Below are 230,686 nucleotides of genomic sequence, written 5' to 3'. Positions count from 1 at the left end.
CCACCGAACGTTTCGCCACCACGGCCTTCGACATGCAAGGCCGCTTGCGTCATTGGCGGCAAGCGCTGGCCATGCAGCCGTCCGACCTGGCCAGCCGCCTGTTCGGCACGGGTAGCGGCAGCTTTCCCGCTACATATTACTGGCACAATCCCCAGCGCGAGGTACCGGCCAGCATCGCGTATGCCGAGGAAGGGGGAAACCGGTATGTGCGCCTGGCCAGTCCCGGCTACAGCGCCGGTTATGGCGAGCTGCTGCGGCTGCTGCAACGCCTGCCCGTGCAGCCCGCCACGCGCTACACCCTGGCGCTCGACGTGCGCCGAACGGGCCCCATGCCCGTGCTGCAGGTGCGCCTGTGCCAGCGGCAATTGCTGTATGCACAAGGCTGCGTGAATGTTCCGCTGCGCCTGCGCCCTCATCCGCCCGGCAGCCCCGCGGCGGCCTGGCAGCATGACGAAGTGCCGTTCGACAGCGCCTGGCTGGGCGCGGGCGCCTGGCTGCTGCGCCCGCCCGTGCAGCTGGAACTGGCGGCCAGCGGGGTGGCTGACTCGTCCGTGCTGGAAGTCGACAATCTGAGCCTGCGCGCGCCCGGCGGCGAGGAATTGATCGCCAACGGGCGCTTTACGCAGGCGAATAATTACTGGTTTTTCAGCAGCGACCACCATCACTTGCCGTGGCACATCAAGAGCATGGCGCTGCATCTGCTGGTGGAAACGGGCTGGTGCGGCGCCCTGTCCATGCTGGCCCTGCTGGCCGTGGCCGGCCGGCGCCTGCTGCGCCAGGCCAGGGGCGGCGATTCCGGCGCGCTGGCCTGCGCCGCCGCCCTGCTGGGTTTCCTCGTCGTCGGCCTGTTCGACAGCCTGCTCGACGTGCCGCGCATCGCCCTGCTGTGCTATCTGATGCTGCTGTGCGCGCTGCTGAGACCGGCCCACTCCCCGCCACCTCCTGCCCTTGAAAGCGCGCCGCCATGAAAGCCCTGCCGTTGACATGCTTTTCCGCCCTCCTGTTTTGCCTTGCCTTGGCCAGCGCGCCTTGCCGCGCCGATGCTCCGCTGGCGCAAACCATCGCGCGCATCAAACCATCGATCGTCGGCGTGGGCAGCCTGCAAAAGACGCGCACGCCGCCGATGAATTTCATCGGCACGGGCTTCGTCGCCGGCGACGGCTTGAGCGTGCTCACTTGCGCCCATGTGATCCAGAAACTGCTCGACGCCAATCCGAACGAAGTCATCGGCATACTCACGGGCCAGGGCGAGGCAGCGCAATTTCGCCCCGCCAAGGTCCAGGCGCTGGACACGGAACACGACCTGGCCTTGCTGCGCCTGGCGGGCGCGCCCCTGCCTGCCCTGGCGCTGGGTGACGCGGCCACGGTGCGCGAGGGCCAGGCCCTGGCCTTCACGGGCTTTCCGCTCGGGACCTTGCTCGGTTTGCACCACGTGACGCACCGCGCCACCGTGTCATCGCTGACGCCGGTGGTCATGCCCAGCGAAAACGCGCAGCGCCTCGACGTCCGGCGCCTGGCGCAGCTGCAAAAAGCGCCTTACACCGTGTTCCAGCTGGACGCGACGGCGTATCCGGGCAGCAGCGGCAGCCCGCTGTTCGATCCCGAGACCGGTCTCGTCTACGGCATCGTCAACATGGTGTACGTCAAGGGCCTGAAGGAGGCCGCCATCAGCGCGCCGAGCGGCATCACCTACGCGATTCCGGGCGGCTACATGCAGGCGATCTTGCTGAAAAACAAATAAACCTCAGTTGCGCCCCTGCCTCAGCCGGTCTGTAATACCGGGCTCATCCCATGTCGGAAAAAAAAAGGGGTAAAACGACCGTTCACCCCCATGCTGTTCCATCAGGCCACCGTATTTGCGGATCTGGGCCCCCATGTAATCGAGGTCCAGCCGTAGCAGCACGGCCGGCGCCCCCACGCGCGTGCACTCGCGCTCGCCGCCGAAGTCCTGGAAACCCAGCATGCGCTTGTAAAACACCACGTGGCGCGGGTTGACTTCGATCACGTAATCCGTAAAGCCGTGAATATTGTGGGCATAGATATAAGAAATATGAATCAGCGCCGCAAACACGCGCTTGCTCACCCCCTTGTCGATGGCCAGGCGCGACGGTTCGCACAGGCGCCGGCCCTGCTCGCGCAGGACGTCGAGCTTGTCGCGGAAGTTTTCATCGGCGGGCAAGCCCGTCTCGTCATTGTCAAGGCACAAGGTCATGGTGCCGACGGTGGTGCCGGCCGTTTCCGCAAACAGTGTGATTTTATTGAGCGCATGGGCCGTGCCGGGATCGACGGCATAGCCGCGCCAGCCGTACATCTTGCGGATCAGCAAGCTGGCCGCTTCGCGCCGGCCACGCGAATTGGCCATGCGGATATGAAAGCGCTGCAGGTCGAGCTCATGCTCCATGGCCGGGTCGATCTGCCCCTCGCCCACCACCAGGTCGCTGAACGTACCTGGCGTGTCGAAGGAAATAATGGGTTCATCTTCAAAGCTCATCTTGTCCTCACGTTCATCGGCAGCCGTCGAGACGGACTGAAGCCAATGCCTTGTGACAAGAGAAAAACGGGAGAAGTTCCCACCTTTAGCTAAAAAAACAGAAGAAATCTGTCTTTAGATAGCAAAATAACACGCTGAAATTTGCCGAAAAGTACAAAATGACAAATATAAGTGCTGTTTTGACACTGCCGAGGCCGCTGCTAAAAAAAGCTCTCCGGGATCAGTAAAACGTCGCCCGGCCGCATCATGACATTGGCGGAAATATCGCCCTCCTTCAGCAAATCGTCGAGCCGCACCGCCAGCTGCTGCTGGTTGCCTTCGCGCATGCGGATGATGCTGGCTTTGTTGCCAGCAGCGAAGTCGGTGATGCCCCCCACGGCGATGAGCACGTCCATCAGCGACATGCCCTGCCGGTACGGCAGCGCCTGCGGCTTGGCCGCCTCGCCGATCACCCGGATCTGCTCGCCATATGGCCCCGAGAAATTGGTGACGATGACCGTCACCACGGGCTGCTGGATGAACTTGCTCAAGGCTTGCTCGATGTCGCGCGCCAGCTGGGTCGACGTCTTGCCGCTGGCGGCCAGATCCTCGACCAGCGGCGTGGTGATCTTGCCGTCCGGCCGCACGGCCACCGTCAGCGACACTTCCGGATTGCGCCAGACGATGATGTTGACGGAGTCGCCCGGACCGATCAGGTAATCGTGCATGGGAGCGCTGTCGTCGGAAGGCGCCAGCGGATAGCGGGTGCGGCAGGCGCCCAGCAGGCTGGCGGCGCCGGCCAGGACCAGCGTGTTGCAGAGAAATACACGGCGAAATGGATTCATGCGGAGCCTCTTCGAGTCGATGCGCGTCCATGGGCAGCCCCGCAGAACCAGCCTGGGCCGCGAACTTCCTATGATTATTAAAACCCGGCAAGTGAACCTTGAGGCGTATCAAGAAGCAATCATCTTGGGAAATCTTGCTCCGCAGCCGCCCTATACTTTGCTTACTCAACAGACAAGCATTTCTTGCAAGATGTCGTCGTTGTCCGCGCCGCCAACCCATCTGCCGTGCAGCACCGTCACCTGAAGGAAGCGACATGGAAGAATTGATACAGCAACTGCTTTCCGGCTTGAAAGGCATCTGGAAGTACCGCTGGCATGCGGTGCTGGTGGCGTGGCTGGTGGCCATCGGCGGCTTCATCAAGGTGATCACCCTGCCCGATGACTACCAGACGTCGGCGCGCGTGTTTGTCGATACGCAAACCATCCTCAAACCGCTGATGGCCGGCATGACCAGCGTGCCGAACACGGAACAGCAGGTGGCCATCATGAGCCGCACCCTGCTCAGCCGCCCGAACGTGGAGCGGGTCATGCGCATGGCCGACCTCGACCTGGACTCGAAGACCGTGCGCGAGCACGAGGCCCAGCTGGACGAGTTGATGAGCCGCATCAAGATCACGGGCACCAATGCCTATGACATCTACACCATCAGCTACAGCGGACGCGATCCCAAGCTCGTGCGCGACGTCGTGCAAAGCCTGCTGACCATCTTTGTCGAAGGCAGTTTCCAGGGCAAAAAAGGCGATTCGCAGAAGGCGGTGCAATTCATCGACGAGCAGATCAAGAATTACGAGGACAAGCTGAGCGCGGCGGAAAACCTGGTGAAGGAATTCAAGATCCGCAACAACCTGCTGCTGCCACGCCAGGGCATCGACTATGGCAGCCAGTTGCTGATGTCGTCCGATAGCCTGAACAATGCCAAGCTGGAACTGGTCGAGGCGGAACAGGCGCGCAAGGCCATCCAGAGCCAGATCGAGGGCGACGAGCCCGTGCTCGACATGGAGCCGAACGCATCGTCCATCACGAATCCCGAACTCGACGAACGCATCGCCTCGCTCAACAAGAACCTCGACAACCTGCGCATGCAATTTACGGAATTGCACCCCGACATCATCGCCTCGAAGCGCCTGGTGGCCCAGCTGGAAGAGCGCAAGATCGAGGAAAGCAAGCTGAAAACGGCGTCCGGCGACCCGGGCAAGAACTACAGCCCCATGCTGCAGCAATTGAAGGTGGCGCTGACGGACGCGGACGCCAAGGTGGCCGCCATCCGCGCCCGCGTGCAGGAATACACGGCGCGCAACGAACGGCTGCTGGCGCAGAGCAATGCCGTACCCGAGGTGGAATCGCAGCTGGCGCAGCTCAACCGCGACTACATCATCAACAAGGAAAACTATGAAAAGCTGATCGGCCGGCGCGAAGCGGCCAAGCTGTCGGGCGAACTCAGTTCCACCACCGAAATGATGGCATTCAAGATCATCGACCCGCCCACGGTGCAATATGCGCCCGTCGGCCCGAACCGCCCGCTGCTGTTCAGTGCGGCCCTGGGCGCGGCGCTGGTGGCCGGCGTCGCCACGGCCCTGCTGATCAGCCAGGTGCGCCCCACTTTCCTCAGTCCCTCGGAACTGCGCGATGCGACGGGCTTGAACGTGCTGGGCACGGTATCGATGAACTGGACGCCGCTGCAGCAGGTACGCCGCCGCCGCGCCCGCTATGGCTTCGGCGCCTGCCTGGGCAGCCTGTTCCTGCTGTACGGCGGGGTCATGACGGCCGCGCTGCTGAAATTCTAGAGCCACCAAGGGAGCGACGATGAGCAGCAAGGACAGCGGCAAGCAGGAACCCACGATCCTCGGCGTGGCCGAGGCCAGCGTGCCCTATGGCGTGGATGGCGCGCAGGCGGCCCGGTCGTCCCAGTACCGGACCTTGAACCTGGACCGGCTGGCCGAGCAAGGCATGCTCACGCACGATGGCGGGCGCAGTTCGGTGGCCGAGGATTTTCGCATCATCAAGCGCCCGCTGCTGCGCCAGGCGCGCGCCAGCGGCGCCGAGGCCATCCGCCACGGCAACCTGATCGTCGTCACCAGCGCCATGCCCGGCGAAGGCAAGACCTATTGCGCCATCAACCTGGCCATGAGCATCGCCATGGAAATGGACATGACGGTGCTGCTGGTCGATGCCGACGTGGCGCGCCCGTCCGTGCTGAAAGTGCTGGGCCTGCCGCCGGAACCGGGGCTGATGGACGTGCTGCTCGACCCGCAACTGGCGATGGCCGACGTGATCCTGAAAACCAATGTGGCCAATCTGAGCATCCTGCCCGCCGGGCGCAGCAACAAGCACGCGACGGAATTGCTGGCCAGCCGGGCCATGAGCCGGCTGCTGGCCGAAATCGCCAGCCGCTATGGCGACCGCATCGTCGTCTTCGATTCGCCGCCCTTGCTGATCACCAGCGAAGCGCACGCGCTGGTGGGGCAGATGGGACAAGTGGTGATGGTGGTCGAGGCGGAAACAACGACACAGCACGCCGTCAAGGAGGCGCTGCGCCAGATCGAGTCGTGCGAACACATTCATTTAATCTACAACAAGACCAAATCGTTCCCCGGCAACGACTACTACGGTTATGGCTATTACGATTAGCCGCGGGGTTTCGCTACCGCCGCCGCTGCTGCTGCCCTTGCTATCCCTGCTGCTGCCCCTGCCGGCCGGCGCCGTCGACTGGCTGGTGAAACCATCGCTGCGCCTGCGCGAAAGCTATACGGACAACGCCTTGCGCGCGCCGCCGGGCCAGGCGCAATCGGACTTCATTACGGAAATCACGCCCGCCATCGCCCTCATCGGCACGGGTCCCCGCCTGCGCGTGCACCTCGACTACAGCTGGCATAAATACCTGTCGGGACAGCGCGCCGATACGGACAACCACGAACTGCACGCCTCGGCCGACGCCGAACTGGTCAAGGACTGGTTCTTCATTAATGCGGACGCCAGCGTAAGCCGGCGCAACATCTCACCGTTCGGCCCGCAGCTGATCGACGACCTGCCCGACACGGACAATACCAGCACCGTGCGCACCACAGGCATCAGCCCCTACCTGCGCCACCGTTTCCGCGGCCTGGCCACGGCCGAGCTGCGCTACACGCGCAACACGGTCGATAGCGGCGACGACCTGCTGTCCGTACACAGCGATGAAATGGAATTGCTGCTCAGCGGCGAGCCGCGCGGCAACGGCTGGACCTGGAACGCCAGCCACGACGTACGCCGCACCCAGGACAGCAAGTTGGCGCCCGTACGCATGCAGCGCAGCAGCGTGGGCCTGCGCTATCCGTTCAACAGCAAATGGTCGGCCACGGCCAGCGGCGGCATGGAAAAGGAAGGTTATATCTCTACCAGCGGCAAGGCGCCTGAGGGCCGCTTCTGGTCGCTGGGCAGCGTGTGGACGCCGTCGCCGCGCACCAGCATCGCCTTCAGCACGGGCAAGCGCTTTTTTGGCACCACCTACAGCCTGGACGCCAATTTCCTGCAGCGCCATACCAACTGGCAACTGAACTACAGCGAAAACATCACCACCATGCCGACGCAGTTTTCGCGCCTGGGAAACCGCGACGCGGGCCAGTTGCTTGATCAATTGTGGCGCGGCATCTTTCCCAACGCGCGCGACCGGCGCCTGCGCATCGATGCCTTCCTGCGCTATGCCAACAGCCTGGGGCCGGAACGGGGCGCCATCAATTACTTCAGCCACCGCTATTTCCTGCAAAAGCAGCTGAAGCTGACGATGGCGCGCGCCACGGCGAAAAGCACGATGATCGCCGGCATCACGGCCGTCGACCGCACGGCGCAAACGGCCAGCGGCATCGACAGCGGCTTGCTGCCCGGCGTGGAATTCGGCAGCGAAGACCGCACGCGCCAGATCGGCGGCAACCTGGGCTGGAGCTGGCAAGCCAGTTCGCGCACCAGCGTGAATGTCAATGCCGGCTACGCCAGCGTGCGCTCGCTGAGCGTGCCCCGGCGCGACAACAACATCACCGTGACGGCCGGTTACACCCGTATTCTGCAGCAGAACATGACGGCCAGCATCGACGTGCGGCATACGCGGCACGCCAGCAATCGGGGCGGCGACTACCGCGAAAACGGCGTCAGCGCCACCCTCAACATGCAATTCTAAGGAGCCCGCAATGTCCGCCCCCTCTCTTGCGTCCGCCGCGCCGGCGCACCTGCTGTGCGTGGTGGCCGCACGCCCGAATCTGATGAAGATGGCGCCCATCCTGGCCGCCCTGGCGCGACAGGCGCCCGCCGTGCGCGTGACCTTGCTGCATACAGGCCAGCATTACGACACGGCCATGAATGGGCAATTGTTTACGGACCTGGACCTGCGCCCGCCCGACATCGCCCTCGACGTCGGCTCCGGCAGCCACGCGCAGCAGACGGCCGAGATCATGCGCCGCTTCGACGCCGTGCTCGACGCGCATCCGCCGCTGGCGCCCGATGCCGTGCTGGTGGTGGGCGACGTCAATTCCACCCTCGCCTGCGCGCTGGTGGCGGCCAAGCGCGGCACGCCCGTGATCCATGTCGAGGCGGGCCTGCGCAGCGGCGACCGTCGCATGCCCGAGGAAATCAACCGCGTGCTGACGGATCAATTGTCCGATCTGCTGCTCACCAGCGAAGAAAGCGCGCGCGCCAACCTGCTGCGCGAAGGCATCGCCCCCGAACGCATCCATTTCACGGGCAACGTCATGATCGACAGCCTGCGGCAGCAGCTGCCGCGCGCAGCCGAGCCCGCCGCCACCCTGCGCGCGCACGGCCACGCCTGCCCGCCCGCGTATGGACTGTTGACCTTGCACCGTCCCTCGAACGTCGATGATCCGGCCCAGCTCGCAGTGCTGCTGCAGGCGCTGGGGCAACTGTCAGTCCGCCTGCCGCTGCTGTTTCCCATCCATCCGCGTACCCTGGCCGGCCTGCGCCTGGCGGGCCTGGAACCCTTGCTGGCGCGGCACGCCATCGTCCGCCTGCCGCCGCTGGGCTACCTGGAAATGCTGGGCCTGATGCAGGAGGCGCGCCTGGTGCTGACGGATTCGGGCGGCATCCAGGAAGAAAGCACGGCCCTGGGCGTGCCCTGCCTGACCCTGCGCGCCAACACGGAGCGCCCCGTTACCGTGACCGACGGCACGAATACCCTGGCCGGCACGGACCCGGCCGCCATCCTGGAGATGGCCAGCACCATCCTGGACACGGGCGGCAAGCGCGGCCGCATTCCGCCGCTGTGGGATGGGCGCGCGGCCACGCGCATCGCGGCCGTCATCGCGCCCTGGCTGGCGGCACGCCGGGGACAACCATGACGGCGCCTTCCTCTTTGATATTGCGCAACGCGCTGACCATCGACGTGGAAGACTATTTCCAGGTCTCCGCCTTTGCGCCGCACATCGCGCGCGCCGACTGGCCGCGCCTGGAATGCCGGGTCGAGGCGAACATCGAGCGCATCCTGCTGCTGCTGGACAGCCGCGGCATCCACGCCACCTTTTTTACCCTGGGCTGGATCGCCGAACGCTATCCGGCCATGCTGCGCCGCGTAGCAGACGCCGGACACGAAGTGGCCAGCCACGGCTATGCGCACCTGCGCGCCAGCGAGCAGTCGGCCGCGCAGTTCTCCGACGATGTGCGCCGCAGCAAGGCCATCCTGGAACAGTTGACGGGGCTGGCCGTGCGCGGCTACCGGGCGCCCAGCTTTTCCATCGGCGCGGCCAACCTGTGGGCATTCGACGTGCTGCAGGAAGCCGGGTACCGCTACAGTTCCAGCATCTACCCGATCCGCCACGACCATTACGGCATGCCCGATGCGCCCCGCTACGGCTGGCGCCCGCGCGGCCCGCATGGCGTGCTGGAATTGCCCGTCAGCACGGTACGCCTGCACGGGCGCAACCTGCCGGCCGGCGGCGGCGGTTATTTCAGATTGATGCCGTATGCACTGTCGCGCTGGCTTTTGCGACGCATCAATTCGCGCGACGGGCAAGCTGGCATATTCTATTTTCATCCTTGGGAACTCGATCCCGGCCAGCCGCGCCCGCCAGGCCTCAGCGCCAGGACGCGCTTTCGCCACTACCTGAACCTGGGGCGCATGGAAGCACGGCTGGGGCGCCTGACCCGCGACTTTGCCTGGGACCGCATGGACCGTATTTTTCTGGAAAGCACATGATGCACGAGGCCAGCCTTGCTCCCGTTCCGGCACAGTCCAGCACCGCCATCGCCGTGCGGTCCCTGCAGGGGCACGAGCATGCGCGCTGGGATGCCTTTGTCGACACGTGCCCGGAGGCGACCTTTTTTCACCGGGCCGGCTGGCAAACCGTCATGGAGCAAGGTTTTCAGCACGACAGCTATTTCCTGTACGCGGAACAGGAAGGACGCATCGCCGGCGTGCTGCCGCTGGCCCATTTGCGCAGCCGCCTGTTCGGTTCCTCCCTCGTCTCTCTGCCGTTTTGCGTCTACGGCGGCATCGCCGGCGGCGGCGCGGCCGTGCGCCAGGCGCTCGACAGCGCCGCGCTGGCGCTGGCCCGGCGCCTCGGCGTGGGGCACCTGGAATACCGCTGGCGCGAAGTGCACGAAAATGCGCAAGAAAACGCGGGTGCATCCTGGCTGTACCAGCCACTGTACGCGACCTTCCGCAGGCCTTTAAGCCCCGATGCCGAACAGAATCTGCTGGCCATTCCCCGCAAGCAGCGCGCCGTCGTGCGCAAGGCCATAGCGGCCGGCCTGCACAGCGCCATCGACTATGACATCGACCGTTTCTACCCGATCTATGCGGCCAGCGTGCACCGGCTGGGCACGCCCGTCTTCGCGCGCCGCCATTTTGCCCTGCTGCGCACGGTCTTCGGCGACGCCTGCGAGATCCTCACCGTGTATCAAGGCCAGCAGCCGCAAGCGAGCGTGCTGCTGTTTTATTTCCGCGACGAAGTATTGCCGTATTACGGCGGCGGCAACGTCCTGGCGCGCAGCACGGGCGCCAACGACTTCATGTACTGGGAAGCGATGCGCCGCGCCTGCGCGCGCGGCTACCGCCTGTTCGATTTCGGCCGCAGCAAGCTGGGCACCGGCGCCTTCGACTTCAAGAAGAACTGGGGTTTTACGCCGCAGCCGCTGCCCTATGCCTGCCAGCTCGTGCGCGCCAAGGCCTTGCCATTAGTCAATCCGCTGAATCCGAAATACGCGCTGTTCATCCGCGCCTGGCGCCGCCTGCCGCTGCCGCTGGCCAACCTGCTGGGACCGCACATCGTGCGGCAACTGGGCTAAGCAAGGAGACTCACCATGCGCGAACTGCTCTTCCTCGCCCACCGTCTGCCGTATCCGCCCAACAAGGGCGACAAGATACGCTCGTGGCACATGCTGCAATACCTGAGCCGGCATTTCCGCGTGCACCTGGGCTGCTTCATCGACGATGACGACGACTGGCAGCATGCGAAAACCGTGGCCGCCCTGTGCGCCAGCACGCGCTTCATCGACTTGCGGCGCGGCCCGGCCCGCTGGCGCGCCATGCAGGCGCTGCTGTCGAGGCAAGCCATGAGCGTGCAGTACTACCGCGATGCACGCCTGCTGCAATGGGTCGACGGCTTGTTATCGGGCAACAAGGTACGTCACGCGCTGGCCTTTTCCGGACCCATGGCGCAATACATCGACGGCAGCGCGGGCCGCGGCCTGCACCGCGTGATCGATTTCGTCGATGTCGATTCCGACAAGTGGCGCCAATACAGCGACAGCAAGCCCTGGCCCATGTCGCTGCTGTACCGGCGCGAAGCGCAGCTGCTGCTGCAGTACGAACGCCATATCGCCCAGCAGTTCACGGCCGCCAGCTTCGTCTCGCCGGCCGAGGCGGCCCTGTTCCGCCAGTGCGCCCCGATGGCGCGGCGCAAGACGGGGTATTTCAACAACGGCGTCGACACGGCGTATTTCTCGCCCATGGCGGCCCAGCCCGCACTCTATCCACCCGGCGTGCAGGCGCTGGTGTTTACGGGCGCCATGGATTACTGGCCGAACATCGACGCCGTGCAATGGTTCGTGCGCCACGTCTGGCCCGCGCTGCGGCGCCAGTTTCCCCAGCTGCAGTTCTATATCGTCGGCAGCGCGCCCGTGCCCGCCGTGACGGCGCTGGCCAGGGTGCCTGGCGTGGTGGTGACGGGCAAAGTGCCCGATATCCGGCCCTACCTGGCTGGCGCAGCGCTGGCCGTGGCACCGCTGCGCATCGCCCGCGGGGTGCAGAACAAGGTGCTCGAAGCGATGGCGATGGGCAAGATCGTGCTGGCCACGCCGCAGGCGCTCGAAGGCATCGCCGCCCAGCCGGGCCTGGAACTGCTGCTGGCGCGCGACGACGCCGAATTCATCCACCATGCGGCGCGCGTGCTGCGCAATGTCCAGAATGGTGCGGCCGAAGGCAGCGGCGCGGCCATCGGCGCGGCGGCGCGCCAGCTGGTCCTGCAGGAATACGACTGGGAACGCAATCTGCGCGGACTGGGCGCCATGCTGGGTCTGCCTGCCGAGGCCGATGCGGCGGTCAGCGGCGCCGCCACGCCCTTGCAGCCGGTGCGGGAGCCGTCCACATGAGCTTGCAGCTCGACCAGGTGGCCCGTTTGCCCGAGGCGGCCGTCTTGCCGCAGGACGGGCGCCAGGCCGCGCTGGCGGCCCTGCTGCTGTCGCTGGCCGCCGTCGTGCTGCTGTATCATCCCACCTTCTGGTCGATGGTGGAACTGTGGTCCCGCTCGCAAACCTTCGCGCACGGCTTCCTGATCGTGCCCATCAGCTGCTGGCTGGCCTGGCGTCAGCGCGCCCGCCTGGCTGCGCTGGCGCCCCAGCCGTCGCGCCAGGGCTTGCTGCTGCTGGGCGCGCTGGGCCTGGCATGGCTGCTGGCCGACGCCGCCAACGTGCCCGTGGTGGAACAGTATGCGGCCACGGCCATGTTGCCCGCCTGCGCGCTGGCCATCCTCGGATGGCCGGCCGTGCGCCTGCTGGCGTTTCCGCTGGCCTATCTGTTTCTCGCCGTGCCGTTTGGCGAAGTGTTCCTCGACCCGCTGATCGACTTCACGGCCGCCTTTACCGTCACCGCGCTGCAATGGTCGGGCGTGCCCGTGTTTCGCGATGGCAGCAATTTTTCACTGCCCACCGGCAACTGGTCGGTGGTGGAAGCGTGCAGCGGCTTGCGCTACCTGATCGCCGCGCTGGCCCTGGGCGCCTTGTTCGCGCACGTCAACTGTCACAGCACGCCGCGGCGCCTGGCCGTCATGGCCGCCGCCCTGCTCGTGCCCATCCTCGCCAATGGCGTGCGCGCCTATCTGATCGTGATGCTGGGCCACCTGAGCGACATGCGCCTGGCCGTGGGCGTCGACCACCTGATCTATGGCTGGCTGTTCTTCGGCCTGGTGGCGCTGCTGCTGTTCTGGCTGGCCGCGCGCTGGCGCGAATTGCCGCCGCCACGCACCGCGCCGCCTGCTCAGCCCATACCCCTGAGCGCCGCCAGCGCGGCCAGCCCGCGCGCCGTCGTGCGCGCCGGCATTGCCTGCCTGCTGCTGGCGGCCGTGTGGCCGGCACTGGCCCTGGCCAGCCACCGCGACGACGGCCCGGCGGCAACCGCCCCCCCCACCGTGTTGGCCTTGGCCGATCCGACCGGCTGGCATCGCCTGCAAGACGCGGTAGCCGCGTGGCAAGCGCCATATGCGGGCGCGCCCGCGCGATTTGCCGGCACGTACGCGCGCCGGGACGGCGACAGCGCGCCGGTGGGCCTGCAATTGCACTGGTATGCGCGCCAAGCGCGCGATGCCGAACTGCTGACCCACCAGGCCTTGCCGTATGGCCCCCGCTGGATGCCGCTGGCGCAGCGCGTGCAAGACGTCAACCTGGCCAGCGGCGAGCTGGCCGTGCGCGAAAGCGTGCTGGCGCAAGGGGGCGAACGCCTGCTGGTATGGCGCGTCTACCGCCAGGGCGGCTTCGTCACGGCCAGGCCCGTGCTGGTGAAACTGCTGCTGGCGCAAGCCAAGCTGCTGGGCAGGCGCCAGGATGGCGCCGACATCATCGTCTTTGTCGCCTACGACGAGCTGGCGCCGCCGCCGCGCGCGCGCCTGCAAGCCTTCCTGCGGGCGGCCTTGCCCGTCATCGAACAACGCTTGCAGGAGCTGCCGCATGGCCCTTGACTTCGATACCGGCGGCACGCGCCAGGCTGATGCAGCGGCCGGCGGCGCTCCCCTGATCGTGCACGTGATCCACCAGCTCGACGTGGGCGGGCTGGAAAACGGCCTGGTCAACCTGATCAACCATTTGCCGCCCGGGCGCTACCGGCACGCCATCGTCTGCATGAAAAACGCCACCGCGTTCCGCCAGCGCCTGACTGCCCCTGGCGTCGACGTGATCAGCCTGGACAAGCGCGAAGGCAAGGACTGGCGCCACTACCTGCGCCTGTACCGCGTGCTGAAACAGCTGCAGCCGGCACTCGTACATACGCGCAACCTGGGCTGCCTCGAAGCGCAGCTGCTGGCCTGGCTGGCCGGCGTGCGCCTGCGCGTGCATGGCGAACACGGGCGCGACATGAGCGACCTGCATGGCACCCGCCGCAAATACCGGCTGCTGCGCAAATTGATGCTGCCGCTGGTGCAGCACTTCATCGCCGTCAGCGCCGACCTGGGACACTGGCTGGTGGACGCCATCGGCGCGGCGCCCGCGCAGGTGTCGCACATCGGCAATGGCGTCGACAGCGTGCAATTCCATCCGCGCCTGGGCCCGCCCGCCGCCGTGGGCCCGCCCGGTTTCCTGTGCAACGGCGCCTTCGTCATCGGCAGCGTGGGACGCATGGCGGCCGTCAAGGATCACGCCTCGCTGGTGCGGGCCTTCCTGTTGCTGCTGGCCCAGCCGGGCGCCCGCGCGCGTCTGCGCCTGATCATCGTCGGCGACGGGCCGTGCCGCCAGGCGTGCCTGGAGCTGCTGCAGCAGGCCGGCGTGGCCCATCTGGCCTGGCTGCCCGGCGCGCGCGACGACGTGACGCAACTGCTACGCGCGATGGACCTGTTCGTGCTGCCGTCCCTGGCCGAAGGCAGCTCGAACACCATCCTCGAGGCGATGGCGACGGGGCTGCCCGTCGTCGCCACGCAGGTGGGCGGCAATGCGGAACTGGTGCAGTCGGGTTGGAGCGGCACGCTGGTGCCGCCAGGTTCGCCCCAGATGCTGGCTGACGCCATGCTCGACTACTACAGCATGCCGGAACTGGGCCCGCGTCACGGCGCGCGCGGGCGGCGCCAGGTGCTGGCCGAACACAGCCTGCCCGCCATGGCCGGCGCCTACCTGGCCGTGTACGACCGGCTGACGGGCGCGCGCCAGCCGTCCCACCTGTCCACTTATCCCTGAAAGGCCTTCCATGTGCGGCATCAGCGGCATCTTTGATTTGCAGGGCCAGCGCGACATCGACGTGCTGCTGCTGGCGCGCATGAACCACAGCCTGCGCCACCGTGGGCCGGACGAGGGAGGCTTGCACCGCGAGCCGGGCCTCGGCCTGGCGCACCGGCGCCTGTCCGTGATCGACCTGGCCAGCGGCCAGCAGCCGCTGTTCAACGCCGACCGCAGCATCGCCATCGTCTTCAATGGCGAAATCTATAACTATCGCGCCCTGATGGCGGAATTGCGCCAGTTCGGCCACCCCTTCCGCACCAGCAGCGACACGGAAGTCATCGTCCACGCCTGGGAACAATGGGGAGAGCAATGCGTGCAGCGCCTGCGCGGCATGTTCGCCTTCGCCCTGTGGGACCGCCGGCGCCATGTGCTGTTCCTGGCGCGCGACCGCCTGGGCGTCAAACCGTTGTACTACGGCGAGGCGCAGGACGGCACCCTGCTGTTCGGCTCCGAACTCAAAGCCCTGCTCGCGCATCCGGCCATGCCGCGTGAACTCGACCCGCTGGCCGTGGAAGAGTATTTCGCCTACGGCTACGTACCCGAACCGCGCAGCATCTTCCAGCACGCGCACAAGCTGCCGCCCGGGCATACCCTCTCCATCCGCGCCGGCCAGCCGCTGCCCGCGCCGCAATCCTATTGGGATATTCCGTTCACGCCGAACCCGCCCGCCAGCGAGGCGCAGGCGGCCGACGAACTGCTGGCGCGCCTGCGCGAGGCCGTGCGCATCCGCATGGTGGCCGAAGTGCCGCTCGGGGCATTCCTGTCCGGCGGCGTCGATTCGAGCGCCGTCGTGGCGCTGATGGCCGGGGCCAGCGCCACGCCCGTCAACACCTGCTCCATCTCGTTCGGCGACCCGGCGTACAACGAGGCGCGCTACGCCGACCTCGTGGCGCGCCGCTACGGCACGGCGCACCACGCGCGCCATGTGGAGCAGGACGACTTCGAGCTGATCGACCTGCTGGCCAATCTGTACGACGAACCGTTCGCCGACAGTTCCGCCATGCCCACCTACAGGGTGTGCCAGCTGGCGCGCCAGCGGGTCACGGTGGCCCTGTCGGGCGACGGCGGCGATGAAAGCCTGGCCGGCTACCGGCGCTACCGCCTGCACACGCGCGAGGAAAAAGTGCGCAAGGCGATGGACCCGTTGCTGCCGGCCGGCTTGCGCCAGTCGCTGTTCGGCACCCTGGGGCGGCTATATCCGAAGGCCGACTGGGCGCCGCGCTTCCTGCGCGCCAAGACCACCTTCGAAGGCCTGGCGCGCGACACGACGGACGCGTATTTTCACGGCGTCAGCCTGCTCGGCGACGCCATGCGCGCGCGCCTGTTCAGCCCCGAGCTGCGGCGCAGCCTGCACGGCTACCGCGCCGTCGAAGTGCTGCGCCGCCACGCGCTGGCCAGTCCCGCGCAGGATCCGCTGTCGCAGGTGCAGTACCTGGACCTGAAAACCTATCTGCCCGGCGACATCCTCACGAAAGTCGACCGGGCCAGCATGGCGCATGCGCTGGAAGTGCGCTCGCCCCTGCTCGACCATGAACTGGTGGCGTGGATGTCCGGCCTGCCGCCGCAATTCAAGCTGCGGCGCGGCGAAGGCAAATACCTGCTGAAAAAAGCCCTGCGCCCGCTGCTGCCCGACACCCTGCTGTACCGCCAGAAGATGGGCTTTTCCGTGCCGCTGGCCGACTGGCTGCGCGGCCCGCTGCGCCAGCGCCTGCAGCAGCGGCTGCTCGGTCCCACGCTGGCGCAGTGCGGCCTGTTCGACATGGATTACGTGCGCGTGCTGCTCGAGCAGCACGCGAGCGGCCGGCGCGACTACAGCGCGCCCCTGTGGGCGCTGCTGATGTTCGAAGCCTTTTTGCGCCAGGTGCTGCCCGTCGATGGCCGCAAGGCGGCGGTACCCGCGCCGGCCATGGCCATGGAGTGAATCCATGCGCATCCTGCACATCCTCGACCACTCGCTGCCCCTGCACAGCGGCTACACGTTCCGCACCCTGGCCATCCTGCGGCAGCAGCGCGCGCTGGGCTGGTTCACCATGCAGCTCACCAGTGCCAAGCAGGGGCCGTCCGACGACGCGCAGCAGCTGGTCGACGGCTGGCATTTCTACCGCACGGCGCCCGATGCACGCTGGTGGGCGAACCTGCCCGTGCTGCGGCAGGTAGCCGTCATCGTCGGCCTGGCCGTGCGACTGCGCCGGCTGGCGCAACGGCTCAAGCCCGACATCCTGCACGCGCACTCGCCCGCGCTGAACGCCATCGCCGCCCTCAACGCGGGCCGCGCGCTGGGCATTCCCGTCGTGTATGAAGTGCGCGCCTTCTGGGAAGACGCGGCCGCCGACCATGGCAGCAGCCGGCCCGGCGGCCTGCGCTACCGGCTCACGCAGGCGCTGGAAACCTATGCGCTGCGCCGCGCCGACGCCGTCACCACCATCTGCGAGGGCTTGCGGCGCGAACTGTGCGCGCGCGGCGTGTCCGCGCATAAAATCACGGTGATACCGAACGCCGTCGATACCGGGGCCTTCAGCATCACCGCGCCCGACGACCTCTGGCTCGCGCACAAACTGGGCTTGCATGGCCATCTGGTCATCGGCTTCATCGGCTCGTTCTATGCCTACGAGGGACTGGCCCTGCTGCTGCGCGCCATGCCGCGCATGCTGGCGGCGCAGCCCGCATTGCGCCTGCTGCTGGCCGGCGGCGGGCCGCAGGACGCGGCGCTGCGGGCGCTGGCGGCGCAGCTGGGCATAGACCATGCCGTGGTCTTCGCGGGCAGAGTGCCGCATGCGCAGGTGGCCAGCTATTATCAGCTGGTCGACATTTGCGTGTATCCGCGCCTGCCGATGCGTTTGACGGAGCTGGTGACGCCCTTGAAACCGCTGGAGGCGATGGCGCAGGGCCGCCTGGTGGTGGCGTCCGACGTGGGCGGCCACCGCGAACTGATCGAGCATGGCGCGACGGGCATGCTGTTTCGCGCCGGCGACGCCGGGGCGCTGGCGCAGACAATATTGAACCTGCTGCTGGCACCGGCCAGTTGGCCGCTGCTCCGGCGCCAGGCGCGCGCGTTCGTCGAGACGGAGCGCAGCTGGAGCGCCAGCGTGGGCCGCTATGCGCCCGTGTATGCGCGCGTGGCGGCGAGTGCGGCCGGAGTCGTGCCATGATCTTCACGGGCCTGCGCATCGCGCTGGTCGGCCCGCTGCCGCCGCCGGCCGGCGGCATGGCCAATCAAACGGCGCAGCTGGCGCGCCTGCTGCGCGAGGACGGCGCGCAAGTGCAGCTGCTGACCGTCAACGGCCCCGTGCTGCCGCCCTGGCTGGCGCGCATCCGCTACCTGCGCGCCGCGCTGCGCCTGCCACTGCTGCTATGGCGCCTGTGGCGCGCCGCCAATACGGTCGACCTGTTCCACATCATGGCCAATTCCGGCTGGTCCTGGCACCTGCAGGCCGCCCCCGCGCTGTGGATCGCCAGCTGGAAAGGCAAACCCGCCCTGCTCAATTACCGGGGCGGCGAAGCGGCGGCCTTTTTCACCCGTTCGCCGCGCCTGGTGGCGTTCAGCCTGCGCCGCGCCAGCGCCATCGTCGTGCCGTCGGCCTACCTGGCCGGCGTCTTCGAGCAGTACGGCCATACGGCCCACATCGTGCCGAACGCGGTGGACTTGCAGCGCTTTGCGCCGGCCGCGCCGCATGCGCCTGGCGACGCCGGCCCGTGCATCCTCGTGGCGCGCCATCTGGAACAGCTGTACGACAATGCCAGCGCCGTGCGAGCCTTCGCCATCGTGCGCGAGGCTTTTCCCGCGGCGCGCCTGGTGCTGGCCGGGGGCGGGCCGCAGCGCGCGGCGCTGGCGCGTCTGGCCAGATCGCTCGGCGTGCAAGATGCCGTACGCTTCGCCGGCCCCGTCGACAACGCCGCCATGCCGGCGCTGTACCAGGCCAGCGACATCGTCCTCAATCCCAGCCTGGCCGACAACATGCCCAATTCCGTGCTCGAAGCGCTGGCTTGCGGCATCCCCGTCGTCAGCACCAATGTGGGCGGCATCCCCGCGCTGCTGCAGGACGGCGTGACGGCCTTGCTGGTGCCGCCCGGCGATCCGGCCGCCATGGCACAGGCCATGCTGGCGCTGCTGCGCGACCCGCCGCGCGCCCGCGCGCTGGCAGAGGCGGGCCTGGCGCACGCCGCCGCCTTCGGCTGGCCCGGTATCGCACCCAGGCTGGCCGCCCATTACCGCCGCATCCGCGCCGCGCTGCGCCCCGGCGTCTACACGCGCTGCGTCGCCCGCTGGCTGTTTCCCCTGCATGAATGGCTCAAGGGCCACCACAGCGCGCGCCTGCTGCGCCGGCTGGAACGCTCGCAGTGGTGGAGCGGCCAGCAGCTGCAAGAGTGGCAGCTGGCGCGCCTGCGCGCGCTGCTGCGCCACGCGGGCGCGCACGTGCCCTACTACCGCGCCCTGTTCGCCCGCAGCGGTTTCGACCCCGAGCAGGTGCGGCAACTGGCCGATCTATCGCGCCTGCCGCTGCTGCGCAAGGCGGATATCTCCAGCGCGCGCGACAGCTTCAAGTCCGCCCGCGCCGTGGGCCTGCGCCCGTTCGCCACGGGCGGCTCCAGCGGCGAACCGCTGCAATTCTTCCTCGGCAGGCGCAGGGTCAGCCACGACATCGCCGCCAAGTGGCGCGCCACGCGCTGGTGGGGCGTCGATATCGGCGACCGCGAAGCCGTGCTGTGGGGCTCGCCCATCGAGCTGCATGCGCAGGATCGCCTGCGCCGCGTGCGCGACGCGCTGCTGCGCACCACCCTGCTGCCCGCGTTTGCCATGTCGCCCGCGCGCCTCGACGGCTACGTGCAGCAATTGCGCCGCTGGCGCCCGCGCATGCTGTTCGGCTATCCGTCGGCCCTGTGCCGCATCGCCAGCCACGCCAGCGCGCGCGACCTGCCGCTCGACGGCCTGGGCGTGAAAGTGGCCTTCGTCACGGCCGAACGCCTGTACGACGAGCAGCGCGCGCAGATCGCCGCCGCCTTCGGCTGCCCCGTCGCCAACGGCTACGGCGGGCGCGACGCGGGCTTCATCGCCCACGAATGCCCGGACGGCGGCATGCACATCACGGCCGAAGACATCATCGTGGAAATTGTTGATGGCCAGGGCCAGCCGCTGCCCCCGGGGGCCACCGGCGACATCGTCGTCACGCACCTGGCCACGCAGGACTACCCCTTCATCCGCTACGCCACGGGCGACGTGGGCGCGCTGGGCACGCAGCCGTGCACCTGCGGCCGCGGCCTGCCCCTGCTGCAGAAAATCGAAGGGCGCAGCACGGATTTCCTCACGGCCGTCGACGGCACCGTCATGCACGGCCTGGCCCTCGTCTATATCGTGCGCGAACTGCCGCAGGTGCGCAGTTTCAAGATCATCCAGGAAAGCCTGCTGCGCACGCGCGTGCTGCTCGTCTGCCTGCCGCGCCTGGACGACGCCACGCGCAGCGCCATCGTCACCGCTTTCCAGGCCAGGCTGGGCGCGCAGGTCGACATCGCCATCGAGGAAGTCGACGAAATCGCGGCGGAGGCGTCGGGGAAGTACCGGTATGTGGTGAGCAAGGTGGCTTAACGCCGAAACGCCACCGAATAAGGTTGCTTTGGTTGTCGATATCAGCTTATGGAGTAGAATCTGGTATGGTAACTGGAGGGTGTCATGGCAAAGTTGGAAGTCTCAAAGCCGGCAAAAGCGAAGAGCGCGCATCGAATGACAGTGCCTGACGCAAGCAAGGCCCTGGGTGATTCGCTCCGAAAGATCGGCGCAAAAGGCATAGACCTTGGCGAGGGCTACGTATTGGTCAAGATACGACGCCCCAAACAGCTAGCGCATCATGCGCGTGAAAAGGATGCGGCGTATGTACCGCGACAGCTGCCGGGAGTGCCTGTGGTTTCTAGTGCAGATCTCCAGGAATTGATCCAGCGATTCCAGCGCACACATACAATGCAAGCCGGTATAAGCACGATTCCGCCAGAAAACCAGGTATTCCTCGATCAGTTTTCCCGCCAGGAAATGCAAAGATATGCGAGCCTGGAAAAGAAAGGCGAATTGGTCGATTCAAGAACACTGGCCGAGCAAATAGGCGTGACGCGGCAGGCGATCAGCAAGGCCGTGACGGAACAGCGAATGTTTTCCATGGATAGTGTCTCCGGCAAGAAGCTGTACCCTGCCTTCTTCGCCGATCCCACCTTGAACCGTCGCCAGCTCAGCAAAGTGAACAAGGAATTGGGACAGCTGGCTGGGTCCAGCAAGTGGCAATTCTTCACCACTGCGCGGATGTCGCTCAACGGCAGCAGTCCGCTCAATGCTTTACGGAAAGGAAAATTTGCCGACGTCATCGCCGCAGCGACAGCGTTCAGGGAGGCATGATGTGGCAGCGACCAGGCTGAAACCACCTCCGAAGGTGCTGGCAACGAGCGCGACGCTTCCCGTCGTCGGGTTGCCGGTGCCCAGCCTGTACCGTATCTCGGGACATGCGACTGGCGAACCCTATTTTGGCTCCAGCGGAGGGAACCGGTTTGATGCACCTGGCTGCAAGAAAGGCCATCCCGAATACAACACTTGCTATCTGGGGCCGAGCTTTGATGTCGCTCTTGCCGAGTCCCTGTTGCACGATGCAGTGCCTGTGAAGGGCGCATTTCCTATCGCCAAATCCGAGATTGATCGCCGGTGGGTACATCAATTCATTGGTAGTTTGCGACTGTTTGACCTGACCGGCCATTTGCTCAAGCAGATGGCCGGACATGCTGGCCTGACCGGCACCTCAAGTTACACGCTGCCGCAACAATGGGCGCTGGCCGTGTATCGCAATCCGCTCCAGGTCGATGGCTTCCTGTATATGTCGCGTCATTTCACCAACGAAAAGGCGGTCGTGGTATTTGATCGCGCCAGGTCTTATCTCACGGCCGTTGGCGGACCTGTCCAGCTTATAGCGGCACCGGAAATGCCGGATGCCATGCGACTGTTTAATATCATTCCTGCGTGAGATCGCCAATTCTCCGCTAAATCCGCTTGCTGCGTGATGTTGTCCGCCTTGCGTTGATGGTCCATTTGCTAACCGCAGCAGGTCTGAAACGGTAAATATGATCGCGTTCTCTTGAAAGGAGCACACGTGCATGTTACAGGCTCACGCTTGTGATGCCTTCTGATTTTCCTCACGCTTTAAGCCTATCGACAGCCCTACGCATCCACTACCAACCACAAGGAAAAAGTATGAGTCCACATCTGATGTGCTGGTATTTTCCGCTTCCTCAAGTAAGCTGTCCCCCAGCTTTTTCCATACTTCCGACTTTTCTGGCGTAGTAATGGCATCGACCAGGCAGATCACTTTTTTTAATATCTCTGGCGTGGTTTGTGGAATAATAACTAATGCAACCTCAATTAACTTCTTTAATTTCGTTACATTTTCCACAAATCCTCCATTTTTTGATTATTAATGAAAACACCTTGCAGGCTCAGTTAGCCGTGCAGACACCCATTGCCTGTGTCTCGCCTGACGTATTTGTGAGATTAAATGAAACAAGAAACATTTTATGCTTGGTCATTAACTGTTTTATTTTTTCAGTGCACACCCTGGCCTGCCAAATCTCAGTACGCGCCAGATTTGCCAGGAACTTCGCCCTGTCGACATCTGCGCCAGGCGCCGACATGAATTCGACGGCATCTGTCGAAAATTTCAGCACATAGGAGAGCCTGGGCTTTTCTAAGGTCTGCACCAAGGAGTCATAACTCATTTTTGCTTCGAACGAAGCAGCGACTTCGTTTCCGTAGGCATTCAACTCCCCTGCAATTTTTCCGGGATCTGGAGAGCAGCCACATAGCGATACCAAAGCAAGGAAAAAACCATATATTTTAAATTTCTTCATATTATATTTTTCAGAAAGAGCATATTCCCCGGCATTTATTGGACTCCATGCCGCTACATTGAGTATATATCTGCAACGATGGCATGTATATATCAATATTCGACTAGATAATATTAAGGTCTGGTTCAGCCTTTCAGCAAGCGAGCAATCCCGGATACATCCTCCTGCGCCACAAACCACTCCCCCTGCCACCGCTGCGTGCGCTGCGCCTGCGGCGCTTCCGGCGCGCACCAGGGCGGATACACGCGCAGCGCGCGTTTGCCGCCCTGGCCGGCGCGCGACATCACGCCGCGCTCGATCAGCACGCTGCGCGGGAAGATGAAAAAGCCGTGCCGCGCACCGTCGCCGTCGGCATCGGCCACGGCGATGATGACGGCATCGACGGGGTCGGCTTCGTCCAGCGGGGCGATGTCGGCGTCGGGATGGGGGCGCTTCCAGACGGTGACGAACTGGCCGGTTTTCGTCGGCGTGGTCTTGGCCACGCGCAAGACCAGGCGCTTGCCGTGCAGTTCGGTGCGGCAAGCGCCGTATTCCGCGCTCTCCGCTTCCGGCACGGGCGCTTGCGGCAAGCCCAGGAAAGCCCAGGGACTGGCCTTCATTGCGCGCTGAACTCGGCTGCGGCCTTGGCCGCCCACAACGCTTCGGCGTGGCTGGCGAACGGGCTGTCGTAGCCGTCGACGTTGCCGTCCTCGTCGACAAAATACAGCCACCATCCGTCAGCCTGCTCACGGATGGCAGTATGGCCCGGTGCGCAATGGGTTTCGACGGCCTGGTCAGCCGTCAGGGTGGCGATGGTGATGCCACGGTGAATAATATGGTGGGGTGTCATGGAAGAATAATTCATGCGAAAAAATCAATGGCTGTAGTGTAGCCGCACCACCCTGTCCTGGCCAGTGCGCTACACTATTACCTCCTACGGAGAACAACATGGCATCACAGCAAGGCACGGTGGATTTTTTGCTCGACCAGATGGCGGGCGCGGGCGGTATCAGCGCAAAAAAAATGTTTGGCGAGTACGGCCTGTATTGCGACGGCAAGATGTTCGCCATCGTCGCAGACGACCAGCTCTTCATCAAGCCGACGGACGCGGGCCGCGCCTGGATCAGCACCATGGGCACGCTGCAGGAAGCGCCGCCCTACCCGCAAGCCAAGCCGTATTTCCTCATCGATGGCGGGCTGTGGGACGAGCGCGACTGGCTATATCAACTGGTGCGGCGCACGGCGGACGCCTTGCCGCAGCCGAAACCCAAGCCGCCGCCCAAGCCCAAAAAACCGGCTTCAGGCAGCTAATACGCTGTTCTCGCACGCATTGCCCTGGCGGAAGCAGGCCAGGTTGTGATACGTGATGGCGGCGATTTCGCGCAGCGCCTCGATGGTGAAAAAGCCCTGGTGGCCCGTCACCAGCACGTTCGGGAAGGTCATCAGGCGCTGGAAAATGTCGTCGTCGATGATGTCGGACGAGCGGTCCTGGAAGAACAGATTGCTTTCCTGCTCGTACACGTCGATGGCCAGGGAGCCCAGCTGGCGCGATTTGAGCGCCTCGATGACGGCGCCCGTGTCGATCAGGCCGCCGCGCGAGGTGTTCACCAGCATGGCGCCCTTCTTCATCAGCGGCAAGGTTGCTTCGCTGATCATGTGGCGCGTGCTCTCCATCAACGGGCAATGCAGCGAGACGATGTCGGACTCGGCCAGCAGCTGCGGCAACTCCACCATCGTGCCCAGTTGCGCGAACGCGGGCGCCGGATACGGGTCGTGGCCCAGCACCGTGCAGCCGAAGCCCTTGAAAATGCGCGCCGTGGCCAGGCCGATCTTGCCCGTGCCGACGATGCCCACGGTCTTGCCGTGCAAGGTGGCGCCCAGCAAGCCGTCGAGCGAGAAATTGCCTTCGCGCACACGAGCATACGCGCGGTGCGTGTGGCGGTTCAGCGTCTGCACCAGGGCCAAGGTGTATTCGGCCACGGCTTCCGGCGAGTAGGCGGGCACGCGGGCAACGAACAGGCCCAGGCGCCGGGCCGCTTCCAGGTCGAGGTTGTTGTAGCCGGCGCAGCGCAGCAGGATGGCGCGCACGCCGTAGCCGTGCAGCGCTTCCAGCACTGGCGCGTCGAGCACGTCGTTGACGAAGACGCAGACGGCCTGCGCGCCTTGCGCCAGGATCGCGGTTTCCTGGCTCAGCAAGGCGCTGTGGTAGACCAGTTCGATGCCGGCCGCGTCGGGCTGGGACGGCAAGGCTTCATCGAAGAAGCGGCGGTCGTAGGGCTGGCTGGCAAAGAAGGCGATTTTCATGGTGTGTCCTGGAACTTGCTGGATGGCAAAACATCATCATAGCGCAAGCGCCCTGCCCCGCGGCGTACGCCTGGTTCCAACGACGCCCTATTTGGGTTCGCGGGGCAAGGTCAGCACGTGGCGCAGATAGGCCGTTTCTTCCGCGTGCTGCGCGTGATAGCGCTCGCGCGCGGCCCGCGTGGCCGCCTGGTGGGCCGCGATGCTGCTTTCCGTCAGTTCGACGCCGAAGTCCGCCGGCGGCGGCACCTCGCCGCCGAACAGGCGCGCGAGGATGAAACGGCCCACATTGTCGCGGTAGTGCGACGCTTCCCAGTAATAGCGCATCTCGCGCGCGCCCGTCACCTGCGGGATCGGTTCGCTGGTGATGCTGTTGAAACCGGAAAAATCATACAGGCGCACGTCGCAGCCCTGGCGCCGGTAGCGTCCGGCCATCTGCGCCAGGTCGCGCTGCCATGCTTCCATGGCGTCCCACTTGCCGCGCCAGTACAGGGCGTCGAGCGTGAGCGCGTGCGTGGGATTGATGTACAGGCGCAAGCGCGTGCCGCCACGGCACAGCTTGCCGACGCTGGCCTCGAAGGCCTGCAGCGCGGGCGCCGTCGGCCCCTGGCCGTCGCCAAACTCCTGCAGGCGCGGCTTGAAGGCGCGCGCCGTGCCGGCCCAGCCATGGTTGCGGGCCGTGATGCAAGCATGGTCGCGCTGGCCCAGCAAGGCCAGGCTGGACAGGCACACACCGTCATAGGTGCCGCTGAGGATGCGCCATGTGTCCTGGGTCATGTCCACAGTCAGGCCGCGCTTGATGTTGAGCAAGGCACGCCGCGCGAAAAACGCGGGGCCGCCGTCCGTCAAGCCCGGCTCCACGCCGGCCGAGCCCAGTTCCAGCGAAAACGAAGGCGCGTCGATGCCCCATACCATGGTGTCGACCTGGCTGACCCTGGCCGCGTGCTCGGCCAGGCGGATGGCCTCGCCGATCGAGGCGCCCGAGACGGCGCTGTTGAAAACGCTCTTGCCATCGAACAAAGTACGCATGCTGTTCACCGGCAAACCCATTTCCGTGCGCGAATTGCCGATGTAGACGACGGCGGGCCGGTAGCGCGCCACGGCATACGTCTTGCCCCACACGCTGAGTTTTTCCGTCGTCGGCCGCAATCGCTGCAGCAGCGGGCTGTCCCACTGGTGCAGCAAGTACGGATCGACGTGGTAATTGACGGTGGAAACGAGGGCCAGCGCGGCCAGCGCGCAGGCAAAGAAGATGGCGAGATAGCGGCGGGCGTTGGTATCCATGGTCAGCTTTGAAAGTAGAGAAATGGCGTACGTGGCGTCATGCATCAGCGCCGGATCAGCGGCCCGTCCAGCACCTGCTGCGTATAGGCCGCCTCGCGCGCATGTTCCACGCGATAGCGGTCGCGCGCGGCGCGCATGGCCGCCTGGTGGGCGTCGACGTTGGCTGGCGTCAGCTCCACGCCGAAATCGGCGGGCGCCGGCGTGCCGCCGCCAAACAGGCGCGCCAGGATCAAGCGGCCCACATTGTCCCGGTAATGCGACACTTCCCAGTAATAATGCATGTCGGGCTTGCCGCTGACGAGCGGGGTCGGTTCCGTCGTGACGCTGTTAAAGCCGGAAAAATCAACCAGGCGCACGTCGCAGCCCTGCCGGCGGTGGCGCTCGACGATCCACACCAGGCCGCGCTGCCAGGCCTGCATGGCATCCCACTTGCCGCGCCAGTGCAGCGCGTACAAGGTCAATGCGTGCGTGGGGTTGATGTACATGCGCAGGCGCAGGCCGCCCCGGCACAGCTTGCCGATACTGGCATCAAACGCTGGTGTCGAGGGCGGCGTCGGCCCCAGGCCATCGCTGAATTCCTGCAGCCGCACGGGAATGGCTTCCGCCGTTCCCAGCCAATGCCTTATCCCCTTGATGGTGCACGTCTCGTCGCGCTGCCCATACAAGGCCAGGTTCGAGCGGCAGACATCGCCGGCATTGCCGGTGAGGATGCGCACGCTGTCCTCCGTCATGTCCAGGGTCAGGCCGCGTTTCAGGTTGACGAGGGCGCGCCGGGCGAAAAAGCCGTGCCGGGCGCCCGTCAGGCTGTCCTCCACGCGCGCCGCCCCCATCTCCAGCGAAAACGTGGGCGCGTCGATGCCCCACACCATGGTCTCGACGCGGCTGACCCTGGCCGCATGCTCGGCCAGACGGATGGCGTCGCCGATCGAGGCGCCGGATACCGCGCTGTTGAAGATGCTCTTGCCGTCGAACAGGGCGCGCACGCCCGTCGGCAAGCCCAGTTCCGTGCGCGAATTGCCGATGTAGATGATGGCGGGCCGGTAGCGCGCCACGGCATAGGTCTTGGCCCAGGCGCCGAGCTTTTCGTTCAGCTGGCGCGGGCGCTGCACCAAAGGACTGTCCCACTGGTGCAGCAGATAGGGGTCGACCTGGTAGTTCAGGAGCGAGACGGAGCCGAGCACCAGGAAGACGCAGGCGAAGAAACCGATGACGTAGCGGCGGGCGGCGGTGTCCATGCTCAGAACTGGAAGTAAAGAAATTCGGTGACGCGGTTCATGCCGAAGATGCAGGCGACGAACAGCGCGGCCAAGCCCACGCTCCAGCGGGATGTGGGCCGCCAGCTGAACGCCCAGCGCCCCGCAGGCTGAAAGATTCTTTCAATGGCAGGCTCGTAGAGAAAGAATATTTCTTGCGTGTTCGGCGCCTTGAAAGCCAGCAGCATCGCCGCCAGCAACACGGGCAAGCCGGGACCGGCCAGTTCGATCCAGCGGATGCCGTCGAATGCGGGTTGCCAGCCCCATTGCGCCAGGCTGGACGCGTGGCTGGCCAGGCCGCGCGGCAGGCTCACGCCATTCGCGCCCACCAGCGCACCGGTTATATCCCAGGCCGTGGCCACGTCGGGCGCGCGGAAGAAGATCCAGGCCAGCATGACGGCAAGAAAAGTCAGGACGCCCGGCCACCAGCGCAGCCAGCAGTACCCCGGCGCCGCGCCGAAGAGCCGTTGCCACGCCTGCTGCAGCACCAGGTACAGGCCGTGCAAGCCGCCCCAGATGACGAAGGTCCAGCCGGCGCCATGCCACAGGCCGCCCAGCAGCATGGTCAGCATCAGGTTGCGGCAACGCATGACTTCGCCGCGCCGGCTGCCGCCCAGCGGGATGTATAAATAGTCGCGCAGGAAACGCGACAAGGTCATGTGCCAGCGGCGCCAAAAGTCGGCGATGTTGGCCGCCTTGTACGGCGAGTTGAAGTTCAGCGGCAATTTCACACCAAACAGGCGCGACAGGCCGATGGCCATGTCGGAATAGCCGGAAAAATCGAAATACAGCTGGAAGGTGTAGGCCAGCACGCCGATCCACGCCTCGATCAGGGTCGGCTGGGCGCCGGCCGCGAAGACGGGGATGGCCAGCGGCGACAGGTTGTCGGCGATCAGCACCTTCTTTGCCAGCCCGATGGTGAAAATCGACAGGCCGACGGCGAAATTGGCGGCGCGCGGATGGGCGTTGGCCGGGTCGGCGAACTGCGGCATCATGTCGCGGTGGTGCAGCACGGGGCCGGCGATCAGGTGGGGAAAGTAACTGACGAACAACACGTAATGGATGAAACGGTATTCGCGCACCTCGCCCCGGTAGCAATCGACGAGGAAGGCGATCTGCGTGAAGGTAAAGAACGAGATGCCGATCGGCAGGATGATGTCGAGGCCGTGCCACGGCAGCCTGGCGGCGTCGGCGCCTGTGGCCACGGCGACGGCGGTCACGCTGTCGATGAAGAAATTCGCATATTTGTAGTACGCGAGCAACCCCAGGTTCAGCGCCAGCGCCGCCACCAGCACGCGCTTGCGGGCCGCGCCCGCGTGCGCGCCGATCAGCCGCCCGGCGCCGTAATTGATGCAGATCGACGCCAGCAGCAGCGGCAGGTAGCGCACGTCCCACCAGGCATAGAAGAACAGCGAGGCCAGCGCCAGCCAAGCGGCTGGCGCCAACGGGTGCCAGCCGGGCGCCAGGCCCCCGCTTGCGCGGTGCCAGCGGTCCAGCAAAAAATAGCCGGCCAGCACGATGGGCAGATAGCCGAACAGAAAGGCGAAGGAGTTAAACTGCATGTTGCCTCCTGGCAGGCAGCGACTGCGCCTGGTAGTAACAATCGACGATCTGCGCCGCCACCCGTTCCCACGTAAAGCGTTCCACCAGCGCTTGCACGCGGCAGCGCTCGGGCGGCTGCGCCAGCAGTTCGAGGATGGCCTGGCGCTGCGCGGCGCCGTCGTCCCAGCGCACCTTGCGCAGCGCAAACGCGGAATCGGGCAAGTCGAGCGCGCTTTGCGCCGTCATGACGACGGGCGTGCCTGCCGCCAGCGCTTCGAGCACGCTCAAGGGAAACACCTCGCCCTGGCTGGGCAAGGCCGCCACGGCTGCCGCATGGTAGGCGCTGGCCAGCAGCGGGTCGGCGTGGTCAAGCGCGCCGAGCCAGCTGACGTGCGGCAAGTCCAGCAACTGCTGCAGATACGCCTGCTGTTCGCGCGGCGCGGCGCCGATCAGCACCAGCGGCAAGCCGGCGCCTATCAGCGCCTGGGCCAGGCCCAGCTGATTTTTATATGGTGAAATGCTGCCCACCATCAGCGCGAACGGCCCGGCGATGCCCGTCTCGCGCAGGAACAGGTCGCCATTGGCCGTAAAGAAATGCGGGTTGATCCCGTTCGGCAAGACGTGGATGGCGTCGCCCCCCAAGCCAAAGCCTTGCACGATGGCGTCGCGCTCGGCCTGGCCCAAGGCGATCACCACGTCGGCCAGCTGCAAGGCACGCCGTGTTTGCGCATAGCTCGTTTGCACCATCCATTCCGTCAAACGCCCGGCCAGGCGGTCGGCCAGCCGCGCGCGCCAGGCGCTGGCGCGGTTCCAGCTGGGCGCCATCAGCGGCGACAGCACCACGGGCACGCCTTGCTCAGTGGCCATTTCCATGATGCGGTAAGTGCCATTGCTCGCCGAAAACACGTGCAGCACGTCGAAATCGGCCAGCCGCTCATGGTTGGCGTCCACCAGTTGCACCTCCAGGGGCCGCGCCGGCTGCTTGGGCAACCGGTTCAGCGCGGCAATGGTTTCGCGTACCTGAATCTGCAAGCCGCCGTCGCGCTGGAACAGCATCGGGTAGGACAAGATACCGACACGCATGGTCATCCTTTCGTGCATTTGACGGCCAGCCAACGGCCAGCCAGCTTGCGTTGCAATAACAGAAATTCGCCAGCGAGCTCATGCTTCAACAGGAACAGACCGGCCAGCCAGCACAGCAAGGTGACCAGCGCCGTGCCTGCCAGCGCCAGCAACGCCGGCGTATCGGCAGGCAGCCACAGCAGCGAAGCGATGGGCGCCACGGCGCTAAGGCCGCAGAGCAGCAGGCTCTTGCGCAAGGCCCGCGTCAGGATGCGCCAGTCGAGTGCGCTCAAGCGCCGCAGGCAGCCGTAATTGAGCCAGCTGCGCAGCACATTGCTGAGCACCACGGCCCAGGCCACCGCCACCAGCCCGAACGGTGCCGCCGACAGCAGCAGCGCCACTTTGATGGCGCCAGCCCAGGCATCGAGCCGTACCTGCGCATGCAGCTGGCCCGTCGCCACGAACAGGTAGCGGGCCATGCTGAACATGCTATACACGGCCGAGGACAGGCACATGATGCGGATCAAGGGCACACAGGCTAGCCATTGCGTGCCGTACAACACCTTGACCAGGGGCAAAGCCATGCAGGCGAGGAAGAGAAAAAACGGCCAGGCCAGCGCCGTCATGTAGCTGATCGTACGCAAATACACGCGTTCCGCCCCGCCCTGCCCGCCTTGGCCGCCCCCTTCCCGCGCACGGGCCGCGAACAGGGGAAACACGACGGGAGAAATCGCGCTGGTGATGGCCTGGTTAAAGATATTGAGCACGCTTTGCGCCTTGCCGAACAGGGCCAGGCTTTCAATGCCGATCAGCTTGCCGATGATGAGGTCCGGCGCCGCCACGCCCGCCTCGTCGACGAGGCCGCCCCCCGTCGCATACGCGCCAAAGCGGGCGATATCACCCATGCCGCGCCGTCCCGGCAGCCACGGCAGTTCGCGGGGCCGTACCAGCAGGCTCACCAGCAGCGAAGCGCAGGAACCGGCCAGCGCCGCCCACACCATGCTCATATAACTGTAGCCCTGCAGCGCCAGCAGCACGGCCACCAGCAGGTTGACCACGCTGTTGGCCGCATTGATGGCGTAAATGGCGCGAAAGCGCAGTTGCCGGCGCAGCATCGGCAAGGTCAAGGCGCTGAACGGAATCAGGAGGAAATTGACCGACAGCAGCCGCAGCACGAGGGTCAGCCGTGGTTCGCCATAGAAATGCGCGAGCGGCGCGCTGGCCAGCAGCACCAGGGCCGCCAGCAGCCAGGCGACGAGCAGGCTGGTGGCCAGCGCGGCCCGCAGTTTCACGGCATCGAGCTGCTTTTCCTGGATCAGGTATTGCCCCACGCCAAAGTCGCGCACCACTTGCGCCAAGGCCACCAGCACGGCGCCCAGCGAATACACACCGACCTCGGCCGGCGTCAGCAGACGCGACAGCACCATGGTGGCGACTATGCCCAGCAGCAGCACCGTGTATTTTTCGGCAAACGAAAAGAAAAACGAATGGCGGGTGGCGCTCATGCGGGCCGCCCGCACCTACACCAGGCCGGCGTAAAATGCGCGCAGCTGGCGTTCCAGGCGCGGCATCGAATAGCGCTGCACGGTTTCCTCGCGCGCCAGCCGCCCCATGCGGGCGCGCCGGGGCGCGTCCATCAGCAGCTGCGCCACGGCCGCGCAGGCGGCGTGCTCGTCTTCAAGCGGCAGCAATAGTCCGCCTGCGCTATCGTGCAGGATATCGTGCGTGCCCGGCACGTCCGTCCCCACGGCCGGCACGCCGCAGGCCATGGCCTCGATGGTGGCGATACCGAAGCCCTCGTTCTTACTCAGCAGTACATGCAGGTCGAAGGCCGGCATCAGCAGCTCGACGCGCTGCTGAAAACCGGCAAACACGACTCTGTCCTGCAAGCCCGTCTGCTGCGCCTGCAGCCGCAGCATCGCTTCCAGCGGCCCCGTGCCGACCAGCACTAAATATAAATGGGGAAACTGCGGCGCCAGCCTGGCAAACAGGTCCAGCAGCGCTTGCGGACGCTTTTGCGCAGACAATCGCGCCACGCAGCCGAGCACGAGTGCGTCCGGCGGCAGCCCCAGCTGCTTGCGCGCCAGTATTTTCCGTTCGGGCGAAACGATGAACGTGTCCGTATCGACGCCGTTGGGAATGACGGCCAGCCGCGTTTCCGGGCTCAGCATGTCGCGGTACAGGTCGAGGAAATGCCGCATGGCCGACGGCGACACGGCATACACGCCCTTGACGCTGCGAAACGCTTCCTGCAGCCGGGGCCGCTGCCAGGCGCTGAACGGCTCCAGGGGAAACGCGTTGTGCACGCTGATCACGGCGGGCAGCCGGCATTGACGGGCCAGCCACAGGATGGAGGCGCCGTAACTGGTCCAGCAGAATGCCACGTGGACCAGGTCCGGCCGCAGCCGCCGCAGCCGCCACGCGCCCGTGACCCTGGCGCGCAGCCAATTCCAGCGGCGCCAGGTCCAGTGTTCGAGAAACAGCGGCGGTTCATACACGCGCACCTGCAGATGCTGCGCACGCAAGCCTTGCACCCAGGCAGTAAAACCGGGAAAGCGCCGCAGCGCCAGCACGCTGTCGTAGCCGTTCGCGGCCAGCATGCTCGCCTCTTGCGCCATGCGCAGCTCCATGCCGCCCAGCTCGCCCGAATAACTGCTGATGACGATGCGCGGCAAGCGTTTTCTACGTCCGCGCCACGCTTCATGGAAGAAGCCGCGCAGCCAGGCCCGTTCCCACTGGCGCAGGAACAGGTCGGCGTGGTCGCGCCGCAGCCAGGCCCGCACGGCGCCGAGCGTATCGCGCACGTATCTGCCCAGCATCCAGCGCGGCACGCCCAGCAATTCCACGCTGGGCGCCAGGGTCGCCAGCCGGCACTGGCCCCGGCCGAACAGCATGGCGCGGCGCAGTATCCAGGCGCGCTGCACTTGCGGAGCGCGGATGATGTGCGCCACGCGCGCTTGCGGACAGAACCAGGACGGATTGCCGGCCGCATGCATCTCCAGGTTGAGCCGGGTTTCGCTGCCCATGGCGTAATTCGCACCCTGCGGGCCGATGCTTTCGTCATAACGGGCGCCCGCCTCGAAGATGCGGCGGCGGATCGCCATGTTGGCGCCCCACACAAGGCCCGGATAGATGGGGGCGTCGCGCAAATCGGGGCTGGTGATGCCCCACGTCAAACCGACCGGGGTCAGGCGCAGCAGCCACTCCGCCGGCTGCTCGCGCCAGGCGGGCACGATGGCGCCGCCGAACAGCGCATAGCCGGGGTGGGCGCGCGCGCAGGCCTGCAAGCGGCACAGCCAGTCGTGCGCGGGCATGGCGTCGTCGTCGCCAAAGACGAACAGCTCGCTGCCATCGCCGCCCAGGCGCAAGGCGTGCTCGACGGCGCCATTCAGGGCGGGACTGCGGCCGCGCCGCGCCACGTGGACGGAACTCAGGGGCAAGCGGCCGCGGAAGGCGGCGATCACCTGGGCCGTGGCGTCCGTGCTGCCATTGTCGGCGATGATGAGGCGCCAGCCGCCCACGGGCGGTCGCAAGCCCATGTAGGCGCGCAATACCTGGGGCAAGGTGCCGGCGCCATTGTAGGTCGCCATGAGAACGGTCAACAAGGACATGCCTCCTTGGTCTTACCATGACAAAACTATGTACTACAGCAGTGTTGATCCAGTGTACTGAGCCTGTCCGCCAGCCCGTTGACAGGCATCAAGACCTTGCCAACCCGGGCACAACCAGGAGCGCCCCCTTTCATGCGCGACATACTGATTACCATCATCATCCTGGGCTCCCTGCCCTTCATCCTGAAGGCGCCGGCCATCGGCGGCCTGATGTGGGTCTGGGTCAGCGTGATGAACCCGCACACGCAGGGCTGGGGCTTTGCCACCCACATGCCGTTCGCCTTCATCATCGCCATCGCCACCCTGATCAGCCTTGCGATGACGCGCGAGCCGAAAAACCTGCCGCTCACGCCCGTCAGCGTGCTGCTGCTGCTGTTCGTCGCGTGGATGAACGTCACGGCGCCGTTTGCCCTGCTGCCGGCATCGTCGTGGGTGCAGTGGAACAAGGTCATGAAGATCATGCTGATGAGCTTTGTGATCATGATGGTGATACGCACGCGGCGCGACATCGTGCGCCTGGTCTGGGTGCTGGTGGGCTCGATCGGCTTTTATGGCGTGAAAGGCGGCATCTTCACCATCCGCAGCGGCGGCACGGAACGGGTATGGGGGCCGGAAGAAACGTTTATTGGCGATAACAACGCGTTGGCCCTGGCCCTGATCATCACCATCCCCCTCATGTATTACCTGCAGCAAAACACGGAGAAACGCTGGGTGCGCCATGGCTTGTCCGGCGCCATGCTGCTGTCGGCCCTGGCCGCGCTGGGCTCGTATTCGCGCGGCGGGCTGCTCGCCATCGCGGCCATGGGCCTGTTCATGTGGCTGAAAAGCGACCGCAAGCTGGTCCTGGGCGCGCTGCTCGGTGCGGTCACGCCGCTGCTGCTGGCCTTCATGCCCGAGCGCTGGGCCGAACGCATGGACACCATCAATACCTACCAGGACGATGTGTCCGCCATGGGCCGCCTGAATGCCTGGCGCATGGCCTGGAACCTGGCGCGCGACCGCTTTCCCGGCGGCGGCTTCGACGTCTCCGACGCCGCCATCTTTGCCCGCTATGCACCGAACCCCATGGACGTGCATGCGGCGCACAGCATCTATTTCCAGGCACTGGGCGAACACGGCTTCGTCGGCCTGCTCATTTATCTCGCGCTGGGCGTCGCCACCTGGCGCACGGCGGCCGTCATCATCCGCCGCACGCGGGGCCAGCCGGAATTGCGCTGGGCGCACGGCCTGGCCACCATGAGCCAGGCCAGCCTGATCGGCTTTGCCGTGGGCGGCGCCTTCCTCAGCCTGCTGTATTTCGATATGCCGTACTACCTGATGGCCGCCCTGATCGCCACGCGCATCGTCGTCGAGCGCGAATTGCGCGCGCCGGCCCCGACATCGCGCCAGGCCAGGGTCAAGACCCCGTCCGCCATCGCGGAGCAGCCATGACGGCCACCTTGTCCATCCTGATCTACCACCGCGTGCTGGCGCGGCCCGACCCGCTGTTTCCCGGCGAAGTCGATGCGGCGCTGTTCGAGCGCCAGCTGCGCCTGTTAAAGCGTTTTTATGCGCCGCTGCCCCTGGCCGAGGCCGTGCAGCGCCTGCAAGATGGCAACTTGCCGCCGCGCGCCGCCTGCATCACCTTCGACGACGGCTATGCGGACAATGCGCAAGTCGCGCTGCCATTGCTGCAGCGCCACGGCTTGAACGCCACGTTTTTTATCGCCACGAGCTACCTCGATGGCGGGCAGATGTGGAACGACACAGTGATCGAGGCCGTGCGCCAGGCGGCCGGCCCCCAGCTGGATTTGCGGAAACTCGGCCTGGACTGCCTGCCCGTCGCCAGCCTGGCGCAGCGGCAGGCGGCCATCGCCGCCTTGCTGGGCCAGCTCAAATACCTGCCGTTCGACCGGCGCCAGCAACTGGCCCTGCAGATCCGCCGCCAGGCGGACGCCACGGCCGGGCCGCCAGCCATGCTGAGCACCGCGCAACTGCGCCAGTTGCAGGCGGCCGGCATGGGGCTGGGCGCGCACACGGCCAGCCACCCGATTCTGTCCACCTTGCCGGACCAGGCCGCGCAGCGCGACATCGCCGATGGCAAGCACCGGCTGGAAGACTTGATACAAACGCCCGTCACCGTGTTTGCGTATCCGAACGGCAAGGCCGGGCGCGATTTCGGCGCGCCGCACATGGCGATGGTGCAAAAGCTGGGTTTCCAGGCGGCCGTGGCGACGGACTGGGGCGTGGCGCGCCCCGGCGCGAATCTTGACTTGCTGCAGCTGCCCCGCTTTACGCCGTGGGATCGAGGACGCCTGGCGTTTCTGTGGCGTTTGCGGCAAAACCGCCGGCAAGCGCACCCAGCGCGCCCGGATGCTGGCTGAGCCACTGTTCCAGCATCAGCAGCAGCCACACCATGGTGCCGTGATAGGCCGGGTGTTCCGCCAGCAGCCGGCACTGCAGGTCGTCGATGAAGGCGGGCCGCACGATGCCGCGTCCGCGCAGCTGCGCCAGGTTGTCGAAGGCGAAGTCGCGCAGCGGCCTGTGGCTGTGCAGCCACAGGCCGAAAGGCAAGCCGAAGCCGTGCTTTTGCTTGCGCACGATGGCCGGCGGCAGGATTTCCGCCAGCGCCCGCTTGAAGAAGGGCCGCAGCCGCCTGCCGTCGAGCTTGTCCCGCGGCGCCAGGCGCGACGCGAACGCCACCATCGCATCGTGCAGGAAGGGAAACGCCGCTTCCACGCCGGCCAGCTCGCAGGCCTTGCGCACCTTGAACAGGTCGTTGTCGGCCAGGGTAAAGCGCATGTCCAGGGCCAGCAACTCATTGATCTGGCTCAAGCCCTGGCCTTGCCGCTCCCAATATGCGCCATTCACGCAGCCGGGCGCCATGCCGGGGTCGATGGTGTCGATGAAGCCCGCTTCCAGCACCGTGCGGTAGCCATGGCGCAGCAGCAGGTTATAGCCGTCGAGCCTGGCCGGGAGCGGCAGGCTCGCCTGCTCGATGTAGCGGCGCGCCTTGTCGCCCAGCCGCCACGGTTGACTTGTCCGTTCACGGAACAGCAGCGGCTCGAGGATGGCCTGGCGCAACATGACGGGCAAGCGCTCGTACTGCGACAGCAAGGCTTGGTGCGCATAGCGCTCGTTACCGCCGAACAATTCATCGCCGCCGTCGCCGCCCAGCAGGCGGATCACGCCATCGTCGCGCGCCATCTGCGCGCAATAGTAAGCAGGAATGGCCGAGGCGTTGCCGAAAGGCTGGTCGAAAATGGCCGCCATGGCGGGAATCGCGGCCAGCACGTCGGCTGGCGTCACGTAACGCTCGTGGTGGATGCTGCCCGCGTGGCTGGCGGCCAGGCGCGCATACGCCATTTCGTCGTAGCCGGGCGCGTCGAAGCCGATGGAATACGTGCGCGCGGGGCGGCCCGTCACCTGCACCATGATGGCGGCCAAGGTGGAGCTGTCCGTGCCGCCGCTGAGAAACGCGCCCGTGCTGGCGCTATCGTTGCCCAGGCTGCTTTCCACGGCCTGGCGCAGCAGGCGCAGAAATTCCTGCTTGTTGCTGGCAAAGCTGGCCCGCGTGCGTGCTGCCGGCTCGTGGAAGGCCAGTTGCCAGTAGCTGCCCTTGCATTGCTTGCCGCCCCGCACATGCAGGTATTCGCCGGGCAACAAGCGCTGCTGGCCAAGATAGGCCGTGGCCGGGCCGGGCACCATGTGGAAGTACAAATAGTGATACAGCGCTTGCGGATCGAGCGCGCCCCGCACGGACGGATGGGCCAGCAAGGCATCGAGCGAGGAAGCAAAGAACAGGCCCTGCGCATTGCCTGCATAGCTGAGCGGATGCATGCCGGCGCGGTCCACGGCCAGCAGGGCCGAGCCGGAAAAGGCGTCGAGGATGGCCAGCGAGAATGGTCCGGACAGGTTGGCGCAGGCCCCCACGCCCCGGCTCAGCCACAGGGACGCGAGGCGGCACGCCACATCGTCGGCCGAACCGTCGAGCATGGGCCGGCCCCAGATAGCCACTTGCAAGCCATCCTGCTGATACACGTGGCGGCTGCCGTCGATGGCAGCCACGGCCACGCCTCCCATTTCGCTGATGCTGGCGGCCTGCGGCGCATTGTCGAAACGCGACAGGGGCGCGGCCATGCCGGCCAGCGCGGTGGACGCGGCGCCATCGGCATCGGCGGTGGCCGGGCCCGCAGCGCCGCCCGCCGCAGCCAGCCAGCCGCACAGGCCGCTCATACGAGCACCTCGGCCGGCAGCGGATGACCGAGAAACGCCGTCGGGCTGGCCGTCAAACCGTACGCGCCCGACTGGAACACCACCACCAGGTCGCCCTCCTCGGCGTGCGCCATCTCCATCTGGTCGGCCAGCAAGTCCAGCGGCGTGCACAGCGGTCCCACAACGGACGCCACTTCGCGCGGCCCGCCGTCCAGCCGGTTGCCAATGGCGACCGGGTAATTCTTGCGGATCAGCTGACCAAAATTGCCGGAAGCGGCCAGGTGATGGTGCAAGCCCCCATCCGTGACGAGAAAGACCTGGCCATGCGACACCTTGCGTTCAAGCACCTTGCACACATAGATACCGGCCTCGGCCACCAGATAGCGACCCAGCTCCAGGTTCAGGCGCACACCCGGCGCTGCCTGGGCCAGCAGATCGAGCTGCCGCTGCAAGCCGTCCGCGACGGGCGCCAGGTCGAGCGCCTGGTCGCCGGGAAAATACGGCACGCCGAAGCCGCCGCCGATATTCAGCGTGCGCAAGGGCGACGGCGCGCTGTCGGCCAGCTGCAGGGCCAGTTGCACGCTCATGGCCTGCGCGTCGGCCAGGGCGGTGGCCGACAAGCTTTGCGAACCCGCATACAGGTGAAAGCCGTGAAAATCCAGGCCCAGCTGGCCGATGCGCCCCAGCAACGCCGGCACCAGGGCCGCATCGACGCCGAAGGGCTGCGCGCCGCCGCCCATGCGCATGCCCGTGCGGCGCAAGGCGAAATCGGGATTCACGCGCACGGCCACCCTGGCCGTCACGCCCAGCCGTTCGCTGGCCAGCGCCGTCCTTTCCAGCTGGGCGCCCGATTCCAAGTTGATCAGCACGCCAGCAGCCACGGCCCGCGCCAGCTCGCCATCGCTCTTGCCCGGCCCCGCAAAACTGATGCGTTCGGCAGGCATGGGCGTATCGAGCGCCGTCGCCAGTTCGCCGCCCGAGGCCACGTCAATGCCATCGACCAAGCCCGCCAGCCACTGCACCACGGCCGGCATGGGATTGGCCTTCATCGCGTAATGCACGTGCACGCCGGAGGGCAAGGCGGCGCGCAACTCGGCCACGCGGCGCGTGATGTGCGCGCGGTCATACGCGTAGAACGGCGTGCTGCCCACCCGCAGTGCCAGCCGGCGCAAGGGCACGCCGCCAACCTGCAGCATGTCGTTTTCCACGGCGAACTGCTGGCCCAAGGCCGCGTGCAACGGTAATTCCGTACTGTTCGAGCGAATCAAGTCCTTCATGTCGCATCTCCTGATTGGACCGCATACGCCTGCGCCAGTTCCCTGGCCAGCAAGGGACGGTCGATCTTGCCGTTCGGGTTGCGCGGCAGCACACCGTCGCGGATTTCCACCCACTGCGGCACCATATAGCTGGGCAGGCGGGCGCGGCAGGCGGCCAGCACCTTGTCGCGCAGCAATTCCACACCGGGTGCGGGCGTGACAAGCAAAGCGATGGCCTGGCCCAACACGGCATGGGGCAAGCCCAGCGCAGCGGCCTCGCCCACCAGTCCGCTCGCATACACGACTTCCTCGATCTCGGCCGGGCTGACCCGGTAGCCCGACGTCTTGATCATGTCATCGCTGCGCCCCACGAAATACAGAAAGCCCTCCGCATCGCGGCGCACGGTGTCGCCCGACCAGACGGCCAGTTCCGGCAGCACCAGGCCGCTGGCCTGCGGCGGCAGCGGCTTGAAGCGCTCGGCCGTGCGCGCCGCATCGTTCCAGTAGCCGAGCGCCACCAGCGCGCCACGGTGCACGAGTTCGCCCGGCTCGTCGGTGTCGCAGACGCTGCCGTCCGGGCGCAGCACCAGCACTTCCGCGTTGGGAATTGCTTGTCCGATGGAATCGGGGTGCCGCTCCAGCTGTTCCGGCGCCAGATAGGTGGAACGGAACGCTTCCGTCAAGCCATACATCAGGTAGACCTGCGTGCGCGGCAACGACTGGCGCAGCTTGTCCAAGGTGGAGCGCTGCATCACGCCGCCCGAATTGGTGATATAGCGCAAGGGCGTGGACAAGGGCCAGCTTAGCTGCGACAACTGCACCCACAGGGGCGGCACGGCGGCCAGTCCCGTGATGGCTTCCTGCTCGACGGCCTCGACGATATCGCGCAGCAGCAGATAATTCATCAGCACGGCGCAGGCACCGCTGGCAAACGCCGTCGTCAGCTGGCTCAGGCCGTAATCAAAGCTGAGCGGCAGCACGCACAAAATCCGGTCTTCCGGCGTATTGCGCAGATAGCCCGACACGCTGAGCGCGCCCGCCAGCATGTTGCGGTGCGACAGCACCACGCCTTTCGGCCGCCCCGTGCTGCCCGAGGTATAAAGAATGGCGGCCATGTCCATGTCGATCGCCGCGTGCGGCCTGGGCGCGGGCGCAGCGGGCACATTGGCGGGCACTGCGCTCCACGGCAGCACGCGGACCTTGCCCAGGCTGGACTCCGCCGCCCCTTCACCCGTCAGCAGCACCGTCTGCAAGTCCGGGCAGGCGGCCAGCGCGGTGCCCAGCTGCGCCAGGCGTTCGCGCGAGGTGACGAGGATGGCCACGTTGCAGTCGGCCAGGATGTACGCCACCTGGTCCGGCTTGAGCAGCGGGTTGACGGGCACGAACACGCCGCCGGCCGCCGCCGCGCCAAACATGGCGCTGACGTTTTCCGGGCGTTTTTCCAGGTACACGGCCACGCGCGCGCCACGCTGCAAGCCCAGGGTCAGCAAGCTGCTTGCACCATCGCGCACGGACTGCGCCAGCGCGTCATAGCTCAATTGCTCGCCCTGCCACGACAGGGCCGGCGCGTGGGGCGCGCGCTGCGCCGTTTCGAAGATCAGATCGTGTATCAATGTCGCCATCGTTTCATCCCGGGTTGTCATGATTGCCATGCATTCCCCTATGATTCAGACAAACGGCCACAACGGTCTTGATTTTGATCAATTAACAGTTTCAGCAGCACAGCTTGAGCCGGCGCAACATCGGCCCCCGGCCGCTGCGTTCTAATGGACAGCGTTGGCTGCATAGCCGCCCCATCCGTTCGCCCATGTCCGTGCTCCCGCATTTTTCCTTGCCGCAAAGGCTGGCCGCCAGCATCGCCCAGCTGGGCTGGCGCGACAGCGCGTGGCTGGCCGTGGCGCGGCTGCTGGAAAGCGTGCCGGGCGGGCGCTGCGCGCTGTACCGCTATCAATTCGTGGCGCAAGCAGTGGCGCCCGGCTCGCTGTGCCGCGGGCGCGGCCGGTCGATCACGGTGACGCCCTGCCTGGCGGAAGCGGACTTGCCGCCCGGTCCCGCACGCCGCCCCGGCGTGCTGGCCGAACGCTACCGGCAAGGCGCGCAATGCCTGGTGGCGCGGGACAAGTCCGGCATGGTTGGCTGGATCTGGCTGCTGCGCCACGGCTGCCAGGAAGACGAGGTACGCGCCCGCTATGCGCTGGCGTCGCAGCAATCGTCGTGGGACCTGGACGTGTGGGTGCATCCCGAGCAGCGCGGCGGCCTGGTCTTCGCGCGCCTGTGGGAAGAAGCCAACGCCGTGCTGCACGCGCAGGGCGTGCGCTGGTCGTGCAGCCGCATCTCGCGCTTCAACCGCGCCTCGCTGGGCGCCCATGCACGCCTGGGCACGCACGCGCTGGGCACGGCCACTTTTCTCCGCTGCGGGCGCTGGCAATGGATGGCCGCCAGCCTGCCGCCGTATCTGCACCTGTCGCGCCGCCCCGACGACATTCCCTGCCTTGCCTTCGATACGTCGTCCCTGCCGCACTACCCTTCCCTGGAGCTGACATGCCGCATCTTGAAGCAGTAAAACGCATCCTCGACACCACCCTGGGCTTGAACGGGCGCGCGCTGGAAGCCCACACGCCGCTGCTGGGCAGCGTGCCGGAACTCGACTCGATGGCCGTGATCAGCGTGATCGCCGCGCTGGAAGACCATTTCGGCATCCTCGTCTCCGACGACGACATCCACGCGCGCCACTTCGCCACCGTCGGCACCCTGCACGATTTCGTATTTGCCAAGCTGCGACCATGAACAGCGCCGCCATCTCTCCCCTGCCGCTGCTGCCCTTCTTCCTGCCCGCCAGCGGCGGCCAGCGCTACTGCCTGCTGCACCTGCCGTCGCCGGGCCGCAGCGCGCGCGGCGGCATCGTGTATGTCCACCCGTTCGCCGAGGAACTCAATAAAAGCCGCCACGTGGCCGCCGCGCAGGCGCGCGTCTTTGCCGCCGCCGGCTACAGCGTGCTGCAGATCGATCTGTTCGGCTGCGGCGACAGCAGCGGCGACTTTGGCGAGGCGCGCTGGGACATCTGGCACAACGACCTGCACCTGGCTTGCGCGTGGCTGGCGCAGCGCGTCGACGGCCCGTTGACCGTCTGGGGCTTGCGCCTGGGCGCCCTGCTGGCCCTCGATTTCGCCAGCCGCGCGCCGCTGCCGCTGGCCCGTCTGCTGCTGTGGCAACCGGAACCCGATGGACGGCGCGTCATCGACCGCTTCCTGCGCCTGCGCCTGGCGTCGGGCATGCTGGCCGGCGGCGCACGGGAAGCGCCCGGACATGCGCGCGCCGCGCTGGCGAATGGCGAGCCTGTGGAAGTGGCGGGCTACCTGCTGGCGCCAGAACTGGCGCACGCCATCGACAGTGTCAGCGCTTCCGCCCTGCAGCCGTCGGTGCCGGTCTACTGGCTCGATTACCAGGCGCCGGAACACAGCGCCCCGCCCTTGCCGCCGCTGGCGCGCGAATGGCGCGAACACGGCGCCGCCGTGCACGTGGCCAGCTTCGGCGACGGGCCGTTCTGGCACAGCGGCGAGCTGCTGGCGTGTCCGCAACTGCTGCACGCCACGCGTGCGCTGTGCCGCGACTGGCTCGACGAGGAAAGGCAGCCGCCATGAAGCGCGACAGCAGCCAGCAGCACCTCGCAGGGCACAGCGTGCGCGAGCTGGCGCTGCGCTTTCGCAGCGCGGCGGAAGACGGCGAGGCGCAGGCGCACATGGTCGGCATCCTCAGCCTGCCCGCCGCGCGCGGCCCGCGCGGCGTCTTGATCGTCACGGGCGGGCCGCAGTACCGGGTCGGCAGCCACCGTCAGTTCGTCCTGCTGGCCCGCGCCCTGGCCGCGCAAGGATGGCCCGTGCTGCGTTTCGACCTGCGCGGCATGGGCGACAGCGAGGGCAGCGCGCGCGACTACCGCGCGGCCGGCCCCGACATCGCCGGCGCGCTGGCGCAATTCTTCGACGCCGTGCCATCCTTGCGCGAAGTGGCGCTGTGGGGCTTGTGCGACGGCGCCACGGCGGCCGCCTGCCATGCGCCGCGCGACGCGCGCGTCAAGGCCCTGGTGCTGCTCAACCCCTGGGTGCGCAGCGGCGCCGGCCTGGCGCGCGCCACCTTGCGCCACTATTATTTGCCGCGCCTGCTGCAAGGCGCGTTCTGGCGCAAGCTGGCGGGCGGCGGACTACAGGTGGGCGCCAGCCTGGCGTCGCTGCGGCAGGTGGCGGCCGCCACGCAGACACCGGCAACAGAGGAAGACGATGCGCCAGCGCCGGCCCTGCTGCGGGCGCTGACCCAATTCCAGGGCAAGGTGCTCTTGATTCTCAGCGGCGACGACCTCGGCGCGCGCGAGTGGCAAGCGCTGGTCGCTGGCGACCCGGCCTGGCGCGGCGTCACCGCGCGCGCGCAATGGGCGCAGGCGCAGGTCAAGGGCGCCAACCACACGTTCGCCAGCGCCGCCTGGCGCGGCGCAGTGGAACAGCTGTGCGCACGGTGGCTGCAGTCATGGTAGCGACCACGCCGAGCGCGGCCCGACCGAACGCGGCCCGACCAAAACGGGTGCTGATGGTGGCCTACCATTTTCCGCCGCTGGCCGGCGGCAGCGGCATCTTGCGCACCCTGGGCTTCGCGCGCCATTTGCCCGACTGCGGCTGGCAGCCGCTGGTGCTCAGTCCCAGCCCGGTCGCGTATGCGCAGAAAGGAATGTCGCAGCTGGCGCAGATCAGGGAGCACGCCACCGTGCGGCGCACCTTGGCGCTCGATGCGGCGCGCCATTTGTCCATCGCCGGACGCTATCCGCGCTGCCTGGCCCTGCCCGACCGCTGGAGTTCCTGGTGGCTGAGCGCCGTGCCGGCCGGCCTGCGCATGATCCGCGAATACCGCCCCGACGCCATCTGGTCGACGTATCCGATCGCCACGGCGCACCTGATCGCGCTGACTCTGCAAAAACTCAGCGGCCTGCCGTGGGTCGCCGACCAGCGCGACCCCATGCTCGATGACAGCGACCCGCTGGCGCCGTATCCGCCTGAGCCGCGCCTGCACCGCATGCATGCGTGGATCGAACAGCGCATCGCGGCGCGCAGCGCGGCCATCGTCTGCACCACGCCGGGCGCCATCGATGCGCACCGGCGCCGCCTGGCGCAGGTCACGCGCGAGCGTTTCCACCTGATCGAAAATGGCTACGATGAAGACGGCTACCCGGACAGCCCTGCGCGCACGGGCCACCGCAGCCACTTTTTGCTGCTGCACAGCGGCGTGATCTACCCGTCCGAGCGCGACCCGCAGCCGTTGTTCGAAGCCCTGGCCCGGCTGCGCCACGACGGCGTACTGCATGCGCGCAATTTCCAGCTGGTGCTGCGCGCCACGGGCCACGATGCGTGGCTGGCGGGCCTGCTGGCGAAGTGCGGCGTCCAGGACCTGGTCAGCCTGGAACCGTTTCAGCCGCACGGCGCGGCGCTGCAGGAAATGCTGGCCGCCGACGGCTTGCTGCTGCTGCAGGCGGCCAACTGCAACGCGCAGATTCCCGCCAAGCTGTATGAATACCTGCGCTGCCGCCGGCCCATCCTGGCGCTGACCGACCTGGCGGGCGACAGCGCGGCCAAGCTGCGCCACTGCGGCATCGACACCATCGGCCAGCTGGCCTCAAGCGGCGACTGCGCGCGCGCGCTGCTGCGCTTCCTGGAACTGGCCCGCCAGGGCCGCGCGCCGCTGGCCAGCCCCACGGCCATCGCCCTGCAATCGCGGCAAGCCCGCAGCAACGCCCTGGCCGATGTGCTGGACCAGGTCAGCCACAGGAGAACAGCATGAAGCACCCGATACTTGCCTGCACCCTGGCCGCCTGCTGCGGCATGGCGGCGGCCGAATGTCCGCCCTACGTCAAGCGTACGCCGGGCGGCGACTACACGAGCGCGGAAGACCGCGACGGTCTGTCCGTGATTGAGAAATTCCATTTTTCGCGCGCCGTGGAAACGCTCACGCAAGGCATGACGGGCAGCCTGGGCGCCGACATCAGCTACACCCTGGAGCACTTCCCGAACCACCACCGGGCGCTGGCGTCGATGGCCAAGCTGGGATTGCGGCTGAAAAGCGCGCAGCCGGTGGGCGCCCGCTACACGGTCAGCTGCTACTTCGAACGGGCGATCGCCTTCGCGCCGCAGGACGTGACGGCGCGCATGGTGTTTGGCAACTACCTGCTGGCCACGGGCCAGGATGCGATGGCGCTGGAACAGCTGGATGCGGCCAGCCGTTTGGCGCCCGAGCAGGCCACCATCCAGTACAACCTGGGCCTGATGTATGTGAAAAAGAAGGAATACGAGAAGGCCAGCGCGCATGCGCAAAAAGCCTATGCGCTGGGCTTCCCCTTGCCGGGGCTGAAGAACAAGCTGAAGGCGGCGGGCAAGTGGCGCGAGCCGCCGCAGGCGCCGGCCGTCGTTGAAGCGAAGGAAGCACGGAAAACCGAGGAACCGGCCGTGCCGCCGGTCGAAGAACCTAGCGGGGAATGACGGCCGGCCGCTGGGCCACGCTCCAATGCCCCGTCGGCGAGGCGGCCAGCGCGGCAGCCAGGTCGCGCCGCGATTGCGCCTTGTCGGCGGCCTCGCTGATGAACGCCAGTTCGGCCGGCTGCAGCGCGGTGACGGTGAGCAGCATCACTTCGCCATATGGCGTATCGAACGATGGCGCGATGCTGCTTGCGCCCTGGGCCAGCAGCACGCCCACCTGTTCGTCCTCGTCTTCGAGGCCTGCCGGCGCATCCCGCACGTCCAGCACCATCGAGACGCTGCCGTGGCGCTGCACCAGCAAGTCGATGGAGCCATGGTCGGCCACGTTCTGGCTGACCTGGTAGATCAAGTCGAACAGCCACGATGCCTGCACCGCATCGCCGTCGAAGGCGGACAGCGGCGCCTCGATGCACACTTCCAGCAGGTGGCCGCGCGGCACAAACACGTCGTCGTCATCCTCGAACGGATCGCTCAAGCCATCGCTGGCGATGATGATGGTATCGGCACGGCGGATCACCCTCCAGGCCTGGCGCAGCGATGGCCAGCGGGGGCCTCCCATGAAGGCCGGGTTGACCAGCGGCGCCAGCACGTCGGTGTCTACGGTGCCCAGGGTGGCATAAAAGGCGTCGCGCGCGGCACAGGCCGCAGCCAGCATCTGCGCCCCCGCTTCCTTGCCGACGACGGCGTCGTCCGGTTGCGGTACTTGTGGAATATCGTTTTCAGGCATGTTATCAATCTATTATTTACGACACCTGACAAAACCGTAGCGAGCGGAAGGGAGAGGTGGCGAAGAAGCGCAACCGTACTCTAGTACGGTGAGCATCGCAGGCCGCCTATACCGACGCGCAGTAGGGTTGGTCGGGTGTCAATCAGCAGGAGGGAAATCGTGATAATTGCGGGGCAGATAACCCCAGAGGCGCGCCACCCGGTCCCGCACCTCGAAATCGAAGCCGATGCGTTGGAGCTCCGGCACGATCCACACGCCATGGTCGATGATTTTCTTCGGCAACAGCATGGCCACGTGTTCTTCCGAGTACAGGCTGATGTCGAACCATTCCACGCCCATGAACGGAAACGGCGGGTGATAATCCCACTCCGTGTCCCAGCGCGACACGTAGCCGGACACGGAGCCGTAGCGGTACGACGGCACCCAGTCGGTCCGCCCGCGCATGAAGGCCAGCAGTTCGTTCCACTTGCAGTCGTTGGCGGCGCCGGCCAGGTTGCGCCGCGCGATGTGGCCGCGCAGCTTGCGCTTGATGTCGTCGCCGCCGGCGTCGGCCAGCGGCAGGCTGTGCGTCACGGATGCCGTCATGCGGGGTCCGTTACGGCCACGCGCATGTTGGCCCGCAAATCCTCGACCAGGCGCTTGCGGCTGCTCAAGGCGTATTCGACGGGAGAAAAAGGCATGGCCGCCGCGGCATAGGCATCGATCAGCGCATGCATTTCCTGCGCCTGCTGCTGCGGCAGCAGCGTCTTGCTGCCGTTCCCGCTTTGCTGCGCGAGCTTTTCCTGCAGCACCTCTTTCCAGGCGATGTGGGCTTCCGACATGGAATTGGCCACGCACAGGGAAAACGTGCCGTTCAAAAAATATGTCCAGGCGCTGTCGGTACGGGCCAGTAAACCGTCCGCGATCGGGGCGCCCCTGTCGTCGAAACTGTCGCGCAGGCGCCAGGTCGTCAGGTTCAGGGTCGCCAGCGCGGCCGCATAGCGCGACGTAAATTGCGCCTTCAGGCGCGCTTGCGCCGTTTCCGCCCCCTCGGCGAGGGCATGGCGCGCAATGGCGATCCACCCCAGCTGGGACGGCGGAAAATAGCGGCCGGTCCTGGAACCGGGCGCCGCCATGGCGCCAAAGACGAAGGAACACAGATTGCCGCCGTCATCGACCACGTATGCGGGTGCCGGAACCAGGCCAGCCCGGATCAGGGCATCGATTTCGTCCATGCCCATGGCGGCGGCTGCCGCCAGCTGCGTCTCGTCCAGATAGTGCTGCGCGAGATAAGTATCGAGTTCCGTCATGCCCCGGTTTCCATGTTGATGACTGTTGTATCCGTAAACAGGCTTACTTCGCCACCGGCTTGACTTTCGACGCGGCCAGCACGGCGCGCTGGCGGGCCGTATCGATATCGTCGGCCGTGGCCAGCGCCACGCCCATGCGGCGGCGGGCGAACGATTCCGGCTTGCCGAACAGGCGCAGGTCCGCGCCCGGCACCTTCAAGGCGTCGGCCACGCCTTCAAAGGCGATGCCTTTCGCTTCCAGCTGGCCGTAGATGACGGCCGAGGCCCCGGGCGAACGCAGCGCCACGTTGACCGGCAAGCCGAGGATGGCTTTCGCGTGCAGCTCGAATTCGCTCTGCACCTGGCTGGCCATCGTGACCATGCCCGTGTCGTGCGGACGGGGGCTCACTTCCGAGAACCACACCATGTCGTCCTTGACGAACAGCTCCACGCCGAACAGGCCCAGGCCGCCCAGGTTATCCGTCACCTTGCGGGCGATCTCGCGCGAACGCTCAAGGGCCAGCGGCGCCATGCGGGCCGGCTGCCACGATTCCACGTAGTCGCCGTGCACCTGCAAGTGGCCGATCGGCTCGCAGAACTGCGTTTCGACCTGTCCCGAAGCACCGACGGCGCGCACCGTCAGCAGGGTGATTTCGTAATCGAAGTCGATGAAACCCTCGACGATGACACGGCCCGTGTCGACCCGGCTGCCGCTGGCCGCATACGCCCATGCCGCGTCCACGTCAGCGGCGCTATCGAGTTTGGACTGGCCCTTGCCCGACGACGACATCACGGGTTTCACCACGCACGGGAAACCGATCTCCTGGCAAGCGGCCTGCAACTCCTGCAGGCTGCTGGCGAAGCGGTATGGCGACGTGGCCACGCCCAGGGTCTCTGCCGCCAGGGTGCGGATGCCTTCGCGGTTCATCGTCAGCACGGCCGCGCGCGCGTTCGGGATGCACGTGATCTGCCCGGCCGCTTCCAGCGCCGCCAGGGTTTCCGTGGCGATGGCTTCGATTTCCGGCACGATCAAATCCGGCTTTTCCAGGGCTATCAGGGCGGCCAGCGCCACGCCGTCGCTCATGTCGATCACGTGCGAGCGGTGCGCCACGGGATGGCCCGGCGCGTTCGGATAGCGGTCGACGGCGATCACTTCCACGCCCAGGCGCTGCAGCGCGATGATCACTTCCTTGCCCAGTTCGCCGGAACCCAGCAACATGACTTTGATGGCGGTGGAAGACAGCGGTGTGCCGAAAGTGCGCGGGGCGATGGTGTTGCTGGTGCTGATAGTCATGGGCAGGGTCAATCTGGCAATGGAAAGATGGCCGGTACTATAGCAAATGCCGGCCATCTTGGACAGGGTGCGCCGCTGGCGTGCGCCCCCTGCCCCGCGTGGCAGGCTAGCCCGCGTACGCCCGCTTGATTTGCTCGATGTCGATCTTTTTCATGCCCATCATGGCTTTCATCACGCGCTGGGCCTTGACGGGGTCGGGGTCGCCCAGCAGCTTGATCATCAGGGTGGGCACGATTTGCCACGATACCCCGAACTGGTCCTTGAGCCAGCTGCATTGCTGCGCTTCCGGCGGCCCGCCCCGGGAGAGCAGGTTCCAGTAGTGATCGACCTCGTCCTGGGTTTCGCAATTGACCTGGAACGAGATCGCTTCGGAAAACTGGAACAAGGGGCCGCCATTCAAGCCCGTAAAGGTCTGGCCATCGAGTTCAAAGGCCACCGTCAGCACGCTGCCCGGCTCCTGGCCGTGGATTTCCTTGCCTTCCTCGCCATAGCGCAGGATCTGGCCGATCTTCGAATTGGGAAATATTTCCGTATAAAACCGGGCCGCCGCCTCGGCGTTGCCGTTGAACCATAAACATGGGGTAATCTTTTGTACGCTGTGCATGATGTCTCCCTAGTCCGAAATAGGAACGCCTTCCCTGTGCGGAAAGGACCGCCACCAATATAGTCATTATTGGGCCGCCGGGGCGCGCAATTTGCCTCCCCCTTGCGCGACATCGTCGCGCGCCAGCATGCCGGCGCTGGCCAGCAGCCGCAGCCGGGCCGATCGCCATTCCGCCTGGCAACGGATGCGCTCCTGCTGCGCCTCGAGCAGCGCCGACTGCGTGTTCAGCATTTCCAGGATATCGGCCGCGCCCAGGCCGAACTTGCGCCGCACGCTGGCCAGCGCGTCCTGCGCCGCATCCAGCCACGCTTGCGACGCGGCCAGGTTGGCCAGCGCCATGCTGGCCTCCGCATGCGTTTTCACCAGTTCCATCAGGGTCTGCTGCTGCACTTCCTCAGCCTCCGCCTCCCTTTGCCCCGCCTGCGCCTGCGCGCCGCGCACCTTGTAGTGGCGCGCAAAACCGTCGAACAGGGGAATGTTGAGCGAGATGCCCACCAGCGTTTCGCGCGTGGAAGCCGGAGACAAGCCCTGGTTGGGCCGGCCGTTCTGGTAGATATTGGCCGTCAGGTCGATGCTGGGGCGGCCCTCCGAGCGGGCAACGTCCACCCGGTCGCGCGCCGCCGCCAGTTGCGCCTGCGCCGCCAGGATGGCCGGATGGCGCTCCCTGGCCCTTGCCAGCCAGGCGTGCAGCTCATCCTGCAAACCCCCGTGCAGGCCCGCCGCCGCGCCGTCCGCGTCGTCGTCCAGGGTCACGCCCGCATCGGCCGGCAAGCCCAGGGTGTAGACCAGCACGGCACGGGCCTTGTGGAACTCGCCGTCGGCGCGGTTGGCGCCCAGAGCCGCCTTGGCCAGGGCGCTGGCCGCCTGCAGGGTGTCGCTGTGCGAGCCGAGACCCCGCTGGGCGCGGCGCTGCGTGGCCTGCACCGTTTCATTGGCCAGCGCCTGGTATTCCTGCCGCATGCGCACGCTGGCGCGCGCCGTCTGCGCCTCGAAATACGCGCTGACCGTCGCCGCCAGGGTCTTTTGCAGCACGGCGTCGCGGTTGGCCAGGGCCGCGTCAAGCATGGCTTGCGCGGAACGCTGGCCCGCCGCGCGCCCGCCGAAGTCGAACAGGCGCCAGGACAGGCTCAGCGAACCCGTATTGCTGTTCAGGCTGCCGGAAGGCGTGTCCGCGCCCGGATAGGCGGTGCGGTCGTGCACCCGGCTCAAGCCCCCATTCAGGGTGGGCAGATAGGCGGCCCTGGCCTCGCCCACGCCGGCCGCCTGCAGCCGGATGCCGGCCCAGGCGCCGTGCACCTGCGCGTTGCGGCACAGGGCCAGGTCGACGGCCGCCGGCAGGGTCAATGGGACTGCGGCTTCATAGGTAGATGGACATGGCGCGGCGTCCAGCATCTGCGCCCGGACTGGCGCGGCGACCAGGAACAAACCGGCGGCGAAGAAAATGGCGGCGTGCCTAGCGTTCATGCAGCGCCTCCTTCTGGTGCCGCACCAGCGGCGAGAGCACGTATTCGACCACCCTGCGCGTGCCCGTGCGGATTTCCGCGCGCACGGCCATGCCGGCCGACAGCGGCACCAATCTGCCGTCGATGACGATGGCCGGCTGGCGCAAGGTGATCCTGACGGCGTAGACGGGCCCCTTTTTTTCATCCTCGATGGCGTCGCGCGAGACGCTGCTGACGACGGCGGGCACGGTGCCATACTTGGTGTAGTCGAAGGCGTCGATCTTGACGGCGACCGCCTGCCCTGCCTGCACGAAACCCACGTCGCGGTTTTCCAGCATGGCGTCGATTTCCAGTTTGCCCTGGCGCGGCACGATCTGCATCAGCGCCTGCGCGGCCGGGACCACGCCGCCCACCGTGTGCAGTTTCAGTTGCTGCACCGTGCCGTCGACGGGGGCCGTCAGGCGCAGCAGGCTGCCGCGGGCGCCCGCGCGGCGCGCATCCTGGCCGCTGGCGGCCGCCACTCGCGCCCCTTCCGCCAGCGCGTCGTAGGCGTCTTTCCTCGTCTGCGCCACCAGGGCCGCCCGCTCGCTGCGGGCCGACGCCAGCTGGCCGGCCAGGTCGATCCGCGCCTGTTCCTTCTCCAGCCACGCGTGTTCGGCCACGTCGCGCGTGGCCAGCAGCGCCCGGTAATCGCCGGCCCGCTGCGCCGCCAGCGGCAGCGCCTGCGCGTAGCGGGCGATTTCGCCGTCGAGGTGCGCCAGCCTGGCGCGAAAACTCGCGTACTGGCCATCCACGTGCGCTTGCGCGGCGGCGCGCTCCAGGGCCGGGATCGCGTCCGGCGACGCCAGCTTCGGCATCGTCAGGGTGTCGACGGCGGCGATCAGCGCACGCGCGCGGGCCACCTGCAGCGCGGCCGCCACGGCGTCGCCGGCCGCCTTGTCGCGCTCGGCGTCGGGTCCCCGGCTGTCGAGTTCCACCAGCAGCTGGCCCGCCTGCACGGCCTGCCCCTCACGCACGTGCAGGGCGCGCACGGCGGCCACGTCGACGGAAGCGATGGTCTTGGTGTTACCGGATGGAATGATCTTGCCCGCCGCATGGACGATGATGTCGACCTTGCCAAAGACAGCCCACAGCACCACGCAGCCGACCAGCAGCATCAGCACCCTGGCCGTCAGGCGCAACGACGGCGACACGGGCCGCTCCTGCAGCGCCAGCGCGGCCGGCAAAAAGGCCGCCTCGTCTTCGCTGAGCACGGGGCCGCCCAATGCGGCGCGGTGGCGCCAGCTGTGCCGCAGTACCTGGCCGTAGCGTTGCAACAATTCGCCATATGCGGCGAGACGGTGGCCGGCACTCATGTTGCGTCCCCTGTTGCGCTCCCGTGCGTACCCTGCTGCAGGCTGTACAAATGGGCGTAGATGCCGCCCGGCCGTTTCAGCAGCGCATCGTGGCTGCCCAGTTCCGCCACCTGCCCCCGCTCCATGACGACGATGCGGTTCGCTTCGCGCACGGCCGACAGGCGGTGGGCGATGATGAGTACCGTGCGTCCCGCGCAAATGCCGCGCATATTGTCCTGGATAATCTTTTCCGACTCGTAGTCGAGCGCGCTCGTCGCCTCGTCGAAAATCAGGATGCGCGGGTCGCCGATCAGGGCACGGGCGATGGCGATGCGCTGGCGCTGGCCGCCTGACAAGCCCGTGCCGTGCTCGCCCACCATGGTGTCGTAGCCTTCAGGCAACTCGCAGATAAAATCGTGGGCGCCCGCCAGTTTCGCCACGGCAATGACCGCCTCGATGGGCAGGGCCGGGTCGCTGAGGGCGATATTGTCGCGCACGGAACGGTTGAACAGGATGTTTTCCTGCAGCACCACGCCGATCTGGCGCCGCAGCGACGCCGTGTCGATGACGGCGATATCCTGCCCGTCGATCAGCACCTTGCCCCGCTCGGGGATGTACAGGCGCTGCGCCAGCCGCGTCAGCGTGCTCTTGCCCGAGCCGGAGCGCCCGACGATGCCGATCACCTCGCCGGGTGCGATGGCGATCGACACCTCGCGCAGCACCTCGGCCGCGTCCGGGCGGTAGCGGAAACCCACCTGCTGAAAGTCGATGGCGCCGGCGATGCGCGGCAGGCGCGCCTTCTGGTTGCCCGCGTTTTGGCTGCCCGCTTCCGTACGGGCATTGAGGATGTCGCCCAGCCGGCTCATGGAGATGCCCACTTGCTGGAAATCGTTCCACAGCTGTGCCAGGCGCAGGATGGGCGAGGCCACCTGCCCCGCCAGCATGTTGAAGGCCACCAGCTCGCCCACCGTCATCCTGCCGTCGATGACGAGCGTGGCGCCCCACCACATGATGGCCGCCGTCACCAGTTTACTCACCAGGGTGACGCTGCCGCTGGCCAGCATGCCGATGTTGTTCGCCGACAGGCCGGCCGACACATAGCCGGCCAGCTGTTTTTCCCACTGCTGCTGCCAGCGCGGCTCGACGGCCATGGCCTTGACGGTATCGACGCCGCTGATCGTTTCAACCAGAAAAGACTGGTTTTCCGCGCTGCGGTTGAACTTGTCGTTCAAGCGCCCCCGCAGCACGGGCGTGAGCAGCATCGACAGGACCGCGTAGACGGGGATCGACGCGAGCACGACCACGCTGAGCGCCGCGCTGTACCACAGCATGGCGGCGATGAAGATGAAGGAAAACAGCAGGTCGAGCACCAGGGTCATCGCGTTGCCGGTAAGAAATGAGCGGATGTTTTCCAGTTCATGGATGCGGGCCACGGAATCGCCCACGCGGCGCGCCTGGAAATACGCGATCGGCAAGGCCAGCAAGTGGCGGAACAGGCGCGCGCCCAGTTCCACGTCGATCTTGCTGCTGGTGCGCGCGAAAACATAGGTGCGGATGAGGCCCAGCGCCGCCTCGAAGACGATGGCGCAGACCAGGCCGATGGCCACCACGTTCAAAGTCTGCATGGCGTGGTTGACCAGCACCTTGTCCATCACCACCTGGAAAAACAGGGGCGTGGCCAGGCCGATCAGCTGCAGCACGAAGGAAATGAGCAGCACTTCGCCCAGCAGCCTGCGGTATTTGACGATGGCGGGGATGAACCAGCTGAAGTCGAAGCGGGCCGTCTCGCCCGCATAGCTGGCCTTGCTGGTAAAAAAGATCAGTTCGCCCGACCAGGCGGCGAGGAAAGCGTCGCGGCCGAGGATCTGCGGCGGCTGGCCCGGATACTGGATCAGCACCTTGCTCACGGCGCCGTCGCTGCTGTCGACCTTGCCGAGAATAAAGAAACGCCCGTCGTGACCGATGGCGATGGCGGGCAGCGGCGCTTGCGCCAGCCGTTCGGGCGCCTGGCGCACCAGCTTGGCCGTCAAGCCCAGCCCTTTCGCGGCCAGCAGGACGGTTTGGCGCGTGAACACGGCCTGGCCGAAAGCGTGCTTGAGCTGGGCGCCGTCGGCGGCGATGCCGTGCAGGCTGGCCATCAGCAGCAGCGACAGCAGGCCCGTGTCGGGCGCGGGTTCGGTGGACGAAGTGGCGTGGCGATATGGAAGTACGGTCATCGGATCATGTCGGAAATCAATGGCGCAGCCGGGCCGGCACGTGCAAGGCCGGCCCGGCTGCGCGGGGGTGGAACTACGTGCTCAAGCGATCAATGCGCTGCCGCCAGCTGGATCTGCGTCGACGGGTTGCCGTGGCCGGACCAGGGCGCCGATGCGGCCGCGGGCACGGCAAAGCCGGCCATCGCTTGCACCAGCTGCGCCGGATCGGCTTGCCAGGCAGCGGATCCGCCCTGGCTGGCCGCGCCGAATTGCTGCGCGGCACGCCAGTTCTGCGCCAGCGCCGGCGCCAGGATGGCTGCCGTGCCGGCAGGCAAGGTCAGCTGGCCGGCCGGCGGCGGCGTCAGGCCCGCCATGGCTTGCACGAGGTTTTGCACATTGCTACCCAACAAGACGCGGCCATCGGCCATGCGGAATTCCTCGATGCGCACGGCCGTATCGGCAAACCAGTTATTCACGGTGATCTTGTCCGTGGTGCCGATGGTGCTCACTTCCAGGTTGGTGCCCACCTGGCGGAACCACAGCTGCTCGGCGCTGATGCCGGCCAGGAAAGACACGACGTCATGGCTGCCCGCCTCCTCCGTCTCAGCGATGATGTCGGCGCCGTCGCCGCGGGCGAAGATATAGGTGTCGTCCCCCGCGAGGCCGGCCAGAGTGTCACCGCCCTTGCCGCCTTGGAAGATATCATTGCCGAAGCCGCCAAAGAGAACGTTCTTGAGCTCATTGCCGATCAGCACATCGTCGAACTTGCTGCCGAACAGCATGCCGAAATTGGACAGCACGTCTACGCCGGGACGCGCGGTCAAGGGACCGCCAACGGGCGCGAAGACGGCCGTCACGCCTGTGCTGGCGCCGCTGTAATTGACCGAGTTGCCGGCACCGGCGCCATCGAGCACATTGCCGCCGGGGGTATCGACATAAAAGACGTTGTTGTTATAGGCGCTGCCAGTCACCTTCAGGCCGGCAGCGGCGAGGCGCACGTATTCGACATTGTCGGCCACCGTGTAATCGACGCTGGTGTAGACGGTATCGCTGCCGCCGTTACCCGTTTCGACGATGAAGTCGCCGCCATGATTGACGTAATACGTGTCGTCGCCGCCCAGGCCTTCGAGCAGGTCGGCGCCGGCCGTGCCGTTGATGACATCGGCGTTCGCGGTGCCGACAAAGTGCTGCCCCGTCGGCTGCGTCGGACCGTTGAAGTGCCAGGCCTGGGCCAGCACGGGCGCCAGGGCAGCGGCCGTGGCGGCCGGCAGGGTCAGCTGGCCCAGCGGCGGCGGCGTCAGGTTCGCCATCGCCTGCACCAGCAGCTGCACGTCGGCGCCGCGCATGACGTGGCCGGCGGCCGTGCGGAATTCCTCGATGTTCGGCGCAGCCGCGTTCCAGCCGCGGATGGTGATCTTGTCCGTCGTGCCGATGGTGCTCACTTCCATATCCGCGCCCACCTGGCGGAACCACAGCTGGTCGATATGCACGCCGGCCAGGAAGGCGATGGTGTCGTAATTGGCGTCGGCCGAGGGTTCGGCGATGACGTCGGCGCCGTCGCCGCGCGCAAAGACATAGATATCGTCGCCCAGGCCGCCGGTCAGCACGTCGTCCCCCTTGCCGCCTTGCAAGGTATCGTTGCCGAGGCCGCCGGACAGGGTGTTGGCCAGTTCGTTGCCTGACAGCACGTCGTCATGGGCGCTGCCTGTCACGTTGGAAATATTGACCAGCACATCGCTGCCCGGGCGCGCCGTGGCGTCACCGTTGACGGCGATCATGGCGGCCGTCACGCCAGCCTTGGACGCGGCATAGGTGGCCGAAGTGTTCGCGCCGACGCCGCGCAGCACATTGCCGCCGGCGGCATCGACGTGGAAGACGTTCGCGTTGCCGTTGCCCGTCACCGTCAGGCCGGCGGCGCTGACATGCACCTCTTCGACGTTGGCGGCCAGGGTGTGATTGACGGTAGTGTAGACCGTGTCGCGTCCGCCGCCCGCCTGTTCGACGACCGCGTCGCCGCCATGGTTGACGTAATAGATATCGTCGCCGCCCAGGCCGGCCATCACGTCGGCGCCCGCCGTGCCCTTGATGATGTCCGGGTTCGCCGTGCCGGTGAAAGTGCCATTGGTCGGCTGGTTCGGCCCCTCCGTGCGCCAGTTCTGCGCCAGCGCCGGCGCCAGAGCGGCGGCGGTCGCCGCTGGCAGGGTCAGCTGGCCGGCCGGCGGCATCGCCAACCCTGCCATCGCCTGCACCAGCTTGTGCACGTCGCTGCCCAGCAGCACGCGGCCTTCGGCCGTGCGGAACTCCTGAATGCGCGGCGCCGCACTGGAAAACCAGGCGTTGACGGTGATCTTGTCGCCGGTGCCGATGGTGCTTACTTCCAGCGCCGTGCCCACCTGACGAAACCACAGCTGGTCGGCATTGACGCCGGCCAGGAAGGAGACCACGTTATGGCTGCCCGCCTCTTCCATTTCCAGGATGGAATCGGCGCCGTCGCCGCGCGCGAAGATATACGTGTCATTGCCCTGAATGCCCGCCAGCGTGTCGTCGCCCTTGCCGCCGCGTAAGATATCGTTGCCAAAACCGCCCACGAGGGCGTTTTTGAGCTCGTTGCCGGTCAAGACATCGTCGAGCTTGCTGCCAACGATGTTGGCGATATTGAGCAGCACATCGCTGCCGGGAGGCGCGGTCAGCGGGCCATTCGCCCCGGACAGGGTGGCCGTCACGCCCGTGGCGGAAGCGGCGTAGTTGACCGCGTTGCCCGTGCCGCCGCCATCGATCCTGTTGCCGCCGGCCGCATCGACGAAAAAGACGTTATTGGTGTTGGCGCTGCCCGTCACGGTCAGCCCGGCGGCAGTCAGGTACATGTTCTCCACGTTGTCGGGCAAGGTGTAATTCACGCTGGTGTACACCTTATCGCTGCCGCCATTGGCCAGCTCGACGATCACGTCGCCGCTGTGGTTGACGTAATACGTATCGTCGCCCGCCAGTCCCTCGAGCACGTCCGCGCCCGTGGTGCCGGTGAGTACATCGGCGTTCGCCGTGCCCACGAAACGCTGCGGGGCCGCCAGGCTGTTCAGATAGGCGTCAATGCCGGACACGCCGGCCGCTTCGGAAGATGGCGCGAAGGCGGCGGATTCAAATTTCTTAGTCATATTGCAGTTTCCTGTCGTTAAACTTAAAAAAATCACGCGTGGATATGCCAGCGCAAGCCGGCATGGAAGACAAAGTCGTGCCGCGTCGAAAAGCAGCTTCGGCATGCACCCTGCAGTGACAGATCAGGCGGGGAAACACTGCCATTTGTCACGCAAATGTCATGAAAGCGGGATGTGGGGAGGGAGTGGCCGTACGGCGTGGGGATGGGACGTCGGCGGCTGGAGCGATGCTAAGTAACTAACCCCCAAGAAATTATTGTGATTTCTGACTTTCAAAACTTCACAAGAATTTCCTGAGGATTACTTAGCGGGCGCCCTCAGAGCTTGCAGCGTGCGCAAGCGGTCCATACTGGCCGCAAACGCCGCGAGTGCATCGTCCAGCGCCAGACCCGGCCGGCCGGCCGCGAAAACGGCCCAGGCTGGCGCGTGGCGCGCCGCCTCATCCCGGCCGTGCTGGCCATCGAGCCAGGCGATGGCAGCCATGGCTTGCTCCTGATCAAAGTACAACTGCGGCTGGCGCAGGTAATGTTCCAGATAGCGGTGCAGGTAGTCGCGGCTGGCGGGCGTGTCGAAAACGGCCAGCGCCAGGCAATACGCGCTGCCCGCGTAGCAGACCTCGCTGGCCAGCAGCAGGCCGCCCAGCTGGTCCGTGTAGCCGTCCTGCCCGGTCAATGCGGCCAGGTAGGCGCCCGCCGTGCGGCTGCGCCAGTCGAATTGCCCCAGCAGGCGGGCGATGAGGGCATCGTCGACCTGCGCCAGCCGCGCCACGCATGCGCTTACCTGGGGCTGGTGCAGACCCATGTACAAGGGCCGCACCCAGTCGTCGCGCAAGGCCGCCGTCAGCGCTTCCTGCGGCGGCAACGGCGCGATGCTGAACGGGTGGGCGTGGCGCACGGTGGCGCCGGCCACGTGGCGCCGCAGGGCGGTGTTGTCATCGCTCAAGGCCAGCCTCCCGAAGTACGCTGATCGAATTGTTCCACCAGGAAATCGATGAATACGCGCAGGCGCGGCGGCAGGTGGCGACTGGCAGGCCACAGCAGCCAGAACGCCGTGCGCGCCTGCGTGTGCGCGTCCAGCAGCGAAACCAGCTGCCCCGCCGCCAGCTCGCGCTGCACGGCGAATGCGGGCAGGTAGGCGATGCCCTGCCCCTGCACGGCCAGGAAGACGCGCATTTCCACGCTGTTGCACACCATGCCGGGTGCCGGCTGGGCAGACTCCTCCATCAGCGGCCACTGTTCCAGGCGGCCCGTGGCGGGAAAACGGTAGTGCAGGCGCTGGTGCCGCAGCAGTTCGGCGCCGTCGGCGGGCCGGCCATGGCGCGCCAGGTAGGCGGGCGACGCCACAAGCAAGCGGCGAAACGTGCACAGTTTGCGCCGCATCAAGCCCGAGTCGGCCAGCTCGCCCGTGCGCACGGCCGCGTCAAAGCCGTCGCTGACGATGTTGACCATGGCGTCGGAAAAATCGAGATCGAGTTCGATGGCGGGATACGCTTGCATGAAGGCGGCGATGGCCGGCTCGAACAGGCCGCTGTAGCGTGGCAGGCTGATGCGCAGGCGGCCGCTCGGCGCGCCGCCCGATTCGCCCAGTTCGCGCTCGGCCGCTGCCACCTCGGCCAGGATGCGCTTGCAGCGCTGCAGGAATTTTTCCCCTTCCGCCGTCAGTGCCAGGTGCCGCGTGCTGCGCTGGAACAGCCGCGCGCCGAGCCGCGCTTCCATGCGCGCCACGCTCTTGCCCACGGCCGACGATGACAGGCCCAGCAGCCGGCCCGTGGCCGAAAAGCTGCCGCTGTCGGCCACCTGCACAAACATGGCGATGCCGCCCAGGCTATCCATACGATTTTCCATTGAAGACATTCTTGTCCGATATGTTAGGCAGTTTAGCCTATTTTTCTTCAATGACGGGCGCGCCATACTCGTCCCTCTTTCTTTCATCTCCGACACCGATGCCCTCTTCCTCCCGCTTTTCTCTCCCGCTGCAAGTGCTGGCCGCCTGCCTGACGGGCTTGCTCATTCCCTTGTGCTTCACGGGCCCGGCCGTGGCCTTGCCCGCCCTCGGCGCCGAATTGCACGGCAGCGCCGCCGCCCTGAACTGGGTCGTCAATGCGTATATCCTCAGCTATGGCAGCGCCATGATGGTGGCGGGCAGCCTGACTGACGTGCTGGGACGGCGCCGCGTGTGGCTGGCGGGGCTGGCGCTGTTTTGCACGGCGACCCTGGCCATCGCCGTCGCGCCCTCGGTGGCATGGATCGCCGCGCTGCGCTTCGTGCAGGGTTTGGGCGGCGCGGCCGCGTTCGCCGCCGCCATGTCGTCGCTGGCGCCATTGTTCCACGGCGCGGCGCGCAGCCGCGTGATGAGCGTGCTGGGCACGACGTTCGGCCTGGGCCTGGCCTTCGGTCCGCTGGCGGCGGGCGCCATGCTGGCGCTGGCCAGCTGGCCCGCCATCTTTTACGCCACGGCCGCGCTGGGCGCCATCGGCATGCTGCTGGTCTGGTGCAACGTGCCGGCCGATCCGCCGCGCGGCAAGGGCCGGCTGGACTGGCCCGGCGCCATCAGCTTCAGCGCCGCGCTGGGCCTGCTGACCCTGGGCATGCTGCTGGCGCCCGAACACGGCTGGCGCAGCGGGGCCGTGCTGCTGCCCGTCGCCGCGTCGGTGCTGCTGTTTTTCATTTTTATCAGGATCGAACGCAGGACGGCGCAGCCCATGCTGGACTTGACCCTGTTCCGCCAGCGCCGCTTTGTGGCCGTGCAAGTGCTGGCCGCCTCGCCCGCCTTCCTGTTCATCGTGCTCATCGTCATGCTGCCGGGGCGTTTCATCGGCATCGACGGCATGTCCGCGCTGGCGGCGGGCCGTTTGATGGTGGCCCTGGCCGCGCCATTGCTGCTCGTGCCCGTGCTGGCGGCGCTGCTGTCGCGCTGGATCAGTGCCGGCATGCTGTGCGCGGCGGGATTGCTGCTGGCCGCGGCGGGCCTGGCCTGGCTGGCGCAGGTGCTGGGCCATGGCGGCACTGCGGCGCTGGCCGGCCCCCTGCTGCTGATCGGCGCCGGCATCGGCTTGCCGTGGGGCTTAATGGATGGCATGGCCTTGAGCGTGGTGGACACAGGGCGGGCCGGCATGGCGACAGGCATCTTCAATACCGTGCGCATCAGCGCCGACGGCGTGGCGCTGGCCCTGGCTGGCGCCCTGCTGGCCGGCCTGATCGCGGCGGCGCTGGCGCGGCAACTGCCCGCCGATCTACCGCTATTGGCGGCCGCCAGCCGCGCCGCGCTTGGCGATATGCAACAGGCAACACAGCTGCTGGGCGGCCACGAAACACTGCTGCGCGCCAGCTATGACGCCGCCTTCCGCCAGTTGCTGAATGGCCTGGCGCTGCTGGCCGTGGCGCTGGCGGCGCTGCTGCCGTATTTGCTCAGGAAGAAAGAAAGGCGTCTAGGCGTCGAGGCCGTAGAACACCGCGACAAGGATGGCGATGTTGTTGCAGGCGCGGGAAAAGGTCGTTGTCGCGTAGGCCACGGCCACAGTGGGCGTGCGGTAGCGCAGGTAGACAAAGCTGAACATCGCGCCTGAACCGAGCGCGACAATGGCGTGCAGCAAGCCGCCGCTGATGTAATGCACGATGGCCCACAGGATGGCGCCGATAAAAATGCTCAGCTGCCGGGTGGCGCCCAGGCGCTTGAGGATTTCCAGCGGCAGCAACTGGCCGAGAAACGTTTCCAGGATGGGAGAATAGATGACGACCCAGAACACCAGCAGCGGCAGCGACATTTCGCGCTTGAACTTGGACAGGCCCGTGTGTGCGCCCCAGTATTCGGGTGGCAGCAGCCATTTCGTGAGGAACAGGATGGCAAAGCACAGCATGCAGGTGAGCAAGCCCCAGCCGAGACCGGCAAGGGCCAGCTGCAGCACGGGCGGCGCCGGCTTGTCGTCGTCCGGGCTGGATAGATCGTGGCTGCTGCGCACTTGCATGAGTCGTCCTGGCGGTGATCCAGCGCTCATTGTAGCGCGGAATACGACTATTGGCGCATGGCTGCCGGCGCGCCGTGCCGTCGGCGTCAGGCCGCCAGGCGCAAAGGGCCGTTCGCCGGCGGGGCCAGTTTGAAAATGCCCACTTCCTGTTCCAGCTGCGCCGCCTGCTGCTGCAATTCGTGCGCGGCGGCGGCCGCCTGCTCGACCAGGGCCGCGTTTTGCTGGGTCACGCGGTCCATGTCGACGATGGCGCGGTTGACTTGCTCGATGCCGGCGCCCTGCTCCTGCGTGGCATGGCTGATCTCGGCCATGATGCCCGTCACCCTGCCGATGCCGGCCACCACCTCATGCATGGTGGCGCCCGCCTGCTCGACCAGCACCGTGCCCGTGCCCACCTTGCTGACGGAATCGTCGATCAGGGCCTTGATTTCGCGCGCGGCGGCGCTCGAGCGCTGCGCCAGGTTGCGCACTTCCGTCGCCACCACGGCGAAACCGCGCCCCTGCTCGCCCGCGCGCGCCGCTTCCACGGCCGCGTTCAGGGCCAGGATGTTCGTCTGGAAGGCGATGCTGTCGATCACGCCGATGATGTCGACGATCTTGTTCGACGAGGCATTGATGAGGCCCATGGTGTGCACCACTTCGGCCACGGCCTTGCCGCCCTGCTCCGACACCTTCGACGCTTCGCGCGCCAGGTGGTTCGCCTGCTGGGCGTTGTCCGCATTCTGGCGCACGGCGGAAATCAGTTCTTCCATCGATGACGCCACTTCCTCGAGCGAACCGGCCTGCTGCTCCGTGCGCTGCGACAGATCGCGGTTGCCCGAGGCGATCTCGGTGGAGGCCGTGGCGATGCTTTCCGTACCGTGGCGCACCTTGCCGACGATGGCAGCGAGGTTGTCGCGCATGGTCTTGATGGCGAACAGCAGGCTGCTGTCGTCGCCGTGGCGCGTATGCACGTCGATGGCCAGCTCACCGAGCGCGATGCGTCCGGCAATCGTGGCCGCATACGCAGGTTCGCCGCCCAGCTGGCGCAGCAGGCCCCGCGTGATGACGGTAGCGACCGCAATACAAATGAGCACGCTGAGCGCGGCCAGCACGCCGATCCAGCGCAGCGACTGCCCGTAGATGGCGCGCGCAGCCACGCTGGCCTGCTCCGATTCGCGCTGCACGTTTTTCAGGACGGCATCGATGTCGGACACGATCTGGCGCCGCAGGGGGCTGCATTCCTCGACGAGGAAAGTGCCGTACTGCTCCATCTGTCCCGTGGCGCGGAACTGGCGCGGACGCAGCAATTCCTGCGCCATGGTTTTCAGGCCCGTGCTGACTTTCTCGAATTGCGCATCGCCGGCGAACTGCGGCGCCAGCTTCGCCAGCGCGTCCAGGTACAGCGCTTTCTGGGTGTCGAGGATGGCCAGCTCCTTTTCGGCGGCGGCCTGGTCATGGAAGATATATGCGTTGCGGGCAGCCAGGCCCGTCTGGTCGAGCGCTTCGCGCGCCACGTACAGCGGTTCGAGTTTTTCCAGCTGCACTTTTTCTTGCGCGTCCATGGCGCCGGAGATGGCGCCGATGCGCAGCAGCGCGAAAGCGGCCAGCACCAGCATGAGCAAGACCAGCAGCCCGAAGCCTGCGCTCAGGCGCGCGCCTATCGTCAAACGATTGAATGACATCATTGTTGTTATTGCCCTGTATAAAGTTGATTGTTGCCGGCTCCGCTAGAGCCGGCGATCTGCTCGCCGTCGTGTTGCCTTTCCCGCATGGCGCGGGATGGGTCTCTAACTGGCGTTTTTTGGGCAGTCAGCTTCTAATTTCGGGCAATGCAGGCGTGCGGGACTTATCCCTACGCCATACAACAGCACACTGAATTATAAGCGAACAGCGTTATGGATGATTCCACGCGCTCGCTTTTAGTGCCTTGATGCAAGTCAAGAACCGCCGTGTCAGCCCGCGCCCGGGGCGTCGATGACGGCCATGGTGATGCGCGAAATGCAGCACAGCTTGCCGTCATCGTCGACGATGCGGATTTCCCAGACCTGGCTGGTGCGGCCCCGGTGGATGGGCGTGGCGCGCCCCGTCACGTGGCCGCCGCGCACGCCGCGCACGTGGTTGGCGTTGATTTCCTGGCCCACGCTCACCTGCCGGCGGCTGTCCAGGCAGGCATTCGCGGCCATGCTGCCCAGGGTTTCGGCCAGCAGGACCGACGCGCCGCCATGCAGCAGCTTGAAAGGCTGCATGGTGCGGTGGTCGACGGGCATGGTCGCCTCGATCCAGTCGGCGCCGAAGGCCGAGAATTCGATGCCCAGGTGGCGCATGGCCGTGCCCTCGCTGGCGGCGTTGAGGGCGGCCAGGTCGAGCGGTGCGTGCCAGATTTCCATTGTTACCCCTTCAGTGATGAAATAAAGCCATTGTAGGACAGAGCGCCAGCGCGCGCCGCTTCATCTTTCCTTCACCGTGGCACGGGGTAGCCGGGGCATTAACTGGTTATAATTGCCCCATTCTTTCAAAACGAGGTTGTGTATGAAGTGGGCCTTGCTGGGCATTTTTGTGTTTTCTGTTTTACATATTCATTTTCGGGGCAAGGTGCGCCTGCCGTTTCGCCGCCAGATCTTCGATCACTCCTCGTTCATGGCGCCGCTGAACCTGTTCATGCACACCTTTTCCAAGGTGCCGGCCACGCCCTATCTGTCCGTCGATCAATTCCCGGAACTGGCGCCGCTGCAGCAGAACTGGCAAATCATCCGCGATGAAGCGCTGCGCATGCAGGAAATGAAAAAGATCAAGGCGGCCGAAAAGAACAATGACGTGGGCTTCAATTCCTTCTTCAAGTATGGCTGGAAGCGTTTCTACCTGAAATGGTATGACGCGAACCACCCGTCGGCACAGCAGATGTGCCCGCAAACCTATGCGCTGCTGCAATCGATTCCGTCGATCAAAGCGGCCATGTTCGCGGAACTGCCGCAAGGCGGCAAGCTCAACCCGCACCGCGACCCGTTCGCCGGTTCGCTGCGCTACCACCTGGGCCTGCAGACGCCGAACGACGACCGCTGCTTCATCGACGTCGATGGCGAGCGCCACAGCTGGCGCGACGGCCAGGCCGTGATGTTCGATGAAACGTATATCCACTGGGCCCGCAACGACGCCGACAGCGACCGCATCATCCTGTTCTGCGACATCGAGCGCCCGATGCGCTACCGCTGGGCGCAAGGCTTGAACCGCTGGCTGGGCCGCACGCTGATGACGGCCGCCGCCTCTCCCAACGAACTGGGCGACCAGGTGGGCGGCGTGAGCAAGCTGTTCCAGATTTCCTGGACCATGGGCCAGTACCGCCGCCGCTTCAAGGCGTGGAACAAGACGGCCTACCAGGTCACCCGCGTGGCGCTCGTGATTGGCATCATCGCGCTGATCTATTTTATTTAAGCGCCTGCTTGCACCGCATGGGAAAACGGCCTTCGGGCGGTTTTTTTTATAATGCGATGCCATCGACCCGGAGAATGTTGAAAAATGACCGAACGCGACCGCCAGTACGACATCCAGATCGGCGAGGATGCATGGATAGAACACGTCAGCATCGCAGAACGCTACGGCCAGGCCGTGGACATCGATGCCCACCTGGCAGGGCTAGGGCCGCTGATCGACCGCCTGGAAAGCTATTGCGTGGCCGGCTGCTGCGGCTTCGATGCCTTCGATTTCACGCGCGGCGGGATCGACGCGGCGCTGCCCGGGCTTGATCGGGCGGCATTACTGGCGGCATGCGCGTCGGCCAGGAATGCCGTGGCGGCGGTGACCAGCGGCGTGGTACTGAGTCCCAGAATGAACAACGCGGCCGACAGCCTGGTCTTCCTGCGCCTGCTCGAGCATATCGAAGCCTGCATCGCCGGCAGTCCGGCAGCCGTTTGACGGCGGCGCCTCTCCCAACGAACTGGGCGACCAGGTGGGCGGCGTGAGTAAATTGTTCCAGATTTCCTGGACCATGGGCCAGTACCGCCGCCGCTTCAAGGCGTGGAACAAGACGGCCTACCAGGTCACCCGCGTGGCGCTGGTGGTCGGCATCATCGCACTGATCTATTTTATTTAAGCGCCTGCTTGCACCGCATGGGAAAATCGCCTGCGGGCGGTTTTTTTTATAATGCGATGCCACCGACCCGGAGAATGTTGAAAAATGACCGAACGCGACCGCCAGTACGACATCCAGATCGGCGACGACGCCTGGATCGAATTCATCGATCTTGACGGCCGCTATGACCAGGCGATCGACATCGATGCCTTGCTGGGGGAACTGTGGCAGCTGATCTGCCGGCTGGAAACGCATTGCGTGGCCGGCTGCTGCGGCATGGATGCCTACGATTTTACGCGCGCAGCCATCGATACGGTCTTGCTGGAACTGGATCGCGCGCAGCTGCATGCCGCCTGCGCGCAGGCCAGGGCCGCCGTGACGGCGGTGGCCAGCGATGTCTTGACGAGCGCCACGATGAATCACTTTGCGGATAAACGCGTGTTCTTGCAATTGCTCGATCATCTCGACGCGTGCATCGTCGCACAGGATCGCGCAGGGGCTTGACCTTGCCAAGGCGGGAAGGCCCAAGGTGACGATATTGCAAGATAACCGAGGAGAATCCCGCATGCCAAAAATCACCGTCCTGCCCCATCCCGAACTGGCTCCCGACGGCGCCGTCCTCGACGCGCCCGAGCAAATGAGCATCTGCGACGCCTTGCTGCTTCACAAGATAGACATCGAACATGCCTGCGGCCAGGTGGGCGCCTGCTCCACCTGCCACGTGGTCGTGGTGCAGGGTTTCGACTCGCTCAACGCACTGGGCGACAATGAAGAAGACATGCTCGACCAGGCCTGGGGCTTGCAGCCCCACTCGCGCCTGTCGTGCCAGGCGCGCGTGTCAAACGAAGACCTGACGGTCGAACTGCCCCGGTACACGCTCAACCACGCCAAGGAATAATTCCCGGCGCGGTGAGCCGCTTAAACCATGCTTACCACATGATTACGCGCTGCTCGGGCGGCAGGTACATCGGGTCGCCCGGCTTGATGCCGAACGCCTCATAAAAGCCGGGCTGGTTCTTGACCGTGCCTTTGGCGCGGAATTCGCCCGGCGAATGGGGGTCGCTCTTGATCTGGGCGATCGCCGCTTCGGGACGCAGTTTCGCGCGCCATTTCTGCGCAAAGCCGATGTACAGGCGCTGTTCGCCCGTCAAGCCGTCGATGACGGGCGACGGCTTGCCGCCCAGCGAGCGCTGGTAAGCCTTGTAGGTGATCGACAGGCCGGAATTGTCGCCGATGTTTTCGCCCAGGGTCAGCTCGCCATTGATGTGGTAGCCCGGCACGGGGCTGTAGGCGCCGTACTGCTTGACGAGGCCGGCGGCCAGCGCCTTGAAGGCGGCGCGGTCTTGCGCCGTCCACCAGTTGCGCAGGCGGCCCTTGGCATCGTACTGGCTGCCCGAATCGTCGAAGGCATGGCTGATCTCATGGCCGAAAGTGATGCCCAGCAAGCCGTAATTGACGGCGTCTTCCGCTTTCACGTTGAAGAATGGCGGCTGCAAAATGGCGGCCGGGATGGTGATGGCGTTCAGCGCCGGGCTGTAGCTGGCGTTGACGGTTTGCGGCGTCATCGACCATTCGTCGCGGTCGACGGGCTTGCCCAGCTTGGCCAGGTTTTGCTGGCGGCTCCACAAGCGCGAGGCGCGCACGTTGGCGATCAGGTCGTTCGGCTGCGTCTGCATGCTGCTGTAGTCGCGCCAGGTATCGGGATACGCGATCTTCGGCTTCAGGGCGGCCAGCTTGAGCTGCGCTTCCTTCTTGGTTTCCGGGCCCATCCAGTCGAGCTGCTCGATGCCCTCCTTGAACGAGGCGACGAAATTGTCGAACATGGCCATCACGCGGGGCCGGGTTTCCGGCGGCAGATACATGTCCACGTAGCGCTTGCCGACGGCGTCGCTGATGGCGTTATCCGTGAAGCGCAGCGCCAGCTGCCACTGCGGTTCGCTTTGCGGCACGCCGCGCAGCACCGTGCCGTCGAAGGCGAAACGCTCCTTGACGGTGGCGCTGTCCAGGTAGGAAGCATAGCTTTCGATGATGCGCCAGTTCAGGTAGCTCTTCCACGATGCCAGCGGCACGGCGGCCACGGCCTCGGAAAAACCGCTGAGGAAGCTGGGCTGGCGCACCACGGCCGAGGTTTCCTTTTTCGCCAGGCCGGCGGCGGCAAAGTAGGCTTTCCAGTCGAAGGCCGGGGCCAGCGCCGCGAACTTGTCGAAATCGACGCGGTTGTACGACTTGACGGGATCGCGCATCTGCACGCGCGTCCACTGCACGGCCGCCAGGCGCGTTTCGATGTCGAGGATCTGCGCCGCGTGTTCGGCCGCGGCCTTGTCGCCGCTCATGGCCAGCATGGTCTCGATATGCTTGAGGTATTTGGCGCGCACGGCTTGCAGCTTGGCGTCGTCATCCTTCAGGTAGTAATCGCGGTCGGGCAAGCCTAGGCCGGACTGGCTGATGTTGACCGTGTAGCGCTCGGGGTCTTGCGCATCGGGCGCCACGTACGCGGAAAACGGCGTCTGGATGCCATTGCCTTGCAAATAAGCAAACAGCGCCGGCAAGTCCTTCTTGTCCTTGATGGCGGCGACGCGGGCCAGCTCGGCCTTCAGGGGCTTGAAGCCGGCTGCATCGCGCGCCTTGTCGTTCATGAAACTCGTGTACAGGTCGGCGATCTTGTGCGCCTCGCTGCCGGGCTTGCCCGGGTTCTTGACGGTGGCATCGATCAGGCCGCGCAGCTGGCCTTGCGCGATTTCACGCAATTCGATATACGTGCCCCAGACGGATTTGTCGGCCGGGATCTCCGTATTGCGGGTCCACACGCCGTTGACGTAGCCGTAGAAATCATCCCGGGGGCTCACTGCCGGGTCCAGGGTTTTCAGATCGATGCCGGAGACGGGCGCAGCAGCAGTTGCGGCTTGCTGGGCGTACAGCGATGGCGAAGATAAGGCGAGCAAAGCGCAACAGGCGGCGCTGATAAGCGAACGTTTCACGAAGATTCCTTTAATTGTTTTCACTTCATGTTGGAGAACATGCTGTGTCCAGGCATGCGAGGCAGGATTATAGTCGGCCTGCCTTCGTGGAAACAATGTCCGTTGAACAATTCCAGTGATCAGCGGCTCAGGAGCTCAAACAGGTCTGCGCCTTGCTTGGCGCCCTGATTGCGCTGCATGTCGGCCAGCGAACCCGGCGTAGGCGCGCCATCTCCGGCCGCGTGATTGAAATAGTTAAAATCGAGCTTGATTTTATCTTGCAGGCCGCTCGCGTAATTCTCAGGATACTGTGCCTGTTCCAGCTGCGGCAATGCATTGAAATGCGCCAGCGCCGACTTGAAGAAATTGGTCATCTTGCCGGTGGTATTGTATTCCTGCATGGCTTGCGCCACGACCTGGCTGCGCCACGCCTGCTCTTCATCATAGGCCTGCGTATAGGCGGCGCGCCGCTCGTTGACCGTAAATGTCCCGCTGTCGTCGTGCGTGATGGTGGCCAATTGCTCGCGCGACAAGCCCGCAAACGGATTGGGACCCTTGTTATCGATAAACGCGGTCGCGGCGGCGGCCGACCTGGCCGATGCCGCGTCATTCGGTTGCGGCAGCTGCTGTGCGGCGGCCGCCTTGTGTCCGGCGTCCAGCGGATACAGGATGCTGCTGATATTGTCATTGACCCATGCGCCCAGCGATCGATGATCGTATCCCTCGATAGCGGTGCTGGTCGCCGTCGCGGCCGTCGACAAACGCCCGGCCAGGGTCGAAATCACGACCTCTTCCGCGACGGCGCCGACGCCGACTGGCGCCTGGGCTGTCTGGGCCTTGTCCGATGCTGCCTTGCCTGATGACACTTTGTTGCCTTCCGCGGCAGACAGTGCCCCGGGTTGGATTCCCGCCGTGCTGATATTGATCATTGTCTGCCCCTGGATAAGTAAATGTTATTATATAAGTAAATATTACTATAGCACAACAAATGTCAAACCTGAGCAAGGGAATGGAGCAGCTTGATGCAGGAATACAGATTCAATATTTTCGGCACGCTGATCGCCATCCGGGGCAATCCGGGAGCATGGCGCGCATTCTATCTCGGTGCGGAAGGCAAGCGCCGCCCCGCCGATTTCATTATTCCGGACGATATTCAAGCAGATGCGCTATGCGAATACCTGGCCGACCTGTTCCATGAAGAGGCGACGCCGCGCAATAACACAACGACACAGATATCTTGTATGCCCGCCAGCATCACTCGCACTGAAGGATCGCCGTGAATAGATGGATGGAATACCTGTTCAGGGAACATAGCGAAAAAAAGCTACGCAGATGGGCACAACGGCTGAAGTTTTTCCGTTTTTTCAGGGCACTTGGAGGACATGCCAATGACGGCGACTCATTGGATATCTCCTTTGTCTATAAGGAACCGGCGCAACTCGACACATTTTTGGCGGACCTGGGCGTCGACCTGGTGAAATTTGACGCACTGCCACCGCAGCCCGTGCCGGGCGTCGCTTACCAGGGCGATCTGTTCCTGCAGTTTCCATCACTAATTGATGATACATTGTGGCAACAGCCAGGTCAGTGCACCATCACGGGTATCGAGGTGTTTATCTGGTGCCACGCAGGGGTGGTGAAAATTTCTTTACATGATGGATATGCAGTGTCAGAGCAGAATGTCCGCGACGCGGCAGTCATCGAAAAGCTGCTCGCCCGGGTGGTTCTTGAGCGGATAGATCCGCCTGCCGATAGCCGTCATTACTTTTGCCCGGAATAGCATGCTGATGCAATGCGCCCCTACTTCACCGGCTCGAACGTCACCGTCAAGCCATTGCCCGTGGTCCTGATCTGCGTGGGCACGAATTGCACGCCCGCATAGCGCAATTCGTCGGGCTTGAACGTGTAGATCGGCGTTTCATGCATGAGCTGGTCGGCCACCAGGCTGGCCACCTTGGCGAACTGGCGCTGCTGCGCCTCGTCCATGCCGTCGATGCTCACCTTGTCCACGCTCGCTTCGCTCAGGTAGACGGCGTTGCGCTGCGCGTCGAGCACCAAACGGCCCGACATGGCCAGACTGCCGCGCCAGGTCTGGCGGATGAACGGCGGCATCACGCTGGCGTCCACGCTCAAGGCGACGCGCTCGCGCTCGGGCTGCAAGGACAGCTGCGGGCGGGTCAGCTTGACGTCCAGCACGGACAGTACCCGTTTATCGATGGGAAAGCGGCGCTCGAGGCCTTGCTGCATCTTGCTGAGCGACACATTCACGTCGCGCGGGCCGATCAGGGTGGAACACGAGGCCAGCACGCTGCAGGCAAAGGCGGCGATGGCGGCGGTTTTCAGCAAGGGACGGATGGTGCTCACGTTCATGGATAGTCTCGGTGGAAAGATGGCGTCATCTTACACATGCGTCTGCTTTCACGCAAAAACCGGCGCCCACCTTGCGGCGGGCGCCGGTTTTTCTTATGTTGGCCCGCTTAGCGGACGAACAGGGCGATCAGTATGACGATGGGTAATGGAATGCCCAACAGCAGCAAGAGGATGGAACGCATGGCAGACTCCTTGATTTATCTAATAGGTAGGGGTTCAGATGGTGACGTGGCGCAGCACGCGCTCATGGTCGCGCTGGCGGCCGCCGAACGTTGCCGCCAGGCTGGCAACGAAAGCGCCGAGCAGCAAGGCGACGAACATCCACAGTGCCGTGTGGGCGCCGGCCTTGCGGGCCGTTTCCGCCGCTTGCTGGGCGGCAGCCTTCGCATCGGCGGCAGCTTTCACGGCGCGCGCATAGACGGCGTCGACGCGCGCTTCCGCTTCAGCCTGCGTCACGCCCATGCGGCTGGCCACGACCTGGCCCAGGTAGGCGCGGTCATCGGCGGCCAGGCTGCCCGTGGACAGGCTGGTGGCGAAGATCTTGCCGATTTCCATGCGCTGGTCGGCGACGGTCGCGCCAGGATTCGCCATCGCTGGCGTGCCGGTGGCAGCTGGCGCTGGCGCCGCGCGCAGCAGCATGTCCGAGAAATAATCGAGCGGATTGGCGCCGCCTCCCTCGCCTTGCCTGGCGCTGGCGGCACCTGCAGCACCTGCGCCCGCCCCTACGGCCGGGCCAACTGCCGCCGCCACGCCGCTGCCCGCATCGATGGCGCCGCTCAGCACGGCGCGCGTGCCGCCGGCCAGCACGGCCACGGTGATCAGGGTGGCCACGGCCCAGGCCAGCAAGCCGTGCGCCGTATCGCGGAAATGCACTTCATCCGTATGAATGGCGCTCCATTTCACGCGCAGACGTCCCGCCATGTAGCCGCCGATGCCGGAGGCGGCCAGTTGCATGAAGGCCAGCCAGGCGATGGTCGACACGCCGATGGCCGTGGCGTTGAACGACCACGGCGATACGGACGACAGGCCCAGGCCCACGCCGAGGATCAGCAGGATGAAGGACAAGGCGGCCGCCGCGGCGGCGCCCGCCAGCACGGCGCCCCAGGACACGCCCGGGTTGTTCAGGTCCGATACGGACAGTTGTGTAGCTTGCATGAAATACTCCCTTGGTTGTTGATTTTTTATGCCGTTCAGGCGGCGACGCCCGTCAGCTGTTGCTTGCGCGCGGCCATTTCCTTGCCCAGCGCGTCGAGGTCGACGGCCGTATCGCGTACCTTGGGAAACATATCGCCCTCTTCTTCCTGGACGTGATGTTCGATCTGCTCGGACAGGACCTTGACCTTGGCGTCGTACAGGTCATCGGCGGGGTCCATCGCGGTAATTTGCGCGATGAGTTCCTTGGCGCTAGCGTGCTCGACGAGGGCTTCATCCATCAGATCGCCATCGTGGATGGGACGACGCACGGCCGGGTAGAAGATTTCTTCTTCCAGCTGCGTGTGCACGGTCAATTCCTGGCAGATCTGGTCGGCCAGCTTTTTCTTGGTGGCAAATGAGCGGTCGCTCAAGCCTTCATACTGGGCAAACAGGGTTTTCACGGCCTTGTGGTCCTGCATTAATAAACTGATCGCATTCATGACGCCTCCTCGTTGTTGATGAGGCTAGGATGCGCCACGGCGGCGCCTGCGTATGTGCGACGCCTTACACAATCTTGATATTTGATACACATCAGTGCACGGACGCTATTTGATGCCGTGGTGGTTCATCAAGTCGTACAGCGTGGGCCGGCTGACGCCCAGCAGTTCGGCCGCCTTGGCGATATTGCCGTCGGCTCGCGCCAGCGCGCGCACCATGACCTTGTATTCGGCTCCGTCGCGTGCCTGGCGCAGGTTCAGCGATTCGTCCTGGGGCGCCGCCTGGGCGCCGGCGGGCAAACCCAGGTCGTCGGCGGCGATCTGCGGCCCGTCGCTCATGATGACGGCCCGCTTGATGCAGTTTTCCACTTCGCGCACGTTGCCTGGCCAGCCATAGCTTTCGATCAGCTGCAGCGCGCCGGCGCTGAAATGCAGGTTGCCGCGCCCTTCGCTGGCGCAGAACTTGTTCTTGAAATGATGGGCCAGCAATGCCGCATCGCCAGCCCGCTCGCGCAGCGGCGGTATGCGCAGCACGATTTCGCTAAGGCGGTAAAACAGGTCTTCGCGGAAACGGCCCTGTTCCGCCAGCACCTTTAAATCCTGGTGCGTGGCGCAGACAATGCGCACGTCGACGGCGATCTCGGCCCGTCCGCCCACCCGTTCGATGATTCTCTCCTGCAGGAAACGCAGCAGTTTCGCCTGCAGCGCCATCGGCATGTCGCCGATTTCATCGAGAAAGAAAGTGCCGCCGTGGGCCAGCTCGATCTTGCCCAGCGTTTGCCGCGCCGCGCCCGTAAACGCCCCCCGCTCATAACCGAACAGCTCGCTTTCCAGCAAGTTTTCCGGGATGGCCGCGCAATTGATGGCGACAAAACGCTGGGCATGGCGGCTCGACAGCGCATGCAAGCCCCGCGCGATCAGTTCCTTGCCGCTGCCCGAATCGCCCAGCAGCATCACGCTGGCCGACGAAGGCGCCACTTTTTCCACGCTGCGGCACAGTTTGAGCATGCCCGGATCGCGGCTGACGATGCCGGCCAGCGGGGAATCGGCCTGCGTCTGCAGCATGCGGCGGTTTTCCTGCTGCATCGCGTGCAAGTAGAACGCGCGGGCGATGACGAGGCCCAGCATGTCGGCCTCGAACGGTTTCTGGTGAAAATCGTAGGCGCCCAGCGCGATGGCTTTCAAGGCATGCGCGCGCTCCTGGTTGCCCGACAAAATGATGACTTTCGTGTCCGGCGCCAGCGCGAGGATTTGCTGCAGCGTGGCCAGGCCTTCCGTGGCGCCGTCCGGGTCGGGCGGCAAGCCCAGGTCCATCGTCACGACGGCAGGCTGGTGGCGCCGCACCAGCGCCAGCGCCGCCTCGCGCTCGCCCGCCAGCAAGACCTCATAACCGTCGAAACTCCAGTGCAGCTGCTTTTGCAAGCCGGGATCGTCTTCGATGACCAGCAGTTTCTGTTTGCCCATGGCACTCCTTTGCTATGCCGCATGCAGCGGCAGGATCACGCGGAACGTCGTGCCCACCTGCGGTTCGCTGCGCACTTCCAGGCTGCCGCCCACTTCGCGCAGGTACTCGCGGCTTTCGAACACGCCGATGCCCATGCCCGCCGTCTTGGTCGTGTCGAACGGCTTGAACAAGCGTTCGCGGATGAACTGTTCGCTCATGCCCTGCCCCGTATCGTCAAGCTCGACCACGGCCGTGTGCTGCTCGCGCCGCAGCCGCACGTCCACCTTGCCGTCGCTGGCCGTGGCCTCGATGGCATTCTGGATCAAGTGGCCCAGCACCCGTTCCAGCCGCGCGCGGTTGGCCAGCACCGTCAGTTCGCCATCGACGATTTCCAGCCGGGGCGCCGGCGCCAGGCTCGCCTTGGCGGCCACGGCCTGGCGCAGCAAACCGTCGAGCAGCAGCGGCGCGGGCGCTTCCGGCGCCTCGCCGCGCGCCAGCTTCTGCAGCAGGGTCTTCATTTTCTGCACGGAATGGTCCAAGGTGCCCAGCATGTCTTCCTGGAAGGCGGGATTGGCACGGTGCTTTTCCGCATTGCTCAGTAACAGGGACAGCTGGAACACGAGGTTCTTGAGGTCGTGCACGATGAAAGTCGACATGCGGTTGAACGACTCGAACTGACGCGCCACCGTCAGCGTATCGAGCGATTCGCGGTGCGCCAGGTAGCTGGCGGCCTGGCTGCCGGCAATTTTCAGCACGTCGAGGATTTCCCAGTTCAAGCCGATGTGCGTGCGTGGCCGCGCCAGCGCGACAAAGGCGAACAGCTGGCCATGCAGCATCAGGGGCACCAGCAGCCACACGTCGGGCAGCGCCAGCAGCGCGGGAGGCAACAGCAAGCCGCCGTACTGGCGCGGGTTGTTCTCGCAGTCGGGCACGTCGATCACCCATTGCCGCGCCTCCAGAAACTGGCACAGGCTGCCGGACGCCGGCTCGCTCCACGTGCTCGGCGGCCAGTTCCAGCTGGCGGCCGGGGCAAACAGGCCAGGTTCGCGCAGTATCCACAGCGCGCCGGCGCGGCTTTCCACCAGTTTCGCCATGGCCTGTATCGTGCGCTCGCCCAGGGCCGGCCCGTCTTCCGACAAGGCCCGCGTAAACCGCAGCCATTCCTCGCGGTAGTCGAAGATGGCATTGTAAAAATGTTTATTGATAGTCACCTTGAGCTTGGCGCGCAGGCTGCCCGAAAACAGTACGCCCGCCAGCAGCAGGGCCGCGCCGCCCAGGTAAGCCATCTGCATCAAGGAACCCCAGGTGCCGCCGAAATAGCGCAAATAATAGGCGCTGGCCGCCATGGCCAGCAGATAAATAGCCGAGCCCAGCAAGGCGGCCGAGCGGTACAGCATCTGGCGCGAGACGGACAGGCCCAGCGCCCAGCCCGGATTGCGCGCCGCCGAGACGGCCAGCAGCGGCGCGCACAGGGCGTCGACAATGCCGCGCGCGGCCCAGATGTCATCGTTGACCGCGCGAAACAGCAAGGCGTCGCTGTACAGATAGAAATCGTAGGCAAACAGCCCGCCCACGCCCAGGCACGCAAACTTGATGCCCCACCGTTTCAAGGGCGGCGTGTTGCGGTACCACTGTTCCACCAGCAACATACCCAGCACGGCCAGCAGTAAACGGCAGACACTGGCGATGATGCGCGCCGGCAAAGGCAGCGCCAGCCAGGAGGAAGCCATGGAGAGCAGCCAGGGCGCCAGCGCCGTGAGGACGATGCCGGTCAGCACGAGGCGCAAGCGGGGCCGCGACGGCTCGATCAGCAGCAGCAAAAACACCAGCCAGGCCAGGGTGCGCAGCAATTCGAGCGCGTCGCCGGCCAGCGCGATGCGTTGCCCCAGCAGCACCAGCACCACCGTGCCCGTGGCCCAGACTCCCGTCGCCAGGCACGCGACCAGCAAGGCGCGCACGTTCTGCCGCGCGCGCCAATTGCTGATGAGCAGCAGCGCCAGCACGAAAAAAGCCAGCGATGCCAGACCATGGCTGAGCGCCGCCGCATCGGCCGCCGCCAGCCAGTCCGACTGCGCCCGCATCATCGGCTGCCCTTGCCAAACAGTACCACCTGCACCGTGTCGAGCAAAATCAGCAAGTCGAGGAACAGGCTATTGTTTTTCACATAATACAGATCGTATTGCAGCTTCTTGACGGCATCGTCGACGGAGGCGCCATACTGGTAGCGCACCTGCGCCAGACCCGTGATGCCAGGCTTGATGTTGTGACGAATGTTGTAGTACGGCACCTGCTGCTTCAATTGTTCGACAAAATACGCGCGCTCTGGGCGCGGGCCCACGAAACTCATTTCACCGCGAAACACATTGAGCATTTGCGGCAATTCGTCGATACGCAGCTTGCGGATCAGCTTGCCCACGCGCGTGATGCGCGCATCGTTGTCCAGCGCCCAGATGGGCTTGCCATCACGCTCGGCGTCGCAGCGCATGCTGCGAAATTTCAGCACATTGAAGGGCAAGCCGTCGCGCCCGACCCGCTCCTGCTGATAAAACACGGGGCCGCCGTCTTCCAGGCGGATGCAGATCGCCGTCGCCAGCATGACGGGCAGCGCGGCCAGACAGATGACCCCGCTGGCGGCCAGGTCGAACAGCCGCTTCGAGGCGGCGCGGAAAAAGCTCTGGTCGAAGCCGCCGCCATAGATCAGATAACTCGGTTGCAAGGAATCGATGCGGATCTGGCATGCTTCGCGCTCGAAAAACGTGGCCGCGTCGATCACCTTGACGCCGCCCAGCGCGCATTCCAGCAATTGCTTGGCAGGAAACGCGCCATTGCGCCGGTCACTGACGGATACGACGATTTCATGCGCGGCATGGCGCTGCGCCGTGGCCAGCAGCGACGGTCCGGCCGGCAGCAAGGCCGAGGCCGGCACGCAGCATTGCTCGCCCGCCACATCGATGCAGCCGACCACCGTAAATTGATGGAAGCCGATCTTGCTGGCCGCCAAGTCCATGCATTCGCGCGCCAGCGCCCCGCCGCCCACCAGGATCAGCCGGCCTTCCATCAGCGCCGATTGCGAGGATTTGAATACCACGAGGCGCGCCAGCAGCACGCCGATGGCGCCCAGGCCGAAGATCATCGCGCTGCCGCGCCCGAATTGCAGCGCCGGAATAAAGCGTATCAGGACGCTGAGCACGGCAAAACCCAGCGCGAACGAAGGCAGGATGCGCAATAAGCTGTTGCTGATGTCTTCGCGCGAGCGGTGCTGGTACATGCCCAGCGCACTCATGCTCAGGACGATGACCACCGCAAAGATGGCGGACGACAGGTAAATATCGCCCACGCGCAGCACGCGGCTGCCGTCCGCCAGCCACAGCAAGGAAGTCAGGGTGGCCGACAGCAGCAGGAGCAGGATTTCCAGCAACAGCAAGATAAACGCTGTTTTCGAGACATAATGGCTGAAGATGCGGATCATGGTTCCCCCTGCGGCAAAAAACACCAGGCGGCGCGCAAGGCGGCCCGCTGCTGGTCTTGCCATGATGGCGAACTGTTCCAAGAAGACATTGATGCGCCACAAGCTACGGCCCCAGCGATCTTTCACTGGCAGAATTTATCTCAACACATTACCGAATGCGGGGAAATGGCATATAGTATGCTTCCCCTAAAAGAGATAAATGTCATGAAATTTGATGTAGCGATTGTCGGCAGTGGCCTGGCGGGTTTATCGGTTGCACTGCATTTAGCTGAGACGCGCACCGTCGCGATCATTTCCAAACGCGCGCTGCTCGATGGCGCCAGCAACTGGGCGCAGGGCGGCATCGCGGCCGTGCTGGACTCCGGCGACAGCCACCAGCAGCACATCGAAGACACCCTGATCGCCGGCGGCGGCCTGTGCGACGAGAGCGCCACGCGCTACATCGTCGAGCACGGCCGCGAAGCCATCGAATGGCTGATCGAGCAAGGCGTGCCATTCACGCGCGACGCCTCGGCCGAGCTGGGTTTCCACCTGACCCGCGAAGGCGGCCACAGCCAGCGCCGCATCATCCACGCGGCCGACGCCACCGGGCACGCCGTGCAAGTGACGCTGGAAGAAAAGGTGCGCGCCCACCCGAACATCAGCCTGTTCGAGCACCATTGCGCGATCGACCTGATCACCTCCGACAAGCTGGGCATGAAGCCCACGCAGCGCAATGCGCAACCGCATTGCCACGGCCTGTACGTGCAGGATGAGCAAACGGGCAAGGTGCACACGTTTGCCGCCGAGCACACCGTGCTGGCCACAGGCGGTGCCGGCAAGGTGTATTTATATACCACCAATCCGGACACGGCCAGCGGCGACGGCATCGCCATGGCCTGGCGCGCCGGCTGCCGCGTGTCGAACATGGAATTCATCCAGTTCCACCCGACCTGTTTGTACCACCCATATGCGAAATCGTTCCTGATCACCGAAGCCATCCGCGGCGAAGGCGGCTTGCTGAAACTGCCGCCTGAAGCGGGCGCGGCTGCCGGCCAGCGCTTCATGCTGGCCCACGACGAGCGGGCCGAACTGGCGCCGCGCGACGTGGTGGCGCGCGCCATCGACTTCGAGATCAAGAAGCGGGGCCTCGACTACGTGCACCTCGATATCAGCCACAAACCGGCCGAATTCCTCATCGAACACTTCCCCACCATCTACGCGCGCTGCCTGGAACTGGGCATCGACATCACCAAGCAGCCGATTCCCATCGTGCCCGCCGCCCACTACACGTGCGGCGGCGTCGTGACGGACCTGTCCGGCCGCGCCGACTTGCCGGGGCTGTACGCCGTGGGCGAGACGGCCTGCACGGGTTTGCATGGCGCGAACCGCCTGGCGAGCAATTCCTTGCTCGAATGCATCGTCATCGGCCGCGCCTGCGCGCAGGATATCGAAAGCAAGGAAAAGCTGGGCACGCCTTACCTGCCCGACTGGGATGAAAGCCGCGTCACGGATGCGGACGAGGAAGTGGTAATTTCCCACAATTGGGACGAGCTGCGCCGCTTCATGTGGAATTACGTGGGCATCGTGCGCACGACCAAGCGTTTGGAGCGGGCCCAGCACCGCATTGCGCTCTTGAAGGAAGAAATCGACGAGTACTACCGCAACTTCCGCATCACGCACGATTTACTGGAATTGCGCAACCTCGTCGACGTGGCCTCGATGATCGTCAACAGCGCCCTGTCCCGCCGTGAAAGCCGTGGCCTGCACTTCAGCAGAGACTATCCGGAAACCTTGCCGAAGGCCATCGCCAGCGTGCTGACGCCGCCGCACCGCTAAGCCACCAGGCCCTTCCATCATGGAACCCATGCAAGGTCCGGGGTCGTACCCTGAGGGTACGACCCCAGTCTGCGTCTTGGGGGAACGCCATTTGCCAGAGGCGGCCCCGCTGCAGGCATCGCGCAATCACCAAAACTGAATGCAAATGTTGAATAAGAGACTTTTTGATGCCATTGCATCCGCGGTGGACCTGGATGACCCTGCAGAACAATCTTCAGCGCAGCGCTTCATGATTGAGGCTATCGGCAGAGTGACTGCCCAATTGCCAGCGGTTGCCAGGTCAGCGGCAGCGGTGGCGAATCGATACATCACCGGTGCGGCGACGGCTGAGGAAGTCATCGCCGAGCGTGTACGTCTCTGGCGAGCAATTGAAGGACGAGACCAATCGGACGAGCCGGACGTTTTGAAAATAAGAACGGCCATATGCGTCTTGCATCCTATGGATAGTGGCGCTACTGCCGAGACATTGGAGTATTTTTTTGAATTTTGGCGGCAAGCAGGCTTGGCGCAAGCTGAGCTTGAGGCCGCTGCTCGGAACAGGTATGGAATTTGAGGTGGCTTCAAGCGGCCAGAAGCGGAAGTTCACGATGTCATTGAAGTGTAGTTTAAGGTTGTCCTATGATTAGTAAAGATAACGCTCCGGCAGCATGGGCCACACTGATGTACGAGCTTGAAGATGCACAAGAACACTTGACCACACTCATATCGAAGATGAGTAGCGAGGCTGACTACGATGAGGTAAATCTTCGCATTGACCTCGGCCATGTGTTTGCGCACTTGAACAGGGCTTGGCATCTGCGGGACTTGACGGAAGAGCTCGATCAAGAGCAGTGGCAGCGCGCCGGCCAATTTCCCAAGGACTTAGACCCGATATAGTTCGTGGACGATTGGCTGGATCCGGCCTATTGTGTTGAAAAACGCGGGTACGTTAACCTGTAGATAGAATTCCTGCCAGCCTGGACTGGCCAGAACCGCCGCTATTGAACGATCACCGACTGCTTGGAGATTTGGAGACATCCCGAAATGGTTGCCGCTCGACATTTTCAACACAATAGGGCGAAAGCAACCGACCATAAAAGGCCAGGTCCGGCACAAACGGCCATGCGCCAAGGTCCCGTCCTGGCTGGCAGCGGTGTTTGACGCCAACAGCACAGTGCTGCGACCGGACGAACCGTGGACGCCAACCAGTGTCATCCCCGTACCTGTACCTGTCTCGCAAAAAAGGCAGACCACGCATCACTGATCGAACGGCAATGACTTGCCCCGTTTACGATTCCGGCGTCAACGGCTCGATGCCATCCTCCGTGTACGACATCTTGGCAGACGCACCCATACACTCCCCCTGCGGCTCGTCCGCCACATAGCGGCATTCGCTTTCCAGGCTGCCATCTTCGTTCCAATGCCGCGTCCAGCCCTGGCGCTCGCCATCCACGTACTCGATCAGCTGGCGCGGCTTGCCATCCGCATACCAGGAACGCAAGGCGCCCTCCTCGCGCCCGCCTGCGTTCCACAATTTGTGCACGATCAATACGCCGGCCCGGCTGAAACGCTGTTCGCTGCGCAAGACAAAGTGGCCGCCATGCGTGCGCTTGCTGGCGACTTTACCATCCGGATAATATTCGACGCTTTCACCGACAGGCTTGCCGTCAACATAGTTGCCTGTGCGATGCACCTTGCCATCCGGAAAATATCCGGTGCTGGGTCCCATCATGATGCCGTTGTCATGCTGGCTGCGGCTTTCCACGCTGCCGTCGGGATAGAACAGCAGCAGCTCGCCGTCCGTCTCGCCCTTGACCCGCGTCATGCGCGTGCGCAGCTTGCCGTTTTCATCGAACGTTTCCACCACACCATCGGCGCGGGCGCCGTTGCGGTAGGTGCGCGACTCGATCAGCTTGCCACTCTGGTGATAAGTCTGCTCTTCGCCTTCTTGCACGCCATTGCGCCAGCTGCCGCGCATGGAAACCTGGCCGTCCGGGTAATAGCGGGTTTGCACGCCTTCCTGCACGCCGCGCCCGTCCTGCTCCACCAGCATTTCCAGCTGACCATGCGGGTAATACATGCTGTAGTTGCCCACCAGCTTGCCGCGCAGGTAATCGGGGGCGTCGACCTGGCCCGTCAGCCGCTTCGGCTCGCCTTCGCGCACGTGATAGATCTCGACTTGCCAGGTGCCGGGCAGCTTGCCGGGCGGCAGCGGAACGACCAGCGCATAGCGCGCATGTTCCTTCACTTCGCCGCGCGTCAGATTGTGATTCAGGTACAGGCGCGCCTTGCCGTCGGCACACGCTTGCGGCTCGCAGCCGCCCAGCTTGCTGACTTCGGGCATGACGAGCGCTGCGCCGGGTGCCGGACACGATCTGATGCGCATCAGCAAGGGCGTCGCCTCGCGTATCAACGGCGCCAGCTGCTGCTTCATGGCCGCGTATTGCGCTGCGTCCAGGTGCACGGACAAGGCATCCATGCGCACCTGGCGCCCGCCGCAACCGTTGTCACTGGCCAGTGTCAGTACATCGCCGCCGCCCTTGCCGGCCTCGGCCTTGATCGCGCTGACCACTTGCCGCTGTTCGATCTCGGCGTGGACCAGCGCCGGCCACAGCAGCGTTGCAAGCAGCACATGCTTCACAAGGCGCGCCATGCTTGCTCCTTGCGCTGCAGTTCCGGCGCCGGCGCCGGCGGCGCCTCCCCGCATGCGCCCTGGGCCTTGCCGGCCACATAGCGGCATTCGCTTTTCAGGCTGCCATCCTCGCGCCAGCTGCGGCTCCAGCCGTCGCGCCGGTCGTTCACATACTCGATGGCTTGCTCGGGCTTGCCGCTTTCGTACCACGAGCGCGACGTGCCCTGCTCGCGCCATTGCGCATCCCAGCGTCGTTCCAGCACCAGCACGCCCTGCGGACTGTAGCGCTGCAGGCTCAGCAGCCCTCCCTTGTCGCCGTACCGCTGGCGGCTTTGCACCTTGCCGTCGGGATAGAACTCCAGCGCTTCCCCGACCGGCAAATCGTCGACCTGCGTCATCCTGGCGTGCACGGCGCCATCGGGGTAGTAATTCGTCGTCAAGCCATTGGACTTGCCATCGTGCATTTCCGAGCGGCTGGAGACTTTTCCATCCGGGAAATACGTGAGCATCTCGCCTTCCATCTTGCCGCTGCGTAAAGTGTAGCTGGTACTGGGCTTGCCATTTTCATCGAAGGTTTGCACTGGCCCGTCCAGGCGCTGGCCGTCGCGGTAGCTGCTCGTCTCGCTCAGCTTGCCCGTCGCGTGATAGCGCTGGTGCTCGCCCTCTGGCATGCCATGGCGCCAATTGCCGCGCAGCTCCAGCGTGCCGTCGGGATAGTACTTGCTGCCGATGCCGTGTTGCCGGCCTTGCCCATCCTGCGCCACCTGTTTCTCGACCTTGCCATTGGGGAAATACGTCACATAGCCGCCCACCAGCTCGCCGGAGGCATAATCGGCGCGGTTGACCTGGCCGGACAGGCGCAACTTGTGGTCGGCGACGCTATAAATATCGACCTTCCATGTGCCTGACAGCTTGCCTTTCGGCAAGGGCAACAGCAGCACGTTGGGCGCTTTTTCCTGCTCGATGGGGTAGAAACCTTCGTGCAGGTACAGCCGCGCCCGGCCATCGGCACAGGCGGCTGGCGTGCAGGCGGCGATCTGGCGCACGATGGGCACGCTTGCATCCTCGGGGCATTTTTTCAGGGTGACGAGCATGGGCGTCTTGCTGCGGATGTGCCGGGCCAGATCGGCTTTCAGCGCGTCGTACGGCGCCTCTTCCAGATTGACCGAGCGGGCATCCATGCGAATCTGCTTGCCACCGCAGGCCGTCGTGCCCGCGATAGTGAACACATCGCCGCCTTCGCTATCTTGCTCGCTGGCCATGCTGGCCAGCACCTGGCGCTGCACGATGTCCGCCTGCGCCATGCCCGGATACAACAAGCAGGCGCCCAACATGGCGCATAGGGTCTTGATTTTCATGCTATTCCTTTAATTTTGCGTCGTGGCGGGCGCGTCGGCAGGCACGAAACTGGCACGGCCGTTGCGGTAGCGCACCAGCACTTCAACCTTGCCGTCCTGGAATTGTCCATTTTTCACGGACGGGTTGAAAGTCCAGCTCTTCAGGCTATCCAGGATGACCTTGTTGAGCATGGGCTCCATGTATTGCTCGGCCCGCGCGGCGGTCAGGCTGCCATCGGCAGCGATGGACAAGGTCAGGCGGCTTTCGCCGCTGGCCTGCGCCTCACTCAACACGCGGTAGGCGACGGTGGCCATCGTGTCGCGCTGCACGCTGGCGCCCTGGTCTGGCGGCGCCGGCAAGGCTGCCAACTTCTTTGCCAGCAAGGCACCGTCTGCCAGCGCCTTGTCCCAGCGCTTCGGATAGGCGCCCGGCTGCACCAGGCGCAGCATATTGGCCGCGCGCTCCATGCGGCTGGCCGTGCGCTCGACGCCGTTGTCGGCCGCTTCGCCTTCTTCGGCCGGCATGGCATTCTGCGCCGTATGGCGCTGCGCCGTCACTTGCGCCAGCGCCACCAGGTTGGCGGCATCCTGCTCGCCCCCGCCGCCGCGCAGCAGCGCCGTGGCGGCGATGCCGAGCCAGGCCACGCCATCGGTCGGACGTGCCCACACGGCTTGCTCGAAGTACTGGCGCGCCGCTTGCGGCTCGTTCAAGCTCAGGTGCGTGCGCGCCAGCGCCGCCGCGGCCAGGTGGTCGCGCGAATCGGCTTGCAGCAAATCGAGGTAGGTATCGGACAGGCTGGATTGGTAGCCGGGCAGCCAGCCCATGCTTTCCATCATCGAGGTGCGCAGGCGCGTGCGCGTCAGGTCGCCACTGTAGCCCGACGATTTTTCCCGTTCGCTGCGGTACAGCAGTTGCAGGCCCCGCACGACGGCGGCATCGTCGCCCTTGCCCATGGCTTGCGACAGGCTGCGCACGGCACGGCGCACGTCCGACTGCTGCAATGCACCGGCCTTGCGCGCATGCCAGTCCAGCTGTTCCAGCCCGGCTACGGGCACCGTCGTGGCTTGTTGCCCGGTCTTCTTTTCCGCATCGTCGGGTACGGCGGTCCAGATCGCAAAACCGATCACGAACAGCACGATCAGGATGACGATGACCACCCAGCCCGTGTCCGACACGGCGGACTGGCCTTGCGCGGCCGGCGCCGGCGCGGCGTTGCCAGGCAAGGTACGCGGACGCCGCGGCGGCGGCGCCTGCCTTGCCTGCGCCGAAGCCTGAGCCTGAGCCGAAGCTTGCGCGGCCGCGCCGATCACCTTGTCGCGCGCGCAGGCCGCGCAGCCCTGGCCCGCAAAATGCTGGTGTTCGGGATTCGCGGCGCAAACGACGAGCTTGCCGCCGCTGCGCTGCGCATAACCGCGCAGCAATTGCGCCCAGTCGGCCGCCGATGGCCGCTGGGAGTTTGGCGACTGGGAAAACGCGCGGTCGAACATGGCGCGCAGCTCGGGCGGCATCAGCGCGTGGCCGCTGGTGGCGTTCGGCGCCAGCAGCTTGTGGCGCTTCACGCCATACGCGTAATAACCATCGCGGATGCGGCCGGGAATATCGGTGGCCACCTGCGCATTGCCGGGCCGCCCGCTGTATGGGTGGATGCCGAAGTTGAGCAACTGGAAGATGACGACGGCCAGGGCAAAACGGTCTTGCGCCATTTCCGTGCCCGCAGGCATGCCCTTGCGCTGGAATTCCGGCGCCAGGTAGTCGGCCGTGAATTGCTCGGCAGGAAAACGCTCCGCATGGCCCTGGATGCTGAAACCGTCGCAATCGAGCATGGCGATGTACAGCGAATCGCGGTAAAAGCGCAGGTTCACGGGTTTTAAGTCGACCACGTAATGCTGCTGCTGGTGCAGCGCGTCGAGGACGGCGGCCAGATTGGCGGCCAGGGTCAGCTTGGGACCGAGTCCCGTGGGCAAGCCGGCCGCGCGTGCTTGCCGCTCCTGCATGATCTGTTCCAGCTCGGCCGTCTGCGCCATGTCAAGCAGGGGCATGACGAAACCGGCAAAGCCGCCCTGGCCGTCGAACACGGCCGCTTGCGGCCACGCGATCTGCACATAGCGCTTGCCGTTTTCCACTTGATCGGGCAATTCAGGCGACAGTTCCAGCATCGCTTCGAGCTTGCGCCGGTTGGCGGCCCGGTCCAGGTGCGGGTGGTACAGCTTGGCAACCTGCGCGGACGCGCCGGGCAACAGGTACACGCTGCCCGCGCCGCCGCTCTTGACGAGTTTGCCCAGTACCAGGCTGCGGACCTTATCCAGCCATATCTTGCCGCCCGGACTCAATCCGGGCGTGACTCCCTGCTTCCGGCTCATGCGCGCAAGGCCAGCAGCAGGGTCTTGTCGTCGCCCGTGATCTGATGCGTGCGCGGGTCGGCCAGGGTGGAGGCCAGCGCCGTATTGCCCAGCTCGCTGCTCTCGACCGTACGCAGATAGCCTTGCACGGCATCCATGAACGGCGCGTACAGCGCTGCATTGTTTTTGCTCATGGCAAAGGGCATACAGCCGTCCGACATCAGCACGACGCCGCGCACGGCTTGCGGAATCGCCAGCAGGCGCAGCTGTTCGCGCCATCGCTCGCCGCTGATGAAGTAGGTTTCATTGGCGTATTCGCCGTTGGCGGGCAGCGAGATCAGCTCGCCGCCGTCAATCAACTGCGCCACGCCCAGGCCGTCGCCCAGGTGAAAGAAGAAGCCGGCCTCCTGCCCCATGACCACGCCGACGACCGTGCAGGCGTAGTCGTCCAGGGTGGCGTTGGCCGCGCGGGCGATGTCGTCGAGCGCGGCGCGGATCTGCGCCAGGGTCGCCGCCAGCGCGCCGTTATGCAGATCCTGCACGGTGGCGCCCTGCTCCAGCCGGCCGGCCAGCGCTTGCACGGTGTGCGCTGCGACAAACTGCGCGCCCTGCTCGCTGAGGCGGGCCGAGCCGGCGCCATCGCAGACGATGGCCACCAAAACGTCGTTCACGACGGCGTGCGCGTGCGCATCCTGGCAAGGGATGTCTTTATCCAGGTGCGCCTTGCCCGTGACGGAGGCGCCGAACACGCGCCAGGTATTGTGTACCGCAGTCATGGATCAGCGGGCTTTCACGTATTCACGACGGACCAGCCGTCCGTCGATGCCAGCTGCGCCTGCGCGCCGGGACGCGACTGCGACACCACCTGCATGCTGGCGCTCAGCCACAGGAACAGTTCGCGGAACTGCAAGCCCTTCAGCTGCTTGACGCCCCGTTCGCCACGGCTGGAAAACTGCCCCAGGGTATCGGTATTCGCATTGTCGCCCACGGCGATGGGGAAGATCGCCACTTTATTCGCCTGTTCAGCCGCGCGCGCCTGCTCGGCGCCGCGCTGCCAGGGATCGGTCGGCTCGCCGTCCGACATCAAAAACAGCCACGGCCGCGTGTACGCCACGCCCGCCGCGCGGAAACGCTGCTTTTCCTGCTCGATCTCGGCCAGGGCCAGTTCGACAGCCGCACCGGTCGGCGTGGTGCCGTTCGCTTCAAGCCGGGGCGCCGTGAAATCCATGGCGTCGCACCAGGTGCTAGCCACCACGGCTTCATCGTGGGCGCCGTATTGAATCACGAGGATGCGCACGCGCTTGGCGGCGATCACATCGGACTTGAGTTCCTGTTCCAGCAAGGCCAGGCCTTCGTTCAGCAGTGAGACGGGTTCGCCCGCCATGCTGCCGGAGCAGTCGAGCACGAGCACCAGCGGCGTGCGTTGTTCGGTGTTGTCGACCAGGGCGACGTCGGGAATCATTATTGAACTCATGGGCAATCGGTAAATGTGAAATCGGACATAGTGCGAATCTTACATCATGGCCGTGATTTACCCGCGCGAGTTTCCTACAGAACACTATCCAGAAGGACAGGCGCGAACCATTGCGGCACCGATATCTTTGTACTATCTTGATAGTTGCCCAGGACAGAAGGCAGCGAACAGACCTTCCTCACAAAGGTGGGACGAATCGCTGCGCAACACCGCCCTTACCCAGTTCCGCACCTGCGCGCCTGCGGCACACTGATGTAGTCAGGATTGGGGGCAAGCATGGACACAGGTACAGCAACGGCGGATGTGGGGAAACTGATCGCCGCCATGTACGACTCGGCCTGCGGCGCGGGCGACTGGCCGCAGCTCGACAGCTTTGACCTGAGCGGCCAGCAATGGCAGGAACTCTTGCCGCATCTACAACGCGCCCTGTGCCTGCAGCAGCGCCTGCGCGAAGCGCAACTGGCCAGCCACTGCGCGCTGGCGGCGCTCGATGCCATGGGCGCCATCGTGCTGGTGCTCGACGCCAACCTCGGACTACGTTTCGCCACGCCCGCCGGCCACGCCTTGCATGCGGCGCAACTGGCGCACGCCGCGCCGCCCGACCTGGCACGCGCCGTGCGCATGGTCATCGGCAGCACCGGCGGCGCAGCGCAATGCCAGTCGCTGCGCCTGGCGCGCAGGCAGCAAGGTCCCCTGGCCCTGACAGTCACACCGCTTGCCGATTGCCAGCCCCCATGCGCGCTGCTGATCGCGCGCGATCCCACCCAAGCGAGCACCTCTGTCACTGCCTTGCGGCAACTGTTCGACTTGACGCAAGCCGAAGCGCAAGTGGGCAAGGCACTGGCGCAAGGGGCCACCATCGAGGAAATCGCCGCGCGCGGCGGCATCAGCGTCAATACCGTCAAGACGCATCTGCACCACACCTATTTGAAGACCGACACGCGCCGCCAGGGCGAGCTGATCGCACTGATCCACGGCGCCACGGCGCACCTGACCGTGTTGGATGCCTGAGGCCGTGTCATCCGATCGGATGATGTGCGCGGCATCTTGCCTGCCTACACTGGCAAGACCGGGCGCCCCCGCCTTGCCAAGGTCACCACGGCGCACGCGGGCCTCCCGGCGCGATTTCCCTGGCATCGACAACAATATCGCCGCGCCGGCAGCGGACGGCATCAAAGTTCAAGGATGGGTAGAAAAATGAAAACATGGATCTTGGCCGGCACCCTGGGCATCTGCGCCCTGCTGGCAAATGCACAAACGCTTCCCGACAGCCAGACCGTCGTCATTCCAGGCGGGCGCATGCAGACGATCGAACTGCCCGCCCACAGGCACTTCATGAGCGCGCAAGAATTTTCTCCGTTCCGCGGCGGCTATGAGCTGTCGAACGGCCAGGTACTGTACCTGCGCAATATAGGCAGCATCGGCGCCATGATGTATGCGCGCATCGATGACCAGGAAGAACACCGCATCGTCGCCAGCGGCAGCAACAGCTTCGTGGCGCTCGACCGGCAACTGGCCATGCGCATTGACTTGCGTGACGATGGCAGCGTGGGCGGCGAAGTGCTGATGGTGGTGCCGGCCGAAAAACTGGCCAGCGGCGACATCGTGCCCGCCCATGTTCAAAGCATGAGCCTGGCATCGCGTTGATGCAGCAAGCCGCCTTCCGCATGGGTGACAGCCATGAGCAAGCAATATTCTGTGCAACAGCAAAACGCGCTGACCCTGGCCGCCATCAAACAGACGGCGGCCTGGTGGCGCGCCCGCCCCCTACCCGACGCGTTGCGCCAGTGCGCGGCCAGCCATGGCGTGGCGCTGGACACGGCCATCATGCTCGACCTGCAACTGGCCTTCCCCGACCTCCCCCTCGTCTGCGGCAAGCTGCTGAGCGCCGATGGCCGCTTCATCCATTTCGAAATGGACCTCGACGACGACCTGCGTGCCTTGCCTGGCAGCGTGGCGTGGGACGACATCAGCACCAGATTTGACTTGGCCGCACACAAGCGCGGCACGGGCGTGGGCTATGGGGTGTTGTGCAAGAAAGTGCTGCAGGAATTGAATCGCGGCGCGCCCTAGCCGAACCGCTGCCGCCACATGCTATGATCGGCGCCCCGATCATGAGACAGATGGCAACGGCACATGCAACACTCACCCGGCAACAACCCGATCTCGACGCTGCTGCGCGGCGTCCTGCGCCTGCTGGCCTGGCCCCTGCTGGCCCTGGTCAGCGCCGCCTGCACCAGCACCACGCGCCATCCTGCCAGCGAGCCCACGCAAGTCGTCCTGCGCTTTACCTATGACGACGGCAAGCCGATGCGGCATGACGATTACCTGGCCAATGCGCGCCAGCAAACGTACATCAAGCGCTGCAGCAAGATAGGCAGCACCACTGTCTGCGACGTCGGCTCGGATCCACTGTTCATGGGCGGCGACGCCCCGCTGGACGCCAACGGCGAAGTGCGCGTCACCCTGCACTCGACCGGCCCCATCGGCAACAATCCGACCACTCATTGCATCAAGGGCAAAGGCTACGTCTTTGATTCCGGCGACTGGAAGCGCGGTCCCTTCAGCCCCGGCCAGGTGATCGAGATCCGCTACAGGATACGCGAAGTGGACATGGCGTGCCCCTGGTCGTCGGGCACGCCGCCGTGGTGGGACAAGAGTTAAGCCAGCCGGGGCCGGCTGGCCTGGCTTTACTGCAGCTCGAACTCCGCCGGAGTCAAGCCCAGCTCGCGCGCGATCTTGCTGGCAACGCGCTGCTCATTGGCGTCGAAATTGCCGTCTGACGAAGCGACGGCGATAATCATGCGCACCAGCAAGCGCGACGCCTCCACATTCGACTTCATCTTGCCCAGCGCCTGATACGCCTTGGCTTCGCCGATATCCTTGTCGAATTCCAGCTGGCCGACATAGTCCTGGAAAGCCTTGATCACGTCCGTGGTGGTAAACACCGATAGCGCGTCATTGCTTTCAATAAACTTCACCATCTTCTGCTTCTCTTCCGCACTGACGCTGCCGTCGGCCATGGCGATCAGGGCCGAGCCCGCCATCGCGGCGTTGAGGAAATCCTTGTTCTTGTACTTCAGTGCCTCGGTTTTCAGTTCGCTTGCCTTGGACTTCAGCTTGCTCAAAAAGGAATCGAAACTCATGGCGTACCTCCGGGTTGGTTGATTCATATCGAGCGGCAAGTCTTGCCGCCACCAGGGATAGTTGAGGGTGCAAGCTTGAAATACAAGCAAGAGATAAGCTTAAGTATGCCGGTGGTATTGACCTCACCCACAGGCAAAAAGCCGGGGCCAGCCTGGCGACGATACTGGGCGCCATCCTGATCCCCACCTTCCAGCGCGCCTTCTGCCGCGCCGTCGAACACTTCCAGGTGCACAGGTCGGCACCGAAACTGCTGCTGCACGCCGTCTTCAGGGGCGGGTTGTCCTACCTCAAGACCTCCGCCAGCCTGCCCAAGCCCGCCAACGTCACGAGTTTGCGCGAAAAATCCGGCGTCTCCGTCTCCATCGTCATCGCCACGGCCCTGTGGGTGGTCGGGGTCTTCGCGGCCCTGTACGCAGGCGTGCCCCCCCAGCGTGCACGTCACCTCCAGCACCCTGTCATCAATCATCAACGGCGGTGCCACCATCATGATGGCCGTCTGCATCGACCCGTGGTGCCGGGCATGATGGCCGACCTCATCGAGGGCAAGATCGAGGAATCGCAGTTCCGGCGTGCGGTGGTGTGGCTGGTGGGTAACGGGAAGCTGATTTCGCAGTTTTTACTGGTACCGTCGGCGGTGGTGATTATGGAGGTGGCGAAGGACTTGTAAGTCTTTAATTTATGAAATCTATTTTCGAGGGTAAATGAAAAGAAAGGATGAGTCGAATGACTACGTACCTCGTCGAAAGTTCAAAAGGTAGCGCTCCTACAGAGCAATTGTTAGCACTAAACAAAAAACGCGACAGAAAAGAAAAGCTTTCAATATATTTATTAAAAAATGATTTTTCAGAAGATACCGAGATATTAAAATTAGAAGACTCAAAAGATCCGATAAAAATCAATATACAAAATGGCAGTGCGATCTTGTATGTAAAGAAAGAAAGTTCACATCCACCTCCATCATGGACAAACCTTTTCACAAGCCATCAAAAAATTGAAGAGGGAGTATTTGGAAGCACTAGGTCTGTTGGTGCAGCATTCACAATACGAAAATTCGGGAAGATTTTTGTTTTAACATTCGGAACCGGCCATCACTTATTAAAACAAGATTCAATTGAAAGGGATTTTGGATTAAGAGTCACACTAAATTCTGTCGATCCAGATAAACTAAGAAGTTTAGATAAAGCAAGTTACGAAAATAATCCATTAAATTCCAGAATACAAAGTAGTAGAGAAGTTGATATTTTTCAACTGCGAACAGACTCAGAATTAGAGTTGGTATATGCTGTTACAGGAGTGTCAGAAGTTCCAATTTTTGGGTCACATGTAACTGGAAGAGATGCACTTAGTTTAGCAGTCACAGCAAATATTGATGGCCTTTCCGAAATTCTCGAAGAAACACTTCATAGGTATCAAAAAAAATTACCACAACAATTTGATTGGATTGATAATATCAATAGGATAAAAGATCCAGAGGAAATTGAGATATTAGACATTGAATTGGATCAGGTAATAGAAAAAGGTGATCTATCAAGCATTTATCTAGGAGAGCCAGAAATAGTTGATTGGGAAAATCAAATTGGATATTCTTTTGATTTAAGAGCTCACACCTATCGCCATCCTGTATTACAACTCGAAAATCTAGTCGAATACATAACAAAAAAAGGACTTTCTTTTTGCGTTCGCGAAATTAAGTCTACTCTAATTCACATAAATAATTCTGACTATCAATCCTCAAAATCATGGAGTGCTTATCGCTGCATTTGTGCAGAAATTTTATATGCAGATAGATACAATATTTTACGCAATGGAATTTGGTACAAAGTTGCCAACGACTATGTTGCAACTTTAGATAAATTTTTATCCGAAAATTTGAAAAAATATGATGTGACGATGCCAGATTATAATTTCAACAATGAGGACGACTACAACAAGGAAGTTGCAAAAAATTTAGATTTCCACTTAATGGATAGAAATCTAATAAAGATTGGTGGGCCATCTGATAAAGTTGAGTTTTGCGACCTAATCTATAAAAATAAAAAATGGATACACGTAAAATATTATCGGAGCTCAGCGACACTTAGCCACCTATTCTCACAGGGTGCTGTTGCAGCTCAAGCATTTATTGGAGAACCCGAATTTAGAAAAAAATTGAGCGAAAAAATGCCTATTCCGGCAAAATTGCAATTTCCGGAACGTCGACCAGATACCAAAGAATATGAAATAGTTTACGCAATAGCGACAAAAAAGAAAGTTCCAGTAGAACTTCCATTTTTCTCAAAAGTAACTTTAAAACAAGCAATTAAAGCAATTTCCATGATGGGATTTAGTGTTTCCGCCACATCCATTCCTGTAGATCCAATAATCCATGCATTAAAACTAGTGAAGCCCAAGAAAAATGAGACTCCTTAATTTTATTCCATAATTTATCTTCTTATTCCAAGTAAAAAAAGCCGCTGTCTCCCGACAGCGGCTTTCTCATTCCTACCCCAGCAGCAGCGCCTTGAATTCCAGACGCAGCCCCGCAAGCGAACTAATTACCCCACAAACTTCCGCGCATTCCTGAACATGCGCATCCACGGCGAATCCTCGCCCCATGCTTCAGGGTGGTACGACTGCTGGACTGACCGGAACACACGCTCCGCGTGCGGCATCAGCACGGTGAAGCGGCCGTCTGGCGTGGTGACGGAGGTGATGCCTTCCGGCGAGCCATTCGGGTTGTACGGGTAAGCTTCGGTGGCGGCGCCCTTGTTGTCGACGAAGCGCATGGCTTTGGTGACCTGGGTGATGTCGCCCGTTTGCGAGAAGTCGGCGTAGCCTTCGCCGTGGGCGATGGCGATGCCGGCCTGGGTGCCGGCCATGCCGTTGAAGAAGATCGATGGGGAATCCATCACTTCGACCATGGCAAAGCGGCCTTCGAATTTCTCCGACTTGTTGCGCGTGAATTTCGGCCAGGCGTGGGCGCCGGGGATGATCGATTTCAGGTTGCTCATCATCTGGCAGCCGTTGCAGATGCCCAGGCCGAAGCTGTCCGTGCGGTTGAAGAAGCGCGCGAACTGTTCCGCCAGGCTGGCGTTGAACAGGATCGTCTTCGCCCAGCCTTCGCCCGCGCCCAGCACGTCGCCGTACGAGAAGCCGCCCACGGCGATGACGCCCTGGAAGTCATCCAGTTTCACGCGGCCCGCAATCAGGTCGCTCATGTGCACGTCGACGGCCGTAAAGCCTGCCTGGTGCATCACGTAAGCCGTCTCGATGTGCGAGTTGACGCCCTGCTCGCGCAGGATGGCGACACGCGGACGCACGCCGGTGGCGATGAATGGCGCGGCGATGTTCTCGTTCTGATCGAAGGTGACGATCGGCGACATGCCCGGGTCTTGCACGTCCAGCAGACGGTCGTATTCGGCGTCCGCGCAGGCCGGATTGTCGCGCAGGCGGGCGATGCGCCAGCTCGTTTCGCTCCACAGGCGGTGCAGGTCCGCGCGCGGCTGCGTGTAAATCAGCTTGGCGTCGCGCGTGAATTCGATCACGTCGCGGTCGTTCAATTTACCGATGATATGGCTGCAGGCGCCCAAATTAAACGTGCGCAGCACGTCCATGACGAGCGACTTTTCTTCCGCGCGCACCTGGATGACGGCGCCCAGCTCTTCGCTGAACAAGGCACGCAGGGTCAGCTCGTTGCGGCGTTCCGCCACCTGGCCCGTCCAGTTCTTGGCGTCGCCCCAGTCGCTCGAATGCTCGCCTTCCATGGTCAGCATGTCCAGGTTGACGGACATGCCCGTGTGACCAGCGAAGGCCATTTCCGTCAGGGTGGCGTACAGGCCGCCGTCCGAACGGTCATGGTAGGCCAGCAGCTTGTCGTCGCTGTTGAGCTTTTGGATGGCGGCGAAGAAGCCTTTCAGGTCTTCCGCGCTGTCCACGTCCGGCGTTTCATTGCCCAGCTGGCCCATGACTTGCGCCAGGGCGGAGGCGCCCAGGCGGTTCTTGCCGCGACCGAGGTCGATCAGGATCAAGGACGTATCGCCCTGGTCCGTTTTCAGCTGCGGCGTGAGCGACTTGCGCACGTCCGTGACTGGCGCGAACGAGGAAACGATCAGGGACACCGGCGACGTGACGGATTTCGCCGCGCCCGTGTTCTCGTCTTTCCAGGTCGTGCGCATCGACAGCGAATCCTTGCCGACGGGGATGCTGATGCCCAGCGCCGGGCACAGGTCCATGCCGACGGCTTTCACCGTGTCGTACAGGGCCGCGTCCTGGCCTGGCTGGCCGCAAGCGGCCATCCAGTTGGCGGACAGCTTGATGTCGGAAATGTCGGCAATCGCGGCAGCGGCGATGTTGGTGACGGCTTCGCCCACGGCCATGCGGCCGGAAGCTGCTGCGTCGATGACGGCCAGCGGCGTGCGTTCGCCCATGGCCATCGCTTCGCCCAGATAACCCTCGAAGCTCATGGTGGTGACGGCGCAGTCGGCCACCGGCACTTGCCATGGTCCCACCATCTGGTCGCGCACGGTCATGCCGCCCACGCTGCGGTCGCCGATGGTGATCAGGAAGGATTTGTCGGCCACGGTCGGCAGCAGCAGCACTTTTTGCGCTACATCCACCAGGTCCATGCCCGTCAGATCGATGGCCGGGAAATCGTTGGCCACGTGGACCACGTCGCGCTGCATCTTTGGCGGCTTACCCAGCAAGACGTCCATCGGCATGTCGACCGGCTCGTTGCCCAGTTCCGGATCGATCAATTTGAGTTGACGCTCTTCGGTGGCCACGCCCACGGCGGCGAACAGGCAGCGTTCGCGTTCGCACATGGCTTTGAACAGCGGCAGGCTTTCCGGCGCGATGGCCAGAACGTAGCGTTCCTGCGATTCATTGCTCCAGATTTCCTTCGGCGCCATGCCCGATTCTTCCAGCGGGATCTTGCGCAGGTCGAAAATCGCGCCGCGCTTGGCGTCGTTGGTGATTTCCGGGAACGCGTTCGACAAGCCGCCCGCACCCACGTCGTGGATCGAGATGATCGGATTGTCCGCGCCCATTTGCCAGCAGGCGTTGATGACTTCCTGGGCGCGGCGTTCCATTTCAGGATTGCCGCGCTGGACGGAATCGAAGTCCAGGTCGGCCGTGTTGCTGCCGGTGGTCATCGACGAGGCGGCGCTGCCGCCCATGCCGATGCGCATGCCCGGGCCGCCCAGCTGCACCAGCAGGCTGCCGACGGGGATATCGTTCTTGTGCGTGTGCTGCGCCGAGATATTGCCGATGCCGCCGGCGATCATGATGGGCTTGTGGTAGCCGAACACGGAATCTTTGTCTGCGCCGACGTTTTGTTCATAGGTACGGAAGTAACCGCCCAGGACCGGGCGGCCGAATTCGTTCGAGAACGCGGCACCGCCCAGCGGGCCTTCGATCATGATCTGCAGCGGCGACGCGATGCGTTCCGGCTTGCCGTATTGATCTGCATCAGTACGCGAGGCCAATGGCGCCGTCACGGAAGCTGCCGTTTCCCAGCTGCGCACGGCGTCCGGCAGCGACAGGTTCGACACGGTGAAACCGGTCAAGCCAGCCTTCGGCTTGGCGCCGCGGCCCGTTGCGCCTTCGTCGCGGATCTCGCCGCCCGCGCCCGTAGAGGCGCCAGGGAATGGGGAGATGGCCGTCGGGTGGTTATGCGTTTCCACCTTCATCAGGGTGTGCGTCAGTTCGGTCGATGCCGCGTATTCGTGCTTGTCGCCGCGCGGGTAGAAGCGCGACACGGTGGCGCCTTCCATGATGGACGAGTTGTCGCTGTAGGCGACGACGGTGCCCTTCGGCTGCAGTTCGTGCGTGTTCTTGATCATGCCGAACAGCGACTTGGGCTGCGCCACGCCGTCGATGGTCCAGTCGGCGTTGAAGATCTTGTGGCGGCAATGCTCGCTGTTCGCCTGCGCGAACATCATCAGTTCCACGTCCGTCGGATTGCGGCCGGCCTTGGTGAAGGCGGCATCCAGGTAGTCGATTTCGTCTTCCGACATCGCCAGACCCAGTTCCGTGTTCGCCGTTTCCAGCGCGCGCTTGCCCTGCCCCAGCAAGTCGATCGATTCCAACGGACGCGCTTCCAGGGTGCGGAACAAGTCCTTGGCGTCGTCGGCGCTGCGCAGCACGGATTCCGTCATGCGGTCGTGCAGCAGGTCGGCCACGGCCTGTACTTGCTCGTCCGTCAGTTTGCCGGCGCCGATGGCGCTGCCCAGGATGCCCGATTTCAGGTTGATGCGGAAAGCGATGCCGCGTTCGACGCGCTTGATGTGCGCCATGCCGCAGTTGTGCGCGATGTCGGTGGCTTTCGAAGCCCACGGCGAAATCGTGCCGAAACGGGGGATGACGAAGAATTCTTCGGCAGCGCCTTCCGTATTGTCAGCCTGGGCCGGCTCGCCGTACGTCAGCAAGGCGCCAAGGCGCGTGCTGTCGTCGGCCGTGAGGGGCGCGCTGGCATCGATGAAATGGACATAGCGTGCTTGCACGGCAACGATCGCAGGCGAGACGGCTTGCAGTTGGCTTAACAGACGGTGGCTACGGAAATGGGACAGGGCATTGGAACCCGGCAGTATCAACATGATTGGAAGGTGGTTGATGCAGCGTGGCTGCGGGTTAAAGGTAGGTATGACAATATCTTTCGTACGGCAAATTTCCTTTGCGCGCATTATACCCGTTTTACCCCTGCTTTATTACCGGAACTTATGGCTTTCCGGCCATTTTGCCCCTGAAAGCGGCAGTTTTTGCCAACTTGCAACAACAGGATCAGGCAATCACATAGCGGTTCTTGCCCTGGCGCTTGGCCAGGTACAGCGCCTCGTCGGCCAGGCGGTAACTGTGGCTCAGCTCCTTGTCCCGGTCCAGCTCGGCCACGCCCACGCTGATCGACACGAACTGTGCCGCATGGAAAGCCTGGCTGACGGCGGCGACCAGGGCGCCGGCGAAGGCGCGCACGGCCTCGCGGTCGCCCGCGTAGACGATGCCGAATTCCTCGCCGCCCAGGCGTCCGCACAGATGGCTTTGCGCCTTGTCCGCGATGATGGCGGCCGTGCGCATGAGCACCGCGTCGCCCGCATCGTGGCCCTGTTGATCGTTGATGATCTTGAAATCGTCGATGTCGATCATCAGGAAATGCAGCATGCCGCCGTGGCTTGCGCCATGCATCTGCTGGGCCCGCTGCGTGAACATGCGGCGGTTGTTCAAGCCCGTCAGGCTGTCCTGGAAGGCCAGCCGCGTCAATTCCACCTTGGCGTGATAGTTACGCAGGCGCAATAAGCTGAAGCTGACGTTCAGCGCCAGCCCGAACAGCACGCTGACGGCGATCATCAACGGCACCCAGGGCTGGTCGGGCAAGCCAGCGTTGACCGGATACAGGCCGTGGCCCACGTTCCACCACACGCCGGCCACCACGGCCAGGTAGCTGAGACCGCCATTGAAGATGGAAGCGATGGCCAGGGTCATGAAGACACCCACGGGCAAGACCCAGAAGCTGGCGTGGTGGACAGCATCGGCCATGGTGCGCAAGCCGAAGGTCAGCGCCAGCACGGCGCAGGCACCCGTCATGGTCAGCACGGGCAAGGTGGTGCAGCGGGCGCGCACGACCAGGCTAGCCAACATGCCCAGCAAGGCCAGCACGGCGTGCGTCAGGTTCGGATGGTAGGCCGGCGGCATCAGCAGCCAGGCCAGGCTGAAGGCGATGATGCCCATCACTTGCGTGATCAGGCCGACCCGGTGCAATTCCGCAAAATACGTATGCTGCTGTTCGCTGTTGCCGCCAAAGGCAAGGGGAACGGCAATGCGCCGCAAGGTAGACAGTTCAGGAACGCGCATGACGGGTATCGACACCAGAGAGGGATAAAGCGCCCGTTAAAGCCTTGCGCATGCCTTGCCGCGACGTGGTGCGGCATGCAACAGGTGTTGCATTTTAGAATACTATCACGGTAGTCGGGGAATGGCCGGAAAAACAGGCGCCCGCACTGTCGCAAGGGGCGCTCGTGTCATGAAATACAACGCCGGACGGCGCTGCACGCGCCTGCCCTTGCGCACGGCACCCGATTGCATGCATTTTGCTGGCAGTGTCGGGCGGCTTTGCAGTATGCTGATAAAAAACAATACTGCCAGGCAGCTACATATAAGAAGAGTTCCCGCAAATGACCGAACAGATGAACGAGAGCTGAACCATGCCAGAAACTAGCGACTTATCTGTCCTGATCGTCGACCCGAACCCCAGCATGCGGGGCAATCTGCACAATATGCTGAACCAGGCCGCCATCACCAAGGTGGAATATGCCGTCAATGCCGGCACGGCCATCCGCTTGCTGATGAAGAAACCGTTCGACATCATCCTGTGCGAATACGACCTTGGCAGCGGCACGGATGGCCAGGATGGCCAGCAATTGCTGGAAGACTTGCGCCACCATAAGCTGATCGGCCTGTGGACGATCTTCATCATGCTGACCTCGGAGGCCATCCACAGCAAGGTGATCAGCGCAGCGGAGCTGACCCCGTCCGACTACATATTAAAACCGTTCACCGTCGACGTGCTGAGCGGCCGCATCGCGCGCGCCATCGAGCGGCGCGCCGTTTTTCTGCCCACGTATCAGCTGATCGACAAGGGCGACCTGCGCGAAGCCGTGAAAAGCTGCCGCGCGGCCGAACTGCAGCACCCGCGCCTGGCGGCCGATTTCGCCCGCCTGCGCGCCGAACTGCACATCAGCCTGGACGAATGGAACGAAGCGGAACAGCTCTACGCCGACATGCTGGCCACGCGGCCCATGGCCTGGGCGCACCTGGGCCTGGCGCGCACCCTGTTCGAACAGCAGCGCCACGAGGATGCGCAGGAAGCGCTGCTGGAACTGGTGGAGACCTATCCCCGCTTCATGGCCGCCTACGACTTGCTGGCGCAAAACCATGAAGCCATGGGCCAGCAACTGCAGGCCAAGAAAATCCTCGAGGACGCGGTGGCCATCTCGCCGCACATGGTGCGCCGGCTGCGCCACCTGGGCGGCATTTCCTTCGACACGGGCGACATCGGCGCGGCCGAACGGGCCTACAAGCAGGTCGTGACGAAAGCGAAGTACTCCGAATTCCGCGACCCGGAAGACCACGTCAACCTGGTAAAAACGCTGGTGAAAAAGGGCGACGCGCCGCAAGCGAGCGGCGTGCTGCGCGACATGGAGCGCTCCCTGCGGGGCAGCGCCAACGTGGAAGCATGCCGCGCCATCTCGGCCGCCATGCTGCATGAACTGTCGGGCAACGACATCGCCGCCGCCACCGAACTGCAACTGGCCGCCGCCGCCCTGGACGACGCGCGGGGCCTGTCGACGCAGCTGAAGGTGGGCCTCGTGCAAAGCTGCCTGAAGAACAACCTGGAACAGGCCGCGTCCGACGTCATGATGAAACTCGTCAACGAAGCCGACAGCGACGTGACGATGGAAGCGGCCGTCGACGTATTTGAAAAAGCGGGCCGCCACGACCTGGCGCAAGGCATGGGCCAGCAGATCACGAACCAGGTGCAGGAATTGATGCAGGATGCGGCCAGCAAGGCGGAAAGCGGAGAACTCAAGGGCGCCGTTTTCGTGCTGCGCCAGGCCCTGCGCAAGACGCCGGGCAACCTGCCCGTGCTGTTCGCCTCCGTCGAGGCCATCCTGCGCCAGCTCAACATGCTGGGCTGGGAAGCCCCGCTCGCTGAACAGGCGCAGCACCAGATGCAGGTGATCCGCAAGATCGACCCCAGGCATCCGCAGCTGGAGTCGCTCAAGCAGCAGTATGCGGCTACGCAGCACAAGTATGGTATTGCGACCTGACTCTTGCCTGTGCCCTGCTTGTCAATCGACAACAATCCGTTCGACAAGGTGGGCCGTCCCACCGCCGCCGTTTGCGCAATTGGAATACTCTCTTTCAAAATGAAGCCCGCTCACGCATTCGGAGCGGGCGCATCCGTATAGTTCGGCAGTTGTGTGACGTCAGCCGTTAAGCGTACGGCCGCCGTCAACGATGATTTCGGAGCCGACGGTCCAGCGGGACTCGTCGGAAGCGAGGTACAACACCGCCTTGGCCACTTCCTCCGGCGTGCCGAAGCGGCCGAACGGAATCGTTGCGACAATGTCCTTGTTGAGCTGATCGCGGTAGGCATCCGGGATGCCGAGCTTGTCGTACAGCGGCGTTTCGACCGGGCCGGGACTGACAGCGTTGACGCGAATGCCGCGTGCCAGCAATTCGCCCGACAGCGTTTTCGACAAGTTCAAGAATGCGGCCTTGGTCGCGGCATATACCGATGAATGCGCCGAGCCCACGTGCGCGCTGACCGATGTGTTGAGCACCACCGATGCGGGGTTCGCGAACACTGGCAGCAGCGCCTGGATCAGGAAATAGGGACCCTTGACGTTGATGTCGAACGATCGGTCGAACATTTCCTCCGTCCACGCTTCGATCGGCTTCCAGACGGATACGCCAGCGTTGAGAAAGGCGATATCGAGCTGGCCGTAGTGCGCCTGGACGGCGCGCGCCAACTCCTGTTGGGCGGCGACATTGGCGGAATCGGCGCGCAGCACGAGAACCTCGGCGCCAAGTTCTTTCCTGGCCTTCTCGATCGATTCCGGAGTGACGCCGGTGACGATGACGCGTGCGCCTTCGGCGAGGAACTGCCTGGCTGTTTCAAGGCCGATGCCGCTGGTGCCGCCGGTGATAAGAGTACGTTTTCCTTGCAAGCGGGACATAAAATTCTCCTGTAGGTGATTCAGGGTCAACCAGCATTGGCTGACCTGCCGTGGGAAGAACTATGCGCCCATGCTTGAAATTCGATAAGATCGTATCTTTGCATATAATTCATGCTCCAATTGCATGAATTGAATGGAGAGTAACTTTGGACCGGTTTCTTTTGATGACATGCTTCGCGCGCGCTGTGGAGACGGGGAGCTTCTCCGCTGCCGGCCGCGACCTGGGCTTGGGGCAGCCCAACGTCAGCCGTCATGTGGCGGCATTGGAAGAGCATCTGCAGACGCGGCTGCTGCACCGCTCAACGCGCAAGCTTGCCCTCACGCCCGAAGGGGAACGCTACTATGCGGAAGTGCGGCGCATCCTTGACGCCGTCGACGAGTCCGAATCTTCCTTCAGGGAGAACGTCGATCCGTCCGGATTGCTGCGCGTCGCGTGCCCGACCGCTCTGGCGCATGCATTTGTGTTGCCGCATGTCCCCGCCTTCCTGGAGCGCTATCCCGGCCTGGCGCTCGATCTCCAGATCAATGATCGCTATGTGGGTCTCGTCGATGAAGGAGCGGAACTGGCAATTCGGATCGGCCATCTGGAAGACAGCGCCCTGCGCGCGCGGCGCATCGGCCTGTTCGAGCGCGTGTTTGTCGCCAGCAAGGGCTATCTCGCCAAACGCGGCGTGCCGGTCACGCCCGATGATCTGCGCGGGCACGATTGCGTGATCTACACCCTGCTGTCGTCGGGTGCCACATGGCGCTTCCGCGATACGGAAGTAGCAGTATCGGGAAAGGTACGGGTAAACTCACCCGAGGCCGTGCGCGAACTGGTCAATGCGGGACTCGGTATTGGACATGGGCCGCAGTGGCTGTTCGAGGAAGGACTCAGGAATGGCAATTTGCAGTTGCTCCTGACGGCGCACACTGCCCTGCCCGTCCCGGTTCAAATCGTCTATGTCGCAAACAGGCTGCTGCCAACGCGGGCCGTCGTGTTCATGGACTTCATCGCGGAAGCGTTTTCAAAGGTACCGGCACTGAACATCCGCTGAGCGGCCTCTGGTGCGATAACGCCATTCTTGCGCAGTGATGGATGGTGCTGCCAGCGCCAGCCGCATGTGAAATGGATGGTCAACAACTGCTGTGCCAATGTCCGCCACTCGCCGCCGCAAGCCAGAGCGGTGCCGTGAACACCTGTTCACGGCGCAGGGCAAGGTTCGATCAGCGCGGGAGTTTATACCGTACCAGCAGCGTCGGTCCCTTGCCGCCGGATGGCGTCAGCAGAATCTCGTCACCGGGCTGCATCTCTTCATACATCACCGTGCAACAGGTCGGCATCGAGTGGCCGCGCGCCGGATACACGCCAACGTCCGTGTGCAGGGTCGCAGCGCGTACGTCCACGCTGGACTTGCCGGCCTTTCCTTCTTCTTGCAGCTGCTTGCGCAGTGCGGTGACGAAGTCCCCTTTGCTAAGCCTGGCAGGTGCCTGGCTGGCTTGCGGGCGAGTGCTTGCATCGTTTTTCATGGTAGTTTCTTTCAGTGTATACATTTCCGCCACTATATCATTCGCCCCTGGTGCAACGCGACCCGGGGGCGGAACGAGTCCATCGCCCCGGCCGGAGCAGCCGCGGCAGAGCGCCTGCTTCTGCGCGTGATAACGTCACAGTTGGCGACAACAGCCTGGCCCATCTTCTGCCGGGAGCGCTCGATGGGACCGGCGATTTTGCATGCTGATGATGCAGTTGCCATCAGAATCGGCGCGACATGGCGTCTGGCGTCTGGCCCAAGCAGAAGCTTGCGCTGGCCGCTTGACTTTAGCGTACTCCAAGGTGCTGCGACCACCGATAGAATCCGCCGCCACAAACGGCCATTCACGTTGAGGTGACAATGCGTGACTTTTCTCGCTTGATAATTCGTTATGCTCGTGGGCCGCTGGCGGCCAGAAGCGGCCGTCCAAGTTTGCGCAAGTGATAGCGTCAGTGCGGCGGCGGCCGTCAGATCAAACTGTCCTCAATGGAATATAGTTTTCCATTCAACCGATGTACTATCAAATTCGAGGAAATATCGATGGCACGGTTCCACGCTGCAGCGGCTTCTTTGCTCGCTATTTGTTTTTTACAGGTGGCCGCTCATGCAGAAGCTCTCTCCATCGATGCCACCGTACGCCAGAGGGTCATCGACGTGTTGCTCAGCAGTTGAATGACTATTACGTGTTCCCAGAAGTGGCGGGAAGAATCAGTACGACTTTGCGTGCGAAGCAAAAGCACGGCGGCTACGACAGCATCACTGATGCGGAAGTATTTGCCAACGTGCTTACCGCTGACCTCCGTGAGGCTGGTCACGATAAGCATCTGCGTGTGAAAGCCCGTGAAACACCGCGCTCTATCGCAAGTTCGCCGGCGCCGGAGCAACGGGAAGAAATGCTCAAGCAGATGGTTGCTCGTGGCTATGGCATCGCGAAGATTGAGATTCTCGCAGGCAACGTAGGCTATCTCGACGTACACGGCTTTGACCGCGTTAGTGAGGCTGCGCCGGCGATCACGGCGGCAATGATGCAGCTGGCAGACTGCGATGCTCCCATTGTCGATGTACGCAACAATGGCGGCGGGGACCCGGCTGGCGTCGCCTTTCTGAGCAGCTACTTGTTCGACCAGCGCACCCATCTGAATGATCTGTATTGGCGCGATGGCGACCGCATTGTTGAGTTCTGGACTGATACTAACGTTCCAGGAAAGCACTACGGTCAACAGAAAGCGGTCTACGTGCTGACCGGTCCGCGTACTTTCTCTGCCGGAGAGGAGTTCAGCTACAACCTCCAGCAACTGAGGCGTGCGACGCTGGTGGGGGAAGTGACTGGCGGAGGTGCCAATCCGGGGCGTATGCGAGAACTAAGTCCATACTTCGTCGCATTCATCCCCAATGGACGCGCCATCAATCCCATTACGAAGACTAACTGGGAAGGCGTTGGCGTCACGCCCGATATTAACGTGCCAATTAGCCAAACACTCGTGACAGCACACAAATTGGCGCTTGAAAAATTAGCAGCGGAGAGCACCGATCTTGGGCACGCTGCGCGGTTGCGGGCAAAGTCGAGCGAGTTGACGCCATAGGAGAGGCTGCCGTACTACGTGTAACAGCAGTAACCAGAGGCTTGTGCATACGAAGCATTGCTATCGTAGCGGCCTTAGAGAGGTGGCGGATTCATGGCGCCAAGTACCAATGGCACCGGCCGTGCGACCGCGTAAAATCGGCCAAAAGCGGACGTCCAGACTCAGGGCGCAGTTTCAAGACAACCACGGGTTAAGATTAGCCTGCCACGGAAGCAATAACATGCATCATCCATACCTAGCGTTCTGCATTAACCAAGCTGGCGAACTTGTCATAACTCATCAGCGAGACGCAAATCGACAGCATCCGCTTGAAATGGAATTGCCACTTACAGAACTGGCAGGCAAAGGTCGCGAGAAGGCTGCGCAGTCGATTGGGGAGCTTACGCTTGCGTTGCTTGAGAAATGGTATCCAGAAGAGTTCGCTGCACATCCGGCGCTCAAGTCCGAGACCCCTTAAGCACTCTAAGGCAAGCTATCGAAGCTACGGCTCAGCTACTGCAACGTCTGCAATGGGGCGGCTTCTGCCTCATGGTGACAAACCGTGAGCTTTGCACGAAGGCAAGATGCTATCCTCACCTGTTCGGCCGCGTTCGGCCAGAAGTAGCCTTTCGGAATCAATGATTGTCATTCACACCGCCACAACTTCAAGCAATCTAAGATTGAGCAACAAGAGGCAACAAAAATAAATCTGAAAGTGACGATATGGACAGCTATCTAGACCCCGAGCCTGGCAAGACCTACATAAGCCCTGGCCTTCCCGACTTCGATGATAAGAGCCGAATGGTACGAATAGCGACCAAACTGATTGAAAGTCCTGTCAGCTACGCTTTCGCCCACGTTAAAGACGAAGTTGTTCTTCGCCATAAGGAAGATGCAAAAAGCTGTATTACTGCGAAGTTTTTTGAAGACGACAGGAAGATGTTTGTCCTAAGTATTCAGGGCTACACCGTCGCCACAGACAAGCCTCACAATGCCAGCTTCTCCTTCATAGGTGAAGAGATTGGCAAGCTCGTGGAATTCCTTCACCATATTCAAGCCATGCCGCTTGAGGGGAATGGCCCAAAGAAAATCACAGACGAAGCCTTGAGGCGTCTGATCCTTTCAAGCACACAAGCAGAGTCGCTGTACAAGGACAACCAAGAGCTTTTTGCTGAGGTCATTAGATCAGCAATCACGAAAGACGACGTCATTGCCGTGGGCTATAGAAAGAGGCAACTGCAAACGTTCAAGCGCCTGCTGGAAGATCCCGGCTACTTTGAAGAGGTCAAAAAGCAGAAAGGGTGCAAAGACGAGGCGGTTTGGCAAAAATATTTTGAGAAAAATCCCTGGATTTTTGGTTACGGCTTGAGCTATCTGTATCTATCCTCACTGGACGACAACAAGCTGGAGCAGTACGTCCAAGGATTTACCGTCGCCCATCATGGCAAGCGGGTGGACGCACTTTTGCGAACACGAGGCGCCATCTCTAGCCTGTGCTTTGCAGAGATTAAAACCCATAAGACACCCCTGTTACAGAAGACCGCGTACCGTGGAGGTTGCTGGGCACCATCCGAAGACCTTGCAGGAGGTGTTTCGCAAGTTCAAGGCACTGTCGCAATGGCAAGTGACACGCTGCGTCACAAGCTGGCAATGAATGACGATAATGGCGATCCTACCGGCGAAGTAGCGTACAACTACACACCAAAAGCATTTATGGTCATCGGCAGCTTGCAAGAGTTCAGCACCGACAAAGGGGTAAGCGAAGAACGATATCGCTCCTTTGAGCTATTCAGGCAGAACACTACCAGCCCCGAAATTTTCACCTTTGACGAATTGTATGAGCGTGCGAAGTTCATCGTCATGCAATATGATAAATAGTATAAATCAATTCAAAAGCGAACTTACGCAGCTATTTCTAGTCTTGATCACGCATTCGCGTATAACGGCTGCTTTGGGGCGATAGCGGACGTACACGGCAGTCAGCGACACGACAGTCAGCGACAGGATGACCGGCGGGTTCTTGGCAGGAGTGATGCTATGGCAAAAGCATGCTGCCCGATGGGCTCAAGTCTCTTTTCGCTGCTTACCTGCGCTCCACCCTCGCCACCACCAGCTCGATCAGCTCCGCGATCAAGGGCCGGAACGTGGCGGCATCGCCGCCCTGCCCCAGCATCACGGTGCGCGTGGTCAGGTGCGAGAAGACGGCGTCGAACAAGATTTGCGGCAGATTGGAAAACGAGGTGTCGGGCGCGATGCGGCCCTGCGTGCGCTGCTGCTCCAGCAGGCGCAGGATCAGGGCGTGCCACACTTGCGGGCCGTGCTCGTACCAGGTCTGGCCCACGGCCGGCACGGCGGCCGCGCCCGTGACGACGAGGCGGTAGAAATCCACATGGCGGGGGCTGGTGACGACCGCCACCAGTTCATCGAGGATCAGCTGCAAACCCTGCTCCAGGCCCGCCTGCGACGTATCGAGCTGGCGCAGCGCGATGATGAAGTCGGCGCACAGGTACTCGACCACGGCCACCAGCAATTCCTGCTTGCTGCCGAAGTAGCGGTAGGCGGTGGCTTTCGAGCCGCCCGCCTCGGCCACGATGGCGTCCATGCTGACGCCGTCGTAGCCGGAGGCGAGGAAGAGGTCCGCCGCCGCCACCAGCAGCTTGCGCCGCCGCTCCTCGCTTCGGGTACTCGGGGAAGCGGGAACGGTGCGCAACTGGGGCATGAAGCAAACTCTTACTGTGTCTTGGGAAGCGCGTATGCTATCACGTAATCCCCCCGGTCCGGGCTCTGGCGGGCGCCGCCCGCGACCACCACGACGTACTGGCGGCCCGACCTGGGCGACACATACGTCATCGGCGTGCCTTGCGAACCGACGGGCATGCGCGCCTTCCACACTTCATGGCCGGTGGCGATATCCATGGCGCGCAAATAGTAATCCTGCGTGCCCGCATAAAACACCAGGCCGGACGCCGTACTGACGCCGCCGCCCAGTGTCGGCATGCCCAGCGGGATGGGCAGGCTTGCGCGCACGCCGTGGATGACGGCATCGCGCACCGTGCCGGCCGGGCGCTCCCACACTTTCGTGCGCGTTTTCAGGTCGATGGCGGCGAACACGCCCCAGGGCGGGCTTTGGCACGGTATGCCCAGCGGCGAATTGAAGGCCTTGTGGTCGATGACGAACGGCGTGCCATCCATCGGATAGGTGCTGCCCACGCCGTGGCCCGACGTCAGCTTGGCCACGTCCACCGTTTCGCGCGGCACCAGCCTGACCACCTGCGGCATGCGGATATCGTTGACGAACATATAGCCGTTGCTTTCATCGACGGCCGCGCCGCCCCAGTTGAAGCCGCCGTAGTAGCCTGGATAAATCAAGGTCTCTTGCGTGCTTGGCGCCGTGAACTCCCCTTTGTAATTGAGCTTGCGGAAGCTGATGCGGCAAGCCAGCTGGTCGAAGAAGGTGGCACCCCACATGTCGCGCTCCGTCAGCGTTTCCGCGCCGAGGGCCGGCATGCCGGTCGAATATGGCTGCGTTTTGGATACCCAGTCGCCGGCCGCATGCTCCTGCGGCACGGGCTTTTCCACCACGTCCGCAATCGGCTTGCCTGTGCGGCGGTCCAGCATGAAGATCTGGCCACGCTTGGTCAGCTGCACCAGCGCGGGTATTTTTCCACCCTTGCCGTCCGGGACGTCGTACAGGGCGGGCTGCGCGGCCACGTCGTAATCCCAGATATCGTGGTGAACGGTTTGATACGTCCAGCGCTCGCGGCCCGTGGCCATGTCGAGGGCGACGATGGCCGACGAATACTTCTCCGTCAGCGGCGGGCGCTTGCCGCCCCAGAAGTCCGGCTGCTCGTTCCCCGTCGGCAGGTAGACCAGGCCCAGCGCATCATCGAACGCGGGCGCCGACCACATGTTCGGCGTGCTGCGCGTGTAGGTCTGCCCTTCCGGCGGCAGTTTGGTGATGGCCGGATTGCCCAGGTCCCAGGCCCACACCAGCTCCCCCGTGTCGGCGCTGTAGGCGCGCACGACGCCCGACGGTTCATCGGTGGAGCGGCCGTCGAAGACCCAGCCGCCGAGGATGATCAGGTTGCGCGCCACCGTGGGCGCGGACGTGTAGGCGTAGTACGGCACGTTCATCTTGACCTTGCCCAGGCCAACCGTCAGATCAACGGAGCCCTTGTCGCCAAAACCCTCGCACTGCTTGCCCGTCTGCGCGTCGATCTCGATCAGGCGCGCATCCATGGTCACCTGCACGATGCGCTTCGCGCATGCGCCCGCCACCGGCGCGCTGGCCGCCTGCATGCCGTCGAAATGAAATGGTTTTGTCACCTTGGCCGGCTCGTAGTAGCCGACGCCGCGGCAGCGGTTCCACGTCTTCGTGTTGGCCGGCTTCGGATCGAAGGTCCAGCGCTCCTTGCCCGTGTCCGCGTCGAGCGCAATGACCTTGCTCGTCGGCGTGCACGTGTAGATGGTGTCGCCGATCTGCAGCGGCGTGTTCTGCGATTCGGACGCCCCTTCGGCCAGTTCGCCCGAGCGGTATGTCCACGCCACCTGCAACTGGTCGATATTCTGCCTGTCGATCTGCGTGTACGGGGCAAAGCGCGTGCCCTGCGGTCCATAGCCGTAATGGGCCCAGTTGGCGCTGCCGTCATTGATTGCCGCCACCGCATCCTGCTGCGGCTGCGCGCCCGCCTCCGTCACGCCATGCGGCTTGAACATCGAGGCGAAACCAGCCGCCAGCACGACGGCAAGCAGGGCCGCGAAACCGCGCGACTGGCCACCGTGAGCACGCCCGGCCAGCCACGGGTGCAGCAAGGCGGCCACCAGGCCGATGACGAGGAACGGCGCCAGGCGCGGCACCATGGGCCAGAAGGCGAAGCCGATTTCCCACACGGCCCAGATCAGTGTCGCGACGACCAGCGTGGCGACGACGGCACTGGCCAGCGGTTTGCGGCGCAGATATAGCACGCCGGCGAGGATGAGGCCCAGGCCGGCAGGCAGGTAATACCAGGAACCGCCAAGGGTGATGAGTTCGATGCCGCCCGCCGCCAGGGCCAGGCCGGAAAATCCAAGAAAGATGCCGAAAACCGTCAGGGCAAGCCGCTTGCCCCTGAAGACCACCGGGATCGCCGGCGCTCCTTTATTTACTGAAGTGTCCATTTTTTATCCATGACGCCTCCCCTGCCCAGGCAAGCACGCCGGGGATGGCTGGTTTTTTAAATCTACGCAGTGAAACTGTACTGTACGGTTTCATTTTATGCCGATTTTTGACACAAGGAAAGAAAAATTGACGCGGGAGCTTGATTTTGGGCGGGGTGGGGAGTTGGCGGGGTTGTCGGATTACGCGCTTGCGCGCCTCGGCGGCCCCGCTAATCCGACCTACCGGAATGCTGGACATGCGTAGGTTGGATTAGCGCAAAGCGCGTAATCCAACAAACACGGGCGCGCCGGGTGTTACAGGGATGCCATGTCGATCACAAAACGATACCTGACGTCGCTCTTGACCACGCGCTCGAACGCCTCATTGATATCCTGGATGCGGATGATCTCGATGTCGGACACGATATTGTGCTTGCCGCAGAAGTCCAGCATTTCCTGGGTTTCCTTGATCGAGCCGATCATGGAGCCGGACAGGCTGCGGCGCGCGCCCACCAGGCCGAAGGCGTTCACGGGCGGCACGGCGCCGTCCGGGATGCCGACGATGACCATGTTGCCATCGACTTTCAGCAGATTGATGTACTGGTTCCAGTCGATGGCCGCGCCCACCGTGCAAATGATCAGATCGAAGGTGCCGGCCAGCTTGCTGAACGTTTCCGCGTCGTTGGTGGCGTAGTAATGGTCGGCGCCCAGGCGCAGGCCGTCTTCGCGCTTCGACAGGGTCTGGCTCAGCACCGTCACTTCGGCGCCCATGGCGTGGGCGATCTTGACGCCCATGTGGCCAAGGCCGCCCATGCCCAGGATGGCGACCTGCTTGCCGGGGCCGGCCTTCCAGTGGTTCAGCGGCGAATACAGGGTGATGCCGGCGCACAGCAGCGGCGCGGCCGCGTCCAGCGGCAGGTTGTCGGGAATCGACAGCACATAGCCTTCCTTGACGACGATGCTGTCCGAGTAGCCGCCCTGCGTGGCCGTCTTGCCGTCCGCTTCCAGGCCGTTGTAGGTCTGGATCAGGCCTGGCATATACTGTTCCAGGTCCACGTTGCGCGTCTTGCAGGTGGTGCAGGAATCGACGAAGCAGCCCACGCCCACGTGGTCGCCCACCTTGAACTTGCTCACATTGGCGCCGACGGCCGTAACGACGCCGGCGATTTCATGGCCGGGCACCATGGGGAAGGCAGCGCCGCCCCATTCGTCGCGCGCCTGGTGGATGTCGGAATGGCACACGCCGCAGTATTTGATCGAGATGGCCACGTCGTCTTCGCGCGGGGTGCGGCGCTCGAACGTGAACGGTTGCAGTGCGGAAGTCGGGCCCAGTGCGGCGTAGCCTTTGGCGATGGTGGTCATGAAAACTCCTGTATCTGTAATGTGTGACGGGGGGAGACGCGTGTCTTGCATGCGATGGCGCTAGTCTGCGGCAAATGCGCCGTGCGCGTTACCGCGATCCTGCAAGACCTTTGCACGATCCTCCAAATCTGCGTAAGATCAACCCCTGCCCTTCCCCGCCTGATGCATACTCGCCCCCATGTCCACACAGCTCCCCCCGCAAGACGAAATCGCCGCCCTGATCAGCCGCCACGCGCCGCGCACGGGCGACTTCACGACGGCCATCGGCAACCTCACTTTCCACCGCCAGTCGTCCGTCACCGAATCGCTGTTCCATGCGGCGCGCCCCAGCGTAGCGATCATCGCGCAGGGCGCGAAGGACGTCACTTTGGGCACAGAAACCTTCCATTACAGCCGCATGCAGTACCTGCTGACGTCCGTCGACCTGCCGGTGCAGGTGCGCGTGGTGGAAGCGAGCGAGGATAAACCGCACCTGTGCGTGGTGCTGGGCATCGACATCGCCGACGTGGCGGCGCTGCTCGACAGCGAAAGCGCCAGCGGCGCAACTGGCGCGGCGCAGCAGAAAATCCTGCCCGTCACGCGCGGCATTTCCGTCAGCGATGTCTCGCCAGACCTGCTCGACGCCATGCTGCGCCTCGTGCGCCTGCTGGACAAACCGGGGGACATCGCCACGCTGGCGCCCCTGATCCGCCGCGAACTGACCTACCGCCTACTGAACGGTCCCGTCGGCGCGCGCCTGCGCCACATGGCGCTGGCCAGCAGCCAGTCGCACCAGGTGGCGCAAGCCATCGACTGGATCAAGCACCATTACGCGCAGCCGCTGCGCATCGAGCACCTGGCCGGCATGGCGAACATGAGCATGTCCTCGCTGCACCACCACTTCAAGGCGATTACGGCCATGACGCCGATGCAGTACCAGAAGCTGCTGCGCCTGCAGGAGGCGCGGCGCCTCATGCTGGTCGAGCAGATCGACGCGGGCGCGGCCGGCTACCGCGTCGGCTACGCCAGCGAGTCGCAGTTCAGCCGCGAATACAGCCGTCAGTTCGGCCGCGCGCCCATGCGCGATGTGGGTCAGGTGCGCGCGCAGCTGAGCGGAGCCAGTGCCAGCGCTGACCTGGCCTATTCCGTCTTGCCGTAACCGCCGCCGCCCGGCGTCTCGATGACGAACACGTCGCCAGGAAGCATGGCGGTCTTGCCGATATGCGCCAGCTGCTCCACCGTGCCGTCCGCGCGCTCGACGTAGTTGCGCCCCAGCGCGCCTGGCGCGCCGCCGTCCATGCCGAACGGCGGAACAATGCGGTTGTTCGACAGGATGGCCGCCGTCATCGGTTCCAGAAAGCGCACCCGGCGCACGCCGCCATTGCCGCCGTGCCAGCGCCCCGCGCCGCCGGAACCGGCGCGGATGCCGTAGCTGTCGAGGCGCACGGGGAAGCGCCACTCGAGGATTTCCGGGTCTGTCAGGCGCGAATTGGTCATGTTCGTCTGCACCACGTCCGTGCCGTCGAAGCCGGGACCGGCGCCCGAGCCGCCCGATATCGTCTCGTAATACTGATATTTCTCGCTGCCGAACGTGAAATTGTTCATCGTGCCCTGCGAGGCGGCCATGGCGGCCAGCACGCCGTACAGGGCGTTGGTGATGCAGGTCGAGGTTTCCACGTTGCCCGAGACGACGGAAGCCGGATACTGCGGATTGAGCATGGAGCCGGGCGGGATGATCACGGTCAAAGGCTTCAGGCAGCCCGCATTGAGCGGAATGTCGTCGTCGACCAGGGTACGGAACACGTACAGCACGGCCGCCATGCAGACGGCGGACGGCGCATTGAAATTGTTCGGCAGCTGGACGGACGTCCCCGTGAAGTCGATGACGGCGCTGCGCTGCGCCACGTCCACCTTGATCGCCACCTGGATGCGCGCGCCGTTATCCAGGTCCAGCGCGTATGCGCCATCCTTCAGGGTGCCGATCACGCGCCGCACGGCTTCCTCGGCGTTGTCCTGCACGTGGCCCATGTAGGCTTGCACGACAGGCAAGCCGAAATGCGCGACCATGTTATGCAGTTCGTCGGCCCCCTTCTGATTGGCCGCCACCTGGGCGCGCAGGTCCGCCAGGTTTTGCCGGGGATTGCGGGCGGGCCAGCTGGCGCCCGCCAGCAGGGCCAGGGTTTCGTCCTCGCGCATCACGCCCGTGGCGCCGTCGACCAGCTTGAAATTGTCGATCAGGACGCCCTCTTCCTCGATGCACGTGGAATCGGGCGGCATGGAGCCGGGTGTCGTGCCGCCGATATCGGCATGGTGGCCGCGCGAACCCACGTAGAACAGGATGGATTCCCCCTTTTCATCGAAGACGGGCGAGATCACCGTCACGTCGGGCAAATGCGTGCCGCCGTGATACGGGTCGTTCAGCATGAAGACGTCGCCGGGCCGCATGGCGCCCGCATTGCGCGTCATGACGGTGCGGATGCTCTCGCCCATGGAACCGAGGTGCACGGGCATGTGCGGCGCGTTGGCGATCAGGTGACCCTGGGCGTCGAAGATGGCGCAGCTGAAATCGAGCCGCTCCTTGATGTTGACGGAATGGGCCGTGTTCTGCAGGCGCAGTCCCATCTGCTCGGCGATCGACATGAACAGATTATTGAAAATTTCCAGCATCACGGGGTCGGCATTCGTCCCGATGGCGACACGTTCCGGCACGGCGACGACTCTGCGCAAGATCAAATGGCCGTGCGCCGTCACGTCGGCGCGCCAGCCAGGTTCGATGACGGTGGTGGCGTTGGCGTCGCTGACGATGGCCGGGCCGTCAATAGTATCGCCGGGACGCAGGCTGTCCGCCCCATACAGGCCGCTGTCGCGCCAGGCGCCAGCGCAGTACATGGCCACCGTCTGCACGGGCGCCAGAGCGCCTTCACGGGGCGCAAATGCGGGCGCGGCCGGTTCCGGCGCATCGGACGCGCCGATGGCTTCCACGGAAATGGCTTCGACGATCAGGGCGCGCGCCGGCATCAAAAAGGAAAAGCGTTTTTTGTAGGCCGCTTCGAACTGCGCCTGCATGCCGGCGGCCGTGTCGAACAGCACGACGAGGGCCGTATCCGTGCCTTCGTAGCGCAGGTGCACGCGATGCACGAGCGCGATGCGCTCCCCTTCCACGCCCTGGCGCAGCAAATCGTCGCGCGCCTGCGCGCCCAAGGTCTCGAAATGGCGCGCCAGGTCCACGCCCAAGGCCGCCTCGATGGCCCGTTCGCGCATCGCGCTCTGGTCGGCCAGGCCCATGCCGTAGGCCGACATCACGCCCGCCAGGCAGTGGATGAAGACCGTGCGCATGCCCAGCGCATCGGCCACGAGGCAGGCATGCTGGCCGCCCGCGCCGCCAAAGCTGGTGAGCGTATAGTCGGTGACGTCGTGGCCCCGCTGCACGGAAATCTGCTTGATGGCGTTGGCCATATTGCCCACGGCGATGGCGACGTAGCCTTCGGCCACCTGTTCCGGCGTCGAGTCCACCGTGCGCGCCAGCGCTTCGAACTGGGCGCGCACGGTGGCCGCGTCGAGCGCTTCGTTCGCGTCGGGGCCGAAGACACGGGGGAAGAAGGCGGGCTGCAGCTTGCCCAGCATAACGTTGCAGTCGGTGACGGCCAGCGGGCCGCCGCGCCGGTAGCTGGCGGGGCCGGGATTGGCGCCCGCGCTGTCCGGTCCCACCTTGTAGCGGGCGCCGTCGAAATGCAGGATGGAGCCGCCGCCCGCCGCCACCGTGTGGATGCTCATCATGGGGGCGCGCATGCGCACGCCGGCGATCTGCGTCTCGAACACGCGCTCGAACTCGCCCGCGTAATGGGACACGTCGGTGGACGTGCCGCCCATGTCGAAGCCGATGACTTTATCGAAGCCGGCCAGCGCGCTGGCGCGCACCATGCCGACGATGCCGCCGGCGGGGCCGGACAAAATGCTGTCCTTGCCCTGGAAGGCGCGCGCATCCGTCAAGCCGCCGTTCGATTGCATGAATTGCAGGTGCACGCCGGGCAGCTCCATCGCCAGCTGGTCGACGTAGCGGCGCAGGATCGGCGACAGGTAGGCGTCGACGACGGTGGTGTCGCCGCGCGCCACCAGTTTCATCATGGGGCTGACCTCGTGCGACACGGACACCTGCGTAAAACCGGCATCGCGCGCCAGCTGCGCCACCCGCGCCTCATGCGCGTGGTAGCGGTAGCCGTGCATCAGCACGATGGCGATGGCGCGCACGCCGCGCGCATGCGCGTGTGCGAGCGCGGCCCGGGCAGCCGCTTCGTCGAGCGGCGTGACCACCTCGCCGTGGGCGCCCACTCTTTCATTGATCTCGATCACGTCGCCATACAGCAGTTCCGGCAGGATGATCTGGCGCGCAAACAGCTGCGGGCGGTTCTGGTAGGCGATGCGCAAGGCGTCGCGAAAGCCGCGCGTGATGGCCAGCACGGTGGGCTCGCCCTTGCGTTCGAGCAGCGCGTTTGTCGCCACCGTCGTGCCCATCTTGATGGCGCCCACCTGTTCGACGGGCAAGGGCGCGCCGGGCGCAAGATCCATCAGCTGGCGCATGCCGGCCAGCGCCGCATCGCGGTACTGGCCCGGGTTCTCCGACAGCAGTTTATGCGTTGCGAGGCTGCCGTCAGGACGGCGCGCCACGATGTCCGTAAAGGTGCCGCCCCGGTCGATCCAGAATTGCCAGTCCATCGTCCTGCCCCCCAGTCTTAAGTGAGATGGCTATTGTAGCCGCCAAACAGGGACGCGTTTCAGGCGTGCGCGCCTTGCCTTTCGCCCGCTTCGGCCTTATGTTGAAGGCATGCTGACTAACGGAACACGCGCCATGACCCTGATCGACTCCGCAACACCGCTGTACGCCATCGCCGAACTGCGCGCCATCGAACAAGCCGCCCTGCGCGACCTGCCGCAAGGGCTGCTGATGCAGCGCGCGGGCCAGGCCGCCGCCAGCGCCGCCCTGAAGCTGCTGCACGCCCAGGAGGATGGCGACGAGGCGGGCCACCGGCGCGTGCTGGTGCTGGCCGGCCCCGGCGACAATGGCGGCGACGCGCTGGAAGCGGCCGCGCACCTGGCCGCCAGTGGCACCGAGGTGCTGATATGGCTGGCGCCCGAAGCAGCGGCCACGTCGCCCGAACGCGAACAGGCCCTGAACCGCGCCCGCAACAGCGCCGCGCGCTTCATGGATGCGGCGACGTCCATGGCCTCGGCCGCCGTGGGCGCCGCGCCGTGGCACCTGGTCATCGATGGCCTGTTCGGCATCGGCGCGTCGCGCCCCCTGGAAGGCGAATGCCGCGACATGGCGCAGCTGGTCAACAATCTCGATTGCCCCGTGCTGGCCCTCGACGTGCCCAGCGGCCTGCATGCGGACACGGGCGCCATCGACGGCGTCGCCATCCGCGCCACGCACACGCTCACCTTCATCGGCGACAAGCCGGGACTGCACACGGCAAATGGCCGCGACTATGCGGGCGAAGTGGAAGTGGCGGCGCTGGCCATCGACCCATCGCTGCTGCCCGAAGCCAGGGCCCAGCTGGGCGGCCTGCACCTGTTCGCGCGCCAGTTGCAACCACGGCGCCAGAACACGCACAAGGGCAGCTACGGCAGCGTGGCCATCATCGGCGGCGCGCAAGGCATGGCCGGCGCGCCCATCCTGGCGGCCCGCACGGCCCTGCATGCGGGCGCGGGAAGAGTATATATCGCGTTTCCCGATGCACCACCCGCCTTCGACAGCGGCCAGCCGGAGCTGATGTGCCGCCGCGCCCAGGACGTGGATTTCTCGGGCCTGCACTTTGCCGCGCTGGTGGCGGGGCCGGGCCTGGGCGACGACGCCGATACGGTGGAACTGCTGCAGCGTGCCATTGACAGCGACAGCCCGCTGCTGCTGGACGCGGACGCGCTGAACCTGATGGCGGCCGAACCGGAGCTGCAATCGGCGCTGGCCGTGCGCACTGGCGCGGGCGCGACGATATTGACGCCGCATCCGCTGGAAGCGGCCCGGCTGCTCGACATGACAGTAGCCGAGGTGCAGGCCGACCGCCTGGGCGCGGCGCGCCAGTTGGCGGCGCAACTGGGCGTGATCGTCGTATTGAAAGGGTCGGGCACGGTGATCGCCGCGCCCGATGGCCAGGTGGTCGTCAACAACACGGGCGGCCCCGCCCTGGCGACGGCCGGCACGGGCGACGTGCTGTCCGGCCTGTGCGGCAGCCTGCTGGCCCAGGGCTGGACGGAATGGGAAGCGGCGCTTGGCGCCGTCTGGCTGCACGGGGCGGCGGCGGACGCGCTGGTGGCGGCTGGCAGCGGTCCCATCGGCCTGACGGCGGGGGAATTGATCCCGGCGATACGCAGGTTGATCAATGCCTTGTCGGCATAGGTATACGGTGTCGGATTACGCGTTCCGCTAATCCGACCTACCCGACGTCCGATATCCTCAAGCCGTAGGTTGGATTAGCGCAGCGTAATCCAACACCACCGCGCTGCAATCACACCAGCCTGCCCGCCGCAATCGTGATGGTGCGGCCGCAACGGGCCGCGATCGAGCTGTCGTGCGTGACCAGCACCAGGGTCGAACCCCGTTCGCGGTTCAGCTCGAACATCAGCTGGATCACGGCCTCGCCTGTGGCGGCGTCCAGGCTGCCCGTCGGCTCGTCGGCGAACAGCAGCGGCGGCTCCGTCACAAACGCGCGCGCCAGGGCCACGCGCTGCTGCTCGCCGCCTGACAGGTATTTCGGATAGTGCTTCAGGCGGCTGCCCAGGTTCACCCGGCCCAACATGGCTTGCGCCTTTTCCTTCGCATCGGGGTCGCCCCGCAATTCCAGCGGCAGCATGACGTTTTCCAGCGCCGTCAGGTGGGCCAGCAGCTGAAACGACTGGAACACGAAACCGAGCTTTTCCTTGCGGAAACCGGCGCGGCCGTCTTCATCGAGGGCGAAGATATCGGTGCCGTCAAGCACCACCTTGCCGTCGCTGGGCGTGTCCAGTCCCGCCAGCAAGCCGAGCAACGTCGACTTGCCGGAACCGGAGGCGCCGACGATGGCCAGCGTCTCCGCCGTTTGCACGGTAAAATCGACCTGATGCAGGATGGTCAGCTCACCATCGGCATCGGGTACGCGCTTGGCCAGCTGGACCACTTCGATGGCCGGCCGGGCATTTTGGCTGTTTTGACTGTTGAGTGCGGCGGGCCGCTGGGCCGCCGCGTCGGACGGAAGAAAACTGGTGGAAGTCGCTTTAGGGAATTCGGGCATGCTGATCTATCTTAAAAAATTTCGTGAACAAATAAGTGTCAAGGGCGGCAGCCGCATGCGGCGGCGCACGCTGTCCCTGCTTCCTGCGGCAGCGCTGCTGCTGGTATCAGGCATGGCGAACGCCTATTCTGCACCAAAAACGCTGCTGGTGCTCGGCGATAGCCTCTCGGCCGAGTATGGGCTGGCACGCGGTACTGGCTGGGTGGCGCTGCTGGAACAGCGGCTGCAAGCGCAAAAGAACGATACGCGCATCGTCAACGCCAGCATCAGCGGCGAGACCACCAGCGGCGGCCGCGCGCGCCTGCCCGCCCTGCTGGCCAAGCACCAGCCCGATGTCGTGCTGATCGAACTGGGCGCCAACGACGGCTTGCGCGGCTTGCCCGTGGCGGCCGCCGAAGCGAATCTGCGCGCCATGGGCGAAGCGGCAAAAAAATCGGGCGCGCAGGTGGTGCTGGTGGGCATGCGCATGCCGCCCAACTATGGCCGCGCTTACGGCGAGCAGTTTTATGGCGTGTACGGCAAGCTGGCCAAGGAATGGAAGGCGCCGCTCGTGCCCTTCATGTTCGAGGGCATCGCCGACCAGCCGCAGCTGTTCCAGGCCGACCGCATGCACCCGAATGCGCAGGCGCACCCGACCATTTTGAAAAATATCTGGCCGCGGCTGGCGCCGTTGCTGAAAGCCAAGTAAGTCCACAAATTCTGCAGACAAAAAAATAGCCGCTAAGAGCGGCTATTTTTATGCGTGGAAACTAAATCTTACGGTGCTGGCGCTGGGGCCGCTGGCGCGGTGACCGGTTTGACGATCTTCACCTTGGCCTTGGCTTTCAGGTATTCGACGTAGTCGAACATTTCCTGTTGTGCCAGGATGCCGCTGATCTGGTCTTTCTCTTGCTGGCGGCGCGCCGCATCCACTTGCGCCGGCTGCTGCACCTTGGCGATGCGGTAGATGCCGTAACCCAGGGCTGGCAAGTCCACGCCCACGTACGCTGGCAGCTTGCTCGTGTCCGCCTTCATGACTTGCGCGATGGCGGCGCGGTTGATGCCGTCCAGCTTGCTGCGCGACACCCATTGCGCTGCGCCGAAACCGCTCGCATCACCCGAGGCTTTCAAGGCGGCCAGCTTGGTCTCGCCCGCTTTCTTGGCCAGCTTTTCCGCTTCTTCCATGGTCACGCGCTGACGGATCATCGCTTCGACTTCGGCCAGCGGACGCTTCGAGGCGGGCTTGAATTCCACCACGCGGCCGGCGATCAGCACGTTCGGCGCGACGGTGACGGCTTCCGTGTTGCGTTTGTCTTTCAGCGAATCGTTCGAGAAGATGGCGGTGAGGAACTTGGCGTTGTTGAACGGCGCCTTGCCCAGTGCCGGCGACGGCGTGCGCGACAGGTTGGCGGCGGTTTCCACTTTCAGCTTCAGCTTGTCGGCCACCGGCTTCAGGCTGTCCGATTGCTCGTAGACCGTGTTGGTGAACGTTTCCGCCATTTCCGAGTATTTCTTGGCAGCAAATTGCTTGCGCAGGTCGGCCGTAATCTCGCCGCGTACTTCATCGAGCGCACGCACGTGCTGCGGCTTGAGCGAGGTGATCGTCAGGATGTGGTAGCCGAAATCGGAAGCGACGACATCGCTGATTTCGCCTTGCTTGAGTTTCGCGACAGCGCTCAGCAGCGGTGCCGGCAAGCCATCCTTGCCGATCACGCCCAGATCGCCGCCCTGTTCGGCGGATGCCGGATCTTCCGACTTGGCTTTCGCCACGGCGGCGAAGCTGGCAGGCGCCTTGCGTACTTCCGCCAGGATCGCTTCGGCCTTGGCCTTGGCGGCGGCCTTATCAGCGGCCGATGCTTCTTTCTTGACGGCGACCAGGATGTGGCTGGCTTGGCGCGCTTCTGGCGTCGTGTAGGCTTTCTGGTTCTTCGCGTAGTAGGCAGTCACGTCGGCGTCGCTGACGTCGACTTGCTCGCCCGCAGCGCTGTCGTCCAGCACGACGTATTCGATCTTGGCTTGTTCCGGGATTTCGAAGAACTTGCTGTTCTTGTCATAGAAGGCCTTGATCATGGCGTCCGTCACTTTGACTTCCGGCACGTACTGGGCGATCGGCAACAGCAGTTCCTGCACTTCACGCTCTTCCGAGGTGATGTCGGACAGGCGCTTGGAGACGGTGCTTGGCGCGAAGGCCGTGCCTTGCACGGCGCCGGCCAGTTGCTGCAGGGCCAGGTCGCTGCGGCGGCGCGCATCGTACATCTGCGGCGTCATGCCTTGGGCGGCCAGCATGGCCTTGTAGCGTTCCAGGTCGAATTTACCGTCCGGCAAGGTCAAGCCTGGGATTTCCAGCACTTCCTTTTGCAGCACGGCATCGCTGATGACCAGGCGGCTACGGCCCACTTCGGCGGCCACGGCGCGCTCAGCGATCAGGTTGTCGAGGATGCTCTTGCGGGCTTCCGGCGTGTCAAACATTTTCTGGTCGAACTGCTCGCCCATCATCTGGCGGTAGCGGTCGATTTGCTGGCGTTGCGCTTCTTCATATTGCTGCTGCGTAACGACCTGGTCGCCGACCTTGGCGATGGTGTTCGCGCCATCGCCGAAGCTTTGGTAGCCGCTGATACCGACCAGTGCAAAAGACGGGACGATGACCAGCATCAGAAGAAACTGCATCAAGCGTCGATGGGTACGAATAAATTCAAACATGGTCAGCCAATTCGGGATGAGTGGATCACTATAAAAAAAGGCGAACATGCGTTCGCCTTGATTTCTTCGGCGGAATGGACGGGACAGATGTCCACTTCCCCTTTAGATTCAACAACTTGGCGCTGGAACTAAAGCAGGATTCTGACGCCCAAGCCATTATCTCCTGATTCTACAATGCCCATAGCGCTATAGCAAGGGTAAATCAGGGCGCGCGCCCTGCCCTGGCGCAGCCTGAACGGCAAGGCGCCAGCCCAGGCATTAAACCGGGCGCAGCTTAAAGCGGATTTAAATCGAGGTGCGTTTTATTCAAAACGGCAGGAAGGGATTCTAAAAGACGGCGCACCGAGATAATCTGGCGCTGAAAAAGAAAAACCCGCGCTACTTATTCAGCAGCGCGGGCTTCTATATTCTGGCGGAGCGGACGGGACTCGAACCCGCGACCCCCGACGTGACAGGCCGGTATTCTAACCAACTGAACTACCACTCCTTAAGAGCGTATTTTTTTTGGCGGAGCGGACGGGACTCGAACCCGCGACCTCCGACGTGACAGGCCGGCATTCTAACCAACTGAACTACCACTCCGAAAAATACACAGTACTGCTTGCATTTGCATTCAAGGCTGCGATTCGCAGAACTTCAACCTTGAAATCGCGGCACCCGAAGGCGCCGCCAAATGTTTCCGGTGATTGTCACCTCACCGAAGTCCGTTAGTTTACAGCATCCTTCAAAGCTTTACCAGCTTTAAATTTTGGAACTTTTGCTGCTTCGATCGTGATCGCTTCTTTGGTACGCGGATTGCGGCCGGTACGTTCAGCGCGTTCGCTGACCGAGAAAGTGCCAAAACCAACCAGCGTTACGCTGTCGTTGTTTTTCAAAGTTTCCGTCACGCCGCCGATAACAGCGTCGAGTGCGCGCGCAGCGGCGGCTTTGGAAATGTCAGCTTTTTCAGCAATGTGGTCGATCAATTCAGTCTTGTTCACTAGCATCCCCAATTACAAAGGTATAAAACGTTTACCGTATCGTTGCGGCACTTTTGGCACCACAGCTGTCCGGCGAAAAAAATGTGCAGGCGTATTAAACAAGCCACACTGTATATGTGTCAAGCGCTTTGGGGGCGCAATTCACGTTTCAATATAAAACAAGCGCTCTAAAAGCGCTTGTTTGGGGAAAACAGGGGTAAAACGTTAGTGTTTTACTACCTCGCCGGCCGCATCGGGCTTGGCCGCGGCGGCCGTGACAGCCTCCACCGCAGCGACGTCCGCCAACGCTTCAGGCATGCGTTCGAGGGCGATTTCCAGCACTTTGTCGATCCAGCGCACGGGTACGATCTCCAGTTTGTTCTTGACGTTGTCCGGAATGTCGGCCAGGTCTTTCACGTTTTGCTCTGGAATCAGGACCGTCTTGATGCCGCCGCGATGGGCCGCCAGCAGCTTTTCCTTCAGGCCGCCGATCGGCAACACTTCGCCGCGCAAGGTGATCTCGCCCGTCATCGCCACGTCGGCGCGCACGGGAATGCCCGTGAAAACCGAGACCATCGCCACCGTCATGGCCGCGCCAGCCGAAGGACCGTCCTTCGGTGTCGCGCCTTCCGGCACGTGGATATGGATATCGCTCTTCTCGAACACGTCCGCCTTGATGCCCAGGCGCTGTGCCCGGCTGCGCACCACCGTGCGGGCTGCCTCGATCGACTCTTTCATGACGTCGCCCAGGGTGCCCGTGCGGATGATGCCGCCCTTGCCCGGCATCGACACGGCTTCGATGGTCAGCAGATCGCCGCCCACTTCCGTCCATGCCAGACCGACCACCTGGCCCACCTGGTTTTCTTTCTCTGCGACACCGAAATCGTAGCGGCGCACGCCGAGGAACTTGTCCAGGTTCTTCGAGTTGACGATGACTTTCTTGTCGGATTTCTTCAGCAGCAGCATCTTGACCACCTTGCGGCAGATCTTCGACACTTCACGCTCGAGCGAACGCACACCGGCTTCCCGCGTGTAGTAGCGGATGATGTCGCGCAAGGCCGACTCGGCCACCGAGATTTCCTCTTCCTTCAAGCCATTGTTCTTGATCTGCTTCGGCAGCAGATAGCGCTGCGCGATGCTGGTCTTTTCATCTTCCGTGTAACCGGACAGACGGATCACTTCCATGCGGTCAAGCAAGGCTGGCGGAATGTTGTACGAGTTCGACGTGGCCACGAACATCACATCCGACAAGTCGAAATCGACTTCGATGTAATGGTCCGAGAACGTGTGGTTCTGTTCCGGGTCCAACACTTCCAGCAGGGCCGACGAAGGATCGCCACGGAAATCGGCGCCCATCTTGTCGACTTCATCGAGCAGGAACAAAGGATTGCGCACGCCGACTTTCGACAGCGATTGCAGGATCTTGCCCGGCATCGAGCCGATGTAGGTGCGGCGATGGCCGCGGATCTCGGCTTCGTCGCGCACGCCGCCCAGGGCCATGCGCACGAACTTGCGGTTCGTCGCGCGGGCGATGGACTGGCCCAGCGAGGTCTTGCCGACGCCCGGAGGACCGACAAAGCACAGGATAGGCGCTTTGAGCTTGTCGACGCGCTGTTGCACCGCGAGGTACTCCAGGATGCGTTCCTTGACCTTGTCGAGGCCGTAGTGGTCGCCTTCGAGCACTTTTTCCGCATTCGACAAGTCGTTATTGACCTTGGATTTCTTTTTCCAAGGCAAGTTGACGAGGGTGTCGATGTAGTTGCGCACAACGGTGGCTTCGGCCGACATCGGCGACATCAGCTTGAGCTTTTTCAACTCGTTGGTGGCCTTGTCGAGCGCTTCCTTCGGCATTTTGGCCGAAGCGACTTTTTTCTCCAGCTCGTCGAGGTCGGCGCCATCTTCGCCCTCGCCCAGTTCTTTCTGGATCGCCTTGACCTGCTCGTTCAGATAGTACTCGCGCTGCGACTTTTCCATCTGGCGCTTGACGCGGCCGCGAATGCGTTTTTCCACCTGCAGGATGTCGAGCTCGCCTTCGAGCTGGCCCAGCAGGTGCTCGAGGCGCTTGGCCACGCTGAAAATTTCCAGGATGACTTGTTTTTGCTCCAGTTTCAGGGGAAGATGCGCGGCCACCGTGTCGGCCAGACGGCCGGCATCGTCGATGCCCGACAAGGATGCCAGGATTTCCGGCGGGATCTTTTTGTTCAGTTTGACGTACTGGTCGAACTGCTGCACGATCGCGCGGCGCATGGCTTCGACTTCCGACTCGTCGCCCGGCTCGGACTCGAGCGGCGTCAGGTCGGCGATAAAGTGCGTCGGCGCATCGCTGATGTGGTTGATACGGGCACGCTGCGCGCCTTCGACCAGCACCTTGACGGTGCCATCGGGCAGCTTCAGCATTTGCAGAATATTGGCAACACAGCCAATTTCATAGATATCCGAAGGAGACGGCTCGTCCTTCGCGGCTGCTTTTTGAGCGGCAAGCATGATGCTCTTGCCCTGCTCCATCGCAGCTTCCAGCGCCTTGATCGACTTTGGACGGCCAACGAACAGCGGTATCACCATATGCGGGAAAACGACGACATCCCGCAACGGCAATAACGGCAGTTGAGTTTGCTCAGTTAATTTGGAAGTTGTCATGGCGTACCTTATAGAAAGCGTGTTTACGATGTTGGCGCTCGCTGCCAAAACACAAGACCGGCGAGAATAAATAATTCTGTGAAACAAACATTTTTCTGTCTATTTCGCAAAACACACCCGCATGACGGTAATAAATGCAGTTTTCACAGTAAAAAAGCCACGCGCAGCTAAGCGCCGCGAGTGGCTTTCCGATTGAAGCCTGCACTCATTGATTTAAATTGTACTGCCATGCATTAAGGAATCAAAATCCTTTTTATGCATTTGTCTCGGCAGTAATCAATTTTCTCCGGAGGCCTTGGCAGTCTCTTGATAAATCAACAAAGGTTTGGCGCCACTGGTGATGGTATTTTCGTCGATGACGACCTTCACCACATTTTGTTCGCTCGGCAGTTCGTACATGACGTCCAGCAAAGCATGTTCCAGGATGGAACGCAGGCCACGGGCACCGGTCTTGCGCGCCAGCGCCTTCTTGGCGATCGCATGCAGGGCGGCCGGACGAATCTCCAGTTCCGCGCCTTCCATCTCGAGCAGCTTCGAATACTGCTTGATCAGCGCATTCTTCGGCTCGACGAGGATCTGGATCAGCGCCTCTTCCGTCAATTCCGCCAGGGTGGCGATGACGGGCAGACGGCCGACCAGTTCCGGGATCAGGCCGAACTTGACCAGATCTTCCGGCTCCGCTTGCAACATCAGTTCGCTGGCCGAGCTTTGCGACTTGCTGCGCACGGTGGCCGAGAAGCCGATGCCGCTCTTTTCGGAGCGGTTGGCGATCACTTTCGACAGGCCGTCGAAGGCGCCGCCGCAGATGAACATGATGTTGGTCGTGTCGATCTGCACGAAATCCTGGTTCGGATGCTTGCGGCCGCCTTGTGGCGGCACGGAAGCCATCGTGCCTTCGATGAGTTTCAACAAGGCTTGCTGCACGCCCTCGCCCGACACGTCGCGCGTGATGGACGGATTGTCGGACTTGCGCGAAATCTTGTCGATTTCATCGATGTAGACGATGCCGCGCTGGGCTTTCTCGACGTCATAGTTGCAGCTTTGCAGCAGCTTCTGGATGATGTTTTCCACGTCCTCACCCACGTAACCGGCTTCGGTCAGGGTGGTGGCGTCGGCGATCACGAACGGCACGTTGAGCATGCGCGCCAGGGTCTGTGCCAGCAGGGTCTTGCCCGAGCCGGTAGGACCGACCAGCAAGATGTTGCTCTTGGCCAGTTCGATGTCGTCTTTCTTGCCCAGGTGCTTGAGGCGCTTGTAATGGTTGTACACCGCCACCGACAGGATGCGCTTGGCAGTCTGCTGGCCGATCACGTACTGATCGAGCAAGGCGGCAATTTCTTGCGGCGTCGGCAGGTCGGATTTGGTACCGGTCACCGTCTCGATGCTCGACGTTTCATCACGGATGATGTCGTTGCACAGGTCGATGCACTCGTCGCAAATGAACACGGACGGGCCGGCGATGAGTTTCTTCACCTCGTGCTGGCTTTTGCCGCAGAACGAGCAATACAGTAATTTTTCGCCGCTAGAGGATTTTTTGTCTGACATAAGGCATTTTGGTTGGAACTGCATTAACAATATTGCAAAATCGCAAGCCGGAGTGCGGTAGTTGCCGGAAAGGCAGCTACCCATGGCGCAAGTCAACAACGTGCACAAGCTCCATGCTACCCGAAATAAAAGCGAAACGCCCGAACGTTTGATCGCCCGGGCGTTTACTTACTTGCTTAGCAATACCGGTAGGGGCTCATCAAGCGCGGCTGGTCAACACTTTGTCGATCAAACCATACTCAACGGCCTCGTCGGCGGACATGAAACGGTCGCGGTCGGTGTCCTTGGCGATCTGTTCGATCGTCTGGCCCGTGCGCTCGGCCATGATGCCGTTCAAGCGGGTGCGCAGGTAAAGGATTTCCTTCGCCTGGATCTCGATGTCGGACGCCATGCCTTGCGAACCACCGGACGGCTGGTGAATCATGATGCGCGAGTTCGGCAGCGAGAAACGCTTGCCCTTGGCGCCAGCGGCCAGCAGGAAAGCGCCCATCGAAGCAGCCATGCCCGTGCACAGGGTCGAGACGTCCGGCTTGATGAACTGCATGGTGTCGTAGATGGCCATGCCGGCCGAGACCGAACCACCTGGCGAGTTGATGTAGAGCGAGATTTCCTTTTCCGGATTTTCGCTTTCCAGGAACAGCAGCTGGGCGACAACCAGGTTGGCCATCTGGTCATTGACCGGGCCGACCATGAAAATCAAGCGTTCCTTCAGCAGGCGCGAGTAAATATCATACGAGCGCTCGCCGCGACCGCTTTGTTCCACCACCATCGGCACCAGGCCGAGCATCTCTGTGTCCAGCGCCGGATTACGGTTCATACCTGTCATTTCATTTCCTTGTGAAGCAGTTAGGGGATACCGCCCTTACCTTTCGGCAAGAGCAAGCATCCGGATACCAACTGGTTTACGCTTGTGCGTTGCTTCCCATCAGTTCGTCGAAAGCAACTGCTTTCGTCGTGACTTTCGACAGGCCCAACACGTAAGTGACGACGTTTTCTTCCAATACAAGGGCTTCGATCTCACCCAGACGACGACGGTCGCTGTAGTAGTACTTCAGCACTTCGCGCGGGTCTTCGTAGCTTTGGGCGAAATCTTCGATCTGCGCCTTGACTTGCTCAGGCGTTGCCTGCAGGTTGTTGTCGCCCACCAGTTGCGACAGGATCAGGCCCAGGCGTACGCGACGCTCGGCTTTTTCCGCGAACAGTTCTGCTGGGAAAGGCACATCCTTGACGTTCATGCCGCGCTGCGCCATGTCCTGGCGGGTCATTTCGGCCAGACGCTCGGAATCCTGAGCGATCAGGGTTTTTGGCACTTCCAGCTCAGCAACTTTGATCAGCGCGTCCATGACGGCTTCCTTGTTGCGTGCTTTCACGCGGCCAGCGACTTCGCGCTGCAGGTTGACTTTGATGTCTTCGCGCATTTTGGCCAGGTCGCCATCGGCAACGCCCAGCGATTTGGCGAATTCGGCATCGACTTCCGGCAGGTGCGCCCATTCCAGCTTTTGCAGGGTGATGGTGAACGAGGCGGTTTTGCCGGCCACGTCCTTGCCATGGTAGTCCTCAGGGAACGACAACGGGAAAGTCTTCGATTCGCCCACTTTCAGGCCCAGGGTCGCTGCTTCGAATTCCGGCAGCATGCGGCCTTCGCCCAGCACGAAAGCGTAGCCTTCAGCTTTGCCGCCTGGGAATTCAACGCCGTCGATCGAGCCGACGAAGTCGACGGTCACGCGGTCGCCGTTGGCACCGATAGCCTCGCCGCCGTCGCCGTGTTCGCCAGCTTCGCCCTTGGTGTGGAAGTGCACGCGCTGCTTGCGCAGGATGTCGATGGTCTTGTCGATTTCGGCTTCCGACACGTCGGCTTGCACGGTTTCGATTTCAACGGCCGTCAGGTCGCCGATGGCGACTTCCGGATACACTTCGAACGTGGCGTCGAAAGCCAGCTGGCCTTCGGCTGCTTCTTCTTTCGGCACGATGTTCGGGAAACCGGCCACGCGCAGATTGTTTTCGTTGGCGGCGTCGTTGAACGCGCGGCCGACTTTGTCATTCAGCACTTCCGATTCAATTTGGTAGCCGTATTGTGCTGCGACCATTTTCAACGGCACTTTGCCCGGACGGAAGCCCGGTGCCTTAGCCGTACGGGCTTGCACTTTCAGGCGCTTCTCAACTTCCGTGCGGACGTCCGTCAGCGGGAAGGAGATCGTGATACGACGTTCGAGTTTGCCCAAGGTTTCGACTGCAGTTGCCATGTAAAAAATCGTCCAAAAAATAAACACTGTTGGTGCGAGAAAAGAAGACCCGACCCCTTGCACCATCACTGGCGGCAAGACATGGGTCCAGCTTCACTCGCTCGCATATTCATCTGTAAAAGCACTGAAAACAGGACGATGGACCTGGTCTACCCGGCGGAGGGAAAAACCCGCACCAGGCACCAAACAATCCGCCGCTTCCAGTACTGCGACAGGGCTCCGAGCGTCCAACCCTGCTTCTCAGTAAATGCAGGGCCGGCCATCATTCGGTAAAGCGTGGCATTATAACAAAGGACTTCGGGAAAGTGGCTGGCTTTGCAGCCGCGCCACAGAGGATACCGGCGGCAGCGAACGAATCGCTACAGCCTCGGTGGCCCTGTCTTTACTCTTGCCCCGGCATTCTTTATTTCGCCAGAGACAGGCTTTCCAGCCTGCTTCGTTCATTAGTATATGCGAACTGGCGCCCCGTCCGAAACAAAGAAATGCGCTCCTGGCGAAGATTTCGGCCAAAAAACCTTTGATTTACCTCAATTTGGCCATTTTTCAGGCAAACCTAAGCCGCGCATCCCCTCTCCAAGTGAATTTAAAGGAGAAAACATCATGAGCGATAGCACACCCGGCAGTTCCAGCAATGCCAAAGCCAAGCTGCAAATGGTCCTCAGCCGCCTGCTCGACGGCGTCACGGACGACGATCTGCAAAAAATCCAGACGGAAGTCGATGAAATGGAATTGCGCATGAAGGGCGATGGCCACCACGACCACGACCACCCTACCGTCGCCTGACCCGGCAGTGGCTGCGCCTACCCTGCGAGCCGCTCCACCGGATGCGGACGTGCTGACCGCCGTGGAAACGGCACTGGTGACCCACCGTGCCTTTGGCGACAGCGGCTACATCCGCGACCAGCTGGCCGTCGCCTACCGGCGGCGCTTGCACAAGCTGGGCGGCACCCTGCCCGAGGCCGAACGGCTGGCCGGCGCGCTCGATACGGCGCCGCCCGCGCGCCAGCGCCAGTTGCTGGGCGACACGGTGCTGCGCTGCGCCGTCCAGCACGCCATGCGGCAACTGCACTTGGGTGACGAGTACGGACTGCCCCTGCCGCAATGCGCGGCGCTGTTCCAGGCGGCCAGCGAGCACCTGGACGCAGGCCTGCCCGGCGGCCCGCTGGTAGCCCATCTGCCGCGCATGGCACGCTTGCACGAGGGGCGCACCATGGAAGACGCGGACACCGAATGTGACACCTGCATATGGCATGCCTGGCAGGAAGGCACGTCATATGCGCGCGCCTTTCTTGCCGTGATGGAAGATAACTACGGCGCGCCGCTGGCCACCCCTACGCCGCAGGAACGGGCGCTGCTGCGCCGCGGGCTAGGCTTGCTGGAAACCCTGCTGCCCCGCCTGACGGCCAGCGCGCTTTCTCATGTCCAGTTGATCGCCCTGTTTCCCAAGCTGGGCACGTGGCGCGGCAAGGCGTCCAGCTCGCAATTTCGCGTCAATGGCAGCGTGTTCCTGAACCAGGAGCTGATCGGCAACCCGTGGTGGCTGGCCGAACACTTGCTGCACGAGTCGCTGCACCAGAAACTGTACGACTTCCGCCACGGCCACAGCCTGCTGGCGCCCGACTATGCGCGCGACGACGGCGCCAAGGTCTGCTCGCTGTGGAACGCGCCCGATGATGACGGCAATCACTACTGGGATGCACACCGCACCCTGGCCGCCTTCCACGTGTACGTCCACCTGGCCTTGCTGTGCCTGCTGGCCGAGCGGCAGGAAGCGGCGCTGGCGCCCCGGTACGGCCCCATCGGCCAGCACATGAGCGGCAGCCGGCGCGCCATCGACCGCGCCCGCTACCTGGGCGAACAATTGCACAACACCACCTGGCCGGAACTGGGATTGGCCGGGCGCCAGATGACGCGCTGGCTGCTGGACGTGCTCGACGCACTCGATACGCAACGGCGGCCCAGCGGCGCCACCTTGCACCTGCTGCTCGACCTGTACGAACACCAGAGCCGCAAGCTCGATACTTTCCTCGCGCGGCAGCCGCCGCCCCGCAGCGACACGCTGGCCGCCCAGGCGCAGCAAGAGGTGGCGATGACGCGCGAGGCGCTGTATCTGCTGGATCAGGAAGCACCGCAGTCAACCCATGCGCAGGAGTACAACTGGCCGCAGGCACGGCAGCGCGTCTTGCAGGCACTTTGGCCGCTGACTGAAGATGATAAATTAATGGAAAGACGCGGCTACCCGCAGGCGCAGGCACTGATTGCGCAGATGGTGCAACAGTCGAGCCGGCAACTGGGCGCACTCGGCGCACTGGGCTGATGAAATTAGTTCAGGGAAAATTTTGATGGTGCTGCACTTCCGGGCTGGAACAACCCGGATTGGTGCGGATGGGGAGACTCGAACTCCCAAGCCGAAGCACTGGCTTCTAAGACCAGCGTGTCTACCAATTCCACCACATCCGCATCTTTTGTACGCAGCTTGTACATACCACTTTGCTGCCGCCCCTGATTTTAACAACTCGGGAGCGATCTGGCTACCTTGGACTTGCAGGACAAGCTTGCGGTAAAGCAAAGGCGGCATTCTACTGGATTTCCCAGAGGGATGCCGCCTTTTTTTTGCTGCGCCTCAGAGCGCGCCGCCGGCCAGTTGGCGGCATTTTTACCCCAAAGCAAGCACTGGGGTCGCACCCTCAGGGTACGACCCCGGCATTTTCGCCGTCCGGGTCAATGGCGTATGCAGCATGCGGCCACCCGTCAGGGCACTACACAGCCGGCGTACCCGCTTCCCTTGCCGCAGGGTCCGGCTTCTTGACCCGGAACCAGGCCGCATACAGGGCCGGCAGGAACAGCAAGGTCAAGGCCGTTGCCAGGATTAATCCCCCCATGATGGCGACCGCCATCGGCCCCCAGAAGACCGAACGCGACAGCGGGATCATGGCCAGCGCCGCGGCGGCGGCCGTCAGCACGATGGGACGGCAGCGGCGCACAGCCGAGTCGATGATGGCGTCCCATGGCGTCGAACCGTCATTGATGTCTTGCTCGATCTGGTCGACAAGGATCACCGAGTTGCGGATGATCATGCCGAACAGCGCGATGATGCCCAGGTTGGCCACGAAACCAAGTGGCCGGCCCAGCGCCAGCAAGGCAAACGCGGCACCCGCCACGCCCAGCGGCCCCGTCAGGAAGACCAGCAAGGAACGCGAGAAACTGTGCAGCTGCAGCATCAGCAAGGTGAAGATGATGAAAATGGCCAGCGGCAAGTTCGCCGAGATCGACGCTTCCGCCTCGCCGCTGTCGGCCGCCACGCCTTTCACGATGATGCGGTAACCGGCCGGCATTTTGGCGCGCAAGGCATCGAGCTGCGGCGCCAGCTGCGTCGACACGGTGGCGCCCTGGATGCCGTCGATCACGTCCGACTGCACGGTAATGGCCCATTCGCGCTTGTCGCGCCAGACGACACCCGGCTCCCACACGAAATGCGCGCGGGCCAGCTGCGAGATGGGCACTGACTTGCCCGTTGCCGTCGGGATATTCGTGTCATTCAGCACGGAAATCGTCGCCCGCTCGGCCAAAGGCTGGCGCACCTGGATATCGATCAGCTTGTTGTCTTCGCGGAACTGGCCGATGACCGTGCCCGACAGAATCGTATTGGCCGCCTGCATCACCGTTTTCGAGGTAACGCCCAGCGCACGCATCTTGTCCTGGTCCAGGTCCAGGCGCAGCACTTTCACCGATTCGTTCCAGTTATCGTTCACGCCCAGGGTGTTCGGATTGGCGCGCATGATGTCCTTGACCTGGTCGGCAATGGCCCGCACACCGGCCACCTCCGGCCCCATGACGCGAAATTGCACGGGATACGGCACCGGCGGTCCGTTCGGCAACAGTTTCACCCTGCCCCGCACTTCCGGGAAATCTTTCTTGAAGACGTCGACGATTTGCTGGCGCAAGCGTTCGCGGTCGGCCAGGCTCTTCGGCAAGACCACCACTTGCGACACGTTGGTCTGCGGGAAGATCTGATCGAGCGGCAAGTAGAAACGAGGACTACCGGTTCCCACGTAGCTGGTGACGCTTTCCACGCCGTCGAGCTTGCCAACAAAAGCCTCGAACTTCTTCACCTGTTTCTCGTTAGCAGCAAACGTCGTGCCTTCGGGCGACCACAGTTCCACCATCAGTTCCGGACGGCTGGAATCGGGGAAGAATTGCTTTTCGATAAAGTTAAAGCCGTAAATACCCAGTGCAAAGATGGCCAGGGTGGCGGCAATCGTCGTCTTGCGCCATTCCACGCACCAGGTGACGGCGCGGCGGAAGCGGCGGAAGTTCGGCGTATCGAACAATTCATGGTCGTTATGCGCGTGCGGCTTGACCTTGAGCAAGACGTAGCCGATGTAGGGCGTGAAGACGACGGCCACCACCCACGAGATGATCAGGGCCAGCGCATTGACGGAGAACAAGGAGAACGTGTATTCGCCGGCGGCCGACTTGGCCAGGCCGATGGGCAAGAAGCCCGCCACCGTGATCAGGGTGCCCGTCAGCATGGGCATGGCCGTGGACGTATAGGCGAACGTGGCCGCGTCGAAGCGGGACATGCCCTCTTCCATCTTGCGCACCATCATCTCGACGGCGATGATGGCGTCGTCGACCAGCAAGCCCAGCGCGATGATCAGCGCGCCCAGCGAAATCTTGTGCAAGTCGATGTCGAGCAGGCGCATGAACAGGAAGGTGACGGCCAGCACCAGCGGGATGGTCAGCGCCACCACCAGGCCTGGGCGCACGTCGATGCGCAGCGGCTTCGTGTGCAAGCCCAGCGCGACAAAGCTGACGGCCAGCACGATCAAAATGGCTTCGATCAGGGTGTGCACGAATTCCCCCACGGAAGCCGATACGGCTTCCGGCTGGTTCGACACGCGCTGCAATTCTATGCCAACCGGCAATTCGCTCTTCATGCGCGTGACGGTTGCCTGCAAGGCCTTGCCCATGTCGATGATATTGCCGCCCTTTTCCATCGATACGCCCAGGCCGATCACTTCCTTGCCGTTGAAGCGCATCTTGTCCTTGGGCGGATCGACGAATTCGCGCTTCACCGTGGCAAAGTCGCCGAGGCGGAAGGTGGTGCCGTTGGCGCGCAATTCCAGGTTTTCCAGGTCCTTGACGGTCAGCATGGCGCCCGTCACGCGCACTTGCAGATTGTCCGTCGGCGTCACCAGCACGCCTGTGGCGTTGATGCTGTTTTGCTCGGACAATTGCTGCACGATGGCATCGAAAGGAATGCCCAGCTGGGCAAATTTCTTGTGCGAAAAGATAATATTAATCTTTTCATCCTGCACGCCGAACAGTTCCACTTTCGACACCTGCCCCACGGCCAGCAGTTCCTGGCGCACCTTGTCCGCGTAATCCTTCATTTCGGCATAGGTAAAACCGTCGCCGGACAGGGCGAAGATGGAGCCGTAGGTGTCGCCGAACTCGTCGTTGAAGAACGGGCCCACGACGCCGGCCGGCAAGGTGCCCTTAATGTCGCCGATCTTCTTGCGCACCTGGTACCAGGCGGCGGCCGTTTCCTTGGGCGGCGCCGATTCGCGCAGCTCCAGCAGGATCAAGGTTTCGCCTGGCTTCGAATAGCTGGTGATTTCGTCGATGTATGGCGTTTCCTGCAGTTTCTTTTCCAGCTTGTCCGTCACCTGCTCGGCCATCTGCAGCGCCGTGGCGCCGGGCCAGTAGGCTTGCAGGACCATGGCGCGGAAAGTAAACGGAGGATCTTCATCCTGGCCCAGGTTGGCATAGCTGAGCATGCCGCCGATCAGCAGCACGGCCATCAGGTAGCGCGTCAGCGGGATGTGTTCGAGGGCCCAGCGCGACAGATTGAAGCCGCCCTTCATTTGGCGGCCCCCACGCTGACGGCGGCAGCGGCGGCATCCGGCTTGCTGGCCAGTTCAGCGCCGAGGATGGTCACTTTCTGGCCAGGCTTGAGCAGGTTGACGCCGGCCGTGACCACCGTCTGCCCCGCTTTCACGCCCGAGGCCAGCAGCAATTCATTGCCCGCCACGCCGCCCACCATCACCGGCACGAGCTTCACGGCGCCGTTTTCCACCACCCAGACGGAGCTTTGCGACTTTTCATTGAACAGGGCCGTCAGCGGCACCTTGATCTGCGGCGTGGCCGTCTGCGAAGCGAACTGCACCACGGCCGTCATGCCCAGGCGCACTTGCGGCGCGTCAGGGATGCTGACCTTGGCAGTATAGGTGCGCGTGGCCGCATCGGCCACGGGCGACACTTCGCGGATCTTGCCCGGCAGCGCCTGCTTCGGGTCGGCCCACAGACGCACGACCACATCCTTGACACTGCGCAAGGTTTCCACCTTGTCTTCAGGAATGCCGATCACCACTTCCTTCTCGCCGCTCTTGGCCACCACCACGACGGGCGCGCCAGGCGCCACCACCTGCCCTACTTCCGCATCGATGCGCGTGACGACGCCGTCCGCATCGGCCAGCAGGCTGGCATAGCCGGACTGGTTCGCCTGGCCCCGGTACAGGGCTTGCGCCGCTTCCACGTTTGCCTGCGCCGCCTTGTAGGTGGCGTCCTTGCCATCGAGCACGGCCTGGCTGACGAAATTTTTCTCGCGCAAGTCCTGGTAGCGCTTCAATTCCGCGCGCGCCAGGTCGCGGTTCGTTTCCGCGCTCACCAGCGAGGCCTTGGCCTGCGCCTGCGACAGCTGCAAGTCGACAGGATCGAGTTGCATCAGCACTTGCCCCTTCTTGACGCTGGCGCCCACGTCGACCTTGCGCGCGACGATCTTGCCGCCCACGCGGAAACCCAGTTGCGATACGACGCGGGGCACGACTTCACCTGACAGCTCGGCACTCACGTCAACATTACTACTAGACAACACTATCGCGCGCACGGGACGCACGTCTTCCACTTTGACGGCAGGCTTGGAACAGGCCGCCAGGGTAGTCGCAAGGGCCGCGGCGGCAATCAGCCGCAAGGCAGGAAGTGCGGATGCGCCGGTCTCGCGGCGCAGGGTTTTCAGGGCAAACAAGGTATTTTCCTTTACTATGCGGGCTGCAATATTTTTATGCGGAGAAACTTTTTGCCTGTCCTTTGGGCCAAGCCAAACTTTTTCGCACGCGATATCCTTAAATTTGTGACAATATCAGCTTGGTCATAGCGGAGGATGATTTTCCGCTAATGACTTTCTGGTTATTAATTATAATCGTGCGTAAAAGTTTTTAGTGACTTTTGCGTCATTAATCTTGAGACGTACAACGTCCGACCACATTCCAGCGTTTGCGGGAGTGCCGGACAAACGCAAGACTAGAGAAGTGTGTTCATGCCTGTAGACCATTACGAAAATTTTCCTGTTGCATCATTTTTACTGCCGCGCCGCCTGGTGCCCGCCGTCGAAGCCATCTATGCCTTCGCCCGCAGCGCCGACGACCTGGCCGACGAAGGCGACGCCACGCCGGCCGAACGCCTGGCCTTTCTACACGCCTACGAAGAGGCGCTGGGCCGCATCGCCCGCCAGGAAGGCCATGCCGGCGAGAACGCCGCCATGTTCGAACGCCTGGCCGCCGTCATCGCCAAGTTCCAGCTGCCGCTCAAGCCGTTCTACGATTTATTGTCCGCCTTCAAGCAGGATGTGGAAACGACGCGCTACGCCAGCTACGATGACGTGCTCGATTACTGCGCCCGCTCCGCCAACCCCGTGGGGCTGCTGATGCTGCATCTGTACGGTGCGGCCGATGAACAGAATGTACGCGATTCCGATGCCATATGTTCAGCTTTGCAACTAATTAATTTCTTGCAAGACGTCGCCATCGACCAGCAAAAAGAGCGCATCTACCTGCCGATGGAAGACTTGAGCCGCTTTGCCGTCTCCGCCGCCGCCTTCGAGCGGCCCGAGGCGCACGGCAAGTGGAGTGCCCTGATGCGCTTCGAAGTGGCCCGCGCGCGCGCGCTGATGCTGTCCGGCGCGCCGCTGGCCCTGCGCTTGCGCGGGCGCATCGGCTGGGAACTGCGCCTGGTGGTGCAAGGGGGCTTGCGCATTCTCGAAGCCATCGAAGCCGTCAATTACGACGTGTTCCGACGCCGTCCCAAGCTGGAGAAACGCGACTGGCTGATCATTTTCTGGCGCGCCCTGCGCATGTCGCGCAAAAGCCTGCATCAAGAGACACAAGTAAAAACGGCTTTTCCCCCGTCGCCCACTCTGTAAGACGATAGAATAGCGGCTTCGATCTGCAACCCTTGCTCTTTTGACTATGTCTCCCGACGAATACTGCCAACAAAAGGCCGCCCAGAGCGGCTCCAGCTTCTACTACAGCTTCCTGTTCCTGCCGGCCGAGCGCCGCAAGGCCATCACGGCCCTGTACGCCTTCTGCCGCGAAGTCGACGATACGGTCGATGAATGCACGGACGAAGCCGTGGCACGCACCAAGCTGGTGTGGTGGCGCAAGGAAGTCAAGGCCATGTACGAGGGCAACCCCACGCATCCCGTGATGCGCGCGCTGCAGCCGCACCTGGACATGTATCAGCTGGAAGAAAAACATTTGCAGGCCATCATCGACGGCATGGAAATGGACTTGAACCAGACCCGCTACCTCGATTACCAGGCCATGAGCCGCTATTGCTGGCACGTGGCCAGCGTGGTGGGGATTTTGTCGGCCAGCATCTTCGGCGCGACCCGCCCGGAAACCCTGCTGTACGCGGAAAAGCTGGGCCATGCCTTCCAGCTGACCAACATCATCCGTGACGTGGGCGAGGATGCGCGCAAGGGTCGCATCTACCTGCCGATCAGCGAATTGCAGCAATTCAATGTGACGGCGGCCGATTTGCTGAACGCGCGCCACAGCGAAAACTTTGAAAACCTCATGCGCTTCCAGGTGGCGCGCGCGCAAAAAGCCTACGACGAAGCGTTCGCCCTGCTGCCGGCGGAGGACCGCCGCGCCCAGCGCCCGGGCCTGATCATGGCCGCCATCTACCGCACCCTGCTCAACGAAGTCGAGCGCGACGGCTATCACGTGCTGAACCAGCGCATCTCGCTCACGCCGATCCGCAAACTGTGGCTGGCCTGGAAGACCTGGGTTCGTGGCTGACAGTAGCGTGAAGCAACGCTACGCCGTCATCGGCGCGGGCTGGGCCGGCTGCGCGGCGGCCATGGAACTGGCGCGCGCCGGCCATGCCGTGACCGTCTACGAGGCGGCGCGCACCCTGGGCGGGCGCGCGCGCCGGGTCGAACGGGAAAAGACGGTGCTCGACAACGGCCAGCACATCCTGCTGGGTGCATATACGGAAACCTTGCGCCTGATCAAGCTCGCAGGGCAAGACCCTGCCGAGCTGATTCTCACCCTGCCCCTGCAGATGCGCTATCCGGCCGGCACCAAAGGCATGGATTTTCTCGCGCCGCGCCTGCCCGCGCCGCTGCACCTGGCGTGGGCCTTGCTGCGTGCCAAGGGACTGTTGCGTGCCGACAAGCTGTCCCTGATGCGTTTTTCCACCGCCATGCGGACGATGGGCTGGCAGCTGTACAACGATTGCACGGTAACCGAATTGCTGCAGCGCTTCGACCAGACGGACACCTTGAACCGCCTGATGTGGCATCCGCTGTGCCTGGCGGCCTTGAATACGCCGCCCGAGCGCGCGTCGGCCCGCGTCTTCATCAACGTGCTGCGCGACAGCCTGGGAGCAAGCCGCCGCCGCGCCTCCGACATGCTGATCCCGAAGGCGGACCTCTCCACCCTGTTGCCGGACGCGGCCGCCCGCTATCTGGAACAGCATGGCGGCGCAGTGCGCACGGGCGCCAAGGTGGCCGCCTTGCACGCCTTGCCCGATGGCCGCTGGCAACTCGATGATGGCGAACATTATGACGGCGTCATCGTCGCCACCTCATCCGTGCAAGCGGCCAGTCTGCTGCAAAGCTTGCAGGACGCGCGCCTGGCCGATGCCATTGAGCGCATGCAGGTGTTCACGCCGGAAGCCATCAGCACCTGTTACCTGCAATACGACGCCAGCGTGCGCCTGGACTTGCCGCTTTACGCGCTCGTCGATGCGCCAGAGCAACAACACTGGGGACAGTTCGTCTTCGACCGGGGCCAGCTCGACGCGAATCAGGCGGGCTTGCTGGCGGTCGTCATCAGCGCGTCCGGCCCTGCCGCCGAGCAAGGCCATGGCCCGCTGGCGCAGGCGATCGCCGCGCAGCTGGCGCAAGTGCTGCAGCGCCCGGAACTGGCGCAGCCGGCCTGGATCCAGCTGATCACGGAAAAGCGCGCCACCTTTGCCTGCACGCCGGATCTGCGGCGCCCCGGCAATGCCAGCGGCATGCCGGGCCTGCTGCTGGCCGGCGACTACACGGCCAATGACGACCGGACGCAGGACTATCCGGCCACCATCGAAGCGGCCGTGCGCAGCGGCGTGGCGGCGGCCAGGATGGCGAACACGGGCAAGGCGGCAAAACAGACTTGACGGTGCATCCCGCCCTGGCGTCGCTCGCCCCCGCGAAATTGCATTCTGTCGCACCGTGCTGGTGCGCTCGCGTGCGCTTGGGTACAGTCTGATCATCGACAACGGCCATGCAACGGAAAATACCATGCACACCACCTTGCACTTGAAAAACAGCTTGAAAGCCGTGACGCTGCTCGCTTGTGTGCTGCTCGCCACCCTGATCGTCATTCATGGACAGCAAGTGCCGCAAACGCCATTGCTGCTGAGCCAGGCAAGCATGCTGCTGCCGGCGGTGAGCTGAGGCGACGAAGCGGAGTAACAGGAAGAATATGATGAACAAGCAAGACTATCTCGAGGCGCTGCGGCGCGCGCTGGCAGGCTTGCCGCCGGACCTGGTGGCCAAGACCCTCGATTATTACGAACAGACCTTCATCGAAGGCGCTGCGGCCGGCCGCAGCGAGCACGAAATCGCCGACGACCTGGGCGACCCGAAAAAGATCGCCCTCACCTTGCGCGGCAGCACCCACCGCCAGGCGTTCGAGCAAAAGAAAACCCCCGTCAACCTGCTGCGCCTGCTCGTCTCGCTGGTGGGCCTGGCCATCTTCAACCTGTTCATGGTCGTGCCCGCCGCCGTGTACGCGGCGCTGCTGGCCACCCTGTATGCGGTCGGCCTGAGCTTTTACCTGGCCGGCATCGCCATCACGGCCAGCGGCTTGTCCGGCGCCAACGAACTGGTGCTCGAGGGGCCGCTGCGCCACGTCTTCATTCATGACGACGACGGCGGCGAAGGCGACGAGCAGCGCGAAACGCGCATCACCATCGGCGACAAGGGCATCGAAATCGACCATGTGCCCGGCCCCTTGCAGCGTGAACCGGCTGAAGCCGAGGCGCCCGGCGCTTCGTCGCGCATGATGGAGCGGGCCGAAGCGCTGGCCGGCGGCGGCATCCGTATCTCCACCGACATGGACCGCGATGCGCGCACCACACAAACCGTCTTCGGCGTGGGCATGCTGCTCGGCGGCATCGCCATCTTCCTGCTCAGTCTGGTGGTCACGCGCTATACCTTGATCGGTATCAAGCGCTATATCGCCATGAATGTCTCCCTGCTCAAAGGTCACTAGAAAGGCTGCCATGAAACGCTTGCTCAAAGTCGGCCTGTCCATGCTCTTGCTGGCCATGGTCCTGATCGCCATGTCGTATGCGGCGCTGCGCGCCAAGGGGATCAGCAATCCCAGCAGCGCTGCCGGCCGCGCCGTGCGCAGCGACACGCGCCCGATTTCCGCCAATATCAACAGCATCGATCTGGCCGGTCCCATCGACCTGGTGCTGCGCCGCGGCGCCACGCCATCGCTGAAAGTGAGCGGCGAACAGCGCCTGCTGTCGAACGTCGACACGACGGCCGACGGCACGACCCTGCATATCGGCCCGAAAGGCATGCTGTTCCACCATCGCCAGCCGCTGCAGGTGGAACTGGTGCTGCCAAGCCTCGTGCGACTGGAAGTGCACGGCAATGGCGACAGCAGGATCACGGGATTCTCCGGCGACAGTTTCATCCTGGAACTCATGGGTTCAGGCGACGTCAGCTTCACGGGCCGCTACAAGCAGGTGCAAGCGACTGTCAACGGCAGTGGCGATCTCGACATCAATGCCGGCAACAGCGACAGCGTCGTGCTGGAAATGGTCGGTTCCGGGCGCATCGCCGCCAGCGGCAACACGAAATTCCTGCGTGCCGACCTGAGCGGCTCAGGCGACATCGATGCCGAACACCTGGCGGCCGACAAGGCCAGCGTCAGTCTGCAAGGCTCGGGCCAGAGCACCGTCTTCGTGCGCGACGCCGCCAACCTGACCCTGCGCGGCAGCGGCGACATCCACGTCCACGGCAACCCGCGCCAGCGCGAGACCCAGAAAAGCGGGTCAGGCGACATCATCTGGCATTGATGATGGCGGTTCTCTAACGACTCTTTTCCAGCCACGCCACGGCCTGCTCGCCGGCCGCCTTGCCTTGCGCCAGGCATGCCGTCAGCAGGTAGCCGCCCGTCGGCGCTTCCCAGTCCAGCATTTCCCCCGCCACGAAGACGCCTGGCATGGCGCGCAGCATGCTGCCTTTGACACCGTCGAAGTCCACGCCGCCGGCGCTGCTGATCGCTTCATCGATGGGGCGCGCACGCTTGAGCGTGACGGGCAGCAACTTGATGGCGGCCGCCAGTCTGACCTCGTCGGCAAAGTCGGCGGCGCTCAGGCATTCGCGCAGCAAGCCCGATTTCACGCCTTTTATTCCCAGCCGGCTATTCAGGTGGCTGGACATGGAACGGGCGCCGCGCGGGCGCGTCACTTCTTCGAACACGCGTTCATGCGTGTGGTCGGGCGCCAGGTCGAGCCAGATGGTGGTGCGGCCGTCGCGTGCGATCTGCTCGCGCAGCGCGGCCGACAGCGCATAAATCAAGCTGCCTTCGACGCCGCCCGCCGTGATGACGAACTGCCCCTGGCGCTTGATGAGCAAGCCGTCGATGTCATGCGCCGTGATGGCCACGGTCGCCAGCGGTTCGCCCGCATGGCGGCTGCTGAAATGCGCGCTCCAGTCCACGTCGAAGCCGCAATTGGCCGGCGCCAGCGCTTCCACGGCCACGCCCTGCCCTTGCAGCAGCGGCACCCAGGCGCCGTCCGAACCGAGCCGCGCCCAGCTGCCGCCGCCCAGCGCGAGGATCACGGCGTCGAAGGCGCACAGGCGTTCGCCGTCCGGCGTGGCGAAGACCAGCTGGCCGTCGCGCCAGCCCGTCCAGCGGTGGCGCATATGAAATTGCACGCCCGCTTCGCGCAGGCGGTGCAGCCAGGCGCGCAGCAGGGGCGCCGCCTTCATGTCCGTCGGGAAGACGCGATTCGAGGAGCCGACGAAGGTCTCCACGCCCAGGCCGTGCACCCAGTCGCGCACCTTTTGCGGGCCGAACTGGTCCAGCGCCGGTTTCACGCGGTGCGCCTGCCGGCCGTAGCGCGAGACGAAACCCTGGTAGCCTTCCGCGTGCGTGATGTTCATGCCGCCCCGCCCCGCCAGCAGGAATTTGCGGCCGACGGACGGCATGGCGTCGAACAGTTCCACCCTGGCCCCCTGGTCGCTGGCCGCCTGGGCCGCCATCAGGCCGGCGGGGCCGCCGCCGATGACGGCGATGTGGAACGGAGGAAGGCTGGAATCGGTCATGGCACGCTGGAAGACGGTGAAAACCCCGGCATTTTAGTCGAGATCAGGCCAGGGGATGGCAAGAATGCCGAAAAATGATGCATACTGCGCAGAGGCCGCAGCGACCGGCGGCTTGACTTCACGCGACAACGCGACGACAAGAGGAGAAACACATGGGCGCAGGATTCTGGATTTCCCGCTATTTGCTGGCCAGCTCGATCTTATTCATCATCCTGACGGTGGTCGAGTACAGCAAGGGCACGACCAGCCAGACCGACATCCTCAGCGCGCTGGCCTGGTCGCTGGTGGCGTCGGCCATCTTCATCGGTTCGAAGTACTGGCGCTACCGGAAGGCCGTCGCCTGCGCCACGTGCAGCGGTGACAAGCCGAAAACCAGGTCGTCATGAAAAAACGGCCACTTCGATGAAGTGGCCGTCGCATTTGGCAAGCGGAATCAGCCGCCAGTTACGGGCGGGAAGAACGCCACCTCGTCGCCTTCGCCGATCACGGTATCGGCATCGCACATCACCTGCTTGTGCGCCGTGCGCAGCGCGCGGCCCTGGGCCAGCGCGTACTCCCAGTTGCCGCCGCGGGCGATCAGCAGGTTTCTCACCTCGCCCACCGTCAGCGGCCCGGCCACTTCCAGCACTTCGTGACCCGTGCCCACCAGTTCGCGCACGCTGGCAAAAAATCGCAGATTGATCTTCATCGATACTTCCTTAGTACAGCAATTCGTTAAACGGGATAAAACGCAGCATGTCGCCGCGCGCAATCGACAGCCCCGGCGGGCAATCGATCAAGCCGTCGCCCCACACGGTGGACGTCAGCACGCCCGAACTCTGGTTGGCGAACAATTCCAGCTCGCCCTCGTCATTGACCTTGGCGCGCAAGAACTCGTTGCGTCTGTCCGCCTTCAGGCGCTCGAACGCAGCCGGCAGCTTGTAGCTGCGCGGCGCCAGGCTGCCCGCCACGCCCTGCAGGCGCAGGATGAACGGGCGCACGAACAGCAAAAATGTGACGAAGCTGGAGACGGGATTGCCGGGCAAGCCGACAAAGAACGCATCCCGCACTTCGCCAAACGCCAGCGGCTTTCCCGGCTTGACGGCGATCTGCCACATGTTCAGCCGCCCTTCCGCTTCCACGGCCGGCTTGATATGGTCTTCCTCGCCCACGGACACGCCGCCCGAGGTGATGATCAAATCATTGCCCTGCGCCGCCTGGCGCAGCACGGCGCGCGTCGCTTCCAGGCTGTCGGGCACGATACCCAGGTCCGTGATCTCGCAGCCGAGGTTTTCCAGCAGGCCGCGCAAGGTAAAGCGGTTCGAGTTGTAGACGGCGCCCGGCACCAAAGGTTCGCCCGGCATGGCCAGCTCGTCACCCGTGAAGAAGACGGCCACGCGCAGCTTGCGCAGCACCGGCAACTGCGCCAGGCCCACGGAAGCGGCCAGGCCCATTTCCTGGCTGCGCAGGCGCCGGCCCGCGCCAAGGATGATGCCGCCGGCGCGGATATCCTCGCCCTGGCGGCGCACCCATTCCCCGGCTTTCGGCACGTGGTTGACCGTCACCACGCCGTCCGCCGCCGTGCACTGCTCCTGCATCACGACGCAGTCGGCGCCTTCGGGGATCAGGGCGCCCGTAAAAATGCGCGCCGCCGTCCCCGGCTGCAAGGGCTGGCCCACGTGACCGGCCGCGATGCGCTGCGACACGGGCAGGTTGGCCGCGCCGCTGGCGCAATCGCTGGCGCGCACGGCATAGCCATCCATCTGCGTGTTGTCGCGCTCGGGCACGTTCAGGGTCGACGTTTGCGCCGTGGCCAGCACGCGGCCGTTGGCACGCATGGTGTCGACCAGCTCCACCTCGGCCACGGGGCGCGCCGCGCCCAGCATAAAGACTTGCGCTTCGGCCACCGACAGCATGGGTTTGCGTTGTGCAGTCGGATCGCTCATCACAAGCCCGTATTGGCGGCGATGTACGCCTTCATTTTTTCCACGTCCGTGCCCATCACAACGAACTTTTGCGGCAAGTCCTCGATGTTTTCGAAGCCGGCCGGGCGTTCCGCGTCCACGCCCAGCGCTTCGAGGATGGTTTCGTTGAACTTGGCCGCCAGCGCCGTTTCCAGCACGATCATCGGCACGTTCGGCTCCAGGTGCTCGCGCGCCACCTTGATGCCGTCCGCCGTGTGCGTGTCGACGGTGATGCCGTAGTCGTCGGCCACGTCGCGGATGGTGTCGAGGCGGTCCTGGTGCGTGGACTTGCCCGACTTGAAGCCGTATTTGGCCACCAGCTTGAATTCATCGCCATCGCTGCCAGGCTTGCCGGAGAGGTCAAAGCCGCCATGCGTTTCCACTTTCGTGAACAGGGCGCGCACGCGCTCGCTGTCGCGGCCCACGAGGTCGTAGACGAAGCGCTCGAAGTTCGACGCTTTCGAGATATCCATCGACGGGCTGCTCGTGTGGTACGTTTCGGCCGACTTGCGCACGCGGTAGACGCCCGTGCGGAAGAATTCGTCGAGCACGTCGTTTTCATTCGTGGCCGCCACCAGTTTCGAGATCGGCAGCCCCATCATGCGGGCGATATGGCCGGCGCAGATATTGCCAAAATTACCAGATGGCACCGTGAACGACACTTTCTGCTCGTTGCTGGTGGTGGCCGCCAGGTAGCCGCGGAAGTAATACACGACTTGCGCCACGACGCGCGCCCAGTTGATGGAATTGACGGTGCCGATCTTCTGTTTGGCCTTGAACGGCAGGTCGTTCGACACGGCTTTCACCATATCCTGGCAGTCGTCAAACACGCCTTCGACGGCGATATTGTAGATGTTCGGGTCTTGCAGGCTGAACATCTGCGCCGTCTGGAAGGCGCTCATTTTCTTGTGCGGCGACAGCATGAAGACGCGGATGCCCTTCTTGCCGCGCATCGCGTATTCGGCCGCGCTGCCCGTGTCGCCGGACGTGGCGCCGAAGATATTGAGTTCGGCGTCGTGCTTGGCCAAGGTGTATTCGAACAGGTTGCCCAGCAGCTGCATGGCCATGTCCTTGAAGGCCAGGGTCGGGCCGTTCGACAGCGCCTGCAGCATCAGGGTGGTCGATCCGCCCTTGACGACGTTTTCTTCGAGCACGCGCAGCGGCGTGATGTCGGCTGCGTTTTCGCCGGCGCGGGCGTTCTTGTAGACTGCCTTGGTATAGGTTTTCGCCGTCAGTGCCTTCAGGTCCGCGGCCGGGATATCGGTGGCGAACTTCTTCAGGATTTCGCAGGCCAGGTCGGCATACGACAACGTGCGCCAGGCATTGAGCTCGGCACCAGTGACTTGCGGGTAGTGTTCAGGGAGATACAGTCCGCCATCGGGGGCCAGGCCGCCCAGGAGGATGTCGGAGAATTGCTGCGGATTCGATGGCGCTTTGTCAGCGCGGGTAGACACGTAATGCATAGATTTGAAGAGTCCAGTTGAGCTGAGTGCGGTTGATCATGAATGGCAGCGGATATTATAGTGCCAGCGGCCGTCCAAGGCGAATCGCGTGGCGCCAGCCTGATCAAGATGTGACAATTGGAGAGGCTGCTTATTATCAAACAAGCCATAATTGTATGAGATCAAGCCAGGCGAACATGACCCGCGTATGCACTGGCGCGCGCCGACGATTTAGGCCACACTGAGCTTTCTGCCCTGCAAAGTGCCAATAATGGAGTCGAAAACCGGCCATGTCGCTGAGTAAAAAACCATATCTGCAAAGCGCCGCGCTGCGCTCCGACGCTGTCGTCGACCTCGATCACTATCCGTTCACCATCCCCGCCATCCGCGACTTCGTGCACATGGATTTCCACCCCGACGTGACGTTTTTCGTGGGCGAGAACGGCAGCGGCAAGTCGACCATGCTCGAAGCGCTGGCCGTGGGGCTGGGCTTCGGCAAGGATGGCGGCACGCGCAACGTGCGCATCGCCCTGCCGTCGGACGAGGAATCGGGCTTGCATGCACACTTGCGCCTGAGCAAGAGCTATAAAAAACCCGAGGACAGCTATTTCCTGCGCGCCGAAAGCTTTTTCAACGTCGCCACCTACATGGATGACATGCCCGAATACCTGGGCAGCTACGGCGGCAAGTCGCTGCACGCGCAATCGCATGGCGAAGCGTTCATGGCGACCCTGATCAACAAGCTGCGGGGCAAAGGCTTGTATTTGCTGGACGAACCCGAGGCGGCCCTGTCGCCCAGCCGTCAGATGGCCGCATTGTCCGTGATCCACCAGCTGGTGCAGGATGACTCGCAGCTGATCATCGCCACCCACTCGCCGATTCTGCTCGCCTACCCGAACGCGAAAATCCTGATGTTTACAGGCGGCGGCATCCATGAGGTGGCGTATGAAGACACGGAACACTATGCCGTGACGCGTGATTTTTTGAATAACTACCCGCGGAGGCTGGAGCAGTTGTTTGAGGAGGAGTGAGGTGGTTGTTTGCTGCTTTGGTGATGTCGGCTTACTTATTTGGTGATGTCGGCTTACTTACTTATTTGGTGATGTCGGCTTACGCCCTGCGGGCTAAGCCGACCTACGCCGACCTGCGCCAACATGCGCCAACCTGCGTTGCTTGCGTCATGGCGTAGGTCGGATTAGCGCTGCGCGCATAATCCGACGCCACCACCAGCGCATCAGCAAGCGGCGTGGTTCACTGTGATCACGTGGATGGCCAGGCCGCCCAAGGACGTTTCCTTGTACTTGTCCTGCATGTCCGCGCCCGTCTGGCGCATGGTTTCGATGACTTCGTCGAGGCTGACGAAGTGCGTGCCGTCGCCCTTCAGCGCCAGCGAGGCGGCCGTGATGGCTTTCACGGCGCCCATGCCGTTGCGTTCGATGCACGGGATCTGCACCAGGCCGCCGATGGGGTCGCACGTCATGCCCAGGTGGTGTTCGATGCCGATTTCGGCCGCGTTCTCGATCTGCTCGTTCGTGCCGCCCAAAGCCGCCACCAGGCCGGCTGCCGCCATGGCGCAGGCCACGCCCACTTCGCCCTGGCAGCCCACTTCGGCACCCGAGATCGAGGCATTGCGTTTGCACAGCATGCCGATGGCCGCGGCCGTCAGCATGAAGCGGCGCACGCCGCCGACCGGATCGCTGGGGCGGCAATCCTGGGCATAGTAGCGCAGCACGGCCGGGATGATGCCGGCGGCGCCATTGGTCGGCGCCGTCACCACACGGCCGCCGGCCGCGTTTTCCTCATTGACAGCCATCGCGTACAGGCTGACCAGGTGGACGGCGTCGTGCGGCAAGTCGTTGGCGCGGTTGTCCGACGCCTTCGCTTCCTGCGCCAATCGCCACAGTTTGGCGGCGCGGCGCTTGACGTTCAAGCCGCCCGGCAGGTTGCCCGTCGTTTCCAGCCCGTGCGCGATACAGTCGCGCATGACGTGCCAGATGCGGTCCAGTCCTTCATCGAGCTCCGTCTCGCTGCGCTTGACGCACTCATTGGCGCGCAGCATTTCAGGGATCGACAGGCCGCTTTCCACGCCATGCGCCAGCAACTGCTCCATGGTGTCGAAGGGGAAGACGACGCGGGCGGACGCGGCCGATTCCACGGCCGCTTCCGCCTGCGCCTCGCCCGCCTCGCGGATAAAACCGCCGCCGATCGAGTAATACACCTTGTCGACGCGGCTGCCATCAAGCAGTTTCAGCGTAAAGCGCATGCCGTTCGGGTGTTCGGGCAAGGATTCGCTCTTGTGCCAGATCAAGCCCGTGGCCGCCGTAAACGGCACCACGTGCGTGCCCAGCAGCGCGATCTCGCCGGCCGCCTCGATGGCGGCCAGCTTGCTGTCGACTTCGTCGGGTGCCACGTCCTGCGGCGTTTCGCCCATCAGGCCAAGAATGACGGCCTTGTCCGTGGCATGGCCCACGCCCGTCAGCGCCAGCGAGCCATACAGGGCCGCCTCGACGCCCACTACCTGGTCCAGCGGACCGTATTCGACCAGAAAACGCCGCGCCGCCACCATCGGTCCCACGGTGTGGGAACTCGACGGCCCGATGCCGATTTTAAACAGGTCAAATACGCTCATATCCATGTAGTGTCTCTTTATATTAGTATGTTTTTATGAATGCCGGTACAGGACTCAGGCCGCCTTGGCCGCCTGCCCCGCATCGACATTGGCCAGCATGTCCGTGACCATCTGCTCGACGCCGATCTGCGCCTTCCAGCCCCAGTCGGCGCTGGCCTTGCTGTCGTCCAGGCTTTGCGGCCAGCTGTCGGCGATGGCCTGGCGGCTGTCCGGCTTGTAGCTGATCTTGAAGTCGGGAACCATGCGCACGATGGCTTTCGCCAGCTGCTCGGGGTTGAACGACACGCCGGCCACATTGTAGGACGAACGGATCTTGATCTGCGACACAGGAGCGTCCATCAGTTCGATGGTGGCGCGGATCGCGTCGGGCATGTAGATCATCGGCAGCGTCGTACTCGCATCGAGGAAGCAGTCATAGCGCTCGCCGCGCAAGGCTGCATGGAAGATGGCGATCGCGTAATCGGTGGTGCCGCCGCCCGGAGGCGATTTGTAGCTGATGATGCCAGGGTAGCGGATGCTGCGCACGTCCACGCCATACTTGTTGAAGTAGTATTCGCACAGGCGCTCGCCGGCCAGCTTGCTGATGCCGTACATCGAGGTCGGGTCCATCACCGTCATTTGCGGCGTGTTCACTTGCGGCGTGTTCGGGCCGAAGGCGGCAATCGACGACGGCCAGAAGATGCGCAGCGGCTTGCCCGCTTCGCCCCGCTCGCGCGCCAGTTCCAGGATATTGAGCAAGCCATCCATGTTCAGGCTCCACGCCTTCAGCGGCGCCGCTTCGCCCGTGGCCGACAGCATGGCCGCCAGCTGGTACACCTGGGTGATGTTCTCGTCGGCGATGATCTTCGCCAGGCCGTCCTTGTCCAACACGTTCAGCTGCGCGTAGCGCCTGGCCTGGTACAGATTGTTCGTGCCGATGTCGCTGGCGATGACGTTGTCCGCGCCGTGCTGCTGCGCCAGCGCGCCCACCAGTTCACTACCGATTTGGCCGTTTGCGCCAATGACTAAGATGCGTTCCATGCTATTTTCCTGAATTCTTGTTAGTTGGTCGTGCTAGTGGCGGTCAGCAGACCGAGTTCCTTGCCGGCCTGCTCGAAGGCGGCCAGCACCTGCACCAGCTGCTCGCGGGTATGCGCGGCGGACAGCTGCACACGGACACGGGCCTGGCCCATCGGCACGACCGGGTAGAAGAAGCCCGTCACCAGCACGCCCAGTTCATACAGGCGGGCGGCGAATTTCTGTGCCACGGGCGCGTCGAACAGCATCACGGGAACCACCGGATGCGTGCCCGGCTTGATGGTAAAGCCGATGCGCTCGATCTCGCTGCGGAAGAAAGCCGTGTTGTCATGCAGGCGGTCGCGCAGTTCCGTCGACTTGGCCAGGCGCTCCAGCACCGACAGCGAAGCGCCGGCGATCGATGGCGCCAGCGTGTTCGAGAACAGATACGGGCGCGATTTCTGGCGCAGGGTGTCGATGACTTCCTTGCGCGCCGAGGTAAAACCGCCCATGGCGCCGCCCAGGGCCTTGCCCAAGGTGCCCGTGATGATGTCGATGCGGCCCATCACATTGTGGTGCTCGTGCGTGCCGCGTCCCGTCGCGCCCATGAAGCCCGAAGCGTGGCATTCGTCGATCATCACCAGCGCGCCGTACTGGTCGGCCAGGTCGCAGATCTTGTCGAGTTGCGCAATCGTGCCGTCCATCGAGAACACGCCGTCCGTGACGATGACCTTGTGGCGCTTGCCGGCGGCAATCGCCGCCTGCAGCTGCACTTCCAGGTCGGCCATGTCGTTGTGCGCATAGCGGTAGCGGCCGGCCTTGCACAGGCGGATGCCGTCGATGATGGAAGCGTGGTTCAGCGCGTCCGAGATGATGGCGTCGTTTTCATCGAACAGGGGCTCGAATACGCCGCCGTTGGCGTCGAAGGCTGCCGCGTACAGAATCGTGTCCTCGGTGCCCAGGAAGGCGGAAATCGCCTGTTCCAGTTCTTTATGTACGGTTTGCGTGCCGCAGATAAAACGCACGGACGACAGGCCGTAGCCGTATTTTTGCGTGGCGGCAATAGATGCTTCCTGCGTCTGCAGGTCGCCGGACAGGCCCAGGTAGTTGTTTGCACACATATTGATCAGGGTACGGCCGTCGTCGCACACCACTTCAGCGCCCTGGCGCGAGGCGATCACGCGCTCGGGCTTGTACAAGCCCTGCTGGCGCAGTTGATCGAGATTCTGTTGCAGACCGCTGAAAAAGGTGTTCTTCGCTTGCTCGCTCATGATATTCCTTGTGTCCCTGATGTATGCGTGTGGTGTGCGTGTGGTTTCAGCCGCCATAGGGAAAAAGCCGCCGCTTGACCGGTGCGCGCACAATGCTGTACCGTGAAGCGCTGTTTGAAGTCTACACGTTTCCATGTTTTTCTTCAAAATCCACTATTTCGAACTGAAATTCAATATAGTGGATATTACCCAAGCCTTTTGAACTTTGCAAGCCACCTGCCGATGAAAACCAGCGTTTCGACCAATTCTCCCCCTGAAGTGGGTGCCACCCTGCAACGGCTGCGCCTGGCGCGCGGCCTGACACTCGAGGATTTGTCGCGCATCGCGGGCGTGTCGAAGTCCATGCTGTCGCAGATCGAGCGCGAAAAAGCCAATCCCACCATCGCCATCACGTGGCGCCTGGCCAACGCCCTGGGCGTGCAGATCGGCGAATTGCTGTCGAGCGCGGAAAAAGCCGTGGAAACCATCCGCATCACGGATGCCCACGAAACCCCCACCCTGCCCGGCGACCACGCGGGCTACGTGCTGCGCATCCTGGGGCCGATGGAATTGGCTGGCAAATACGAGTGGTATGAAGTGACCCTGGCGCCCGGTGGCGAACTGGCGTCGCAGCCGCACGATCCGGGCACCACCGAGCATTTGACGGTGATCCACGGCAACCTGGAACTGGAAGTGGGCGCGGCGAAGAAAAAGGTCAAGAATGGCGGCACGGCACGCTATCCGGCGGACCAGCCGCATACGATACGCAATCTTGGAAAAACCGAGGGCAAGGCTTTACTGGTGGTGATCCATCGATAAGGCACGCCAGCAGTGCGCAATATGTCCATATGGCTATGCTAAGATTTTAGTATAAACAAGATTTCCAGGCCTGGATGTCTTCGCAGAGCGTCGCGGCACATCCCGGCTCTTCCCGGCTGCGCCACGTCGCGCGCGGCATCCAGGCCTCCACCGCTTACACGGAGCCACAGCGATGACCATTTCCGACAGCACCACCACCTTCCACGACAAGACAGTCGTCCAGTACGACCCCGACGTGCCGTTCGACGCCTCTCCCGGCATCGTCTACCGCCTGTCGCTCGAATACGACGACAAGCGCAAGATGGACGATCTGATCGCCGGCTTCCTCGACAAAGCCGACAAGGGCGCGCTCGAAGCGCTGATCATCGGCATGTGGGGCGACCCGTACGAATCGGGCGCCGACGAAGTGATGGCCGCGCTGATCGCCCACGCGCCGCAACTACCGAAGCTGCGCGCCCTGTTCATCGGCGACATGACGTACGAGGAATGCGAAATCTCGTGGATCGTGCAAGGCAGCTACAAGCCCCTGCTGGACGCCTTCCCGCTGCTGGAAGAATTGCGCATCCGCGGCGGCAATGAACTCGTCATCGAGCCGTTCGCGCACCAGCACCTGCGTCGCTTCACCATCGAAGCGGGCGGCCTCGATCAAAAGATCGCCGAAGCGCTGGCGCAATCGAGCATGCCGCAGCTGGAACACCTGGAACTGTGGCTGGGTACGGACGACTATGGCTTCTCGGGCGACGTGGACCTGTACCGCAAGGTGCTGGCGCAGCTGACCGTGCCCACCCTGAAATACCTGGGCTTGCGCGACGCGGAAATCGCCGACGACCTGGCCGTCTGGCTGGCCGAGGAACCGCTGGTGGCACAGCTCGACACGCTGGACCTGTCGCTGGGCACCATCGGCGACCTGGGCGCCGTGGCCGTGCTCAATCACACGCAGCTGGGCAAGTTGAAGCGCCTGGACCTGTCGCACCATTACATCTCCGAGGAAAACCAGGCGAAACTGAAGGCGCTGCCTCTCGAGGTGGTGCTGGACGACCCGCAGGAAGCGGACGAGGACGACGGCGAAAGCTACCGCTACGTGGCTGTCGGCGAATAAGCGGAGTTTTATCCTTTGCTGATGCCTCTCACCCTGCTGGCGACACAGGGCAGCAAGCGCGTGCGCCTGATGCAGGCGGCGCGCGCGCAACTGCGCCTGCCGCCCGCGCAAGTGCTGGAATGGCGCGGCTGGCTGGCGCAGCCGGCGCTGCTCGATGTTGCACTGAGCCAGCCAGGCTTGCTGAAAATCGAACCGCCCGGCGACGATCCCGCCGCCCACCGGCTGTTGCTGCAGGCGGGCTGCAGGCTGCTGGAGCGTCCGCCGGTCGCTGCGCCCGAACACGGCGAACTGCTGGCCATGGATGCGTGGTTTGCCGGTTTTACGTCTGCCATGGCGTCCCTGGCGGCGCAACTGGCTGATTTGCCGCACACGCGCGTATTCAATGCGCCGGCCGAAATCAGCCGCATGACGGACAAGCTGGCCTGCCAGCGCCACCTGACCGCGCACGGCGTGCCGATACCTGACTTGCTGGGACCCGTGCACGGCTACGAGCATCTGCAGGCGCTGCTGCAGCAGCATGACCTGGACCGCGTCTATTTAAAACCGCGCTACGGCTCGTCCGCGTCCGGCGTCGTCGCCTACCGGCGCAACCGGGCCGGGCGCCAGCAAGCCACCACCTCGGCCGCCTTGCAGCATGGGGGCGGCGCGGTGCGCCTGTTCAACGTCAAGCGCATGGCGCGCTACGAGACGACCGCCGACATCGCCGCCCTCGTCGATGCGCTGGCCACGCAGGAGCTGTATGCGGAAAGGTGGCTGAACAAGCCGCGCTGCGGCGACAGCCACTACGACCTGCGCGTGGTGACCATGGCGGGCCAGCCCGCGCACCGCGTGGCGCGCATCGGACAGCACATGATGACGAATCTGCACCTCGACAACCGGCGCGGCGACGCGTCCGGCCTCTTGAACGCAGCCGACCTGGCCGCGCTGGAGGAAACCGCCGCCCTGGCCGCGCGCGCCTTCCCGGCCAGCCACGTGACAGGCTACGACCTGGTCGTGCGCCACGGCCAGGCCCACGTGCTGGAAGCGAACGCCTTCGGCGACCTGCTGCCCGGCCTGCTCTGGCAAGGCATCGATACTTACACGGCGCAACTGGCCCATGCTTAAAGAAACACCGACCATTCCCGACATGCACGCCGTCGTCGGCAGCCACGACATCGTCTTCATCACGCTCGACACCCTGCGCTTTGACGTGGCGCAAGCGCTGTACGAGGCGGGCGAATTGCCCGTGCTGGGGCGTTTTTTAGCAACGGGTGGCTGGGAACGGCGCCACTCGCCCGCCACGTTTACCTACGCGGCGCACCAGGCCTTCTTCGCGGGCTTCTTGCCCACGCCGGCCGCGCCGGGCCGCCACCCGCGCCTGTTCGCTTCCGCCTTCGCGGGCAGCGAAACGACGTCGCCGCATACCTTTGCGTTTGAAGAGGCCGACCTTCCCGCCGCGCTGGCAGCGCGCGGCTACCGCACCATCTGCATCGGCGGCGTGGGTTTCTTTAACAAACAGACGGCGCTGGGCTCCGTGCTGCCGTCGCTGTTCCAGGAAAGCCACTGGAGCGCAGGCATGGGCGTGGCCAGCCGCCATTCGACGCAAAAACAGGTGGCGCTGGCGACCCAACTGCTGGCGCAAAACGATCAACGCACTTTTTTGTTCATCAATGTCAGCGCGCTGCATACGCCCAACCGCGCCTACCTGCCCGGCTGCCGCGCCGACTGCCTGGACAGCCACGCTGCTGCCCTGCGCTATGTAGACGGGGCGCTGGCGCCGCTGTTCGCCGCCTGCGCCGCGCGCGCGCCCACGTTCGCCATCGTCTGCTCGGACCACGGCAGCGCGTATGGCGAAGATGGCTACCGGGGCCACCGGGTCGCCCACGACAGCGTGTGGAACGTGCCGTATGCGCACTTTTTTATTCAACCAGATACGGCCGCCTCAACGCCGCCACCCCAGGAGTCCCCACCGTGAACCCATCCGAACAGCCGGGCACCCTGGCGCAGCGCATGCGCCACACGCCCTACCAGGCATATTCCTATTCCTATCCGCACAAGGCCGCCTACCGCGCCTTGCCGCAGGCGGCGCCCCTGGCGCCCCTGTGGGCGCAGCAGGACCGTTCCGCCCTCTTCGCCTACATCCACATCCCGTTCTGCGAGATGCGCTGCGGCTTTTGCAATCTGTTCGCCATGGCCCGCCCCAGCGCCGACATGGTCGAGCGCTACGTGCAGCAAGTGCTGGTGCAGATGCGCGCCCTGGCAGGCGCGCTGGGCGAACGGCGCTTCGCCCGCTTCGCGCTGGGCGGCGGCACGCCCACCTATCTGTCCCCCGCGCAGCTGGGCACCCTGCTGTGCGGCGCGCGCGACATCCTCGGCATCGACCTGCAGCACACGCCGGCCGGCATCGAAGCGTCGCCCGAAACCATCACGTTTGAGCGGCTTGCCGTCTGCCGCGCGCACGGCATCGACCGGGTCAGCCTGGGCATCCAGAGCTTTGCCGCCGGCGAGATGCGCGCGCTGGCCCGTCCGCAGCAAAACGCCACCGTCCATCACGCCATCGGTCTGATACGCGCGGCCGGTTTTCCCACCCTGAACCTGGACCTGATCTACGGCATCGCGGGGCAAACCGTGGCCAGCCTGCTGGCCTCCATCGACAGCGCGCTGGCCTTCCGGCCAGAGGAGCTCTATCTGTATCCGCTGTATGTGCGCGAACAGACGGGTCTCGGCAAGGTAGCGCGCCGCCAGGGCGCGCAGTCGCTCAACCCCATCATGCTGGCCCGCGATGGCGACAGCCGTCTGGCCCTGTACGCGGCCGCGCGCGACCATTTGCGCGCGCAGGGCTATGAGCAGGTCTCGATGCGCATGTTCCGCGCCCCCCATGCGCCGGAACAGAACGGTCCCTCGTACTGCTGCCAGAACGACGGCATGGTGGGCCTGGGCGCGGGCGCCCGCTCGTACACGGCCAGCCTGCATTATTCAAGCGAGTACGCGGTGGCGCGGCTTGACACCATCAACATCATCGACAACTACCTGGCGCTCGACGAGGCGCGCTTCGCGCAGGCCGAACACGGTTACCAGCTCAATGACGAAGAACAGCGCCGGCGCTACGTGATCCAGTCGCTGCTGACGGAGCCGGGCCTCGACCGCGACGCCTACGCGGCGCGCTTCGGCTCCCGCTGCGAAGCAGATTTGCCGCAGCTGGCCGAGCTGCACGCGCTGGAGTTGGTGGAAGAAGAAGGCCCGCTGCTGCGCCTGAATGACCGGGGCTACAGCTACGCCGACACCATCGGCCCCTGGCTGGCATCCGAGACGGTGCGCGCGCTGATGGCCGAAGGCGGCCAGACGTGCTGACAACGCAGCCTTGCGCTTTGTCCCTGCTGTACCGGGGCACGCTATCGAGCTGCAATTACGCCTGCGGCTACTGCCCGTTCGCCAAGAAGCGCGACAGCCGCGCCGCATTGGCCCGCGATGCGCGCGAAGTGGCGCGCTTCACTAGCTGGGTGGCGGCACAGAAGCGGGACATCAGCGTGCTGTTCACGCCCTGGGGCGAAGCGCTGGTGCGGCGCCACTACCGGAGCGCGATGCAAACCCTGGCCAGCCTGCCGCACGTACGGCAAGTGGCGCTGCAGACGAATCTGTCCGGTCCCCTGGACTGGCTGAAGAACATGGACGGGCTGGAAAAGGTCGGCCTGTGGTGCACCTACCACCCGGACCAGACGACCTTGTCCCGCTTTCTCGCCCGCTGCGCGCGGCTCGATGCCATGGGTGTGCGCTATTCCGTCGGCGTGGTGGCGATGACCGAACACCTGGAGGCCATCCGCGCCCTGCGCGCAGCGCTGCCCGCCCACGTCTACCTGTGGCTGAACGCCTACGACCGGCGTGGCCCCGGCTATTACAGTGGGGAAGACCTGGCCTGGTTTGATACCGTCGACCCGTGGTTCGCGCAAAACCGGCGTCCGTCTCCCTCGCGCGGCAAATCGTGCCTGGCGGGCGAAGCGTCGCTGTCCGTCGATGGCGACGGCGAACTGGCGCGCTGCCACTTCGTGCCCGAGCGGCTGGGGAATTTATATAAGGATGACCTGGCGGACATGCTGCAGGAACGCAGCTGTCCGCGTTTCAAGTGCGATTGCTACATCGGCTATGCGCAGCGCAAGGATTTGCCGTTTCAGGCGGTGTTTGGGGAGGGGGTATTGGCGAGGATTGCGCCGTTAAATGCTGGGGTCAGGAGTAGGTCGGATTAGCGGCGGCACGCCGCGTAATCCGACACTTTGTTGACGCTGGCGGTGTCGGATTACGCGCTGCGCGCTAATCCGACCTACCCGGTTTTACTGCGCCGCCACCTTGGCCGGCTCCGCCACTGCCGGCGTCATCTTCAGCGAACGGCTGAGGAAGCCCCAGCGGTCCGCCACTTCTTCGATCTGCTTGGTCGTCGGCTTGCCGGCGCCGTGGCCCGCCTTGCTGTCGATGCGGATCAGCACGGGTGCCGGGCCGCCTTGCGCTGCCTGGGCAGCGGCGGCGAACTTGAAGCTGTGGGCAGGCACGACGCGGTCGTCGTGGTCGGCCGTGGTGATCATGGTGGCCGGATAGCAGCCGCCCGCCTTCAGGTTGTGCAGCGGCGAGTATTTCACCAGCGCCTTGAACTGTTCGGCATCGTCCGACGAACCGTAGTCAGGCACCCAGCCCCAGCCCACGGTGAACTTGTGGAAACGCAACATGTCGAGCACGCCCACCTGCGGAATCGCCGCGGCGAACAGGTCCGGACGCTGCGTCATGGCCGCGCCCACCAGCAGGCCGCCATTGCTGCCGCCGCCGATCGCCAGCTTCGATGGCGAGGTGACCTTGTTGTCCACCAGCCATTGCGCCGCGCCAATGAAATCGTCGAACACATTTTGCTTGTTCAGCTTGGTGCCAGCCTGGTGCCAGGCTTCGCCGTATTCGCCGCCGCCGCGCAGGTTGGCCATCACATAGACGCCGCCCATTTCCACCCAGGCAAGATTTGCCACGGAGAAGCTCGGCGTCAGCGAAATATTGAAGCCGCCATAGCCGTACAGATAGGTCGGATTCGTGCCATCGAGCTTCATGCCTTTTTTCGAGACGATGAACATCGGCACCTTGGTACCGTCGCGGCTGGTGAAGAATTGCTGGCGCGTTTCAAAGGCATTCGGGTCGAAATCGACTTTCGGCTGGCGGTACACCGTGCTCTTGCCCGACTTCATGTCGTAGCGATAGATGGTCGCCGGCGTCGTGAAGCTGGTGAACGAATAAAACGTTTCCGTGTCGCCACGCTTGCCCGCAAAACCACCGGCCGAACCGATGCCCGGCAAGGCCACTTCGCGCACCAGTTTGCCGTTCAGGTCGACGATCTTGATTTGCGTTTGCGCATCTTTCAAGTAATCGAGCACCAGCTGGTTGTTGATCAGGTTGACGGCGACCAGGGTTTCCGCGCTTTGCGGCACGATCTCTTTCCAGTCGGCAGGCGCAGGTTTGCGCGTATCGATGGCGATCACGCGCGATTTCGGCGCCTTGTTGTCCGTCTTGAAGAAGAAGACGGGGCCGTCATTGTCGATGAACGAGTACGATGCGTCGAACTCTTCCAGCAAGCCCACGACCTTGGCATTCTTCTGGCGCAAGTCCTTGTAAAAAACGCGGTTCTTGCGTTCCGTGCCCTGCGTGGCAGTGATGATCAGGTAATTGCCGTCATCGCTGACGGTGCTGCCGCCGAACGCCCATTCCTTCTGGTCGGGACGGTCGAAGACGAGCACGTCGTCGCTTTGCGGCGTGCCGATCTTGTGGAAATACAGTTTCTGGAAATAATTGATATCGGCCAGCTTGGTGGCTTCGTTCGGCGCGTCATAGCGGCTGTAGAAGAAACCGGTGTTGTCCTTGGTCCACGAAGCGCCCGAGAACTTGGCCCACTTGATGTGGTCCGTCAAATCCTTGCCCGATTCGATGTCGCGCACTTTCCACTCGTTCCAGTCGGAACCGGACGCGGACGTGGCGTAGGCCAGGTACTTGCCGTTCGGGCTGATCGAGGTGCCGGCCAGCGCCACCGTGCCATCGGTGGACAGGGTGTTCGGGTCCAGCAGCAGGCGTGGCTCGTCCGTCAGCTTTTTCACCGTGTACAGCACGGCCTGGTTCTGCAAGCCGTCGTTGCGGCTGTAGAAGTAGCGGCCGCCCTGCTTCGTTGGCGTAGAGAAACGCTCATAATTCCACAGCTTGGTCAGGCGCTGCTTGATCGCCGCGCGCTCGGGGATGGTGCCCAGGTACGACTGCGTCAGCTTGTTTTGCGCCGTGACCCACTCGCCCGTTTCCGCGCTGTTGGCGTCTTCCAGCCAGCGGTACGGATCAGCGATGGTGGTGCCGAAATAGCTGTCTTGCTGATCGACTTTTTTGCTGACCGGATACGTCACGGGAGCGCCGTCGCCGGCCGGGCACGATGGCATCGCGGCGTTTTGCGCCAGGGCATTGCCACCGAAAGCGGCCAGCAAGCTGAATATGAGGGTTGCACTACGTAATTGCATGGGTTGTTGTCTCATTGTTGGATGTCGAGGAAAGCAAGCCGCACACACACCGCGGCTGCCCATGTTGACTTTCGCCAAGAGAAATCATAGCGCGGATTGCCACTTTTAAAGCACAGTTATCCGATGGATTTGCCGTCTTTTGTTTGGAAAATTCACATGGATTACCATGATAAATCTCGCTTTCGGCGGAATCGGCAAACTGACGTTCATACAAGAAACATTATCAAAAGCAAAGTCGTTTCATCAAGCTGTCATAAATCTTCTTTACTATCGGCAACATGTTCATGGCCCGTCCAGAGGCCGTGCCGCCACGTCCGCCTATGTACACTCTCGCCCTCCCCTCCGCCACCGCCGCGCCGGTCCCCGCGACGCCATCGAACGTGACTTACCTGAAGCCCCCATCGGCCAGCATGACCATCGAAGGGACGGATGCCTTGCACGAGATCCTGGCGGGCCGCAAGCTCAGCGCCCTTTTCCAGCCCATCATCCACATGCACAGCGGCGACATCATCGGCTACGAAGGCTTGATACGGGGTCCGTCCGACAGCCCACTGCACGCGCCGATGAATCTGTTCAAGGTGGCGCGCGCGCACGACCTGACCCTGGAAGTGGAACACCTGTGCCGCCAGGTCGTGCTTGAACGCTTCGCCGAACTGCAGTTGCCAGGAAAACTGTTTCTCAATGTCAGTCCCGAATGCCTGCTGCTGCGCAATGCCCGCCATGGCGAAACCCTCGAATACATCGAGCACATCGGCATCAACCCGGACCGTGTCATCATCGAACTGACGGAAAACCAGCCCACGTATGACTACGAGCTGATGCGCGAAGCGGTGCTGCACTACCGCAACATGGGTTTCCAGATCGCCATCGACGACCTGGGCGAAGGCTTTTCCAGCCTGCGCCTGTGGTCGGAACTGCGCCCTGAATATGTGAAGATCGACATGCATTTCATCCAGGGCATCAACAACGACCCCGTGAAACTGCAATTCGTGCGCTCAATCCAGGAAATCGCGGAAAAATCGGGCACCCTGGTGATCGCCGAAGGCATCGAGGCGCAGACGGAATTGCTGGTCTTGCGCGACTTGGGCGTGGCGTTCGGGCAAGGCTACCACCTGGGCCGGCCCAACGCGGTACCGGCGCGCGCGCTGCCGGCCGAAGTGGTGCAGGCACTGGGGCGCAATGGCGTGGCCGTGTATCCGCAACGCAGCAGCCTGGAAAAGAACGGCGCCAGCATCCGCAAGCTGCTGAACAAGGTGGCGGCCGTCTCGCCGCAGATCAATAATAACGAGGTCTACGACATTTTCCTGAAGGAACCGAAGTTGATGATCATCCCCGTCGTCGACGACGGCGTGCCACTGGGCCTGATCAGCCGCTTCGAAATGATCGACCACTTCGCCCGTCCCTACCAGCGCGAACTGTACGGCAAGAAATCATGCAGCCTGTTCATGGATGCCACGCCCCTGATCGCCGACCACGAGACGAGCTTGCAGGAACTCAGCTACACCATGGTGCAGTCTGATGCTCACCACCTGTTCAACGGCTTCATCATTACCGAACACGGCCGCTACCTGGGCATGGGCACGGGCCACGACCTGATGCGCGAAATCACGCAGATGCAGATCAACGCGGCCCGTTACGCCAACCCGCTGACGCAACTGCCCGGCAACGTCCCCATCAACGAGCATATCGACCGTTTATTGCACAGCGGCAGCCGCTTCTGGGTCTGCTATTGCGACCTCGACCACTTCAAGCCCTTCAACGATGTGTACGGCTACCGCAAGGGCGACGACGTGATCCAGCTGACGGGAGAAATTCTCAGCAGCCATTGCGACCCGAACCGCGACTTCATCGGCCACATCGGCGGCGACGATTTCATGATTCTGTTCCAGAGCGAAGACTGGGAAACGCGCTGCCAGGCCATGCTGGACAACTTCGCGGCCGCCATCCCCGCCTACTACAGCACAAGCGACTGCGAACGGGGCGGCTACATCAGCGAAGACCGGCAAGGCAAAAAAGTGTTTTATTCCTTGATCAGCCTGTCGCTGGGCGCGATCAAGGTCGAGGCGCACCAGTATTACACGCACCATCAGATCGCCACCCAGGCGGCGGAAGCGAAGAAACAGGCGAAGAAAATCCACGGCAACAGCCTGTTCCTGGACCGGCGGCAAGGCGCGGCCGTGGCCCGCATGGACGCCTAGCCAAGGTGCAACGGCGCATCAAATACGCACGAGGTCGGCAAACGCATTGCTGCTGCGCGCATCGGGCACGAATGCCAGGCTGATGCGCGCGCCATCGCGGCGTGCCTGCACGCGGTAGCTGCCCGCCGACACGTCCACGAACAGGCCGCCGTATGCCGTGTCCGGTTCCAGGCCGCCGCCCGTGACGTCTTCCCCGGCGCCGATGAAGACGCGGCCCGAGGCCACAACCAGGTGCACGCTCGCATGCGGCTCGGCAAGTTCCCCGTGCAAAACCACGTCATACGCGCCGTCGCCGCCCACGTTGAAAAACGCCGCCTGCCCCGCATTCACGGCCGCCAGTTCCGCGCTGGGGAGGCTCCACCAATCGCAGTCATCGTCGAGCTTGTGGCGCAGGAGGGCCGGGTCGAACACGCACAAGGTCGCCGTGCCGGTCAGAATGCGGACGGAGGTGCCTGCCGTCATGCGGCCAGTGGCGCCGGCCCCAGCAGGGGCTGGCTCTCCACGTACTGCGCGCTCGCTTGCGCCTGCCACGGAAAATGGCCATCACGCGACGGCCAGACGATCTGGTACAAGGTAAAATCATCGCCCTGGTAATACCAGCGCGCATAGCCGACGTAGTGGCGGTATTGCTCGACGGGCACACGCACGAAGGCGCACGGATGGCCTTCGAGCAAGGCGTCTGTGGTGGCCGTAAAATCCGTGATGGCGCCGCTGCGCACGGCATCGAGCGCCACGTCGAGTATCTGGTGGGCCATGGCGCGCGGCAAGCCCATGATCAGCAATTCAGGCTGGCCAAAGCTGTGGCCGGCGCCTATGGTAAACGCATAGCCGGGCCCCTCTTCATCGGCGCCGATATGGACGCCATGCCAGCCATGCGTGGCGATGTCGTCGATAACTTTTTGCTCGGATGCATCCTCACCTGCCTGCCTTACCATGCTCCACCTTTCACTTTGCCGAAAACCGCGCCGCCTTCGCGGCATGCTCTTGGGCAATTATCGCATGCAGCGCGCATCGCTGCGCGCACGGCGCCGGCGCGTCATTCGACCGGCGGCAACGGCGGCGAGCGCACCTGATGCCATTGCCGCACGCGCTGCTGCGCCTCCTGCAGCTGTGCCGGCGCCAGCCTGGTGGCGGCCGCTTCCCTGGCCCTGATCGCCCCGCTATCGCCCCCCTCGGCCGCCAGCGCCAGCCACATATAGCCGCAGACGCGATCCTTCTCCAGGCCGCGCCCGCTGTTGTACATGCCGCCCAGGTTGTACTGGGCAAGCGCATGGCCCTGGCCCGCCGCGCGCGCATACCAATGCACGGCCAGGCCATCGTCTTGCGGCACGCCATGACCATTCGCATACATGACGCCCAGGTTATTTTGCGCGCTGGCATCGCCCTGCTCGGCAGCCGTGCGGTACCAGCGCACGGCGCACACCTCGTCACGCTCCACGCCCTGGCCGTTGGCATACATCACGCCCAGGTTGAATTGCGCATTCGACGCGCCTTGGGCCGCCGCCTTCGCATACCAGTCCAGCGCCTGGCGCAAATCGCGGGCAACGCCGCGCCCGCCGGCAAACATGCTACCCAGATTGTATTGCGCCATGCAATGGCCTTGCAGGGCGGCACGCCTGTACCAGACGACGGCGCGCGCCTCGTCCTTGTCCACGCCCTGGCCGCGCGCCAGCATCAGGCCCAGGTTGAACTGGGCGTCGGCGTCATCCTGTTCAGCTGCCCGCTGCAGCCAGGCATAGGCGCGCAGCTGGTCGGGCGCCACGCCCAGGCCTTCCGCATATGCCACGCCGAGTTGCCGCTGCGCCACGGCCAGGCCCTGGGCGGCGGCCTGGCGGAACCAGGCCAGCGCCTGGGCATCGCTTTGCACCACGCCTTGCCCGCGTTTGTAGACGAGCCCCAGGTTCAGCTGCGCCTGGGCATCGCCCTGCAAGGCCGCCTTGCGGAACCAGGCCAGGGCCAGCGCATCGTTTTTTTTCGCTCCCAGCCCCTGCGCATACGCTTCGCCCAGCAAGGATTGCGCACTGGCCACGCCCTGCTCGGAGGCGCGGTAGAACCACGCCAAGGCCAGCTCGTCGCTCTGCAGCACGCCGCGCCCCTTGCGGTACATCTGCCCCAGGTTTTGCTGGGCCGAAGCATCGCCCTGGGCGGCCGCGCGGCGAAACCACAGCACGGCGTCTGCATCGCTCTGCGCCACGCCGCGGCCGTGGTAATACAGGGCGCCCAGATGGTTCTGCGCGAAAGCCAGCCCTTGCAGCGCGGCCAGGCGCAGCCAGACAAAGGCGCGCGCATCGTCCTGCGCCACGCCTTCGCCCTTCTTGTACATCAATCCCAGGTTGAACTGGGCATACGCATTGCCCTGCTCGGCAGCCGTGCGGAACCAGATATATGCTTCGTGGCTATCTCTGGCAGTATGGTGCTTGTCCATGTGCGCCCCCATCCACATCGCGCTTGCCGGCGGCACGCGCAAAACGGCGGCCCAGGGTGGCGAAATCGTGTGTTGCTTAAATTTTAAATTCGATGCGGGGAAAGGACTTGAGCAGGCTCAAAGGAAATAACAAAATTATATCGTTTTGATGAGCCTGCTTAGACAGGCTAAGGCGCTCAGCGGCGCGATGGATGCTTTTGCAGGAATTGCGGCACCTTGGCGGCGGCCAGCTTGTTCAGCGACACGAGCAGGTCGGCATCGACATCGGCGATGCCGTAGCTGCTGCGCAAGTGGCGGCCGATATGGATCAGCACTTGCGCCGCCACTTCCGCATCCGACTCGGCCCTGTGGGCGGCGCTCTTGAAGGCGATACCCAGCTGGCTCGACAGCAAGCCCAGCTTGTAGCTGGCCATGCCGGGAAACACGCGGCGCGACAGTTTCAAGGAACACACGAGCGACTGGTGCGCGGGCGTCAGGTTCAGCCTGGCGCTTTCGGCGCGCAGGAATTTTTCATCGAAGCTGGCATTGTGCGCCGACAAGGCGTCGCTGCCGATAAAATCCAGCAATTGCGGCACCACCTCGGCCACGGGCGGCGCCTTATCCACCATGGCCTGCGTGATGCCCGTCAAGCCCGTGATGAACGCGGGAATGCGCGCATTGCAGTTGATCAGGGTCACATAGCGGTCGGTGATCCGCCCGCCCTCGATGCGCAAGGCCGCCACTTCCGTGATGCGGTCGCCCATGTCGGGAGATAAACCGGTCGTCTCGAAGTCGATCATGACGATCGGTTTGTCAAACACATGCATGGGGCGCTCTTTCGTGGGTGCAACAGTGGGTGTATCGATAAAATGCGCAGGGCAAGGCGCCGCGTCGCAGACAGTACACTAGTACGGCAAGACGCGGCAACGCCGCCATGCATATTTTATCAGCCGAACTTGCGCACGGCGTCCAGCGCGAGGCCCGCACCGATGCTGCCGAACAAATCGCCTTCGACCTTGCGCGCGGCCGGCACCAGGGCGGCGATCTTTTCGCGCAGCAAGCGCACTCCGCTGGAGCCGCCCGTGAAGAACACGGTGTCGACGGCTTCCGGCGCCACGCCCGCGTCGCGCAGCAGCCGCAGCACGGTTTCTTCCACGGAACCGCACAGGTGGCCGATGGCGTCGTCGAATTGCGTGCGTTTGAGCAACAGGCTTTGCGCAGGCGACAAACGATCCAGCTCCAGCTGCACTTCGGCCGCGTCGGACAGGGCAATCTTGCCCTCTTCCACTTTCATGGCCAGCCAGTGGCCGGCACGCTCGTCGATCAGCGTTTGCAGCCGTTTCACTTTGTCTTGCTCGCGCGCATCGCGGCACACGTCGGCCAGCTGCACCCAGATTTTCTTGGTGTAGGCCAGGTTGATCGTGTGCCAGGTCGCCAGGTTGAAATAATAGCTGGACGGCACTTCGCTATTGTTGTGCAGGCGGCTGCCATAGCCGAGCAGAGGCATGACGGAAGACAGGCTCAGGTATTTATCGAAGTCCGTGCCGCCGATGTGCACGCCGCCCGTGGCGAGGATGTCGTCGCGGCGCTCGGCCTTTTTCGCCCGCTCCGGCGACAGGCGCACGAGCGAAAAGTCGGAAGTACCGCCGCCGATGTCGGCGATCAGCACCAGCTCTTCTTTGGCTATCTGCGACTCGTAATCGAAGGCGGCGGCAATCGGCTCGAACTGGAAGGCGACGTCCTTGAAACCGACGGAACGGGCCACTTCGGCCAGGGTGTCCTGCGCCAGCTGGTCGGCCTGCGCATTGTCGTCGATAAAGAAGACGGGACGGCCGAACACGGCGGACGAGAATTCGCGGCCGGCGGACTGCTCGGCGCGGCGTTTCACTTCGCCGATGAATTGCGCCAGCAACATGCGGAACGGCAGCGCGCGGCCGCCCACTTCCGTCTGGCCATCGATGAGGCTCGTGCCCAGCAAGCTTTTCAGCGAGCGCATCAAGCGCCCCTCGTAACCGGCCAGATAGCCGGCCAGCGCCGCGCGGCCAAAACTGACTTCCTCGTCTTCCGCATTGAAGAAGACAACGGACGGTAAGGTCGTCTTGCCATCTTCCAGGCCAAGCATGGTGCTCTGCCCGGGACGCGCCCAGCCTACCGTGGAATTTGACGTGCCGAAATCGACGCCGCAAGCATTGGCCATGTCGACCCTTCCCTGAATAAAGGGGCGTTATGTTATCAGAAGGCAGGCCATTGCACCAGAAAAACCCGTTCAGCCCGGTGAACATCCCAAGCTTGCTTTGCATTCGGTACGGGCCCCACGCAAAAGCTCCTGTTGGAAAATTGATGCCGGGACCCGACGGGACGCCTCAGCCAGTATGGCAGCGGCACTTGCGACCATGGCCATGGAAGGGCATGCATACCACTTGCCATTCAATCAAATTCTTTGCAACATGAATAAGAAAACAGTCTTGCCACATGGAAATATTTTCGCTATGCTCATTTTTCCCGCCCAGGCCGCCACAAGCGGCCGGGTCTGCAGGAATATTTTGAGACAGGCTGCTTGCCAGACCAATATGCGAAAAAAGAATACTGTAGCCAGGAACCCCGGCACGGCCACCCGCCCCGTATCCGGCGCCGGACGGCGCGTGACCTCGTATGACGTGGCCCTGCTGGCCGGCGTGTCGCAATCGGCCGTGTCGCGCTGCTTCAAGCCGGGCGCCAGCGTCTCGCCCGCCACCCACGCCAAGGTCATGCAGGCGGCCATCAGCCTCGACTACATCCCCAACGCGGCCGCGCGCAGCCTGATCACGCGGCGCTCGAATCTGGTGGCCGTCATCATTTCCAACCTGGCCAATCTGTACTATCCGCAAGTGTTGTCCGACCTGAGCCAGCAAATCGCCCGCCAGGGCAAGCGTTTATTGCTGTTTACCCTGGAGCGCGAAGCGGACATCGGCAAGGTCTTGAGCGATGTGTGGCAATACCAGGTCGATGGCGCCGTCGTGGCTGCCTGCCTGTCGGACGAGCAGATGGCCGAATTCGGCCGGCGCGACGTGCCGCTGGTGCTGTTCAACCGCAGCCCGCGCGAACACGCCGTGCATGCGGTGCTGTGCGACCAGGGCGAAGCGGCGCGCCTGCTCGTCTCGCGCCTGGCCGAGGCGGGCCACCGCCAGTTCGCCGTCATCGACGGCCCCGGCGACTCGGCCGTCGCGCAGGAGCGCAAGGCCGGCGTGCTGGACCGGCTGTTCACGCTGGGCTTGCCCGCGCCCATCGTCGTCAGCGGCAACTACGATTACGCCAGCGGCGGCCATGGCTTGCGCAAGGTCATCGACCGCCTGGGACGCGTGCCGGACGCCGTCATTTGCGGCAACGACATCATGGCCATCGGCTGCCTGGACACGGCGCGCCACCAGATGGGCATCCAGGTGCCGCTGCAAATGTCGGTGGCCGGCTTCGACGCGCTGGAAGCATCGGGCTGGCTCAGCTACGACATCACCACCCTGCGCCAGCCCGTGCAAAAGATGGCCACAGACGCCGTCGCCATGCTGGGCGAGCTGATGGAGCGGCGCGGCGGCATCGCCGAGCGGCGCCGCTATTGTTCGTATCTGGTCGAGGGGAGTACAGCCAGGCTGACCGGCGCGCCTCCCCACTTCGGCATGATGGCCGCCGCCTGAAAACAAAAAACCTCGCATCGCTGCGAGGTTTTTGAGTTCTGCGGCAATGAATATCAACCGAAGATCTTGCCCTTGAGCATATTCAAGCCCTGGCTGACCAGGTCATTGCCTTCAGGTACTTGACCGTTCGGCGTCAGCTTGTCGATCAGCTGGGGCAGCAAGGCGGCCAGGCCGCCCGAGGCCGCGTCCGGGGCGACGCCCGCTTTTGCAGCGATCTCGGTGATCGTGTCGGCGCCCAGCGCATCCTTGACCTGATCGCCGGAGACGGGCGCATTGGCGCCGGTGCCGATCCAGCTGGCCACTTGGTCGCCCAGGCCGCTTTCCTGGAATTTCTGCAGCAGGCCGGGCAAGCCGCCATGCTGGTTGACCAGGTCCATCACGCTGGCCATCAGTCCCGACGAGGCTTCGCCGTCCGCACCCTTGTTGCCCAAAGCGCTCATCGCCTGTCCTGCAAGTTGATCTAGCAAACTCATCGTATTCTCCTGAACGCTGTCAATTGGTGCCGCGTACAGCGGCGTCCGGTAAGGCCGGCGCATAGTCGCCGACACACGCAACAATTATACTATATATAATTCAAATGCTATAATTACAATTTAACAGGCGGAACAAAACCAGACTCGGCCGCAGCCTCACCCACCTCCATCATATTTAGTTCGGCACAACATGCAAGCGTAAATTGACGATTTACAAAACCGTGTAGAATTAATTTTCCTACTTACTGAGGAGTATCAACACATGAACATCAATAAAGCGGTAGACAAAGCCTACGAAAAAAAGACGTTCAAGGAAATCGCCGATGCCCCCGTCGATGCGCTGCAAGGCGTGAGCGAGAAAGATGCGGAACTGCTCAAGCAGGCGTTCAATATCAAGACCGTGCGCGATCTGGCGAACCTGAAATACTCGAAGTGGGCGCGCGCCATCGTCACCCTGGCCGATACGGAAGAATAAACCGGGCCATGCCGCAGGCATTCCCGTCAGCACAGCCCGCCCCATTCGGCGGGTTTTTTCATGGCGGCCCGCTATCGGCTGGCAAGCCGGTCGCCGCGCGGAGGCGCGCTTGCCTACGCCGCTGACCCTGCCCGGCATCTGCTGGCCCCTGCAAGCGAGCACGGGCCATCTCGCCGTCACCACGCAGCACATCACCGGGCACTTTCGCGCCGGCGCGGGCTGCGATGCCATCGTGCTATGCGCGCTGCTGCCGGCTGGAAAATTTCGCAATGGCGCGGCGCGCCACTGGTGCCGCACGCACCAGTGCTACTGGGGCGCCAAGGCCGACCTGGCCGACTGGCAGGCGACGCGGCAGATGCGCTGCCGCCAGCACGCCAGCCCCATGGGCTATGTGCTGTATCCGGAACTGTTCGACCCCGGCCGCTTTCACGCCACCACCTTGCACTTGTTCCCCGATGGCTTGCTGCAACTGCGCGCCCTGGCCAATGATGGCGGCAGCCTGCTGGCGCGCGACGCGGCCGCGCTGGCCATCGATTGCCGCGCCCTGCCCGGCCTGTTCCCGCCCGACATCGTCCAGCTGAACCTCACGCCACCCGCCGCGCAAGCCTACGCCGCCGCCTTGCAGGCAGGCACGCCGCTCGATTGCAGCGACTGCGCCCGCTGCGGCCATCCGCACCTGGACCTGGGCAGCTTCGCGCTGGCGCCGCACCGGCGCCACAGCTGCGGCCATTGCGGCCATGACGCCTCGCACAGCGCCACGGCCATCGTCTCGACACCGCTGTGGCGCTTGCGCCAACACATCGCGCATTGCTTCTGAAGGTGCGCGCGCCCACAGTCAGCGCGGGCGCCTGCGCGTAGACTGGTCCCATCACTACCTCAAGGCCCCCCCATGCCACACGCGCGACAGCAGCAAGACGATGACCAGCCAAGCGACGACGGCGACCTGTCCGACCTGCTCAGCGAATTGCGCATCCTCTTGCCGGGCGCGCAGATGCTGACGGCCTTCCTCATCATCCTGCCCTTCAACGGCGGCTTCGCGAAGATCGTGCAGGCGGAAAAGATCGTCTTCCTGCTGACGTTTTTCCTGTCCATGACCAGCCTGGTGCTGCTCAGCGCGCCAGCCATCCAGCACCGCGTCATGCGCCCCCTGCAAGACCGCGAACGCTTCAAGCGCGTGGCCGACCGCATCATGATGTGCGGCGCCTTTTCGCTGGCGCTGGCGTTTATTCTGGGCACCAATCTGGTGATGTCGGAAGTCTTTGGCCACCTACCCGGCATCGTCGCCAGCGTCCTGATGGGCACGCTGATCGTCTGCATGTGGTGGCTGCTGCCCCTGCACTTGAAACGTGCCAGGAAAATCTAGGCGACGACGCCCGCCTGCTCCAGCAAGGTTGCACGGAAGATCCCCACCAGCGGGCGCAGATTCACCTTGTGCCAGGCCAGCCACAATGGCGTGCGGTAGCTGAACCACGGCAGCTCGCGCACGACGACGCCGGCCGGCGCGTGCTGGCGCAGGCTGTGCTGGATCATGGCCATGCCCAGGCCCGCCGCCACCAGGCCCAGCGCCGTCAGCGGTTCCGTCGCTTCCATGCGGATATCGGGCGTAAAGCCGGCGCGCGCGCAGGCGGCGATGAAGTTATCGTGTTTCAGCACGCTTTCCTTGTGCAGCACGGCAATCCACTCCTGGCCCGCCAGGTCGGCCGGGGTCAGCTCGGCCTTGCCTGCCAGTGGATGCGTTTCCGGCATTGCCAGCAGCATGGGGGCGCTCAGCACCTGCGCGCAATCGAGGTCCGGGTCGTTCGGCAGCGGCGGTTCGCACAGCAGCGCAATATCAAGGCTGCGCTGGCGCAAGCCCTCGATCTGCTCGGCCGAATGCAGGTTGTACAGGGCGACGTGCACTTGCGGCCGCGTGGCGCGCAAGGTGCGCAAGCCGTCCGGCAAGACGCCCGCATGCATGGCATTTTCGATGTAGCCGATGCACAAGCCCCCTTCATCACCGCGCCCCAGGCGCTTGGCCAGCGCTTCCAGCCGGTTCCCGTGGGTAATAAAAGCGCGCGCTTCGGCCAGGAAAGTGTGGCCGTCGCGCGTCAGGCGGATGCGCTGGGCGCTGCGCTCGAACAAGGTCAGGCCCAGCTTCTCTTCGAGCTGGGCGATTTGCCGGCTCAGCGGCGATTGGGAAATATGCAGGCGCTCGGCGGCCCGTCCCACATGTTCTTCCTCGGCGACGGCGATGAAATATTGCAATTGGCGTATGTCCAACATGTCAGACCTTTCAGGACTCAAGTTGAGCCAATTATGTCTTGGACAGGCTTAACTTGTCCAGCTATTCTGTCTCCATTGACTCACTCATTGAAGGAAAAACACCATGACGATCAAACACTTACTGACAGGCAAACTGGGTTTCGGCACGGCGCCGCTGGGCAATATGTTCCGCAACATTCCCGAAGCAGAAGCGCTGGCCACCGTCGATGCCGCCTGGGAATCGGGCATCCGCTATTTCGATACGGCCCCGTTCTACGGCGCCGGCCTGGCCGAGCTGCGCCTGGGCGCCGCCCTGAAGCAGCGCCGCCGCGACGATTACGTGCTCAGCACCAAGGTCGGCCGCCTCATCCTCGACGAACTGGAAGACCCGGCTGCCCGCGAACTGGGCGAAAAAGGCGGCTTGTTCGAATTCGGCCGCAAGAACAAAATCGTCGACGACTATTCGGCCGACGCCACCCTGCGCTCGATCGAAGACAGCCTCAAGCGCCTGGACACGGACCGCCTCGACATCGTCTGGGTGCATGACATTGCGCAAGACTTCCATGGCGATAACTGGCTGGCGCAATTCGAGATTGCCCGCACGGGCGCCTTCCGCGTGCTAACCCGCTTGCGCGAAGAAGGCGTCATCAAGGCCTGGGGCGTGGGCGTGAACAAGGTGGAACCGCTGGAACTGACCCTCGATTTAAGCGAAGCGCAGCCCGATGCCTTCCTGCTGGCCGGGCGCTACACCCTGCTCGACCATGAACGGGCGCTGCAGCGGCTGATGCCGGCCGCGGCACGCCAGAACGTCGACATCGTCGTGGGCGGCCCCTACAGCTCGGGCATCCTGGCCGGCGGCGCGCACTTCGAATACCAGAAGGCCTCGCCCGCCATCATCGCCAAGGTCGAACGCATCAAGGCGATTGCCGCGCGCCATGGCGTCAGCGTGAAGGCGGCCGCCCTGCAATTTTCATTGGCCAATCCGGCCGTGGCCGCCGTGATCCCCGGCGCCAGCCGTCCCGAACGCCTGGCTGAAGACCTGGCAGCCTTGAACAGCGTCATCCCCGCCGCTTTCTGGCACGACATGCGCGCCGAACAGCTGGTAGCCGCCAATGCTCCGCTGCCAACCGGCTCCAACTAATAGATACAAGGAACTCACCATGGCCCATACCACCACCTCGATCGACATCGCCGCCACACCGGAAAAGGTCTGGCAACTGATCGGCGGCTTCGACTCGCTGCCCGACTGGCTGCCCTACATTCCCAACAGCACCTTGAGCGACGGGGGCCGCATCCGCCACCTGGCCACCCCGGCAGGCGACGTCATCGTCGAGCAGCTGGAAACGTATGACAACACGGCGCGCAGCTACAGCTATTCGATCCTGCAAGCGCCGTTTCCCGCCACGGATTACCTGTCGACCCTGCAAGTCGAACCTCTGGCGGGCGGCGCTGGCGCCCGCGTCACCTGGTCCGGCCGCTTCACGCCCGTGGGCGCGAGCGAGCAGGAAGTAACCGACTTGTTCCACGGGATCTACGTGGCGGGACTGGAAGCGCTGCAGCAATCCTTGGCGAAGTAACAAGCCGGGAAGACCATTTCCGCCACAACCGGGTTTTCTTCGCCGGCCCTGTGGCGGAATCGCGCCCATTCCGTGTTATCGTTAACAACAAGCGCCATCGCTGTTGTGTGCAGTGCAGCAGATTTTAGCCGTCGCCCAGCAGAGCTTGCCCGAATCTTTTACAATGTTGTCTTTGGGCAGTACTTATAGCCCGAAAATACCGGCCAGCCGTCGACTCTGGTGGCGCGTTGCCACTTCCGGCCGGGCCACTGCGCGCCTCTCCACCCTGTCATTCTTTACCCAAACAACAAGAACATGCACGCCTCCGTAGACCCATTGATTCCGCGCGTCACCGCGCCTTTTGGCGCTGGCTATGCCGACCTGGCCCTGGCCATCGGCGGCCTCGCCATCGGCACGGGCGAATTCGCCTCCATGAGCATCCTGCCCGTCGTGGCCGACGACCTGGGCACGACATTGCCCCAGATGAGTCACATGATCAGCGCCTACGCGCTGGGCGTGGTCATCGGCGCGCCCCTGATCACGATCTTCCTGGCGCGCATGCCGCGCCGGCTGATGCTGATCTGTTTGATGCTGATGTTCGCTGGCGGCAACCTGCTCAGCGCCATCGCCCCCAACTACGGCTTGCTGGTCGTCGCCCGCTTCGTGGCCGGCATCCCGCATGGCGCGTATTTCGGCGTGGCAGCGCTGGTGGCGGCCGCCCTGGCAGAACCGGACCGGCGCGGCCAGGCCGTCGCCCGCGTGCTGATGGGCCTCACGGTCGCAAATATCTTCGGCGTGCCGCTGGCCACCTACATCGGCCAGACCCTGGGCTGGCGCTCGGCCTTTTTGCTGGTCGCCGCGCTGGGTTTGCTGACCATGCTGATGGTGCGCATCTTCGTGCCGATGGTCGCCGCCGGCGATTCCAGCCCGCGCCGCGAACTAGGCGTGTTCCGCCGCCTTCAAGTGTGGCTGACCCTGTTGATGGTGGCGATCGGCTTCGGTGGCATGTTCGCCGTCTACACGTTTATTACGCCAACCTTGCTGGAAATCACGAAAGTCTCGCCCCTCGTCATCTCGATCCTGCTGGCCATCATCGGCGTGGGCATGACGGTGGGTAACCTGATCGGCGGCTGGCTGGCCGACCGCTCACGCTTGTGGACGATCTTCGGCGTGCTGCTGTGGAACGTGGCCGCCCTGGCCGCCTTTACCTATACCAGCAGCAACGTCTGGCTGACGGCGATCAACCTGTTCGCCATCGGCGCCGGCATCGCCGTCGCCCCGGCCGTGCAGACGCGCTTGATGGACGTGGCCGGCGACGCGCAAACCGTGGCCGCCGCGCTCAACCATTCCGCCTTCAACATCGCCAACGCCCTGGGCGCCTGGGCCGGCGGCATCGCCATCGCCATGGGCATGGGCTTGCGCTCGACGGGATGGGTGGGCGCAATGCTGGCCTGCGGCGGCATCGTCGTGCTCGGCATTTCCGTGCTGGTGGAAAACCGCAGCCGGAATGTGGGCGGTGTGCAGCCGGCTTGATGGTGTGAAATGAGCGGCAGCCCCCTGCGGGCGCCGCGCACATGCAAGCGGCTAGTCTTCGACGGCAAACGCCACCGCCGCCTCGCAATGAATGGCCGTGGTATTAAATAGCGGCAAGTCGATATCGCCGGGCTGGATCAGCAGCGGAATCTCCGTGCAACCCAGAATCACGCCCTGCGCGCCTTGCCGCCGCAGTTTCTCGATGATCTCCAGGAAAATGTTCCGGCTCGCATCGGTAAAGATATTCTGCACCAGTTCCGTATAGATGATGTCGTGCAGGATTTCCTGGTCGGCCGCGTCGGGCGTCACCGTCGCGATGCCCTGCTGCTCCAGCGCATCGTGATAAAAGCGGCCCGCCATGGTCTGTTTGACGCCCAGCAAGCCGACCTTGCGCACACCCGACTGCTGCACCCGCTTCGCCGTTTCCTCGACGATGCTGATAAATGGCAAGCCGATGCGTGGCACGACGGCCGGGGCGAAACGGTGGGCGCCGTTTGCGCACAGCAGGAAGAAATCCGCGCCCATGCCTTGCAGGCGTTGCCCTTCCGCGACGAGAAATTGCTCGATGGCGCGGGAATCGGGCTGCGCCGCGTGCGCGACGAAATCGGCCTGGTCGATGCTGACCAGCATGATGCGCGCGCTGTGCGCGGGGCCGATGCGCGCCACCAGCATTTCATTAAGCAGGCGGTAATATTCCAGGGTGGAAGCCCAGCCGATGCCGCCGATCAAGCCTATCGTTTTGTGTTGCACGTCAATTCCAATCAAAATGCATGGCGTAAATTATATGTTGAGGCAAGTCAAGCAGACGCGGGGACAGGCTTATGCAACATCAAGACGGAGCGCGCGCGGGCCATAACGCACGGCGGAGGCATCGTCGGACTTTTTGACAGATTGCGCTCCAGACGCCAGATTATCCTGTTCAAACTGGCGCAATTCCCGCAGCAGCGCGTCCAGCTCCGTTTCACGGCAACGGCGCACCAGCCCTTCCATGGAATACAGGCCATAGGTATCGACCAGCCGGTAAAAACCATCCGTCATTGCCAGCAGCTGCGATTGCCTGTCCATGTCAAACGCGTACTGCCTGGCCTTGAATTCCCCTTGCGGATACATGCACAGTATGCCCGGCGCTTCATGCAAGTTCTGAAATGCGCGCCGGTCCCGCAGCATCGGCAGCAAGGCCGCGAATACTTCCGCCTTGTCCTCGATACCTTGCGCTTTTAACTGCGCAATGGCCGCTTTCAGTATGTCCTCCTGCGCATTCTCATAGGGATCGATATCGCGCACGTCCCCGGCTGCGCTGGAGACAAACACCTTGCAATCGCCGAGGGCATATATCTGTACAGCGGCGCCAGCGTCACCTTCGACAATACGTGCCCACGTCACGGCGGCAATGGGATAGGCATATGCAGGAATCTGCGCCAGATCAAGACGCGCCTGCACCTGGCGCTGCAAACCCGCCAAGGCCAGCTTGATACTGTCGTGCTGGCTCAATACGGGTGCGACCACCTCGCTCAACAAGGCGGCAAAAGTCGACACGAACCAGGCGGCATCCCCCGCTACCGTATCGAAATAATTCTTTTCGGACACCGAGCTTGCGCCATCAAAAATCAGGATATCCACGATTCCCGCATTGTGCGAATAGACTGTTATCAGATCCTCATTATTCTTTGCGCCGGCGGCATCGGATACGTGGACAATTTTCATCAGTTGCATGGATTCTTTTATTAAGGATTGTTGGCAAGGCCGGTGCGGCCATCAGCCACCCAGGACATCATGCCGGTCCGACGTCGCGCGGCTATAGGTGCTCTCAAACGCGGCCAGGCTCTCCGCCTGCGCCCACAGGCTGGCGATGTAGCGGAATTCATCCTCGAACGGCTGCTCAAATTCGGGCACGTCCGTCGCATACTCGCAATTGCGGCTCAGCATGACCAGCCAGTCGGGATAGCGAAGCGCCGGGTACAGGCGGGTCAGGATGGCGTCGAGCGACGACACGCTTTCCCTGCCCGCCAGATAAGCGGCGCGCAATTCGACGATGAATTTTCCCGCCAGAAACTGGTCACTGAGACGCTGCACACCCCGGTAGCGCTCGATGATGGCCTCGGCCAGGGGCAGCACCTCATCGCGGCCGCGGGCGCTGGCCAGCAGCACGACCTCGAGGTCGTCGCCTTCCTCATCCAGGCGCAAACGCTCCACGGCCCAGTCGACACAGCGGTCCGCCGGACCAAAACCCATATGCAGTTGAAAAAAGGCGATTTCCAATTCTGTCAGTTGTTCCATGTTTTTCCATTCAATATCGGTGATTGTCATGCCGACACCGGGTGGAGTTCGCTTGCATCCCGTATCGCGGTTTCACGCATTTGTTCCCCGCCTGCCGCTGCCGAGCAAGGCTGACAGCCAGCGCGGCCACCGCTCCCGCACGCCGCCGTTGTCTGCCGAATCGCGCCAGCAGTCGTCATAGGGCCACAGCTCATCATGGGCCTTCGTGCTGCTGACCAGGCATCGCTGCGTCAGCAGCTCAATTCTTTCCGCCAGGGTCAGCACCGGAAACCGGCCGTCATTTGCCGTATCGGCCCCTTTCGTGGCCAGATCATACTTGCCATCCACATTGTAAAGTCGCGTATCGCCGACGACATAGTCGCGGCGGAAAGACGTGCGCCATTGCGAATTAGCACCCCATCCATCCGACAGGTCGTTGACAGGGCGTCCCTTGCGGCGGTCAGCCCAGTACAGCGTCGATGCGTCGGCGATGCCGGGCTTGAAAATTGTCTTGCCAGCGCAGACATCGACGCCGCCACGCGAAAACAGCATGTTGCCGAGCATCACGCACGGCCATCGCCACGCCAAGATCGCGGCGCGCGCATGCGCAGACCCAGCGGGCTGCAGCTCGACTATCTCGTGATAAAAAGGCGAAAATTGTGCCGGCCGCAGCACCGTCATGCCCAGCGCCTCGACGAAAGCCTCATACTCGGCGAGCGACAGCGGTGGTCCGGCCCAGCCTTCGCCATTGCCGCGCCCCTGTTGCAAGGGCAAGACTAGCACCTGGCCTATGCGGCTGAACGCGTGGAGTACCCACAATTCCTCTTTGCTTGCCGGCGGAACAGGATTTCCTTGCCTTTGCGCAAATGAACGCAACCAGCCCAGTACCTGCGAATTGTCGCGCAACCAGGGAAGGAGCAGGTCCGCATACACGCCATCGCCTGCATAATTGAGCAAGGCATCGTGCAGCGCGCGGGCGCCATCCAGCAAGTCAGGCAGATGCCATTCTTCCTGGATCACGCTGCGCGATGATTGTTGATACAGCATATATCGCTCACTGCGCCTGCAGCATCTTTTGCAGCACCGCATCGAGCTCATAAAAATCCACGGGCTTGGTCAGATGTAAATCAAAACCCGCGTCGGACGCCAGTTGGCGGTCCTTGTCCTGGCCCCAGCCCGTGACGGCCACGAGGATGGCGTGCTGGCCGCAGGGCTCGCTGCGCAGCAGCCGCGCCACGTCGTAGCCGTTCATGTGCGGCAAGCCGATGTCGAGCAGGATCACGCGCGGCATAAAAGTTTGCGCCGCCGCCATGCCAGCCGCGCCATCGTAGGCCGTGCGCACTTCATAACCGAGGATGTCGAGCGCCAGCGCCAGGCTTTCGGCCGCGTCGGCGCTGTCGTCGATGACCAGCACCTTGCCCTCGCGCGTGCCGGCCAGCAAGCGGCGGTTGGGCTCGGGCGGCGCTTGCAGGGGCACGGCGGGCAGCGGCAGGCGCAGTTCGAACGTGCTGCCCTGCCCCACGCCGTCGCTGCGCGCGCTGATGCCGCCGCCATGCAATTCGGCCAGGCCCCGCACGAGCGACAGGCCGATGCCCAGGCCGCCCTGCGCGCGCGACAGGGCCGGCTCCAGCTGCGAAAACATGTCGAAGACGGTGTCCAGGTGTTCGGGCGCGATGCCGATGCCCGAATCGCGCACGGTAATGTGTACTTCGTTATCCGTGCAGGCCACTTCCAGCCCGATGACGCCGTTGGCGGGCGTGTACTTGACGGCATTGGTCAGCAGGTTGGCGATCATCTGCCCCAGGCGCGTGGCATCGGCGTCGAGCCAGATCGGCTGCGGCCATTGCTCCACGTGCACCTTGTGGCCCGACTGCGCCGCCAGCTCCGCCACGCTGTGCAGGGCCGCTTCCACCACGGGCGCCAGCTCCACGCTGGCGCGGCGCAATTCCAGGCGCCCCCGCGTGATGCGCGACACTTCCATCAGATCGTCGACCAGGTGCGTCATGTGCCCCACTTGCCGCCCCAGCACGTCGCGGGCCCAGCGCAGCTGCGGGGCGTCCAGCTGCGCCAGGCGCAGCACTTCCAGCACGTTGCGGATCGGCGCCAGCGGATTGCGCAACTCGTGCGCCAGGGTCGCCAGGAACTCGTCCTTGCGCCGGTCGGCGGCCGCCAGCTGGTCGTTGAGCTCGCCTGCTTCCTTGCGCGCCAGCTGCAGCTGCTGCTCGTATTTGCGGCGGTCGCTGGCGACAAAGACGGCAATCTCGTCATAACGCACGCCCTCGTGCACGCGCCGCACGGCATTGAACAGCATGGGAATGGATTGCCCATGGCGCTGGCGCATGTCGAGCAGGATTTCCGACACGCTGCCCTGCACCTGCATCAGCGGCAGCCAGTGCGTCTGGTGGAACACGCGCCCGCCGATGGTCAGCAAGTCCTGCAGTTTCTTTTTTCCGAGCAATTCCCCGGCGCCATAACCAAGCCAGCCGCAAAAAGTGGCGTTCGCCTGCACGATGGTGCCGTCGGCCGTGCACAGCAGCAAGCCGCAGGCCGCGTGCTGGAACAAGGTACTGGTATCAGGCAAGGAAGGCATCGCGTCCCGCATTACAGGTGCAGGCCGTCGAGAAAGTGGCGGATGGCGCGGTAGCTGGCATCGGGCACGCTCATGTGCGGGCAATGGCCTATATTCTCGACCACATGCAGGCTGCTGTGCGGCAGCGTTTCGCGCAAGTACACGCCCACGGGCGGCGGCGCGATGAAGTCGTCGCTGCATTGCACGATCAGGGCCGGCGTGCGGTTGTGCGGCAAGATGGCGCGGTGATCGGACAAAAACGTGGCTTGCGCGAAATGCCGGGCGATGGCGGGATCGGTGCGGCAAAAGCTGCTTGCCAGGTCCTCGCCCAGCGCCGGCTGGCCGGGTGCGCCCATGATGGCCGGCGCCATGCCGGCGGACCAGCCCAGGTAATTGCTGTCCATGGCATCGAGCAAGTCGTCGATATCGGCACGGCTGAAGCCGCCCCGGTAGCCGGCCGCCGCATCGTCGACATAGCACGGCGACGGCGCCAGCATGACTTGCGCGGCGAACAGGTCCGGCTCGGCGATACTGGCCAGCAAGGCGCTCATGGCGCTGACGGAATGGCCCACGCAAATGACGGGGCCGCCGCCGACGGCATGGATGATCTGGCGCAAATCGGCGCCATGCGCGTCAAGCCGCGCATAGCGATCAAAATCATAGGCGCCCAAATCCGAAGCGCCGCTGCCGACCAGGTCGAACAGCACCGTGCGGTAGCGGGGGCGAAACAGCGGCTCCAGATAGCGCCACATGGTCTGGTCGCAGCCAAAACCATGCATGAACACCATGGTGGCTGCCGCGCCTGCCTGCGATGCACCGCTGCGTTCGCTTACGCGGACATTGTTCCGATCTTCTATACGCATGCCGCTTCAGCCTTGGATATTTCCATGTGGAATGTAAATTAATTTATTGCTAGCATCTTAACATGCGCGATTTGACCTTGGGCAACACCATTGGCGCTGGACAAACGCCACGTCGCGATGGATAATGAGAACGATTCCCATTATCAAACTACCAGGCGTGTGCCTGGCGTTTCCCTGTGCGCCGCTCTGGCGCCCGCTGGCGGCAACAAGCCGGTTTCATGTTGAAGGTTTGTACCGCATGCGCGCTTTCTGGACTGTCATACACCGCTGGGCCGGCCTGACCATCGCCCTCTTCCTCATCGTCGCGGGACTCACGGGCGCCGTCACCTCGTGGGACCATGAACTCGATGAATGGCTCAATGCCGACATCATGGACACCCCGGGCCGCGGCCCCCTGCAGGCGCCGTTCGCGCTGGCGCACAAGGTCGCGGCCGCCGATCCGCGCGTGGAAGTCAATTACATGACCCTGGGCCTGGAAGAAGGCCATGCGGCCGCCTTCATGGTGCGCCCATTGACCGATCCGGCCACGGGTAAACCGTTCGTGCTCGGCTACAACACCGTTTACATCGACCCCGTCACGGCGCAGATCACGGGCACGCGCGATTCGACGGCCATTTCCCTGTCGCGCCGCAGCCTGATGCCGTTCTTGCGCCACCTGCATTACAGCCTGCACGTGCCCGCGTTCTGGGGCACGGACCGCTGGGGCTACTGGCTGATGGGGAGCGTGGCCTTCATCTGGCTGCTCGACAGCATGGTGGCCTTGTATCTGACCACGCCGCGCCGTTTGCGCCAGCGCGCCCCGGACGAGGCGCCGCGCCACCGCGACGCCGCCAGCTGGTGGCAACGCTGGAAACCGTCGTGGGTGGTGCGCTGGGCGGCCGGCGGCTACAAGCTCAATTTCGATCTGCACCGCGCGGGCGGCCTGTGGGTGTGGGCCGTCATCATCGTCGTCGCGTTCACGTCGTTCTCGCTGAACCTGTACCGCGAAGTGTTTTACCCCGTCATGTCCCTGGTCTCCACCACCACGCCGGGACCGTATGAAACGCAGACGCCGGCGCCGTACGGCAGTTACATCGCGCCCGTCCTCGGCTTCGAGCAGGCGGTGGAGATTGCGAAAAAGCAAGCCGTGCAGCGCGGCATCACGGCGCCCATCGGCGGCATTTATTACGGCGGCAATTATTCGTTCTACAACGTCTCGTTCTTCGACCCGGCCGACGAGTTCGGCGCGGCCGGCATGGGCCTGTCGAACCTGTACGTCGATGGCATGAACGGCAGCATCATCGGCCAGCACAAGCCGTGGGAAGGCACGGCCGCCGACGTCTTCGTGCAACTGCAATTCCCCCTCCACTCGGGCCGCATCCTCGGCTTGCCGGGGCGTATTTTGATGTCCTGCATGGGCCTCATGGTCGCCATGCTGTCCGTGACGGGCATCGTCATCTGGGAAAGAAAGCGCCGCGCACGCCGGCTGCAGGCAAAAAGCCGCTGACACCCGCCTCAAGTAGCCACTTCATAAGGGCGCAGGCGGACTGACTCAGCCTGCGCCGCACGCATTGGCGCCGGCATCACCACGCGCAACGCGCAACGCCCCTCCACACTTTGCACCACAGTCGCCGGCACATGCCGGCTGTCCGCGCTGCGCGCTTGCCGTGCGCCAGCCATCCCAAACCCTCAAATGCAGTTTACTTGCATTAGTATGACGTGCCGGCTATTATTGCAACTCGATTGCATCTATACCATCGCGCTGCGCCTGCATCCCGCGCCAGCACCCCATTCCGCCTTTTTAGAGAGTCCCATGCGCCATCACGTATTCGCAGCTGCCATGCTGTCCACCGCCCCGCTCGCTTACGCGGCAGACGACGTCACCCTGCAAACCATCAAGGTCCGGGCAGACAAGCCTTCAAACATCGACAGCGTCGTTCTGGTCGAGAATACGCAAGCCCAGAACAGGACGCTGGGCGGCATGCTCGAACATGTCTCGGGCGTGCAAAGCAGCGCCTTCGGGCCGAATGCGGGCGCACCGGTGATCCGCAGCCTGAGCGGCAGCCGCGTGCAAATCCTCGAAGACGGCCAGTCCATCCTCGGCATGAATGCGCTCAGCGGCGACATCAACATCCCGTTCGATCCCCTGTTTGCGCGCAGCGTCACCGTCAACAAATCGTCCGATAGCGTGCGTTTCGGCGGCAATGCGATCGGCGGCAGCGTCGACGTCGATTCCGGCCTCATTTCCAGGAAGATGGAGGACCAGCCGAAGGATCTGGAGCTGGTCCTGCGCAAGGGCTTCAACGATGCCGATGCGCAAGGCTTGCGCGTGAATTTCAACGATGGGAAACGCTTTTCGACGAATCTGCAGCTGTCATTCCAGAACATCGCGCATTACGCTATTCCCGGCAACAGCAAGGCCGGCGTCTGCAACAGCCAGCTATTCCCCGCGAAGGGCGGCGTGAATACCTTTCTGGCCGACAGTTGCCAGAAGGAAGCGCGGATCCAGCAGGTCTACAACAAGGCGTCGCAGCCGTTTATCGACCAGTTCATGAAGGAAAATCCGGACTGGGCGGACGGCGATTTTTCCTTCTACACCAATAATCCGACCTCCGTCTGGCAGCGCAAGACCTACGTCAATCCGGCCAACCCCGCCTACGTGCCGGGCACGCCATCGATGACCCAGAACAAGATCAACAAGGACGTGACGCCCGATTACCACGGCACCCTGGGCAACAGCCATGCCAGCAATGCCCACTTTGGCGTCGGCAGCACCTACTTTTTCGATCGCGGCTACGTGGCCGTCAGCCTCGATTCCAAGGAAAGCGAATATGGCGTGCCGGGCTTTTCCATGGAAAACAAGTCGTTCGGCGCGAACTATGACGAGGGGCTGCCCGTCGGCGTGATCATCAAGCAGGATAAATATGCGCTGGAAGCGCATCTGCGCGACCCCGTCGCGTACATTGAAAGCGCGCAATTGCGCGTGTCCCGTCTGAACAATGCGTCGGGAGAGCGTCTTGGCGCTACCAAAGCCAACGACTACCGGTTCGACACGAATCAAGCCGAGCTCCTGCTGGCGCAGCGGCGCGCCGGTCCCTTGAGCGGCTTGCTTGGCCTCAGCTACAAGGCCAGGGATATCACCGGCAGCGGAACGCAACTTTACCTGCCCGACGCAAGCACGCTCAGCCGCGCCCTGTTCGTCAAGCAAAACCTGGAATTCGACTGGGCCACCTTCGATGCGGGCTTTCGCCATGAAAACGTGGCGCACGACATCCGCAAGAGCGGATTCAAGACGTCGAGGAATGCGAGCAACTCCACACTCGAGGACAAGTCGTTCAGCCTGAACAGCTACAGCCTGGGCGCTTCAACCAGGCTTGGCCAGCTGTTCGGCGCAAAGCTGCGCTACTCGGCGTCGGAAAGAGCGCCCGACGTCAATGAGTTGTATGCGAGCAACCGCCACTATTCGATCATGACCCAGGAAGAGGGAAATCAGGACTTGAAGGCCGAGCGCGCGAGGAATACGGAACTGACCGGTTTGTTCGCCAATCGCGGCTTCCAGCTGTCCGCGACGGGCTACGTCATGAAATATGAGAACTATCTCTACCTTGGCCATTCGGGCGCCCAGATGGCCAATCGCCTGCCATTAAAATACTGGAAGCAGACGGATACGACGGTCCGGGGATTCGAGATCGATGCCTCACAGACCGTTCAACTCGGCGCCTACGGCAAGCTGAACCTCTCCACATTTGCCGACCTGGTCAAGAACAAGGCGGACAATCCCGACAAGCTGCGCGCGCACAATGACGGCGCCTACCTGCCCAACATGCCCACCAACCGCTACGGCGCCAATCTGCAGTGGGAAAACCAGGGCTGGAAGACGCGGTTGTCAGGCACCCGCTACGACAAGCAGAAGTACCTGGGCAAGAGCGTCAGCGAGGAAGTGCCGCTCGACGGCTACACCATGCTGAACTTCCAGGTAAGCCGCGCACTACAGGTGCCGGATTCGCCGTTTGCCAGCGTCGAGGTGTTCATCAGCGGCAGCAACCTGCTCGATGTCGATGCCAGGCCGCACAACTCTCCACTGAAATACATCGCGCCCTTGCCGGGCCGTGGCTTCCAAGTTGGCCTGAGCGCCAGGCTTTAAGGCACGCTGCCGTTGCGCTCCCGCCGCACCAGCGCCAGCAGGCTGTCGCCCCGGTTGCCGTCGCAGCAGACGGCCACGCCATCCGTGAAGTCAGGGGACGTCAGGCGCGTCAGCACGCTGCCCGGGGGCATTTCCAGCGCCAGCCGGGCGCCCCGCTCCCACGCCAGGCGCACGGTACTGCTCCACTGCACGCGTTGCGCCATGTTGGCGGCCAGGCTGTCGCGGATGCGCGCCGGGTCGAACAGCGCGCGCGCCGCACTGCTGCTCAGGTAGACGAGCGACGGCCGGCGCATGGCCACGCCGTCGAAAGCCGCGCGCAAGTCCAGCGCGGCGCCTTCCAGCAGCGGGCAGTGCGACGGCACGCTGACGGCCAGGCGCTTGGCCTTGCCGGCGCCGTGCGCGAGGGCCAGCGCCATCACGGCCTCCAAGGCAGGCTCGCTGCCGGCAATGGCGGTCTGGCGTGGCGCATTCAGATTGGCGATATACACGGGCGTGGCGGCGCCGTGCACCCGGGCCAGCAAGGGTTCGAGTTGTGCCAGATCAAGGCCGACGATGGCCGCCATGCCGTAACCGGTGGGATACGCCTGCTCCATCAACTGTCCGCGCCGCGCCACCAGGCGCACGGCATCGCCGTAATCGAGCGCGCCGGCGACGACGGCCGCCGCATACTCGCCGATGGAAAAGCCGGCCACCATGTCGGGCAGCGCCCCGCACGCGCGCAAGGAGCGCGCCATGCCCACGCCCGCGATCAGCAGACACAGTTGCACGGCCCGCGTCGACGCCAGCGCGCAAGCCGTGTCCAGCGTCAAGGGATCGCAGCCTAGCACTTCAGCCGCTTCGGCCAGGGTATCCGCCACCGCCGCGTCGTTGGGCAGCGCGTGCAGCATGCCCGGAGTCTGGGCGCCCTGGCCGGGAAAGGTAAACAACACGCTCATGCAAGCCCCCATGGCGTGGCCGTCAGCACGGGACCGCGATCCGTTTTCAGCAAGACCCGGCCCCGCCCCGCCGCCCACTCGGCATACGCAAAGCCGCCATGGCCCGTGTCGATCTGCAGGTCCAGCCGGCACGCCGTGACCTTGGCGGCGATGGCGCGCAAGGCCTCGGCCTGGGCGGCGTCCGGCGGCGCGGCCATGCGCAGCACGAGATCGAGGTCGCTGTCGGCGCGCAGCACGGGCAAGCCGCTGGCCAGGGCAAATCCCACGCCGCCCGTCGGCCCCCAGGCCCAGCCCGTGGCGTCGAGCAGGGGCGCGACCTGCCGCAATGCGTCCAGCGCGGCGCAGGAAAAATCAGGCAGCGGCATCCTCGCCACCGTTTCAGGCGTCACGCGGCGCACGACGGCGGCCGCTTCCACTTCGCACGCCTGCCGCTCGCTGCGCAGCAGGCCGCGCACGCCCACGGGAATGCGCCCGGGCCCGCAGCTGGCGCGCCGCACCACCAGCGGTGCGACCTGCAGCCAGTTAGCATCGGCCCAACCTGGCAAGGATGCGCCGTCCGGCAAGCCGTCCAGCCACAACAGATCATGCGCGCGCCAGGCTTCCATCAGGCCACCACCGCCTTGACGGCAAAGAACAGCAGCGAAGGTCCCAGCAGACAGCCCAGGCCCGTGTGGAACGTGGCCACCAGCGCGCCATACGGCACCAGTTTGCGGTCGGTGGCGGCCAGGCCCGCCGACACGCCGCTGACGGTGCCGGCCAGGCCGCCGAAGACCATCGCCGAACGGGGCGTCTTCAGGCGCAGGAAGCGCGCCGCGACGGGTGTGCCCACCATCACGAGGATGGCCTTGATGAGGCCGGCCGCGATACTGAGCGCCATGACGTCCGAGCTGGCGCCGATGGCCGCGCCCGTGACGGGGCCGACGATGTACGTGACGGCGCCGGCGCCGATGGTGGTCATGCTGACGGCGTCCGAATAGCCAAACGCGTAAGCGACGCCGGCGCCGACGAGAAACGGCAGCACCACGCCCAGCAGCAGCGCCACGAGGCCGATCAGGCCCGCCTTGCGCGCCTCGGTCGCCTGCACTTCGAAGGCGGTGGCGACGATGGCGAAGTCGCGCAGCATGGCGCCGCCCATCAGGCCGATGCCGCCGAACAGCGACAAATCGGCCAGGCCCTTGTGGCCGCCGCTATGCACGCCGCCCCAGTAAGCGAGCCCCAGGCCGATCACGATGGCGATGGCCGAGCCGTGCACGCGGCCGAAGGTCAGGTATTTCGACAGCGCCATCGAGACCAGCATGATCAGGCCGACAAAGGCGAATGCCGTCACCAGGCCATTGTGGATGGCGGCTTTTTCAAAGATTTCAAGCATGACGGTGCTCCTTGACGAGAATCTGGTCCGAATCGGTAGCGGCGACCGCGGCCGGGTTTTCCATGCGCGCGGTTTCCATCCGGTTCATCAGCGAGATCACGGCGCCGCAGACGAGCACGGAACCGATGGCGGCCAGCACGGCCACCGGCCCGCCGCGCAGCGCCGCGACCACGTCCTGCTGCGCCGCCATGGCCACCACCACGGGAATATACATGGCGCCCCAGTATTCGACGCCCCGTTCCGTCATCTGCGGCAGCCAGGATCGGCGCTGCATGTAGAGCCGGGCGCAGATCAGCAGCAGCATGGCGATACCCACGCCGCCCACGTTGGTCTTGACGCCCATCAGTTGCCCGAGCAGGTCGCCCAGGAAGATGCCGAGCAAATGGCACAGGGCCAGCAGTGCGGTTCCGTAAATGATCATGATTGTCTCCGTTATTGGAATAGGAATGACTTGGTGTCTTCTCTGTTATTTCACTTACCACTGCTGCCGTAGCACCTCCCTGACTTTTGCCGACGCCTGGCGGTGCGGCGCGCCCAGGCGGCTGGAAAGATCCCTTTCCGGATCGGCGCGGATGTCGGCCAGCGCCGCCTGCAGGCTGCCCTGCACCTGCGCCAGATCAAGCTCCGACGGCGCGTCCGGCTGTGCCACCTGCAAGGTTTGCCACAGCAGGCCCAGGGTCGCGTAATTCTTGACGTCATAAGCCATCGGTGGAATCGTCGCGGCCAGCGCTTCGAGCGCTGCCACCGTGCGCAAGGTGATGCGCGCGGCCGACGCCTTGCCCATGGCGTGCACCATCACTTGCGGATCGTCGAGCGCGATCAGGCGGTTGGCCTGATAGCCGTGCGCGAGGAACGCGCCCGACATGGCCTTGCCGACGATCAGGCCGATGACGGGATGGCCGGCCAGGCGCGCCTCGGCGTAAGCCCCCGCCGCGCCGGCCAGCGCCTGGTGGATGCCGTACGCTTCTTCGCGCCGGCCATACGCCTGGCTGGTCACGTCGATGACGGCAACAAACGGCCGCTTGACGGCCAGGTCGCGGTCTTCAACAACCACCTGCTGCACGGCGCGCGCCAGCTGCCACGCCTCGACCAGGCCGATTTCACCCGTGCGGGCGCGCGTAAAACGGTTGTCCGGGTCGGGCAGCACGGCCAGATAGCGCGCCGGTGCGCCGGCCAGCGGCGCGTCGACCACGCGCACGGAAGGCGGATAGCCGTCCAGCGGCGCGGCGTTGTGCGTCAGGGCCGCCAGCCAGACGGCGCCGCGGCTCGTATCGGTGATGGCGTTCATGCTGCGGCTCCTTTGCTGTAGATCAAACGTACGGCTTCCGGCGTGGCTTGCACGGCCGCGTCGACATCGGCCAGGCGCGCCAGGTAGCTTTCCGCCTGGTCGCTGCGGTGCCGATCCGGCACGCCGCGCGCGAACAGTTCGGCCACCATGGCGCGCATCTGCGCCGTATCGTCTTCCACATAGGCGTCGGCCAGGCCGCTGTGAAAGCGCTGTTCGCCGCCCGTCAGGCTCCATATAAATGGCTTGTTGCGCGAGTCGAATTCGTCCACGCCCGCCTCCTGCTCGATCACGGCGGGGCCATTGAGACCCAGTCGCGCTTCACGCGTCACTACTAAATAGCTGCACAAGCCCGCAGCGATCGACATGCCGCCGTAGCAGCCCACCGTGCCGGCCGTGATGCCGATGACGGGCTGGTAGCGGCGCAGGTCGACGATGGCGGCGTGGATGTCGGCAATCGCCGCCAGGCCCAGGTTGGCTTCCTGCAGGCGCACGCCGCCCGTCTCGAACACGATCACGGCGCGCGTCGGCACGCCCTGGCGGTTGTCGCGCGCCGCCAGTTCCAGCGCCCCGGCGATCTTCGCGCCGCCCACCTCGCCCATGCTGCCGCCCTGATAGGCGCCCTCGATGGCCAGCACCACGGCCGGCTGGCCGTCGAACAGGCCCTTGGCCACCACCACGCCGTCGTCCGCCTGGGCCGTCACGCCCTGCTGCGGCAGCCACGGCGACGCGATGCCGCAGAACGGATCGAGCAGTTCGCGCATGCTGCCCGCATCCAGCAAGGCTTCAGCGCGGCTGCGCGCCCCCCGTTCGATGAAGCTGTCGCGCTCAAGCAGTTGTTGTAATGTACTCATGCCGCCCTCCCCGCTTGCAATTCTTCGTAGGCTTGCTCGATGCGCATGCGCACCACGCCCGGCGTGGCGCCGCAATCGTTGATGACGATGGTCGCCGCCGGCAGCGGCTCGCCGCCGAATACGCGCAGCAAGAGCGCATCCCAGACGGCGCCCTTGCCGTCGACGGAGGTGTTGACGACGATGCGGGTCACGCCATCGTCGGCGGGCTGCAGCAGCACTTCCAGGTCGCCCGAACCGACGACGCCGGCCAGCGCGCGCCCCGATGCCGGCTGCCCGGCGGGGAATGTGTAATCACGCGTCTCCATGCGCTTCTCCTTCTTGTAATCTGTCCAGGAACAGGGTCGCCGCCAGCAGATCGGCCGCGCCGCCCGGCGACACGCCGCGCGCCAGCGCCGCCGCTTCCAGCGCCAGCAGCGCCTGCGTTCCGGCATTGGTAGCCGCGCCGCCGGCCGCCAGCACCCGCGCCGCTCCCGCCTGCAGGTCCAGCAAGGCCGCCTCGCCGCCGCGCGACAGCACGCAGGTGTCGTCCAGCTGGCTGACAATCGCCAGCAAGGCATTCAGGCGCGCCGTCGTCTCGTTGTCGCCGCTCGCCCGCGAAGCGCGCAGCTGCGCCAGCCCGGCCCCCGTCACGAGGGGAAAGCCGGCGCGGGCCTGGCCCCGTGCGCCATCAACATGGTACTGGCGGCACGCCAGCTCGCCCTTGTTGCCGGTGGCGCCAGGCGCGCCGCGGTCGCGCAAGCGGGCCAGCGCGCCGGCCCGCGCCGCCACGGCGTGCGGCGCCAGCGACGCGCCGCGCGCGCCCTGCTGCGCCGCCGCCGTCACCAGCAATCCCAGCGCCCAGATGGCGCCCCGGTGCGTGTTCACGCCGCCCGTCGCTGCCAGCATCAGCGCCTCGCCATCGCGGCCGATGGCGCCGATGCGCTGGCGCAGGCCATCGTCATCGTCGCTTTCCCAAGCCGCTTGGGCCATGGCGGCAAACACGGGCTCCAGCACGCAGGCCGAATGGCACATCAGGGCCCAGTTCAAGTCCGCGTGGGCGCCACGGCTGCGCAAATCCACCAGGCCCGGTTTCGGCGTCAGGGTCACTTCGTCGAGCAGCGCCTGCAGCACCTGCCGTCCCAGCGCGGCGGCGCGTTCCCGCACCGGCGTCATCATCATTGTCGTCATCATTGCGCTCATTACCAGCTCCTGAATTTGGCGGGGGGTTGATACAGGCCGTCCGACCACTCGACCAGGTCGGCGATGCTTTTCGCCGCCAGCAACGAGCGGTTCGCCGCGCCGCGCTGCACGCCGATATCCTCGGGCAGCGCGATCAGGCCGTCGGCGCGCAATGCCGCCGTCGTCTTCGGGTCGTGGCGCAGGCCGATGGGCGTCACGCCGGCGACGGCCGCCAGCATGGCCTTGCGCTCCTCAAGCGAACGGGCCTTGTACAGGTAGGCGATACCCTCTTCCGTCAGCACGTGGGTGACGTCGTCGCCATAGATCATCACGGGCGCCAGCGGCATGCCGCTGGCCTGGCCCACGGCCACGGCGTCGAGCGATTCGACGATCGTCGGCTGGCCGCCGTCCTGGAACGTCTCGACCATCTGCACCACCAGCTTCTTGCCGCGCGCCAGCGGGTCGTCCGTCTCGATCAGGTCCAGCCAGGCCGGTGTCGGATGACGCCGGCCGTGCGGGTCGTGACCCATATTGGGCGCGCCGCCGAAGCCCGCCAGGCGGCCATTCGTCACGGTCGAAGAATTGCCCAAGCCATCCATCTGCAAAGTCGCGCCGATGAACAGGTCGACCGCGTACTGGCCCGCCAGCTGGCACAGGGCGCGGTTCGAGCGCATGGAACCGTCTCGGCCCGTGAAAAACACGTCGGGCCGCGCGGCCGCATAGCCTTCCATGCCCAGTTCCGCGCCGAAGCAGTGCACGCTCTCGACCCAGCCCGTCTCGATGGCGGGGATCAGGGTGGGATGGGGATTGAGCACCCAGTTGCGGCAAATCTTGCCCTTCAAGCCCAGTTGCTCGCCATACGTGGGCAAAATCAGCTCGATGGCGGCCGTATTGAAGCCGATGCCGTGGTTCAGCGACTGCACCTGGTGTTTTTCATACACGCCGCGGATCGCCATCATGGCCATCAGCACGTGCACGGGCTTAATCACGCGCGGATCGCGGGTGAACAGCGGTTCGATGAAGAACGGCTTGTCGGACTGCACCACGAAATCGATCCACGAGCCGGGCACGTCGACCCGGGGCAAGTCGCTGACGTCGTCGACGATCTGGTTCACCTGGGCGATGACGATGCCGTCGCGGAAGGCGGCCGATTCCACCAAAGTTGGCGTGTCTTCCGTGCTGGGGCCCGTGTACAGATTGCCCTGGCGGTCGGCCATGTAGCCGGCCACCATGACGACGTTGGGCGTCAGGTCGACGAACAGGCGCGCATACAGCTCGATATACGTGTGGATGGCGCCCACCTCGAGCAAGCCATCCTGCAGGAACTGGGCGATGCGCAGACTTTGCGTGCCGGCAAAGGAAAAGTCCAGCTTGCGGGCGATGCCGCGCTCGAACAAGTCCAGGTGTTCGGGCAGGCTGACGCTGGGCATGATCAGGTGCAGATGGTGGATCTTGTCGGGGTTGACCTGGGTCAACATGCGGGCGAGGAAATCGGCCTGCTTCTGGTTATTGCCTTCAAGAACGACGCGGTCGCCCGGCGCGAGCAGCGCTTCGAGCACGGCGACCATGTCGCCCGGTTGCAGCACGGGGCCGTTCGCATATTGGCGCACGGCGGCGAGGCGGCGGCGTTTCTCGGTGCGCCGCGTGTCCCATTGTTTTTGCCGCTGCGCTGGCGCTGCTGTGGCGGTTGACATCATGCCTCCGGAATGAGCTATCGAGTCCAGACGATAGAACGAAAGCGCCAGCGCGACAATCAACCTGCTACCATGTTCATTACCCTGAAGTTAATGAACTCCCTTGAAAGAGGTTAGTCATGGCCATCAACGAAGAAATTACCCTGAAAAAGCTGGAAGTTTTTCTCAGCTTTATGGAATTGAACAACCTGGCGCGGGTGGCCGATGCGCTGGGCCAGAGCACCGTCAGCGTGCACCGCGCCCTGCACTCGCTGGAAGACGGCTTGCGCTGCCCCCTGTTCAAGCGCGAGGGCCGCAGCCTGATCCCGCTGCATGCGGCCTACACCTTTGCCGAATCGGCGCGGCGCGCGCTGGCCGAATGCGAGGAAGGCGTGCGCAAGGTGCGCGAAATGTCGGGCATCAACCCCGTGCGCCTGAAGATCGGTTCGCTGTATTCATTGACCCTGCACTGCATCCCGCAGCTGGTGATCGCCCTGAAACTGCGCCGGCCGGGCCTGGACATCGACCTGACCCTGGGTTCGAACCGCGACCTGCTGCAAAGCCTGGCAGACGGCCGGCTGGACGCCATCATCATCGGCGTGCAGGAAGACGAACAGCATGCGGGCCTGGTGGCCGTGCCCCTGTTCCAGGACGACATTTACCTGGCCGCGCCGCTCGGCTCGCCCTATGCGGGGGCGGCATCGGTGGACTTGCAACAGTTGCGCGACGACAAATTCGTCACCCTCAACGAAGGCTTCGTCACCTCGCAAAGCTTCAATCACGCGTTTGAGCTGGCGGGATTCGTGCCCGACACGGCCATGCGGGTGGGCGACATCTTCTCCCTGATCAACTTAGTGAGCGGCGGCATGGGCTACAGCCTGCTGCCCGGCCGCGTACGCGCCTTCAGCTCGCGCATCGAACTGCTGCCCCTGGACGCGCGCTACGGCTCGCACCAGCAGATTACCCTGCTGATGCAGAGCAGCCGCGAGCGTGATCCCAATTTGCTGGCGCTGGCGGCGGAGTGCAGGTTGTATGGGCGCAGGGAGCCAGCTTTACCAAAACCCTGACTTAACATTTAAACAATGGCAAAACAAACCAAGGCCCGGGTCTCCAGCCCGGGTACCTCGGGCCCGGCGGGCCTGAAAAATGGCCAGGGCAAGGCGCGCGGGCGCAGACAGTACGAATGTACGGCAAGCCCAAGCAACGCAGCCATGGGCAACTCTCAGGCCCGCGATCCAGGCCCGCACTTAAATAGCACTATCCCAAGGCGCCGACAACCGCACGGCGCAGTTGATCAACCCCACCATCGAATACGTCTGCGGGAAATTGCCCCACATCTCTCCCGTCACCGGGTGCGTGTCTTCCGACAGCAGGCCCAGGTGGTTGCGCGCCATCAACATGGTTTCGAAGATCTTGCGCGCCTCGTCTTTCCTGCCGATGCGCGCCAGGGCGTCGATGCGCCAGAAGGTGCAGATGTTGAAGGCGGTCTCGGGTTTGCCGAAGTCGTCGGGGGCTTCGTAGCGGCGCATGTAGGGGCCGTCGCACAGCGATGCTTCGAGCGCGTCGACTGTAGCGATGAAACGCGGGTCCATGGGGTCGATGAAGTTGACTTCCGCCATCAGCAGGACGGAGGCGTCGAGGTCGCGCCCGCCCAGGCTTTCGGCAAACGCCTGGCGTTCCTCGCTCCACGCTTCGCGCAGTAATCTCTCGCGGATCAGCACGGCGCGGCTGTTCCAGTGGTCGGCGCGGTCCGGCAATCCCAGTTTATGCGCCACTTTCGCCAGGCGGTCGCAGGCGGCCCAGCTCATCAGCATGGAAGAGGTGTGGACGCGGGCCCGCGTACGCAGCTCCCACATGCCCGCGTCCGGTTCCGCATGCAATCTGAATGCCTGGTCGCCCACGGCTTCCAGCGCGGCAAACTCGGCCTTGCCGGCGCGGTGGAACAATCGGTGGTCGAGGAAGGCCTGCGCCGCCCCTAATACAATGTTGCCGTAGACGTCGTGCTGGAAGTGTTCCTGCGCCTGGTTGCCCACGCGCACGGGGCCGTTACCGCGGTAGCCGGGCAAGTGGTCGAGTATCGATTCGGGCAGCTGCTCTTCCAGGCCGATGCCGTACAGGGGCTGGATGTGGCCGCCTTTCGAGCGGGCGACGATATTCGTCAGCCAGCGCAAATATTCTTCCATCGTGCCCACTTCCGACAGACTGTTCAATGCCCGCACGACGAAGAAGGCGTCACGCAGCCAGCAATAGCGGTAATCCCAGTTGCGGCTGCTGCCCGGCGCTTCGGGGATGCTGGTGGTCATGGCGGCGATGATGGCGCCCGTGTCTTCATATAAAGACAGTTTCAAGGTGATGGCGGCGCGGATGACCACGTCCTGCCATTCCAGCGGCACGGCCAGGCGGCGCGTGTAGGTGCGCCAATAGTTGATCGTTTCCTTTTCGAAGATGCGCGCCGTCTCGTCGATGCCGCCGGCCAGCGTTTCATCGGGGCCCAGCAGGAAGTTGGCGGTGCCACCCAGCACGAAATACGTTTCGCTCAGCACATAGTTCAGCGACACATCGGTGTTCAGGCGCAAGGTCTGTTCCGGTCCCACGTAGCGGATGTGGTGGCTGCCCTGCGTGATCTGCGGCGCCAGCCTGCCCCAGTCGTAGCGGGGACGCAGCCGCACGCGGATGCGCACGGCGTGGTCGAGCGGGCGGACGCGGCGGATCAGCATCAGCGGGCGGAACATGCGGTCGCGGCTGAGGAAACGGGGCGCGAAATCCGTGATTTCCACGCCGCGCCCCTGCGTGTCGTACAGGCGCGTGCGCAGCACGGCCGTGTTCGGCTCGTAGAATTGCTCGCTGCGCGCAAAGTTCTCGATGTCGATGGCCCACACGCTGCCGTTTTCCGTGTCGTCCAGCAAGCGGTTGAAGACGGGATCGCCGTCGAAACGGGGCAGGCAGGACCAGACGACCTGCCCCGCCTGGTCGATCAGGGCGTTGAAGGCGCAATTGCCTACCACGCCGCAATTCAGGGACGCTTGCGCGGACGGTTGGCTGGCGCGGGTGTCATGGGATGTCGTCATGGGCTACTCCTTCGATGTCGGGGATACGGCAGCGGCCAGCAGCGCAGTGCGCAAGGCGCCGGGGCTGGCCAGGTGCAAGGTGGCGGCGCTGGGGCCGCTGCCCACTTTGACGCCCTGCCCGCCTGCTTGTTGTACAAAGGCAAAGCCTGCCTCGTCGGTGGTGTCGTCGCCCGCGAACACGGGCCGGCGGCCGGCGAAGGGGCTTTCCTGCATGAAGGCGGCGATGGCGCCGCCCTTGTCGGTGGCGGCCGGCTTGGCTTCCAGGACCATTTTGCCATGCAACAGCAATACCCCCGGGCACGCTTGCACGGCGGCCGTCATTTCTTGCAAGCACAATTGCTCGAGGTGGGGCGCCAGCCGATAATGCAGGGCCACGGCGCCCCGCTTCCGTTCCACCAGCAAGCCGGGGTGAATCGCCGCCAGCGCCTGCGCGCGCGCCAGCACGGGCGCCACGTCGGGCGTGGCGGCCACGTGCAACTGGCCATCGGCGCCGCGCCGCTCCACGCCGTGCACGCCGGCAACAGGCAAGACCAGGGGCGCCAGCATGGCGTCGATCTGCGCGATGGGACGGCCGGAAATGAGGGCCAGCGCGCCGCCATGGCGCTCGGCCAGCAGCGCCAGCGCTTCGATGACACCGGGCGCCACGCGCACGCCGTCGGGCGTGGGCGCCAGGTCGACCAGGGTGCCGTCGAAGTCGAGGAAGACGGCTGTTCCGGGCGCACTCAGCAGCTGCAACAGGGCTGCGCTATCGTCAGGGATATCGGCCATCACATCCCCTTGCGCCGCTTGATGCGGCTGTGGGCGTCGATCTTGGTCATGACCTTGTCGCGCTGGCGCAAGCGGGCCGCGTCCAGCAGCATGCGCCCGGCCCAGCGGTAGACGTTGAAATGTTTGACTCTTGCCCGCATGCTTTTCATGCGCTCGCGCTGTTCCACGGGCGGCATCACGAGGGCGCGGTACAGGGCGTCGGCGCCCTGCTCGATATGATACGGGTTGATGATCAGCGCTTCATGCAGTTCGCGCGCGGCGCCCGTGAATTGCGACAGCACCAGCACGCCCAGCTCATCGTCGCGCGCGGCGATGAATTCCTTGGCCACCAGGTTCATGCCGTCATGCAAGCTTGTCACCATGCACACTTCCGAGGCGCGGAAATAGCGCTGCAGATCGTCCTGGCCATGGTGTTCCGCTTTCAGCAGGATGGGCACGTAGTCGCCGCTGCCGAAGCGGCGGTTGATGCGCTCGACCATCTTGCGCACCCTGGCGTCGAAGCTTTGATATTCATCGAGCGACGCGCGGCTGGGGGCGGCGATCTGCACGAACGTGAAATTGCCGACCATGCCGGGCTGCTGCTCCAGCATGCGCTCGACGGCCTGGAAGCGCTCGACGATGCCTTTCGTATAGTCAAGGCGGTCCACGCCGATGCCCAGCAAGTGGTCAGGCGCCACGCTCAGCTCGGCACGGATCTGTGCGCGGCACGCGGCCACGTCGGGCTGCGCCGGGTCATCCTCGGGCCAGGCGATCGAGATCGGGTAATCCTCGACCTGCGTCATCTCGCCGCCATACGAAATGGTCGACGCTTCCGGCTCGATGCGGGTTTCCAGGTAGCGGTCCACCGTTTCGAGGAAATTCTTGCGGTGGAACGGCGTGTGGAAGCCCAGGATCGTGCTGCCCAGCAAGCCGTCGAGGATTTCCTCGCGCCATGGGCAAATGCCGAACGATTCCGAGTTCGGCCAGGGGATATGCCAGAACGTAATAATCGTCGCCTTCGGCAAGGCTTCGCGCACCATGCGCGGCAGCAAGGCGAAGTGATAGTCCTGCACCAGCACGACGGGATTGTCCGTCTTCGCCTCGGCGATCACGGCATCGGCGAAGCGGCGGTTGACCTTCACATACTGCTCCCAGTCGGACGAGCGGAACACGGGACGCACGTGGGCGATATGGCACAGCGGCCACATGCCCTCATTGGCAAAACCATAATAATAGCCCTGCTCTTCCTCTTCCGTCAGCCACACGCGGCGCAAGGTATAGCTGGGATTGTCGGGCGGCACGGGCACGTGGTCGAGCTTGTCGACCGTCTCGCGGTCGGCGGAACCGGCGCCATGCGCGATCCACGTGCCGGAGCACGCGCGCATCACGGCTTCCACGGCCGTCACCAGGCCGCTGGCCGGACGCTGCACGCGGATATCACCGCTGCCGTCATCGGCTTTCGTGTGGATATACGGTTCGCGGTTCGACACGACGAGCACCTGGTCGCCCTGCAAGTCCGCTTCCAGCAAGGCGCGCAGCTTGTCCGGCGTCCAGTCGGACGACCAGCCGTTATCGCCCTGGCGTTCCAGGTGGTATTCCTGCAGCAATTCGCGCAAGTCGCCGATCAGCGGCTGCATTTCCGGCGGCGGCGCGGGTGCGGCGGCGGGCGCCGTGGCGGCGGCCACTGCGCCATTGCTTTTCGGCAGCAACTCGCCCCGCAAGATATCCTTCACGGCCGACAGCCAGCCGCGCCAGCTCAGGTGGGCGACGAACACGGTCATCAGGGAAATGAGCACGGCCAGCACGGCCAGGAAGGCAAAAATAAAACGCTTGGTATCGGTATTGCGGCGTTCGACAAAGCTCATGTCCTGCACCAGTACCAGGCGGCCCAGCTGGGAAGCGTCCTGCATGACGGGGGTTTCGCTCAGGTGGACTTGCCCTTGCGGCAATTGCGCCAGGGATTTGTACAGGCCGCCCGTAGAGGGCGTGCTCCAGCAGCCGATGGAAGTTGGGTATTGCGCGGACTGGTACAGCAAGTGGCCCCCGTTGTCGCAAAAGCCGATGGCGATCAGGCGTTCGTCGCGCGTGGCGCCCTGGAACAGTTCGCTGATGCGGGTGGCATCCTGCGCGGGCAGGTATTCGGTGAGCGAGGGGCGGAGGGTTCCAGCGAGCAATTCAGCCCGGCTGTCGAGGTCGCGCACATACCAGCGCAGGGTAATGTTATCGAGCAGGGGTACCACGATATAAGCAAACAGTCCCAGCACGAGGGCAAGCGGCAGGATGAAGCGCAAGGACATTCGGAGTGATCGTACTATCATCGGTTTCCTTTGCAAAAACAAAAAGCATGGCAAGTATGACTATGTTTCCAATGCAGCGACGCCCGCTTGCTTTCCGTATTGAAACGTCAACGAGGCATGGCGCAGCGCAGCAATTTCTTCCAGTATCCGCCTTGACCGAAGTCTTATCCGTACGGCAACGCACGCCCCCGCGACGTCATCTGCCCGTAAAATAGCCGCTTCCGACATCCATTTCACTTATCAATAAGGAGTTTTCGCCTATGGATCTCAGCACGTTTCACTCGCTGATGGGAGGCCCGCTGCGCTCGGCGCTGACCGTGCTCGTTTCCGCCCTGCTCGTCACCCTCGTCGCCATCGGCGTGCACCGGGCCGGCATCGGCTTGCTGAAAAGACTGGCCCATGGCCACGCGCTGGCCAGCAACGTGGCGCGCGTGGCCTTCCGCGCCAGTCAGCTGTGCCTGATCGTCTTCGGCCTGCGTATGGTGCTGGCCAGCGCGCCCGACGACACGCCGGGCCTCGTCGCCATGTCGCACCTGGCCAGCGTGGCGCTGATCATCGCGCTGACCTGGCTGGCCATGCAATGCATCGAGTCGCTCAGCATCACGATTTCCCAGATCAATCCCGTCGACGCGGCCGACAACCTGCGCGCGCGGCGCCGGATCACCCAGGCCCGCGTGCTCACGCGCAGCGCGCATGCCATCGTCGTCCTCCTGGGCGTGTCCTTCGTGCTGCTGACCTTGCCCGGCGCAAGGCAGATCGGCGCCAGCCTGCTGGCCTCGGCCGGCGTGGCGGGCCTGGTAGCCGGTATCGCCGCCCGGCCCGTGCTCGGTAATTTCATTGCAGGGCTGCAAATTGCGTTCTCTCAACCCATCCGCATCGACGATGTGCTGATCGTCAATGGCGAATGGGGCACGGTGGAGGAAATCAAGGGGACCTACGTGGTCGTGCGCGTGTGGGATGAACGCCGGCTGATCGTGCCGCTGCAATGGTTCATCGAAAATCCGTTCGAGAACTGGACGCATACCTCCTCCGACATCCTCGGCACGGTGTTCCTGTGGCTCGATTTCAGCATCCCGATCGAGCCCCTGCGGGCGGAACTGACGCGCATCTGCGCATCCGCCAAGCAATGGGACGGCCGCGTCTGCACCGTGCAGGCGACGGATTCGAACGAGCGGGCCGTGCGCGTGCGTTTCCTGATCAGCGCGGTGGATTCAGGCACGGCGTTTGAATTGCGCTGCCTCGTGCGCGAGCAGATGCTCGCCTTTATCACCACCAATTATCCGCACGGCCTGCCGCGCCTGCGCTCCACGCACGACCCCATCGAACTGCACGCCATGCAGGCGCAGAACGATACGGTACAGTTGTACAAGGCGTAACAAAACCTGCGGCGCGCTGCCCCGGCCCGCGCGCCGCTAGAATAGGAGCATGAGCACCACCGCCTGGTTTATCCTGATCGGTTGTCTGATGCTGGCGCGTGGCCTGGGCGCCGACGGCATCGCGCGCCTGCCATTGACCTCGGCCATCGCTTATTTGGGCGTGGGCCTGCTGCTGGGCCCCATGTTCCTCGGCCTGTTCTCGTTCGACCTGGTGCAACAGGCGCCCCTGCTGGAAACCCTGACGGAAATCGCCGTCCTCATCTCCCTGTTTTCCGCCGGCGTCAAGATGCCTGTGCCCTTCAGTCTGGCGCGCTGGCTGCCTTCGCTGCGCCTCGCGTGGCTGTCGATGGCCATTTCCGTGGCGCTGGTGGCGGCCTTTGCCTGCCTGGTGCTGGGCCTGCCCTTGGGCGCGGGCATCCTGCTGGGCGCCATCCTCGCGCCCACCGACCCCGTGCTGGCCACCGACGTGCAGCTGCGCCATGCGGGCGACAGCGAACAATTGCGCTTCATATTGACCAGCGAGGCGGGCATGAACGATGGCAGCGGTTTTCCTTTCGTCATGCTGGGCCTGGGCTTGCTGGGCTTGCATGAACTGGGGCCGCATGGCGCCACCTGGCTGTGGCGCGATTTATGCTGGGCCAGCGCGGGCGCCATCGCCCTGGGCGCGGCCGGCGGCGCGCTGCTGGCCTGGCTGGGCTGGCAAGTGCGCGCCAAGGAGCCGAAACACGCGATGCTGGACGACCTGGCAGCCCTGGGCCTGATCGCCCTCGTCTATGGCGTCTCCACCTGGCTGCACGCGTGGGGCTTTCTGGCCGTCTTCTTTGCCGGCGTGGCCTTGCGCCAGACGGAACTACGGCTGGCCGGCGCGCCGAAAGACCGGCAAGGCTTGCTGCAGGCGCAACAAACCCATACCGTGTCCGCCGCCAAACCGCACGACAGCGAAGTGACGCTGACCGTCAGCGGCGAAGCCCTCGTCTTCAAGGAACATCTGGAACGCCTGTCCGAACTGACCCTGGTGCTGTTGCTGGGCGGCGCCGTCACGGCCGCCGCCTGGAGCTGGCGGGCGTGGAGCGTGGCGCTGTTCCTGCTGCTGGTGGCGCGTCCGGCCAGCGTGATGCTCGGCTTGCTGGCTTCCGGCACCAGCGTACGGCTGCGGGGGCTGGCCGCCTGGTTCGGCGTGCGCGGCATCGGCTCGCTGTACTACCTCAGCTATGCCATCGCGCATGGCTTGCCGCGCGGCTTGGCGCGCGAACTGGCCGACATCACCGTCGTCGTCATCATCCTCTCCATCGTCGCGCACGGCCTGACGGTCAAGCCCCTGCTGGAACGCTACTGGCGCAAATAGGCACTGGCGCCCCCCTTTTGTCATTGCTGCAGAGCAATGATTTGTCAATCGCCCCTATATCGGGCGGAAATATTGTTAAGATAATTAAAAATGGCAAAAGAGAGAATCGATGAAACGAAGAAGCGTGCTGGGACTGGGCGTCTCACTGGCCCTGCTGCAAACGGGCTGCGCCACCGATCCGGCCCGGCTGGCGTGGGAAACGGAATTTGACGGCTTCATGCGCGATGGCCTGGCCCGCACGGAAACGCCGGGCATGAGCGTGGCCGTGGTGCGCGGCGAACAGACCATCTTCGCGCGCGGCTATGGCTGGGCCGACATCCAGGCCGGCAAGAAGGCCGATGCCGGCACGGTATTTCATGTCGCCTCCGTCAGCAAGCTCGTCACGGCCACGGCCGTCATGATGCTGCTGGAACAGGGCGCCTTCCAGCTCGACGACAAGGTGGCGGCCTACCTGGACTTTCCGCTCATGCATCCGAAGTTTCCCGACGTGCCCATCACCTTCCGTCATTTGCTCAGCCATACCTCGGGCATTTCCGACGCCGTGTACGACAAGACGACGGCGTTTGCCGTGCAGGGCGACCCGCGATTGCCCCTGCGCGACTTCGTCAAGGGCTATCTGTCGCGCGGCGGCGCCTGGTACGACGCGGATGTATCGTTTGCCGCCCGGCCCGGCACGGAATGGCGCTACAGCAATGTCGGCATCGCCCTGCTCGGCTACCTGGTGGGCCGTTTGAACCCCGATGGGCTCGACACCTTTACGCGCGAGCACCTGTTCGAACCGCTGGGCATGGACAGCACGGCCTGGAACCTGGCCGGCTTGCCGCGGCGCGCCGTCGTCGCCCAGCCGTACGCGCACAAGGAGCCGGGCCTGCAAGTCCTGCCGCCCGTCGGCTACCCGGACTGGCCGGCCGGCCTGCTGCGCAGCTCGGCGCAGGACTTCGCCCGTTTCCTGGCCATCTACAGCAATGGCGGCCGGGTCGATGGCCACCGCTACCTGCAAGATGCCACCCTGCAACTGTTTTTCGCCCCGCAAGCGGCCCCCGTCGTGCCCGCCGACTCGTCCGTGCAGCAAGCCCTGGTATGGCTGCTGCGCGACGTCGACGGCCGGGCGCTGGCCACGCACAGCGGCGGCGACCCGGGCGCCGCGTCCGTCGTCTGCGTCGACCGGGCCCGCAGGACGGCCGTGCTGGCCTTCGCCAACGTCAGCGCCGACAAGGAGTTTCGTTCATTCCAGAAAGAAGTCGTGCTGCGCCTGCTGGCGCATGGGGCCGGCGGCGCGCCAGCCCGGTAGGCATGCCGCTTGTGTGAGCGGGCGCACGGTAGCGCCCGGGCAAGAACGTATGCTGTGCTGGTCAAACTTGACGCTCAACGAGGAGACCAGCATGACGAACCGCATCGGCAACAAGGACGTGGCCCAGCAGCGCAGCAAGAGTGAAAAAGCCCGCATCAAGGCGCAGAACATCGCCGCCGAGGCGGTGAAGAAGGCCGAGGCCAGGGCGAAATACCGCAATGCCGTCAGGGGCCAGCCGGGCCAGCCCGCTGCCGGCGGCTAGGCGCCGAACCAGCCGCGCAGTTTCTCGGCGGCACGTTCCTTGACCTCGGCCGTGATATAGGTGGCGACGGTGGCGACGGCCGCGGCCAGCACGGCCAGGTCGTCCGCATAGCCGACCACGGGCGTGATGTCGGGAATCGCATCGATGGGCGAAATGAAATAGCCGAGCGCGCCATAGATGGCCGTCTTGGCCCACAGCGGGGTGTTCGGCTGCTGGGCCGCGTAGTACAGCCACAGGGCTTTTTCGATGACTTCGCGTCCCGCCGTCTTGGCGAACTTGACGACCTTGTCCCAGAAACTGTCATCCGTGTACTTCTTTTCATACTGCTTGTCGGCCTGGGGGGCGTGGTCTTCTTCCAGATTCTTTTTTCTGCCAAACATCTGCTGCTCCTGTCTGCCGCGCACGGCGTTACGAATGCGCACCTTAGCATAATGGCGCGGCGGGTGCGCGGCCTGCAAGGTAAGCTATCACCATGGAACTATCTGCCACCACCACGGCCCGCGCCGCCGGCCTGCGCTACACAGGCGACCATCAGAACGGCATCGCCCGATCGGGCAAGCCCGGCAAGTTCCGCTACCGCGACGCGGACGGCCAGATCGTGCGCGATAACGCCGCCTTGACGCGCATCAAGGCGCTGGCCATCCCGCCCGCCTGGACGGACGTGTGGATCTGCCCGCGCGCCAACGGCCACCTGCAGGCGACGGGCCGCGATGCGCGGGGCCGCAAGCAGTACCGCTACCATGCGCGCTGGCGCCAGGTGCGCGATGACGTGAAATATGAGCGCATGCTCAGCTTTGGCCGCGCCCTGCCCGCCATCCGCGCGGCCGTCGCGCGCGGCATGCAGCTGCCCGGATTGCCGCGGGAAAAAGTGCTGGCCACCATCGTGCACCTGCTGGAATTGACGATGATGCGCATCGGCAACGAGGAATATGCGCGCGCGAACAAATCGTTCGGCCTGACCACCCTGCGCACGCGCCACGTGCAGGTCGACGGCAGCGCCGTGGCCTTCCACTTCAAGGGCAAGAGCGGCGTGCGCCACGATATCCGCCTGAGCGACCGCAAGCTGGCCAGGGTGCTTGCGCGCATGCGCGAGTTGCCGGGCCAGGAACTGTTTCAATATGTCGATGACGAAGGCGCGCGCCACGGCGTCGATTCAGGCGACGTCAACGATTACCTGCGCGAGGTGACGGGCGAAGACTACACGGCCAAGGATTTCCGCACCTGGTCCGGCACCCTGCTGGCCGCGCTGGCCCTGCAGGCGTTCGAGCAGGTCGATTCCGATGCGCAAGCGAAGAAAAACATCGTGCAGGCGATCGAGTCCGTGGCGAAAAAACTGGGCAATACGCCGACCATCTGCCGCAAGTGCTATGTGCACCCGGCCGTGCTGGAATCGTATCTGGAGGGCAGTTTATTGGAAGGCATGCGCGCGCGGGCGCAGGAGCAATTACGGGAAGAACTGCCGGCGCTGGCGCCGGAGGAAGCGGCCGTGCTGGCCTTGCTGCAGCAGCGCTTGCAAGCGCAGGCCGCCAGCAAGGCGACAATCAAGCCTGGCGCGCAGGCTGGGGCTGGCACTGGGCCGACAGCGTGAGGGCATCGCTGCTGCACACGGGCAAGGTGCCATGCCCCGCTTCGCGCGCCACGGGGGCCGGCGCGGCATCGCTGTTCTGCGTCTCGCCCGCATTCATCCAGGTGGCCGCCAGGGTCGAAAAGGTGAACAGGCAGATCAGCAGGAATGGCTTGTTCACGTGAAGGGACTGGTCTGGCTTTTGCATCGCATACTCCGTCGGACTGGTTGGCTGTTGCAGCATGGACACGATCATCGCGTGTTTCCACAAGGCATACAATCAGACGGTTTCGACAAGATGGGTAGGACAGCGCTGACAGACTCATGCATAAAGGCCGGTGTCGGCAGATTTGACACCTGCTCCGGCCCGTCCCAGACTAGCCCTTGTTTTTTCAGCATAATCCAGACAGGAACGTTTCCTGCTTGACCTCTCGCCTGGGCACGCTTGGCGCCAGTCAACGGGGGAACGATCATGAGCTTTATCAAACAAGTGCTGCTGGCGCTGCTGCTGTGCGCAATATCGGCCGCGCACGCCACCAGCATCGGCTACACGGCAACGTCGCTGGGCGGCACGCAGTGGCGCTACGACTACACGGTCAGCAATACCACCTTGGCCGTGCCCATCGAGGAATTCACCTTGTTCTTCAGCGTGGGCACCTACGCCAACCTGCAGAACGTCTCCACGGCGCCGGGCTGGGACGTGCTGCTGGTACAGCCCGATCCCGCCATTCCCGCCAGCGGCTACTTCGACGCGCTGGCGCTGGCGGGCGGCATCGTCCCCGGCGCCACGGCCACGGGCTTTTCCGTCACCTTCGATTACCTGGGCGCGGGCAGCCCTGGCGCCCAGCCGTTTAGCATCCTCGACCCCGTCTCCTTCATCGAACTCGAGACGGGCATCACGCAGCCGGCCGCCGTGCCCCTGCCGTCCACGCCATGGCTGCTGCTGGCCGGCATACTGGGCTTGGCGTGCCTGCGGCGCCGGCAGCTGGCCGGCGCCGCGCTGGCCACGGGCCTGGCCCTCGGCCTGTGCGCCTGCGGCGGCCCCAACGATCCCACGCAGCCGCCCGCGCCGAAAATCATGCTGGCGGCAGCGGCAGCCACCGTCCAGGCCGCCGGCGACTTTGAAGTGACGATGTTCGATAAAGTGGCTGAACAGCGCGTCAGCCGCACAGTCTGGGACTACACTTACCGCGTACACATCCGCAACAATGGCAGCGAAGCAGCCGGCAATGTGCAAGCCATGCTGGCCAGCGCGCCAGAAGGCAGCACCATCATCGATGGCGACGTGCAGGCAGGCAGCATCGGCGCGGGCGCCACCGTCACGCCCGCTGACACCATCACCCTGCGCATCGAGCGCAGCATCGCCTTCCAGAGCGCCGGCCTGACCTGGACTTTCAGCGCCAGCACCGGCATCGCCCTCGACCCCGTGCGGCCCGCGCAAGTGGTCGTGCTGCCGCTGTCCGGGCTGGGCTTTCCCGACGGCGCCGACAGCGTCAAGGCCAGCGGCGCCGTCACGGACGTGCTGCTGCAGGAAGGCAGCCTGCGCTTTTCCACGCCGGGCGACACGGGTGTCGACCAGCATGCGCAATTTTCCCTCAGCAAGGGCGGCAAGGTCACCATCCTGGATCTGCTGATCCAGACCGAACTGCCGACGGCCGTGGAAACCCATGTGGAGCCGAACGACGACGGCAACGTGCCCGCCGCGGCGCCCGTGCTGGCCATCACTGGGCTGGGGCCGAACAACCGCCTGCAGCCGGGCGGCCTGGGATTGCGCCTCGTGGGCGCGGCCCCCATGGCACTGCAGGATGACAGCGACGGTCTGCTGTCCGGCCCGGATGGCATGGCCATCAGCCTCAAGAGCTACTGGACGTTCGATGCGGCCAGCGGCACCTTCAGCATCGGCGCCACGGCCATGCAGCAACTGCTGGCATCCTTGCCCAACGGCAGCTACGACCTGAACCTCAATTTCGTCTCGCAGGATGGCGAGTTCACGGCCAGCTATGCCTTGATCGTCATCAAGTCCGGCATCGTGCTGCAAGGACAGCTGCGCACGCCCGCAGGCGGCAATGCCACGGGACTGGCCGGCAAGAAAATGTTATTGGCCGGCTACAACAACCGCCAGCGCCAGGTGGCCGTGGTCGACGCCACGGGCGCCTTCCACTTCGATGGCGTGCTGCCCGACACCTACCAGCTGACCTTGAACGACCTCGTCCATCCGAACGTGGTCAGCGTCAGCGCCGTCGTCTTCAACAGCAGCAGCAACGTCAATGTCGACATCGTCTACCCGTATGCGGCGAGCCCGGCCTTGCGCGCCGAGGCGAAGACCTATACCGCCGGCAGCGTCACGCAGGATGGCGCCGCGCCGCCCGCGCGCGAGGTGCCCGCCAGCCATCGCGCCCCGGGCGACGTCACGCCGCAGGATGACGCGGACAGCAAGACCTTCACGGCCACGGCGGCCGCGCAAAACCAGACCATCAGCTCGCCCGTCGCCTTCACGGTGCCCAAGGACACGAAAAACGTGGGCGTGAAAATCACCGTCAGCACGGCCGAGTATCCCGTCTACACGACGGCGCAAAGCCAGTACAACGATACCTGGTCCTATTCCGTGACCGGGCTGCCCGGGGTCAACCTGGCCGCCGCGGGCGCCGTCAACCAGACCCACTTTACGCAGGGCACCATCGTCAGGACCGAGTGCGTCGATGTCAGCAAGCAAACCAAGGATGGGGCGTTGACCTTGGGCGGCAATGTCAGCGCCACGAATATCGGCGACAGCGCTCTGGCCACCGTGACGACGGTGGAACTGAGCCTCGCGTGCAAGGGCTTGAAGGTGACGCTGGCAAAATTCCTTTCGCCCAACAAGGACGCCCACCCCGTGTTGCAGCCGATCAAGTTGACGGGCAATCTGGCGGGACCGTATGTATCCGTGTCGCAAGGAAACGCCACGGCCACACACACCTTGCCGCTGGAATTGCACTACACGCCGGCGGCGACGACGATTACGGAAGTGAACATCGGCATTGCGTCCGGCGGCGGCGATCCGGCCTTCAGCACGCAGAATTTATTGTCCCAGACCAATACCAAGACTGCCGGCACCGTGAAATTTCCCAGCCTGGTGCTGCCCGCCTTTGCCGGCGCCAAGCTCGACAAGAAGGCCGTCGTCACGGTGCGCCTGAAGGGCCGCATCGACAATACCGATGCCAGCTCCGACCCGGCCGAAGGGGGACAAGTGGCGTTCAAGGGCGACACGGCCTATATCCCCCTGTACCTGGCCAACGACGAGGCGGCGCTGGCGGCGCGGCGCTACGGCACGCGCGATCCTGGCGGCGATTCGTGGGCCACGCGCCTGGCCATCGCCTGGCTGGCGGGCAAGGCTTACCGTTTCGACGACATCAGCGGCCAGCACGTGACGCAGACGGCAACGGGCCGGTCCATCCTCGGCCACAGCGGCCACAGCGACGGCCAGCAGATCGACTTGCGCTACGCGGACGGCGCGGGCGGCTATACGGACGCGCTGGGCGGCCAGAACGACGGCGCCGCCATTCACCAGCTGATCAACGACGCAAAAGCGGAAGTGGTGGCCAACCCCGCGCAAAAGCCGAAACTGACGGCGCTGCTGGCGTGGATCGCGGCGAACCGGGCCATGCTGGCCCAGGAAGCGGCGCCGGCCAGCACGCGCATCATCTACATCGGCCCCAGCTTCATCAAGCTGGCCCTCGTCGACGGGCGTTTTTCCGCCGCACCGGCCGACAAGATCCCCGGCGCGGGCGCCTGGACCAAGCCGGCAAAAGTGCACATCGAGACGGGACACCTGAGCCACTGGCACATCAGTATCACGGCCCATCCGTAGGCAAGGTCAGGCGGGCAGATCGGACAATTCCAGCTCCGAAAACCCCGCCCGCCGCCGCGCTTCCAGGTTGAACGGGCCGCGCAGGGTGGGCGCTTCATAGCGCAGCGCCAGTTCCGCATACGTCGCGCGCAGCTCCAGGCCGCGCTGCCCGCACAGATAGCCGTACCAGCGGTTGCCGATCTCGACGTGCCCCACCTCGTCGCGCAGGATGATGTCGAGGATGGCTGCGGCGGCCATGTCGCCCGCCTGCGCCAGCTTGGCGCGCAGCGGCGGAATCGCATCGAGCCCGCGCGCTTCCAGGGTGCGCGGCACCAGCGCCATGCGCGCCAGCACGTCGCCGCGCGTCTTGTCGACCATTTCCCACAGGCTGTCGTGGCCGGGAAAGTCGCCATACGTGTGGCCCAGCACCTGCAGGTGCGCCTGCAGCATGGCAAAGTGCGTCGCTTCCTCTTTCGCCACGCGCAGCCAGTCCGTATAGTATTCGGCCGGCAGGTCCGGGAAGCGCCACAGGGCATCGAGCGCCAAATTCATCGCGTTGAATTCGATATGCGCGAGCGCGTGCACCAGCATGGCGCGCCCTTCCGGCGTGATCATCGAACGCCGCCCCACCAGGCGCGGCGGCACCAGTTCCGGACGCTCGGGCCGGCCCGGCACGGCGCCCGTGGGCGCCAAGTCCGCCTGCGCATCGAGTGCCAGCGGCACCTCGGCCATGGCGGCCACCATCGCCACCTTGGTTGCCGGGTCCGGTTCCAGCAGGCAGGCCAGCGCAGCGGTGCGTAACTCGCGCAATTGCGCCGGCGCGGTGGGGGTCGATGGGGATGGCTGCATGGGTGTTCTTTCTGGCGTGTGCTTCAACAAGGGGCGCAGTGTATCAAATTGCCTGCCCCAGCAGCCAATCGAACAAGGCCTGCACCCGCGCCGGCAGCGTGGCGCGCGCGCTGTGCACGAGGTAATACGCCTGCGGGCTGGGCAAGTTGAAAGGGCCGAACGGCAAGACCAGCTGGCCGCTGGCCAGCCACGGCTGCACCAGCTGGCGCCGGCCCATGGCCACGCCCGCATGGTGGATGGCCGCCTGCGCGCACAGGTCGGCGCGGTCGAAACGCAGGCTGCGCGCCGGCAAGGTCACCTCCGGCGCCTGCCCGTCCAGCCACAACCGCCACTCGGCGTCGGGCGCGCAGGCGGGCCATGCCAGGGTGTCGTGCAACAGCGTCGCGCTGGACAGCTGTGGCGGCGCGTCAAACAAGCCGTGTTCGCGCGCATAGTGCGGGCTGCACACGGGCGCCAGCCATTCCTCCATCAGCTTGCGCGCGGCCAGGCCGGGAAAGTGGCCGTCGCCATAGTGCAAGGCCAGGTCGACTTGGCCGGCGCGAAAGTCCACGCTTTCATTGCCCACGCGCAAGTCGATCGACACGTCCGGATACTGCGCAGCGAAGCCTGCCAGGCGCGGCACCAGCCAGCACTGGGCGATGGATGGGCGCGCATGCACGGTGATGCTGCCCGCCAGCGCATCGCCGCCGGCCAGCGCCGCCTGCAAGCCATCCCAGCCGATTTGCAGGGCGGCAAAGATGCGCTCGCCGTCGGCCGTCAGTTTGACTTGCCGCGTCAGGCGCTGGAACAGCCGCAAGCCCAGGCTGCTTTCCAGCCGCGCGATGCGGTGGCTGACGGCGCTGGGCGTGAGCGCCAGTTCCTGCGCGGCCAGCGCGAAGCTGGCATGGCGCGCCGCCACGAGAAAGGTGTGCAGATTGGCGAACTGGCTGGCCGTCAGCGTGTCCCTGCCCGGCGCACCGGGCGGCATCATGCGGCTCCGGCCGCCAGCAAGGCGCGGCCGCGCGCCACGTAGGCGGCCATTTCCTGCTCGGGCACCATGCTGCCGCCCGTGCCCCACACGAGGTGGGTGGCCGTTTCCAGCTGCGCCTGGTATTGCGGCGCGGCCAGCACGGCAGGAATGCCCGCGAAACCGGCCACGGCGGACGGTTCCAGGCGCAAGCCTTGCGTTTGCTCAAGCATCGCCAGCAAGCGGTACAGTTCGTCATCGGTGACGGTGGCGTAGCCGTCGATCAGCCGCTGCATGGCGCGCCCGACGAAGCCGGACGGGCGTCCCACGGCCAGTCCATCGGCGGCCGTCAGGTTGTCGATGCCGATCTCCTGCACGCTGATTCCCTCGTGCAAGCCCGTGTGCACGCCCAGCAACATGCACGGCGAGTGGGTCGGCTCGACGAAGACGCAGTGAACAAAATCGCCAAAGGCCAGTTTCAAGCCGAAGGCTACGCCGCCGGGACCGCCGCCCACGCCGCACGGCAAGTAGACGAACAGCGGGTGCTCCTCGTCCACCGCGACGCCGGCCGCTTGGAACTGGGCTTGCAGGCGCTGGCCCGCCACCGCATAGCCGAGGAACAGATCGTGCGAATTTTCATCGTCGACGAAGTGGCAGGTGGGGTCGTTCTCCGCCTGCTTGCGCCCCGCTTCCACGGCCACGCTGTAGTCGGTCGCGTACTCGACGACGGTGACGCCATGGCTGCGCAATTTATCCTTCTTCCACTGGCGCGCATCGGCCGACATGTGCACGGTGGCGCGAAAGCCCAGACGCGCGCTCATGATGCCGATCGACAAGCCCAGGTTGCCCGTGGAGCCGACAGCGATCGCATACTGGCCAAAAAAGGCGCGCACGGCGTCGCTGGCCAGCACGCTATAGTCATCGCCCTCCTTCAGCAAGCCTGCGTCCAGCGCCAGCATTTCCGCATGTTTCAACACTTCATAGATGCCGCCGCGCGCCTTGATCGAGCCGGAAATGGGCAAATGGCTGTCCTGCTTGAGCCACAGCTGACCGCTCGTCATGTCTAAGGCCGCCTGCATGGCGGGCAGCGGCACGACGGGCGACTCGATGACGCCGCCGCTGGCCTGCGTTTCCGGAAACGCCTTGGCCAGGTACGGCGCGAAGCGCGCCAGGCGCGCGCTGGCATCGGCCACGTCGTCCGCCGTCAAGCCCACGTCCTTCAAGCCCTCGGCCGCCGGGGCGATGCGGGGATTGAACCAGTTCAATGGCTGCAAGGCCATCAGTTCTGTAATCAGGGGAAATTTTTCGCACAGCGCGGCGATGGCGGGAGTGGGCAGCATGGCAACCTCGTGTAGGAACAATCCATGATTAGAGCGCATCCGGGCGCCGCTGGCAAACGATGGTTGATCAGGCAATGCATGAGGGAATGTCATCTATCCCGCATTCATCCCCAGGCACCAACCTTGGCCCATAGCTAAATTTAATTCTTGAAGGCACTATCGATTAAAGAAAAATTTCCACAAAGTCACAAAAATAAGTTATCTTAAAGGCAAATAAAGGAGACATTTTTTCTCTTTTCTACCGAGGCAAAAATGCGCTCCAAGAATGACAAAGTTACTGCTACGAATATGGAAATCCTCGACTGCGCAAGGCAGGACGATTTGACGGCCCAAAAGGTCGAGGTCGGCATTATTTTCCAGGAGATGCTCGATACCGCCACGGCCGCCGCCTACCTGGCCAAGAACAAGGTGCCAATCGCCACCGCGCTGCGCGTGCTGACGGGCTCACGGCGAAAAAAGAGCGGAGGCGGAAGTTGATGGCTCTGCGGCCGGTGAGCGGGGAATGGTCTGCCTGAACAGCTCAGGACTTCAAGGGAGGAGGCGCCACTTCATACCAAACCCGTATCCCTCGCTCAACCTTGGCTAACGCCGTCCAGCCTCGCGTTTCCGTGATGGTTTCGATGTTGACCGGACGAACGCAGGTTTTTAACAGCCATTCATTGGCCAATACCAGCGACCGGTCCATGCCATCGGAAAGCGGACTGCCCGCAGTGGTCGAACGAAAATCTTTAAATGCGATCATGGACACCTTTATATTAAGTCAGCTTCATTTCAGCAGATAAAGCCTTCAGCCTCCGCTATCGCACCCATGTGCGCCAAACGCCTGAAGCAGGCGCCAGAGAGCATAACAAATTACCGTCGAGAAACATGCGCACATTGTCACGACCACATGGCGCTCGCCGATGCGGCGTTGCCAGCGTGCGCCTTCCTGCCGCATCGGCGGCAGGAAGGCGCACACTGATAGCCAGGCTTAGAACTTCAGCTGCAGCCCCAGGTCAATCGATCGTCCCTCGGCCGGCAAGGCTTGCAGCGCCCCGCCGTTCGCTTTCAGTCCCGACAGATACACGCCGCCGAGCGGGTCCGCATACGCGCGGTTGAACAGGTTGCTCACGCCGGCGCTCAGGCTGGCCATCTTGTTCAATGCCACGCTGCTGCGCAGGTTGACGAGGGCATAGCCGCCCGTTTCCGGTTCGAAGCGCCGGGCATCGACCTTGTCCTTGCGGGCCACGATCTTCGTTTCGATGCGGCTGCTCCAGGCGCCCAGCTTGTGCTCGACGGCCAGCAAGGCGTTGAACGGCATCATGCGGTACAGTTCTCCGCCATCGCTGCGCTTGCCCCGCGTGTAAGCCGCATTGCCCGTCGCCATGAAGCGGCCCCAGCGGGCGCTGCTGGCCAGCGGCAGCTGCCAGGCCACATTCGCGCCGTACAATTTGGCGTCGTGGTTGGCAAAGCGCAGCAAGTTACCGTTCGCGCCCATTTTCATGTACGGGTGGAAAGACGCCAGCACGTCGACGTCGATGTAATTGTCGACCTTGCTGTAATAGGGATTGACGCGCAGGAACCAGCCCTCCTCGCCGCCGCCATGCCAGTCGGCCGTGAACGCCGCCGTGTACGCCGTCTCGGGTTTCAGGTCGATATCGCCCACATAGCCGTTGCCGTCGCCAAACCAGTTGGTCATGGTCATGGCCATCGAGCCGCGGCCCCACGAGTAGCGCTCGTACAGGTTGGGCGAGCGCACCTTGCGCGCCAGCGCGAATGCATAGCTGCTGGCCGCATCGGGCGTGAACGTCGCTTGCGCGGAGGCATCGATATTCGTGTCGCGCTGGCTGCGGCTGCGCGCATTGAAGGCTTTGGCAGCCATCACGTCGGGCATGTTCATCATGTTGGTGCCGTACGATTGCACGTCGCCCGCATCCATGCGCACGGATTCGCCGCGCACGCCCAGCACGCTCGTCCAACGCGCAGCGTGGCGCGTTTCCAGTTCGCCGAACAGCACGGTGCGGTCGCGCTTGCCGTCATTGATGTTCAGGTAGGTGCGCGGCCCCATCATCATGGAACCGGGCACGGCCGGCCAGTAGTCGTCGAGGCGGAAGCCGTGCCACTCCTGGCCCAGGCGCAACTCGCCCGCCGCCATCGGCAGGCTGGCCATCAGCGCATAACCGGTGTTGCGGCCATGCGTAATCATCGGCATCGTGCCCTTGCGCTCGGGCGTGAAAAAGCCCATCTCGTGGTCCGTCTGCTGCCAGTAGGCGCGCGCGTCCAGCACGCCCCAGGCAAATGTGCCCTGGTAAGCGAGATTGGCGAACTGGCCGTGGTTGTCCGTCATGTCCATGTACTGGTTCGGGAAACCCTGGTACGGGATGTGCTGCACGCCGGCGCGCAGGGTCAGCTGCTGACCATCGCCCTTGGCCGCCAGCACGATGGCCTGGTTGATGCTTTCAAACATGCTGGCCAGCACGGTATTGCCGTGGCCATCTTCATAGCTGTGGCCGCGCGTAGTGGCGCCGCTGTAGCCGATGCTGAGCACGTCGCTGGCGGCCGACGCATGCACGCTGGTCGCCACGCTGTTGTTGACGCTGCGTCCCGACACGGCAAAACTGCCTTGCGTGAGCAGGCCCGCGCCAGGCCGGGCGAACACGGGCGCGTTCGATTGCACCTCGATGGTGCCGCCGATGCTGTCGCCGCCCGCGCTGACGGGTGTCACGCCCGCGATCAGGCGGATGCGCTGCACTTGTTGCGGATCAATGTACGACAACGGCGCATTCATATGATTGGCGCAGGCGGACGTCAGTTCCATGCCGTCGATGCGAATCTTGAGGCGGTCATCGGCAAAGCCATTAACCACTGGCAAGCCGGACACGCCGCCCCCAGCCGCCACGCTGTAGCCGGGCGTGCTGGAGAGCATCAGCGCCGTGTCGGCGGCAGGACGGTAGCCGTCGCCTATGGCCGTGACGATGACTTTCATTTCAGGCAAGACGGTGGTGCCTGCTTCATTGTGCGTTTGCGCCACGGCGGGCATGGCGATGGCGAGGGAAATCAAGAACGGTAAATGTTTCATGGTGCTGCTTTCAGATGCTGTATGGGTAAGACGAACGGCCGCAAGCGCAACACAGCACATGGCCGCGCGGCGCAAGGCAGTTCAGGAAAAGGGACAGGTCAGAAAGCGGCGGGCGGCCCACGGGGCTGGACGGGCGTCCAGGCGAACAGGGGCGTGGCGGATTGGTAGAACAGCTCGGGCAGCAAGCCCGTGAGGAGCTCGCCGGAAGCGAGCACGAGGGTGGTGGGTGGGATCGACAAGGTGTCCGCATGCATGCTGCAGCACGGGCAGTCGCCCATGCGCATGCTGCCCTTGGAAGTATCGGGATCGGGCGCGTCCGTGGACAATGTTGCGGGCAACATGTTCATGCCACCCGCCACCGAGCAGATTTCCAGGCTGGGCACGGCCAGGCCGCTGGCGACCGTCAGCGCGCGCGACACCGTAGGGGCGAGCGTGGCCAGGAAGATGGCGATACACGCGATCCACAGGACGATGCCGGCCTTGCCTTTGCTGATGAACATGGCAACATTGTATCAGGGCAAGGCCCCTGAGCACAGGGCGCAGGTCAAGCCTGGCTTACAAATCCACCTTCATCGACAGCTTGATAGCGCGCGGCGCGCCCGATGCCAGCCGCGTGCCGGCGCCGGCCCAGTAGCGCTTGTCGGCCACGTTTTCCACGTTCAACTGCCACACGACGGCCTTGTCCATCACGCGGCTCGCATAGCGGGCGCCCGCGCTGAACAGGCTCACGCCGCCGAGGAAAGCCTGGTTCAGGTCATTGACGGGGCGGGCGCTGTAGTAATACGCGCCGCCGTTGACGGACAAGCCCGGCACGGCGTCAAACGCATAAGCGAGGAAGGCGCTGGCCGTGCGCTTCGATGCGTTTTCCGGCGCCTTGCCATTGTAATCGGCGTTGATGTGCGCAAAGCTCGGGTCGAGGAACTGGGCCGACGTCTGCCACGACAGCTGGCGCGTCAGTTTGCCTTGCGTCGAGAGTTCCAGGCCACGGTAGCGCTGTTCGCCATCCGACGTGAAGACGTTGCTGCTATTCGTGTAATAGCCGGGGCGCGTGATGTCGAACAGCGCGGCGGACAGCAAGGTGCCGCCCGGCGTCAGCCAGCGCGCACCCAGTTCCTTCTGTTTGCTCACGCCGGGCGCCATCTTGACGCCCTGGTTGACGGTGCCCGTCGGGCCTGTCTCCCCCTCTTCCAGCCCCCGCGCCGTGGACGCGTAAAACGACAGTTCGGGCGTGGCCTTGTAGATCAATGAGGCCATCGGCGTCGTCTTGCTGACGTCGTAGTGGCTGGCGCCCTGGTCGCTCTGATAACTGCTGCGGCGCACGCCGATGACGCTTTGCCATTGCGGGCTGAAGATCATGCGGTCGAGCGCGTACAAGCCCGTGTCGCGCGTCTCGAGCGCGGCCGTCGTCGGCGCCGTCGGCTTGGGACCGAACACGACATTCGTCACGGGTACGGGGCTGTACAGGTTTTGCGACGCGATCGTGTAGTTGCTCTGGTAGATAGCATCTTGCGACTTGTCCGTGCGCGAGGCGCCCAGGGTCAGTTCGTGGGCAATCAAACCCGTATTAAAGTTGCCGGCCAGTTCCGCGCGCAGCAAGTCCGACGCCGTCACGCTGTGCTGGATATTGCCCGTGATGCGGCCCGCGCCCGTGGCCAGGGCCGCCGCGTTATTCAGGCGGAAGATGGCCAGGCGGCGGTCGCGCGCCGTTTCCGAGTGGCCCGCCTCCACCGTCAAGGCCCAGCCGTCCGTAATGGCGTAGTCGGCGCGCAATTGCGCGTTTTTCGTCTGCGCCTCGAAATTCGACCAGTCGGGGCCGATCAAGTTGCGCGGATCGACGGCGCGCGGCAGGCTGATCACGCCCTTCACGGCGGTGGGCAAGGCCACGCCCGCCTGCTCCGTCACCTTGCGGCGGTCGTATTCCAGGTCCGCCTTGAGCAGCAGTTTATTAGTCACCCGCCAGTCCAGCGCGGTGGAGAGAAAGCTGCGGTTGCCATTGCCGACCTTGTCCAGATAGGAACCCAGGGTGCCGCCGGCCGCATTGATGCGCACGCCGAATTCCTGCTGCGCGCCGAAACGGCGGCCCACGTCGACATTCGCCACGGCACTGCCGCGGTCGTCGAGGCTCAGGCCCATGCTGGTGACGGGCTGGCTGCCAGCCCGCTTGGTAACGAAGTTGACGACGCCGGCCGGCGACGTAAAACCGTAGTACAGGGCCGAGGCGCCCTTCAGCACTTCCACCCGTTCCTTGTTGTCCATGGGCACTTGCGAGAAGTTCATGATGGGCATGGAACCGTTGAGGCGGTAATTCGTGCGGTTTTCCACGGCGATGCCGCGTATCACCAGCTGATCCCAGGTTTCGCCGCCATTTTGCTGGCGCGTCACGCCCGCCGTATTGCGCACGGCGTCGTACAGGCCGGACACGGCTTGCTGCTCCAGCAATGCGCGCGTGATCACGTTGACTGTCGACGGCACGTCCATGATGTTGGCGCCACGAAAGCTGCCCGCCTCCGTCGTGACAGGCACCAGGCCTTGCGCGCGGGTGCCCGTCACCTGCACGGCTTGCATGACTTTCTCATCGCCAGCCGTCAGGTCGTCCTGGCCGCCAGCCCCATTCGCGGCGAAGGCTGCGTGGGAAGCGAAGGCCAGCGACAGGGCGGCGGCGACAGGAAGTAAGCGGGTGCGGGGAGAGACGACAGGCATGACATCGGGCTTTCAATGAGAAAATATGTACGGATGGAAACTTACGGTTAGCGCGCATGATACCGATAATGAGAATCATTATCAAGTAAGAGTGAGTTTGTGTGAGTTTTACACAAGAAACAAGGCCACCCTGGCGCCTGTTATCACTTGAACACGTTTGGATTTTGCAGACGAGGCCGCAAAGAGGCATACTGACAGTCACGGCGTGCAGGATGTGCCGCCCAACAAGATCAAAAGGTAAGTTCGTGAACACAATCGACAACAAAAGCGTGCAGACGAAAACATTTCGCTGGAAACGCTGGCAGCGCTGGGCCGTCGGCACCGGCTGCGTCCTCGCCGCCTACAGCGCGGCCGGCTTCTGGCTGGTGCCCTACGTTATCAAAAACCAGCTGCCCAAATTTGCAGAAAAAGAACTGGCGCGCCAGGCCAGCATCGCCGACGTGCGCTTTAACCCGTTCACCTTGCGCCTGGAAGCGGAGCAGATCACTTTCAAGGAAGCGCCCGGCGCGGATGGCCAGAGCGGCGCGCCGCTGCTGTCCATCGGCGCGCTGGCCGTGCAGCTCGAATGGAAATCCATCGTGCGCCGCGCCTGGAGCCTGGCGGAAATCCGCATCACGGCGCCGCAGGCGCAGTTGACCATCACGCCGGACGGCAAGTTCAACCTGGCCGAAGTGCTGGCCACCTGGCAACGCAACCATCCGGAAAAGAGCGACGGCGGCATGCCGCGCCTCGTCATCGCCCACTTTGCGCTGGAACAAGGCAAAGTGGACTGGCAAGACCAGAAGGCGGGTTATGCGGATGACTTCACGCCGATCAACTTTACACTCGACAATATCTCCACCTTGCCCGACGCCAACGGCAGCTATAGCCTGAGCGCCGATGCGGCGCGCGGCGGCAAGCTGCACTGGCGCGGCACGGCTTCGCTGAGCCCGATCCGGGGCGAAGGCGAGCTGATACTGAACGACGCTTCCCTGCCCGGCCTGGCCGCGTATTTGAAGGCGTACACGCGGGCGACGGTGAGCAGCGGCAAGCTGTCGGCGCGCCTGCCCTATGCCTTTTCCTATGCCGACGGCACGCTGCAAGCGACGGTCAAGGGCGCGGGCCTGGCCTTGCGCGACCTGGCGCTGGTACGTGACGGAAAAGGAGACGCATTTACGTCGCTGAACACCTTGGGCATCGCCGGCGTCAACGTGGATCTGGCGCGGCAGAGCGTCACGATCGACAAGGTCAATCTGTACGGCGGCAAGGTGGCCGTGCGGCGCGACAGCAAGGGCGAGATCGACGTGGCGAACCTGATGCTGCCGGGCAATCCCGCACCCGCAGCATCGGCCACCGCCGCGCCAGCCAAACCTGGCAAATGGAAGGTGGATTTAAAACAGCTGGCACTGGCCAATGTGGACGTATCCGCCATCGATGAAACCGTCACGCCTGCCCTGCAATTGAGCGCGAAACAGTTGCAACTGCAGCTGCAGCTGGGCTTGCAACAAGGGCCAGCGGGCATGGCCACCGTGATCGACGGCGCCAATTTCAGCCTGGCCGACCTGGCCATGCAACGCGGCGCGCAAACGCCGTTCAAGCTGGCCCAATTGGGCTTTACGGAAGGCAAGGTCGACCTGGCGGCGCATACCATGCACCTGGGCGCCGTGACGGCCAGCGGCGCGCAGATCGACCTGGCGCGCAACCGCCAGGGAGAGTTTGCGATTGCGCAAAAACTGCCCGTGTTTGCCTCCGGCAAGGCCGACGCAGGCAAGGAAACCCCTTCCGCGCCGTGGTCCACCGCGGTAGACAAGGTGGAACTGAGCAAATTCGGCGCCCGTTTCGAAGACGCGGGCACGGGCATCAAGGGCACGCTGCAGGATGCCAGCCTGTCGCTGCACAAGGTCAGCAACGACATGAAGCAGGCGCTGCCATTCGAGCTGGGCGTGGGCCTGCGCGAAGGCGGCTTGCTCACGGCCAACGGCAAGTTCGTGCCGGGCACGGGCGCCGTCGATGCGCAACTGAACCTGAAACAGCTGACCCTGGCACCCGTGCAACCGCTGCTGGCGCAGCATCTGAAACTGAAGCTGGCGGGCGGCTCTCTCTCCGGCAGCGGGCGCCTGACGACGGGCGGCGGCGCGCCGAAGGCACCGAAAGTGCGCTATGAGGGCGGCGTGGATATCGCCGGCCTCGTGCTCAATGAAACGGATGGCAAGCGTTTTGCGTCATGGAAAAGCGTGCGTGCCGACAAGCTGACAGCGAGCGTGGGCCCGGATTTTGTCGACATCCCCGAACTGCGCGTGGTCGAACCGAATGCGCAGCTGATCATCGAAAACGACCGCAGCCTGAACGCCCAGCGCCTGCTGGTGAAGGCGCCCGAGCCGGCCACTGCGCCGGCGCCGGCAACCGCCAGCGCGCCCGCCGACGCCGCATTCCCCGTGCGCGTACGCCGCGTGCGTCTGCAGAATGCCAAGCTGGACTTTGCCGACCTGAGCCTGCGCCCGCAGTTCGCCGCCAAGATCTATGAGCTCAACGGCGTCGTCACGGGCCTGTCGACGAAACGCGATGCGCGCAGCCAGATCGAACTCGATGGCCGCATCGACGAATTCGGCCTGGCGCGCGTGCGTGGACAATTAAATCCCTTCACCCCGACCGACAACACGGACTTGAACGTGGTCTTCAAGAACGTCGACATGGTATCCGCCTCGCCGTACACGATGAAATTCGCCGGCTATAAAGTGGCGGAAGGCAAGATTTCGCTGGACTTGCAATACAAGGTGCGCAACCGCCAGCTCGACGGCACCAACCAGATCGTGCTCGACGAGCTGACCCTGGGCGAACGCATCGACAGTCCGGACGCCCTGAAGCTGCCGCTGGAATTGGCGCTGGCCATCCTCAAGGATAGCGACGGGCGCATCGACCTCGGCTTGCCCGTGTCCGGCGACATGAACGACCCGCAATTCAGCTATGGCGCGCTGATCTGGAAAGCCGTGGGCAATGTGCTGACGAAAATCGTCACGGCACCGTTCCGCGCGCTGGGCAACTTGCTGGGCATCAGCGCCGACAAGCTGGAAGCCATCGACTTCGATGCGGGCAGCGCCGTGCTGCTGCCGCCCGAGCGGGAAAAACTCAAGCAGGTGGCGCAGATCCTGGCCAAGCGCGAACAGCTGAAGCTGGCCGTGCCGGGCCAGTACAGCGACACGGACGGAGCCGCCCTGCGCGCCCAGGCCGTGCGCCGCGCCGTCACCGCCAAGGCCGGCATCAAGCTGGAAGCGGGCGAAGAACCGGGGCCGTTGAACCTGGGCGAACGCAAGGTACGGGGCGCCCTGCGCGACCTGTATGGCGAACGTTTCGGCAAGGCCGAGCTGGACAGGCAGAAAAAGGCGGCGGAATCGGCTGCACCTGCCCCAGCGGCGGCCTCCGCCAACGCTTCCGCGCCGGCGGCGGCCAAGATCCCCGTCTTCCAACGCCTTGGCAAGCTGATCGAGGGCGAGCCGCAAGTGGCCGACACGGGAGCATTCTATAACGGCTTGCGCGAGCAGCTGGAGGCCAAACAGCCCCTGCCTGCCGATGCCTTGAGCAAGCTGGGCGCCCAGCGCAGCGCGGCGATTCTGGCGGCCCTGCAGCAGGACGGCACGCCGGCGGCCAGGGTCAGCGCGGGCGCGCCGGAAAAAACGGAGGCCACGCCGGGCAAGCTGGTGGGCTTGAAGCTGGGACTGGCGGCACAGTAATCGATGGACGTTGCCGCAACAAGTTTGCGGCAACGCCGTGCAAGCGTCAGCAGTGCCGGCGGCTCGCTATGCGGGCCGGCAAGCCGACGCGCGTAGATGGCTGCCCAGTCTGGCACCGAAGAACACCAGCAGCGCAAATGCAGCCAGCAGGGGCAGTGCCAGCAAGGCAAAGCCGTAAGTAACCAACACCACCGGGAGCCATAAGATCAACAGGCCGGCGAAGGTCGCCATGCCGATGGTGCGATGTTGCGGACGCTGGATAAAAAAACCCTGGCAAACGCCGATGACCAATCCGCATGCAGCGATGGCCAATGCATTCACCATGCCTGGGAAATTCTCAAAGCTCGTGTAGACGAGAAATACCGCAAGAAAGCTCAGGACGGCACTGAGCGCCCCGATCAATCCCGTCCTGTCTGTACTCATGGGTGCCTTTCCAATAAAACCAATGTAAGTGGCCGCGTGCCGCCATGCGCAATTTCATGCGGCACCATCCACAGAATGGCGCCGCAGCGTCCATGCGCTATTTTGCTTTCCCCGCCTCCTTCACCGCCTCATCCGGCAAGGCAAACGCCACCAGGCTGTCGCCCATCTTCGTGCCCAGCGAACCGTGGCCGCCGGCCATCACCACCACGTACTGCTTGCCCGTCTTGTCGGAGACATAACTCATCGGCGTGGCCTGGCCGCCGGCCGGCAAGCGGGCTTTCCATACGGTTTTGCCGTTGCGCACGTCGTAGCCGCGGATGAAGTAGTCGAGCGTGCTGCTGAGGAAAGCCACGCCGCCGCCCGTCGTGCTCATGCCGCCCAGGCTCGGTACGCCCAGCGGCAAGGCGATGGGCACGGGGGCGCTGTCGCGCGTAGTGCCGTTCTTGTGCATCCACACTTTTTTCATGGTGCGCAAGTCGACGGCGGCAATATAACCCCACGGCGGCGCCTGGCACGGGAAGCCCAGCGGCGACAGGAAGGGCTTGATTTCCACGGCAAACGGCACGCCCGTCTGCGGCTGCAAACCCATTTCCGTGCCCGTGCCGCCCGGCGCATTGGCTTGCGCGCGCGGCACCAGGCGCTCCAGGAAGCCCATGTAATCGGGATTGACCAGCAGCAGCTGGCGCACGGGATCGACGGCCGCCCCGCCCCACTCGAAGATGCCCAGCGGGCCAGGCGAAATGATGGCGCCCTTGATCTTGCCTTCGGCCACCGTTTGCGGCGTGAACGGCCCTTCATAGCGGTGCTGGCGGAAGATGATGCGGCACGCCAGCTGGTCGAACGGCGTCGTGCCCCACATATCCGTTTCGCTGATGTGCTTCTCGGGCAGGAACGTCAATGCCGAGAACGGCTGCGTGGGCGACAGCTTGTCGCCAGGGGCCGCGTTGGCCGTCGGCACGGGTTTTTCCGGCGCCGGCACGACCAGGCTGCCGTCGCGCCGGTCGATCACGTAGATATCGCCCCGCTTGGTGGTCGCCACCACGGACGGCACCTTGCCTTTCGGCGTGTCGATGTCGACCAGCGTAGGCTGGCCGCCGATATCCATGTCCCAGATATCGTGGTGCACGGTCTGGTAGACCCAGCGTACTTTCCCGGTGGCAAGATCGAGCGCGACGATGGCGCTATTGTATTTCTCGCCATTCGGATTGCGGTTGCCGCCCCACGTGTCGGGCGTTTCATTGCCCATCGGGATGTACACCATGCCCAGCTTTTCATCGACGCTGGAGACGCCCCAGGAATTGGGCGAGTTGTTCGTATAGGTTTTTCCATCGGCAATCGGCGCCGTGTCGTCGGGGTTCGAGGCATCCCAGTTCCACATCAGCTTGCCGGTGACGGGATCGTAGCCGCGGATCACGCCCGACGGTTCTTCCGTGGAAAAATTGTCGGTCACGCTGGCGGCCATCACCACCACGTTTTGCGCCACGGCCGGCGGCGAGGTCGGCATCAAAAAGCCCCGCTTCTTCATGCCCATGCCGTGGTACAGGCCGATCACGCCGTTTTCGCCAAAGCTTTTGCACGCTGCGCCCGTATCGGCATTGACGGCGATCAAGGTCGCATCCATGGTGGGCGCGAAGATGCGGCGCGGACACTCCATGCCGGCCGCCTCGGGCGCAGGGTCGCCCTTGGCGCGGCCCGCGTTGACGTCCCAATAGGCGACGCCGCGGCAGATCATGTGCTGGTAGCTGGACGCGTCGCGGTTGATCTTCGGATCGTGGCGCCAGATCTCCTTGCCCGTGTCCGGATCGAGCGCGATGACGATGTTATGCGGCGTGCACAGGTACAGCATGCCGTTCACTTTCAGCGGCGTGACTTCGTTGGCGATCTCGCCCGGGTCGTTCGGCCCCTTGAAGTCGCCCGTGTGGTACACCCACGCCTGTTTCAGCTGCGCAGCGTTGGCCGGCGTGATCTGCGCGGCCGGCGCATAGCGGTCGCCATAGCCGGAGCGGCCGTACGCGGCCCAGTCGTTGGGCGCCACGCCCGGCGCGAAATCGCCTTGCGGCGCGGCCGCCATGTTCTCGGCCGGCACTTCGCCGTGCAGGGTGTAGTAATCCTGGAACAGCGAGAACACGCCCACGGCGGCCGTCAGCACCACGGCGGCGGCCAGCGCGCTCCTGCCCGCGTCGCGCGGTTTCGCCCCGGCCGTCAATGGCGGATCAAGGCGGCGGTCGACGAACGGCAGCAGCAGCCAGACGGCGGCGGCGAACCAGATATCGAGGCGCGGCAGCAATTGCCACCAGTCGAACTTCACTTCGATGACGGACCAGACCAGGGTGGCGAACAGCAGCAGGGCCAGGAAAAGCTGGGCGCTGCGCCGCCCCTTCCACACGAGCGCGCCCGCGATCAGCATGCCGATGCCGGCCACCACGTAATACCAGGAACCGCCGAGGCTGACGAGCCAGACGCCGCCGCCAACGAGCGCCAGGCCCAGCAGGATGAAGATGACTGCAGTGAATACTAACAAGGGTCCAGGCCGGGCAGAGGCAGTCATGATGCTCCTTTACAAGAGTCAGTCGGCGGCACGCGCCTGCGCACCGTATTTGATGGCAATCAAGCAAATCCCATTTTTTCACTAATCGACAAAGCGTGCCACACGCGAGAACGCGCGCCGCGTGCCGTGTGGCTTTTTATACACGGGCTGACCGTCGAGCCAACCACAGCAGTACGATTTTGATGAAAATCATTGAATAAAATAGATTAACAACAAATTTCTCGAATAAAACGAATTTTTATCGTAGAATGAGAAAAACAGCGAAACCAACCACTTTTTCTTGCATTTCACTTCACTGGAGCGGCGCCCATCATGACCATCGCTAAACGGCTGTACGCATTGATTCTTTCCGTCGTCCTCGGACTGGCCGCCCTGGCGGGTTTTGGCATCTACCAGATGGACCGCGTGTACACGGCGGCCAGCTATGCCACCGTCAACACGGTGCCCAGCCTGCTGACCTTGAACCAGGCTTTCGTGCCGTTCGCACAGATGCGCACGGCCGTCTGGCAGCACATGGCCAGCAAGGATGCGGCCGGGCGCGACAAGCTCGAAGCGGGCATCAGGGAAGCGCGCGCGGCGGTGGGCAAGGCGCTCGACCAGTATGAAAAAGACGATGTCACCGACGAGCAGGACCGCGCGCTGCTGGCCGCCGACCGTGCCGTGCTGGCGCGCTACGACACGGTGCGCGACAAGGTGCTGGCGCTGTCGAAGGCGGGCGAACTGGACGCGGCACGCGACTTGCTGATGGAAAACCAGCCCATCATCAAGGAACTGGTCGACGCCCTCGCCGCCCACCACCGCTACAACGAAAACGTGTCCGCCAAGGGCGCAGCCGATGGCGCCGCCGCCGCTGCCAGCGCGCGCTGGATTTCCATCGGCCTGGCCCTGGCCGTGACGGCGCTGGTGGCCGGCATGGGCCTGCTGCTGGCGCGGCGCATCGCCGCCTCGCTGGCCGGCGCCATCGACGTGGCCCGCACCATCGCGGGCGGTGACCTCAGCGTGCAAGTGAACACCTCGTCAAACGACGAGGTGGGCCAGCTGATGAAGGCCATGGCGGACATGAGCGCGAGCCTGGTACGCATCGTGGCCGAAGTGCGTTCCGGCACGGACAGCATCAGCACGGCGTCGGGCCAGATCGCGGCCGGCAACCTGGACCTGTCGGCGCGCACGGAGCAGCAGGCCGGCTCGCTGGAAGAAACCGCCTCGGCCATGGAAGAACTGACGGCCACCGTGCGGCAAAACGCGGACAACGCCCGCCAGGCCAAGCAAATGGCCGTCAGCGCCTCGGACAAGGCGCAGCGGGGCGGAGCAGTCATGGACGACGTGATACGCACCATGGAAGCGATCGACAGCTCGTCCAACAAGATCGCCGACATCATCAGCGTCATCGACGGCATCGCCTTCCAGACCAATATCCTGGCCCTGAATGCGGCCGTGGAAGCGGCACGCGCCGGGGAACAGGGGCGCGGCTTTGCCGTCGTGGCCACGGAAGTGCGCAACCTGGCGCACCGTTCGGCGGCCGCCGCCAAGGAAATCAAGGTACTGATCGGCGACTCCGTGGAACAGGTCGAACAAGGCGGCAAGCTGGTGCAGCAGGCCGGCGCCGCCATGACGGAAGTGGTCGACACGGTACGCGGCGTGACCGACATCGTCAGCGAAATCTCGGCCGCCAGCGCGGAACAAAGCACGGGCATCGAGGAAATCAACCGCGCCGTCACGCAGATGGATGAAGTCACGCAGCAGAATGCGGCCCTGGTCGAGGAAGCGGCGGCCGCATCGCAGTCGCTGCAGGAGCAGGCGGCCAGGCTGGCTGGCGTGGTGGGCGCCTTCAAGCTGGCGCCTGCCCAGGCCGGCGCGGCGCCGCAAGCACACGCCGCCCGGCGGCCCGCACAGCACAAGGCGGCGCTCAAACTGGTCGCCACGCGCCCCGCAGGCCAGGCCAGAGCCGCGGCACCGGCCACCGCCGATGCGGGCGACTGGGACGTCTTTTAGGTCCGCCATCACGCAGCATCACTTGCCTAGATAGCATTCATTGGAGCACAGTCATGAACACCCTCTTCGCCATCCCCCCCTTCCTTCGCTGCGAAGACCTGTCGCTGATGCGCACGGCGCTGGCCCTGGCCGGCCTGGTGTTGCTGCTGGCCGCCCTGCTCTGGCGCCGTACCCGCGGGCGCCAGGCCGGCTGCACGGCACCGGCCGATCTGCATGCACTGTTGCAGATGCGCAAGGCGGCCCCGCCGGCCAAGGTGGCCAACAGCGCACCGCCGCCAGCGCCCAGGGCGCCGGACACGCCGCCGTTCGACGCGGCCCGCCTGGACGCCATGTTCGGCTACGACCGGCGCCTGCAGGGCGAGATTCTGGCCCTGTTCGTGGCCGAGACGCGCGACCGCCTGGCCGGCATCGCCCATGCGCTGCGCTGCGAACGGACCGCGCCGGCGCGCGTGCTGGCGCAGGAAATCCTCGACGGCAGCCAGTCCATGGGCCTGCTCCCGCTGCAGGCGCTGGCGCGCCAGGCCGTGCACGCGGGCTTTTCCAACGATATCGGCGCGCTGCGCCGCCTGCATGCGGAACTGCTGATGGCGCTCGACGCGCTGTCGCAGGCCGTCACGGTCCTGCAGACGGCGGGCGCGGCGCAAGCCGATGACCGCAGCGGCGTCGGGAGCCGGCCATGAGCGCGCATATCGACCTGGCGCACCTGTCCGGCGGCGCCATCCTGCCTTCACCCGCCGGGCGGTGCCACTGGCTGGCAAACTTGTGCGAGCAGCAGGTATCGCTCGATGAGCTGGCGGAACAACTGGGCTGCGATCCCGCCCTGACGGGCAAGGTCATCGGCCTGGCGAATGCGGGCGTGCCGCCGGGCGAGCGCACGCATGCGGCGGTCAGCGCGGCGATGCTGGCCGCCATTGGCCTGCCCGCCCTGCGCCAGGCGTTCGCCGCACCGGCCCTGCCGGCGGCCACGTGCGCGCACTTCGACGCGCAGCGCTACTGGTCGCACGCGCTGGCCATGGCGTGCGCGGCCCGCGTGGCCGGCGATGCGCTGCAGCTGGCGCCGGCCGATGAGCTGTACAGTTGCGGCTTGCTGGCCAACTGCGGCCAGCTGGCCCTGGCCACCTGGCATCCGCAGGAATATGGAGAACTGCTGGGCCAGTACGGCAATGGCGCCAGGGCCCGGCTGCTGTGCGCGGAGTCGCAGCGCTTCGGCCGCCACCAGCTGGCGTTGTCGGCCATGCTCATGCGGGGCTGGGGCATGCCGGACATCCTGTGCGATGCCGTGCGCTGCCATGCCGCGCCGCCCGGCTTCGGGCAGGCCGGGCACATGACGGACCTGGCCTGGCTGCTGAAGCTGGCCAGCGGCTTCGCCGACCTGATATTGCGCAACGGCGCGGGGCCGCGCGGGCCGGTCCTGGCCGCCGCGCGGGTACTGGGCCTGGACAGAAACGACATGGAAACCCTGCTGCGCCACAGCAGCGCCGAGTGCAGCGAGCGGCGCGATCTCCTGGAACCGCAGACGCATATTGCCCCCTGCCGCACGCGCACGCGAGTCCGGCCCGCCGCACGCGAAGTTTTTAGTGAATTCATATAATTCGTTGAAATTGATTTTTTGAGCCCGATTGCGTATCATTCCCTTCAACTACATCCGTGACCATAAAGCCCATCATGCACACTGCAGACGTTTGCACTACCCAAAAGGCCGCAGAAATCCTCGGCATCTCGGTCACCTCGGTGCAACAACTGGTCGAGGCCGGCGTGATCGAAGCCTGGAAGACCAAGGGCGGCCACCGGCGCATTCCCCTCGCGGCCGTCGAGGCCTACAAGGGCAATCCCGGCCAGCCGGGCCAGGACCAGCGCGCGGCACGGGCCAACCGCCCCGTCCCATCGGGCCGTCCACCGTCCATCCTCGTGATCGAGGACAATCCCATCGAACGCGCGCTGTATGAAAAACAGATCGGTTCATGGGGCTTGCAGGCGGACTTGCGCTTTTGCGAGAACGGCTACCAGGCGCTGATGGAAATCGCCCGCGACCAGCCCGACATCCTGCTGGCCGACATCGTCATGGAAGGCATCGACGGCTACGAAGTGATTCGTACCATCCTGGCCGACCCGCTGCTGGCGGACATGCACATCGCCATGCTGTCGAGCCTGACGCAGGAAGAGCTGGAAGAACGGGGCGGCGTGCCACCCGGCGTGGTGTTCTTTGCCAAGCCCGTCAATTACGACGAACTGCGCGGCTATCTGCGCGCCTGCTGCGCCGGCCATGCGCGGCGCAACAGCCTGGCCGCCTAGCGCGTCACCTTCCCGCCACCGCTTTCCCCTCGCCACGGAGCCGCCATGCCAGCCTATCGCCACATCGATCCTGCCGTGCTGTTCCACGCCACCGGCCACGACCTGGAGATGTTCCGCGCCCTGTCGCAGACCTACCTCGACACGTCGCCGGCCATGTTTGCGCGCGTCGAGCAGGCCGTGCGCGGCGGTGCGGCGCAAGCCATCGTGCATAGCTGCCATACCTTGCGCGGCACCGTGGCCCTGCTGGGGGCCAGCGCCCTGGTGGCGCGCCTGGCGGCACTCGAGCAGCTGGTGCGCCATCAAGGTGCGGCGGCAGCGGACTGGCTGACCGAAACGGCGGCGCTGCTCGGCGCGGTGGAGCAGGAGGTTCGCCGCAGCATGCTTGAATACACGGGCGCGCAGGAATGAACGCGCGCCAGGCCGTCCTGCGCCTGGTGCACCGCTACCGGCCGCGCACCATGACGACCGTCGTGGGCCTGGTGCTGGTGGGCCTGCTGGCGCTGCGCATCGCCGTCTCCGGCGTGCTGCTGCACCGCGAAGCCGTCGATGACTGGAAACAGGACCTGTCGAACCTGTCGCTGCTGCTGGCGGAAAACACGGCGCAGAGCATGACGGCGGCCCGTTTGGTGCTCGACAGCGTCAGCAACGAGATCGAGGCCGCCGCCCCCGCGGACGCGCAGGCGCTGGCCGCCGCCGTCGGTACCCAGGCCATGCACCAGACGCTGCGGCACAAGATCGGCGGCGTGCCGCAAGTGGACGTCGTATCGATCGTCGGCAGCGACGCCAGCGTGCTGGCCTTCAGCCGCGCCTTTCCCGCGCCGACCATCCGCCTCGGCGAGCGCGATTACTTCGAGTATCACCGGCGCCACCCGAACGGCGGCATGCACGTCAGCGCGCCCGTGCAAAACAAGGGCAATGGCGCCTGGACCTTCTATATCAGCCGGCGCATCAGCGGACCGGACGGCCGCTTCCTGGGCGTGGTGCTGGTCGGCCTGTCATGCGACTTCTTCAGCAAATTCTTCCAGAGCACCAGCATCGGCGAACACACGGCCTTTTCCCTGTACCGCAGCGACTACACGCTGCTGGCCCGCTGGCCGGCCGTGCCCGAGATGATGGGCAAGCGCAACCTGACGGGCAGCACCTACCGCCTGCTGGAACAGGGCAAGAGCGATGGCGTGCTGCAGGTGGACACGCCGCGCGCGGCCGACCAGGGACGCACGGTCGACCGCCTGGCCGGCATCCGGCTGGTGCGCGACTATCCGCTGGCCGTCAACGTGACCGTCACGGACGCGGTGTATCTGGCGGGCTGGCGGCGCATGCTGCGCACCATGGGCGGGGCGGCCGTGGTCAGCCTGCTCGTGCTGGCCGGTGCCATCGCGCTGATCCTGGCCCTGCTGCGGCGCCAGGAGCGCGACGCGGCCATGGCGCTGGCGCTGCAAACGCGCGCGGAAGCGGCGAATGCCGCCAAGTCGCGCTTCCTGGCCGTCATGAGCCACGAGATCCGCACGCCGATGGCCGGCATCGCCGGCATGGCCGAACTGCTGCAGGACACCGCGCTCGATGCGTCGCAACGGCAGCATGCGCAGCGCATCGGCGATGGCGTGCAGCACCTGATGCGCATCCTGAACGATATCCTCGACCTGTCCAAGGTCGAGGCAGGCCAGATGGGCATCGAGCTGCGCGACTTCGACCCGCGCCTGCTGCTCGACGACGTGCTGGCGCTGCACCGCCCGCAGGCCGACGCCAGACAGCTGTTGCTGGTCAGCGAAATCGGCAACAGCGTGCCGCCGCTGATCTGCTCGGACCGCACGCGCCTCGCGCAAATCCTCGGCAACCTGCTCAGCAATGCCATCAAGTTCACGCCCTCCGGCACGGTGACCGTGCGCCTGCACCTGGAACCGGCCACGCCGGACGGCGCCAGCGCCTGCCTCGTCGCCATGGTCAGCGACCACGGCATCGGCATGACGGGGCAGCAGCTGAGCCGCATCTTCGAGCCGTTTTGCCAGGCCGACGACAGCATCAGCGGCGCCTATGGCGGCACGGGGCTGGGCCTGACCATCTGCAAGCACCTGGTGGCGCTGCTGGGCGGCGAGATTTTCTGCAGCAGCGCGCCCGGCGCCGGTTCCCGCTTCACCGTGCGCATCCCCTGCATGCCGGCCCAGGCGCCGGAGCCGGAGCCGGAGACAGCCGCGCCATCGGAATCCGCAGCCGCCTGCGCGCCCGTTCCCGCATCGGAAGGGGGCGCGCGCATCCTGCTGGTCGAGGATACGGCACTGAACCGGCAGCTGGTGTGCCTGCAGCTGGGCGCGCGCGGCTACCGCATCGACACGGCGGAAAACGGCGAGCTGGGCTTGCAGGCGCTGACCGAGCAGCAGTACGACCTGGTCCTGATGGACTGCATGATGCCCGTCATGGACGGCTACCAGGCGTGCCGGGCCCTGCGCGCCCGCGAAGCGGCCAGCGCCGCGCCGCGCCTGCCCGTCATCGCCCTCACGGCCGGCGTCACCGAGGACGACCGGCAGCGCTGCATGGCGGCCGGCATGGACGATTATCTGTCCAAGCCGTTTACGGCCGCCCAGCTGCGCGAAATGGTCGACCACTGGCTGACGCGCCAGGCGGCGATACGCTAGCCGCCCGGGCCGGCCCGTAAAACAACACTTTTCCTCGCAAAATCATTTTAATCGTTAAAATCAATTATATTCGCTATAATTGATAAATCGACGCGCCAGCGACGCCGGGCATCCTCGCACAACGGCACAACTGGCGGACCTTGCGGAGGCGGCATGCGGCAGCACAGATACTGGAAGGCCATGGCCTGGGAGCGTTGGGAGCGCTGGGATACGCGCACCCTGCTGTCGCTCTTCATGGCGGTGCTGCTGGCGGGCTTGTGGGGCATCACCATGCTGCAGCTGCGGCACGCCTACGACGCCGCCGTCGCCGGCGCCGGGCGCGATGCGCGCAGCATGGCGCGCGTCTTCGACGAGCATGCGATCCGCACGATCGAGGCGGCGGATCAGGCGGTCACGTATTTGCGCAGCCGCTACCAGGCGCTGGGCAGCCGCCTCGACATCGTGGCCGATCTGCGGCAAGGCCTCAATCCCGGCCCCCTGTACAACCTGTTTACCATCGTCGACGAACAGGGCGACATGGTGCTGTCGAGCCGCTCTTTCCAGCCCACCAACCTGGCCGACCGAGAGCACATCCGGGTACACATGCAGCGCGACAGCGGCGAACTGTATATCAGCAAGCCGGTGCTGGGCCGCGTGTCGAAAAAATGGTCGATCCAGATGACGCGCCGCATCAACCATGCCGATGGCCGCTTCAAGGGCGTGGTGGTGGTCTCGATGGACCCGTATTACTTTACCCGCCTGTACGACGAAGTCGGCCTGGGCGACAACAGCTCCACCGAACTGGTCGGCAACGACGGCGTGGTGCGCGCGCGCCGGGTCGGCGCCGTCGACACCATCGGCCAGGATATCGGCGGCAGCAAGGTATTTTCTCTGATGCAAGGTAAAACGCGGGGCGGCTTCACCGAACGCAGTCCCGTCGACGGCGTCCTGCGCTTTTACGCGTTCGAAAAACTGGCCGGCTACCCGCTGTACATGCTGGTCGGGCTGGACCGCGACACGGTATTGGCCGACTACGTCTCGCGCCGCGACCAGGCCTTGCTGATGGCGGCCATCACGAGCGCGCTGATCGTGCTGTCGTGGGCCGCGCTGGTGCTGCTGATCGGCCGCCTGGTCGACAGCCGCGCCAAGGCCATCGCCGCCAGCGAGGCCAAGTCGCGCTTCCTGTCGAACATGTCGCATGAATTGCGCACGCCCCTCAACGGCATCCTCGGCTTTTCCGAGCTGCTGCTGGAACAGCTGCGCCAGCCGGAACAGGCCGCCTACGCGCAAACGATACAGGACAGCGGCCGCCAGTTGCTGGCCATGGTCGAGGCGGCGATGGAATTGAGCGCGCTCGAACAAGACCAGGTAAGGCTGGAGTCCAGCGCCGCGCCATTGGAGCAGCTGCTGGAACTGGCGCTGGCGCCGCACCGGCCGCGCGCGGCCCACAAGGGCTTGCAGCTGGCCGCGCACGTGGCGCCCGCCACGCCGCCGAGCATCGATTGCGACCGCGTGCGCCTCGTGCGCGTGCTCGATATCCTGCTCGATAACGCCATCCGCTACACGGCTGCGGGGCGGGTCGACGTGCACGTCATGCACAGCGGCGCGGACCTGCAGATCGAGGTGCGCGATACGGGCATCGGCATCGCGCAAGCGCAGCAGGGCGTCATCTTCGACAAATTCTCGCAGACGGACGACTCGCCGAGCCGCGCCCATGACGGCGCAGGCATGGGCCTGGCCATCGCACGCCAGCTCGCCGTGCTGATGGGCGGCAGCATCGGCGTGGCATCCGCGCCGGGCCAGGGCGCCGTCTTCCGCCTGCACCTGCCCCTGTCCCTTGGGGGCAAATTGGCCACACTATCACATGCATAGTTGTGCGCAAAAGTTGTTCTCAATCCATATCGGGTATAGCATCGCCACATGACTTATCACACAGATGCGGCGGCGGTGCGCAGACAATGGATCGAATGGCTGTTCTTGCTCCTCGGGCTGCTCATCGTCGCTGCCGCCCTCGCCTATGCGCATCTGGCCGAGGCGACGCGCCATGACGCGGCCGAACGCGAGCGCCTGAGCGTTCTGACGGCGCTGCTGGCAAAAAATATCGAAGTCGACCTGGAGGCAACCAACCTGGTGCTGGGCGGCGTGATCCGCGACTATCTTGCAGCCGGCACGGCACCGGACGCCGGGCAAGCGCTGCCCCGGCGCCTGGCCGCGCTGGTCGACGCCATGCCTGGCGTGCGCACCATGCTGGTCATCGATGCGCAAGGCAAGCCGGTCGCCACCAACATCGCGGAACTGGCGGACCAGGATTTTTCGCGCCGCGGCTACTTCCAGACGGCGCGCGACGCCCCCGATGCGCGCATGCTGTACATCTCGGCGCCCTTCCATACCTTCAAGGGCGACCTGGTCATCACGGCGTCGCGCATGGTGCAGGACAAGCAAGGCCGCTTTGCCGGCGTGGTGGTGGCCACCTTCGCCCCCGAATACTTCACGGCCAAGTTCCGCACCGCCATGTACGCGCCCGACGTCTGGGCCGTGGTCCTGCATGGCGACGGCCGGCAGTTCCTGAATTACCCGGCCAGGACTGCCAATGGCGCCAATATGGACGTCCCCGGCAGCTTCCTGCGGCGCTTTCGCGACAGCGGCTATCAGGCGGGCGTCCTGAGCGGCGTCGACATTGCCGGCGCCCCCGCCGCCCCCCGCGTCATGTCCATGGCGACCATCGC

General features: G+C 64.1%; 197 protein-coding genes and 3 tRNA genes (1 of these 200 cut by a window edge). 93 read left to right on the top strand and 107 right to left on the bottom strand.

The window, feature by feature from the left end; genetic code table 11:
• Positions 1-968: the 3' portion of a hypothetical protein gene (locus tag CSQ95_RS03020; RefSeq protein WP_099408422.1), read on the top strand. Its footprint begins 1,504 nt before the window's first position; 968 of the gene's 2,472 nt are visible here — the last part of the coding sequence; the start codon falls outside the window, past its left edge; its stop codon occupies positions 966-968.
• Complete coding sequence (locus CSQ95_RS03015; RefSeq protein ID WP_099408421.1) at positions 965-1,741, top strand: serine protease; 777 nt, start codon at positions 965-967, stop codon at positions 1,739-1,741. The genes CSQ95_RS03020 and CSQ95_RS03015 overlap by 4 nt, the downstream gene beginning before the upstream one ends.
• A gap of 3 nt (positions 1,742-1,744) precedes the next feature.
• Here CSQ95_RS03015 and CSQ95_RS03010 read toward each other — a convergent pair whose 3' ends face one another.
• Both CSQ95_RS03010 and CSQ95_RS03005 read right to left on the bottom strand, forming a co-directional pair.
• Positions 1,745-2,491: a long-chain N-acyl amino acid synthase gene (locus CSQ95_RS03010; RefSeq protein ID WP_099408420.1), complete on the bottom strand. Its 747-nt coding sequence runs from the start codon at positions 2,489-2,491 to the stop codon at positions 1,745-1,747.
• A 200-nt stretch (positions 2,492-2,691) separates the two neighbouring features.
• Positions 2,692-3,315: an XrtA/PEP-CTERM system exopolysaccharide export protein gene (locus tag CSQ95_RS03005; RefSeq protein WP_099408419.1), complete on the bottom strand. Its 624-nt coding sequence runs from the start codon at positions 3,313-3,315 to the stop codon at positions 2,692-2,694.
• Between the two features lie 254 nt (positions 3,316-3,569).
• On the opposite strand from CSQ95_RS03005, the gene CSQ95_RS03000 reads away from it, so the two are divergent.
• The 14 genes from CSQ95_RS03000 to CSQ95_RS02935 all read left to right on the top strand — a co-directional run bounded on the left by CSQ95_RS03000 (position 3,570) and on the right by CSQ95_RS02935 (position 21,704).
• Positions 3,570-5,099, top strand: coding sequence for an XrtA system polysaccharide chain length determinant (locus tag CSQ95_RS03000; protein ID WP_099408418.1), 1,530 nt, complete (start codon positions 3,570-3,572; stop codon positions 5,097-5,099).
• Between the two features lie 19 nt (positions 5,100-5,118).
• On the top strand, positions 5,119-5,943 hold the full coding sequence (locus CSQ95_RS02995) for an XrtA-associated tyrosine autokinase (RefSeq protein ID WP_099408417.1): 825 nt from the start codon (positions 5,119-5,121) through the stop codon (positions 5,941-5,943).
• A complete protein-coding gene (locus CSQ95_RS02990; RefSeq protein WP_099408416.1) occupies positions 5,927-7,465 on the top strand; it encodes a TIGR03016 family PEP-CTERM system-associated outer membrane protein in 1,539 nt (512 codons plus the stop codon). The genes CSQ95_RS02995 and CSQ95_RS02990 overlap by 17 nt, the downstream gene beginning before the upstream one ends.
• Before the next feature lie 10 nt (positions 7,466-7,475).
• Entirely contained in the window at positions 7,476-8,636 is a 1,161-nt protein-coding gene (gene wecB / locus CSQ95_RS02985) for a non-hydrolyzing UDP-N-acetylglucosamine 2-epimerase (protein WP_099408415.1), read from the top strand.
• Positions 8,633-9,490: an XrtA system polysaccharide deacetylase gene (locus CSQ95_RS02980; protein WP_099408414.1), complete on the top strand. Its 858-nt coding sequence runs from the start codon at positions 8,633-8,635 to the stop codon at positions 9,488-9,490. The genes wecB and CSQ95_RS02980 overlap by 4 nt, the downstream gene beginning before the upstream one ends.
• On the top strand, positions 9,490-10,581 hold the full coding sequence (locus tag CSQ95_RS02975; protein ID WP_099408575.1) for a FemAB family XrtA/PEP-CTERM system-associated protein: 1,092 nt from the start codon (positions 9,490-9,492) through the stop codon (positions 10,579-10,581). The genes CSQ95_RS02980 and CSQ95_RS02975 overlap by 1 nt, the downstream gene beginning before the upstream one ends.
• Positions 10,582-10,596: 15 nt before the next feature.
• Positions 10,597-11,886, top strand: a complete 1,290-nt coding sequence (locus tag CSQ95_RS02970; protein ID WP_099408413.1) for a TIGR03087 family PEP-CTERM/XrtA system glycosyltransferase — start codon at positions 10,597-10,599, stop codon at positions 11,884-11,886.
• Positions 11,883-13,466, top strand: coding sequence for an exosortase A (xrtA, locus tag CSQ95_RS02965; protein WP_099408412.1), 1,584 nt, complete (start codon positions 11,883-11,885; stop codon positions 13,464-13,466). Before CSQ95_RS02970 ends, xrtA begins: the two co-directional genes overlap by 4 nt.
• Positions 13,456-14,670, top strand: a complete 1,215-nt coding sequence (locus tag CSQ95_RS02960) for a TIGR03088 family PEP-CTERM/XrtA system glycosyltransferase (protein ID WP_099408411.1) — start codon at positions 13,456-13,458, stop codon at positions 14,668-14,670. Before xrtA ends, CSQ95_RS02960 begins: the two co-directional genes overlap by 11 nt.
• 10 nt (positions 14,671-14,680) lie before the next feature.
• On the top strand, positions 14,681-16,633 hold the full coding sequence (locus tag CSQ95_RS02955; protein WP_099408410.1) for an XrtA/PEP-CTERM system amidotransferase: 1,953 nt from the start codon (positions 14,681-14,683) through the stop codon (positions 16,631-16,633).
• Between the two features lie 4 nt (positions 16,634-16,637).
• Entirely contained in the window at positions 16,638-17,861 is a 1,224-nt protein-coding gene (locus CSQ95_RS02950) for a TIGR04063 family PEP-CTERM/XrtA system glycosyltransferase (RefSeq protein WP_099408409.1), read from the top strand.
• Positions 17,858-20,293 carry a glycosyltransferase gene (locus CSQ95_RS02945; protein WP_099408408.1) on the top strand — a complete coding sequence of 812 codons (2,436 nt, stop codon included), beginning with the start codon at positions 17,858-17,860 and terminating at the stop codon, positions 20,291-20,293. Before CSQ95_RS02950 ends, CSQ95_RS02945 begins: the two co-directional genes overlap by 4 nt.
• Positions 20,294-20,377: 84 nt before the next feature.
• Positions 20,378-21,088, top strand: coding sequence for a hypothetical protein (locus CSQ95_RS02940; RefSeq protein WP_099408407.1), 711 nt, complete (start codon positions 20,378-20,380; stop codon positions 21,086-21,088).
• Between the two features lies 1 nt (position 21,089).
• Positions 21,090-21,704 carry an RES family NAD+ phosphorylase gene (locus CSQ95_RS02935; RefSeq protein ID WP_180278936.1) on the top strand — a complete coding sequence of 205 codons (615 nt, stop codon included), beginning with the start codon at positions 21,090-21,092 and terminating at the stop codon, positions 21,702-21,704.
• Between the two features lie 141 nt (positions 21,705-21,845).
• On the opposite strand, the gene CSQ95_RS28970 is transcribed toward CSQ95_RS02935, so the two are convergent.
• The 4 genes from CSQ95_RS28970 to CSQ95_RS02920 all read right to left on the bottom strand — a co-directional run bounded on the left by CSQ95_RS28970 (position 21,846) and on the right by CSQ95_RS02920 (position 23,428).
• Positions 21,846-22,130, bottom strand: a complete 285-nt coding sequence (locus CSQ95_RS28970) for a hypothetical protein (RefSeq protein WP_143449885.1) — start codon at positions 22,128-22,130, stop codon at positions 21,846-21,848.
• 43 nt (positions 22,131-22,173) lie between these two features.
• Positions 22,174-22,584 (bottom strand): hypothetical protein, encoded by a 411-nt coding sequence (locus tag CSQ95_RS02930; RefSeq protein WP_143449884.1) that lies wholly within the window; start codon positions 22,582-22,584, stop codon positions 22,174-22,176.
• 125 nt (positions 22,585-22,709) lie between these two features.
• Positions 22,710-23,183: a MepB family protein gene (locus CSQ95_RS02925; RefSeq protein ID WP_099408404.1), complete on the bottom strand. Its 474-nt coding sequence runs from the start codon at positions 23,181-23,183 to the stop codon at positions 22,710-22,712.
• Entirely contained in the window at positions 23,180-23,428 is a 249-nt protein-coding gene (locus CSQ95_RS02920; RefSeq protein ID WP_230503354.1) for a hypothetical protein, read from the bottom strand. Before CSQ95_RS02920 ends, CSQ95_RS02925 begins: the two co-directional genes overlap by 4 nt.
• Positions 23,429-23,511: 83 nt before the next feature.
• Here CSQ95_RS02920 and CSQ95_RS02915 point away from each other — a divergent pair, with 83 nt between their 5' ends.
• Positions 23,512-23,874 (top strand): TfoX/Sxy family protein, encoded by a 363-nt coding sequence (locus CSQ95_RS02915; protein WP_099408403.1) that lies wholly within the window; start codon positions 23,512-23,514, stop codon positions 23,872-23,874.
• On the opposite strand, the gene CSQ95_RS02910 is transcribed toward CSQ95_RS02915, so the two are convergent.
• The 7 genes from CSQ95_RS02910 to CSQ95_RS02880 all read right to left on the bottom strand — a co-directional run bounded on the left by CSQ95_RS02910 (position 23,863) and on the right by CSQ95_RS02880 (position 33,610).
• Positions 23,863-24,867, bottom strand: a complete 1,005-nt coding sequence (locus CSQ95_RS02910; RefSeq protein ID WP_099408402.1) for a 2-hydroxyacid dehydrogenase — start codon at positions 24,865-24,867, stop codon at positions 23,863-23,865. The genes CSQ95_RS02915 and CSQ95_RS02910 overlap by 12 nt on opposite strands.
• Before the next feature lie 87 nt (positions 24,868-24,954).
• Positions 24,955-26,148, bottom strand: a complete 1,194-nt coding sequence (locus CSQ95_RS02905; protein WP_099408401.1) for a hypothetical protein — start codon at positions 26,146-26,148, stop codon at positions 24,955-24,957.
• Positions 26,149-26,192: 44 nt separating this feature from the next.
• A complete protein-coding gene (locus CSQ95_RS02900) occupies positions 26,193-27,383 on the bottom strand; it encodes a hypothetical protein (protein ID WP_099408400.1) in 1,191 nt (396 codons plus the stop codon).
• Positions 27,384-27,385: 2 nt separating this feature from the next.
• Entirely contained in the window at positions 27,386-28,963 is a 1,578-nt protein-coding gene (locus tag CSQ95_RS02895) for an MBOAT family protein (protein WP_099408399.1), read from the bottom strand.
• Complete coding sequence (locus tag CSQ95_RS02890; protein ID WP_257217926.1) at positions 28,953-30,026, bottom strand: glycosyltransferase family 4 protein; 1,074 nt, start codon at positions 30,024-30,026, stop codon at positions 28,953-28,955. The genes CSQ95_RS02895 and CSQ95_RS02890 overlap by 11 nt, the downstream gene beginning before the upstream one ends.
• 2 nt (positions 30,027-30,028) lie before the next feature.
• On the bottom strand, positions 30,029-31,510 hold the full coding sequence (locus tag CSQ95_RS02885; protein ID WP_099408397.1) for an oligosaccharide flippase family protein: 1,482 nt from the start codon (positions 31,508-31,510) through the stop codon (positions 30,029-30,031).
• Positions 31,511-31,525: 15 nt separating this feature from the next.
• Complete coding sequence (locus CSQ95_RS02880) at positions 31,526-33,610, bottom strand: glycosyltransferase (protein ID WP_257217925.1); 2,085 nt, start codon at positions 33,608-33,610, stop codon at positions 31,526-31,528.
• A gap of 138 nt (positions 33,611-33,748) precedes the next feature.
• Here CSQ95_RS02880 and CSQ95_RS02875 point away from each other — a divergent pair, with 138 nt between their 5' ends.
• On the top strand, positions 33,749-35,047 hold the full coding sequence (locus tag CSQ95_RS02875; RefSeq protein WP_099408395.1) for a putative O-glycosylation ligase, exosortase A system-associated: 1,299 nt from the start codon (positions 33,749-33,751) through the stop codon (positions 35,045-35,047).
• The gene (locus tag CSQ95_RS02870; protein ID WP_099408394.1) at positions 35,044-35,979 is read left to right on the top strand and encodes a polysaccharide deacetylase family protein; all 936 of its coding nucleotides are present in this window, start codon (positions 35,044-35,046) and stop codon (positions 35,977-35,979) included. The genes CSQ95_RS02875 and CSQ95_RS02870 overlap by 4 nt, the downstream gene beginning before the upstream one ends.
• Here the strand turns inward: CSQ95_RS02870 and CSQ95_RS02865 are convergent.
• Genes CSQ95_RS02865 through CSQ95_RS02855 form a run of 3 tightly spaced genes read right to left on the bottom strand, consistent with a single transcriptional unit; the run spans position 35,888 to position 40,688 of the window.
• Positions 35,888-37,831 (bottom strand): asparagine synthetase B, encoded by a 1,944-nt coding sequence (locus CSQ95_RS02865; protein WP_099408393.1) that lies wholly within the window; start codon positions 37,829-37,831, stop codon positions 35,888-35,890. The genes CSQ95_RS02870 and CSQ95_RS02865 overlap by 92 nt on opposite strands.
• Positions 37,828-39,087, bottom strand: a complete 1,260-nt coding sequence (locus CSQ95_RS02860; RefSeq protein WP_099408392.1) for a pyridoxal-dependent decarboxylase, exosortase A system-associated — start codon at positions 39,085-39,087, stop codon at positions 37,828-37,830. Before CSQ95_RS02860 ends, CSQ95_RS02865 begins: the two co-directional genes overlap by 4 nt.
• Entirely contained in the window at positions 39,084-40,688 is a 1,605-nt protein-coding gene (locus tag CSQ95_RS02855) for an acyl-CoA ligase (AMP-forming), exosortase A system-associated (protein WP_099408391.1), read from the bottom strand. The genes CSQ95_RS02860 and CSQ95_RS02855 overlap by 4 nt, the downstream gene beginning before the upstream one ends.
• A gap of 185 nt (positions 40,689-40,873) precedes the next feature.
• Here CSQ95_RS02855 and CSQ95_RS02850 point away from each other — a divergent pair, with 185 nt between their 5' ends.
• From CSQ95_RS02850 to CSQ95_RS02825, 6 genes are read left to right on the top strand one after another with little or no spacing between them, the layout of a single operon-like run.
• Positions 40,874-41,629, top strand: coding sequence for a GNAT family N-acetyltransferase (locus CSQ95_RS02850; RefSeq protein WP_099408390.1), 756 nt, complete (start codon positions 40,874-40,876; stop codon positions 41,627-41,629).
• Positions 41,608-41,853: an acyl carrier protein gene (locus CSQ95_RS02845; protein ID WP_099408389.1), complete on the top strand. Its 246-nt coding sequence runs from the start codon at positions 41,608-41,610 to the stop codon at positions 41,851-41,853. Before CSQ95_RS02850 ends, CSQ95_RS02845 begins: the two co-directional genes overlap by 22 nt.
• Positions 41,850-42,707, top strand: a complete 858-nt coding sequence (locus tag CSQ95_RS02840) for a hydrolase 2, exosortase A system-associated (protein ID WP_099408388.1) — start codon at positions 41,850-41,852, stop codon at positions 42,705-42,707. The genes CSQ95_RS02845 and CSQ95_RS02840 overlap by 4 nt, the downstream gene beginning before the upstream one ends.
• A complete protein-coding gene (locus CSQ95_RS02835; RefSeq protein ID WP_099408387.1) occupies positions 42,704-43,591 on the top strand; it encodes a hydrolase 1, exosortase A system-associated in 888 nt (295 codons plus the stop codon). The genes CSQ95_RS02840 and CSQ95_RS02835 overlap by 4 nt, the downstream gene beginning before the upstream one ends.
• Positions 43,585-44,886: a glycosyltransferase gene (locus tag CSQ95_RS02830; RefSeq protein WP_257217924.1), complete on the top strand. Its 1,302-nt coding sequence runs from the start codon at positions 43,585-43,587 to the stop codon at positions 44,884-44,886. Before CSQ95_RS02835 ends, CSQ95_RS02830 begins: the two co-directional genes overlap by 7 nt.
• Positions 44,883-45,581 carry an ABC transporter permease gene (locus tag CSQ95_RS02825; RefSeq protein ID WP_099408385.1) on the top strand — a complete coding sequence of 233 codons (699 nt, stop codon included), beginning with the start codon at positions 44,883-44,885 and terminating at the stop codon, positions 45,579-45,581. Before CSQ95_RS02830 ends, CSQ95_RS02825 begins: the two co-directional genes overlap by 4 nt.
• Here the strand turns inward: CSQ95_RS02825 and CSQ95_RS02820 are convergent.
• The 11 genes from CSQ95_RS02820 to CSQ95_RS02770 all read right to left on the bottom strand — a co-directional run bounded on the left by CSQ95_RS02820 (position 45,568) and on the right by CSQ95_RS02770 (position 59,426).
• Positions 45,568-46,305: a hypothetical protein gene (locus CSQ95_RS02820; protein WP_099408384.1), complete on the bottom strand. Its 738-nt coding sequence runs from the start codon at positions 46,303-46,305 to the stop codon at positions 45,568-45,570. The two genes, CSQ95_RS02825 and CSQ95_RS02820, sit on opposite strands and share 14 nt — an antisense overlap.
• Before the next feature lie 138 nt (positions 46,306-46,443).
• Positions 46,444-46,890, bottom strand: coding sequence for a DUF6678 family protein (locus CSQ95_RS02815; RefSeq protein ID WP_099408383.1), 447 nt, complete (start codon positions 46,888-46,890; stop codon positions 46,444-46,446).
• Positions 46,887-47,594, bottom strand: coding sequence for a DUF6058 family natural product biosynthesis protein (locus CSQ95_RS02810; RefSeq protein WP_099408382.1), 708 nt, complete (start codon positions 47,592-47,594; stop codon positions 46,887-46,889). Before CSQ95_RS02810 ends, CSQ95_RS02815 begins: the two co-directional genes overlap by 4 nt.
• Before the next feature lie 43 nt (positions 47,595-47,637).
• Entirely contained in the window at positions 47,638-48,867 is a 1,230-nt protein-coding gene (gene purT, locus CSQ95_RS02805; RefSeq protein WP_099408381.1) for a formate-dependent phosphoribosylglycinamide formyltransferase, read from the bottom strand.
• 106 nt (positions 48,868-48,973) lie between these two features.
• The gene (locus CSQ95_RS02800) at positions 48,974-49,471 is read right to left on the bottom strand and encodes a VOC family protein (protein WP_099408380.1); all 498 of its coding nucleotides are present in this window, start codon (positions 49,469-49,471) and stop codon (positions 48,974-48,976) included.
• Between the two features lie 66 nt (positions 49,472-49,537).
• Entirely contained in the window at positions 49,538-50,935 is a 1,398-nt protein-coding gene (locus tag CSQ95_RS02795) for a TolC family protein (RefSeq protein ID WP_099408379.1), read from the bottom strand.
• Entirely contained in the window at positions 50,925-52,268 is a 1,344-nt protein-coding gene (locus CSQ95_RS02790) for an HlyD family type I secretion periplasmic adaptor subunit (protein WP_099408378.1), read from the bottom strand. The genes CSQ95_RS02795 and CSQ95_RS02790 overlap by 11 nt, the downstream gene beginning before the upstream one ends.
• The gene (locus tag CSQ95_RS02785) at positions 52,265-54,463 is read right to left on the bottom strand and encodes a type I secretion system permease/ATPase (RefSeq protein WP_099408377.1); all 2,199 of its coding nucleotides are present in this window, start codon (positions 54,461-54,463) and stop codon (positions 52,265-52,267) included. The genes CSQ95_RS02790 and CSQ95_RS02785 overlap by 4 nt, the downstream gene beginning before the upstream one ends.
• 89 nt (positions 54,464-54,552) lie before the next feature.
• Entirely contained in the window at positions 54,553-57,594 is a 3,042-nt protein-coding gene (locus CSQ95_RS02780) for a calcium-binding protein (RefSeq protein ID WP_099408376.1), read from the bottom strand.
• Positions 57,595-57,894: 300 nt separating this feature from the next.
• Positions 57,895-58,536 (bottom strand): DUF6000 family protein, encoded by a 642-nt coding sequence (locus CSQ95_RS02775; RefSeq protein WP_099408375.1) that lies wholly within the window; start codon positions 58,534-58,536, stop codon positions 57,895-57,897.
• Positions 58,533-59,426: a LysR family transcriptional regulator gene (locus CSQ95_RS02770; RefSeq protein ID WP_099408374.1), complete on the bottom strand. Its 894-nt coding sequence runs from the start codon at positions 59,424-59,426 to the stop codon at positions 58,533-58,535. Before CSQ95_RS02770 ends, CSQ95_RS02775 begins: the two co-directional genes overlap by 4 nt.
• Positions 59,427-59,536: 110 nt before the next feature.
• On the opposite strand from CSQ95_RS02770, the gene CSQ95_RS02765 reads away from it, so the two are divergent.
• A complete protein-coding gene (locus CSQ95_RS02765) occupies positions 59,537-61,159 on the top strand; it encodes an MFS transporter (protein ID WP_099408373.1) in 1,623 nt (540 codons plus the stop codon).
• Positions 61,160-61,644: 485 nt separating this feature from the next.
• Here CSQ95_RS02765 and CSQ95_RS02760 read toward each other — a convergent pair whose 3' ends face one another.
• The gene (locus CSQ95_RS02760; protein WP_099408372.1) at positions 61,645-63,225 is read right to left on the bottom strand and encodes a methyl-accepting chemotaxis protein; all 1,581 of its coding nucleotides are present in this window, start codon (positions 63,223-63,225) and stop codon (positions 61,645-61,647) included.
• Between the two features lie 267 nt (positions 63,226-63,492).
• Positions 63,493-63,927 (bottom strand): hotdog fold thioesterase, encoded by a 435-nt coding sequence (locus tag CSQ95_RS02755; RefSeq protein ID WP_099408371.1) that lies wholly within the window; start codon positions 63,925-63,927, stop codon positions 63,493-63,495.
• A 142-nt stretch (positions 63,928-64,069) separates the two neighbouring features.
• Here CSQ95_RS02755 and lpxO point away from each other — a divergent pair, with 142 nt between their 5' ends.
• The 5 genes from lpxO to fdx all read left to right on the top strand — a co-directional run bounded on the left by lpxO (position 64,070) and on the right by fdx (position 66,504).
• A complete protein-coding gene (lpxO, locus tag CSQ95_RS02750; protein WP_070218708.1) occupies positions 64,070-64,969 on the top strand; it encodes a lipid A hydroxylase LpxO in 900 nt (299 codons plus the stop codon).
• An 84-nt stretch (positions 64,970-65,053) separates the two neighbouring features.
• Positions 65,054-65,449, top strand: a complete 396-nt coding sequence (locus tag CSQ95_RS28960; protein ID WP_143449882.1) for a DUF6331 family protein — start codon at positions 65,054-65,056, stop codon at positions 65,447-65,449.
• 43 nt (positions 65,450-65,492) lie between these two features.
• The gene (locus CSQ95_RS02745) at positions 65,493-65,627 is read left to right on the top strand and encodes an aspartyl/asparaginyl beta-hydroxylase domain-containing protein (RefSeq protein ID WP_257217923.1); all 135 of its coding nucleotides are present in this window, start codon (positions 65,493-65,495) and stop codon (positions 65,625-65,627) included.
• A gap of 84 nt (positions 65,628-65,711) precedes the next feature.
• Positions 65,712-66,110: a DUF6331 family protein gene (locus tag CSQ95_RS02740; protein ID WP_099408370.1), complete on the top strand. Its 399-nt coding sequence runs from the start codon at positions 65,712-65,714 to the stop codon at positions 66,108-66,110.
• Positions 66,111-66,171: 61 nt separating this feature from the next.
• Complete coding sequence (fdx, locus tag CSQ95_RS02735; RefSeq protein WP_070218706.1) at positions 66,172-66,504, top strand: ISC system 2Fe-2S type ferredoxin; 333 nt, start codon at positions 66,172-66,174, stop codon at positions 66,502-66,504.
• A 31-nt stretch (positions 66,505-66,535) separates the two neighbouring features.
• Here fdx and CSQ95_RS02730 read toward each other — a convergent pair whose 3' ends face one another.
• Entirely contained in the window at positions 66,536-68,584 is a 2,049-nt protein-coding gene (locus CSQ95_RS02730) for a M13 family metallopeptidase (protein WP_099408369.1), read from the bottom strand.
• 119 nt (positions 68,585-68,703) lie between these two features.
• Positions 68,704-69,429 carry a hypothetical protein gene (locus tag CSQ95_RS02725; RefSeq protein ID WP_143449881.1) on the bottom strand — a complete coding sequence of 242 codons (726 nt, stop codon included), beginning with the start codon at positions 69,427-69,429 and terminating at the stop codon, positions 68,704-68,706.
• Positions 69,430-69,585: 156 nt separating this feature from the next.
• Here CSQ95_RS02725 and CSQ95_RS02720 point away from each other — a divergent pair, with 156 nt between their 5' ends.
• Together CSQ95_RS02720 and CSQ95_RS02715 are read left to right on the top strand one after the other, a co-directional pair.
• The gene (locus tag CSQ95_RS02720; RefSeq protein ID WP_099408367.1) at positions 69,586-69,843 is read left to right on the top strand and encodes a hypothetical protein; all 258 of its coding nucleotides are present in this window, start codon (positions 69,586-69,588) and stop codon (positions 69,841-69,843) included.
• 8 nt (positions 69,844-69,851) lie between these two features.
• Positions 69,852-70,343 carry a hypothetical protein gene (locus CSQ95_RS02715; RefSeq protein ID WP_257217922.1) on the top strand — a complete coding sequence of 164 codons (492 nt, stop codon included), beginning with the start codon at positions 69,852-69,854 and terminating at the stop codon, positions 70,341-70,343.
• 20 nt (positions 70,344-70,363) lie between these two features.
• Here the strand turns inward: CSQ95_RS02715 and CSQ95_RS02710 are convergent, their stop codons facing one another.
• The 6 genes from CSQ95_RS02710 to CSQ95_RS02685 all read right to left on the bottom strand — a co-directional run bounded on the left by CSQ95_RS02710 (position 70,364) and on the right by CSQ95_RS02685 (position 77,477).
• Entirely contained in the window at positions 70,364-70,933 is a 570-nt protein-coding gene (locus tag CSQ95_RS02710) for a DUF1439 domain-containing protein (RefSeq protein ID WP_070288282.1), read from the bottom strand.
• Positions 70,934-71,149: 216 nt separating this feature from the next.
• Positions 71,150-72,088 carry a hypothetical protein gene (locus CSQ95_RS02705; RefSeq protein WP_099408365.1) on the bottom strand — a complete coding sequence of 313 codons (939 nt, stop codon included), beginning with the start codon at positions 72,086-72,088 and terminating at the stop codon, positions 71,150-71,152.
• A 35-nt stretch (positions 72,089-72,123) separates the two neighbouring features.
• Positions 72,124-72,567: a hemerythrin domain-containing protein gene (locus tag CSQ95_RS02700; RefSeq protein WP_099408364.1), complete on the bottom strand. Its 444-nt coding sequence runs from the start codon at positions 72,565-72,567 to the stop codon at positions 72,124-72,126.
• Between the two features lie 105 nt (positions 72,568-72,672).
• A complete protein-coding gene (prsR, locus tag CSQ95_RS02695; protein WP_099408363.1) occupies positions 72,673-74,028 on the bottom strand; it encodes a PEP-CTERM-box response regulator transcription factor in 1,356 nt (451 codons plus the stop codon).
• 12 nt (positions 74,029-74,040) lie between these two features.
• Positions 74,041-76,092 carry an XrtA/PEP-CTERM system histidine kinase PrsK gene (gene prsK / locus CSQ95_RS02690; RefSeq protein WP_099408362.1) on the bottom strand — a complete coding sequence of 684 codons (2,052 nt, stop codon included), beginning with the start codon at positions 76,090-76,092 and terminating at the stop codon, positions 74,041-74,043.
• A complete protein-coding gene (locus tag CSQ95_RS02685; protein ID WP_099408573.1) occupies positions 76,089-77,477 on the bottom strand; it encodes a TIGR03013 family XrtA/PEP-CTERM system glycosyltransferase in 1,389 nt (462 codons plus the stop codon). The genes prsK and CSQ95_RS02685 overlap by 4 nt, the downstream gene beginning before the upstream one ends.
• A gap of 204 nt (positions 77,478-77,681) precedes the next feature.
• On the opposite strand from CSQ95_RS02685, the gene nadB reads away from it, so the two are divergent.
• The 3 genes from nadB to CSQ95_RS02670 all read left to right on the top strand — a co-directional run bounded on the left by nadB (position 77,682) and on the right by CSQ95_RS02670 (position 80,171).
• Positions 77,682-79,295, top strand: coding sequence for an L-aspartate oxidase (nadB, locus tag CSQ95_RS02680; RefSeq protein ID WP_070218697.1), 1,614 nt, complete (start codon positions 77,682-77,684; stop codon positions 79,293-79,295).
• Between the two features lie 139 nt (positions 79,296-79,434).
• Entirely contained in the window at positions 79,435-79,848 is a 414-nt protein-coding gene (locus CSQ95_RS02675) for a hypothetical protein (protein ID WP_099408361.1), read from the top strand.
• Between the two features lie 65 nt (positions 79,849-79,913).
• Positions 79,914-80,171, top strand: a complete 258-nt coding sequence (locus CSQ95_RS02670; RefSeq protein ID WP_099408360.1) for a hypothetical protein — start codon at positions 79,914-79,916, stop codon at positions 80,169-80,171.
• 391 nt (positions 80,172-80,562) lie between these two features.
• Here the strand turns inward: CSQ95_RS02670 and CSQ95_RS02665 are convergent, their stop codons facing one another.
• From CSQ95_RS02665 to CSQ95_RS02645, 5 genes are read right to left on the bottom strand one after another with little or no spacing between them, the layout of a single operon-like run.
• Positions 80,563-81,927 (bottom strand): toxin-antitoxin system YwqK family antitoxin, encoded by a 1,365-nt coding sequence (locus tag CSQ95_RS02665; RefSeq protein WP_099408359.1) that lies wholly within the window; start codon positions 81,925-81,927, stop codon positions 80,563-80,565.
• Complete coding sequence (locus tag CSQ95_RS02660) at positions 81,912-83,264, bottom strand: toxin-antitoxin system YwqK family antitoxin (protein ID WP_099408358.1); 1,353 nt, start codon at positions 83,262-83,264, stop codon at positions 81,912-81,914. Before CSQ95_RS02660 ends, CSQ95_RS02665 begins: the two co-directional genes overlap by 16 nt.
• A 9-nt stretch (positions 83,265-83,273) precedes the next feature.
• Positions 83,274-85,604 carry a hypothetical protein gene (locus CSQ95_RS02655; protein ID WP_143449879.1) on the bottom strand — a complete coding sequence of 777 codons (2,331 nt, stop codon included), beginning with the start codon at positions 85,602-85,604 and terminating at the stop codon, positions 83,274-83,276.
• Complete coding sequence (locus CSQ95_RS02650; RefSeq protein WP_099408356.1) at positions 85,601-86,359, bottom strand: PP2C family serine/threonine-protein phosphatase; 759 nt, start codon at positions 86,357-86,359, stop codon at positions 85,601-85,603. Before CSQ95_RS02650 ends, CSQ95_RS02655 begins: the two co-directional genes overlap by 4 nt.
• A 14-nt stretch (positions 86,360-86,373) precedes the next feature.
• Positions 86,374-87,057, bottom strand: a complete 684-nt coding sequence (locus CSQ95_RS02645; RefSeq protein ID WP_099408355.1) for a VWA domain-containing protein — start codon at positions 87,055-87,057, stop codon at positions 86,374-86,376.
• 276 nt (positions 87,058-87,333) lie between these two features.
• Here CSQ95_RS02645 and CSQ95_RS02640 point away from each other — a divergent pair, with 276 nt between their 5' ends.
• The 4 genes from CSQ95_RS02640 (at position 87,334) to CSQ95_RS02625 (ending at position 89,721) form a co-directional block, all read left to right on the top strand.
• Complete coding sequence (locus tag CSQ95_RS02640; RefSeq protein ID WP_083287536.1) at positions 87,334-88,068, top strand: helix-turn-helix transcriptional regulator; 735 nt, start codon at positions 87,334-87,336, stop codon at positions 88,066-88,068.
• Between the two features lie 186 nt (positions 88,069-88,254).
• Entirely contained in the window at positions 88,255-88,704 is a 450-nt protein-coding gene (locus tag CSQ95_RS02635) for a hypothetical protein (RefSeq protein ID WP_099408354.1), read from the top strand.
• Positions 88,705-88,737: 33 nt separating this feature from the next.
• Positions 88,738-89,130, top strand: coding sequence for a hypothetical protein (locus tag CSQ95_RS02630; protein ID WP_099408353.1), 393 nt, complete (start codon positions 88,738-88,740; stop codon positions 89,128-89,130).
• A gap of 63 nt (positions 89,131-89,193) precedes the next feature.
• Positions 89,194-89,721, top strand: a complete 528-nt coding sequence (locus CSQ95_RS02625; protein ID WP_099408352.1) for a hypothetical protein — start codon at positions 89,194-89,196, stop codon at positions 89,719-89,721.
• A 26-nt stretch (positions 89,722-89,747) separates the two neighbouring features.
• Here CSQ95_RS02625 and CSQ95_RS02620 read toward each other — a convergent pair whose 3' ends face one another.
• Positions 89,748-90,203, bottom strand: coding sequence for a tellurite resistance TerB family protein (locus tag CSQ95_RS02620; protein ID WP_070218685.1), 456 nt, complete (start codon positions 90,201-90,203; stop codon positions 89,748-89,750).
• 80 nt (positions 90,204-90,283) lie between these two features.
• On the opposite strand from CSQ95_RS02620, the gene CSQ95_RS30270 reads away from it, so the two are divergent.
• Together CSQ95_RS30270 and CSQ95_RS02610 are read left to right on the top strand one after the other, a co-directional pair.
• Complete coding sequence (locus CSQ95_RS30270) at positions 90,284-90,871, top strand: lipid II flippase family protein (RefSeq protein WP_099408351.1); 588 nt, start codon at positions 90,284-90,286, stop codon at positions 90,869-90,871.
• Positions 90,872-90,927: 56 nt separating this feature from the next.
• Positions 90,928-92,613 carry a TIGR04141 family sporadically distributed protein gene (locus CSQ95_RS02610; protein ID WP_099408350.1) on the top strand — a complete coding sequence of 562 codons (1,686 nt, stop codon included), beginning with the start codon at positions 90,928-90,930 and terminating at the stop codon, positions 92,611-92,613.
• 125 nt (positions 92,614-92,738) lie between these two features.
• Here the strand turns inward: CSQ95_RS02610 and purL are convergent, their stop codons facing one another.
• Positions 92,739-96,776 carry a phosphoribosylformylglycinamidine synthase gene (gene purL, locus CSQ95_RS02605; RefSeq protein WP_099408349.1) on the bottom strand — a complete coding sequence of 1,346 codons (4,038 nt, stop codon included), beginning with the start codon at positions 96,774-96,776 and terminating at the stop codon, positions 92,739-92,741.
• 184 nt (positions 96,777-96,960) lie between these two features.
• Positions 96,961-98,025: a diguanylate cyclase gene (locus CSQ95_RS02600; protein ID WP_139143625.1), complete on the bottom strand. Its 1,065-nt coding sequence runs from the start codon at positions 98,023-98,025 to the stop codon at positions 96,961-96,963.
• A gap of 350 nt (positions 98,026-98,375) precedes the next feature.
• Between CSQ95_RS02600 and CSQ95_RS02595 the strand changes: the two genes are divergently transcribed.
• Positions 98,376-100,001, top strand: a complete 1,626-nt coding sequence (locus CSQ95_RS02595) for a response regulator (protein ID WP_099408347.1) — start codon at positions 98,376-98,378, stop codon at positions 99,999-100,001.
• Positions 100,002-100,160: 159 nt separating this feature from the next.
• Here the strand turns inward: CSQ95_RS02595 and CSQ95_RS02590 are convergent, their stop codons facing one another.
• Positions 100,161-100,913, bottom strand: a complete 753-nt coding sequence (locus tag CSQ95_RS02590) for an SDR family oxidoreductase (RefSeq protein WP_099408346.1) — start codon at positions 100,911-100,913, stop codon at positions 100,161-100,163.
• Positions 100,914-101,059: 146 nt separating this feature from the next.
• On the opposite strand from CSQ95_RS02590, the gene CSQ95_RS02585 reads away from it, so the two are divergent.
• Positions 101,060-101,950 carry a LysR family transcriptional regulator gene (locus CSQ95_RS02585; protein WP_070218680.1) on the top strand — a complete coding sequence of 297 codons (891 nt, stop codon included), beginning with the start codon at positions 101,060-101,062 and terminating at the stop codon, positions 101,948-101,950.
• Between the two features lie 169 nt (positions 101,951-102,119).
• Here CSQ95_RS02585 and CSQ95_RS02580 read toward each other — a convergent pair whose 3' ends face one another.
• Complete coding sequence (locus tag CSQ95_RS02580) at positions 102,120-102,422, bottom strand: HNH endonuclease (RefSeq protein WP_099408572.1); 303 nt, start codon at positions 102,420-102,422, stop codon at positions 102,120-102,122.
• A gap of 514 nt (positions 102,423-102,936) precedes the next feature.
• On the opposite strand from CSQ95_RS02580, the gene CSQ95_RS02575 reads away from it, so the two are divergent.
• The 3 genes from CSQ95_RS02575 to CSQ95_RS02565 all read left to right on the top strand — a co-directional run bounded on the left by CSQ95_RS02575 (position 102,937) and on the right by CSQ95_RS02565 (position 105,864).
• Positions 102,937-104,007: a S41 family peptidase gene (locus CSQ95_RS02575; RefSeq protein ID WP_099408345.1), complete on the top strand. Its 1,071-nt coding sequence runs from the start codon at positions 102,937-102,939 to the stop codon at positions 104,005-104,007.
• A gap of 220 nt (positions 104,008-104,227) precedes the next feature.
• Positions 104,228-104,464 (top strand): hypothetical protein, encoded by a 237-nt coding sequence (locus CSQ95_RS28955; protein ID WP_139842495.1) that lies wholly within the window; start codon positions 104,228-104,230, stop codon positions 104,462-104,464.
• 245 nt (positions 104,465-104,709) lie between these two features.
• Positions 104,710-105,864, top strand: coding sequence for a Shedu immune nuclease family protein (locus CSQ95_RS02565; RefSeq protein ID WP_099408344.1), 1,155 nt, complete (start codon positions 104,710-104,712; stop codon positions 105,862-105,864).
• Between the two features lie 205 nt (positions 105,865-106,069).
• Here CSQ95_RS02565 and CSQ95_RS02560 read toward each other — a convergent pair whose 3' ends face one another.
• From CSQ95_RS02560 to CSQ95_RS02550, 3 genes are all read right to left on the bottom strand, one after another.
• Positions 106,070-106,705, bottom strand: a complete 636-nt coding sequence (locus CSQ95_RS02560) for a TetR/AcrR family transcriptional regulator (RefSeq protein WP_071650149.1) — start codon at positions 106,703-106,705, stop codon at positions 106,070-106,072.
• A gap of 11 nt (positions 106,706-106,716) precedes the next feature.
• Positions 106,717-109,143 carry a membrane-bound PQQ-dependent dehydrogenase, glucose/quinate/shikimate family gene (locus tag CSQ95_RS02555; protein WP_099408343.1) on the bottom strand — a complete coding sequence of 809 codons (2,427 nt, stop codon included), beginning with the start codon at positions 109,141-109,143 and terminating at the stop codon, positions 106,717-106,719.
• 294 nt (positions 109,144-109,437) lie between these two features.
• Complete coding sequence (locus tag CSQ95_RS02550; RefSeq protein ID WP_099408342.1) at positions 109,438-110,484, bottom strand: NAD(P)-dependent alcohol dehydrogenase; 1,047 nt, start codon at positions 110,482-110,484, stop codon at positions 109,438-109,440.
• Positions 110,485-110,662: 178 nt separating this feature from the next.
• Here CSQ95_RS02550 and CSQ95_RS02545 point away from each other — a divergent pair, with 178 nt between their 5' ends.
• Positions 110,663-111,622: an AraC family transcriptional regulator gene (locus CSQ95_RS02545; RefSeq protein ID WP_099408341.1), complete on the top strand. Its 960-nt coding sequence runs from the start codon at positions 110,663-110,665 to the stop codon at positions 111,620-111,622.
• Here CSQ95_RS02545 and CSQ95_RS02540 read toward each other — a convergent pair.
• Positions 111,604-115,176, bottom strand: a complete 3,573-nt coding sequence (locus CSQ95_RS02540; RefSeq protein WP_099408340.1) for a hydantoinase B/oxoprolinase family protein — start codon at positions 115,174-115,176, stop codon at positions 111,604-111,606. The two genes, CSQ95_RS02545 and CSQ95_RS02540, sit on opposite strands and share 19 nt — an antisense overlap.
• A 133-nt stretch (positions 115,177-115,309) precedes the next feature.
• On the opposite strand from CSQ95_RS02540, the gene CSQ95_RS02535 reads away from it, so the two are divergent.
• Positions 115,310-116,854 (top strand): NAD(P)H-hydrate dehydratase, encoded by a 1,545-nt coding sequence (locus tag CSQ95_RS02535; RefSeq protein WP_099408339.1) that lies wholly within the window; start codon positions 115,310-115,312, stop codon positions 116,852-116,854.
• A gap of 109 nt (positions 116,855-116,963) precedes the next feature.
• Here CSQ95_RS02535 and CSQ95_RS02530 read toward each other — a convergent pair whose 3' ends face one another.
• On the bottom strand, positions 116,964-117,725 hold the full coding sequence (locus CSQ95_RS02530) for an ABC transporter ATP-binding protein (protein WP_373631156.1): 762 nt from the start codon (positions 117,723-117,725) through the stop codon (positions 116,964-116,966).
• On the opposite strand from CSQ95_RS02530, the gene CSQ95_RS02525 reads away from it, so the two are divergent.
• Positions 117,724-118,413 (top strand): arylesterase, encoded by a 690-nt coding sequence (locus CSQ95_RS02525; protein WP_099408338.1) that lies wholly within the window; start codon positions 117,724-117,726, stop codon positions 118,411-118,413. The genes CSQ95_RS02530 and CSQ95_RS02525 overlap by 2 nt on opposite strands.
• A gap of 68 nt (positions 118,414-118,481) precedes the next feature.
• On the opposite strand, the gene CSQ95_RS02520 is transcribed toward CSQ95_RS02525, so the two are convergent.
• The 8 genes from CSQ95_RS02520 to tig all read right to left on the bottom strand — a co-directional run bounded on the left by CSQ95_RS02520 (position 118,482) and on the right by tig (position 127,788).
• Positions 118,482-120,404: a SurA N-terminal domain-containing protein gene (locus CSQ95_RS02520; RefSeq protein ID WP_180278934.1), complete on the bottom strand. Its 1,923-nt coding sequence runs from the start codon at positions 120,402-120,404 to the stop codon at positions 118,482-118,484.
• A gap of 410 nt (positions 120,405-120,814) precedes the next feature.
• Positions 120,815-120,891, bottom strand: a tRNA-Asp gene (locus CSQ95_RS02515).
• A gap of 18 nt (positions 120,892-120,909) precedes the next feature.
• Positions 120,910-120,986, bottom strand: a tRNA-Asp gene (locus CSQ95_RS02510).
• Between the two features lie 125 nt (positions 120,987-121,111).
• Positions 121,112-121,384, bottom strand: coding sequence for an HU family DNA-binding protein (locus tag CSQ95_RS02505; RefSeq protein ID WP_010398442.1), 273 nt, complete (start codon positions 121,382-121,384; stop codon positions 121,112-121,114).
• 204 nt (positions 121,385-121,588) lie between these two features.
• The gene (gene lon / locus CSQ95_RS02500; RefSeq protein WP_034751007.1) at positions 121,589-124,000 is read right to left on the bottom strand and encodes an endopeptidase La; all 2,412 of its coding nucleotides are present in this window, start codon (positions 123,998-124,000) and stop codon (positions 121,589-121,591) included.
• 276 nt (positions 124,001-124,276) lie between these two features.
• Complete coding sequence (gene clpX / locus CSQ95_RS02495; RefSeq protein WP_010398446.1) at positions 124,277-125,545, bottom strand: ATP-dependent Clp protease ATP-binding subunit ClpX; 1,269 nt, start codon at positions 125,543-125,545, stop codon at positions 124,277-124,279.
• Positions 125,546-125,744: 199 nt separating this feature from the next.
• Positions 125,745-126,362 (bottom strand): ATP-dependent Clp endopeptidase proteolytic subunit ClpP, encoded by a 618-nt coding sequence (gene clpP, locus CSQ95_RS02490; protein ID WP_369811567.1) that lies wholly within the window; start codon positions 126,360-126,362, stop codon positions 125,745-125,747.
• Between the two features lie 85 nt (positions 126,363-126,447).
• On the bottom strand, positions 126,448-127,788 hold the full coding sequence (tig, locus tag CSQ95_RS02485; protein WP_099408571.1) for a trigger factor: 1,341 nt from the start codon (positions 127,786-127,788) through the stop codon (positions 126,448-126,450).
• 600 nt (positions 127,789-128,388) lie between these two features.
• Here tig and CSQ95_RS02480 point away from each other — a divergent pair.
• Both CSQ95_RS02480 and CSQ95_RS02475 read left to right on the top strand, forming a co-directional pair.
• Positions 128,389-128,571, top strand: a complete 183-nt coding sequence (locus CSQ95_RS02480; protein ID WP_070288232.1) for a hypothetical protein — start codon at positions 128,389-128,391, stop codon at positions 128,569-128,571.
• Positions 128,534-130,105, top strand: a complete 1,572-nt coding sequence (locus CSQ95_RS02475; RefSeq protein WP_143449878.1) for a hypothetical protein — start codon at positions 128,534-128,536, stop codon at positions 130,103-130,105. The genes CSQ95_RS02480 and CSQ95_RS02475 overlap by 38 nt, the downstream gene beginning before the upstream one ends.
• A gap of 60 nt (positions 130,106-130,165) precedes the next feature.
• Here the strand turns inward: CSQ95_RS02475 and CSQ95_RS02470 are convergent.
• The 3 genes from CSQ95_RS02470 to CSQ95_RS02460 form a co-directional block, all read right to left on the bottom strand.
• A tRNA-Leu gene (locus CSQ95_RS02470) sits at positions 130,166-130,248 on the bottom strand.
• Positions 130,249-130,547: 299 nt separating this feature from the next.
• Complete coding sequence (locus tag CSQ95_RS02465) at positions 130,548-133,658, bottom strand: efflux RND transporter permease subunit (protein WP_099408335.1); 3,111 nt, start codon at positions 133,656-133,658, stop codon at positions 130,548-130,550.
• Entirely contained in the window at positions 133,655-134,818 is a 1,164-nt protein-coding gene (locus CSQ95_RS02460; protein WP_099408334.1) for an efflux RND transporter periplasmic adaptor subunit, read from the bottom strand. The genes CSQ95_RS02465 and CSQ95_RS02460 overlap by 4 nt, the downstream gene beginning before the upstream one ends.
• A 291-nt stretch (positions 134,819-135,109) precedes the next feature.
• Here CSQ95_RS02460 and hpnC point away from each other — a divergent pair, with 291 nt between their 5' ends.
• The 6 genes from hpnC (at position 135,110) to CSQ95_RS02430 (ending at position 140,154) form a co-directional block, all read left to right on the top strand.
• Positions 135,110-135,991 carry a squalene synthase HpnC gene (hpnC, locus tag CSQ95_RS02455; protein ID WP_099408333.1) on the top strand — a complete coding sequence of 294 codons (882 nt, stop codon included), beginning with the start codon at positions 135,110-135,112 and terminating at the stop codon, positions 135,989-135,991.
• Between the two features lie 46 nt (positions 135,992-136,037).
• Positions 136,038-136,871 carry a presqualene diphosphate synthase HpnD gene (gene hpnD, locus CSQ95_RS02450; protein WP_070311986.1) on the top strand — a complete coding sequence of 278 codons (834 nt, stop codon included), beginning with the start codon at positions 136,038-136,040 and terminating at the stop codon, positions 136,869-136,871.
• Positions 136,872-136,878: 7 nt separating this feature from the next.
• A complete protein-coding gene (gene hpnE, locus CSQ95_RS02445; protein WP_306532444.1) occupies positions 136,879-138,237 on the top strand; it encodes a hydroxysqualene dehydroxylase HpnE in 1,359 nt (452 codons plus the stop codon).
• Positions 138,238-138,361: 124 nt separating this feature from the next.
• Positions 138,362-138,517, top strand: coding sequence for a hypothetical protein (locus CSQ95_RS29560; RefSeq protein ID WP_180278933.1), 156 nt, complete (start codon positions 138,362-138,364; stop codon positions 138,515-138,517).
• Positions 138,518-138,545: 28 nt separating this feature from the next.
• Positions 138,546-139,337, top strand: coding sequence for a DUF1700 domain-containing protein (locus CSQ95_RS02435; RefSeq protein WP_257217919.1), 792 nt, complete (start codon positions 138,546-138,548; stop codon positions 139,335-139,337).
• Positions 139,338-139,347: 10 nt separating this feature from the next.
• On the top strand, positions 139,348-140,154 hold the full coding sequence (locus CSQ95_RS02430) for a head GIN domain-containing protein (protein WP_070288222.1): 807 nt from the start codon (positions 139,348-139,350) through the stop codon (positions 140,152-140,154).
• Positions 140,155-140,167: 13 nt separating this feature from the next.
• On the opposite strand, the gene CSQ95_RS02425 is transcribed toward CSQ95_RS02430, so the two are convergent.
• Entirely contained in the window at positions 140,168-141,409 is a 1,242-nt protein-coding gene (locus tag CSQ95_RS02425; RefSeq protein WP_099408330.1) for a TIGR03862 family flavoprotein, read from the bottom strand.
• A 152-nt stretch (positions 141,410-141,561) separates the two neighbouring features.
• Between CSQ95_RS02425 and CSQ95_RS02420 the strand changes: the two genes are divergently transcribed.
• Complete coding sequence (locus tag CSQ95_RS02420) at positions 141,562-141,795, top strand: hypothetical protein (protein ID WP_070218662.1); 234 nt, start codon at positions 141,562-141,564, stop codon at positions 141,793-141,795.
• Between the two features lie 47 nt (positions 141,796-141,842).
• On the opposite strand, the gene CSQ95_RS02415 is transcribed toward CSQ95_RS02420, so the two are convergent.
• The 3 genes from CSQ95_RS02415 to thrC are packed head-to-tail and all read right to left on the bottom strand — an operon-like array spanning position 141,843 to position 144,815.
• Positions 141,843-142,097 carry a MoaD/ThiS family protein gene (locus tag CSQ95_RS02415; RefSeq protein WP_070288220.1) on the bottom strand — a complete coding sequence of 85 codons (255 nt, stop codon included), beginning with the start codon at positions 142,095-142,097 and terminating at the stop codon, positions 141,843-141,845.
• A gap of 10 nt (positions 142,098-142,107) precedes the next feature.
• A complete protein-coding gene (gene glp, locus CSQ95_RS02410; RefSeq protein ID WP_099408329.1) occupies positions 142,108-143,334 on the bottom strand; it encodes a gephyrin-like molybdotransferase Glp in 1,227 nt (408 codons plus the stop codon).
• Positions 143,334-144,815, bottom strand: coding sequence for a threonine synthase (thrC, locus tag CSQ95_RS02405; protein WP_099408328.1), 1,482 nt, complete (start codon positions 144,813-144,815; stop codon positions 143,334-143,336). The genes glp and thrC overlap by 1 nt, the downstream gene beginning before the upstream one ends.
• Before the next feature lie 269 nt (positions 144,816-145,084).
• On the opposite strand from thrC, the gene CSQ95_RS02400 reads away from it, so the two are divergent.
• Positions 145,085-145,825, top strand: a complete 741-nt coding sequence (locus CSQ95_RS02400; protein ID WP_099408327.1) for an AAA family ATPase — start codon at positions 145,085-145,087, stop codon at positions 145,823-145,825.
• Between the two features lie 203 nt (positions 145,826-146,028).
• On the opposite strand, the gene CSQ95_RS02395 is transcribed toward CSQ95_RS02400, so the two are convergent.
• Genes CSQ95_RS02395 through kbl form a run of 3 tightly spaced genes read right to left on the bottom strand, consistent with a single transcriptional unit; the run spans position 146,029 to position 149,690 of the window.
• A complete protein-coding gene (locus tag CSQ95_RS02395) occupies positions 146,029-147,429 on the bottom strand; it encodes an L-serine ammonia-lyase (protein ID WP_099408326.1) in 1,401 nt (466 codons plus the stop codon).
• A 48-nt stretch (positions 147,430-147,477) separates the two neighbouring features.
• Positions 147,478-148,443, bottom strand: a complete 966-nt coding sequence (locus tag CSQ95_RS02390; protein WP_099408325.1) for an NAD-dependent epimerase/dehydratase family protein — start codon at positions 148,441-148,443, stop codon at positions 147,478-147,480.
• A gap of 20 nt (positions 148,444-148,463) precedes the next feature.
• On the bottom strand, positions 148,464-149,690 hold the full coding sequence (kbl, locus tag CSQ95_RS02385; RefSeq protein WP_099408324.1) for a glycine C-acetyltransferase: 1,227 nt from the start codon (positions 149,688-149,690) through the stop codon (positions 148,464-148,466).
• Positions 149,691-149,912: 222 nt separating this feature from the next.
• On the opposite strand from kbl, the gene CSQ95_RS02380 reads away from it, so the two are divergent.
• From CSQ95_RS02380 to CSQ95_RS02355, 6 genes are all read left to right on the top strand, one after another.
• On the top strand, positions 149,913-150,488 hold the full coding sequence (locus CSQ95_RS02380) for a helix-turn-helix domain-containing protein (RefSeq protein ID WP_070218654.1): 576 nt from the start codon (positions 149,913-149,915) through the stop codon (positions 150,486-150,488).
• 172 nt (positions 150,489-150,660) lie between these two features.
• A complete protein-coding gene (locus CSQ95_RS02375) occupies positions 150,661-151,587 on the top strand; it encodes an STM4015 family protein (protein WP_099408323.1) in 927 nt (308 codons plus the stop codon).
• A 21-nt stretch (positions 151,588-151,608) separates the two neighbouring features.
• Complete coding sequence (locus tag CSQ95_RS02370; RefSeq protein ID WP_257217942.1) at positions 151,609-152,691, top strand: STM4014 family protein; 1,083 nt, start codon at positions 151,609-151,611, stop codon at positions 152,689-152,691.
• Complete coding sequence (locus CSQ95_RS02365) at positions 152,684-153,541, top strand: STM4013/SEN3800 family hydrolase (protein WP_099408321.1); 858 nt, start codon at positions 152,684-152,686, stop codon at positions 153,539-153,541. The genes CSQ95_RS02370 and CSQ95_RS02365 overlap by 8 nt, the downstream gene beginning before the upstream one ends.
• Complete coding sequence (locus CSQ95_RS02360; RefSeq protein WP_218963565.1) at positions 153,538-154,917, top strand: STM4012 family radical SAM protein; 1,380 nt, start codon at positions 153,538-153,540, stop codon at positions 154,915-154,917. The genes CSQ95_RS02365 and CSQ95_RS02360 overlap by 4 nt, the downstream gene beginning before the upstream one ends.
• The gene (locus CSQ95_RS02355) at positions 154,911-155,807 is read left to right on the top strand and encodes an STM4011 family radical SAM protein (RefSeq protein WP_218963564.1); all 897 of its coding nucleotides are present in this window, start codon (positions 154,911-154,913) and stop codon (positions 155,805-155,807) included. Before CSQ95_RS02360 ends, CSQ95_RS02355 begins: the two co-directional genes overlap by 7 nt.
• Positions 155,808-155,891: 84 nt before the next feature.
• On the opposite strand, the gene CSQ95_RS02350 is transcribed toward CSQ95_RS02355, so the two are convergent.
• On the bottom strand, positions 155,892-158,087 hold the full coding sequence (locus tag CSQ95_RS02350; protein WP_099408320.1) for a prolyl oligopeptidase family protein: 2,196 nt from the start codon (positions 158,085-158,087) through the stop codon (positions 155,892-155,894).
• Between the two features lie 410 nt (positions 158,088-158,497).
• Between CSQ95_RS02350 and CSQ95_RS02345 the strand changes: the two genes are divergently transcribed.
• The gene (locus tag CSQ95_RS02345; protein ID WP_070311179.1) at positions 158,498-160,285 is read left to right on the top strand and encodes a GGDEF domain-containing protein; all 1,788 of its coding nucleotides are present in this window, start codon (positions 158,498-158,500) and stop codon (positions 160,283-160,285) included.
• Positions 160,286-160,303: 18 nt separating this feature from the next.
• Here CSQ95_RS02345 and CSQ95_RS02340 read toward each other — a convergent pair whose 3' ends face one another.
• From CSQ95_RS02340 to CSQ95_RS02320, 5 genes are all read right to left on the bottom strand, one after another.
• The gene (locus CSQ95_RS02340; RefSeq protein WP_099408319.1) at positions 160,304-160,747 is read right to left on the bottom strand and encodes a DUF6386 family protein; all 444 of its coding nucleotides are present in this window, start codon (positions 160,745-160,747) and stop codon (positions 160,304-160,306) included.
• Positions 160,744-161,220, bottom strand: a complete 477-nt coding sequence (locus CSQ95_RS02335; protein WP_099408318.1) for a DUF4262 domain-containing protein — start codon at positions 161,218-161,220, stop codon at positions 160,744-160,746. Before CSQ95_RS02335 ends, CSQ95_RS02340 begins: the two co-directional genes overlap by 4 nt.
• Before the next feature lie 101 nt (positions 161,221-161,321).
• A complete protein-coding gene (locus CSQ95_RS02330; protein ID WP_099408567.1) occupies positions 161,322-162,710 on the bottom strand; it encodes a tetratricopeptide repeat protein in 1,389 nt (462 codons plus the stop codon).
• Between the two features lie 176 nt (positions 162,711-162,886).
• The gene (locus CSQ95_RS02325) at positions 162,887-163,516 is read right to left on the bottom strand and encodes a PolC-type DNA polymerase III (protein WP_175444733.1); all 630 of its coding nucleotides are present in this window, start codon (positions 163,514-163,516) and stop codon (positions 162,887-162,889) included.
• A gap of 119 nt (positions 163,517-163,635) precedes the next feature.
• Entirely contained in the window at positions 163,636-164,886 is a 1,251-nt protein-coding gene (locus CSQ95_RS02320; protein ID WP_099408317.1) for an Hsp70 family protein, read from the bottom strand.
• A 373-nt stretch (positions 164,887-165,259) separates the two neighbouring features.
• Between CSQ95_RS02320 and CSQ95_RS02315 the strand changes: the two genes are divergently transcribed.
• The gene (locus tag CSQ95_RS02315; RefSeq protein WP_099408316.1) at positions 165,260-166,357 is read left to right on the top strand and encodes a LacI family DNA-binding transcriptional regulator; all 1,098 of its coding nucleotides are present in this window, start codon (positions 165,260-165,262) and stop codon (positions 166,355-166,357) included.
• Positions 166,358-166,410: 53 nt separating this feature from the next.
• Here CSQ95_RS02315 and CSQ95_RS02310 read toward each other — a convergent pair whose 3' ends face one another.
• Positions 166,411-166,830 carry a YidB family protein gene (locus CSQ95_RS02310; protein WP_099408315.1) on the bottom strand — a complete coding sequence of 140 codons (420 nt, stop codon included), beginning with the start codon at positions 166,828-166,830 and terminating at the stop codon, positions 166,411-166,413.
• Positions 166,831-167,092: 262 nt separating this feature from the next.
• Between CSQ95_RS02310 and CSQ95_RS02305 the strand changes: the two genes are divergently transcribed.
• The 3 genes from CSQ95_RS02305 to CSQ95_RS02295 all read left to right on the top strand — a co-directional run bounded on the left by CSQ95_RS02305 (position 167,093) and on the right by CSQ95_RS02295 (position 168,668).
• A complete protein-coding gene (locus tag CSQ95_RS02305) occupies positions 167,093-167,305 on the top strand; it encodes a hypothetical protein (RefSeq protein ID WP_034751103.1) in 213 nt (70 codons plus the stop codon).
• Positions 167,306-167,414: 109 nt separating this feature from the next.
• Entirely contained in the window at positions 167,415-168,122 is a 708-nt protein-coding gene (locus CSQ95_RS02300; protein ID WP_099408314.1) for a hypothetical protein, read from the top strand.
• 72 nt (positions 168,123-168,194) lie between these two features.
• Positions 168,195-168,668 carry a DUF6328 family protein gene (locus CSQ95_RS02295; RefSeq protein ID WP_099408313.1) on the top strand — a complete coding sequence of 158 codons (474 nt, stop codon included), beginning with the start codon at positions 168,195-168,197 and terminating at the stop codon, positions 168,666-168,668.
• Here CSQ95_RS02295 and CSQ95_RS02290 read toward each other — a convergent pair.
• Positions 168,665-169,567: a LysR substrate-binding domain-containing protein gene (locus CSQ95_RS02290; RefSeq protein WP_099408312.1), complete on the bottom strand. Its 903-nt coding sequence runs from the start codon at positions 169,565-169,567 to the stop codon at positions 168,665-168,667. The two genes, CSQ95_RS02295 and CSQ95_RS02290, sit on opposite strands and share 4 nt — an antisense overlap.
• A 103-nt stretch (positions 169,568-169,670) precedes the next feature.
• On the opposite strand from CSQ95_RS02290, the gene CSQ95_RS02285 reads away from it, so the two are divergent.
• The 3 genes from CSQ95_RS02285 (at position 169,671) to CSQ95_RS02275 (ending at position 172,635) form a co-directional block, all read left to right on the top strand.
• Positions 169,671-170,687, top strand: coding sequence for an aldo/keto reductase (locus CSQ95_RS02285; RefSeq protein WP_099408311.1), 1,017 nt, complete (start codon positions 169,671-169,673; stop codon positions 170,685-170,687).
• Positions 170,688-170,706: 19 nt separating this feature from the next.
• Positions 170,707-171,123: an SRPBCC family protein gene (locus CSQ95_RS02280; protein WP_099408310.1), complete on the top strand. Its 417-nt coding sequence runs from the start codon at positions 170,707-170,709 to the stop codon at positions 171,121-171,123.
• A 294-nt stretch (positions 171,124-171,417) separates the two neighbouring features.
• Positions 171,418-172,635 (top strand): MFS transporter, encoded by a 1,218-nt coding sequence (locus CSQ95_RS02275; RefSeq protein ID WP_083287090.1) that lies wholly within the window; start codon positions 171,418-171,420, stop codon positions 172,633-172,635.
• 51 nt (positions 172,636-172,686) lie between these two features.
• Here the strand turns inward: CSQ95_RS02275 and CSQ95_RS02270 are convergent, their stop codons facing one another.
• The 6 genes from CSQ95_RS02270 to CSQ95_RS02245 form a co-directional block, all read right to left on the bottom strand.
• Entirely contained in the window at positions 172,687-173,385 is a 699-nt protein-coding gene (locus CSQ95_RS02270) for an aspartate/glutamate racemase family protein (RefSeq protein ID WP_180278932.1), read from the bottom strand.
• Positions 173,386-173,454: 69 nt separating this feature from the next.
• The gene (locus CSQ95_RS02265) at positions 173,455-174,348 is read right to left on the bottom strand and encodes a hypothetical protein (protein WP_143449877.1); all 894 of its coding nucleotides are present in this window, start codon (positions 174,346-174,348) and stop codon (positions 173,455-173,457) included.
• 42 nt (positions 174,349-174,390) lie between these two features.
• Positions 174,391-174,912, bottom strand: coding sequence for a hypothetical protein (locus CSQ95_RS02260; protein WP_143449876.1), 522 nt, complete (start codon positions 174,910-174,912; stop codon positions 174,391-174,393).
• Between the two features lie 72 nt (positions 174,913-174,984).
• Positions 174,985-175,938, bottom strand: a complete 954-nt coding sequence (locus CSQ95_RS02255; RefSeq protein ID WP_099408306.1) for a hypothetical protein — start codon at positions 175,936-175,938, stop codon at positions 174,985-174,987.
• 7 nt (positions 175,939-175,945) lie between these two features.
• Complete coding sequence (locus CSQ95_RS02250) at positions 175,946-177,481, bottom strand: ATP-binding protein (protein WP_099408305.1); 1,536 nt, start codon at positions 177,479-177,481, stop codon at positions 175,946-175,948.
• Between the two features lie 11 nt (positions 177,482-177,492).
• On the bottom strand, positions 177,493-178,323 hold the full coding sequence (locus CSQ95_RS02245) for an alpha/beta fold hydrolase (RefSeq protein ID WP_099408304.1): 831 nt from the start codon (positions 178,321-178,323) through the stop codon (positions 177,493-177,495).
• 238 nt (positions 178,324-178,561) lie between these two features.
• Between CSQ95_RS02245 and CSQ95_RS02240 the strand changes: the two genes are divergently transcribed.
• The gene (locus CSQ95_RS02240; protein WP_099408566.1) at positions 178,562-179,809 is read left to right on the top strand and encodes a PepSY domain-containing protein; all 1,248 of its coding nucleotides are present in this window, start codon (positions 178,562-178,564) and stop codon (positions 179,807-179,809) included.
• A 306-nt stretch (positions 179,810-180,115) separates the two neighbouring features.
• The gene (locus tag CSQ95_RS02235; protein ID WP_099408565.1) at positions 180,116-182,446 is read left to right on the top strand and encodes a TonB-dependent receptor; all 2,331 of its coding nucleotides are present in this window, start codon (positions 180,116-180,118) and stop codon (positions 182,444-182,446) included.
• On the opposite strand, the gene mdcH is transcribed toward CSQ95_RS02235, so the two are convergent.
• From mdcH to mdcA, 9 genes are read right to left on the bottom strand one after another with little or no spacing between them, the layout of a single operon-like run.
• Positions 182,443-183,381 (bottom strand): malonate decarboxylase subunit epsilon, encoded by a 939-nt coding sequence (gene mdcH, locus CSQ95_RS02230; RefSeq protein WP_099408303.1) that lies wholly within the window; start codon positions 183,379-183,381, stop codon positions 182,443-182,445. The two genes, CSQ95_RS02235 and mdcH, sit on opposite strands and share 4 nt — an antisense overlap.
• The gene (locus CSQ95_RS02225) at positions 183,378-183,986 is read right to left on the bottom strand and encodes a malonate decarboxylase holo-ACP synthase (protein ID WP_099408302.1); all 609 of its coding nucleotides are present in this window, start codon (positions 183,984-183,986) and stop codon (positions 183,378-183,380) included. Before CSQ95_RS02225 ends, mdcH begins: the two co-directional genes overlap by 4 nt.
• Positions 183,986-184,750 carry a malonate transporter subunit MadM gene (madM, locus tag CSQ95_RS02220; protein WP_099408301.1) on the bottom strand — a complete coding sequence of 255 codons (765 nt, stop codon included), beginning with the start codon at positions 184,748-184,750 and terminating at the stop codon, positions 183,986-183,988. The genes CSQ95_RS02225 and madM overlap by 1 nt, the downstream gene beginning before the upstream one ends.
• Complete coding sequence (gene madL / locus CSQ95_RS02215) at positions 184,743-185,171, bottom strand: malonate transporter subunit MadL (protein WP_099408300.1); 429 nt, start codon at positions 185,169-185,171, stop codon at positions 184,743-184,745. Before madL ends, madM begins: the two co-directional genes overlap by 8 nt.
• Positions 185,172-185,225: 54 nt before the next feature.
• Positions 185,226-186,038, bottom strand: coding sequence for a biotin-independent malonate decarboxylase subunit gamma (mdcE, locus tag CSQ95_RS02210; RefSeq protein WP_099408299.1), 813 nt, complete (start codon positions 186,036-186,038; stop codon positions 185,226-185,228).
• Positions 186,035-186,889 (bottom strand): biotin-independent malonate decarboxylase subunit beta, encoded by an 855-nt coding sequence (locus tag CSQ95_RS02205; protein WP_099408298.1) that lies wholly within the window; start codon positions 186,887-186,889, stop codon positions 186,035-186,037. The genes mdcE and CSQ95_RS02205 overlap by 4 nt, the downstream gene beginning before the upstream one ends.
• Positions 186,886-187,194, bottom strand: coding sequence for a malonate decarboxylase subunit delta (locus tag CSQ95_RS02200; RefSeq protein WP_086138093.1), 309 nt, complete (start codon positions 187,192-187,194; stop codon positions 186,886-186,888). The genes CSQ95_RS02205 and CSQ95_RS02200 overlap by 4 nt, the downstream gene beginning before the upstream one ends.
• Complete coding sequence (locus CSQ95_RS02195; protein WP_099408297.1) at positions 187,181-188,068, bottom strand: triphosphoribosyl-dephospho-CoA synthase; 888 nt, start codon at positions 188,066-188,068, stop codon at positions 187,181-187,183. The genes CSQ95_RS02200 and CSQ95_RS02195 overlap by 14 nt, the downstream gene beginning before the upstream one ends.
• The gene (gene mdcA, locus CSQ95_RS02190) at positions 188,068-189,744 is read right to left on the bottom strand and encodes a malonate decarboxylase subunit alpha (RefSeq protein ID WP_257217918.1); all 1,677 of its coding nucleotides are present in this window, start codon (positions 189,742-189,744) and stop codon (positions 188,068-188,070) included. The genes CSQ95_RS02195 and mdcA overlap by 1 nt, the downstream gene beginning before the upstream one ends.
• Positions 189,745-189,860: 116 nt before the next feature.
• Here mdcA and CSQ95_RS02185 point away from each other — a divergent pair, with 116 nt between their 5' ends.
• Entirely contained in the window at positions 189,861-190,787 is a 927-nt protein-coding gene (locus CSQ95_RS02185; RefSeq protein WP_099408296.1) for a LysR family transcriptional regulator, read from the top strand.
• A gap of 180 nt (positions 190,788-190,967) precedes the next feature.
• On the opposite strand, the gene CSQ95_RS02180 is transcribed toward CSQ95_RS02185, so the two are convergent.
• The 3 genes from CSQ95_RS02180 to CSQ95_RS02170 are packed head-to-tail and all read right to left on the bottom strand — an operon-like array spanning position 190,968 to position 195,832.
• Entirely contained in the window at positions 190,968-192,788 is a 1,821-nt protein-coding gene (locus CSQ95_RS02180; protein ID WP_099408295.1) for a glycoside hydrolase family 15 protein, read from the bottom strand.
• Positions 192,789-192,791: 3 nt separating this feature from the next.
• The gene (gene otsB / locus CSQ95_RS02175) at positions 192,792-193,556 is read right to left on the bottom strand and encodes a trehalose-phosphatase (protein WP_099408294.1); all 765 of its coding nucleotides are present in this window, start codon (positions 193,554-193,556) and stop codon (positions 192,792-192,794) included.
• Positions 193,556-195,832 carry a trehalose-6-phosphate synthase gene (locus CSQ95_RS02170; RefSeq protein ID WP_099408293.1) on the bottom strand — a complete coding sequence of 759 codons (2,277 nt, stop codon included), beginning with the start codon at positions 195,830-195,832 and terminating at the stop codon, positions 193,556-193,558. Before CSQ95_RS02170 ends, otsB begins: the two co-directional genes overlap by 1 nt.
• 260 nt (positions 195,833-196,092) lie before the next feature.
• Here CSQ95_RS02170 and CSQ95_RS02165 point away from each other — a divergent pair, with 260 nt between their 5' ends.
• From CSQ95_RS02165 to CSQ95_RS29555, 4 genes are all read left to right on the top strand, one after another.
• Positions 196,093-197,208 (top strand): mechanosensitive ion channel family protein, encoded by a 1,116-nt coding sequence (locus CSQ95_RS02165; RefSeq protein ID WP_099408292.1) that lies wholly within the window; start codon positions 196,093-196,095, stop codon positions 197,206-197,208.
• A 49-nt stretch (positions 197,209-197,257) separates the two neighbouring features.
• Positions 197,258-198,553, top strand: coding sequence for a sodium:proton antiporter (locus CSQ95_RS02160; protein WP_099408291.1), 1,296 nt, complete (start codon positions 197,258-197,260; stop codon positions 198,551-198,553).
• A 109-nt stretch (positions 198,554-198,662) separates the two neighbouring features.
• Complete coding sequence (locus tag CSQ95_RS02155; protein WP_099408290.1) at positions 198,663-199,844, top strand: serine hydrolase; 1,182 nt, start codon at positions 198,663-198,665, stop codon at positions 199,842-199,844.
• A 91-nt stretch (positions 199,845-199,935) separates the two neighbouring features.
• Positions 199,936-200,106 (top strand): hypothetical protein, encoded by a 171-nt coding sequence (locus CSQ95_RS29555; RefSeq protein ID WP_180278930.1) that lies wholly within the window; start codon positions 199,936-199,938, stop codon positions 200,104-200,106.
• Here the strand turns inward: CSQ95_RS29555 and CSQ95_RS02150 are convergent.
• Positions 200,103-200,486, bottom strand: coding sequence for a YkvA family protein (locus CSQ95_RS02150; RefSeq protein ID WP_046685558.1), 384 nt, complete (start codon positions 200,484-200,486; stop codon positions 200,103-200,105). The two genes, CSQ95_RS29555 and CSQ95_RS02150, sit on opposite strands and share 4 nt — an antisense overlap.
• Before the next feature lie 92 nt (positions 200,487-200,578).
• Between CSQ95_RS02150 and CSQ95_RS02145 the strand changes: the two genes are divergently transcribed.
• Entirely contained in the window at positions 200,579-201,694 is a 1,116-nt protein-coding gene (locus CSQ95_RS02145; RefSeq protein WP_099408289.1) for a DNA topoisomerase IB, read from the top strand.
• On the opposite strand, the gene CSQ95_RS02140 is transcribed toward CSQ95_RS02145, so the two are convergent.
• Positions 201,648-201,878, bottom strand: a complete 231-nt coding sequence (locus CSQ95_RS02140) for a hypothetical protein (protein ID WP_143449875.1) — start codon at positions 201,876-201,878, stop codon at positions 201,648-201,650. The two genes, CSQ95_RS02145 and CSQ95_RS02140, sit on opposite strands and share 47 nt — an antisense overlap.
• A gap of 264 nt (positions 201,879-202,142) precedes the next feature.
• Between CSQ95_RS02140 and CSQ95_RS29920 the strand changes: the two genes are divergently transcribed.
• Positions 202,143-205,517 (top strand): hypothetical protein, encoded by a 3,375-nt coding sequence (locus tag CSQ95_RS29920; protein ID WP_257217917.1) that lies wholly within the window; start codon positions 202,143-202,145, stop codon positions 205,515-205,517.
• A 6-nt stretch (positions 205,518-205,523) separates the two neighbouring features.
• Here the strand turns inward: CSQ95_RS29920 and CSQ95_RS02130 are convergent, their stop codons facing one another.
• From CSQ95_RS02130 to CSQ95_RS02120, 3 genes are read right to left on the bottom strand one after another with little or no spacing between them, the layout of a single operon-like run.
• Positions 205,524-206,345 (bottom strand): ferritin-like domain-containing protein, encoded by an 822-nt coding sequence (locus CSQ95_RS02130; RefSeq protein ID WP_099408287.1) that lies wholly within the window; start codon positions 206,343-206,345, stop codon positions 205,524-205,526.
• 43 nt (positions 206,346-206,388) lie between these two features.
• Positions 206,389-207,315 (bottom strand): DNA-binding transcriptional regulator DsdC, encoded by a 927-nt coding sequence (dsdC, locus tag CSQ95_RS02125; RefSeq protein ID WP_099408286.1) that lies wholly within the window; start codon positions 207,313-207,315, stop codon positions 206,389-206,391.
• Entirely contained in the window at positions 207,312-208,631 is a 1,320-nt protein-coding gene (locus CSQ95_RS02120; RefSeq protein ID WP_099408285.1) for a D-serine ammonia-lyase, read from the bottom strand. The genes dsdC and CSQ95_RS02120 overlap by 4 nt, the downstream gene beginning before the upstream one ends.
• 288 nt (positions 208,632-208,919) lie before the next feature.
• On the opposite strand from CSQ95_RS02120, the gene CSQ95_RS02115 reads away from it, so the two are divergent.
• Positions 208,920-209,108, top strand: a complete 189-nt coding sequence (locus CSQ95_RS02115) for a hypothetical protein (RefSeq protein WP_143449874.1) — start codon at positions 208,920-208,922, stop codon at positions 209,106-209,108.
• Between the two features lie 43 nt (positions 209,109-209,151).
• Here CSQ95_RS02115 and CSQ95_RS28950 read toward each other — a convergent pair whose 3' ends face one another.
• The 4 genes from CSQ95_RS28950 to CSQ95_RS02100 form a co-directional block, all read right to left on the bottom strand.
• Entirely contained in the window at positions 209,152-209,373 is a 222-nt protein-coding gene (locus tag CSQ95_RS28950; RefSeq protein ID WP_143449873.1) for a hypothetical protein, read from the bottom strand.
• Between the two features lie 228 nt (positions 209,374-209,601).
• Positions 209,602-211,689: a TonB-dependent receptor gene (locus tag CSQ95_RS02110; RefSeq protein WP_099408283.1), complete on the bottom strand. Its 2,088-nt coding sequence runs from the start codon at positions 211,687-211,689 to the stop codon at positions 209,602-209,604.
• Positions 211,690-211,787: 98 nt separating this feature from the next.
• Positions 211,788-212,189 carry a DUF2946 domain-containing protein gene (locus tag CSQ95_RS02105; RefSeq protein ID WP_099408282.1) on the bottom strand — a complete coding sequence of 134 codons (402 nt, stop codon included), beginning with the start codon at positions 212,187-212,189 and terminating at the stop codon, positions 211,788-211,790.
• Between the two features lie 55 nt (positions 212,190-212,244).
• Entirely contained in the window at positions 212,245-214,389 is a 2,145-nt protein-coding gene (locus CSQ95_RS02100) for a TonB-dependent siderophore receptor (protein ID WP_099408281.1), read from the bottom strand.
• Positions 214,390-214,634: 245 nt separating this feature from the next.
• Between CSQ95_RS02100 and CSQ95_RS02095 the strand changes: the two genes are divergently transcribed.
• Entirely contained in the window at positions 214,635-218,096 is a 3,462-nt protein-coding gene (locus CSQ95_RS02095) for a DUF748 domain-containing protein (RefSeq protein WP_257217916.1), read from the top strand.
• Between the two features lie 66 nt (positions 218,097-218,162).
• On the opposite strand, the gene CSQ95_RS02090 is transcribed toward CSQ95_RS02095, so the two are convergent.
• Entirely contained in the window at positions 218,163-218,519 is a 357-nt protein-coding gene (locus CSQ95_RS02090; protein ID WP_099408279.1) for a hypothetical protein, read from the bottom strand.
• Positions 218,520-218,616: 97 nt separating this feature from the next.
• Positions 218,617-221,067 (bottom strand): membrane-bound PQQ-dependent dehydrogenase, glucose/quinate/shikimate family, encoded by a 2,451-nt coding sequence (locus CSQ95_RS02085; protein WP_099408278.1) that lies wholly within the window; start codon positions 221,065-221,067, stop codon positions 218,617-218,619.
• Between the two features lie 312 nt (positions 221,068-221,379).
• On the opposite strand from CSQ95_RS02085, the gene CSQ95_RS02080 reads away from it, so the two are divergent.
• The 8 genes from CSQ95_RS02080 to CSQ95_RS02045 all read left to right on the top strand — a co-directional run.
• A complete protein-coding gene (locus tag CSQ95_RS02080; protein ID WP_099408277.1) occupies positions 221,380-223,059 on the top strand; it encodes a methyl-accepting chemotaxis protein in 1,680 nt (559 codons plus the stop codon).
• Positions 223,060-223,112: 53 nt separating this feature from the next.
• Positions 223,113-223,739, top strand: coding sequence for a hypothetical protein (locus CSQ95_RS02075; RefSeq protein WP_099408276.1), 627 nt, complete (start codon positions 223,113-223,115; stop codon positions 223,737-223,739).
• Complete coding sequence (locus CSQ95_RS02070; RefSeq protein WP_099408275.1) at positions 223,736-224,650, top strand: HDOD domain-containing protein; 915 nt, start codon at positions 223,736-223,738, stop codon at positions 224,648-224,650. The genes CSQ95_RS02075 and CSQ95_RS02070 overlap by 4 nt, the downstream gene beginning before the upstream one ends.
• Positions 224,651-224,724: 74 nt before the next feature.
• The gene (locus CSQ95_RS02065) at positions 224,725-225,351 is read left to right on the top strand and encodes a response regulator (protein WP_070288176.1); all 627 of its coding nucleotides are present in this window, start codon (positions 224,725-224,727) and stop codon (positions 225,349-225,351) included.
• A 45-nt stretch (positions 225,352-225,396) separates the two neighbouring features.
• Complete coding sequence (locus CSQ95_RS02060; protein WP_070223602.1) at positions 225,397-225,759, top strand: Hpt domain-containing protein; 363 nt, start codon at positions 225,397-225,399, stop codon at positions 225,757-225,759.
• The gene (locus tag CSQ95_RS02055) at positions 225,756-227,981 is read left to right on the top strand and encodes a hybrid sensor histidine kinase/response regulator (protein ID WP_099408274.1); all 2,226 of its coding nucleotides are present in this window, start codon (positions 225,756-225,758) and stop codon (positions 227,979-227,981) included. The genes CSQ95_RS02060 and CSQ95_RS02055 overlap by 4 nt, the downstream gene beginning before the upstream one ends.
• Positions 227,982-228,134: 153 nt before the next feature.
• A complete protein-coding gene (locus CSQ95_RS02050; protein ID WP_257217915.1) occupies positions 228,135-229,832 on the top strand; it encodes an ATP-binding protein in 1,698 nt (565 codons plus the stop codon).
• Positions 229,833-229,880: 48 nt separating this feature from the next.
• The coding region (locus CSQ95_RS02045; RefSeq protein ID WP_373631113.1) for a cache domain-containing protein at positions 229,881-230,686 on the top strand (806 nt) is incomplete at its 3' end.

Origin of the sequence: Janthinobacterium sp. BJB304 (assembly GCF_002735765.1) — a bacterium.
Lineage (GTDB): Bacteria > Pseudomonadota > Gammaproteobacteria > Burkholderiales > Burkholderiaceae_D > Janthinobacterium.
The sequence above is the reverse complement of the archived record's forward strand: the minus strand, read 5'-3'. Positions and strand labels throughout refer to the sequence as shown.

Coding starts and splice junctions, on each gene's coding strand:
- tig (WP_099408571.1), bottom strand. CDS start 127,788: ATGGCAACTGCAGTCGAAACCTTGGGCAAACTCGAACGTCGTATCACG.
- CSQ95_RS02390 (WP_099408325.1), bottom strand. CDS start 148,443: ATGGAACGCATCTTAGTCATTGGCGCAAACGGCCAAATCGGTAGTGAA.
- mdcE (WP_099408299.1), bottom strand. CDS start 186,038: ATGAACGCCATCACCGATACGAGCCGCGGCGCCGTCTGGCTGGCGGCC.
- CSQ95_RS02305 (WP_034751103.1), top strand. CDS start 167,093: ATGAACATCAATAAAGCGGTAGACAAAGCCTACGAAAAAAAGACGTTC.
- CSQ95_RS02660 (WP_099408358.1), bottom strand. CDS start 83,264: ATGAAAATCAAGACCCTATGCGCCATGTTGGGCGCCTGCTTGTTGTAT.
- CSQ95_RS02285 (WP_099408311.1), top strand. CDS start 169,671: ATGACGATCAAACACTTACTGACAGGCAAACTGGGTTTCGGCACGGCG.
- CSQ95_RS02265 (WP_143449877.1), bottom strand. CDS start 174,348: ATGCAACTGATGAAAATTGTCCACGTATCCGATGCCGCCGGCGCAAAG.
- CSQ95_RS02060 (WP_070223602.1), top strand. CDS start 225,397: ATGCCAGCCTATCGCCACATCGATCCTGCCGTGCTGTTCCACGCCACC.
- CSQ95_RS02635 (WP_099408354.1), top strand. CDS start 88,255: ATGAAAACATGGATCTTGGCCGGCACCCTGGGCATCTGCGCCCTGCTG.
- CSQ95_RS02295 (WP_099408313.1), top strand. CDS start 168,195: ATGCCACACGCGCGACAGCAGCAAGACGATGACCAGCCAAGCGACGAC.
- CSQ95_RS02335 (WP_099408318.1), bottom strand. CDS start 161,220: ATGGTAAGGCAGGCAGGTGAGGATGCATCCGAGCAAAAAGTTATCGAC.
- CSQ95_RS02520 (WP_180278934.1), bottom strand. CDS start 120,404: ATGTTTGAATTTATTCGTACCCATCGACGCTTGATGCAGTTTCTTCTG.
- CSQ95_RS02685 (WP_099408573.1), bottom strand. CDS start 77,477: ATGATCCGCATCTTCAGCCATTATGTCTCGAAAACAGCGTTTATCTTG.
- CSQ95_RS02160 (WP_099408291.1), top strand. CDS start 197,258: ATGAGCACCACCGCCTGGTTTATCCTGATCGGTTGTCTGATGCTGGCG.
- CSQ95_RS02240 (WP_099408566.1), top strand. CDS start 178,562: ATGCGCGCTTTCTGGACTGTCATACACCGCTGGGCCGGCCTGACCATC.
- CSQ95_RS02420 (WP_070218662.1), top strand. CDS start 141,562: ATGGGCGCAGGATTCTGGATTTCCCGCTATTTGCTGGCCAGCTCGATC.
- CSQ95_RS02800 (WP_099408380.1), bottom strand. CDS start 49,471: ATGCACAGCGTACAAAAGATTACCCCATGTTTATGGTTCAACGGCAAC.
- CSQ95_RS02760 (WP_099408372.1), bottom strand. CDS start 63,225: ATGATGTCATTCAATCGTTTGACGATAGGCGCGCGCCTGAGCGCAGGC.
- CSQ95_RS02865 (WP_099408393.1), bottom strand. CDS start 37,831: ATGAGCGGCCTGTGCGGCTGGCTGGCTGCGGCGGGCGGCGCTGCGGGC.
- CSQ95_RS02990 (WP_099408416.1), top strand. CDS start 5,927: ATGGCTATTACGATTAGCCGCGGGGTTTCGCTACCGCCGCCGCTGCTG.
- CSQ95_RS02850 (WP_099408390.1), top strand. CDS start 40,874: ATGTCCGTGCTCCCGCATTTTTCCTTGCCGCAAAGGCTGGCCGCCAGC.
- CSQ95_RS02320 (WP_099408317.1), bottom strand. CDS start 164,886: ATGGCCAATGCTTGCGGCGTCGATTTCGGCACGTCAAATTCCACGGTA.
- CSQ95_RS28955 (WP_139842495.1), top strand. CDS start 104,228: ATGCATCATCCATACCTAGCGTTCTGCATTAACCAAGCTGGCGAACTT.
- CSQ95_RS02315 (WP_099408316.1), top strand. CDS start 165,260: ATGCGAAAAAAGAATACTGTAGCCAGGAACCCCGGCACGGCCACCCGC.
- CSQ95_RS02525 (WP_099408338.1), top strand. CDS start 117,724: ATGCTGATCTATCTTAAAAAATTTCGTGAACAAATAAGTGTCAAGGGC.
- CSQ95_RS02120 (WP_099408285.1), bottom strand. CDS start 208,631: ATGCTGCCCACTCCCGCCATCGCCGCGCTGTGCGAAAAATTTCCCCTG.
- CSQ95_RS02890 (WP_257217926.1), bottom strand. CDS start 30,026: ATGCGTGTCGGTATCTTGTCCTACCCGATGCTGTTCCAGCGCGACGGC.
- CSQ95_RS02620 (WP_070218685.1), bottom strand. CDS start 90,203: ATGAGTTTCGATTCCTTTTTGAGCAAGCTGAAGTCCAAGGCAAGCGAA.
- prsR (WP_099408363.1), bottom strand. CDS start 74,028: ATGGGCAAACAGAAACTGCTGGTCATCGAAGACGATCCCGGCTTGCAA.
- thrC (WP_099408328.1), bottom strand. CDS start 144,815: ATGCATTACGTGTCTACCCGCGCTGACAAAGCGCCATCGAATCCGCAG.
- CSQ95_RS02700 (WP_099408364.1), bottom strand. CDS start 72,567: ATGAATGCGATCAGTTTATTAATGCAGGACCACAAGGCCGTGAAAACC.
- CSQ95_RS02070 (WP_099408275.1), top strand. CDS start 223,736: ATGAGCGCGCATATCGACCTGGCGCACCTGTCCGGCGGCGCCATCCTG.
- madM (WP_099408301.1), bottom strand. CDS start 184,750: ATGCTTGAAATCTTTGAAAAAGCCGCCATCCACAATGGCCTGGTGACG.
- CSQ95_RS03005 (WP_099408419.1), bottom strand. CDS start 3,315: ATGAATCCATTTCGCCGTGTATTTCTCTGCAACACGCTGGTCCTGGCC.
- CSQ95_RS02260 (WP_143449876.1), bottom strand. CDS start 174,912: ATGGAACAACTGACAGAATTGGAAATCGCCTTTTTTCAACTGCATATG.
- CSQ95_RS02395 (WP_099408326.1), bottom strand. CDS start 147,429: ATGGATATGAGCGTATTTGACCTGTTTAAAATCGGCATCGGGCCGTCG.
- CSQ95_RS28950 (WP_143449873.1), bottom strand. CDS start 209,373: ATGATCGCATTTAAAGATTTTCGTTCGACCACTGCGGGCAGTCCGCTT.
- CSQ95_RS02545 (WP_099408341.1), top strand. CDS start 110,663: ATGTCCACACAGCTCCCCCCGCAAGACGAAATCGCCGCCCTGATCAGC.
- CSQ95_RS02255 (WP_099408306.1), bottom strand. CDS start 175,938: ATGCTGTATCAACAATCATCGCGCAGCGTGATCCAGGAAGAATGGCAT.
- CSQ95_RS02905 (WP_099408401.1), bottom strand. CDS start 26,148: ATGGATACCAACGCCCGCCGCTATCTCGCCATCTTCTTTGCCTGCGCG.
- fdx (WP_070218706.1), top strand. CDS start 66,172: ATGCCAAAAATCACCGTCCTGCCCCATCCCGAACTGGCTCCCGACGGC.
- CSQ95_RS02145 (WP_099408289.1), top strand. CDS start 200,579: ATGGAACTATCTGCCACCACCACGGCCCGCGCCGCCGGCCTGCGCTAC.
- CSQ95_RS02475 (WP_143449878.1), top strand. CDS start 128,534: ATGGCCACCACGACCACGACCACCCTACCGTCGCCTGACCCGGCAGTG.
- CSQ95_RS02645 (WP_099408355.1), bottom strand. CDS start 87,057: ATGAGTTCAATAATGATTCCCGACGTCGCCCTGGTCGACAACACCGAA.
- CSQ95_RS02930 (WP_143449884.1), bottom strand. CDS start 22,584: ATGAAGAAATTTAAAATATATGGTTTTTTCCTTGCTTTGGTATCGCTA.
- CSQ95_RS03010 (WP_099408420.1), bottom strand. CDS start 2,491: ATGAGCTTTGAAGATGAACCCATTATTTCCTTCGACACGCCAGGTACG.
- CSQ95_RS02945 (WP_099408408.1), top strand. CDS start 17,858: ATGATCTTCACGGGCCTGCGCATCGCGCTGGTCGGCCCGCTGCCGCCG.
- CSQ95_RS02065 (WP_070288176.1), top strand. CDS start 224,725: ATGCACACTGCAGACGTTTGCACTACCCAAAAGGCCGCAGAAATCCTC.
- CSQ95_RS02275 (WP_083287090.1), top strand. CDS start 171,418: ATGCACGCCTCCGTAGACCCATTGATTCCGCGCGTCACCGCGCCTTTT.
- CSQ95_RS02110 (WP_099408283.1), bottom strand. CDS start 211,689: ATGAAACATTTACCGTTCTTGATTTCCCTCGCCATCGCCATGCCCGCC.
- CSQ95_RS02480 (WP_070288232.1), top strand. CDS start 128,389: ATGAGCGATAGCACACCCGGCAGTTCCAGCAATGCCAAAGCCAAGCTG.
- purL (WP_099408349.1), bottom strand. CDS start 96,776: ATGTTGATACTGCCGGGTTCCAATGCCCTGTCCCATTTCCGTAGCCAC.
- CSQ95_RS02600 (WP_139143625.1), bottom strand. CDS start 98,025: ATGCGCGTTCCTGAACTGTCTACCTTGCGGCGCATTGCCGTTCCCCTT.
- CSQ95_RS28960 (WP_143449882.1), top strand. CDS start 65,054: ATGACCGAACGCGACCGCCAGTACGACATCCAGATCGGCGAGGATGCA.
- CSQ95_RS02915 (WP_099408403.1), top strand. CDS start 23,512: ATGGCATCACAGCAAGGCACGGTGGATTTTTTGCTCGACCAGATGGCG.
- CSQ95_RS02950 (WP_099408409.1), top strand. CDS start 16,638: ATGCGCATCCTGCACATCCTCGACCACTCGCTGCCCCTGCACAGCGGC.
- CSQ95_RS02085 (WP_099408278.1), bottom strand. CDS start 221,067: ATGACTGCCTCTGCCCGGCCTGGACCCTTGTTAGTATTCACTGCAGTC.
- CSQ95_RS02780 (WP_099408376.1), bottom strand. CDS start 57,594: ATGACTAAGAAATTTGAATCCGCCGCCTTCGCGCCATCTTCCGAAGCG.
- mdcA (WP_257217918.1), bottom strand. CDS start 189,744: ATGATGTCAACCGCCACAGCAGCGCCAGCGCAGCGGCAAAAACAATGG.
- lpxO (WP_070218708.1), top strand. CDS start 64,070: ATGAAGTGGGCCTTGCTGGGCATTTTTGTGTTTTCTGTTTTACATATT.
- CSQ95_RS02855 (WP_099408391.1), bottom strand. CDS start 40,688: ATGGCGACATTGATACACGATCTGATCTTCGAAACGGCGCAGCGCGCG.
- CSQ95_RS02590 (WP_099408346.1), bottom strand. CDS start 100,913: ATGTCCCGCTTGCAAGGAAAACGTACTCTTATCACCGGCGGCACCAGC.
- CSQ95_RS02555 (WP_099408343.1), bottom strand. CDS start 109,143: ATGGACACTTCAGTAAATAAAGGAGCGCCGGCGATCCCGGTGGTCTTC.
- CSQ95_RS02540 (WP_099408340.1), bottom strand. CDS start 115,176: ATGGACTGGCAATTCTGGATCGACCGGGGCGGCACCTTTACGGACATC.
- CSQ95_RS02980 (WP_099408414.1), top strand. CDS start 8,633: ATGACGGCGCCTTCCTCTTTGATATTGCGCAACGCGCTGACCATCGAC.
- CSQ95_RS02185 (WP_099408296.1), top strand. CDS start 189,861: ATGGCCATCAACGAAGAAATTACCCTGAAAAAGCTGGAAGTTTTTCTC.
- CSQ95_RS02825 (WP_099408385.1), top strand. CDS start 44,883: ATGAAGCACCCGATACTTGCCTGCACCCTGGCCGCCTGCTGCGGCATG.
- CSQ95_RS02115 (WP_143449874.1), top strand. CDS start 208,920: ATGGAAATCCTCGACTGCGCAAGGCAGGACGATTTGACGGCCCAAAAG.
- clpX (WP_010398446.1), bottom strand. CDS start 125,545: ATGTCAGACAAAAAATCCTCTAGCGGCGAAAAATTACTGTATTGCTCG.
- CSQ95_RS02340 (WP_099408319.1), bottom strand. CDS start 160,747: ATGACGGCAGGCACCTCCGTCCGCATTCTGACCGGCACGGCGACCTTG.
- CSQ95_RS02400 (WP_099408327.1), top strand. CDS start 145,085: ATGTCGCTGAGTAAAAAACCATATCTGCAAAGCGCCGCGCTGCGCTCC.
- lon (WP_034751007.1), bottom strand. CDS start 124,000: ATGACAACTTCCAAATTAACTGAGCAAACTCAACTGCCGTTATTGCCG.
- CSQ95_RS02765 (WP_099408373.1), top strand. CDS start 59,537: ATGCCCTCTTCCTCCCGCTTTTCTCTCCCGCTGCAAGTGCTGGCCGCC.
- CSQ95_RS02180 (WP_099408295.1), bottom strand. CDS start 192,788: ATGACGACATCCCATGACACCCGCGCCAGCCAACCGTCCGCGCAAGCG.
- CSQ95_RS02375 (WP_099408323.1), top strand. CDS start 150,661: ATGACCATTTCCGACAGCACCACCACCTTCCACGACAAGACAGTCGTC.
- CSQ95_RS02165 (WP_099408292.1), top strand. CDS start 196,093: ATGGATCTCAGCACGTTTCACTCGCTGATGGGAGGCCCGCTGCGCTCG.
- CSQ95_RS02665 (WP_099408359.1), bottom strand. CDS start 81,927: ATGGCGCGCCTTGTGAAGCATGTGCTGCTTGCAACGCTGCTGTGGCCG.
- CSQ95_RS02435 (WP_257217919.1), top strand. CDS start 138,546: ATGATGAACAAGCAAGACTATCTCGAGGCGCTGCGGCGCGCGCTGGCA.
- xrtA (WP_099408412.1), top strand. CDS start 11,883: ATGAGCTTGCAGCTCGACCAGGTGGCCCGTTTGCCCGAGGCGGCCGTC.
- CSQ95_RS02080 (WP_099408277.1), top strand. CDS start 221,380: ATGACCATCGCTAAACGGCTGTACGCATTGATTCTTTCCGTCGTCCTC.
- CSQ95_RS02580 (WP_099408572.1), bottom strand. CDS start 102,422: ATGAAAAACGATGCAAGCACTCGCCCGCAAGCCAGCCAGGCACCTGCC.
- CSQ95_RS02105 (WP_099408282.1), bottom strand. CDS start 212,189: ATGTTCATCAGCAAAGGCAAGGCCGGCATCGTCCTGTGGATCGCGTGT.
- CSQ95_RS02815 (WP_099408383.1), bottom strand. CDS start 46,890: ATGACGGCATCCGTGACGCACAGCCTGCCGCTGGCCGACGCCGGCGGC.
- CSQ95_RS02325 (WP_175444733.1), bottom strand. CDS start 163,516: ATGCATGTGTTTGACAAACCGATCGTCATGATCGACTTCGAGACGACC.
- CSQ95_RS02910 (WP_099408402.1), bottom strand. CDS start 24,867: ATGAAAATCGCCTTCTTTGCCAGCCAGCCCTACGACCGCCGCTTCTTC.
- CSQ95_RS02755 (WP_099408371.1), bottom strand. CDS start 63,927: ATGGAAATCTGGCACGCACCGCTCGACCTGGCCGCCCTCAACGCCGCC.
- CSQ95_RS02925 (WP_099408404.1), bottom strand. CDS start 23,183: ATGAAGGCCAGTCCCTGGGCTTTCCTGGGCTTGCCGCAAGCGCCCGTG.
- CSQ95_RS02790 (WP_099408378.1), bottom strand. CDS start 52,268: ATGAGTGCCGGCCACCGTCTCGCCGCATATGGCGAATTGTTGCAACGC.
- glp (WP_099408329.1), bottom strand. CDS start 143,334: ATGAGCGATCCGACTGCACAACGCAAACCCATGCTGTCGGTGGCCGAA.
- wecB (WP_099408415.1), top strand. CDS start 7,476: ATGTCCGCCCCCTCTCTTGCGTCCGCCGCGCCGGCGCACCTGCTGTGC.
- madL (WP_099408300.1), bottom strand. CDS start 185,171: ATGATCATTTACGGAACCGCACTGCTGGCCCTGTGCCATTTGCTCGGC.
- CSQ95_RS02140 (WP_143449875.1), bottom strand. CDS start 201,878: ATGCAAAAGCCAGACCAGTCCCTTCACGTGAACAAGCCATTCCTGCTG.
- CSQ95_RS02130 (WP_099408287.1), bottom strand. CDS start 206,345: ATGCAGCCATCCCCATCGACCCCCACCGCGCCGGCGCAATTGCGCGAG.
- CSQ95_RS03015 (WP_099408421.1), top strand. CDS start 965: ATGAAAGCCCTGCCGTTGACATGCTTTTCCGCCCTCCTGTTTTGCCTT.
- CSQ95_RS02550 (WP_099408342.1), bottom strand. CDS start 110,484: ATGACCACCATCGCCAAAGGCTACGCCGCACTGGGCCCGACTTCCGCA.
- CSQ95_RS29920 (WP_257217917.1), top strand. CDS start 202,143: ATGAGCTTTATCAAACAAGTGCTGCTGGCGCTGCTGCTGTGCGCAATA.
- CSQ95_RS02205 (WP_099408298.1), bottom strand. CDS start 186,889: ATGAGTACATTACAACAACTGCTTGAGCGCGACAGCTTCATCGAACGG.
- otsB (WP_099408294.1), bottom strand. CDS start 193,556: ATGGCCGATATCCCTGACGATAGCGCAGCCCTGTTGCAGCTGCTGAGT.
- CSQ95_RS02795 (WP_099408379.1), bottom strand. CDS start 50,935: ATGAACGCTAGGCACGCCGCCATTTTCTTCGCCGCCGGTTTGTTCCTG.
- CSQ95_RS02235 (WP_099408565.1), top strand. CDS start 180,116: ATGCGCCATCACGTATTCGCAGCTGCCATGCTGTCCACCGCCCCGCTC.
- CSQ95_RS02720 (WP_099408367.1), top strand. CDS start 69,586: ATGCAGGAATACAGATTCAATATTTTCGGCACGCTGATCGCCATCCGG.
- CSQ95_RS02345 (WP_070311179.1), top strand. CDS start 158,498: ATGACCATCGAAGGGACGGATGCCTTGCACGAGATCCTGGCGGGCCGC.
- CSQ95_RS02710 (WP_070288282.1), bottom strand. CDS start 70,933: ATGAACGTGAGCACCATCCGTCCCTTGCTGAAAACCGCCGCCATCGCC.
- CSQ95_RS02350 (WP_099408320.1), bottom strand. CDS start 158,087: ATGCAATTACGTAGTGCAACCCTCATATTCAGCTTGCTGGCCGCTTTC.
- CSQ95_RS02715 (WP_257217922.1), top strand. CDS start 69,852: ATGGAATACCTGTTCAGGGAACATAGCGAAAAAAAGCTACGCAGATGG.
- CSQ95_RS02090 (WP_099408279.1), bottom strand. CDS start 218,519: ATGAGTACAGACAGGACGGGATTGATCGGGGCGCTCAGTGCCGTCCTG.
- CSQ95_RS02610 (WP_099408350.1), top strand. CDS start 90,928: ATGACTACGTACCTCGTCGAAAGTTCAAAAGGTAGCGCTCCTACAGAG.
- dsdC (WP_099408286.1), bottom strand. CDS start 207,315: ATGATGCCGCCCGGTGCGCCGGGCAGGGACACGCTGACGGCCAGCCAG.
- CSQ95_RS02705 (WP_099408365.1), bottom strand. CDS start 72,088: ATGCAAGCTACACAACTGTCCGTATCGGACCTGAACAACCCGGGCGTG.
- CSQ95_RS02225 (WP_099408302.1), bottom strand. CDS start 183,986: ATGGAAGCCTGGCGCGCGCATGATCTGTTGTGGCTGGACGGCTTGCCG.
- CSQ95_RS02655 (WP_143449879.1), bottom strand. CDS start 85,604: ATGAGCCGGAAGCAGGGAGTCACGCCCGGATTGAGTCCGGGCGGCAAG.
- CSQ95_RS02835 (WP_099408387.1), top strand. CDS start 42,704: ATGAAGCGCGACAGCAGCCAGCAGCACCTCGCAGGGCACAGCGTGCGC.
- CSQ95_RS02630 (WP_099408353.1), top strand. CDS start 88,738: ATGAGCAAGCAATATTCTGTGCAACAGCAAAACGCGCTGACCCTGGCC.
- CSQ95_RS02740 (WP_099408370.1), top strand. CDS start 65,712: ATGACCGAACGCGACCGCCAGTACGACATCCAGATCGGCGACGACGCC.
- mdcH (WP_099408303.1), bottom strand. CDS start 183,381: ATGAGCGTGTTGTTTACCTTTCCCGGCCAGGGCGCCCAGACTCCGGGC.
- purT (WP_099408381.1), bottom strand. CDS start 48,867: ATGACTATCAGCACCAGCAACACCATCGCCCCGCGCACTTTCGGCACA.
- CSQ95_RS02200 (WP_086138093.1), bottom strand. CDS start 187,194: ATGGAGACGCGTGATTACACATTCCCCGCCGGGCAGCCGGCATCGGGG.
- CSQ95_RS02150 (WP_046685558.1), bottom strand. CDS start 200,486: ATGTTTGGCAGAAAAAAGAATCTGGAAGAAGACCACGCCCCCCAGGCC.
- CSQ95_RS02195 (WP_099408297.1), bottom strand. CDS start 188,068: ATGAGCGCAATGATGACGACAATGATGATGACGCCGGTGCGGGAACGC.
- CSQ95_RS03000 (WP_099408418.1), top strand. CDS start 3,570: ATGGAAGAATTGATACAGCAACTGCTTTCCGGCTTGAAAGGCATCTGG.
- CSQ95_RS02895 (WP_099408399.1), bottom strand. CDS start 28,963: ATGCAGTTTAACTCCTTCGCCTTTCTGTTCGGCTATCTGCCCATCGTG.
- CSQ95_RS02975 (WP_099408575.1), top strand. CDS start 9,490: ATGCACGAGGCCAGCCTTGCTCCCGTTCCGGCACAGTCCAGCACCGCC.
- CSQ95_RS02425 (WP_099408330.1), bottom strand. CDS start 141,409: ATGACCGATTCCAGCCTTCCTCCGTTCCACATCGCCGTCATCGGCGGC.
- CSQ95_RS02530 (WP_373631156.1), bottom strand. CDS start 117,725: ATGCCCGAATTCCCTAAAGCGACTTCCACCAGTTTTCTTCCGTCCGAC.
- CSQ95_RS02870 (WP_099408394.1), top strand. CDS start 35,044: ATGACGGCCACCTTGTCCATCCTGATCTACCACCGCGTGCTGGCGCGG.
- CSQ95_RS02535 (WP_099408339.1), top strand. CDS start 115,310: ATGACCCTGATCGACTCCGCAACACCGCTGTACGCCATCGCCGAACTG.
- clpP (WP_369811567.1), bottom strand. CDS start 126,362: ATGAACCGTAATCCGGCGCTGGACACAGAGATGCTCGGCCTGGTGCCG.
- CSQ95_RS29560 (WP_180278933.1), top strand. CDS start 138,362: ATGCACACCACCTTGCACTTGAAAAACAGCTTGAAAGCCGTGACGCTG.
- CSQ95_RS02245 (WP_099408304.1), bottom strand. CDS start 178,323: ATGCGTATAGAAGATCGGAACAATGTCCGCGTAAGCGAACGCAGCGGT.
- CSQ95_RS02560 (WP_071650149.1), bottom strand. CDS start 106,705: ATGCCCCAGTTGCGCACCGTTCCCGCTTCCCCGAGTACCCGAAGCGAG.
- CSQ95_RS02380 (WP_070218654.1), top strand. CDS start 149,913: ATGAAAACCAGCGTTTCGACCAATTCTCCCCCTGAAGTGGGTGCCACC.
- CSQ95_RS02675 (WP_099408361.1), top strand. CDS start 79,435: ATGCAAATGTTGAATAAGAGACTTTTTGATGCCATTGCATCCGCGGTG.
- CSQ95_RS02820 (WP_099408384.1), bottom strand. CDS start 46,305: ATGCCTGAAAACGATATTCCACAAGTACCGCAACCGGACGACGCCGTC.
- CSQ95_RS02650 (WP_099408356.1), bottom strand. CDS start 86,359: ATGACTGCGGTACACAATACCTGGCGCGTGTTCGGCGCCTCCGTCACG.
- CSQ95_RS02050 (WP_257217915.1), top strand. CDS start 228,135: ATGCGGCAGCACAGATACTGGAAGGCCATGGCCTGGGAGCGTTGGGAG.
- CSQ95_RS02055 (WP_099408274.1), top strand. CDS start 225,756: ATGAACGCGCGCCAGGCCGTCCTGCGCCTGGTGCACCGCTACCGGCCG.
- CSQ95_RS02670 (WP_099408360.1), top strand. CDS start 79,914: ATGATTAGTAAAGATAACGCTCCGGCAGCATGGGCCACACTGATGTAC.
- CSQ95_RS02330 (WP_099408567.1), bottom strand. CDS start 162,710: ATGGACAAGCACCATACTGCCAGAGATAGCCACGAAGCATATATCTGG.
- CSQ95_RS02170 (WP_099408293.1), bottom strand. CDS start 195,832: ATGTCCTTGCGCTTCATCCTGCCGCTTGCCCTCGTGCTGGGACTGTTT.
- hpnC (WP_099408333.1), top strand. CDS start 135,110: ATGCCTGTAGACCATTACGAAAATTTTCCTGTTGCATCATTTTTACTG.
- CSQ95_RS02155 (WP_099408290.1), top strand. CDS start 198,663: ATGAAACGAAGAAGCGTGCTGGGACTGGGCGTCTCACTGGCCCTGCTG.
- CSQ95_RS02995 (WP_099408417.1), top strand. CDS start 5,119: ATGAGCAGCAAGGACAGCGGCAAGCAGGAACCCACGATCCTCGGCGTG.
- CSQ95_RS02575 (WP_099408345.1), top strand. CDS start 102,937: ATGTACTATCAAATTCGAGGAAATATCGATGGCACGGTTCCACGCTGC.
- CSQ95_RS02955 (WP_099408410.1), top strand. CDS start 14,681: ATGTGCGGCATCAGCGGCATCTTTGATTTGCAGGGCCAGCGCGACATC.
- CSQ95_RS02565 (WP_099408344.1), top strand. CDS start 104,710: ATGGACAGCTATCTAGACCCCGAGCCTGGCAAGACCTACATAAGCCCT.
- CSQ95_RS02595 (WP_099408347.1), top strand. CDS start 98,376: ATGCCAGAAACTAGCGACTTATCTGTCCTGATCGTCGACCCGAACCCC.
- CSQ95_RS29555 (WP_180278930.1), top strand. CDS start 199,936: ATGACGAACCGCATCGGCAACAAGGACGTGGCCCAGCAGCGCAGCAAG.
- CSQ95_RS02250 (WP_099408305.1), bottom strand. CDS start 177,481: ATGCCTTCCTTGCCTGATACCAGTACCTTGTTCCAGCACGCGGCCTGC.
- CSQ95_RS02970 (WP_099408413.1), top strand. CDS start 10,597: ATGCGCGAACTGCTCTTCCTCGCCCACCGTCTGCCGTATCCGCCCAAC.
- CSQ95_RS02845 (WP_099408389.1), top strand. CDS start 41,608: ATGCCGCATCTTGAAGCAGTAAAACGCATCCTCGACACCACCCTGGGC.
- CSQ95_RS02900 (WP_099408400.1), bottom strand. CDS start 27,383: ATGGACACCGCCGCCCGCCGCTACGTCATCGGTTTCTTCGCCTGCGTC.
- CSQ95_RS02625 (WP_099408352.1), top strand. CDS start 89,194: ATGCAACACTCACCCGGCAACAACCCGATCTCGACGCTGCTGCGCGGC.
- CSQ95_RS02940 (WP_099408407.1), top strand. CDS start 20,378: ATGGCAAAGTTGGAAGTCTCAAAGCCGGCAAAAGCGAAGAGCGCGCAT.
- CSQ95_RS02640 (WP_083287536.1), top strand. CDS start 87,334: ATGGACACAGGTACAGCAACGGCGGATGTGGGGAAACTGATCGCCGCC.
- CSQ95_RS02415 (WP_070288220.1), bottom strand. CDS start 142,097: ATGAAGATCAATCTGCGATTTTTTGCCAGCGTGCGCGAACTGGTGGGC.
- CSQ95_RS02860 (WP_099408392.1), bottom strand. CDS start 39,087: ATGAAGGACTTGATTCGCTCGAACAGTACGGAATTACCGTTGCACGCG.
- CSQ95_RS02770 (WP_099408374.1), bottom strand. CDS start 59,426: ATGGATAGCCTGGGCGGCATCGCCATGTTTGTGCAGGTGGCCGACAGC.
- CSQ95_RS02465 (WP_099408335.1), bottom strand. CDS start 133,658: ATGAAGGGCGGCTTCAATCTGTCGCGCTGGGCCCTCGAACACATCCCG.
- CSQ95_RS02290 (WP_099408312.1), bottom strand. CDS start 169,567: ATGTTGGACATACGCCAATTGCAATATTTCATCGCCGTCGCCGAGGAA.
- CSQ95_RS02875 (WP_099408395.1), top strand. CDS start 33,749: ATGCGCGACATACTGATTACCATCATCATCCTGGGCTCCCTGCCCTTC.
- CSQ95_RS02310 (WP_099408315.1), bottom strand. CDS start 166,830: ATGAGTTTGCTAGATCAACTTGCAGGACAGGCGATGAGCGCTTTGGGC.
- CSQ95_RS02100 (WP_099408281.1), bottom strand. CDS start 214,389: ATGCCTGTCGTCTCTCCCCGCACCCGCTTACTTCCTGTCGCCGCCGCC.
- CSQ95_RS02365 (WP_099408321.1), top strand. CDS start 152,684: ATGCTTAAAGAAACACCGACCATTCCCGACATGCACGCCGTCGTCGGC.
- prsK (WP_099408362.1), bottom strand. CDS start 76,092: ATGATGCGGGCGCAGTCGGACTGGCTGGCGGCGGCCGATGCGGCGGCG.
- CSQ95_RS02830 (WP_257217924.1), top strand. CDS start 43,585: ATGGTAGCGACCACGCCGAGCGCGGCCCGACCGAACGCGGCCCGACCA.
- hpnD (WP_070311986.1), top strand. CDS start 136,038: ATGTCTCCCGACGAATACTGCCAACAAAAGGCCGCCCAGAGCGGCTCC.
- CSQ95_RS02960 (WP_099408411.1), top strand. CDS start 13,456: ATGGCCCTTGACTTCGATACCGGCGGCACGCGCCAGGCTGATGCAGCG.
- CSQ95_RS02280 (WP_099408310.1), top strand. CDS start 170,707: ATGGCCCATACCACCACCTCGATCGACATCGCCGCCACACCGGAAAAG.
- CSQ95_RS02810 (WP_099408382.1), bottom strand. CDS start 47,594: ATGACGGAACTCGATACTTATCTCGCGCAGCACTATCTGGACGAGACG.
- CSQ95_RS02920 (WP_230503354.1), bottom strand. CDS start 23,428: ATGAATTATTCTTCCATGACACCCCACCATATTATTCACCGTGGCATC.
- nadB (WP_070218697.1), top strand. CDS start 77,682: ATGAAATTTGATGTAGCGATTGTCGGCAGTGGCCTGGCGGGTTTATCG.
- CSQ95_RS02885 (WP_099408397.1), bottom strand. CDS start 31,510: ATGAGCGCCACCCGCCATTCGTTTTTCTTTTCGTTTGCCGAAAAATAC.
- kbl (WP_099408324.1), bottom strand. CDS start 149,690: ATGAGCGAGCAAGCGAAGAACACCTTTTTCAGCGGTCTGCAACAGAAT.
- CSQ95_RS02430 (WP_070288222.1), top strand. CDS start 139,348: ATGAAACGCTTGCTCAAAGTCGGCCTGTCCATGCTCTTGCTGGCCATG.
- CSQ95_RS02840 (WP_099408388.1), top strand. CDS start 41,850: ATGAACAGCGCCGCCATCTCTCCCCTGCCGCTGCTGCCCTTCTTCCTG.
- CSQ95_RS02785 (WP_099408377.1), bottom strand. CDS start 54,463: ATGACCGTACTTCCATATCGCCACGCCACTTCGTCCACCGAACCCGCG.
- CSQ95_RS02075 (WP_099408276.1), top strand. CDS start 223,113: ATGAACACCCTCTTCGCCATCCCCCCCTTCCTTCGCTGCGAAGACCTG.
- CSQ95_RS02370 (WP_257217942.1), top strand. CDS start 151,609: ATGCCTCTCACCCTGCTGGCGACACAGGGCAGCAAGCGCGTGCGCCTG.